This is a genomic window from Nonomuraea sp. NPDC049695 (assembly GCF_040674955.1).
GTDB lineage: Bacteria > Actinomycetota > Actinomycetes > Streptosporangiales > Streptosporangiaceae > Nonomuraea > Nonomuraea helvata.
This window is the reverse complement of record NZ_JBFANV010000006.1, coordinates 54,537-239,510: the sequence shown is the minus strand read 5'-3', so window position 1 is coordinate 239,510 and position 184,974 is coordinate 54,537. Positions and strand designations below refer to the sequence as shown.

The 184,974-nt window shown below is 70.5% G+C and carries 167 protein-coding genes, 1 other RNA gene and 1 pseudogene (1 of these 169 cut by a window edge); 111 read left to right on the top strand and 58 right to left on the bottom strand.

Annotated elements, in window-relative coordinates:
- The first annotated feature begins 1 nt into the window (after position 1).
- On the top strand, positions 2–1,063 hold the full coding sequence (locus AB0J64_RS08530) for a glycosyltransferase family 4 protein (protein ID WP_364022704.1): 1,062 nt from the start codon (positions 2–4) through the stop codon (positions 1,061–1,063).
- On the opposite strand, the gene AB0J64_RS08525 is transcribed toward AB0J64_RS08530, so the two are convergent.
- Positions 964–1,923 carry a lysylphosphatidylglycerol synthase transmembrane domain-containing protein gene (locus AB0J64_RS08525; protein ID WP_364022701.1) on the bottom strand — a complete coding sequence of 320 codons (960 nt, stop codon included), beginning with the start codon at positions 1,921–1,923 and terminating at the stop codon, positions 964–966. The genes AB0J64_RS08530 and AB0J64_RS08525 overlap by 100 nt on opposite strands.
- 162 nt (positions 1,924–2,085) lie before the next feature.
- On the opposite strand from AB0J64_RS08525, the gene AB0J64_RS08520 reads away from it, so the two are divergent.
- From AB0J64_RS08520 to AB0J64_RS08490, 7 genes are all read left to right on the top strand, one after another.
- On the top strand, positions 2,086–2,913 hold the full coding sequence (locus AB0J64_RS08520) for a class I SAM-dependent methyltransferase (protein WP_364022698.1): 828 nt from the start codon (positions 2,086–2,088) through the stop codon (positions 2,911–2,913).
- Between the two features lie 5 nt (positions 2,914–2,918).
- Positions 2,919–3,818, top strand: coding sequence for a lysylphosphatidylglycerol synthase domain-containing protein (locus tag AB0J64_RS08515; RefSeq protein WP_364022695.1), 900 nt, complete (start codon positions 2,919–2,921; stop codon positions 3,816–3,818).
- A 94-nt stretch (positions 3,819–3,912) separates the two neighbouring features.
- Complete coding sequence (locus AB0J64_RS08510; RefSeq protein WP_364022692.1) at positions 3,913–5,028, top strand: glycosyltransferase family 1 protein; 1,116 nt, start codon at positions 3,913–3,915, stop codon at positions 5,026–5,028.
- A gap of 20 nt (positions 5,029–5,048) precedes the next feature.
- The gene (locus AB0J64_RS08505) at positions 5,049–6,140 is read left to right on the top strand and encodes an NDP-sugar synthase (protein WP_364022689.1); all 1,092 of its coding nucleotides are present in this window, start codon (positions 5,049–5,051) and stop codon (positions 6,138–6,140) included.
- Positions 6,141–6,366: 226 nt separating this feature from the next.
- Positions 6,367–7,263 carry a DNA-3-methyladenine glycosylase 2 family protein gene (locus AB0J64_RS08500; RefSeq protein WP_364022686.1) on the top strand — a complete coding sequence of 299 codons (897 nt, stop codon included), beginning with the start codon at positions 6,367–6,369 and terminating at the stop codon, positions 7,261–7,263.
- A gap of 51 nt (positions 7,264–7,314) precedes the next feature.
- The gene (gene cofH / locus AB0J64_RS08495; RefSeq protein WP_364022684.1) at positions 7,315–10,323 is read left to right on the top strand and encodes a 5-amino-6-(D-ribitylamino)uracil--L-tyrosine 4-hydroxyphenyl transferase CofH; all 3,009 of its coding nucleotides are present in this window, start codon (positions 7,315–7,317) and stop codon (positions 10,321–10,323) included.
- A gap of 80 nt (positions 10,324–10,403) precedes the next feature.
- A complete protein-coding gene (locus tag AB0J64_RS08490; RefSeq protein ID WP_364022681.1) occupies positions 10,404–12,161 on the top strand; it encodes a substrate-binding and VWA domain-containing protein in 1,758 nt (585 codons plus the stop codon).
- A gap of 48 nt (positions 12,162–12,209) precedes the next feature.
- Here the strand turns inward: AB0J64_RS08490 and AB0J64_RS08485 are convergent, their stop codons facing one another.
- From AB0J64_RS08485 to cofD, 3 genes are all read right to left on the bottom strand, one after another.
- Entirely contained in the window at positions 12,210–12,947 is a 738-nt protein-coding gene (locus AB0J64_RS08485; RefSeq protein WP_364022678.1) for a lytic polysaccharide monooxygenase, read from the bottom strand.
- Positions 12,948–13,026: 79 nt separating this feature from the next.
- Complete coding sequence (locus AB0J64_RS08480; protein WP_364022675.1) at positions 13,027–14,310, bottom strand: coenzyme F420-0:L-glutamate ligase; 1,284 nt, start codon at positions 14,308–14,310, stop codon at positions 13,027–13,029.
- Positions 14,307–15,245, bottom strand: a complete 939-nt coding sequence (gene cofD / locus AB0J64_RS08475; RefSeq protein ID WP_364022672.1) for a 2-phospho-L-lactate transferase — start codon at positions 15,243–15,245, stop codon at positions 14,307–14,309. Before cofD ends, AB0J64_RS08480 begins: the two co-directional genes overlap by 4 nt.
- A 181-nt stretch (positions 15,246–15,426) precedes the next feature.
- Between cofD and AB0J64_RS08470 the strand changes: the two genes are divergently transcribed.
- The gene (locus tag AB0J64_RS08470; RefSeq protein WP_364022669.1) at positions 15,427–17,319 is read left to right on the top strand and encodes a hypothetical protein; all 1,893 of its coding nucleotides are present in this window, start codon (positions 15,427–15,429) and stop codon (positions 17,317–17,319) included.
- 316 nt (positions 17,320–17,635) lie between these two features.
- Entirely contained in the window at positions 17,636–17,896 is a 261-nt protein-coding gene (locus tag AB0J64_RS08465) for a WhiB family transcriptional regulator (protein ID WP_176903063.1), read from the top strand.
- 43 nt (positions 17,897–17,939) lie between these two features.
- Here the strand turns inward: AB0J64_RS08465 and AB0J64_RS08460 are convergent, their stop codons facing one another.
- Positions 17,940–18,572, bottom strand: coding sequence for a TetR/AcrR family transcriptional regulator (locus tag AB0J64_RS08460; protein ID WP_364022665.1), 633 nt, complete (start codon positions 18,570–18,572; stop codon positions 17,940–17,942).
- Positions 18,573–18,646: 74 nt separating this feature from the next.
- On the opposite strand from AB0J64_RS08460, the gene AB0J64_RS08455 reads away from it, so the two are divergent.
- Both AB0J64_RS08455 and AB0J64_RS08450 read left to right on the top strand, forming a co-directional pair.
- Positions 18,647–19,330: a carboxymuconolactone decarboxylase family protein gene (locus tag AB0J64_RS08455; protein WP_364022662.1), complete on the top strand. Its 684-nt coding sequence runs from the start codon at positions 18,647–18,649 to the stop codon at positions 19,328–19,330.
- A gap of 78 nt (positions 19,331–19,408) precedes the next feature.
- Positions 19,409–19,804, top strand: a complete 396-nt coding sequence (locus tag AB0J64_RS08450) for a VOC family protein (RefSeq protein WP_364022660.1) — start codon at positions 19,409–19,411, stop codon at positions 19,802–19,804.
- A gap of 10 nt (positions 19,805–19,814) precedes the next feature.
- On the opposite strand, the gene AB0J64_RS08445 is transcribed toward AB0J64_RS08450, so the two are convergent.
- A complete protein-coding gene (locus tag AB0J64_RS08445) occupies positions 19,815–20,420 on the bottom strand; it encodes a pyridoxamine 5'-phosphate oxidase family protein (protein WP_364022722.1) in 606 nt (201 codons plus the stop codon).
- Between the two features lie 54 nt (positions 20,421–20,474).
- Here AB0J64_RS08445 and AB0J64_RS08440 point away from each other — a divergent pair, with 54 nt between their 5' ends.
- Entirely contained in the window at positions 20,475–21,371 is an 897-nt protein-coding gene (locus AB0J64_RS08440; RefSeq protein WP_364022657.1) for an alpha/beta hydrolase, read from the top strand.
- A gap of 32 nt (positions 21,372–21,403) precedes the next feature.
- Here the strand turns inward: AB0J64_RS08440 and AB0J64_RS08435 are convergent, their stop codons facing one another.
- Complete coding sequence (locus AB0J64_RS08435; RefSeq protein ID WP_344996675.1) at positions 21,404–21,844, bottom strand: metallopeptidase family protein; 441 nt, start codon at positions 21,842–21,844, stop codon at positions 21,404–21,406.
- Positions 21,845–22,188: 344 nt separating this feature from the next.
- On the opposite strand from AB0J64_RS08435, the gene AB0J64_RS08430 reads away from it, so the two are divergent.
- From AB0J64_RS08430 to AB0J64_RS08410, 5 genes are all read left to right on the top strand, one after another.
- Positions 22,189–22,557: a DUF3499 domain-containing protein gene (locus tag AB0J64_RS08430; RefSeq protein WP_106236645.1), complete on the top strand. Its 369-nt coding sequence runs from the start codon at positions 22,189–22,191 to the stop codon at positions 22,555–22,557.
- Positions 22,558–22,786: 229 nt separating this feature from the next.
- The gene (locus AB0J64_RS08425; protein WP_364022653.1) at positions 22,787–24,136 is read left to right on the top strand and encodes a phosphomannomutase/phosphoglucomutase; all 1,350 of its coding nucleotides are present in this window, start codon (positions 22,787–22,789) and stop codon (positions 24,134–24,136) included.
- Complete coding sequence (locus tag AB0J64_RS08420) at positions 24,133–24,300, top strand: Trm112 family protein (RefSeq protein ID WP_106236648.1); 168 nt, start codon at positions 24,133–24,135, stop codon at positions 24,298–24,300. Before AB0J64_RS08425 ends, AB0J64_RS08420 begins: the two co-directional genes overlap by 4 nt.
- Entirely contained in the window at positions 24,297–25,406 is a 1,110-nt protein-coding gene (locus AB0J64_RS08415) for an SIS domain-containing protein (protein ID WP_364022649.1), read from the top strand. The genes AB0J64_RS08420 and AB0J64_RS08415 overlap by 4 nt, the downstream gene beginning before the upstream one ends.
- A 49-nt stretch (positions 25,407–25,455) precedes the next feature.
- A complete protein-coding gene (locus AB0J64_RS08410; protein WP_364022647.1) occupies positions 25,456–26,409 on the top strand; it encodes a cation diffusion facilitator family transporter in 954 nt (317 codons plus the stop codon).
- Positions 26,410–26,427: 18 nt separating this feature from the next.
- Here the strand turns inward: AB0J64_RS08410 and AB0J64_RS08405 are convergent, their stop codons facing one another.
- On the bottom strand, positions 26,428–28,134 hold the full coding sequence (locus AB0J64_RS08405) for a phosphatidylglycerol lysyltransferase domain-containing protein (RefSeq protein WP_364022644.1): 1,707 nt from the start codon (positions 28,132–28,134) through the stop codon (positions 26,428–26,430).
- Positions 28,135–28,209: 75 nt separating this feature from the next.
- On the opposite strand from AB0J64_RS08405, the gene AB0J64_RS08400 reads away from it, so the two are divergent.
- Complete coding sequence (locus tag AB0J64_RS08400; RefSeq protein WP_364022641.1) at positions 28,210–29,286, top strand: alpha/beta hydrolase-fold protein; 1,077 nt, start codon at positions 28,210–28,212, stop codon at positions 29,284–29,286.
- Between the two features lie 24 nt (positions 29,287–29,310).
- Here AB0J64_RS08400 and AB0J64_RS08395 read toward each other — a convergent pair whose 3' ends face one another.
- Positions 29,311–29,649: a MerR family DNA-binding transcriptional regulator gene (locus tag AB0J64_RS08395; protein WP_344996653.1), complete on the bottom strand. Its 339-nt coding sequence runs from the start codon at positions 29,647–29,649 to the stop codon at positions 29,311–29,313.
- Between the two features lie 102 nt (positions 29,650–29,751).
- Between AB0J64_RS08395 and ahcY the strand changes: the two genes are divergently transcribed.
- Positions 29,752–31,179: an adenosylhomocysteinase gene (ahcY, locus tag AB0J64_RS08390; RefSeq protein WP_364022638.1), complete on the top strand. Its 1,428-nt coding sequence runs from the start codon at positions 29,752–29,754 to the stop codon at positions 31,177–31,179.
- 196 nt (positions 31,180–31,375) lie between these two features.
- The gene (locus tag AB0J64_RS08385) at positions 31,376–32,611 is read left to right on the top strand and encodes an adenosylhomocysteinase (RefSeq protein ID WP_364022635.1); all 1,236 of its coding nucleotides are present in this window, start codon (positions 31,376–31,378) and stop codon (positions 32,609–32,611) included.
- 16 nt (positions 32,612–32,627) lie between these two features.
- Here AB0J64_RS08385 and AB0J64_RS08380 read toward each other — a convergent pair whose 3' ends face one another.
- A complete protein-coding gene (locus AB0J64_RS08380; protein ID WP_364022632.1) occupies positions 32,628–33,257 on the bottom strand; it encodes a DUF305 domain-containing protein in 630 nt (209 codons plus the stop codon).
- Between the two features lie 166 nt (positions 33,258–33,423).
- On the opposite strand from AB0J64_RS08380, the gene AB0J64_RS08375 reads away from it, so the two are divergent.
- Positions 33,424–34,812: a hypothetical protein gene (locus tag AB0J64_RS08375; protein WP_364022630.1), complete on the top strand. Its 1,389-nt coding sequence runs from the start codon at positions 33,424–33,426 to the stop codon at positions 34,810–34,812.
- A 77-nt stretch (positions 34,813–34,889) separates the two neighbouring features.
- Positions 34,890–36,272, top strand: a complete 1,383-nt coding sequence (locus tag AB0J64_RS08370; protein WP_364022627.1) for a hypothetical protein — start codon at positions 34,890–34,892, stop codon at positions 36,270–36,272.
- A 25-nt stretch (positions 36,273–36,297) separates the two neighbouring features.
- Here the strand turns inward: AB0J64_RS08370 and AB0J64_RS08365 are convergent, their stop codons facing one another.
- Positions 36,298–37,248, bottom strand: coding sequence for an RDD family protein (locus tag AB0J64_RS08365; RefSeq protein ID WP_364022624.1), 951 nt, complete (start codon positions 37,246–37,248; stop codon positions 36,298–36,300).
- Positions 37,249–37,299: 51 nt separating this feature from the next.
- Between AB0J64_RS08365 and AB0J64_RS08360 the strand changes: the two genes are divergently transcribed.
- A complete protein-coding gene (locus AB0J64_RS08360; protein WP_364022621.1) occupies positions 37,300–38,292 on the top strand; it encodes a stage II sporulation protein M in 993 nt (330 codons plus the stop codon).
- A gap of 5 nt (positions 38,293–38,297) precedes the next feature.
- Here AB0J64_RS08360 and AB0J64_RS08355 read toward each other — a convergent pair whose 3' ends face one another.
- Genes AB0J64_RS08355 through AB0J64_RS08335 form a run of 5 tightly spaced genes read right to left on the bottom strand, consistent with a single transcriptional unit; the run spans position 38,298 to position 44,000 of the window.
- Entirely contained in the window at positions 38,298–39,671 is a 1,374-nt protein-coding gene (locus AB0J64_RS08355) for a DUF58 domain-containing protein (RefSeq protein ID WP_364022619.1), read from the bottom strand.
- A 25-nt stretch (positions 39,672–39,696) separates the two neighbouring features.
- A complete protein-coding gene (locus AB0J64_RS08350; RefSeq protein WP_364022616.1) occupies positions 39,697–40,659 on the bottom strand; it encodes a MoxR family ATPase in 963 nt (320 codons plus the stop codon).
- 7 nt (positions 40,660–40,666) lie between these two features.
- Positions 40,667–41,866: a DUF4350 domain-containing protein gene (locus AB0J64_RS08345; RefSeq protein ID WP_364022613.1), complete on the bottom strand. Its 1,200-nt coding sequence runs from the start codon at positions 41,864–41,866 to the stop codon at positions 40,667–40,669.
- Positions 41,863–42,747, bottom strand: coding sequence for a DUF4129 domain-containing protein (locus AB0J64_RS08340; RefSeq protein ID WP_364022719.1), 885 nt, complete (start codon positions 42,745–42,747; stop codon positions 41,863–41,865). Before AB0J64_RS08340 ends, AB0J64_RS08345 begins: the two co-directional genes overlap by 4 nt.
- A gap of 8 nt (positions 42,748–42,755) precedes the next feature.
- Positions 42,756–44,000, bottom strand: coding sequence for a glycerophosphoryl diester phosphodiesterase membrane domain-containing protein (locus tag AB0J64_RS08335; RefSeq protein WP_364022610.1), 1,245 nt, complete (start codon positions 43,998–44,000; stop codon positions 42,756–42,758).
- A gap of 269 nt (positions 44,001–44,269) precedes the next feature.
- Between AB0J64_RS08335 and mtrA the strand changes: the two genes are divergently transcribed.
- The 8 genes from mtrA (at position 44,270) to AB0J64_RS08295 (ending at position 52,343) form a co-directional block, all read left to right on the top strand.
- A complete protein-coding gene (gene mtrA, locus AB0J64_RS08330) occupies positions 44,270–44,947 on the top strand; it encodes an MtrAB system response regulator MtrA (RefSeq protein WP_043620615.1) in 678 nt (225 codons plus the stop codon).
- A gap of 117 nt (positions 44,948–45,064) precedes the next feature.
- Positions 45,065–46,699: an MtrAB system histidine kinase MtrB gene (gene mtrB / locus AB0J64_RS08325; protein WP_364022607.1), complete on the top strand. Its 1,635-nt coding sequence runs from the start codon at positions 45,065–45,067 to the stop codon at positions 46,697–46,699.
- Positions 46,686–48,458, top strand: a complete 1,773-nt coding sequence (locus AB0J64_RS08320) for an LpqB family beta-propeller domain-containing protein (RefSeq protein WP_364022604.1) — start codon at positions 46,686–46,688, stop codon at positions 48,456–48,458. The genes mtrB and AB0J64_RS08320 overlap by 14 nt, the downstream gene beginning before the upstream one ends.
- 34 nt (positions 48,459–48,492) lie before the next feature.
- Positions 48,493–49,245, top strand: a complete 753-nt coding sequence (locus tag AB0J64_RS08315) for a ComF family protein (protein WP_364022601.1) — start codon at positions 48,493–48,495, stop codon at positions 49,243–49,245.
- A 629-nt stretch (positions 49,246–49,874) separates the two neighbouring features.
- A complete protein-coding gene (gene raiA, locus AB0J64_RS08310) occupies positions 49,875–50,543 on the top strand; it encodes a ribosome-associated translation inhibitor RaiA (RefSeq protein WP_364022598.1) in 669 nt (222 codons plus the stop codon).
- 171 nt (positions 50,544–50,714) lie between these two features.
- Positions 50,715–51,413: a response regulator transcription factor gene (locus AB0J64_RS08305; protein ID WP_357609805.1), complete on the top strand. Its 699-nt coding sequence runs from the start codon at positions 50,715–50,717 to the stop codon at positions 51,411–51,413.
- A gap of 128 nt (positions 51,414–51,541) precedes the next feature.
- Positions 51,542–51,916: a helix-turn-helix transcriptional regulator gene (locus AB0J64_RS08300; protein ID WP_364022716.1), complete on the top strand. Its 375-nt coding sequence runs from the start codon at positions 51,542–51,544 to the stop codon at positions 51,914–51,916.
- 10 nt (positions 51,917–51,926) lie between these two features.
- Positions 51,927–52,343: a VOC family protein gene (locus tag AB0J64_RS08295; protein ID WP_364022594.1), complete on the top strand. Its 417-nt coding sequence runs from the start codon at positions 51,927–51,929 to the stop codon at positions 52,341–52,343.
- A gap of 222 nt (positions 52,344–52,565) precedes the next feature.
- Here the strand turns inward: AB0J64_RS08295 and AB0J64_RS08290 are convergent, their stop codons facing one another.
- Positions 52,566–53,756 carry a crosslink repair DNA glycosylase YcaQ family protein gene (locus AB0J64_RS08290; RefSeq protein ID WP_364022591.1) on the bottom strand — a complete coding sequence of 397 codons (1,191 nt, stop codon included), beginning with the start codon at positions 53,754–53,756 and terminating at the stop codon, positions 52,566–52,568.
- A 233-nt stretch (positions 53,757–53,989) separates the two neighbouring features.
- Positions 53,990–54,250 (bottom strand): HGxxPAAW family protein, encoded by a 261-nt coding sequence (locus tag AB0J64_RS08285; RefSeq protein WP_364022588.1) that lies wholly within the window; start codon positions 54,248–54,250, stop codon positions 53,990–53,992.
- A 223-nt stretch (positions 54,251–54,473) separates the two neighbouring features.
- Between AB0J64_RS08285 and secA the strand changes: the two genes are divergently transcribed.
- Positions 54,474–57,263: a preprotein translocase subunit SecA gene (gene secA / locus AB0J64_RS08280; RefSeq protein WP_364022585.1), complete on the top strand. Its 2,790-nt coding sequence runs from the start codon at positions 54,474–54,476 to the stop codon at positions 57,261–57,263.
- A gap of 65 nt (positions 57,264–57,328) precedes the next feature.
- Here the strand turns inward: secA and AB0J64_RS08275 are convergent, their stop codons facing one another.
- From AB0J64_RS08275 to AB0J64_RS08265, 3 genes are all read right to left on the bottom strand, one after another.
- A complete protein-coding gene (locus AB0J64_RS08275; RefSeq protein WP_364022582.1) occupies positions 57,329–57,766 on the bottom strand; it encodes an Rv3235 family protein in 438 nt (145 codons plus the stop codon).
- 229 nt (positions 57,767–57,995) lie between these two features.
- On the bottom strand, positions 57,996–59,309 hold the full coding sequence (locus AB0J64_RS08270) for a PTS transporter subunit EIIC (RefSeq protein WP_364022579.1): 1,314 nt from the start codon (positions 59,307–59,309) through the stop codon (positions 57,996–57,998).
- A gap of 28 nt (positions 59,310–59,337) precedes the next feature.
- The gene (locus AB0J64_RS08265) at positions 59,338–60,078 is read right to left on the bottom strand and encodes a GntR family transcriptional regulator (RefSeq protein ID WP_364022576.1); all 741 of its coding nucleotides are present in this window, start codon (positions 60,076–60,078) and stop codon (positions 59,338–59,340) included.
- A 125-nt stretch (positions 60,079–60,203) separates the two neighbouring features.
- Between AB0J64_RS08265 and AB0J64_RS08260 the strand changes: the two genes are divergently transcribed.
- The 6 genes from AB0J64_RS08260 (at position 60,204) to nagZ (ending at position 65,421) form a co-directional block, all read left to right on the top strand.
- The gene (locus tag AB0J64_RS08260; RefSeq protein WP_364022573.1) at positions 60,204–61,238 is read left to right on the top strand and encodes an SIS domain-containing protein; all 1,035 of its coding nucleotides are present in this window, start codon (positions 60,204–60,206) and stop codon (positions 61,236–61,238) included.
- A 33-nt stretch (positions 61,239–61,271) separates the two neighbouring features.
- Entirely contained in the window at positions 61,272–61,508 is a 237-nt protein-coding gene (locus AB0J64_RS08255) for a PTS glucose/sucrose transporter subunit IIB (protein WP_192790232.1), read from the top strand.
- A 10-nt stretch (positions 61,509–61,518) separates the two neighbouring features.
- Entirely contained in the window at positions 61,519–61,959 is a 441-nt protein-coding gene (locus AB0J64_RS08250) for a PTS glucose transporter subunit IIA (RefSeq protein ID WP_364022570.1), read from the top strand.
- Positions 61,960–62,042: 83 nt separating this feature from the next.
- The gene (locus AB0J64_RS08245) at positions 62,043–62,303 is read left to right on the top strand and encodes an HPr family phosphocarrier protein (RefSeq protein WP_364022567.1); all 261 of its coding nucleotides are present in this window, start codon (positions 62,043–62,045) and stop codon (positions 62,301–62,303) included.
- Between the two features lie 11 nt (positions 62,304–62,314).
- On the top strand, positions 62,315–63,967 hold the full coding sequence (gene ptsP / locus AB0J64_RS08240; RefSeq protein WP_364022564.1) for a phosphoenolpyruvate--protein phosphotransferase: 1,653 nt from the start codon (positions 62,315–62,317) through the stop codon (positions 63,965–63,967).
- Between the two features lie 152 nt (positions 63,968–64,119).
- Complete coding sequence (nagZ, locus tag AB0J64_RS08235; RefSeq protein ID WP_364022561.1) at positions 64,120–65,421, top strand: beta-N-acetylhexosaminidase; 1,302 nt, start codon at positions 64,120–64,122, stop codon at positions 65,419–65,421.
- Here nagZ and atpB read toward each other — a convergent pair.
- The gene (gene atpB / locus AB0J64_RS08230) at positions 65,418–66,248 is read right to left on the bottom strand and encodes a F0F1 ATP synthase subunit A (RefSeq protein ID WP_364022558.1); all 831 of its coding nucleotides are present in this window, start codon (positions 66,246–66,248) and stop codon (positions 65,418–65,420) included. The two genes, nagZ and atpB, sit on opposite strands and share 4 nt — an antisense overlap.
- A 140-nt stretch (positions 66,249–66,388) precedes the next feature.
- Here atpB and AB0J64_RS08225 point away from each other — a divergent pair, with 140 nt between their 5' ends.
- From AB0J64_RS08225 to AB0J64_RS08205, 5 genes are all read left to right on the top strand, one after another.
- Positions 66,389–67,033 (top strand): HAD family phosphatase, encoded by a 645-nt coding sequence (locus AB0J64_RS08225; protein WP_364022555.1) that lies wholly within the window; start codon positions 66,389–66,391, stop codon positions 67,031–67,033.
- Between the two features lie 99 nt (positions 67,034–67,132).
- Positions 67,133–67,639, top strand: a complete 507-nt coding sequence (locus AB0J64_RS08220; RefSeq protein WP_364022552.1) for a hypothetical protein — start codon at positions 67,133–67,135, stop codon at positions 67,637–67,639.
- 103 nt (positions 67,640–67,742) lie between these two features.
- Positions 67,743–68,189: a DUF2690 domain-containing protein gene (locus tag AB0J64_RS08215; RefSeq protein WP_364022549.1), complete on the top strand. Its 447-nt coding sequence runs from the start codon at positions 67,743–67,745 to the stop codon at positions 68,187–68,189.
- A gap of 89 nt (positions 68,190–68,278) precedes the next feature.
- Positions 68,279–68,905, top strand: coding sequence for an HAD hydrolase-like protein (locus AB0J64_RS08210; RefSeq protein WP_364022546.1), 627 nt, complete (start codon positions 68,279–68,281; stop codon positions 68,903–68,905).
- A 97-nt stretch (positions 68,906–69,002) separates the two neighbouring features.
- A complete protein-coding gene (locus AB0J64_RS08205) occupies positions 69,003–69,749 on the top strand; it encodes a haloacid dehalogenase-like hydrolase (protein ID WP_364022543.1) in 747 nt (248 codons plus the stop codon).
- A gap of 92 nt (positions 69,750–69,841) precedes the next feature.
- Here AB0J64_RS08205 and AB0J64_RS08200 read toward each other — a convergent pair whose 3' ends face one another.
- Entirely contained in the window at positions 69,842–71,416 is a 1,575-nt protein-coding gene (locus tag AB0J64_RS08200) for a penicillin-binding transpeptidase domain-containing protein (protein WP_364022541.1), read from the bottom strand.
- 87 nt (positions 71,417–71,503) lie between these two features.
- On the opposite strand from AB0J64_RS08200, the gene AB0J64_RS08195 reads away from it, so the two are divergent.
- From AB0J64_RS08195 to AB0J64_RS08185, 3 genes are read left to right on the top strand one after another with little or no spacing between them, the layout of a single operon-like run.
- Positions 71,504–72,421 (top strand): LysR family transcriptional regulator, encoded by a 918-nt coding sequence (locus tag AB0J64_RS08195; RefSeq protein WP_364022538.1) that lies wholly within the window; start codon positions 71,504–71,506, stop codon positions 72,419–72,421.
- The gene (locus tag AB0J64_RS08190; protein ID WP_364022535.1) at positions 72,418–73,269 is read left to right on the top strand and encodes a serine hydrolase; all 852 of its coding nucleotides are present in this window, start codon (positions 72,418–72,420) and stop codon (positions 73,267–73,269) included. Before AB0J64_RS08195 ends, AB0J64_RS08190 begins: the two co-directional genes overlap by 4 nt.
- Before the next feature lie 58 nt (positions 73,270–73,327).
- Positions 73,328–75,295: an acetoacetate--CoA ligase gene (locus AB0J64_RS08185; RefSeq protein ID WP_364022532.1), complete on the top strand. Its 1,968-nt coding sequence runs from the start codon at positions 73,328–73,330 to the stop codon at positions 75,293–75,295.
- Here the strand turns inward: AB0J64_RS08185 and AB0J64_RS08180 are convergent.
- Positions 75,276–76,940, bottom strand: coding sequence for a zinc-binding dehydrogenase (locus tag AB0J64_RS08180; RefSeq protein WP_364022529.1), 1,665 nt, complete (start codon positions 76,938–76,940; stop codon positions 75,276–75,278). The two genes, AB0J64_RS08185 and AB0J64_RS08180, sit on opposite strands and share 20 nt — an antisense overlap.
- Positions 76,941–77,028: 88 nt before the next feature.
- Between AB0J64_RS08180 and AB0J64_RS08175 the strand changes: the two genes are divergently transcribed.
- From AB0J64_RS08175 to rhaS, 5 genes are all read left to right on the top strand, one after another.
- The gene (locus AB0J64_RS08175; RefSeq protein ID WP_364022526.1) at positions 77,029–77,982 is read left to right on the top strand and encodes an AraC family transcriptional regulator; all 954 of its coding nucleotides are present in this window, start codon (positions 77,029–77,031) and stop codon (positions 77,980–77,982) included.
- A 120-nt stretch (positions 77,983–78,102) separates the two neighbouring features.
- The gene (locus tag AB0J64_RS08170) at positions 78,103–79,599 is read left to right on the top strand and encodes a sugar ABC transporter ATP-binding protein (RefSeq protein ID WP_364022523.1); all 1,497 of its coding nucleotides are present in this window, start codon (positions 78,103–78,105) and stop codon (positions 79,597–79,599) included.
- Positions 79,596–80,636: an ABC transporter permease gene (locus AB0J64_RS08165; RefSeq protein ID WP_364022520.1), complete on the top strand. Its 1,041-nt coding sequence runs from the start codon at positions 79,596–79,598 to the stop codon at positions 80,634–80,636. Before AB0J64_RS08170 ends, AB0J64_RS08165 begins: the two co-directional genes overlap by 4 nt.
- Entirely contained in the window at positions 80,626–81,600 is a 975-nt protein-coding gene (locus tag AB0J64_RS08160) for an ABC transporter permease (protein ID WP_364022518.1), read from the top strand. The genes AB0J64_RS08165 and AB0J64_RS08160 overlap by 11 nt, the downstream gene beginning before the upstream one ends.
- Entirely contained in the window at positions 81,597–82,679 is a 1,083-nt protein-coding gene (rhaS, locus tag AB0J64_RS08155) for a rhamnose ABC transporter substrate-binding protein (protein WP_364022515.1), read from the top strand. Before AB0J64_RS08160 ends, rhaS begins: the two co-directional genes overlap by 4 nt.
- Positions 82,680–82,682: 3 nt before the next feature.
- Here the strand turns inward: rhaS and AB0J64_RS08150 are convergent, their stop codons facing one another.
- Together AB0J64_RS08150 and AB0J64_RS08145 are read right to left on the bottom strand one after the other, a co-directional pair.
- Positions 82,683–83,348, bottom strand: coding sequence for a response regulator transcription factor (locus tag AB0J64_RS08150; protein WP_364022512.1), 666 nt, complete (start codon positions 83,346–83,348; stop codon positions 82,683–82,685).
- Positions 83,345–84,643, bottom strand: coding sequence for a sensor histidine kinase (locus AB0J64_RS08145; RefSeq protein ID WP_364022509.1), 1,299 nt, complete (start codon positions 84,641–84,643; stop codon positions 83,345–83,347). Before AB0J64_RS08145 ends, AB0J64_RS08150 begins: the two co-directional genes overlap by 4 nt.
- A gap of 134 nt (positions 84,644–84,777) precedes the next feature.
- Between AB0J64_RS08145 and AB0J64_RS08140 the strand changes: the two genes are divergently transcribed.
- The 3 genes from AB0J64_RS08140 to AB0J64_RS08130 are packed head-to-tail and all read left to right on the top strand — an operon-like array spanning position 84,778 to position 88,039.
- Positions 84,778–85,695 (top strand): ATP-binding cassette domain-containing protein, encoded by a 918-nt coding sequence (locus tag AB0J64_RS08140; protein ID WP_364022506.1) that lies wholly within the window; start codon positions 84,778–84,780, stop codon positions 85,693–85,695.
- Entirely contained in the window at positions 85,692–87,266 is a 1,575-nt protein-coding gene (locus AB0J64_RS08135) for an ABC transporter permease subunit (RefSeq protein ID WP_364022503.1), read from the top strand. The genes AB0J64_RS08140 and AB0J64_RS08135 overlap by 4 nt, the downstream gene beginning before the upstream one ends.
- The gene (locus AB0J64_RS08130) at positions 87,263–88,039 is read left to right on the top strand and encodes an ABC transporter permease (RefSeq protein WP_364022500.1); all 777 of its coding nucleotides are present in this window, start codon (positions 87,263–87,265) and stop codon (positions 88,037–88,039) included. The genes AB0J64_RS08135 and AB0J64_RS08130 overlap by 4 nt, the downstream gene beginning before the upstream one ends.
- On the opposite strand, the gene AB0J64_RS08125 is transcribed toward AB0J64_RS08130, so the two are convergent.
- A complete protein-coding gene (locus AB0J64_RS08125) occupies positions 88,019–88,675 on the bottom strand; it encodes a GNAT family protein (protein ID WP_364022497.1) in 657 nt (218 codons plus the stop codon). The two genes, AB0J64_RS08130 and AB0J64_RS08125, sit on opposite strands and share 21 nt — an antisense overlap.
- 160 nt (positions 88,676–88,835) lie before the next feature.
- Between AB0J64_RS08125 and AB0J64_RS08120 the strand changes: the two genes are divergently transcribed.
- Positions 88,836–89,600, top strand: coding sequence for a L,D-transpeptidase family protein (locus AB0J64_RS08120; protein ID WP_364022494.1), 765 nt, complete (start codon positions 88,836–88,838; stop codon positions 89,598–89,600).
- On the opposite strand, the gene AB0J64_RS08115 is transcribed toward AB0J64_RS08120, so the two are convergent.
- From AB0J64_RS08115 to AB0J64_RS08095, 5 genes are all read right to left on the bottom strand, one after another.
- A complete protein-coding gene (locus AB0J64_RS08115; protein WP_364022491.1) occupies positions 89,597–91,018 on the bottom strand; it encodes an FAD-binding oxidoreductase in 1,422 nt (473 codons plus the stop codon). The genes AB0J64_RS08120 and AB0J64_RS08115 overlap by 4 nt on opposite strands.
- Before the next feature lie 87 nt (positions 91,019–91,105).
- A complete protein-coding gene (locus AB0J64_RS08110; protein ID WP_364022488.1) occupies positions 91,106–92,725 on the bottom strand; it encodes an NADH-ubiquinone oxidoreductase-F iron-sulfur binding region domain-containing protein in 1,620 nt (539 codons plus the stop codon).
- A gap of 85 nt (positions 92,726–92,810) precedes the next feature.
- Positions 92,811–93,647, bottom strand: a complete 837-nt coding sequence (locus AB0J64_RS08105; RefSeq protein ID WP_364022485.1) for a hypothetical protein — start codon at positions 93,645–93,647, stop codon at positions 92,811–92,813.
- Between the two features lie 69 nt (positions 93,648–93,716).
- Positions 93,717–95,210 carry a DUF1996 domain-containing protein gene (locus tag AB0J64_RS08100; RefSeq protein WP_364022482.1) on the bottom strand — a complete coding sequence of 498 codons (1,494 nt, stop codon included), beginning with the start codon at positions 95,208–95,210 and terminating at the stop codon, positions 93,717–93,719.
- Positions 95,207–95,851: a DUF4142 domain-containing protein gene (locus AB0J64_RS08095; RefSeq protein ID WP_364022479.1), complete on the bottom strand. Its 645-nt coding sequence runs from the start codon at positions 95,849–95,851 to the stop codon at positions 95,207–95,209. Before AB0J64_RS08095 ends, AB0J64_RS08100 begins: the two co-directional genes overlap by 4 nt.
- Positions 95,852–95,959: 108 nt before the next feature.
- Between AB0J64_RS08095 and AB0J64_RS08090 the strand changes: the two genes are divergently transcribed.
- From AB0J64_RS08090 to AB0J64_RS08075, 4 genes are all read left to right on the top strand, one after another.
- Positions 95,960–96,514, top strand: coding sequence for a sigma-70 family RNA polymerase sigma factor (locus AB0J64_RS08090; protein WP_364022476.1), 555 nt, complete (start codon positions 95,960–95,962; stop codon positions 96,512–96,514).
- Positions 96,514–96,711 carry a zf-HC2 domain-containing protein gene (locus AB0J64_RS08085; RefSeq protein ID WP_364022472.1) on the top strand — a complete coding sequence of 66 codons (198 nt, stop codon included), beginning with the start codon at positions 96,514–96,516 and terminating at the stop codon, positions 96,709–96,711. The genes AB0J64_RS08090 and AB0J64_RS08085 overlap by 1 nt, the downstream gene beginning before the upstream one ends.
- A gap of 84 nt (positions 96,712–96,795) precedes the next feature.
- Positions 96,796–97,599, top strand: coding sequence for a tryptophan 2,3-dioxygenase family protein (locus tag AB0J64_RS08080; protein WP_364022469.1), 804 nt, complete (start codon positions 96,796–96,798; stop codon positions 97,597–97,599).
- 38 nt (positions 97,600–97,637) lie between these two features.
- Positions 97,638–102,512: an NAD-glutamate dehydrogenase gene (locus AB0J64_RS08075; protein WP_364022466.1), complete on the top strand. Its 4,875-nt coding sequence runs from the start codon at positions 97,638–97,640 to the stop codon at positions 102,510–102,512.
- Here AB0J64_RS08075 and AB0J64_RS08070 read toward each other — a convergent pair.
- The 6 genes from AB0J64_RS08070 to AB0J64_RS08045 all read right to left on the bottom strand — a co-directional run bounded on the left by AB0J64_RS08070 (position 102,509) and on the right by AB0J64_RS08045 (position 107,245).
- On the bottom strand, positions 102,509–103,642 hold the full coding sequence (locus AB0J64_RS08070) for a DUF418 domain-containing protein (RefSeq protein ID WP_364022463.1): 1,134 nt from the start codon (positions 103,640–103,642) through the stop codon (positions 102,509–102,511). The genes AB0J64_RS08075 and AB0J64_RS08070 overlap by 4 nt on opposite strands.
- A gap of 4 nt (positions 103,643–103,646) precedes the next feature.
- The gene (locus tag AB0J64_RS08065; protein WP_364022460.1) at positions 103,647–104,486 is read right to left on the bottom strand and encodes an ABC transporter permease; all 840 of its coding nucleotides are present in this window, start codon (positions 104,484–104,486) and stop codon (positions 103,647–103,649) included.
- Positions 104,483–105,373: an ABC transporter ATP-binding protein gene (locus tag AB0J64_RS08060; RefSeq protein ID WP_364022457.1), complete on the bottom strand. Its 891-nt coding sequence runs from the start codon at positions 105,371–105,373 to the stop codon at positions 104,483–104,485. Before AB0J64_RS08060 ends, AB0J64_RS08065 begins: the two co-directional genes overlap by 4 nt.
- A gap of 6 nt (positions 105,374–105,379) precedes the next feature.
- Positions 105,380–105,862 (bottom strand): Clp protease N-terminal domain-containing protein, encoded by a 483-nt coding sequence (locus tag AB0J64_RS08055; RefSeq protein WP_364022454.1) that lies wholly within the window; start codon positions 105,860–105,862, stop codon positions 105,380–105,382.
- Positions 105,859–106,092, bottom strand: a complete 234-nt coding sequence (locus AB0J64_RS08050) for a hypothetical protein (RefSeq protein WP_364022451.1) — start codon at positions 106,090–106,092, stop codon at positions 105,859–105,861. Before AB0J64_RS08050 ends, AB0J64_RS08055 begins: the two co-directional genes overlap by 4 nt.
- Positions 106,093–106,219: 127 nt before the next feature.
- Entirely contained in the window at positions 106,220–107,245 is a 1,026-nt protein-coding gene (locus AB0J64_RS08045) for a hypothetical protein (RefSeq protein ID WP_364022449.1), read from the bottom strand.
- 464 nt (positions 107,246–107,709) lie between these two features.
- On the opposite strand from AB0J64_RS08045, the gene prfB reads away from it, so the two are divergent.
- From prfB to AB0J64_RS07990, 11 genes are all read left to right on the top strand, one after another.
- Positions 107,710–108,834 (top strand): peptide chain release factor 2, encoded by a 1,125-nt coding sequence (gene prfB, locus AB0J64_RS08040; protein WP_364022446.1) that lies wholly within the window; start codon positions 107,710–107,712, stop codon positions 108,832–108,834.
- 392 nt (positions 108,835–109,226) lie between these two features.
- Positions 109,227–109,916, top strand: a complete 690-nt coding sequence (gene ftsE, locus AB0J64_RS08035) for a cell division ATP-binding protein FtsE (protein WP_020541427.1) — start codon at positions 109,227–109,229, stop codon at positions 109,914–109,916.
- Between the two features lie 21 nt (positions 109,917–109,937).
- Entirely contained in the window at positions 109,938–110,846 is a 909-nt protein-coding gene (gene ftsX / locus AB0J64_RS08030; RefSeq protein ID WP_364022443.1) for a permease-like cell division protein FtsX, read from the top strand.
- Positions 110,847–110,871: 25 nt separating this feature from the next.
- Positions 110,872–111,339 carry an SsrA-binding protein SmpB gene (gene smpB / locus AB0J64_RS08025; protein ID WP_364022440.1) on the top strand — a complete coding sequence of 156 codons (468 nt, stop codon included), beginning with the start codon at positions 110,872–110,874 and terminating at the stop codon, positions 111,337–111,339.
- Positions 111,340–111,358: 19 nt separating this feature from the next.
- Positions 111,359–113,218, top strand: coding sequence for a penicillin-binding transpeptidase domain-containing protein (locus tag AB0J64_RS08020; RefSeq protein WP_364022437.1), 1,860 nt, complete (start codon positions 111,359–111,361; stop codon positions 113,216–113,218).
- Between the two features lie 290 nt (positions 113,219–113,508).
- Positions 113,509–113,892: a transfer-messenger RNA gene (gene ssrA / locus AB0J64_RS08015) on the top strand.
- 228 nt (positions 113,893–114,120) lie between these two features.
- Positions 114,121–114,273 (top strand): hypothetical protein, encoded by a 153-nt coding sequence (locus AB0J64_RS08010; protein ID WP_364022434.1) that lies wholly within the window; start codon positions 114,121–114,123, stop codon positions 114,271–114,273.
- Positions 114,274–114,470: 197 nt separating this feature from the next.
- Entirely contained in the window at positions 114,471–115,334 is an 864-nt protein-coding gene (locus AB0J64_RS08005) for a hypothetical protein (RefSeq protein ID WP_364022431.1), read from the top strand.
- Entirely contained in the window at positions 115,331–115,981 is a 651-nt protein-coding gene (locus AB0J64_RS08000) for a hypothetical protein (protein WP_364022428.1), read from the top strand. Before AB0J64_RS08005 ends, AB0J64_RS08000 begins: the two co-directional genes overlap by 4 nt.
- A 151-nt stretch (positions 115,982–116,132) precedes the next feature.
- The gene (locus AB0J64_RS07995; protein ID WP_364022425.1) at positions 116,133–117,512 is read left to right on the top strand and encodes a hypothetical protein; all 1,380 of its coding nucleotides are present in this window, start codon (positions 116,133–116,135) and stop codon (positions 117,510–117,512) included.
- Positions 117,509–118,672 carry a hypothetical protein gene (locus tag AB0J64_RS07990; protein WP_364022422.1) on the top strand — a complete coding sequence of 388 codons (1,164 nt, stop codon included), beginning with the start codon at positions 117,509–117,511 and terminating at the stop codon, positions 118,670–118,672. The genes AB0J64_RS07995 and AB0J64_RS07990 overlap by 4 nt, the downstream gene beginning before the upstream one ends.
- Here the strand turns inward: AB0J64_RS07990 and AB0J64_RS07985 are convergent.
- Positions 118,617–119,027 (bottom strand): hypothetical protein, encoded by a 411-nt coding sequence (locus AB0J64_RS07985; RefSeq protein WP_364022420.1) that lies wholly within the window; start codon positions 119,025–119,027, stop codon positions 118,617–118,619. The two genes, AB0J64_RS07990 and AB0J64_RS07985, sit on opposite strands and share 56 nt — an antisense overlap.
- A 98-nt stretch (positions 119,028–119,125) precedes the next feature.
- Between AB0J64_RS07985 and AB0J64_RS07980 the strand changes: the two genes are divergently transcribed.
- The 5 genes from AB0J64_RS07980 to AB0J64_RS07960 all read left to right on the top strand — a co-directional run bounded on the left by AB0J64_RS07980 (position 119,126) and on the right by AB0J64_RS07960 (position 125,756).
- Complete coding sequence (locus tag AB0J64_RS07980; protein WP_364022417.1) at positions 119,126–120,088, top strand: GlxA family transcriptional regulator; 963 nt, start codon at positions 119,126–119,128, stop codon at positions 120,086–120,088.
- Positions 120,089–120,139: 51 nt separating this feature from the next.
- Positions 120,140–121,729, top strand: a complete 1,590-nt coding sequence (locus tag AB0J64_RS07975; RefSeq protein ID WP_364022414.1) for a serine/threonine-protein kinase — start codon at positions 120,140–120,142, stop codon at positions 121,727–121,729.
- A 13-nt stretch (positions 121,730–121,742) separates the two neighbouring features.
- On the top strand, positions 121,743–124,559 hold the full coding sequence (locus AB0J64_RS07970; RefSeq protein WP_364022411.1) for a BTAD domain-containing putative transcriptional regulator: 2,817 nt from the start codon (positions 121,743–121,745) through the stop codon (positions 124,557–124,559).
- Positions 124,560–124,633: 74 nt separating this feature from the next.
- The gene (locus tag AB0J64_RS07965) at positions 124,634–125,230 is read left to right on the top strand and encodes a hypothetical protein (RefSeq protein WP_364022408.1); all 597 of its coding nucleotides are present in this window, start codon (positions 124,634–124,636) and stop codon (positions 125,228–125,230) included.
- Complete coding sequence (locus tag AB0J64_RS07960; RefSeq protein ID WP_364022405.1) at positions 125,214–125,756, top strand: OmpA family protein; 543 nt, start codon at positions 125,214–125,216, stop codon at positions 125,754–125,756. Before AB0J64_RS07965 ends, AB0J64_RS07960 begins: the two co-directional genes overlap by 17 nt.
- An 11-nt stretch (positions 125,757–125,767) precedes the next feature.
- On the opposite strand, the gene AB0J64_RS07955 is transcribed toward AB0J64_RS07960, so the two are convergent.
- Together AB0J64_RS07955 and AB0J64_RS07950 are read right to left on the bottom strand one after the other, a co-directional pair.
- On the bottom strand, positions 125,768–126,850 hold the full coding sequence (locus AB0J64_RS07955; protein ID WP_364022402.1) for a trypsin-like peptidase domain-containing protein: 1,083 nt from the start codon (positions 126,848–126,850) through the stop codon (positions 125,768–125,770).
- A 17-nt stretch (positions 126,851–126,867) separates the two neighbouring features.
- Entirely contained in the window at positions 126,868–128,298 is a 1,431-nt protein-coding gene (locus AB0J64_RS07950) for an AMP-binding protein (RefSeq protein ID WP_364022399.1), read from the bottom strand.
- 47 nt (positions 128,299–128,345) lie between these two features.
- On the opposite strand from AB0J64_RS07950, the gene AB0J64_RS07945 reads away from it, so the two are divergent.
- Together AB0J64_RS07945 and AB0J64_RS07940 are read left to right on the top strand one after the other, a co-directional pair.
- A complete protein-coding gene (locus tag AB0J64_RS07945; protein WP_364022397.1) occupies positions 128,346–129,320 on the top strand; it encodes a hypothetical protein in 975 nt (324 codons plus the stop codon).
- Positions 129,321–129,383: 63 nt separating this feature from the next.
- Complete coding sequence (locus AB0J64_RS07940; RefSeq protein ID WP_364022394.1) at positions 129,384–131,546, top strand: acyl-CoA dehydrogenase; 2,163 nt, start codon at positions 129,384–129,386, stop codon at positions 131,544–131,546.
- On the opposite strand, the gene AB0J64_RS07935 is transcribed toward AB0J64_RS07940, so the two are convergent.
- Positions 131,543–133,375 (bottom strand): hypothetical protein, encoded by a 1,833-nt coding sequence (locus AB0J64_RS07935; RefSeq protein WP_364022391.1) that lies wholly within the window; start codon positions 133,373–133,375, stop codon positions 131,543–131,545. The two genes, AB0J64_RS07940 and AB0J64_RS07935, sit on opposite strands and share 4 nt — an antisense overlap.
- Before the next feature lie 74 nt (positions 133,376–133,449).
- On the opposite strand from AB0J64_RS07935, the gene AB0J64_RS07930 reads away from it, so the two are divergent.
- From AB0J64_RS07930 to AB0J64_RS07910, 5 genes are all read left to right on the top strand, one after another.
- Positions 133,450–134,982 carry a hypothetical protein gene (locus AB0J64_RS07930; RefSeq protein WP_364022388.1) on the top strand — a complete coding sequence of 511 codons (1,533 nt, stop codon included), beginning with the start codon at positions 133,450–133,452 and terminating at the stop codon, positions 134,980–134,982.
- Positions 134,983–135,086: 104 nt separating this feature from the next.
- Positions 135,087–135,221: a hypothetical protein gene (locus tag AB0J64_RS07925; RefSeq protein ID WP_344996422.1), complete on the top strand. Its 135-nt coding sequence runs from the start codon at positions 135,087–135,089 to the stop codon at positions 135,219–135,221.
- An 11-nt stretch (positions 135,222–135,232) separates the two neighbouring features.
- A complete protein-coding gene (locus AB0J64_RS07920; protein WP_364022385.1) occupies positions 135,233–136,036 on the top strand; it encodes a glycosyltransferase in 804 nt (267 codons plus the stop codon).
- Positions 136,033–137,127, top strand: a complete 1,095-nt coding sequence (locus AB0J64_RS07915) for a glycosyltransferase family 4 protein (RefSeq protein WP_364022382.1) — start codon at positions 136,033–136,035, stop codon at positions 137,125–137,127. Before AB0J64_RS07920 ends, AB0J64_RS07915 begins: the two co-directional genes overlap by 4 nt.
- Before the next feature lie 500 nt (positions 137,128–137,627).
- Positions 137,628–141,824, top strand: coding sequence for an alpha-(1->3)-arabinofuranosyltransferase family protein (locus AB0J64_RS07910; protein ID WP_364022379.1), 4,197 nt, complete (start codon positions 137,628–137,630; stop codon positions 141,822–141,824).
- Here AB0J64_RS07910 and AB0J64_RS07905 read toward each other — a convergent pair.
- Entirely contained in the window at positions 141,745–142,893 is a 1,149-nt protein-coding gene (locus tag AB0J64_RS07905) for an acyltransferase (protein ID WP_364022376.1), read from the bottom strand. The genes AB0J64_RS07910 and AB0J64_RS07905 overlap by 80 nt on opposite strands.
- 167 nt (positions 142,894–143,060) lie before the next feature.
- Between AB0J64_RS07905 and AB0J64_RS07900 the strand changes: the two genes are divergently transcribed.
- A complete protein-coding gene (locus tag AB0J64_RS07900; protein WP_364022373.1) occupies positions 143,061–143,978 on the top strand; it encodes a DUF3068 domain-containing protein in 918 nt (305 codons plus the stop codon).
- Between the two features lie 159 nt (positions 143,979–144,137).
- Positions 144,138–145,244, top strand: a complete 1,107-nt coding sequence (locus AB0J64_RS07895) for a nitronate monooxygenase family protein (protein ID WP_344996406.1) — start codon at positions 144,138–144,140, stop codon at positions 145,242–145,244.
- A 29-nt stretch (positions 145,245–145,273) separates the two neighbouring features.
- On the opposite strand, the gene AB0J64_RS07890 is transcribed toward AB0J64_RS07895, so the two are convergent.
- Both AB0J64_RS07890 and AB0J64_RS07885 read right to left on the bottom strand, forming a co-directional pair.
- On the bottom strand, positions 145,274–145,465 hold the full coding sequence (locus AB0J64_RS07890; protein ID WP_364022370.1) for a hypothetical protein: 192 nt from the start codon (positions 145,463–145,465) through the stop codon (positions 145,274–145,276).
- A 49-nt stretch (positions 145,466–145,514) separates the two neighbouring features.
- Positions 145,515–146,324, bottom strand: a complete 810-nt coding sequence (locus tag AB0J64_RS07885) for a crotonase/enoyl-CoA hydratase family protein (RefSeq protein WP_364022367.1) — start codon at positions 146,322–146,324, stop codon at positions 145,515–145,517.
- Positions 146,325–146,443: 119 nt separating this feature from the next.
- Between AB0J64_RS07885 and AB0J64_RS07880 the strand changes: the two genes are divergently transcribed.
- Entirely contained in the window at positions 146,444–147,991 is a 1,548-nt protein-coding gene (locus AB0J64_RS07880) for an acyl-CoA synthetase (protein WP_364022365.1), read from the top strand.
- The gene (locus AB0J64_RS07875) at positions 147,981–148,880 is read left to right on the top strand and encodes an OB-fold domain-containing protein (RefSeq protein WP_364022362.1); all 900 of its coding nucleotides are present in this window, start codon (positions 147,981–147,983) and stop codon (positions 148,878–148,880) included. Before AB0J64_RS07880 ends, AB0J64_RS07875 begins: the two co-directional genes overlap by 11 nt.
- Here AB0J64_RS07875 and AB0J64_RS07870 read toward each other — a convergent pair.
- Positions 148,783–148,989, bottom strand: coding sequence for a DUF6882 domain-containing protein (locus AB0J64_RS07870; protein ID WP_364022713.1), 207 nt, complete (start codon positions 148,987–148,989; stop codon positions 148,783–148,785). The two genes, AB0J64_RS07875 and AB0J64_RS07870, sit on opposite strands and share 98 nt — an antisense overlap.
- Between AB0J64_RS07870 and AB0J64_RS07865 the strand changes: the two genes are divergently transcribed.
- Genes AB0J64_RS07865 through AB0J64_RS07855 form a run of 3 tightly spaced genes read left to right on the top strand, consistent with a single transcriptional unit; the run spans position 148,892 to position 152,644 of the window.
- Positions 148,892–149,908, top strand: coding sequence for a lipid-transfer protein (locus AB0J64_RS07865; RefSeq protein ID WP_364022710.1), 1,017 nt, complete (start codon positions 148,892–148,894; stop codon positions 149,906–149,908). The genes AB0J64_RS07870 and AB0J64_RS07865 overlap by 98 nt on opposite strands.
- A gap of 1 nt (position 149,909) precedes the next feature.
- Complete coding sequence (locus tag AB0J64_RS07860; RefSeq protein WP_364022359.1) at positions 149,910–151,058, top strand: thiolase domain-containing protein; 1,149 nt, start codon at positions 149,910–149,912, stop codon at positions 151,056–151,058.
- Positions 151,058–152,644 carry an acyl-CoA synthetase gene (locus tag AB0J64_RS07855; RefSeq protein ID WP_364022356.1) on the top strand — a complete coding sequence of 529 codons (1,587 nt, stop codon included), beginning with the start codon at positions 151,058–151,060 and terminating at the stop codon, positions 152,642–152,644. Before AB0J64_RS07860 ends, AB0J64_RS07855 begins: the two co-directional genes overlap by 1 nt.
- Before the next feature lie 46 nt (positions 152,645–152,690).
- Here AB0J64_RS07855 and AB0J64_RS07850 read toward each other — a convergent pair whose 3' ends face one another.
- Positions 152,691–158,912: a hypothetical protein gene (locus AB0J64_RS07850; protein ID WP_364022353.1), complete on the bottom strand. Its 6,222-nt coding sequence runs from the start codon at positions 158,910–158,912 to the stop codon at positions 152,691–152,693.
- Between the two features lie 88 nt (positions 158,913–159,000).
- On the bottom strand, positions 159,001–159,627 hold the full coding sequence (locus AB0J64_RS07845; protein WP_364022350.1) for a LysE family translocator: 627 nt from the start codon (positions 159,625–159,627) through the stop codon (positions 159,001–159,003).
- Between the two features lie 181 nt (positions 159,628–159,808).
- On the opposite strand from AB0J64_RS07845, the gene AB0J64_RS07840 reads away from it, so the two are divergent.
- Genes AB0J64_RS07840 through AB0J64_RS07830 form a run of 3 tightly spaced genes read left to right on the top strand, consistent with a single transcriptional unit; the run spans position 159,809 to position 161,132 of the window.
- Positions 159,809–160,312: a pyridoxamine 5'-phosphate oxidase family protein gene (locus tag AB0J64_RS07840; protein ID WP_364022347.1), complete on the top strand. Its 504-nt coding sequence runs from the start codon at positions 159,809–159,811 to the stop codon at positions 160,310–160,312.
- Between the two features lie 48 nt (positions 160,313–160,360).
- Positions 160,361–160,945, top strand: coding sequence for a helix-turn-helix domain-containing protein (locus AB0J64_RS07835; RefSeq protein WP_364022344.1), 585 nt, complete (start codon positions 160,361–160,363; stop codon positions 160,943–160,945).
- 10 nt (positions 160,946–160,955) lie between these two features.
- On the top strand, positions 160,956–161,132 hold the full coding sequence (locus AB0J64_RS07830; RefSeq protein WP_364022341.1) for a hypothetical protein: 177 nt from the start codon (positions 160,956–160,958) through the stop codon (positions 161,130–161,132).
- On the opposite strand, the gene AB0J64_RS07825 is transcribed toward AB0J64_RS07830, so the two are convergent.
- On the bottom strand, positions 161,126–161,521 hold the full coding sequence (locus AB0J64_RS07825) for an ester cyclase (protein WP_364022338.1): 396 nt from the start codon (positions 161,519–161,521) through the stop codon (positions 161,126–161,128). The genes AB0J64_RS07830 and AB0J64_RS07825 overlap by 7 nt on opposite strands.
- An 89-nt stretch (positions 161,522–161,610) precedes the next feature.
- Between AB0J64_RS07825 and AB0J64_RS07820 the strand changes: the two are divergent.
- A pseudogene (locus AB0J64_RS07820) lies at positions 161,611–162,123 on the top strand (helix-turn-helix domain-containing protein); the annotation flags it as partial.
- A 14-nt stretch (positions 162,124–162,137) separates the two neighbouring features.
- On the opposite strand, the gene AB0J64_RS07815 reads toward AB0J64_RS07820, so the two are convergent.
- Entirely contained in the window at positions 162,138–162,791 is a 654-nt protein-coding gene (locus tag AB0J64_RS07815; protein ID WP_364022335.1) for a TetR/AcrR family transcriptional regulator, read from the bottom strand.
- Positions 162,792–162,886: 95 nt separating this feature from the next.
- On the opposite strand from AB0J64_RS07815, the gene AB0J64_RS07810 reads away from it, so the two are divergent.
- The 9 genes from AB0J64_RS07810 (at position 162,887) to AB0J64_RS07770 (ending at position 168,655) form a co-directional block, all read left to right on the top strand.
- Entirely contained in the window at positions 162,887–164,083 is a 1,197-nt protein-coding gene (locus tag AB0J64_RS07810) for a cytochrome P450 (RefSeq protein ID WP_364022332.1), read from the top strand.
- A gap of 188 nt (positions 164,084–164,271) precedes the next feature.
- Complete coding sequence (locus AB0J64_RS07805; protein ID WP_364022329.1) at positions 164,272–164,883, top strand: hypothetical protein; 612 nt, start codon at positions 164,272–164,274, stop codon at positions 164,881–164,883.
- Positions 164,884–164,997: 114 nt separating this feature from the next.
- The gene (locus tag AB0J64_RS07800) at positions 164,998–165,360 is read left to right on the top strand and encodes a DUF2089 domain-containing protein (RefSeq protein ID WP_364022326.1); all 363 of its coding nucleotides are present in this window, start codon (positions 164,998–165,000) and stop codon (positions 165,358–165,360) included.
- A complete protein-coding gene (locus tag AB0J64_RS07795; RefSeq protein ID WP_364022323.1) occupies positions 165,357–165,617 on the top strand; it encodes a hypothetical protein in 261 nt (86 codons plus the stop codon). The genes AB0J64_RS07800 and AB0J64_RS07795 overlap by 4 nt, the downstream gene beginning before the upstream one ends.
- An 11-nt stretch (positions 165,618–165,628) precedes the next feature.
- Entirely contained in the window at positions 165,629–166,051 is a 423-nt protein-coding gene (locus tag AB0J64_RS07790) for a hypothetical protein (RefSeq protein ID WP_364022320.1), read from the top strand.
- A 227-nt stretch (positions 166,052–166,278) separates the two neighbouring features.
- Positions 166,279–166,452: a hypothetical protein gene (locus tag AB0J64_RS07785; RefSeq protein WP_364022317.1), complete on the top strand. Its 174-nt coding sequence runs from the start codon at positions 166,279–166,281 to the stop codon at positions 166,450–166,452.
- The gene (locus AB0J64_RS07780) at positions 166,449–167,219 is read left to right on the top strand and encodes an ATP-binding cassette domain-containing protein (protein WP_364022314.1); all 771 of its coding nucleotides are present in this window, start codon (positions 166,449–166,451) and stop codon (positions 167,217–167,219) included. The genes AB0J64_RS07785 and AB0J64_RS07780 overlap by 4 nt, the downstream gene beginning before the upstream one ends.
- A gap of 9 nt (positions 167,220–167,228) precedes the next feature.
- The gene (locus AB0J64_RS07775) at positions 167,229–167,990 is read left to right on the top strand and encodes an ABC transporter permease (protein WP_364022311.1); all 762 of its coding nucleotides are present in this window, start codon (positions 167,229–167,231) and stop codon (positions 167,988–167,990) included.
- A gap of 74 nt (positions 167,991–168,064) precedes the next feature.
- Entirely contained in the window at positions 168,065–168,655 is a 591-nt protein-coding gene (locus AB0J64_RS07770; RefSeq protein ID WP_364022308.1) for a DUF1707 domain-containing protein, read from the top strand.
- A gap of 91 nt (positions 168,656–168,746) precedes the next feature.
- Here the strand turns inward: AB0J64_RS07770 and AB0J64_RS07765 are convergent, their stop codons facing one another.
- A complete protein-coding gene (locus tag AB0J64_RS07765; protein WP_364022305.1) occupies positions 168,747–169,196 on the bottom strand; it encodes a carboxymuconolactone decarboxylase family protein in 450 nt (149 codons plus the stop codon).
- 82 nt (positions 169,197–169,278) lie between these two features.
- Here AB0J64_RS07765 and AB0J64_RS07760 point away from each other — a divergent pair, with 82 nt between their 5' ends.
- Together AB0J64_RS07760 and AB0J64_RS07755 are read left to right on the top strand one after the other, a co-directional pair.
- Positions 169,279–170,163 (top strand): sigma-70 family RNA polymerase sigma factor, encoded by an 885-nt coding sequence (locus tag AB0J64_RS07760; protein WP_364022302.1) that lies wholly within the window; start codon positions 169,279–169,281, stop codon positions 170,161–170,163.
- A 67-nt stretch (positions 170,164–170,230) separates the two neighbouring features.
- A complete protein-coding gene (locus tag AB0J64_RS07755) occupies positions 170,231–170,749 on the top strand; it encodes a GNAT family N-acetyltransferase (protein WP_364022299.1) in 519 nt (172 codons plus the stop codon).
- A 33-nt stretch (positions 170,750–170,782) separates the two neighbouring features.
- Here the strand turns inward: AB0J64_RS07755 and AB0J64_RS07750 are convergent, their stop codons facing one another.
- On the bottom strand, positions 170,783–172,138 hold the full coding sequence (locus tag AB0J64_RS07750) for a dipeptidase (protein WP_364022296.1): 1,356 nt from the start codon (positions 172,136–172,138) through the stop codon (positions 170,783–170,785).
- A gap of 282 nt (positions 172,139–172,420) precedes the next feature.
- On the opposite strand from AB0J64_RS07750, the gene AB0J64_RS07745 reads away from it, so the two are divergent.
- Together AB0J64_RS07745 and ald are read left to right on the top strand one after the other, a co-directional pair.
- A complete protein-coding gene (locus AB0J64_RS07745; RefSeq protein ID WP_364022293.1) occupies positions 172,421–173,803 on the top strand; it encodes an aspartate aminotransferase family protein in 1,383 nt (460 codons plus the stop codon).
- 62 nt (positions 173,804–173,865) lie between these two features.
- Positions 173,866–174,975 (top strand): alanine dehydrogenase, encoded by a 1,110-nt coding sequence (gene ald / locus AB0J64_RS07740; protein WP_364022290.1) that lies wholly within the window; start codon positions 173,866–173,868, stop codon positions 174,973–174,975.
- Positions 174,976–175,007: 32 nt separating this feature from the next.
- Here ald and AB0J64_RS07735 read toward each other — a convergent pair whose 3' ends face one another.
- The 4 genes from AB0J64_RS07735 to AB0J64_RS07720 form a co-directional block, all read right to left on the bottom strand.
- Entirely contained in the window at positions 175,008–176,396 is a 1,389-nt protein-coding gene (locus tag AB0J64_RS07735; protein ID WP_364022288.1) for a tetratricopeptide repeat protein, read from the bottom strand.
- A 56-nt stretch (positions 176,397–176,452) separates the two neighbouring features.
- A complete protein-coding gene (locus AB0J64_RS07730; RefSeq protein ID WP_364022285.1) occupies positions 176,453–177,391 on the bottom strand; it encodes a sulfite exporter TauE/SafE family protein in 939 nt (312 codons plus the stop codon).
- Between the two features lie 118 nt (positions 177,392–177,509).
- Positions 177,510–177,761 carry an SHOCT domain-containing protein gene (locus tag AB0J64_RS07725; protein ID WP_364022282.1) on the bottom strand — a complete coding sequence of 84 codons (252 nt, stop codon included), beginning with the start codon at positions 177,759–177,761 and terminating at the stop codon, positions 177,510–177,512.
- Between the two features lie 94 nt (positions 177,762–177,855).
- On the bottom strand, positions 177,856–178,824 hold the full coding sequence (locus AB0J64_RS07720; protein ID WP_364022279.1) for an Lrp/AsnC family transcriptional regulator: 969 nt from the start codon (positions 178,822–178,824) through the stop codon (positions 177,856–177,858).
- Positions 178,825–178,910: 86 nt separating this feature from the next.
- On the opposite strand from AB0J64_RS07720, the gene AB0J64_RS07715 reads away from it, so the two are divergent.
- Positions 178,911–179,741 (top strand): NAD(P)H-binding protein, encoded by an 831-nt coding sequence (locus AB0J64_RS07715; protein ID WP_364022276.1) that lies wholly within the window; start codon positions 178,911–178,913, stop codon positions 179,739–179,741.
- Here AB0J64_RS07715 and ggt read toward each other — a convergent pair.
- Complete coding sequence (gene ggt / locus AB0J64_RS07710) at positions 179,738–181,459, bottom strand: gamma-glutamyltransferase (protein ID WP_364022273.1); 1,722 nt, start codon at positions 181,457–181,459, stop codon at positions 179,738–179,740. The two genes, AB0J64_RS07715 and ggt, sit on opposite strands and share 4 nt — an antisense overlap.
- A gap of 94 nt (positions 181,460–181,553) precedes the next feature.
- On the opposite strand from ggt, the gene AB0J64_RS07705 reads away from it, so the two are divergent.
- The gene (locus AB0J64_RS07705) at positions 181,554–182,681 is read left to right on the top strand and encodes a histidine kinase (protein WP_364022271.1); all 1,128 of its coding nucleotides are present in this window, start codon (positions 181,554–181,556) and stop codon (positions 182,679–182,681) included.
- Positions 182,678–183,325 carry a response regulator transcription factor gene (locus AB0J64_RS07700; protein ID WP_364022269.1) on the top strand — a complete coding sequence of 216 codons (648 nt, stop codon included), beginning with the start codon at positions 182,678–182,680 and terminating at the stop codon, positions 183,323–183,325. The genes AB0J64_RS07705 and AB0J64_RS07700 overlap by 4 nt, the downstream gene beginning before the upstream one ends.
- Before the next feature lies 1 nt (position 183,326).
- Here AB0J64_RS07700 and AB0J64_RS07695 read toward each other — a convergent pair whose 3' ends face one another.
- Positions 183,327–184,820: an FAD-dependent oxidoreductase gene (locus AB0J64_RS07695; RefSeq protein ID WP_364022266.1), complete on the bottom strand. Its 1,494-nt coding sequence runs from the start codon at positions 184,818–184,820 to the stop codon at positions 183,327–183,329.
- Positions 184,821–184,920: 100 nt separating this feature from the next.
- Here AB0J64_RS07695 and AB0J64_RS07690 point away from each other — a divergent pair, with 100 nt between their 5' ends.
- Positions 184,921–184,974 carry the 5' end (the start) of a helix-turn-helix domain-containing protein gene (locus tag AB0J64_RS07690; RefSeq protein ID WP_091081925.1) on the top strand. It continues 102 nt past the right edge of the window, so the window shows 54 of its 156 coding nt (coding positions 1–54); the start codon lies at positions 184,921–184,923; the stop codon falls past the right edge of the window.

Genomic DNA, 184,974 nt, shown 5'->3' with positions numbered 1-184,974 from the left:
CGTGCGGATCGCGATCGTCGGCCCGAGCTACCCGTACAAGGGGGGCGGGGCCCAGCACACCACCGAGCTGGCGCACCGGCTCGCGGCGCAGGGGCATGACGTGGTGATCGAGTCGTGGCGGGCGCAGTATCCGTCGTTCCTCTATCCGGGGCAGCAGACGATCTCCGCGCCCGAGGGGACGCCCTTTCCGGGCACCGTGCGCAGGCTCGACTGGCGGCGGCCCGACGGGTGGGTGGCGGCCGGGAGGCGGCTGCGGTCGGCGGATCTCGTGGTGCTGGCCGTGCTGAGTCCGGTGCAGGTCCCCGCATATTTGGGGATTTTGTACGGGATAGGGCGAAAAGTCAGGACCATTGCCCTCTGCCACAATGTGCTGCCCCACGAGCGCAAGCCGTACGACGAGCCGCTCATGAAGGCGCTGCTCAAGCGGGTCGACGGGGTGCTCACCCACTCCGAGCAGCAGGCCGGGCTGGCCAGAGGGCTGACGGGCAAGCCGGTCGGCGTGGCGGGGCTGCCACCGCACCTGCCCTCGACGAATGCCGAGAAATCCACCCAGGTCCATCGCCGGCTGCTGTTCTTCGGCATCGTGCGGCCGTACAAGGGGCTGGATCTGCTCCTCAAGGCGCTGCCTGACGGGATCTCGCTGACGGTCGCCGGTGAGTTCTGGGGCGGGCTCGACGAGACCAGGGCGCTGATCGCCGAGCTGGGCATCGGCGACCGGGTCGAGCTCCGCCCCGGCTACGTGGCCGCCGCGGACGTGCCGAAGCTGTTCGCCCAGGCGGACGCGCTGGTGCTCCCGTACCGGAACGCGACCGCCAGCCAGAACGTCTGGCTCGGCCACGAGCACGGCGTGCCGGTGATCGCCACGCGCGTCGGGGCGCTCGCCGACCACGTCACCGACGGGGTGGACGGACTGCTGGTCGAGCCGGGCGACGTCGGGGCGCTCCGCGCGGCGATCGAGCGGTTCTACGCCTCGGGGGAGCCGGAGAGGTTGCGGTCGGGCGTCAAGGCGGTCGATCCCGAGCCGTTCTGGTCGGCGTACACGGGGGCGCTGCTCGGCGTCTGACGGCCGAGCACGAACGAGATGCCCGCGGCGGTCGCGTCGGCCAGCGTGAAGGCCAGCCGCGACACGATCGCCACCGCCAGCGCCGCCGGGGCGCCGATGACGGGCCCGAGCGCGAGCACCAGCGCGCCCTCCCTGACCCCGACCCCGGCCGGGACCACGACGGTGAGGATGCCGGTGGACCAGGCGAACGCGTAGGCGCCGGTCGAGACGATGTAGAGGTCGGTGCGGCCGGAGAGCAGCCAGATGTGCAGCCCGTACACCAACCACCCGAGCGCGGTCCACGCGACCGTGACGATCACCGTGCGTCCGGGCAGCACGCTCTCCAGCGGCTCCTTGCGGGCGATGCGCAGCGCCAGGTTGAGACCCCAGGTGAGCACCTTGGGATGCAGGCAGACGATGATCACCGGCACCAGCAGCACGAGGTACCAGGCCTTGCGGACCGCCTCCTGGGAGCCCAGCGTCGCCGCGGCGATCGAGAGGCCGACCCCGAGGTTGATCACCAGCCCCAGCGAGATCGTCGCGAACGTGCGCCTGGGCGGGCTGCCATGGTCGCGCCCGAGGTCCATCATCGCCGCGTACGCCCAGACCGCGCCGGGAATGTACTTCCCGAGCTGGCCCACGAACATGATCCGCCCCGCGATCCGCAGTGGCACCCTCGTGCCGAGCCCCGCCAGGATCTCCCGCCAGGCCACCAGCATGAAGAACTGGCCGAGCAGCACCGCGGCGAACGCCCCCAGCACCGCCCACGGCGACATCGCGGCGACGGCGCCGGTGGTCTCGTCCCAGTTCTTCGCCAGCCCGTAGCCCAGGAAACCGAGTGCGACCAGGGCGAGGACGGCGCGCAGCAGGCGACGGAGCATTCGCTCAGGCTACGCGCGGTTCGCCAGGTATAGCCAGACGAGGGCGCCGATCAGCGTCAAAGACGCGAGCACCGCCGGCGTGATCTTGACCGCGCTGTACACCGGCCCCTGGACCTGTCGGCCGCCGTACCAAGGCCCGAGGTTTAGGTACTGTGGGTCCTCGTGGGTACGCAACGAGTCGCGCAGCTCGAATACTCGGAGTTCCAGTCCGCCATGCTCGACGAGGGCAAGCGGCGGCGGAAGGCAGCGAAGATCATCGCGGTGCTCGAGCACTTCCGCGGGCCGCTCGGCGGGCTGACCGTGGGTGACGTGGGCTGCTCCGCGGGGTTCATCGCCGACGAGCTCGCGCAGGCCGGGGCGGAGCACACGCTGGGCATCGACATCGACGTCCCGGGGCTGCGCAAGGCCGCCGACCGGTTCGGCGAACGCGTGGCGTTCGTCTGCGGCGACGGCACGGCGCTGCCGTTCCCCGACGGCTCGATCGACGTGCTGGTGTTCAACCACATCTACGAGCACGTGGTCGACCCCGACGCGGTGGTGGCCGAGATGCACCGCGTGCTGTCCGACGACGGGGTGCTCTACCTGGGGCTCGGCAACCGGCTCGGCGTCATGGAGCCCCACTACAAGCTGCCGTTCCTGTCCTACCTGCCGCCCGCGCTCGCCGACCGCTACGTGCGGGCGTTCGGGCGGGCCGACCACTACTACGAGCGGTTCAGGACGCGGCGCGGGCTGCGCAAGATGCTGAGAGCCTTCCACGTGTGGGACTACACCTTCCCCGTGCTGGCCACGCCCGGCCGGTTCGCGGGGGGTGAGCTGTTCCCCGGCGCTCTGGGGCGGATCGCGCAGACCCTGCTGGCCCGCACCCCTCGCGAGGTGCTCCGGCTGCTGCTGCCGCTCGTGCCGACGTACCTGTGGGTGGCCACCAAGACCCCTCGGCGACCGGCGGGCGCCGCGCTGCCGCAGCCGCCCGAGCGGGTCCGCCCGCTGTGACCACGGTGAAAGATACGGTGGAAGAGGCCGCGCCGCGGCGGTCGCTCGTGCGCAGGCTGATCCGGTACGGCTTCCTCGCCGTCGCGCTCGGGTTCGGCGCTTACGCCGTGGCCAAGCAGTGGGACGCCGTGGTGGCCGGGTTCGCCCGGCTGTCGTGGGCCGCGCTGGCCGGGTCGCTGGTCGCGGTGGTCGCCGCGCTGCTCGGGGCCATGCTCACCTGGCGCACCCTCCTGGCCGACCTCGGCTCCCCGCTCCCGCTGAGGCCCGCCGCCAAGGTCTTCTTCGTGGGCCAGCTCGGGAAATACATCCCCGGCGCCGTCTGGCCGGTGATCGCCCAGATGGAGATGGGCCGCGACCTCGGCGTGCCGCGCTCGCGCAGCGCGGCGGCGTTCTTCCTGATGATGCCGATCCAGCTCGCCACCGGGCTGCTCGTCACGCTGGTCACGCTCGGCTGGGACAGGTACGGCTGGCTGCTGCTGTTCATCCCGCTGCTCCTGGTCCTGCTCGAGCCCAAGGTCATCAACGCCGTGATCGGGTACGCCCTGCGCAGGCTCAAGCGGGAGCCGCTCGAACGCCCGCTCACCCGGCGTGGCATGCTCGCCGCGCTCGGGTGGGCGCTGGCCGGCTGGCTCTGCTACGGCGTGCACCTCTACTTCGTCGTCCCCCAGGCCGGCCTGCTCTTCGCGGTCGGCGCCTTCGCGCTGTCGTGGTGCCTGGGCATCCTGACCTTCGTCGTGCCGGCGGGCGCGGGCGTGCGGGAAGTCGCGATGGTCGCGGTGCTGGCGCCCCAATTGGAGGGCGGTGCCGCGATTGCGGTGGCGCTTTCGTCCCGCATTGTCATCGTCATAGGGGACCTGATCTGCGCGGGTCTGGCGGGAATCGCGGCGCGTCGCGACTCGGTGTGATTTGGCCCACGATTTAGGGGAGGCTGGTCATAAGCTGAACGTGAGAGGGGGACGTCCAGTCCCACGTGGATCTTGAGGGGAGAAGATCTTCGTAATGCCTCGAGTGCTCGTCGATGCGGCGGCGGTCCCCGCGGACCGTGGCGCGTTGATCAGATATGTGGACGGGCTCGTGGCCGCGCTCCACCGGGCCGGCGCGGACCTCGTAGTGGTCTGCCAGCGTTCCGATGCCGAACGGTACCGGCTTCTCGCGCCCTCGGCCCTGGTCATTCCCGGGCCTGTCGCGATCTCCAACCGGGCCGCCAGGCTTGCCTGGGAGCAGAGCGGCCTGCCGCTGCTCGCCCGTCAGACCGGGGCAGACGTGATCCACGCCCCCTATTACTCCATCCCGCTCGGGTCAGGCCTGCCGACCGTGGTGACGATCCACGACGCCACCTGGTTCACCGAGCCCGACCAGCACAGCCCGCGGGCGTCGTTCTTCCGCTCCGCCACCCGCACGGCCGTACGCCACGCCCAGCGGGTGATCGTGCCGTCCAAGGCGACCAGGGACGAGCTCGTCCGCGTGCTCTCCGCCGATCCCACCCGCATCGACGTCGCCTACCACGGGGTCGATCTGGAGCAGTTCCACCCGCCGAGCGAGGAGGAGATCCGCCGGACCGCCTTGAGGATAGGGCTGCACGGCCAGCCCTATGTGGCGTTCCTGGGCGCGCTCGACCCCCGTAAGAACGTTCCCAACCTCATCCGCGGCTTCGCCACCGCCGTGAAGCAGCTGGCCGAGCCGCCCGCGCTGGTGATCGGCGGCGGCGTGCACGAGGACGACGTCGACGCCGCCTGCCGCGAGGTCGAGGCCACGGTCCGGGTCATCCGGCCCGGCTACCTGCGGGCCCCCGACCTGCCCGGATTCCTGGGCGGAGCGCTGGTGGTCGCCTTCCCGTCGCGAGGGGAGGGGTTCGGGCTGCCGGTGCTGGAGGCCATGGCCTGCGGCGCCCCCGTACTGACGACGGACCGCAGCTCGCTGCCCGAGGTCGGCGGGGAGGCGGTGGCCTACACCGAGCCCGACGCCGACAGCATCGCCACGGCGCTCGGAGACCTGCTGGGGTCCCCGGCCCGCAGGCGGCGACTGCGGGAGGCGGGGCTGGCAAGGGCACGCGAGTTCACCTGGGAAGCCTCGGCAGAGGCGCATCTCAGCTCTTATCAACGCGCGATCGAATAGTTCGGTAACCTCACGGAGTGATGGAGAGCTCATTGCCAGACCTCGAGGCGATCCTCCTGGTCGGGGGGCAGGGCACGCGCCTGCGTCCGCTGACACTGGGCACGCCGAAGCCGCTGCTGCCGACTGCCGGCGTTCCGTTCCTGGCCCACCAACTCGCCCGGGCGCGATCCTTCGGCGTACGCCGGATCGTGTTCGCGACCTCGTACAAGGCGTCGATGTTCGAGCCCGCCTTCGGCGACGGGGAAGCGTTCGGGCTCTCGCTGGAGTACATCACGGAGGAGACGCCGCTGGGCACCGGCGGCGCGATCCGCAACGCGGCCGAGGCGCTCACGTCCGGGCCGTCCGACCCCGTGCTCATCCTGAACGGCGACATCCTCTCCGGCCATGACATCGGCGAGCAGGTGCGCACTCACCTCGCACGACAGGCCGCTGTAACGCTCCATTTGACAGAAGTGGACGATCCCTCGCGCTTCGGGTGCGTGCCGACCGATGAGACGGGGCGGGTCACCGCGTTCCTGGAGAAGACCCCCAACCCGGTGACCAACCGGATCAACGCCGGCTGCTACGTCTTCAGCCGATCGGTGATCGACTCGATCCCGCGGGACGAGGTCGTGTCGGTGGAGCGGGAGACGTTCCCGGGGCTGATCGAGTCGGGCGAGCTGGTGCTGGGGTACGCGGACCGCACGTACTGGCTCGACGTCGGCACGCCCGCGGCGTTCGTGCAGGGGTCGCGCGACCTGGTGCTGGGGCGGGTGGCGTCGCCCGCGCTGCCCGGGCCGACGGGCGAGTACCTGGCGCTCGAGGGGGCTCAGGTCTCGCCGGACGCCAAGGTGGAGGGCGGCACCGCGGTCGGGGCGCGGACCGTCATCGAGGCGGGGGCCACGGTGGTGGGCTCGGTGCTGACCGACGACTGCGTCATCGAGGCGGGCGCCTGCGTGACGGACTCCGTGGTGGGCAGGGGGGCGCGGGTCTGCGCGGGCACGGTGGTGAGCGACGCGGTGATCGGCGACGGCGCCATCGTGGGGCCGGGCAACGAGCTGCAGAACGGGGTGCGCATCTGGCCGGGGGTCGAGTTGCCCGAACGCGCGATGCGCTACTCGAGCGACGTCTGACGGCCCCTCGCTCGACGTCCATCGGGGCCCTGAGTCTCTGAGCGGCGCGGCCGTGCCTCGGCGCGGCCCCGGCCTGCGTCCCTTCGCCGTCCTCCTGCGGTGCTGCGTCCTGCGGCGCTGCGTCCTGCGCGGCGTCTTTCCCGTGCGGCGCCTTCCCCCCGCTCATCCTCTCCAAGGGACCAGCTCGCAGGTCCGAGCAGGGGGTCGGGCGCGCGAGACTGGAGGGGTGAGGGAGCGTCGATGGGTGCCAGAGGGGCCGCTGGACGTCGGGATGGCGTTGCTGCCCCACAAGCGCGGCGGTGGCGATCCCACCTGGCGCAAGACCGGTGACGGGGCCGTGTGGCGGACGTCCAGGACGCCCGACGGGCCGTGCACGCTCAGGGTGAGTGTCAAGGCCGGGTGTGTGCACGGGCAGGCGTGGGGGCCGGGGGCGGAGTGGGCGCTGGAGACGCTGCCGGGGTTGCTGGGCGCGCTCGACGACACTTCCGGATTTATCGTCAAACACGAGGTTCTGGCGGAGGTTGTCCGTAAATATCCGGGCTTGCGGATAGGGCGTACCGGTCGGGTCATGGAGGCCCTCGTACCGGCCGTGCTGGAGCAGAAGGTGGTCGGGCAGGAGGCGTGGCGAGCCTGGCGCTGGCTGCTGGACCGGTACGGCGAGGCCGCCCCGGGACCCGCACCCGAAGGGATGCGGGTCGTGCCCGAGCCCGCGGTGTGGCGGCAGATCCCCAGCTGGCACTGGCATCGCGCGGGCGCCGAGGCCGTGCGGGCCCGGACGATCGCGAACGCCGCCTGGCACGCCGACAAGCTGGAGGCCGCCGCCACCACCGAGGAGCTCGACCGGCTGCTGCGCGCGCTGCCGGGGATCGGCGTGTGGACGTCGGCCGAGGTGCGCCAGCGTGCCCTCGGTGACCCGGACGCCGTGAGCGTCGGCGACTTTCACCTGGCCAAGCTCGTCGGCTATGCGCTGACGGGGGAGAAGACCGACGATCCCGGGATGCTGCGGCTGCTGGAGCCGTACCAAGGGCATCGGCATCGCGCCACGGTCCTGGTCTGGCTCACCGGCCTGCGCCCGCCGGCGCGGGGGCCGCGGATGCCGGTGCGGGACTACAGATCGTTCTGAGACGCCCCCCTGGGTGCGGGCGGTGAACCCAGCCCGTCGTACTGTGCCCGTATGAGTCTCGTCAGCGATTCCGCACTCCGCCGGGCGCTCGCGCGTGCGCGCGACGGCAAGGCCCTCGACGTCACGGAGGCGACCGTCCTCCTGCACGCCCGGGGCGAGCGCCTCGACGCCCTGCTCGAACACGCCTCCCGCGTACGTGATGCCGGGCTACAGGCGGCGGGCCGGGAAGGGATCATCACGTACAGCAGGAAAGTATTCATCCCGTTGACCCGGCTCTGCCGGGACCGTTGTGGGTATTGCACCTTTGCCACCGCGCCGCACAAGGTGCCGGCGCCGTTCATGAGCCCTGACGAGGTGCTGGAGATCGCCCGGCAGGGGGCGGCCATGGGGTGCAAGGAGGCGCTGTTCACGCTGGGGGATCGGCCGGAGGACCGCTGGCATCAGGCCCGCACGTGGCTGGACTCGCATGGTTACGACGACACGCTGTCCTATGTGCGTGCCATGGCGATCCGGGTGCTGGAGGAGACCGGGCTGCTGCCGCACCTCAACCCGGGGGTTTTGGGCTGGCGGGACCTGCAGCGGCTCAAACCCGTCGCGCCGTCCATGGGGATGATGCTGGAGACGACGTCGCGGCGGCTCTTCGAGGAGAAGGGGCAGGCCCATTACGGGTCGCCGGACAAGGACCCGGCGGTGCGCCTGCGCGTGCTGGAGGACGCGGGCCGCACGAACGTGCCCTTCACCACCGGGATCCTGATCGGCATCGGCGAGACCATTGAGGACAGGGCCGAGTCGCTCTTCGCCATCCGGCGGGTGGCGCGCGAGTACGGCGGCATCCAGGAGGTCATCGTCCAGAACTTCCGCGCCAAGCCGGACACGGCCATGCGGGGCCTGCCGGACGCCGACCTGGAGGAGCTCGCGGCCACCATCGCGGTGGCGCGTCTCGTGCTCGGTCCGCGCGTACGCATCCAGGCCCCGCCCAACCTGGTGGACTCGGAGTACGAGCTGATGATCCGGGCGGGGATCGACGACTGGGGCGGGGTGTCGCCCCTCACTCCCGACCACGTGAACCCCGAGCGTCCCTGGCCGCAGATCTCCCTCCTGGAGTCCCGTACCGCTTCGGCCGGGTTCCGGCTCCGGGAGCGGCTGACCATCTATCCCGAGTACGTGCTGGCCGGGGAGCCGTGGCTCGACCCCCGGCTGACCGCCCACGTGGCCGCTCTGGCGGACCCCGCCACGGGGCTGGCCCGGGAGGACGCGGTGTTGCGGGGGTTGCCGTGGCAGGAGCCGGACGGGGGGTTCGCGGCGTCGGGGCGGGTGGACCTGCACGTGGAGGTGGACACGGCGGGACGCACCCACGATCGGCGGGACGACTTCGACCACGTCTACGGCGACTGGGACGCCCTCCGCGACCGCCTCACCCCGGCGGCACACGTTGCTCCTCACTCAGCCGCCTCTTTGCTGGGCGCCGACCACGTTGCGCCGAGCTCCGCCGACGAGGTGCTCGCCGCACCGGCGCCGGAAACACGGCCCGGCGGGATTGCGGGTGCTGACGCCGCCGTGTCTCCACACGCCGTGTCGCCGGACGCCGTGTCGCCGGACGCCGCGTCGGCGCAGGGCGTGTCGCCGGGCGCTGCGTCGCCGGGCGCTGTGTCGGCGCGGGGCGCGTCGTTGGGTGTTGCGTCGCCGCAGGCTGTCTCGCCACAGGCGGCGTTGTCGGACGGCGTGTCGTCGGGTGCCGTGCCGGCGGGCGCTGCGGTGGCGGATGGCGCATCGCACGCCGCCGCACCCAATGCCGCCGGTGCGGCGAGTAGCCCAGTGGCGGAGTCCGGCGCAGGGTGGTCGGCGTCCAGCAAAGAGGCGGCCAAAAAGCCCAGCAAAGGGGCGGCCGCGACGCCTGGTGACGTGCGGCAGGCGCTCAGGCGGGCGGCCTCGGACCCGGCGGGCCTGAGCGACGCCGAAGCAGTGGCGTTGCTCCAAGCCGACGGAGAGGCGCTGGACGAGCTGGCCGCCATCGCCGACGAGCTCAGAAGGCAGGCCGTGGGCGACGACGTCACGTACGTCGTCAACAGGAACATCAACTTCACCAACGTGTGCTACACCGGCTGCCGCTTCTGCGCCTTCGCCCAGCGCAGGACGGACGCCGACGCGTACACCCTGAGCCTCGACCAGGTGGCCGACAGGGCCGAGGAGGCGTGGCAGGCGGGCGCGACCGAGGTCTGCATGCAGGGCGGCATCCACCCCGACCTCCCCGGTACCGCGTACTTCGAGCTGGCCAGGGCGATCAAGGCCAGGACCCCCGGGATGCACGTGCACGCGTTCTCGCCCATGGAGGTCATCAACGGGGCGAGCCGTACGGACATGTCCATCCGGGCCTGGTTGGAGGCGGCCAGGGAGGCGGGGGTCGACTCGCTCCCCGGGACGGCGGCGGAGATCCTGGACGACGACGTACGGTGGGTGCTGACCAAGGGGAAGCTGCCCGCCAAGGAGTGGGTCGAGGTCATCACGACGGCCCACCAGGTAGGCATCCCGACGACGTCCACCATGATGTACGGGCACGTCGACAACCACCTGCACTGGGTGCGGCACATCAAGCTGATCCGGCGCATCCAGGAGGAGACCGGCGGCTTCTCCGAGTTCGTGCTGCTGCCGTTCGTGCACACGAGCGCCCCCATCTACCTGGCGGGCATCGCCAGGCCGGGCCCCACGGCGCAGGAGAACCGGGCGGTGCACGCGCTGGCCAGGATCCTGCTGCACGGCGCGATCAAGAACATCCAGTGCTCCTGGGTGAAGCTCCGCGACGACCTGTGCCGGCAGGTGCTCCAGGGCGGCGTGAACGACCTCGGCGGCACCCTCATGGAGGAGACCATCAGCCGGATGGCGGGCTCGGAGAACGGCTCGTACAAGACCATCAGCGAGCTGCGGGAGATGGTCGAGGTCACCGGCAGGCCGGTCAGGCAGCGCACCACCGAGTACGGTACTCCCACGCAGGAGCGGCTCGACGCCTCACGGGCGAGCGACGGCGTGTGCAAGAGCGTCAGGAGGGTCCTGCCGCTGGCCTAGCTATAACATGTTCTAGGAACACTTGCGCCCGCTGTGGGAGGCGCTGCGAGAATCGTCACTCCCCTGGAGAGAGGTTCACCGTGCGCTTGGGTCGACACCGCGCCGCGCTGGCTCCCGAGCAACGTCGCAGGAAGGCGTTACAGCGCGGGATGCTGGCCGGGATCACCGCCGTGGCCATCGTCGCCGGTGGCCTCGTCGTGGTGTTCGGCAGCGGTGGCGTCCTGTGCAGCACGCGAGAGCCTGTTCTGGTCAGCGTGGCCGCCGCGGTCGACGTCGCGCCGGCGGTCATGGAGGCCGCCGGGCGGTTCAACGAGACGAAGACGGCGGTGGGCGGCCGGTGCGTGCTGGTCCAGGTGACCGAGCAGCCGCCGGCCACCGTCCTGCGCACGCTGATCGGCGACCGCGCGGGCGTGCTGCGCGAGCGGCCGGACGGGTGGATCGCGGACTCGTCGGCCTGGATCAGGCTGGCCCGCCAGCAGGGCGCGAACGCGCTGCCCGCCGGTGAGAGCGTGGTGGCGACGTCGCCGCTGGTGTTCGCCACCCGCTCGTCGCTGGCCCAGCGCTTCTCCGTGGGCAAGACCGAGATGAACTGGCGGATGGTCTTCCCGCCGACCGTGCGCGGGCGGCTGCGCCCCAACGCGAACGAACCGGACGTCGTACGCGTACCGGACCCGTCGCTGGCCGGGGCGGGCATCGCGACCGTGGCCGCCGCCAGGGACGTCGTCGGCACGGGACCCGAGGCGGACAAGGCGCTGACCGCGTTCGTACGGTGGGCGCAGGCCGGCTCGGCCCCCGACTACCGCAGCATGCTGGCGGCCGTGGACGACCACACGTTCTGGCAGCGCCCGGTCGTCATCGTCCCCGAGCAGTCGGTGTGGAAGCACAACCTGCGCCCCTCCTCCGACCCGGTCGTGGCGCTGGCCCCGCGCGAGGGCACGATCAACCTCGACTACCCGTACGTCGTCACCGCCGACGACGCCACGGTGGCCGAGGCGTCCACGGTCTTCGCCGACTGGCTGAAGGGCCCGCAGGCGCAGGAGATCGTGCGGCGGGCGGGGTTCAGGTCGGGTGACGGCACCCAGGGGCCGATCTCGCCGGGCCCGCAGATCCCCTCGGTGGCACTGAAGACCAGGTCATCGGTGTCGCCGCAGGACATCGACGAGGCGCTGCGCGCCTGGAGCAGGCTGGCCCCGCCGACGAACATCCTCGTCCTGGCCGACACCTCCAAGCACATGGCCGAGCCGCTGAACGGCAGCAACGGCAGCACCAGGATCAGGATCGCGCTGGACGCGGCCAAGATCGGGCTGCAGCTCTTCCCTGACTCGACGCACATGGGCCTGTGGGAGTTCGCGGATCGGCTGGGCGGCGTCAAGAACTACCGGGAGCGCGTCGGGCTCGGCGCGATCACCGAGCCCGAGACGGGACAGGTGGTCCGCAAGAGCCGTCTCGCCGAGGCGACCGCCACGATCGCCGCCCATCCCGACCTCGACAGCTCGCTCTACGACGCGATACTCGGCGGCTTCCACAAGGTCACCAGCGACTACCGCGAGGAGATGAACAACACGCTTCTGGTGATCACGGCGGGCAAGGACGACGGCAAGGGCACCACGCTGGCGAAGCTCCTCGACGCGCTGCGGCGCGAGTGGAACCCGGACAAGCCCGTACAGATTGTCATCATCGCCTTCGGCAAGGGGGTCGATCACGGCAGTCTGTCGCAGATCGCGGCCGCCACGAACGGCTCCCTGCACGAGGCCCAGGAGCCGGGGGAGATCATCGACGTCTTCCTCTCCGCGCTGGCCCGCCGGCTCTGCCATCCCACCTGCAAGCCGACGACATGAGAAAGGGGGGCGTTCCGGCGCCCCCCTTTCCCGCTCAGCTGCCCGCACTCAGATGCGCTGCCAGAGCGCCGGGACGTTGGGCGGCTCCCAACCGGCCAGCGCGGTGTGGGCCTGGATGCAGCGGTACGTGACGCCGTTGTAGGTCACGACGTTGCCGACCGCGTACGCGGTGCCTGCCTTCCACGTGCCCGAGGGCGTCGTGGGTGTGGGCGTGGGCGTCGGGGTGGGCTTCGGGGTGACGGTCGGGGTGGGAGTGGGCGTCGGGTTGCCGCCACCGCCACCGATCTGCAGGTCGATGCAGGAGTAGAAGGCGTTGGTCGTGTCGGAGATGTTCCAGATCGCCAGGACCTTCTGCCGGCCCGAGTAGCCGGACAGGTTGACCGTGTGCGAGACCGTCGCGGGCGGCTGCTGGCCGTTGCCCTCGAAGACGGCCACCCGCTTGCTGCCGATGTAGTACTCGTAGTTGAGCGTGGCGTGCCTGGCGGTGAACGTCCAGGTGAAGGTCACCGTGGTACCCACCTGAGCCGCGGGCCACGGCTTGCTCTCGTCGCTGAGCTGGGCGAACTGCGACAGGTTCGCGTTGCAGCTGCGCAGCCCCTTGGGGCCTTCCACGCTCTGCGGCTCGTAGATGATGTTGCCGCAATCGGGCACCTTGCCCTGGGCGCAGTTGGCCTGCCGGCTGGGTGGGGAGTTCACGTAGCCGTGCGCGAACGCCGGCGTGGTGTTGAACACCGTGGTGGCGACGGCGATCACCACCACGGCGACCAACGTGAGAGTCCTTCTCATTGAAGAGCTCCTTTACATGGGGGGTTGCTCCGAATGTAAAGGAAACTTTCCTAACGGTAAATGGACAGTCAGGGTTTGCTCAGCGCGTGACGATGAAGTCGTCCGGGTCACGGGGCGCGCGGTCGCGCGGCGGGGCGGCCGCGTGCCCGACGGCCACGCAGCCCATCGGGTCCCACGAGCCGGGCAGGTCGAGCACCTCGCGGACGACCGGGCGGCAGAACATCGTGGACGACACCCACGCCGAGCCGAGCCCTTCCACGGCGAGCTGGATGAGGAGGTTCTCGACCCCCGCGCCGGTCGCCACCACGAACATCTCCCGCTCCGACGCGTTGCGCCGATCGTCCCGGTACGTGTGGGAGCCCTCCATCACCAGGCACGGCACGATCAGATAAGGCGCGTTACGCAGCACGTCGCCCCGCTTGATCCGCTTGGCGATCGACTCCTCACTGAACCCGTCGCCGCGCAGGTCCTCGATCCAGGCCTCGCGCATGGCGTCGAGCAGCTTGGTGCGGGTCTCCGGCGACTCGACCAGCACGAACCGCCACGGCGTCGTGTGGTGCGGCGCGGGTGCCGCGATGCCCGCCGTCACCGCCCTGCGCACCTTCTCCGGATCGACGGGCCGGTCGGAGAACTCCCTGATGGTGCGGCGCGCGAACACGACATCCCGCGACCCGTAGCGGAACAGGTCGTCGTCGGCCGGCCGCACCAGCGGCCTGACCCCGGGGCCGTCGTCCTCGGTGACCAGGTCGGACAGCCCGCGCACGATCGCCACCGGCACTCCGTCGAGCTTCCCCTTGACCAGCTCGGCGGCGCTCGCGATCTCGTCGACGAGCGCGGTGACGGTGGCGTTGAGCTCGTTGCCGTAGCCGTCGGATGTGCCGCGGAAGTCGTCGAGCGGCCGCACGCCCGCCGCCCCGATGGCCACGTCGGTCAGCCCGTTGCGCCACGGGCGGCCGAAGGTGTCGGAGAGGATCACGCCCGCGCGCACGGCCAGGCCCTTCCTGATGCGCCTGGCCGAGGCGTCGGGATCCTCGGGCAGGAGCAGCACCGTGCCCGGCTCGGTGTTGGAGGCGTCGACCCCGGCGGCGGCCATGACGAACCCGTGGCGGGTCTGCGAGATCACGGTGTCGCCACGCCTGGCCACCACGCGCTCGGTCTCGTCCTCGATCGCCTGGATACGGTCGGGCGCCCGGCGGATCCGGCCCTCGGCCTTGCTGACGATCTTGGAGGTGACGACCACGATGTCACCGTCGCGCAGGCCGGCGTCCTGGAGCAGGGCCGCCACGTCGTCCCCCGGCCGCACCTCGCCGATGCCCGCCACGGGGATCACTTCCAGCCGTCGCGCCTGGGTGGAGTCGGTCATCGCGCGACCTCCTGGGCGAGGTCGAGGGCGGTGCGGGCGATGTCGGCCGCGGCGTCCGTGTCGTGCATGAGGATCGGCCGGGCGACCACCCGGACGCCGTCGAGCGCGACCCCTTCGTCCTCCTCCGCCACCAGCCATCCGTCGATCAGCTCCGAGCCGTACAGCTCGAGGACGGCCTGCGCCGTCGTCTCCACCCCGATGGCCGTCAGGCAGGCGTCGGCCATGCCCCTGACCGGCGCGCCCCCGATGATCGGCGAGACGCCGACCACGGTCTTGGGGAGCAGGGCGTCGCGGATGCCCGGGATCTGCAGGATCGTGCCGATGCTCACGACCGGGTTGGACGGCGGCAGGATCACCACGTCGGCCTGCTCGATCGCCTCGAGGACGCCCGGCGCGGGCTTGGCCGTGTCGAGCCCCACCAGCGCGAACGACTGCGCCGGGATCGAGGCGCGCAGCCGTACCCACCACTCCTGGAAGTGGACGGCGCGCTTGCCGCGCTCGTCCTCGACCACCACGTGGGTCTCGCAGCGGTCGTCGGTCATGGGCAGCAGGCGCACGCCCGGTTGCCAGCGCGCGCAGAGCGCCTGCGTGATCTGCGACAGCGGGTAGCCGGCCTCCAGCATCTGCGAGCGCACGATGTGGGTGGCGAAGTCACGGTCGCCGAGCCCGAACCACTGCGGCTCCACGCCGTACGCGGCCAGCTCCTCCTTGACGACGTGGGACTCCTTGGCCCGCCCCCAGCCCTGCTCCTCGTTGATGCCGTTGCCCAGGGTGTACATGACGGTGTCGAGGTCGGGGCAGACCCGGAGCCCGAACAGGGTGATGTCGTCGCCCGTGTTGCCGATGACGGTGATCGAGGCGTCTGGCGCGGCCGCGCGCAGGCCACGCAGGAAGCGGGCACCGCCGATGCCGCCCGCGAGTGACACGATGTGCATGCCGCCCAGTCTTCCATCGGCCCCTGACAAGCCCCTCTCGGGAGGGGTTTTACTCAAGCTGTTATGAGAGAAATGCCAGGTGTAGACAGAATTGGGATGCAGGAGGTTCCTGGGACTCCCGCCGTCCAAGTCAGTGATGTGGCAAACTCCCTTCGGACCAATGGGTCGGTTGGGGGTAGTTGTGAGCAAAATTGACGTCGCGCGGCTGAGAGATCCGGCCGCCTGGATCATGCTCGTCGCCGGGTTGCTGACCGTGCTGCTGACGATGGGCGACATCCTGGTGGGCTCGACCGGGTTCGGCCTGACCGTGCGCGCCGCCAGGAACGCCCTGGACCTCACGAACCCCGTCGTGACGGCCCTGCTGCTCGGCGCCGTGCTGCTGGTGACCAAGGTCGGCGAGCCGTCGCCCAAGGCCAAGCCGATCATGTACGGGTCGGCTGCCGGGCTGCTGCTGATCTCGGTGTTCGGCACGCTGTCGCTGCTGCTCGGCCTGTTCGCCGGGATCGGCGGCTGGGTGACGGTGCAGATGGTGCTCCTCGGTGTGCCCTACATCGCGCTGGCCGCCATCGCGCTCGTCTATCTCCTTCCGCAGGTCCTTCCCGAGCGGCCCGCGCAGGTCTACAACCAGCAGCAGTTCGGCCAGCAGGCTCCGTACTTCGGGCAGCCGCAGCAGCAGTTCGGCCAGCCCGAGCAGCCCCAGCCGGGCCCCGGCTACGGCCAGCCCCCTCATCCCCAGCAGCCCCCGTCGGGCCAGCAGCCGGGTTACGGTCAGCAGCCGCCCTCCGGCGGGTACGCCCAGCCCCAGCCGGGCTCGCAGCCCGGTTACGGCCAGCAGCCCGAGTCCGGCCAGTACGGCCCTCAGCCCGACTCCGGTCAGTACGGCCAGCAGCCTGAGTACGCTCAGCAGCCCCAGTCGGGCCAGTACGGCCAGCAACCCCCGTCGGGTCAGTACGGCGAGCAGCCCCCGTCCGGCCAGTACGGCCAGCAGCCCCCCAGCTTCGGCGGCCAGCCCGACCCCCAGGCGGCCCAGCCCCCGCACGCCGCCGCCGCGCAGCAGCCCCAGCCGTACCAGTCGCCGCAGATCAGGGGCGCCCTGCCCGCCGCCCCCTCGGACCAGGGCCAGCCCGACCAGTCCTACGCGCCGCAGGGCTTCGGACAGTCGCCCTACGCCCCCGCCGACACGGCTCCGTCGGTCCCGGAGTACAACACCCCGCCGGCCGCCGAGTACCAGCCCGCCCCGTACGTGCCCGCCGACAGCCAGCCGAACGTCTACGGCCAGCCGAGCCCCAACCCCTACGCGCCCGCGGCGGCCGACCACTCCAACCCCTATGCCCCGCCCGCGGATCAGCCCAACCCCTACGCCCCGCCCGCGGCCGATCAACCCAACCCGTACGCGCCACCCGCGGCCGACCCCTATGCCCCGCCCGCGGCCGAGCAGGCCAATCCGTACGCGCCACCTGCGGACCACCAGGCCAATCCGTACGCACCGCACGCGGACCACCAGGCCAACCCGTACGCGCCGCCGGAGCCCGCGCCCAACGCCTTCGCCGGCCAGGCGTTCCCGACGCCGGCGGCCGACACCGCTCCGAGCGTGCCGTACCCCCCGGCCCCCGAGCAGCAGTCGCACTTCGGCCAGAACGCCTTCGACTCGCAGGGCGGCCAGCCGTTCACCGGTTACTCCGGCCACGAGTACGCCGCGCCGTACCAGGAGCCCGACCCGCCCGTGGACCCGCGGTCCCAGCAGCTCATGGACGCCTACCAGCAGGCCGAGACGTACCAGCACTCCACGGTCGGCACCCAGCCCGAGCTGCACGTGCCCGACTACTCCAACCAGGCGCCCAGGTCGTACGACGACCCGTTCGGTCACCCGCAGCAGCCGGCGCACGGCGGCTATGAGCCCCAGCAGGGCCAGTACCAGCCCACCCACCAGGCCCAGCAGCAGCAGCCGGGCTGGCCCCAGGCGGAGGGCGGGGACGCGACGATGCGGCTCGACCCCTCGGCTTACGGCTCCCGCCCGGGGGACGACCCGATCGACCCAACAGCCATATACACGCCCAACGAGCCACGCAGGTAACGGACCGGCAATGAACGGTTAGAGAGAAGGTGGGCCACGGGCGGGTGTCTATCCCGCCCTGGTACGGTTCGGACCGCTGACACGTTGAAGGAGCCTTGCCGACCCTGAGAGCAAAGGGTGTCGGCGGGTGTGAACATCACATGCCAAGCACACCGGGGCGAGCTCTGGTCTTTCCCCGGATAGCTGCATGCCGCTTGACGTCGGCTACGGCACACGCGTGTAATTACAACCATGTTGTTACGCCTTCCAGTGGGTGGGTAATAAGGAAGGCGTCCATGGGGGGCTCCATTGCGGGCGGGCGGCAGGGAGGTGTGCAGTGACCGATCCGGTCATCGCACAGGAACAGCTTGACGCTGAAGAACTCGGCTGGCAGGAGCGCGCGTTGTGCGCGCAGACGGATCCGGAGGCGTTCTTCCCGGAGAAGGGCGGCTCCACCAGAGAGGCCAAGAAGGTCTGCCGATCATGCGAAGTACGTGCCGAGTGTCTGGAGTATGCACTCGAGCACGATGAGCGGTTCGGCATCTGGGGAGGGTTGTCCGAGCGAGAGCGCAGACGGATCAAGCGCCAGGCCGTTTAGGTATATGGGTACAGGGGTCACGCGGGCGACCGCGTGACCCCTTTCACATGTGCGTGAGGCCGACGAGCTTGGCCAGGAAACGATCGACCTGCTCCTCCAGGGGCGGCCACGGCAGGTCGGGCTGATTGACCCGCATCGACACGGCCCCGTGAACCGCCGCCCTCAGATCAAGTGACACCACTGCGGCGTCGTCGGCCGGGGCGAGCCCCGCGTCCATGCACCGCTGTACGGCAGCGGTGGTGCGCTCGGTCAATTCCTGCTTGAACGACATGGCCGCCCGCTGGTTCAGCGTGCTCTCGTGCAGCACCTTGTACAGGCCGGGATGCTGCTGGACCCACCTGCCCAGCAGCAGGACGCGAGCACGCAGCTTCCCCGCCGGATCGGCGGCACCGGTTTCGGCCTGATCGACGGCCTCCACAAGTTCGCGATGGAACCTCTCCAGGGCAGCCAGTACGAGCGCGTCCCGGTCGGCGAAGTGGATGTACACCGAGGTCGCCGCGACGCCGATCTCCCGAGCCACCGCTCGCATGGACAGGGCCTGGTCGTCGCCGAGTTCGTCCAGCAGTCGCAGGGCGGCGTCGACGATGTCCTCGCGCAGCCGCTCGCCCTGGCCACGCGGGTTGCGACCCCGCCTGCCACCGCGAGGGCCGGCCGGGGCGGAGGAGGTCTCATCCATAGCGGCCTATTGTAGGCGGACGCACGTTGCACTACAGTCATAGCGCTACAGTCGTTCACTTACGGAGGATTCCCATGGAGAACCAGGTGAAGGCGTTGGACTCGGTGTTCGCCGAGATGAGCGCCGCCACCGACCGCCTGCTCTGGGACGAGATCCCGGAGCTGACCGCGCGCGAGAAGGCCCTGCTGTGCCTCACCGCCGACGTCTGCCAGCAGACCCTCGGCCTGCCCTTCCAGCAGCACGTGACGATGGCGGCCGACTGCGGCCTGTCGGCCGACGACCTGCGCGAACTGCTCCGCTTCGTCGCCTACGACAGCGGCTACCCCGCCGCCCTGGCGGCGCTCGCCCGCCTGACCGACCTGGAACGGGAGCACGCCCTGCCCTCCCCGACCGGCCAGGGCCACGAGGTGAACGCCAACGGCACGGGCAGCCCGCTCCCCGAGTCGATGCGGCAGGCCGTGGCCGCACTCGACGCACCGTTCGGCGGCTACATGGACCTGCAGTCGAGGATGCGCGCCGGCATGCGGCTGCTGTCGGTCCGTGAGCGCGCGTTCATCACGATGACCGTCGACGTGCTCTTCCAGACCTTGGAGGAGAGCTTCCGCGCCCACCTGACGCGCGCCCTGGGCGCCGGCGCCACACCGGAGGAGGCTCGTGCCGTCGTACGGTTCTCCGCACAGTTCGGCATGACGAAGGCATGGCGCGCCATGCACGTGCTCGACGCCCTGCTCACCGAACTCGGCGGCGCCCGGGTCTGACACGGGGCGCTGGATCCGCGATGAGTTTCGGCCGGTTCGCGAGTCCAACCAGGTGAACCGGACGACAGGAGGCCCGAAGTGGGCGAGCAAGTGAGCACCGCGATCACCGGCGTCAGGACCATCGGGGTCCCGGTCACCGACCAGGATCGGGCGGTCGAGTTCTACGTGGGCACGCTGGGGCTGGAGAAGCGGCTGGATGCGCCGGTCGAGCAACTGGGCGGGCGGTGGATCGAGGTCGCGCCGCCGGGAGCGGTGACCGCGATCGCGCTCGTCCCGGCAGGTCCAGGGAAGGCGGCCGGTGTCGAGACCGGTGTCCGGCTGACCACGGCGGACGCGGCCTCGCTGCACAAGGAGCTGGTGGCGCGCGGGGTGGACGTGGGCGAGCTGCTGCTGTGGGAGGGCATCCCGCCGATGTTCGCCCTCCGCGACCCGGACGGCAACGGCCTCGAGATCGTCGAGGAGCGGATCAACTAGTCCGCTGTGGTCACGTGGCGGTGAGCTTCGCGATGTCGGGGGCGTAGACGGTCATCCAGTGCGGGTGGAGCCGGTAGAAGACCACCTCGTTGTCCCAGTCGAAGGCGTCGTCGCCGTAGAAGTCCTTGAAGTACGCGAGCAGGTCCGGCCAGTCCGCGGCCGGCCCGCCGTCCTCCGGGTTGAGGATCTCCACTGTGCCGTGCGTGAACACCCCCAAGTCCTCGCCGCGCATGTGCGCGGCGCTGGCGGCGGGACGGGCGGCGAGGTGGCGGGCCTTGGCGGCGTTCCGCGCCGTGCCGAAGTACCACTTGCCGTGCAGGAAATGCCCGTCCGCGCCACTGATCCGCGGTTCGCCCTTCGCCGTCACGGTGGACAGGGCGAGCGTGCACATGCCGGTCAGGACCTGGGTGAGCTGCTCCGCGCTCAGGGTGCGCTCGGTGACGATCGAACGGAGGTGGGTGGTGGAGCGTCGGTGGGTCCGACGGCGCGTATCGCGATGTAGGACGTGCGCGGCCCGCCGGGCTCTTCGTAGCTCTCTCCAGCCAGCGGCCGGCCAGATAGCGGTAGAGATCCCTGAAGTAGCGGTCGTAGAGGAGCGCGAAAAGGTCGGGGTCACGCTCACGTCAGCCGCGTACGTTCATAGGCCCGACCTGGGGGAACCACAAGCCGCATGTTCGAAGGCTTCGTGACAGAAAACATCGATGTGGGCGACGCGTCGCTGCACGTCCGCCACGGCGGGGAGGGCTTTCCCGTGCTGTTGTTACACGGGCACCCGCGCACGGCCGCCACGTGGCATGAGGTGGCCCCCCGCCTGGTGCGGCAGGGCTTCAGGGTGGTGTGCCCGGATCTGCGCGGTTACGGCAGATCCCGAGGCCCGGCGCCGAGCCCGGATCACTCGGCCCACTCGAAACGCGCCATGGCGGGGGACATGGTGCGTCTCATGCGGGCGCTGGGCCACGAGCGATTCGCCGCGGCGGGTCACGACCGCGGAAGTTACGTGGCCTTGCGGCTCGCGCTCGATCACCCGGCGGCGGTCGTACGCCTGGCCCTGCTCGACTGCGTCCCGATCAGCGAGCACCTCAGGCGGGCGAACGCCAAGTTCGCGAGCAGTTGGTGGCACTGGTTCTTCTTCGCCCAGCCGGAGATCCCGGAGCGCGTCATCAACGCCGATCCGGACGGCTGGTACCACGGCGATCCGGCGAGGATGGGGCAGGAGAACTATGACGAGTGGCGCGAGGCCACGCGCCGCCCCGAGGTGGTGCGGGCCATGCTCGAGGACTATCGGGCCGGCCTCGCCGTGGACTGGCGCGACGAGGAGACCGATCACGCTGCAGGAAGGCGGGTGACGTGTCCCCTGCTGGTCCTGTGGTCGCTCCGGGACGACCTTGAGGAACTGTACGGGGATCCCCTGGCGATCTGGCAGGAATGGGCGACGGATGCGCGGGGACACGGCATCGACTCGGGGCACCACATGGCGGAGGAGGCTCCAGAGGCACTGGCTACGGCGCTCTCGGACTTCTTCTCGCCGGAGAAGGCCCCGGCACCCCGGCCTGTCCTGAAGGAGTGAGATTCTGACCGGCTGGGCTCCCGCGCGGGGGCTCAGCGGCGGTCGTCGTAGCCCGGATCGACGGTTTCGGGGGAGAGGCCCAGGAGGGTGGCCACCTGTTCCACCACCGTGTCGTGGACCATGGCGCCCAGGGTGTCCCGGTCTCTCGCCCGCGCCTCCAGCGGCCGCCGGTAGACCACGATCGACGCCGGGTTCTGGCCGCTCGCCGCGTCCGCGCGGCCGAACGGGATCGGGTCCGCGCTCAGACTGGGCCCGTCGCCCAGCTCGCTCAGCGGCGGGACCTCCTCCACCGCGAACTCCACCGCCGAAAGCTGGCGCTCCCAGCGGGGGCGGAGCCGGTCCACCGCGTCCAGCACGAGGTCGTCGAAGCGCTCGCTGCGGGACTTGGACATGGGCACGTGGGAGGGCGCGAGCGGGCCGCGGAGGCCGCGACCGTGGCGATCGCGCCGTCTGGGGCCGCGCTGCTGAGTCACGGAAGCCAGTTTAGGGTCTGGTCCAGTCGCTCCGGGGAGTGGTGTGACCCCGAAAACCTGACGGCCCCGCCTTGGGCGGCGGTCGTCTGGAGACGGGGTCTGCGGGGCGCTGAGGAAGGGCACGGGTTGCGGGCAGCGGACAGAGGGCGGAACGCAGGCCCGGAATACGGCTCCCGGGCAGTGCCGAGGAAGGGCGATCGCCCGTTGATTTCGGGGTTTCCGGTCCCGGGGTCTTCGGGGCATGTAGGTGGAAAGGCTGCGACAGGTGTCCGAATTGTGGCGACACGCTCGTTAAGAGCGCTCAGATAGTGGCGCCTCGCACTCTTACCAGATACGGTCCCTCCGTGAGCCCCGTCCGCCGCTGTTCCCGCACCGCCTGCAGTCAGCCTGCCGTCTTCACGCTCACGTACGTATACGCCGACTCGACCGCTGTTCTCGGCCCCCTGGCGACGTACGCGGAGCCACACTGTTACGACCTGTGCGCCGAACACGCCGAGCGACTGACCGCCCCCCGCGGCTGGGAGGTGGTACGGCTGCCGACGGACGGCGCGTCCCCGAGTTCCGACGACCTCGAGGCGCTGGCGAACGCGGTCAGGGAGGCCGCGCGGCCCACGCCGTCCGGTGGTGGCGAGCCGGTCGGTCAGGGCGTCGAGGTCGGACGCAGGGGGCATCTGCGCGTGCTGCGCTCGGCCCAGCAGCACCGCGACAGGTAGGCCGCCTGACCCGCGCCGGCGCAAGCCGCCTGACCCCCGCCGGCTGACCCCCGCCGGCTGACCCCGCCGACTGACTGGGCCATCGGCGGAAATCCGCCTGCACATCAGCGCGTACGTCTCCCGGCCACGATGGGAAACGTTCCCGGACCCTATGTCACGCCCAGGATCGCTAAGCTGACGAAAGATGCTCGATAGACACGGAGAAACGACCTAGGGGCGGAGCTGGAGAGTGGGCGACCTCGCCAAGATCTTCAAAGCGTACGACGTTCGCGGCGTGGTGCCCGACGAGCTCGACGAGCCGACCGCCGAGGCCGTGGGAGCGGCCTTCGTCGAGGTCACGGGGGCCGAGTCGGTTGTCGTCGCGCACGACATGCGTGAATCCTCCAGGCCGCTGGCCGACGCGTTCATCAGGGGCGCGCGTTCGCGCCGCGCCGATGTCGTGCACGCGGGACTCGGCTCCACCGACCTGCTCTACTACGCCAGCGGGAGCCTCGGGCTACCCGGCGTGATGTTCACCGCCAGCCACAACCCCGCCCGCTACAACGGCATGAAGATGTGCCGGTCGGGCGCGGTGCCGATCGGCGGCGACACGGGGTTGCGCGAGATCCGCGACAGGGCCGCCGAGCTGGTGGGCATCACCGCCACGCCCAGCGGGTCGCTGATCGAGAAGGACCTGCTGCAGGGCTACGCCCACCATCTGCGCACGCTCGTCGACCTCACCGGCATCCGGCCGCTCAAGGTCGTCGTGGACGCGGGCAACGGCATGGGCGGCCACACCGTGCCCGCCGTGTTCGAGGGGCTGCCGATCGAGCTGACCCCGCTCTACTTCGAGCTGGACGGCAACTTCCCCAACCACGAGGCCAACCCCATCGAGCCGCAGAACCTCGTCGACCTCCAGCGGGCCGTGGTCGAAGGCGGCGCCGACATCGGGCTGGCGTTCGACGGCGACGCCGACCGCTGCTGGGTGATCGACGAGCGTGGGGAGTCGGTTTCGCCGTCGGCGGTCACGGCGCTGGTCGCCGCGCGCGAGCTGGCCAAATATCCGGGGTCGACGATCATCCACAACCTGATCACGTCGCTCGCGGTCCCGGAGATCGTGCGCGAGCACGGCGGCGTGCCCGTGCGCACGCGGGTCGGGCACTCGTTCATCAAGGCCGAGATGGCCCGCACGGGAGCCGTCTTCGGCGGCGAGCACTCGGCCCACTACTACTTCCGCGACTTCTGGTTCGCGGACTCCGGGATGCTGGCGGCGCTGCACGTGCTGGCCGCGCTCGGCGAGCAGGATCGACCGCTGTCGGAGCTGGTGGAGGCCTACTCCCGCTACCACGCCTCGGGCGAGCTCAACAGCGCCGTGGCGGACCAGGGCGACGCGTTGCGGCGAGTGCGGGAGGCGTTCGCGGGGCGAGGGGAGTTCGACGAGCTCGACGGGCTGACCGTGACCGGGCCCGGCTGGTGGTTCAACCTGCGGGCGTCCAACACCGAGCCGCTGCTCAGGCTGAACGCCGAGGCGGCCGACGAGACCGAGATGAAGGCGATCAGGGACGAGGTCCTCGCCATCGTGGGAAAGGTGTCAGAGTGAAGATCGACGACTGGCTGCTGGAGATCCTGGCCTGCCCGGCGTGCAAGGCTCCGCTGCGTGCCGAGACCGAGGCCGAGGAGCTGGCGTGTACGGGCTGCGGCCTGATCTATCCGGTACGGGATGACATTCCCGTCCTGCTCGTCGACGAGGCCAGGAAGCCGTGACCTGGGAGCCGGAGCGGCTCGACGACCAGCGTCACCTCAGTGAGGCCGACCCCGCCGGGATGCTGCCGGCGGTCGCGGCCTCCGCGGCCCACGTACGCACCGGCTACCGCACGGCCGTCGAGGCCGAGGTGGTCGGCCGCCTGGCCGGCCACGGGCGCCCGCGTGCCATCGTGGTCGCGGGCGTGGGCGGCTCGGCCATCGCCGGCGACATCCTGGCGGCGGTCGTCGGCAACGGCGCGCCGCTGCCGATCCTGCCCCTGCGCTCCTACCAGCTCCCCGGCTGGGTGGGGGCCGCCGACCTGGTCGTCGCCGTCTCCGGCTCCGGCGCGGCCGAGGAGACGATCTCCGTCGCCACGCAGGCCGTGCGGCGCGGCTGCAGGCTGCTCGGCGTGGGCGCTCCCGGCTCCCCGCTGGAGGCCATCGCCACCCAGGCGTCGGCGACGTACGTGCCGGTGCCCGTCACCGGCCAGTCCAGGGCGAATCTCTGGCTGCTGGCCACCCCCCTCATCGTGGCCGCGGCCGGGCTGCGGCTCGTCCAGGCCGACGCAGAGCTGTTCGAACGGGTGGCCAAGGCGCTGGAGGACATGGCGCATCGGTGCAGACCGTCCAGCGAGTCGTTCATCAATCCGGGCAAGTCCCTGGCCATGGACCTGGCCGAGAGCGTGCCGATGATCTGGGGGTCGTCGCCCCTGGCGTCGGTGGCGGCGTACCGGCTGGCCTGTCAGCTCAACACGAACGCGAAATATCCCGCCGTCCACGGCGAACTGCCCGAGGTCGATCACAATCAGATCGGTGCCTTCGACGGGCCGCTGGCCGAACGCGACATCTTCGCCGAGACGGCGGGGCGCACGCTGAGGCTCGTCGTGCTGCGCGACGTCGAGGAGCATCCGCGGGTGACGAAGCGGCGCGAGGCGTCCGTACGGCTCGCGACCGATCGCGACGTGCCGGTGACGGAGCTGACGGCCGAGGGCGTGCACCCGCTGGAACGGATGGCCACACTGATCGCGCTCGGCGACTACGCGAGCACGTATCTGGCCCTGGGATACGCCCTCGATCCCACCCCCGTGTCAGCGATCACTGAGCTGAAGGCCAGAATTTCGCAATAGGATCCCTTTTCAGGCCTTTGTACGTGATCTTTACGGTTGGAGAAGATCGGTGAGCGCGAGCGGCGGAACGAAAGCGATCATTGCGGCGTTGTCCGCGAACCTGGCAATCGCCGTGTCGAAATTCGTGGCCGCGTTCTTCACGGGGTCTTCCTCGATGCTGGCGGAGGGCATCCACTCTGTGGCCGACTCGGGCAACCAGGTGCTGCTGCTGATCGGCGGCAAGCGGGCGGCCAAGGCCAGCACCAAGGAGCACCCCTTCGGCTACGGCCGCGAACGTTACTTCTACGCCTTCGTGGTGGCCGTGGTGCTGTTCACGATCGGCGCGGCGTTCTCGATCTACGAGGGTGTCCACAAGATCTCCGACCCGCAGGAGGTGGAGGCGCCGATCTGGGCGTTCGCGGTGCTGATCTTCGCGATCATCGCCGAGGGATTCTCGTTCCGTACGGCGATCAAGGAGTCGAACGGGATCCGCGGCAAGATGTCGTGGGTCACCTTCGTCCGCCGCTCCAAGTCGCCCGAGCTGCCGGTCATCCTGCTGGAGGACCTGGGTGCGCTGCTCGGTCTGATCTTCGCGCTGTTCGGTGTGACCATGGCGGTGATCACCGGCAACGGCATCTGGGACGGCGTCGGCACCTTGATGATCGGCGTGCTGCTGGCCGTGATCGCGGTCGTGCTGGCCGTGGAGACCAAGTCGCTGCTGGTCGGTGAGGGTGCCACGCCGGAGATGGAGGCGCAGATCCGTACCGCGCTGGAGAGCACGCCCGAGGTGGCCAGGATCATCCACATGCGCACGCTGCACCTGGGGCCGGAGGAGCTGCTGGTGGCGGCGAAGATCGCGGTGGCGCGCGACGACTCGGCGGCCGAGGTCGCCCATGGCATCGACGAGGCCGAACGCCGCATCCGCGAGGCCGTGCCGATCGCCCGCGTCATCTACCTGGAGCCCGACCTGGACCGCCTTCGCGCCAACCCCTCGAGCTCGCACTCGGAGGCCACCTCAAGCTGAAGGAGCTGAAGGGGCCTCCTACGAGGCGAGCCGGGCCGGCCGCAGCCAGGGAAGACGCAGGCGGCGCCAGGGGGAGCGGCCCAGGGTGAAGAACGCCTCCGCCTGCAGCGCCGAGACCCCGATCCGCGGCAGGTCGCGGGCGTTGGGATAGACCACGAAACGGGGCTCCCAGATCGGCCGGAACTTGGCGTTGAACCGATACAGCGACTCGATCTGGAACCAGTGCGACAGGAAGATCAGCAGCGCCCGCCACGCACGCAGCACCGGACCGGCCCCGAGTCGCTCCCCACGGGCCAGGACCGCGCGGAACATGGCGAAGTTCAGTGAGACCTGCGCGATGTTCAGGGCGGGCGCGGCCTGGAGGGTCTTGGCGATCAGCAGTTCGTTGAGCCCCGGCTCGGCGTCGCGGTCGCGCCGCATGAGGTCGAGCGAGATGCCGCGCGGTCCCCACGGCACGAAGTGCAGCACGGCCCTGAGCTCGCCGTCCTTGTGAGCGGTGGCCACCAGGCAGTCGGCGTCCGCCGGGTCGCCGAAGCGGCCGAGCGCCATGGAGTAGCCGCGTTCGGTCTGGGTGCCGCGCCAGGAGTCGGCGGCCTGCCGGATGTGCTCCCGTTCCGGTTCGGTCAGGTCGGCGGTGCGGAGCACGCGGCAGATGTAGCCGGCCCGCTCGGTCCTGTTGACCATCTGCCGGACATTACGCATCGCGCGGCCCTCCAGCGTGAAGTCGGCGACGTCGATGACGGCCTCGTCGCCGATCTCGAGCGCGGACATCCGCGCCTCGCGGGTCCACACCTCGCCGCCGGTCTCGCCGCAGCCGATGACAGCGGGCACCCAGGCGTGCCGCCTGGCCTCGTGCATGAACGTCCTGATCGCCGCGGGCCAGGCCTCGCGGTCGCCGATCGGGTCGCCGCTGGCCAGCATGACCCCCGACACCACGCGGTAGGCGATGGCCGCCTTCCCCGAGGGGGAGAACAGCACGCTCTTGTCCCGCCGCAGCGCGAAGTAGCCGAGCGAGTCGCGTTCGCCGTGCTGGGCGAGCAGGGCGCGCAGGCGCCGCTCGTCGTCCTCGGTGAGCTCCGCGATCGGGCGTTCGGGGCGCAGCGCCAGGTAGAGCGTGGTGACGGCGGTGAGTGTGCCGAGCGCGAGCAGGGAGAAGTAGACCAGGTCGGAGACCCGCTCGACGGTGAACGTGACCGGTCCCTCGATGCCCGCCAGGCCGAGGAGGACGTGTTCGAGGCGGTCGAGCACGCTCGGATCGCCTACGAGCATCCGGGGCCGGGCACTGATGATCGCATAGCCCAGGCCCAGGTCGAGGGCGCCGAGCACGAGCAGGTTCCCCAGGGCCCGCCAGCGCGAGCGCGGATCCGGGAGCGCGGAGAACTCGCCCCTGCCCAGCACCAGCACGGCCAGCAGGGCGAGGCTGATCACGGCCGAGGCGGGGCGCAGATGGGTGAAGCTCACGACGGCGTTCGTCGGCAGCAGCACCACGACGGCACGCCAGGCCCGCACCTTCCCCCGGCGCAGCGCGTGCGCGATCATCACCAGCATGATGCCGACGACCAGGGAGGACGCCCTGGCGACGGTGGAGACGATGCCCGGCAGGAAGTCGGACCACTCGCCCATCCGGGTGTGCTGGAAATGGGGGAACACGGCCTTGCCGATGTCCAGAAGGCCGATCGCCAACGACGCGTAACCGGCGACGGCTGGGATCCAGGAACGCTTCACAGCCCACATTGAAGACCTGGCTCGATAATGCGCATGTTAACTCTCCGCTTACGCTCCGCCAGGTATCTCATACCCATGGGACTCACCTCGATCGGGTTGCTGGTCACGACAGCGGTTCTCGCGGTGGCGGCGTTGGTGGCGACAATGTGGCTGTGGCCGCGCCTGAGCGCGAGCAACCTCCAGGCCGTGCTGGGCCGGGTCGGCGTGCTGGCCGTCTGCCAGGTGCTCACGCTGGCCGCCCTGGGGCTGGCGCTGAACTCGTACTTCGCCTTCTACAGCTCCTGGGGCGACCTGCTGGGCACCGACACGGCGACGGCACCGATCACGGTCGCCGCCACGGGGCTGCAGGTGCTCGGCAGCCGCGCGGTGCCGGGCGGGCGGGTCGAACAGGTGATCATGCCGGGGCCGTCCACGAGGCTGAGCTCGGAGGCGTACGTGTTCCTGCCGTCGGCGTACCTGAAGCACAAGACGGAGCGCTTTCCTGCGATCATCGCCCTCACCGGCTACCCGGGTGATCCGCGCAACCTCATGACCCGGATGGACCTGCCGGGGCGGATGGCGAAGGCGATCGCCGAGGGCCAGGTCAAGCCCACGATCCTGGTCATGATGCGGCCCAGCGTGGTGCTGCCGCGCGACACCGAGTGCGTGGACGTGCCGCGAGGGCCGCAGGTGCTGGCGTACTTTGCGAACGACGTCAAACAGGACATGATCGCTCACTACCGGGTGGCCCCGGATCGGGACTCGTGGGGCATCCTGGGCGGCTCGACCGGCGGTTACTGCGCGCTGAAGATCGTCATGAGCCATCCCGAGCAGTTCTCCGCGGCCGTCTCGCTGTCGGGCTACTTCAAGACGATCATCGACCGCACCACCGGCGATCTGTTCCATGGGGACAAGTCGCTCGAGCAGCGCAACGACCTCATGTGGCGGCTGGCGAACCTGCCGGCGCCTCCGGTGAAGGTGCTCGTCACCAGCAGCAAGAAGGGTGAGAGCGACTATCCCGCGACCGTGCGCTTCCTGGGGGCGGTGCGGCCGCCCATGCAGGGGTCGTCGCTCTTCCTGCCCAGCGGCGGCCACAACTTCAACACCTGGAACCGGGAGCTCCCGCAGGTCCTGCCCTGGCTCGCCCAGCAACTCGTCAGCCCCTCCGTGTGAGTGGCTTCCTCTGAGGAGTGGGGATCAGCGGCCTGACGGGCGGAGCAGGCGGAGTGCCTTCTCCTTCTCGAAGTCGAGGGCCCGGCGAGGCACCTGGATACGTCCGATCCGAACCCCGAGGTCACGTACGGCCGACGCCACCGCAGGCTCGGTCAGCACCCGCAGCGCGAACGCCAGCTCGGCCGGCGAGACGTCGAACCTCTTCTCCAGCTCCACCCCTTGTGCCACCGCGGCCAGCTCCTCCGGACCGAACCGCCGGTGCGCCCCCTGCTCGCGTACCGGCGGCAACAGGCCGAGTGCCTCCCGGTATCGGAGCATTCGCGGGGACATGCCGAGCCGCTTGGCGGCCTCAGTGATGCGCATCCTTACATTCTTACGTCAGCTTTGCGCGCCTGAAGATGCGACCCCGCCGACAGGCCGCCTAAACTCTGTGGCGACACCCATCCGCGACGCGAGGGAACACCGATGGACTTCAAGGTCGCAGACCTTTCACTGGCCGACTTCGGCCGCAAGGAGATCCGGCTCGCCGAGCACGAGATGCCCGGCCTCATGGCGGTCCGAAAGGAGTACGCGGCCTCCCAGCCCCTTCGCGGCGCGAAGATCATGGGCTCCCTGCACATGACGATCCAGACTGCCGTCCTCATCGAGACGCTGGTCGCCCTCGGCGCCGAGGTCCGCTGGGTCAGCTGCAACATCTTCTCCACGCAGGACCACGCCGCCGCCGCGGTGGTCGTCGGCCCCAACGGCACCGTTGACGACCCGCAGGGCGTGCCGGTGTTCGCGTGGAAGGGCGAGACGCTGGAGGAGTACTGGTGGTGCACCGAGCAGGCCCTCACGTGGCCTGACGGCGACGCCCCCAACATGATCCTCGACGACGGCGGCGACGCCACGCTGCTGGTCCACAAGGGCGCCGAGTACGAGAAGGCCGGCGCCGTGCCGCCCGCCACCGCGGAGGACCCCGAGGAGTGGCACGTCATCATCGACCTGCTCACCCGCACGGTCGGTGCCGACAAGAGGTGGACGCGGATCGCCGAGAGCATCAAGGGCGTCACCGAGGAGACCACCACCGGCGTGCACCGCCTCTACGAGATGCACAAGAACGGCCAGCTCCTCTTCCCGGCCATCAACGTCAACGACTCGGTCACCAAGTCGAAGTTCGACAACAAGTACGGCTGCCGCCACTCCGTCATCGACGGCCTCAACCGCGCCACCGACGTGCTGATCGGCGGCAAGGTGGCCGTGGTCTGCGGCTACGGCGACGTCGGCAAGGGCTGCGCCGACGCCCTTCGCGGCCAGGGCGCCCGGGTCATCGTGACCGAGATCGACCCGATCTGCGCGCTCCAGGCGGCCATGGACGGCTTCCAGGTGACCACGCTGGACGAGGTCGTCGGCATCGCCGACATCTTCGTGACGGCCACCGGCAACTTCAACATCATCACCGCCGCCCACATGGCGAAGATGAAGCACCAGGCGATCGTCTCCAACATCGGCCACTTCGACAACGAGATCGACATGGCCGGCCTCGCCAAGCTGCCCGGCATCGTCAAGAACAACATCAAGCCGCAGGTCGACGAGTGGGTCTTCGAGGACGGCCACTCGATCATCGTCCTCGCCGAGGGCCGCCTGATGAACCTCGGCTGCGCGACCGGCCACCCGAGCTTCGTCATGTCCAACTCGTTCACCAACCAGGTGATCGCGCAGATCGAGCTGTTCGCGAAGACGTCCGAATACCCGATCGGCGTCTACACCCTGCCCAAGCACCTGGACGAGAAGGTCGCCCGCCTGCACCTCGACGCCCTGGGCGTCAAGCTGACCGAGCTGACCAAGGAACAGGCCTCCTACATCGGCGTCCACGTCGAGGGCCCCTACAAGCCCGACCACTACCGGTACTAAATTTTCATGAGCTCCGGGGGGCTTCTCGCCTCCCGGGGCTCTCCCTTTTCGACGCGCATCATCCTGTACGGCTGCGCACGGTGGGCCGCACGCGCCGACGTCAGTGGCCGTCCGTCATGGCCGGTCGTGAAGGCTCACGGGTGGCTCGCCGTGACGACGCGTATTCTTGGCCTTCTTCTTCGCTCAAAGGGCTGGCATGGATCTCTGGGAAAGCGGTGAGCGGCAGATCTCCTGGGCCGCTCGTTCGATGCCGGTGCTGACGGCGATCGGAGAGCGGTTCGGGCTCGAGCGGCCGCTGGACGGGTTGAAGATCGCTGCCTGCCTGCACGTCACCGCCGAGACAGCCGTGCTCATGGGGACGTTGAAGGCCGGAGGGGCCGAGATCGCGCTTGCCGCGTCCAACCCCCTGTCCACGCAGGACGACGTGGCCGAGGCGCTGCGGATGTACGGGATCGACGTGCACGCGCGTGCCGGGGTCGATCGGGCCACCTACTACCGGCACATCCATCAGGCGCTCGATCTCGAGCCTGATCTCGTGCTCGACGACGGGTGCGATCTGGTGAACATCCTCCACACCGAGCGCACCGACCTGCTCGAAGGCATCGGCGGTGGCTGTGAGGAGACCACCACCGGGATCATCAGGCTCCGGCAGATGGCCGCGGAGGGCGCCTTGAGGTTCCCCATGGTGGCCGTGAACGACACGCGTACCAAGCGCATGTTCGACAACCGCTACGGCACCGGGCAGTCCACGCTCGACGGCATCATGCGCGCCACCAACACCATGCTCGCCGGTCGCACGCTCGTCGTGGCCGGGTTCGGGTTCTGCGGGCGCGGCGTGGCCGAGCGGGCCAAGGGGTTCGGGGCGCGGGTGATCGTGACCGAGATCGACGCCGTCAAGGCGCTCGACGCGACCCTGCAGGGCTACGAGGTGCGGCCGATGGCCCAGGCCGCGATGGTCGGCGACCTGTTCGTCACCGTGACGGGCAACCGCGACGTGATCAGGGCCGAGCACCTGTCGGTCATGAAGGACGGCGCGATCCTGGCCAACGCCGGCCACTTCGACGTGGAGATCGACGTGCGGGCGCTGGACGAGCTGGCCGCCGAGGTGCACCGCGGGGTGCGGCCCAACACCGACGAATATGTCATGCCCGACGGCCGGCGCCTGCTGCTGCTCGCCGAGGGGCGGCTGGTGAACCTCACCGCGGCCGAGGGTCATCCCGCGGCCGTCATGGACATGTCGTTCTCCGCGCAGGCACTCGCCGTGGCCTGGCTGGCAGGCGAGCGCTCCCGCCTGGACCCTGGCGTGTACGACGTTCCCGAGGAGATCGACCACGAGGTGGCCAGGCTCAAACTGGCCGCCGCCGGCATCGGCATCGACGTGCTGACTCCTGACCAGGAGGACTACCTGCACTCCTGGCGCGTCGGCTCCTAGACGCCCCGAGAGCGGGTCAAAGGGCGGACTGCATTTCCTGCATGCGGCGGATCTCGGCCGCCTGGGTCACGCTGACGTCCGTGGCCAGTTCCTCCACCCGGATGTGGGAGCCGCTGGTCAGCACCTGCTCCGACATCTTGATCGCCCCAAGGTGGTGGTTGATCATGAGTTGCAGGAACATCCGGTCGAAGTCCTTGCCCGTGGCCGCCTTCAGCGCCTCCATCTGCTCAGGCGTGGCCATTCCCGGCATTCCAGCGTGGGCGGCGTGGTGGTCGGGCACCGTCTGCTGCTGCTCCTGCAGCCAGGTCGTCATGAACTGGATCTCCGGACCCTGGGCGTCCTTGATCCGGCCGGCCAGGCTCTTCAGCTTGGCCGAGTCGGCCCTGCTGGGCGCGAGGAGGGACATGTCCAGGGCCTGCCGGTGATGGACGATCATGTCCTGGACGTACTTGATGTCGGCCGCGTTGGCGGTGGGCGCGGGGACGGCGGTGGCGGCCTCGCTCGGCGACAGCGTCTTGGCCTGATCGCCGGGACGGCCGGGAGCGATCACCGGCGCGGTCGAGTCGGCGCGCGGGGCCTGCGGTGGGGAACTGCAGCCTGAGAGGGCAACGACCGTGCCCATGACGACTATGAGCGCGGCGCGCACCCAACCTCCCTGACTGACTCGGTCGAGAATGCGCACTCTAGGCCATAAGTGGACAAATTCAAAGGGGGCGAACAGGAACAAAAATTGACAAGTTGTCTGCTGGCTTGTTGAGGCCGGAGAAGCGAGGATGACGTAGATTTATGCCCCCTTTATAGGAGGATCCCGAGTGTTCACCCTCCGCAGGGCCCTCACCCTGGTCACGGCGGTAGCGCTGCTGGGCGGCGTCACCTTACCGGTCCAGGCCGCGGACATCCCGGCGCCCGGCGAGATCGTCATGAGCCCCAACATCCAGCACGTCACCAACGTGCCCAAGCCCGAGGCGCTGGCCGACATCCACACGGACATGGCCTTCCAGGGCGACTACGCCTACGTGGGCAACTACTACGGCTTCTCGATCTACGACATCAGGAACCCGAAGCGGACGTCGCTGGTCAGCTCGGTGGTCTGCCCAGGTGGCCAGATGGACGTCACCGTCTACGGCAACCTGCTGTTCGGCTCCGTGGACTCCTCGAGGAACGACGACTCGTGCAGCAGCACCTCGCAGCCGGCCTCCGTCAAGGAGTCGTGGGAGGGCATCCGCATCTTCGACATTTCTGACAAGGCCAACCCGAAGTACATCAAGTCGGTCGAGACGAACTGCGGCTCCCACACGCACACGCTGGTGCCCGACCGCAGGCGCGAGAGCGTCTACCTCTACGTCTCCTCCTACGCGCCCAACGCGTCGTTCCCCGACTGCCAGCCGCCCCACGACCTGATCTCGATCGTCAAGGTGCCGCTGCGTGACCCGACGGCCGCCACGGTGATCGCGACGCCGAACCTCTTCCCCGACGGCGGCAACCCCGGCCTCCCGCTGCCGTACCCCGACGGCAAGTCCGCCACCACCGGCTGCCACGACATCACGGCCTACCCGGAGAAGGGCATCGCCGCGGGCGCCTGCATGGGCGAGGGCATCCTGCTCGACATCCGCGACCCCGAGCAGCCCAAGGTCACCGCCAAGGTGCGCGATGACACGAACTTCGCCTTCTGGCACTCGGCCACCTTCAACAACGACGGCACGAAGGTCATCTTCACCGACGAGCTCGGCGGCGGCACCAGGGCCACCTGCAACGAGGCCATCGGCCCGAACCGGGGCGCCAACGCGTACTACGACATCGTGAACGGGCAGCTCCAGTTCAGGAGCTACTTCAAGATCCCGCGCTACCAGGCCGACAGCGAGAACTGCGTGGCGCACAACGGCTCGCTCATCCCCGTCAAGGGCCGGGACATCATGGTGCAGGCGTGGTACCAGGGCGGGATCTCGGTGGTCGACTTCACCGACTCGGCGCACCCGCAGGAGATCGCCTTCTTCGAGCGCGGCCCCGACAGCACCGCGCCGGCGCTCAGCGGCGGCTTCTGGTCGGCGTACTACTACAACGGCTACATCTACGGGTCCGACTTCAACCTGGGCCTGGACGTCCTGAAGATCAACGACTGGCGTACCAACCGGGCGAACGGCGTGCGGATGCGCTCCCTGAACGCGCAGACCCAGGCGTCGTATCCCGAACGCGGCCACTGATGGTCAAGCGGCGAGGGCCCCGCGCGGGTCCTCGCCGCCTTCGTCATGTCCGGACACACGATCTAGGAGGCTCCGGAGTGTCCAATCCGCGCCGCGCCCTCGTGGTGGCCGCGGCAGCCGTCGCGCTAGCGCTGACGGGAATGCCCGCCATGGCCGCCGACATCCCACCGCCCGACGCCGTGGTCAACAGCCCCAACGTGACCCACGTGCTGAACATCCCCAAGCCCGCCCCGATCGCCTCGACGATCAACACCGACATCGCGTTCCAGGGCGACTACGCGTACGTCGGCAACTACGGCGGCTTCTCGATCTACGACATCCGCAACCCCAAGAAGGCCAAGCCCGTCAGCTCCGTCGTCTGCCCCGGCGCCCAGATGGACGTCACCGTCTACGGCAACCTGCTGTTCACCGCCGTCGACTCCTCGCGCAGCGACGACTCGTGCAACAGCACGGGGCTGACCGCCGACCACAAGGAGGCCTGGGAGGGCGTCAGGATCTTCGACGTCTCCGACAAGGCCAGTCCGAAGTACATCAAGTCGGTCGAGACCAACTGCGGCTCCCACACCCTGACCCTGGTGCCGGGCAAGGGCCGCGACCAGTACAAGAACGTCTACATCTACGTCTCGTCCTACCTGCCGGCGGCGAACTTCCCCGACTGCCAGCCGCCGCACGACAAGATCTCGATCATCAAGGTGCCGCTCAAGGACCCGGCCTCGGCCGCGGTCGCGTCCACCCCGGTGATCTTCCCTGACGGCGGCAACGAGACCCAGCCGGGCCTGCTGCTGCCGACCAGCGGCTGCCACGACATCACCGCCTACGCCGAGAAGGACATCGCGGCGGGCGCGTGCATGGGTGACGGCGTGCTGTTCGACATCTCGGACCGGCTGAACCCGAAGGTGACCGCCAGGACCACGGACCCGAACTTCGCGTTCTGGCACTCGGCCACCTTCAGCAACGACGCCAAGAAGGTCGTCTTCACCGACGAACTCGGCGGCGGCGGCGCGGCCACCTGCAACGAGGCGACCGGCCCGAACCGCGGCGCGGACGCGATCTATGACATCTCGAACGGGCAGTTCACGTTCAAGAGCTACTTCAAGATCCCGCGTTACCAGGCCGACAGCGAGAACTGCGTGGCGCACAACGGCTCGCTCATCCCCGTCAAGGGCCGGGACATCATGGTCCAGGCCTGGTACATGGGCGGGCTCTCGGTCTGGGACTTCACCGACGCGGCCCACCCGAGGGAGATCGGCTACTTCGAGCGCGGTCCCCGCTCGGCGGGCGGTGGCGGCGGCATCTGGTCCGCGTACTACTACAACGGCTACATTTACGGGGCCGACTTCCACGAGGGCCTCGACGTCATCAGGATCAACGATCCGCTCACGGACAGCGCCAGGGGCGTCCGTACCGACCGGCTGAATGTGCAGACCCAGGGGTCGTACCGGAACGGCTGGCACGACTGACGGGTCACCCGCGCAAGCGTCGTCCTCACTGAGGCGGCGCGAACCCGCCCGGAGTCGCCTTCGGCGGCTCCGGCGCGGGCGCGGCCGGAACGTGGTGGTAGTTCGGCTGGTACGGCGCCGGAGCCGGTTGCCGGTACGGGCCTGGCGCCGGCTGCTGGTAAGGGTTCGGAACCGGAGGCTGGTACGGGCCCGGCTGCTGATACGGGCCTTGGTGTGCGAGGCCGTTGCCGGTGCGCAGCGCGAGGCGCATCTGCTCCCTCCTGCGGCGCTCGGCCAGGACGGCGCTCAGGTACGCGTGCGGCGGCACCCCGCCCGGCGCGGCGGGCGAGACGAACGCCGCCACCTGGGTCGCGATCCGCACCCCCATCTCATGCTGGACCTGCGGCGACAGGTCGTGCCATCGCGACAGGTACTGCCTGGCGGCCTGCGCCACCTCGTCGGGCAGCTGGGAGAGCTCCAGCGTGGCCGCCCAGGTCATCAGCGGCGGCGGCATCTCGATGAACTGCCCGCGGTCGCGCGGCGCCCGCTCGGAGATCACTATGGTGCCCGCGAAGATGTCGCCGAGCCGCTTGCCCCGCTGCGAGACCAGCGACGAGATCAGCGCGGGAGCCCCGGAGAACATCCAGAACTCCACGACCCCGGCCAGGCCCCTGAACAGCGCCTGCCTGAAACGCTCGGGGCTACCGTCGTCGCCGACCACCCGCAGCCCGAGTGCCAGCTTGCCGAGGCTGCGCCCCCTGGAAAGGGTCTCGAAGATCACGGGGTAGCCGACCAGCACCAGCACCACGAGCACGATCATCGCGGCCCCGAACGCGGCGGAGTCCGAGATGGCCGCGAACGCACCCAAGATCGCATAGGCGGCGATCAGCACGGTGAACTGGACGGCCATGTCGATGATGATCGCCAGCGCGCGCGAGGGCATCTGAGCGACCCGCACTTCGACGACGACCGCGTCGCCGGTCACAACCTCTGACATATATGGAGCCTAACGGCTATGTCGCACTGACTGAGCGGCCAGAATGTTCGGGTGGACATCGATGCGTTCATCACAGCACACCGCCCCGTGTGGGACCGGCTCGACCACCTGGTCAAGCACCGCTCGTCGCTGACCGGCGACGAGGTGGACGAGCTGGTCGACCTCTATCAGCGGGTGTCGACGCACCTGTCCATCGTGCGCTCCTCGTCCAGTGACGCGATGCTGACCGGGCGGCTGTCGGCGCTGGTGGCCAGAGCCAGGTCCGCCGTGACCGGCGCGCACACGCCTGCCTGGCGGGAGTTCGTGCGGTTCTTCACGGTGTCGTTCCCCGTGGTGGCCTACCGGGCGCGGTGGTGGTGGCTGGTAAGCGCGGTGGCGTTCACGGTGGTGGCGTGGGTGATGGGCGCCTGGGTGGCCGCCAATCCCGACGTGCAGTCGTCGATCGCCTCGCCTGACCAGATCACTCAGCTCGTCGAGCACGACTTCTCCGACTACTACTCGGAGAACCCGGCCGCGTCCTTCGCCGGCCACGTGTGGGTGAACAACGCGTGGGTCTCCGCGCAGGTGATCATTTCTTCGGTGCTGCTCGGGTTGCCGATCCCGTACATGCTCTACATGAACGCGGAGAACGTCGGCGTCTCGGGCGGTCTCATGGCCTCCCGCGACAAGCTGGACATCTTCTTCGGCCTGATCATGCCGCACGGCCTGCTGGAACTGACCGCCGTGTTCCTGGCGGCAGCCGTGGGCATGCGCCTGGGCTGGGCGGTCATCGATCCCGGACCGCGCCGCCGGACGGAGGCGCTGGCCGAGCAGGGCCGGGCGGTGATGAGCGTGGCGCTGGGGCTCGTCGCGGTGCTGTTCGTGTCGGGGCTGATCGAGGCGTTCGTCACCCCGTCGGGGCTGCCCACGTGGGCGCGCGTCGGGATCGGCGTACTCGCCGAGGCGGCGTTCCTGACGTACGTGATCGTCTTCGGCCGCCGCGCCCTCCGCCAGAACGAGACCGGCGACCTCGAACGCGCCCCGGACGTCGCCCCGACCGCCTGACGGGGCTAGAGCCGCCCCGCCGCCTTCAGGGCCAGGTACGCGTCCGCCAGCGCGGGCGCGATGTCCTCCGGGGGCGCGTCCACGACCTCCACCCCGTGCCGCCGCAGCCGCGCCGTGATGCGCCGGCGTTCGAGCTGGGTGTGCTCGGCCGCCGCCGCGTCGTACACCTCCTCGGCCGACTCCCGGCGGCCCGCCATGGCCGCCACCCGGGGATCCGACACCCCGGCCACCAGCACCAGGTGGCGCGAGGACAGCTGGGGGAGCACCGGCATGAGCCCCTCGTCCAGCGCCGCCGCGTTGAGGTCGGTGAGCAGCACGACCAGGCAGCGCCGCTTGGCCCGCGCCAGAATGGCGGCCACCATGCCCTGCGAGTCGGCCTCGATCAGCTCGGCCTCGATCGGCGCCATCACGTTGACCAGCGACGACAGCAGCTCAGTCCGAGAGGCCCCGCTCACCCAGGCGCGCACGGCCCGGTCGTAGGCGAGGAAGTCCACCTGGTCACCGGCCCGGGCGGCGAGCGCGGCGAGCAGCAGCGCCGCGTCCATCGACCAGTCGAGCCGCGGCCAGCCGGGCGCCGGGCGCGGATCCGGCCGCACCAGCAGCCCGCTGCCGCCCTGCGCGGCCCCCGTCAGGGGGATCGGCGCGTCGCTCACCCGGCCCGCCGACGTGCGGCCGGTGTCGAGCACGATCAGCACGCGGCGGTCGCGTTCCGGGCGCCAGGTGCGTACGACGACGTCGTGGCGGCGCGCCGTGGCCCGCCAGTCGATGGACCGCACGTCGTCGCCCACCACGTACTCCCGTAGCGAGTCGAACTCCGTACCCTGACCGCGCACCAGCGCCGGGTGCTGGCCGTCCAGCTCGCGGAGCCTGGCCAGCCTGGACGGCAGGTGCTTGCGCGACAGGAACGGCGGCAGCACGCGCACCGACCAGGGCGCCTGATGGCTGCCCTGGCGGGCGGCCAGGCCCAGCGGACCGACCGAGCGCACGGTCACCGCCACGGACGACCGGTCGCCGCGCCTGGTCGGAGCGAGCGTCACGACGATCTTGCGGCGCTCGCCCTTGGGCACGTCCAGGTCGGCGACGCGCGGGGTGACTCCCGCCGACGGCGGCCAGGCGTCCCTGAGCGCGCCACGTACGCGTCTGGAGCCGGGGTTCTCGACGATCAGCTCGACCGTGGCCCGCTGGCCGAGCCGTACGAGCGTGTCGCCGGAACGGTGGAACCTCAGCGGGCGCACGGCCCCGGCGAACACCAGATCCACCAGGATCGCGGCGGCCAGCAGCAGGCAGACTCCGGCCAGCGCGGCCCCGGGCTGGGGCGCCAGCAGCACCACCACGATCCCGATCGCCGCGACCAGCCCGGCACGTCCCGTGAGAGCCATCAGCGCACCACCACCGAAAGTGCCATCAGCGCGGGACCGGGACCGAGGCCAGGATGCCGTCGAGCAGGCCGTCGGCGGTCGCGCCCTCCAGCTCGGCCTCCGGCCTGAGCTGGATCCGGTGCCGCAGCGCGGGCCTGGCCAGCGCCTTCACGTCGTCCGGCGTCACGTACGAGCGCCCGGACAGCCAGGCCCACGCCCGCGAGGCCGCCAGCAGTGCCGTGGCCCCACGCGGCGAGACGCCGAGCTGCAGCGACGGCGAGTTCCTGGTGGCGCGGGCCACGTCCACGATGTAGCCGAGCACCTCGGGCGCCACGTGCACCTTGGAGACCGCCTCACGCCCGAGTGCGAGGTCCTCGGCCGTGGCGACGGCCTTCACCTCGGTCAGGTCGCGGGGGTCGAAGCCGCGGGCGTGCCGTTCGAGCACCGAGATCTCCTGCTCGCGCGGCGGCAGCGGTACGGTCAGCTTCAGCAGGAACCGGTCGAGCTGCGCCTCGGGCAGCTGGTAGGTGCCCTCGTACTCGACGGGGTTCTGCGTCGCGCACACCACGAACGGGTCGGGCAGCGGCCGCGCCAAGCCCTCCACGCTGACCTGCCGCTCCTCCATCGCCTCGAGGAGCGCCGCCTGGGTCTTCGGCGGGGTGCGGTTGATCTCGTCGGCAAGCAGCAGGTTCGTGAACACCGGCCCCTCGCGGAACTCGAACTCCGCGGTCTTCGCGTCGTAGATCAACGACCCGGTCACGTCACCCGGCATCAGGTCCGGCGTGAACTGCACCCGCTTGAAATCCAGGGCCAGAGCAGCCGACAACGTGCGCACCATCAACGTCTTGGCCACGCCCGGCACGCCTTCGAGCAGCACGTGCCCCTTGCACAGCAGCGCGATGACCAGCCCCGTCACCACCGCGTCCTGGCCGACCACGGCCTTGGCCACCTCGGCACGCAGCGCGCCCAGCGCCTCTCTGGCCGAGTCGCCCAGGCTTGTGACGCGCATAGTCTCCTCAGAGTTCACTGACCTGCCTTTCGATGAAGTCCAAGTATCCGGCCAACCCGACGAGCCCGGCGTCGTCCGCCGGCGGCGGACCGTACAGTGCCGCGCCGACCTGCTGGGAGGCCTCCCCCGTGCGGGCGGAGAGCGCCGCGACGACCTCCTGCGGCCCGGCCCCCGATGCGAGTCCCAGCCTGGGCCTGAGCCGGTCGATCGTGCCCGCGCGCAGCGAGTCGGCCGCCCGCTGCCTGGCCCGCCTGGCCCGGTAGAGCCTGCCGCGGCCCTCGACGGTCTCGGCCGCGCGCACGACGACGGGCAGCTTCTCCGTCACCACAGGACCCAGCCGCCTGCCCCGCCAGAACGCGGTGACGGCCAGGGCGATGAGCGACATGTAGATCGTCCAGCGGATGCTCTCCGGCATCAGGTCGTACATCGACTCGCCCCGCTCGCCCGGCAGCTCCGCGGTGGGCGGCGGGTTCTCGGGAGGCACGAGCCAGGTCACGCGCCTGCCGGTGCCGATCAGGTTGAGCGCGAGTGCGGCGTTGCCGTCCTCGCTCAGGAACTGGTTGGTCATGAAGCTCGCGTCGCCGACGACCGTGGTGGTGCCGCCCGCGTTCGGGAGGCTGACCAGCACGTAACCCTCGCCGGACGGGTAGCAGCCGGTGGCTCCCGCCGGGGCGGTGAAGACGGTGCCGCCGATGTACGCGCTGCCGCCGGCCGTGGCGGCGGCGAGCCCGCACTCGGGCTCGCGCGAGCGGGTGCGCGCCCGGGCCAGCTCGCTGTGCACACCGGGGGCCAGGGCGTCGAGCCCTGGCTGATCGCCGAGGATCAGCCGGTCGCCCGGGATCGTGGCCAGGGTGTACTCGTTGAAGTACGACATGTCCGTGATCAGCAGCAGCCGGTTGCCCGTGGCGGCCCTGTCGACCGCGGCCTGTACGGAGTCCACCCGGTCCACCGCGACGCCCCGGGACCTGAGCACCTCGGCCAGCGCCTTGGCGCCCTCCAGGGATGTGTCGTCGGGGTCCAGGGGACGTGACGGGCCCCGCTGGGGGGTGAACAGCACGCCGGCGATCGCGACGAGGACGATGATCAGGCCGAGCAGCGCGATGAGGCGGCTGCCGCGCCAGGTGGAGCGGGCGGTGGGGGAGGTCGAGTAGGACCCGCCGGCCTGCGCCGGAGCGCCGGCGGCAGGGGGTGGTGTGAGCACGCTCATGCCGCCCCACCGGCCCCGTCACCGGGCTGTTCGGGCGCTTCCGCCGACGACCCGTCCCTCGGGACGGCCGGCCGGGCGCCTTCCGCGGCGCCGCTCGGTGGCAGGGGAGCTCCTGGTTGCGGGTTCACCGGCGGTGTGGTGGGGCCCGGTGGCTGGCCCATCTGCGGCGCGGCAGGTGGTCCCATCGGCGCGGCGCCGGCCGGGGCGCCCGCGCCGACGCCGGCCGGGACCGGGGTCGCGAGCGGGACGGGGCGGGCTTCGCGGAGTTGCTCGTCCAGGGCGGACATCACCTCGTACGCCTCCCGCGTCCCCGGTACCCCGCCGTACGTCACGTCGTCGAACGACCGCGCCGCCGCCGCCAGCCTCGTCGCGAACCCCGGCAACGAGACGGCGGCCTCCGCGGCCAGTTCGTCGGCCGTGCGCCCGGGCATGCCGTCGACCAGCGCGCGTTCCTCCAGGTCACGTGCGATGGCGCGGAGCCGTTCCTGGATGGCCTCGGTCCAGCGCCCCTCGGCGGCCAGCCCCTCGGCGGCCGTCCGGTGCTCGGCCGCGGTCATCGCCCGCTGGCCGAACAGCCCTCCCACGGCGAGCGCGTTCTTGCGCGTGGCCTTGCGGAGCTGCCACGAGATGAGCACGATCAGCGCGAGAATGATCAGAACGATCAGCATGGCGGCGATGACCCCACCGGTGGAGCCCCCGCTCGAGGCCGTGTCGACCAGATCGCCGAGGAACTGCATGACCCGCCGGTAGATCTGGTCGATCAGCGGCTCTTTCTCGTAAGCGGGCTTGAGCAGCTCCTCCGCGGCCCTCCGCGCGGCCTCCTCCCGGTCGATCGGGGTGTCGAGCCGCAGCCCGGAGACGGCCGCGGTGAGTGCGACCATGGGCACGCTCACGACCTGGCGGAGTTGGACGGGTGCCAGAGCTCGTCCGCGGACGCGTGCACCCACCCCTGACGCTGCTGCTCGATGGCCGCCGTCTGCAGCACGAGGTCGAACGCCTCGCTACGCATGCGCCGGTCGGCGTAGAGCAGGCCGGCGACCCCCGCCTGGAACGGATAGGTGATCATGGCGCCGACCGTGCCGCCGATCGCGATCAGTACGGCCGACACCACGGCCGTGGCGGCCGTGTCCGCGCCGAACATGCCGAACATCGTGCCCGCCAGCGTGAACGGCACCGACAAGATGCCCGAGACCAGCCCGACCAGCAGGGACGTGAGCAGCAGGATGCCGAGCACCCGCCAGAAGTCGCCCGTCACCAGGTTCCACGAGCGCCGCATGGCGTCGAGGGGGCCCCTGGACTCGAGCACCGCGACGGGCGATGCGAACGCGAAGCGGGTCGTGAAGAACAGGTAGTAAGGGATGTACGTGACGACGAACAGCAGGAACAGCCCGGCCAGCCAGCCGATGCTGTCGGCGGAGGCGTTCATCACGATCGCCACGAAGAGCAGCGCGAACACGATCAACGGCACCACGAGGATGGCCGCCATCAGCCCCACCACGCCGAACAGCGCGGGCACCCGGCCCTTGACCAGCCGCCAGGCCTCGCCCGCGCTGAGGCTGCCGCCGAAGACCGCCCGGCCGAGTATCCGGGTCAGCACGCCGGTCAGCAGGGTGACCACCACGAACTGGATCGCGTACGAGATCAGGGTGCCGGCGTACTGGCTGGGCAGGCCGGTCGCGCTGCTGAGCTGGCCGGTGGAGGTCGCCGTCTCGGGGTCCCACAGGTCGAGGAAGAACGCCTGGCCCACGGCCACCGGCACCGCGGTGAGCAGCGCGGCGACGGCCGACAGGCCGAGCACGGCCTTCGGGTTGGAGCGGATCAGCTTGATCGTGCCGTCGAGTATGTCGCCGAGCCCCAGCGGGCGCAGGGGGATGATGCCCGGCCTGAGCGCCGGCCGGTAAGCCGGGTGGCCGTAACCGGGCTGAGGATGCGGATGGGGCGGATATGGTGTTTGGGGCCCCGGTCCGGGTGGCTGCTGTGGCTGAGGGGGCTGGCCGTACGGCTGCCCGTAGGGCACCTGCTGCTGGGCGCCCGGTGCGGTCCACGGGGAGGCCGACGGGGCGCTGTAGGGCGGGGGCTGTTCGGCCGACCAGCCTGATGGCGTCTCGGGCGGGGGACCGTGACCGTCTGACATATCCCAATCCTGGCACGCTGAACGGAGCATTGGTGTCACCGAGGGGATTCGCCGCCGCATCTTGCCCGCATTTCACGGCGAATCCGGCCGAGGTTCGTGCCCAGGGATGGCCGAAAGTCGCTCTGTTACCGCAGACTGAGATAGCGGTCGCGGGGGCGGACCTAAAATTCGCCTTTTGCATGGCTCATGTCACACTCATGGGCCTACCAAGGGTAACCTTCAGCGGTCGTGCGGGTATGTCCCACAATGCGTAGAACGAATGAGGGGCCATGAAAGGTCGCGTGCTGGTCGTCGATGACGACGCCGCTCTCGCCGAGATGCTGGGGATCGTGCTGCGAGGGGAAGGCTTCGAGCCGTCATTTGTCTCCGACGGCGACAAGGCCCTCGACGCGTTCCGGGATACACGCCCGGACCTGGTCCTGCTCGACCTGATGCTGCCGGGGGCGGACGGCATCGACGTCGCGCGGAGGATCAGGGCTGAGTCGGGGGTTCCCATCGTCATGCTCACGGCCAAGAGCGACACGATAGACGTCGTCCTCGGCCTCGAGTCGGGCGCCGACGACTACATCGTCAAGCCGTTCAAGCCGAAGGAGCTCGTCGCCAGGGTGCGGGCCCGCCTTCGCCGCACCGACGAGCCGACGCCCGAGATCCTCCAGATCGGCGACATCACCATCGACGTGGCCGGCCACTCGGTCAAGCGGGGCGAGGAGACGATCAACCTCACGCCGCTGGAGTTCGACCTCCTGGTGGCGCTGGCCCGCAAGCCGCGCCAGGTGTTCACCCGCGAGGTCCTGCTCGAGCAGGTGTGGGGCTACCGCCACGCGGCCGACACCCGGCTGGTCAACGTGCACGTACAGCGGCTCAGGGCCAAGATCGAGAAGGACCCCGAGCACCCCGAGATCGTGGTGACGGTCCGCGGCGTCGGCTACAAAGCCGGCCCCGCCTGATCTTTCTTCTGCCCTGCCATGCCCCCGACGACGACGAGGTCCCGCCGACGGACACTCCGCCAGATTCTCGGCGGCGTTCGCCGGCGGGTGCGCCGTGCGGCGGGCAGGACACGGAGCGTGTGGCGGCGCTCGCTCCAGCTCCAGGTGGTCACCAGCACGCTGGTGATCTCCGTGATCGTGGTGGTCGTGCTCGGCACGTTCCTGTCCGAGCAGATCAACAGGTCGGTCGTGTCGAGCAGCCAGCGCTCGTCCGCCAGCGAGGCGTCCGCCGACCGCCTGCAGATCGCCGACGCGCTCACCCCTGAGGCCGACGACCAGGCCAAGCCCGCCGACAGCGGCAAGAAGGGCGCGGCCAACCCGCTCGACGACGTCATGGACATCGTCACCGGATCGGGCGAGAACGGCTCCAAGAAGCGCTACGACGTACTGATACTCAACCAGACCTCCCCGGGCCAGTCGCGGGCCTCCGGCGGCGTCGTGCCGCTGAACGTGCCGTTGAGCCTGCAGCGTAAGGTGCAGAACGCCGAGTACGGCAGGGCTGTCGGGTCGATCGAGCAGATCAAGTTCGCCGGGGAGAGCCAGCCCAGGCTCACGTACGTGGTCGGCGGCATCGTGCACGTGCCGTCCACCGCCGAGAACTACGAGGTCTACCACTTCTTCCCCTTCACGGACGAAGAGGAGCTGCTGTCCAACGTCCGGCTCGCCATCGTCGTGGTGGGCCTCGGGCTCGTGCTGCTGCTCGCCGCCATCGCGTATCTCGTCGCCCGGCAGGTCGTCACTCCCGTACGGCTGGCGCGCCAGGCCGCGGAGCGCCTCGCCTCCGGCAAGCTGGACGAGCGGCTCAAAGTACGCGGCGAGGACGACCTGGCCCGCCTGGCGAACTCGTTCAACGAGATGGCCGCGAACCTGGCCTTGAAGATCCACCAGCTGGAGGAGCTCTCGCAGGTCCAGCGGCAGTTCGTCTCCGACGTCTCCCACGAGCTGCGCACGCCGCTGACGACCGTGCGCATGGCCGCCGACCTGCTGTACGACGCCCGCGAGGACTTCGACCCGATGGCCGCCCGCTCGGCGGAGCTCATGCAGGCCCAGCTCGAACGGTTCGAGTCGATGCTGGCCGACCTGCTGGAGATCAGCCGCTACGACGCCGGCGCCGCCACGCTCGACCTCGACCCCGTGGACGTGCGCGACGTGGTGCTGCGGGCGATCGCCGACTCCGAGGCGCTGGCCGAGCGGCACTCGACCCGCTTCGAGCTCCGGCTGCCGAACGAGCCGTGCATGGCCGAGATCGACAACCGCAGGGTCGAGCGCATCCTGCGCAACCTGCTGTTCAACGCCATCGAGCACGGCGAGGGCAGGGACATCGTGGTCACCGTGGGCGCCGACAGGGACGCGGTCGCGGTCGCCGTACGCGACCACGGGATCGGGCTGAAGTCCGGCGAGGACACGATGGTGTTCGACCGGTTCTGGCGGGCCGACCCGTCGCGGGCGCGGACGATCGGCGGCACCGGGCTCGGGCTGGCCATCTCGCGCGAGGACGCCACGCTGCACGGCGGCTGGCTGCAGGCGTGGGGGCAGCCGGGGGAGGGCTCGCAGTTCCGGCTGACGCTGCCCAGGACCGCCGGGGCCGATCTGAAGGGCTCGCCGCTGTCGCTGGTGCCGCCGGAGATCGAGATGCGCCGTACGTGGCGCACGGCCATGACCCCGGTGCTGCTGCCGGCGTCCGCGGACGGGACCGGCCATGACGAGGACTAGACGCCCAGCCTCCGTCACGAGGGCCTGGAGGCTCGCCTCGGCCGTCGCGATCGTGGCGGCCATGGCCCTGGCGGGCTCCGGCTGCACCGTGATCCCCGTGACCGGGCCGCTCAACGTCAACGAGACCGGCAGCAACGATCCGCTGAGCAAGCCGTTCCAGCGGATGATCGCCATCCCGCCCCAGCGGACCTGGGGGCTCGAGCAGACCCTCAGGGGCCTGCAGGCCGCCATGGCCGCCTACGCCGACGACCCGACCGTCCTGCCTCAATACCTGACGCCCGAGGCACGGGCCAAGTGGAACGCCTCCGGCCCGGTCACGGTGCTCGAGGACGACTTCGAGGTCGTGCCGCCGGCGGCACGCGAAGAGCCGGGCGCGGCGCAGAAGGTCACGCTCAAGGGCCGGTGGGTGGCGAGGATCAACGAGGACGACTCGTACGTTCCCACGGGCGGACCCTGGGAGGCCCCCTTCGAGCTCGTGCAGGTGCAAGGGGGCGGCTACCGCGTCAAGAGCCTGCCGAACGAGCTGCTGCACGGGCTGCTGCTCACCCACGCCGACGTGGCGCGCGCGTACCGGGCCACGAACCTCTACTACCTGAACGGCAACACCCGGGACAGGCTGGTCGTCGACCGGGTGCGCCTGCGGCTGAAGCCGACGGAGACCTACGCGCACGCCATTCTGCAGCGCCTGCTCAAGAACCCGACCGGGGCACTGCAGGGAGCGGTGACGACGAGCTTCCCGCCCGGCACCAAGATCCTGTCGATCAGGTCGGACGAGCGCGTGGTGATCAACCTCTCCGGCCCCATCGACACGCTGGACCCGAGCACCGAGGCCCTGCTGAAGGCCCAGATCAGGTACAGCCTCAACAAGAACGAGATCGCCAAGGGCCGCGTCATCGAGATCCAGGTGGACGGCGAGCCGTACTCCGTCGACCCGCCCAACTCCGACGATCAGTGGCTGGACGACAGCAGCGACACCGCCTACTACGTCACCAAGGGCGCCGTCCACTACATGGGCAAGGACGGACCCTCGGTCGCCGTGCCCGGCCCGGCGGGGGAGCCGCGCGAGGGCTATTCGGGCTACGCCCTGTCCAAGGACGGCACGCAGATCGCCGCGAAGACCTCGACCGGCATCTCGGTGGCCGGGCTGACGGCGCAGGGGCACTGGCAGGAGGTCATCCAGGGCGCGAAGCTGACCCTGCCGACGTGGCACCGGGACGGATCCCTGTGGACCTATGACCAGGAGAACGCCGTCCTGCTGCGGTACGACCCGTCCAGCGGCAAAGGCCCCCAACGGGTGGCCGCCCCCAAGCTGACCGGCCTGGACGTCACCCGGCTCAGGATCGCCAGGGACGGCGTGCGGGTGGCGGTGATGACGGGGGAGAACACCGTCCAGATCGGCGCGCTGACCGGCGAGGCCGCGGGGCCGATGCTGGGGAACTTCCAGCTGCTGACCACCACCACGGCGGGCAACAAGATCCTCGACGTCGCGTGGAGCGATGACGAGCACCTGCTCGTGCTGGTGGGGAGCAAGGCCGGGCAGACGCTCAACGAGATCAACGTGGGGGACGGGGAGGTCGCGGGGGTGCCGTTGAACGACGTGAACGATCCGGTGACGTCGCTGGCGGCGATGGACGATCGCGTTCTGGCTGAGGCCGACGCGGGTCCGAGCACCAAGATCTACGAGCTCAATCAGGACCGGCAGTCCTGGACCGTCAAAATCGAGTCCGACGCCGGCTCTCCCCTCTTCCCCCTCGGCTGACCCCTCCCCCCGCACCACCACTGCGGCCGCCCCCGTGCTCGCCGGGACCGGGCGGAACGTCGTCGGCGCGGAATTGTCGGTCGCGGGCGGCATCCTGATGCGCGTGCTGAGCGCCGTACTCGATCTCGTCCTGCCCCAGGCCTGCGCCGGCTGCGGCGCCAAAGGGGCGCGGTGCTGCCCGGGGTGCCTGGCCGAGCTCATCGGCGCCCCGGCGCGGCGGCTGCCCGAGCCCGTGCCGCACGGCCTGCCCGACTGCTGGTCGGCGGCCCCGTACGAAGGCGCGGTGCGCAGGGTGATCGTGGCGTACAAGGAGCGGGGCGCGGTGGCGTTGGCTGGGGTGCTGGCGGAGGCCGCGGCGTTCACCGTCGTGCGGGCGCTCAGCGGCACCGGGGCGTCCTGGGCGGACCGGACGTTCGCGGTGGTGCCGGTGCCCAGCGGGCGGCGGACGCGGCGGCATCGGGGGCACGATCCGGTAGGGCGGTTGGCGGTGCTCGTCACGGGGCAGCTGCGGGCGTTCGGCATGCGGGCCGAGACCTGGGCAGCCCTCGGCCAGGCGAGGCGGGTCGCCGACCAGGCGGGGCTGAGCTCCGCTGAGAGGAGCTCCAATCTCGCCGGGTCACTCCAGGTGCCGGATGCCGCGAAAGGCCCTCCAGCGGCCTGTGCGCTGCTCCTGGACGACATCGTCACGACCGGCGCGACCCTTGTGGAGGCCGCGAGGGCGCTGCGGTCGGCCGGGGTACGGGTGCCGCTGGCGGTGACCGTGGCCGCGACACGCCGAAGATCTTGAAAAGGATTACGGTCACTGTGTGTAAAGAAAGATCCAAATCATGACCCTCACCTGAAGGTCACATGTCACTTCCCTCAGGGCAGCGATGAGGCTGCTCGGCGGGCCTGAAGCCAGCGCTCATAAGGGTTGCCGATCGGTTAAATAGGGCATTTATGGCCCTCCATATACCCCAGGAAAGTCACGGTACGTGATCCTTTGGTCGATCCTCCGGCTGACATTCGCCCAGGATACGGATAGCGTTCTGACATGGCACCCGTTCGGGTCCGTGGTTGCGCAGGGCCGGTGATCCCGGCTCTGCTAGCCGATGCCAGCCGCAGGCAAAACGGTCCACGTAAGGCGACTCTTTGTCGACCGATCACGGTGCGGCTTAGGGGTAAGTCCTGCCTTCCCGAGGGTCCAGATGTCCCTCGCCAGAAGAGAAGGGCAGTAGTGGCGACAGAGCTGCGAGACCCTCAGCAGGCGAATGTGGGGTCGAAGACCAGGTCGGCCGGGCGGGTGCCGCCAGAGTTCCCGAGGACACAGAGTCGGAAGAGGGTAACGGTGAGAGAAAGGCAGACAGCAGACCTCGTCCGACACGCACGTCGTCGGACGCTCTTGCTCAGTCGTTAGACCGAAAGGGGGGCTGTTGCATGGACATCATCGTCAAGGGCCGGCACACAGGAGTGAGTGATCGGTTCCGAGACCACGTGACGACCAAGCTGGCCAGGATCGAACGTCTGGACAACAAACTCATCCGAGTCGATGTGGAGGTGTCCAAGGAACGCAACCCGCGTCTCGCCGATCAGCGCGAGCGCGTCGAGCTCACCATTCACTCCCGAGGACCGGCCATCCGCGCCGAGGCCTCGGCCGACGACCGGTTCACAGCCCTCGACATGGCTCTCGACAAGCTGGAAGGCCGCCTCAGGAGACTGGCCGACCGGCGCAAGGTCCATCACGGCAACCACTGCCCGCCCTCGGTGGCGGAGATCACCGCGACGCTCCCCGACGTCGCCGACCTGGCGCCCCGGACGGAGCCCACCGTCCCCAAGCAGCAGGCCGAGCCCGACGAGGACGAGCTGGCGCGGAGCGACCAGCGATACGACGACATCGTCCCGATAGAGATGGACGGCGAAGGGCCGCTCGTCGTACGGGAGAAGTTCCACAAGGCGGAACCCATGACCATCGACCAGGCCCTCCTCGAGATGGAGCTGGTCGGACACGATTTCTACCTCTTCCGTGACAAGGAGAGCGGCCAACCGTGTGTCGTTTATGCCAGACGCGGCTATAACTACGGCGTGTTGCGGCTCGTAGAGCCCTGATCGCGCGCTAAAAGATCTTCTCGACCACCCGAGAACCGCGGCCACGTGCCATCATGGCGGTTCAACGGCTCTGGCCCCCCGACGAGGAGGAGACGTGAGCGAGCTCAGTCAGGTTCAGATGAGCGAGCGAAGCGAGGGTAAGGCAGTCGCGAGGCACTCCAAGGAGGCCTCGTGACCGAGTCCGGCGAGGCTCGCCCGTCATCGAGCGAGCCGATCCGCGTGCTGATCGTTGACGATCACGAGCTGATCCGGCGGAGCCTGGCGCTCGCGCTGGCCGCTGAGCCCGACATCGAGGTGGTCGGTGAGGCGAGCGACGGGCAGGAGGCGGTCGAACTAGCCGATCGCCTCATGCCTGACGTCGCCCTCATGGACGTGCGCATGCCGCGGCAGGACGGGATCGAGGCCACGAAGGGCATCAAGGCCTCCGTCCCGAGCACCCGCATCATCATGCTGACGGTGAGCGACGAGGAAGAAGATCTCTTCGAGGCCATCAAGGCGGGAGCCACCGGCTACCTGCTCAAGGACGTCCAGATCAACGACGTGCCGGCCGCCGTGCGCGGCGTCCACGAGGGACAGTCGTTAATCAACCCGGCGATGGCGGCCAAGCTCATCAGCGAGTTCGCGAACATGAGCCGCAAGGAGGCCGAGCGCCCGCCCCAGCTCCCCGTGCCCCGGCTGACCGACCGCGAGATGGAGGTCCTGCGGCTGGTGGCCAAGGGGATGAACAACCGCGAGATCGCCAAGCAGCTGTTCATCTCCGAGAACACGGTGAAGAACCACGTGCGCAACATCCTCGACAAGCTGCAGCTGCATTCGCGGATGGAGGCAGTGGTCTACGCCGTGCGGGAGCGCATGCTGGAGATCACCTAGCGGGGCGTGCCCGGCTCTCCGAGCAGTTCAGGCCCCCGTCGCCCCGACACCGGCGCCTGGTGCTGTGGGATGCTGGCCGGGTGACGTCGTTGGAGGACCTCGTACGGTTGCGCCGCGCCCGCGACCTGATGGACCGCGACTACGCCAAGCCGCTCGACGTTCCGGCGCTGGCGCAGGTCGCCTTCATGTCGCCGGGCCATTTCTCCCGCAGCTTCCGCGCCGCCTTCGGCGAGACGCCGTACAGCTACCTGATGACGCGCCGGATCGAGCGGGCCAAGGCGCTGCTGCGGCGGGGCGACCTGTCGGTGACGGAGGTCTGCTTCGAGGTCGGGTGCACCTCGCTGGGGTCGTTCAGCTCCCGGTTCACCGAGCTGGTCGGCGAGACCCCGAGCTCGTACCGGGCCCGTCCCCATGACGAGGGCGCCGCCATCCCGGCCTGCATCGCCAAGATCTACACACGCCCGGTGCGGAACGGAGAAGCGAAAACCACCCCTCGCCGGTAGCGTGACGTGCATGGACCTCAAGCTCTCAACGTGCTTCATCGCCGTCGACGACCACGACAAGGCGATCGCCTTCTACCGGGACGTTCTCGGCCTTGAGGTACGCAACGACGTCGGGTTCGAGGGGATGCGCTGGGTGACCGTCGGCCCGCCGTCGCAGCCCGAGGTGAGCATCGTCCTCGAACCGCCTCTCGCGGACCCCAACGCCTCGCCCGCCGACAAGGAGGCCATGGCCGAGCTCCTGGCGAAGGGCCTGCTGCGGGGTGTCATCTTCGAGACCGACGACTGCGACGCCACCTTCGAGCGCATCAGCGCCGCGGGCGGTGAGGTGCTGCAGGAGCCGATCGACCAGCCGTACGGCGTGCGCGACTGCGCCTTCCGCGATCCCTCCGGCAACATGCTGCGCTTCAACCAGCCCCGCAAGCGGTGAGCCGACCGGTCGTCACCCTGCCGGCGACCTGAGGTCCCGCGTCACACCGCACTCCCGCCTGCCGTCGGCGGCGGCGATGGCGGACCGTGGGCGTGGTGGTCGGCGTCGCCCTGTCGCCTGTGCCGAAACGCGGCATGCGGCCCCAGCCCGCTGCGGCTGTGTGCTCGCTCTGCCCCGGCACCGCCACGGGCGGCCGCCCCCGGGAGGGCGGCGGGTGGTGGATCAGCGGGGCGCGTTCAGGAGGGGGATGAGCTCCGGCGGGTCGGCCCGTTCGACGCGTACGGTCTCGCAACCCACCCAGTCGGCGGCCGACCACAGGGCCTCGCTCAAGGCGTCGGCCCACTTGGCGGCCGAGAGGCCCGGCTCGAGGTGGAGCTGCCTGATGACCAGGGTGGTGCCCTCGCGGGCCGGGTCGACGCGGCCGATCAGGCGGCCGCCGGCGAGCACCGGCATCGTGAAGTAGCCGTGGACGCGCTTGTGCTTGGGGACGTACAGCTCGAGCGTGTACTGGAAGCCGAAGACGCGCTCGGTGCGGCCGCGGTGCCAGATGAGGGAGTCGAACGGCGACAGCAGCGTCGTGCGGTGACGGCCGCGCGGCTCGGACTCCAGGGCCGCCGGGTCCGCCCAGGCATTGGGCCTGCCCTTCTTGCCCGGCCAGCCCGTGACCGTCACGGGCACCAGGCCCGCGGCACCGCTGAGCAGGAGCTCGTCGAGGATGGCCGCCTGCTCGCCCCTGAGACGGAGGAAGTCGAGCAGATCGGTCCGGTTGGCCACGCCCAGCGAGCGGCCCGCCACGGCGGCCAGGCGCCTGATGCACTCCTCGTCGGAGAGGTCCTCGGCCAGCAGATCGGCCGGGACCACACGCTCGGCGAGGTCGTAGACGCGCCGCCAGCCGACGCGGCGGCTGCAGACCAGCTCGCCGATGTCGAGCAGCCACTCCAGCCCGATCTTGGAGTCGGACCAGTCCCACCACGGGCCGCCGTTCTTGGCGCCGCCGACGTCGGTGGTCGTGAGCGGGCCCTGCTCGCGGACCTGCGCGAGAAGCTTGTCGACGCCGTCGGGGACCTCGTGCCAGCGGTAGCGCCGCTTGAGGTATGCCCGGCGCCTGAACGCATAGAGCGGCCAGTGCTCGATGGGCAGGATGCAGGCGGCGTGGCACCAGTACTCGAAGCTCTGGGCGGGGTTGTGCCAGTAGGCCCGCTCGATCTTGGGCCTGCCCACCGCGCCCAGGCGGGCGTACGCGACCAGCTCGTGGGAGCGCGCCAGGACCGAGATCGTGTCGAGCTGCACGGCGCCCAGCCTGCGCAGCATCGCGTGGGCGCCGCCCTTGCGGGCGTCGGCGCCGATCAGGCCCTGCGCACGGAGGACGATCCGGCGTGCCTCGTCGGGGGTGAGCTCGGTGACACCGGTCATGGGCGGGGATCCGTACGGCGTTGCATGCGAGCAATCTAACGGCGGCGACCGACAGAAACGGCCTCGCCGGTGGGCCGCCTCCCGGCGCCCCGCCTCCCATCAGGCCGCCTCCCGGTGGGCCGTGTCACATGCCGGGAAGCATGAGCGCCGCATGAGCGCCGGGAGACACGCCCGGGATCCAGGATGACGGGAGGGCACCCGTTGGGGCGGGTGCCCGCTCTGCGGAGCCCGCGTCAGCGGTGATCTTCAGCGCGCATGCCCACGCGCGGCGCGTCGATCACGACATCGGTGGTGATGTTGAAGACCAGGGCCAGGATGCCGCCCACGACGAACACGCCGGCGCCGACCCAGACGAACATCCAGTTGCTGGCCGTCAGACCGAAGCCGGCCACCACGGTGCCCACGATCATCACGGTCACCGCCAGCCACGATGACGCACGACCGCCGTGACTGCCGAGATTCTCCGTGTGCTCCGACTTCGTCCCCTCAACCATGGCTAATCCTTCCTTTGCCGGTTATCGCGCTTATTGGTGCGAGCCGGCTCTCAACCGGCATACCCTCTGCCTTGCCCCATTCTCCCAGACAGGTCAGGCGCCCTCGTCGGCACGGTGGCTGTGTCTGGTTGCGGAACCGCCTACGATGGCAACGGGGAAGTTTGTCTCGGCCTCTCCTCCTGGCGACGCCGCCGGGGTAGACCTGCGAGGAGCTTTACATAAAGTGAGTGCCATTCTCGACAAGATCCTACGTGCCGGCGAAGGTAAGACCCTGCGCAAGCTCAAGCGGATTGCGGACCAGGTCAACTCCATCGAGGACGACTTCACGAGCCTGTCCGACGCGGAGTTGCGCGCGCTGACGGCCGAATTCAAGCAGCGCCACGCCGACGGCGAAAGCCTCGATGATCTGCTTCCCGAAGCGTTCGCGACCGTGCGCGAGGCGGCCCGCCGCGTGCTCGGCCAGCGGCCTTACGACGTGCAGATCATGGGCGGCGCCAACCTTCACCTTGGCAACATCTCGGAGATGAAGACCGGTGAGGGCAAGACGCTGACCTGTACGCTGCCGGCGTACCTCAACGCGATCTCCGGCAAGGGCGTCCACGTCGTCACGGTCAACGACTACCTGGCCAAGCGCGACGCCGAGACCATGGGTCGCATCCACCGGTTCCTCGGCCTCGAGGTCGGCTGCATCATCGCCGGCCAGCAGCCGGACGAGCGGCGCAAGCAGTACGAGGCCGACATCACGTACGGCACCAACAACGAGTTCGGTTTCGACTACCTCCGCGACAACATGGCCTGGTCGCTGGAGGAGTGCGCGCAGCGTGGCCACAACTTCGCGATCGTCGACGAGGTCGACTCGATCCTGATCGACGAGGCCCGCACGCCGCTGATCATCTCCGGCCCCGGCGAGCAGTCGGGCAAGTGGTACCAGGAGTTCGCCAAGATCGCGCCGCGGCTGCGCAAGGGCGTCGAGGCGAAGAACCCGGGCGAGGAGAGCACCGGCGACTACATCGTCGACGAGAAGAAGCGCACGGTCGGCATCCTGGAGTCCGGCGTCGAGAAGGTCGAGGACTGGCTCGGCATCGACAACCTCTACAAGCCCGAGCACACCCACCTGGTCGGCTTCCTGAACAACGCGCTCAAGGCGAAAGAGCTGTTCAAGAAGGACAAGGACTACATCGTCGCCGACGGCGAGGTGCTGATCGTCGACGAGTTCACCGGCCGCATCCTCCACGGGCGCCGCTACAACGAGGGCATGCACCAGGCCATCGAGGCCAAAGAGGGCGTGAAGATCAAGGACGAGAACCAGACTCTCGCCACGGTCACCCTGCAGAACTACTTCCGCCTCTACGACAAGCTCGCCGGCATGACCGGTACGGCCTCCACCGAGGCCAACGAGTTCCACCAGACGTACAAGCTGGGCGTCGTCCCCATCCCGACCAACCGCCCGATGGTCCGCAAGGACCAGGCGGACGTGGTCTACAAGAACGAGGACGCCAAGTTCGACGCGGTGGTCGACGACATCAAGCAGCGCTACGAGGCCGGGCAGCCGGTTCTCGTCGGCACCACCTCGGTGGAGAAGTCGGAGCGGCTGTCCAAGGCGCTCAAGCGCCGCGGCGTGCCGCACGAGGTGCTCAACGCGAAGAACCACGCGCGTGAGGCGTCGATCATCGCCGAGGCCGGGCGCAAGGGCGCCGTCACCGTGGCCACCAACATGGCCGGTCGAGGCACCGACATCATGCTCGGCGGCAACTCCGAGTTCCGCGCCGACCTCGAGCTGCGCCAGCGCGGCCTCGACCCGGTCGAGACGCCGGAGGAGTACGAGAAGGCCTACCCCGAGGCGCTGGAGAAGGCCAGGGCGGCGGTCAAGGCCGAGCACGAGGAGGTCACCAAGCTCGGCGGCCTCTATGTCCTCGGCACCGAGCGCCACGAGTCCCGCCGCATCGACAACCAGCTCCGCGGCCGCTCCGGCCGTCAGGGCGACCCCGGCGAGTCGCGGTTCTACCTGTCGCTCGGCGACGACCTCATGCGCCTGTTCAACTCGGCCAGGGTCGAGATGATCATGACCAGGTTGCAGATCCCCGACGACCAGCCGATCGAGTCCAACATCGTCTCCAAGGCGATCGCCTCCGCCCAGCACCAGGTCGAGCAGCAGAACTTCGAGATCCGCAAGGAAGTTCTGAAGTACGACGAGGTGATGAACCGCCAGCGCAAGGTCATCTACGCCGAGCGCCACCGCGTGCTGGAGGGCGCCGACCTGCACGAGCAGGTGCGCGGCTTCATCGGCAACGTGATCGAAGGCTACGTGCAGGGCGCCACCTCCGAGGGCTTCGCCGAGGAGTGGGACCTCGACAAGCTGTGGAAGGCGTTCGGCGAGCTCTACCCGATCTCGGTGCGGATCGACGACCTCATCGAGGAGGCCGGCTCCCGCGAGGAGCTGTCCGCCGAGTTCATCACCGAGAAGGTCAAGGCCGACGCGCTCGCGGCGTACGACAAGCGCGAGGAGGAGTTCGGCCCCGAGACCATGCGCGACCTGGAGCGCCGCGTGATCCTCTCGGTCCTCGACCGGAAGTGGCGCGAGCACCTCTACGAGATGGACTACCTGCGCGAGGGCATCGGCATGCGGGCCTACGCGCAGAAGGACCCGCAGATCGAGTATCAGCGCGAGGGCTTCGAGATGTTCGCCGCGATGCTCGAGGGCATCAAGGAGGACTCGGTCGGGTTCCTGTTCAACCTCGAGGTGGAGGTGCAGGAGAACCCGATCGTCGAGGAAGAGGACGCGGCCATCGCGGAGACCCGCTCGATCATCGCGCGCGGGCTGCGCGGGCCCGAGCGGCCGGCCGAGCTCGAATACTCGGCGCCCGGTGAGCAGGGCGACGTCGAGCACGTCAAGGTCCGCACCACTTCGGCGGAGCGGGCGGCGTACGGCAACGTAGAGCGTAACGCGCCCTGCCCGTGCGGCTCCGGCAAGAAGTACAAGCGCTGCCACGGCGACCCCAAGAACGCCGCCTGACAGCTCTTCTGAGACCCCCACCTCGGGTGGGGGTCTCTTCTTCTGTCCCAGGCCGTCTCGAATTCCTAGGCCGTCTCGAAGTCCGTGCAGAGCCATCGCACGCCTCTCCGTTCGAGGCGTACGGCGAGTACGTGGTTGCGCTCCCCGCAGTGGATGAGCAGGCACATCTCCACCACGCCGTCGTGGGGCTCCTTCACGTGCACGCTTCCTGCGAACGGCGGCCGGGCCGTCTGGATCATCTGGCCCGCCTGGACGAGCTCCCGGTAGGCGCGTTCGGTGAGCTTGTCGGCCACGGTCTCCGCAGGACGCCGGCCTGCCAGGACCTCGGCCAGGGCCTGTCCCAGATGGCGCAGCCTGCGCTCGTCGGGAATGGCCCCTGGCGGCCCCCAGACCATCGGGTCCAGGGCCAGGGCGCCGTGGATCCGGGGAGTCTCGGGCGGCTGGTCCTCGTCGTACGCGGGCTCGGGGGCGGGGGTGATGCCGACGCGGGGGGCGGGTGACACGCATCCTCCAAACTCTTGGGCGAAGAAACAATCGCTTTAAGGAGTTTTCGGGCTGGCCGAGGAATACGAATGCCGCCAACTTCTTCGAGCGTCGATGGAGTTTGTCCGGGTTTGGCGGAGGAGGACGCTGGAAGCTGGATTCCCTGGCGTGGAGGGCGTGCGGCCACCACTATGCCCGAAACGGCACTGAGGGCTGTCCTCAACCGTTCTAGACGCGCACAGACGGGGGTTAGGTTTCGCCCGAATCGACGTCCGGCTCGGGTTCACGACCCGGGGTCATGATGTTGAGCTTGCGGATGAGGAACGTGAAGACCACGTAGTACACCACGCCGTAAACGACGCCCAATATCAGTATTCCGGCAAGGTTCGCGGTATTCGCCTTGCTGGCGTTCAGCAGCATGTCCAGCAGGCCCGCCGAGAAGCCGAACCCCAGCTGCCCGCCGATCAATGTGGTGAGGGCCATGGCCAGGCCGGTCAGCACGGCGTGCACCACCAGCAGCAGGGGCGCCACGAAGATGAAGGCGAACTCGATCGGCTCGGTGATCCCCGTGACGAAGGACGCCAGGGCGGCCGACAGCATGATGCCGCCCACCGTGGCCCGGCGGTGCGGCGGGGCCGCGCGCCACATGGCCAGGGCGGCGGCGGGCAGGGCGAACATCATGATCGGGAAGAAGCCGGCCATGAACTGGCCGGAGTGCGGGGCGCCGCCGAAGTAGCAGTTCCAGTCGCCGCCCAGCACGCGGCCGCCGACCTCGCACTGCGGCACCACGTACCAGACGACCGAGTTGACGAAGTGGTGCAGGCCCAGAGGGATCAGCAGGCGGTTGACCAGGCCGTAGATCCCCGTCCCTATCGGGCCGATCGAGGTCAGGGCCTCGCCCGCGTGGCGGATCCACTCGCCGATCACCGGCCAGAGCCAGCCGAAGAGCACGCCGATGACCAGCGCCACGATCGAGGTGATGATCGGTACGAATCTGCGCCCGCCGAAGAACGCCAGCCAGGACGGCAGCTTGATGCGGTGGAAGCGCTGCCAGAGCACGGCGGTGACCAGGCCGATGACGATGCCGCCGAGGACCTTGGTCGGGTTCTGGACGCTGTAGTCGATGACCTCCTTGACGCCCTGGGCCTGGACCTGCTTGATGAGGACGGTGTCCCTGATGTCGGAGCCGAAGAACATCACCTTGCTCACCCGGTCGAAGACCAGGTAGCCGACCACGGCGGCGAGCGCGGTGGAGCCGTCGGACTTGCGGGCGAAGCCGATCGCCACCCCCACGGCGAACAGCAGCGGCAGGTTCTCGAGCAGCGCCGCGCCGGCCGCGGCCAGCACCTCGGCCACCTGGTTCATCCAGGCGAACCCGGCCACGTCCGCCAGGCCCCCCGGCTCGGCGCCGTTGGAGCCCAGCATGTCGGGCTGGCCGAAGCGCAGCAGCAGGGCGGCCGCGGGCAGGGCGGCGATGGGCAGCATGAGGGAGCGGCCCAGCCGCTGGAGCACGGTCATCACGCGAGCGAACGGCGAAGGCCGGGCGGCGGTGGTCTCGTTCACCGGGCGTTCCTCCGAGCCGGGTGAGGCCTCAGCCCCGTCTTACGGGCATTTCCAGGATGGTGCGTAGCTGGTAGCGGTCCGCACGGTAGGTGGACACGCCCAGCTCCGCACAGACCCCACCGGCGAACGACCTGCGTTGCAGCAACAGTACGGCCCCGCCACGCGGCAGCTTCAGCAGGTCGGCGTCGCTCGGGTCGGCGATGCCGCCGTCGATGGTGAGCTCGCCGGCGTCCATGACCAGGCCGTAGCGGCTCTCCAGAAGCTCGTACAACGATTTGTCCGACAGATCCAGGGAGCCCAGGTCGGGCGCGAGCTTGACCGGGATGTGAGCCCGTTCGATGGACAGCGGCTCCCCGTCGGCCGTCCGCAGCCGCTCGATGAAGTGCACCTCCTCGCCCGGCTGGATCCCCAGCTCCTTGGCCAGGTGGGCGCTGGCCCGCACGATCCGGCGGTCGAGGTCGCGCGAGCCCGGGATCATGCCTCGTGCCCGCATGTCGTCGGTGAACGACGTCAGCTGCAGCGCCAGTTCGATCTTGGGCCGCGCGACGAACGTTCCCTTGCCGGGCACGCGATGCAGGCGGCCCTCGGACACGAGATGGTCGACGGCCTGGCGCACGGTCATCCTGGACAGGCCGAAGCGCTGGCAGAGCTCCCGCTCGGACGGGATGGCCGCCCCGATGGTGAGCTCGTCGCTGTCGATGAGGTCCAGCAGGATCTCGCGAAGCTGGAAGTACTTGGGCACCGGGCTGTCCGGATCGATGTGCGCCACGGATCCTCCCCTCGAACGTGACCTGGGCAATGAGCTATGGTTCGTACTGGTCTAGTCCGGACTAGACCACATGTCGCAAAAGACGGTCAAGTCCGCACCTCAGCTGATCAAGGAAAGAGTCCGAGATGACCACGAAGATGCGCAGCGAGATAGCCGAGCAGCCGGCCGCGCTGCGGGCCACGCTGGACGCCCTGCTGCCGAGGGTCGGCGAGGTGAGGGCGGTGGCCGAGCAGACTCGCCAGCTGCTGTTCATCGCACGGGGCACCTCCGACAACGCAGCAGTGTACGGGCGGTACCTGGTCGAATCGCACGCGGGTCGCCTGGCCGCGCTGGCCGCGCCCTCGATCGCGACCACGTACAAGCGCCGGCTCGACCTGGACGGGGTGCTGGCCGTCGCGATCTCCCAGTCGGGGCGCACGGAGGAGATCGTCGAGACGCTGGCCTGGGCCAAGGAGTGCGGGGCCACGACCGTCGGCATCACGAACGGGGGCGAGCAGAGCCCCCTCGCGCAGGCCGCCGACGTGGCTCTGTGCACGGTCGCGGGGGAGGAGAAGGCCGTTCCGGCGACCAAGACGTACACGACGCAGCTTGCCGCGCTGGCCGTCCTCGCGCTGGGGCTGGGCGCCGACGTGGACGCGGACGACCTGCGGCGGGTGCCCGAGGCGGTGGAGAAGCTGATCGCCGAGCCGGGCGATCTGGACGCCGTGGTCGAGGGGCTGTCCGACAAGCCGGGCGTCGTCGTGTCCGGGCGCGGGCTGGCGTTCTCGACGGCCCTGGAGACGGCGCTGAAGCTCAAGGAGGCGTGCTACCTGCACGCCATGGGCCTGTCGTACGCCGACCTGCTGCACGGCCCCATCGCCGTGGTCGACGCCGACACCCCGGCGCTGCTGGTCGCCGCCCAGAACAGTCCGACGCTGTCCGGGACGGTCGCGCTGGCCGAGCGGGTGGTGGCCGCGGGCGCGGCGGCGTACACGATCGGGGGCGGCGAGGCGCTGGCACGGGCGGGCACGGCCGCGCTGAACGGCCCGGACCTGCCCGAATGGGTGGCGCCGATGGGCCTGATCGTGCCGGGGCAGCTGCTCACGGAGGCGCTGGCCCGCCGGCTCGGCATCGACCCCGACGCGCCGCGCGGGCTGAACAAGGTCACCCAGACCGACTGAAATAGCCTGGGCACGAGAGCTAGGGAGGGCCGGATGGCGGCGGATGCGAATGCGATCATCGCCGGTCTCGGCGGCGCCGACAACATCATCGAGATCGAGCCCTGCATCACCCGGTTGCGTACTGAGGTGCATGACGCGTCCAAGGTCGACCAGGCCGCGCTCAAGGCGGCGGGTGCGCACGGTGTGATGGCAGCGGGAAACGTGGTCCAGGTCGTCGTGGGGCCGGAGGCGGACACCATCGCCAGCGACATCGAGGACATCATCGGCTAAGGGCGAGATCATGACGACTGTTCTCGCCCCGGTCGAGGGGGAGGCCGTGCGGCTGGCCGCCGTGCCCGATCCGGTGTTCTCCGCGGGGCTCGTCGGGCCGGGAGCGGCGATCGATCCGCTCAGGGGCCCGGGGAAGGCCGTGGCCCCCATCGCGGGAAAAATCATGAAACTGCATCCGCACGCGTACGTGATCGTGGGAGACGACGGCAAGGGCGTGCTGGTGCACCTGGGAATCGACACCGTCCAGCTCAGAGGCGAGGGGTTCCAGCTCCTGGCCGCCGAGGGGGACAGGGTGAGCGCCGGGCAGCCCGTCGTGGCCTGGGACCCGGCGGTCATCGAGGCGGGCGGGCGCTCTCCCGTCTGCCCCGTCGTGGCACTCGACGCCGACTCTGTGAGCGGAGTCGCTGAGGGGGCAGTGCATGTGGGAGACGAGCTTTTCCGATGGGACTAGCCACGGCGGCCGAGGCGTCACAATGAACGGGCGCTATCACATGAAAGGTCCGGCTGGTCTGGACCGGCACAGAAGGAGGAGTAATGGCTGAGCGCAAGGTCACCGTGGCCGCGGAGGTAGGGCTGCACGCCCGGCCCGCCGCGACGTTCGTCCAGCGGGCCAAGAAGGCCCCCATGGACATCACGGTGACGAAGTCCCACGGCGGGGAGAAGGTCAACGGCAAGAGCATCCTCGCGATCATGGCGCTCGACGTCAGGCAGGGTGAGACCGTCGTGATCTGCGCGGAGGGCGAGGGCTCGGAAGAGGTCCTCGACGAGCTGGCCGAGATCGCCGGCACGCCATGAACCTGCGGGGGGTGGGGGTCAGCCCGGGCATCGGGCACGGCCCCGCTTACGTGCTCACCGCCTCCGTGCCCGAACCCCCCGAGGGCGCCACCTACACCGGCGAGGCTGAGCAGGAGAAGGAGCGCGCGATGGTCGCGCTCACGCAGGTCGCGGGCGAGCTGGAGGCCCGCGGCAACCGTGCGGGCGGCGAGGCCGAGGAGATACTCAAGGCCCAGGCGCTGATGGCCGAGGACCCCGGGCTGGTCGTGAAGGTGCGAACGCTGATCGACCGCGGCCTGGCCGCCCCCAGAGCGGTCTTCGAGGCCTTCACGAAATATCAGGCCGTGCTGGCCGGCTCCGGCGGCTACCTGGGCGAGCGGGCCGCCGATCTCGACGACATCAGGGACCGCGTGATCGCGATCCTCTACGGGCACGCCATGCAGGGGCTTCCGATCTCTCCCAAGGAGCCGTACGTGCTGGTCGCCAGGGACCTCGCGCCCGCCGACACGGCGCTGCTGCGCAAGCAGGACGTCGTCGCGTTCGTCACCGAGGAGGGCGGGCCCACCAGCCACACCGCGATCATCGCCAGGGCGATGGGCCTGCCCGCCGTTGTGGCCTGCGGGGGCGCGACCGCCATCCCGCCGGGCGTCCGGGTGATGGCCGACGGCACCTCGGGAGACGTGCGCGTGGAGCCGGCCGAGTCCGACGTGGCCGAGGCGGTCGGCGCGGACACCGCCAGGCAGGCCGCGTTCGCCTCGGCGAAGGGCCCCGGCAGGACTGCCGACGGGCACGCGGTTCCGCTGCTCGCGAACATCGGCGGCCCCTCCGAGCTCGACGCCGCCGTCAGCGCCGGCGCCGAGGGCGTCGGGCTCTACCGGACCGAGTTCCTCTTCCTCGACAGGGCCGAGCCGCCCTCCGCCGAGGAGCAGCGGCGTGCCTACCGGGCGGCGCTCGAGGCGTTCCCCGGCGGCAAGGTGGTCGTGCGGACGCTGGACGGCGGCGCCGACAAGCCGCTGGCGTTCCTGCCCGCGCCCGCCGAGCCGAACCCAGCGTTGGGGGAGCGGGGGCTGCGCAGGTTCAGGCGGTTCCCCGAGGTCATGGAGGCGCAGCTTGGCGCGCTGGCGGCTGTCGCGTCCCCGGGGCTCCAGGTCATGGCGCCGATGGTGGCCACGGCCGAGGAGGCCGGGTGGTTCGCGCAGGAGTGCCGGACCAGGGGCCTGAGGGACGTGGGCGTGATGATCGAGATCCCGTCGGCCGCGCTGCGGGCCCGCGAACTGCTCGTCCGGGCGGACTTCGTCTCGATCGGGACCAATGACCTCGCCCAGTACGCCTTCGCCGCCGACCGCCAGGTCGCCGCCGTGAGCGCGCTGCACGACCCGTGGCTGCCCGCGCTGCTCGACCTGGTGGCCATGACCGCGACCGCCGCCTCGGACGCGGGCAAGCCGTGCGGCGTCTGCGGCGAGTCGGCCGCCGACCCGGCGCTGGCCTGCGTGCTCGTCGGGCTCGGGGTCTCCACGCTGTCGATGGGGGCCGCCGCGCTGCCCGCCGTACGGGCGGGGTTGGCCACGCACACGCTGGACCAGTGCCGCCGCGCGGCCGAGGCCGCCCGGGCACAGCCGACGGCGGCCTACGCGCGTGCGGCGGCCCGCGCCCACCTGCCCGGCCTCGACCGGATCGGTCTGTAGCCCGGATCGGTCTGTAGCCCGGATCGGTCTGTAGCCCGGCTCGGTCTGTAGCCCGGCCCTCGCTCAGGCGGAGGGTGATGGGCCGGCCCTCGCTCAGGTGCAGGGTAAAGGGAAGGTCTCGGCCGGGTCGTCGGATGGATACCTTTGGAGGCATGCTTCGACGGATCGGTACGGCAGGCCTCCTCACGCTCGCTCTCACCGCCTGCGCCGGCAGCGGCGGATCGGCGGGCGCGACCCCCACCGGAGGCGGCAAGGCCGCGCCGCCCGCGCAGACCGCGGCGCCCCAGACGACCCCGCAGGGCCCGCCGCAGACCCAGACGGGCACCGTCGGGCGCGCCCTGTCGAAGATGAGCGTGCAGGAGAAGGTCGGCCAGCTCTTGATGCCCGTCCTGTACGGCACCGCGGCCGACACGGTCTCGGGCGAGAACCAGGCCAGGTACGGCGCCGGCACCCCCGCCAAGGTGATCGCGAAGTACCACCTCGGCGGCGTGATCCTCTTCCCGCACAACATCAAGGGCGTGGGCCAGGTCGTCGGCCTCACCAACGGCCTGCAGAAGTCGTCCAGGGAAGTCCCGCTCCTGATCGGCACCGACCAGGAGAACGGCCTGGTGGCCAGGATGTCCGCGCTCATGACCGACTTCCCCGGCGCCGCCGAGATCGGCGCGACCAAGGACCCCGATTTGGCCAGGGCCGTGGCCAAGGCCACCGGCGACGAGCTGCGCGCGCTCGGCGTCAACCTCGACTTCGCCCCGGTCGCCGACGTGAACGTGAACCCGGACAACCCTGTCATCGGCCGCCGGGCCTACGGCGACGATCCGGCGCGGGTGGCGAAGATGGTGGCGGCGGCGGTCAAGGGGTTCGGCGCGTCCAAGGTGGCCGCCACCGCCAAGCACTTCCCCGGCCACGGCGACACCGACGTCGACAGCCACACCGGGCTGCCCGTGATCAAGCACACGAAGGCCCAGTGGGAGCGGATCGACGCGCCGCCGTTCAAGGCCGCCATCGGCGCGGGTGTGGACGCCGTGATGAGCGCCCACATCGTCTTCCCCAAGCTCGACCCGTCGAGAGACCCGGCCACGCTCTCCAAGCCCATCCTGACCGGCCTGCTCAGGCAGAAGCTCGGCTTCAAGGGGGTGATCTCCACCGACGCGCTCAACATGGAGGGCGTGCGCAAGAAGTACGACGACGGGGAGATCGCGGTGCGGGCCTTCCTGGCCGGGGCCGACCTGCTCCTCATGCCGAACGACCTGCCGAAGGCGTATCAGGCGCTGCTGGCGGCGGTGAAGTCCGGCCGGATCTCGCAGCAGCGGCTCGACCAGTCGGTCACCCGGCTGCTCACGCTCAAGCAGAACCGGGGATTCCTGGCCAAGGCCCCCGTGGCCGACGCGGATGAGGCGGCCCGCGTGCTGCGCTCCGCGGAGCACCGCAAGCTGGCCGCCGTGATCAAGGGTTAGTGCGAGCCGCGCAGCCCGCTGGCGATGAACATCCCGGCCAGCATGGCGAACAGGAACGCCTGCAGGAACTGGATGAGGATCTCCAGCGCGGTCATCACGATCGTCATCGCCACGCCGAGGATACCGAGGCCCGCGCCCAGCGGGGTGAGCCGCTCGAACAGGAACCAGAAGCCCACCGAGCTGAAGAAGGCCACGATGATGTGGCCGGCGAACATGTTCGCGAACAGCCGGATGAAGTGGGTGAACAGTGACGTGATGAACACCTCGGCCAGGATCATCGGGGCATAGAGCCCGTACGCCCAGCCCGGCAGGCCGGACAGGTGCACGATGCCCCGCAGGTAGCCGCGCACGCCGTGGTGCCGGACGCCGAGGTAGATCTTGATGACGTTCACGGTGACCGCCAGCACCAGCGGGAAGGTGATGCGCGCGGCCACGGGGAACTGGATGAGCGGGATGACGCCCATCAGGTTCCAGATGAGCACGGTCAGGAAGACCGTGAAGAGGAAGCCCATCCAGCGGTCGGAGTCCTTGCCGAGGTTGGGCTTGGCGATCTGCTCGCGTACGAACTCGTACGCGTACTCGCCGATGCTCTGCCAGCCGCGTGGGATGATCTTCGGCTTGGCGAACGCGGCCCAGGACACGGCGATGGCGATGGCCGAGCTGAGCAGGGCGATGAGCACGGGTTTGGTGAGCCATTCCGGGCCGCCGGGGAAGATCGGCGGGAATTGGAAGAGTTCGACTCCGGGGGCGGTCCACTGGTCTGGGGAGGCGGTCAGGCCGTTGGAGGCGGTCAGGCCATTGGAGGTGATCAGGATCGTCGTCCGCACGGCGGTCCTTTCTGGGTAGCGACTATCGCTGGAGGATCACCATAACGGGATATTTCGGACATTCTTTTTGTGGGGTTTTGCCGATTAACAAACGCCGAGTCGTGTAAAGGCGACATCGGAGACTGCTCTACTCTGGAACCGTGCTTACGGGTGTGCTCATCGACTGGGGCGGAGTGCTGACGACCGGCCTCTCCGACGCCATCGCGCGCTGGATCGCGGCCGACAGGATCGACGGCGACCACTACCGCGACGTGATGCGGAAGATGATCGACCACGCCTACCGCGGTGACGGCGAGAGCGTCGTCCACGCGCTGGAGCGGGGTGAGATCGACGGCTCGGCTTTCGAGCGCGACCTCGCGGCGAGGCTGCTGACCTTGGACGGCGTGCCGCCCGTGGCCGAAGGGCTGCTGGCCCGGATGTTCGCGGGATTCGAACGAGTTGACGCTATGTACGACATGCTCCGCGACGTACGGAAAAATGGTGTCAAAACGTGTTTGGTCTCTAACTCGTGGTCGAATGAGTATCCCCGCCACGACTGGGACGAGTTCTTCGACGCGGTCGTGATCTCCGGCGAGGTCGGCATGCGCAAGCCCGAGCCGCGCATCTTCCACCACGCGCTCGAGCAGATCGGGCGCGGCGGCGAGGAGTGCGTGTTCATCGACGACATCGAGGCCAACATCGTGGCCGCCCGCGCACTCGGCATCGCCGGCATCCACCACAGCGACGCGAACTCGACCATCGCGGAACTCGAGACCCTCCTCCGCGTCACGCTGCGACGGGCATGATAGAGCCCTTGCAAGGGGGAGACGGATCCGCAGCGCAGCGAGGACATCCGTCTCCGCACTGCCGAGCGGAGCTCGGCCAAAAAGCACGAAAGGTTCGTCATGCGCGTCTATCTGCCGTGCACTCTCCCGGCACTGGCCACGGCGGTCCAGGCGGGGGAGTTGGGCCCGGCCCCGCTGACCGGCTACGCGGTCACCCCCGCGCTGACCGAGTGGTACGCCTCGGGTGACACCGAGGAGCTCGAGTACGTGGCGCTCACCGAGGCGGCCCGCGCCTCGCTGCGGATGCTCGCCGCCGACCTCGCCGACGGCGTCGAGGCCGCGCCGCGCCGCGTGGTGGTCGCGGCCGAGGTGCCCGACCGCTCGGTCTCCGCGGGGGTCGATCTGGAGGAACGGGCGCGAGTACGCCTCGCCGACCCGATCCCGCTGGCCAAGGTGGCCGCGGTGCACATCGACGACCACGAGGCCGGCCCCGACATCGAGGCCGCCGTCGCCGCGCTGCCCGCCGCCGACGCGGGCGACGACGACGCGAGGTTCACCGTGGACGGGGCCGAGGCGCACGAGCTCATGTGGTACGCCACACAGGAGATTCCCGACCTACTGCGCTGATAACGGTGAGATCACATAGATCACAGTTCCATGAATGCCCGGAGCCCGGTCTCGCTAAGGTGCCGACGCAGCACTGTCAGTTAGATGCAAGGAGTCGGTCCAAGTGAAGCTTCGAGTCGCGGCTGCCGCCGCGGGTGCCATGGCAGCGGTCCTGCTGGCGGGCGCGCCCGCGAACGCGCAGGCCAAGCCGTACGACCACCAGGACCCGGCCAAGTCGGGCTGCTGGAACGCGGCCAAGGTGGTCCGGACGGCCGACATCAAGAGCCGCATTGACGGCAAGGTTGGGACGATCAAGCTCTGGTGGTCCTCCAGGTGCAAGACCAACTGGGTGGAGATCAGGACGGCCTCCTCGGCGACCGGCACCATCAGCGTGTACGCCCAGGACGGCCGGTATGACCAGTTCCGCTTCAAGGCGGGCAACAAGGGCCGGCACTGGGGCAACATGATCTCGGCCAACAACATGTGCGCCTGGGGCGGCGCCTCGATCCAGTGGAACGGCGGGCGCGGCGGCCAGAACGGCGCCGGCACCACCTCCAAGGCCTGCAAGTAGCCTCTCGCGGGGGCCGTGGCCGGATGGCCGCGGCCCCCGACCTTGATGTTCATCGAGTTGTCACACGTGCCGTCTAAGCTTGTCGCAACATGACGACGCACATCATCTGGGATTGGAACGGCACCCTCTTCCACGACATCGACGCCGTGGTCGGAGCCACCAACGAGGTCTTCAAGCCGTACGCGCTTCCTGTCCTGACCGCCGACGGCTTCCGCGCGGTCTACACCCGGCCCATCTGGGTCGCCTACGAGCGCCTGCTCGGCCGTCCCCTGGCCGAGGGCGAGTGGCAGCTGCTGGACGACGGGTTCCACGAGCACTATTTCCGGCTGAGCGAGGTCTGCGGGCTGGCCGACGACGCCGAGCTCGTCCTGACGAGCTGGACGGGCACCCAGTCGCTCTGCTCGATGGCGCCGCACGCCCACCTGGTGCCCAAGGTCGAGTCGTTCGGCATCACCAGGCACTTCAACCGGATCGACGGGCTGCTCGGCACCACGGGCGGCGAGAAGGCCGCGCACATGGTGGCGCACATCGAGTCCATCGGCGTGGACCCCCGCGAGATCCTGGTGATCGGCGACAGCGTGGACGACGGGCTCGCCGCCAAGCACGTGGGGGCCAGGGCGGTGCTCTACACGGGCGGGATGACCACCAGGGCCGAGCTGGAGGGCACCGGCCTGCCCGTGGTCGACACCCTCTCCGCCGCGCTCGATTACGCCTAGGGCAGTCCATGCTCAAATCGCCCAGGTGCCGAACCCGCGCCGGGCGTTGGCCTTAAGCTCAAGGACTGAACTCGAGCGGCGGCGCACGTCGTACGCTATGCGGCGTCACCCCCAGGAGGCTGCCATCAACCGGCTTGTGCTCTGGAACGTCGACCTGACGCTGGTCGACGTCGCCATCGTGACCAGGGACGCGTACGCCGAGGCGTTCCGCTTCGTGACCGGGCGGCCGCTGGTCAAGCTCGTGCCCCCGATGGGCCGCCCGGACTCCGAGATCGTCTTCGAGACGCTCGCCGTCAACGGCGTCCAGGCCGAGGACGATCACCTGCCCAAGTTCCTGTCGGCGCTCGCCGTGGCCTTCGCCGACCGGCGCGGACGGCTGGCCAAGGAGGGGCGCATGATGCCGGGGGCGAAGGACGCCCTGAAGGCGGTGTCCAGGCTCGACGGCGTGATCCAGACGGTGCTGACCGGCACCATCAAGAGCAACGCCGTCCACAAGCTCAAGGCGTTCGGGCTGGACAAGCATGTCGACTTCGCGCTGGGGGGATACGGCGAGGAGGTCTACCCCAAGGCGACGCTGCTGCAGGTGGCGCAGTCGCGCGCCAAGCAGCGCCTCGGCACGCCGTTCACCGCGGCCAACACCGTGGTGATCGGCGACTCCACGCGCGACGTGCAGGCGGCCAAGATCGGCGGGGCCGCGATGATCGGGGTCGCCTCCGGGCGCTCCATGGCCGCCGAGCTGCGCGACGCGGGCGCCGACGTGGTGCTGCCCGACCTCTCCAACGCCTCTGAAGTGGTCGCCGCCGTCGCCTCTCTCACCGCCTCCGCCGGCCGCGCCGTCCTCTGAACCGTCCCAGCACCTGTGCTCCAGCGCGCCGCCCTACAGCCTCGCCCCTGCGCGGCGTTCGCGTCCGGGAGCCGTGGGTCAGGACAGCGCGGTCAGGACAGCGCGGTCAGGAAGCGGGCGGCGGCGGGGGCGGCTACGGCGGCGCCTGGGCCGGCGCCCTCGGCGATGACCGCGAAGGCCAGGTCGCCCCGGTAGCCGATGAACCACGAGTGGGTCGGCGGCTCCTTGCCCGAGCCGTACTCCGCCGTGCCCGTCTTGCCGGCCGTGCCCTCCGGGAAGCGGACCGCGTGGGCGGTGCCTTCGGTGACGACGGCGGGCATGAGCTTGCGCAAGGCGGCGACCACCCCCGGCTCCAGCGGGCGCGGGTTGTCCGGCTGAGCCCCCGGGATCAGCTCGCCCTTGACGAGGTGGGGGGCGATCCACGCGCCACTGGCGATGGCGGCCGCGACCGAGGCCATGTTGAGCGGGCTCGCCAGGACGCGGCCCTGGCCGATCGAGGCGGAGGCCAGATCCGTGTCGTCCTTCGGGTCGGGGAACTCCGCGCGGACCGCGGGGACGCCGGGGGTGATCGGGGTGCCGAAGCCGAAGCTGCGGGCGACCTCGGCCAGCCGCCCGCCCTTGAGCCGGTCCACGCTCATCTGCCCGAACGTGGTGTTGCACGAGTGCGCGAACGCCTCCTCGAACGACAGCGTGCCGAAGTCCTCGAAGTTCGCGTTGTGGAACGGGAAGCCGCCGATGTTCTGCTCGGCGGGGCACGTGACCCGGCGGGACGGCTCGGTCCCGTCCGCCACCAGCGCGGAGGCGGTCACGACCTTGAACGTCGAGCCGGGCGGGTACTTGCCGAGCAGCGCCCGGTTGAAGCCTCCCGGCCTGTTCACCACCGCGAGGATCTCGCCGGTCGAGGCACGGAGGGCCACCAGCGAGGCGGGCTGGGAGACGCCCTCCAGGGCCTTGGCTCCTGCCCGGTGGACCTTCAGGTCGATGGTGGTCTGGATCGGCTTGTATCCGGCCGCCGGGACGACCGTCTTGATGGGTTTGTCCCCCTCGTAGAGGTCGATCCGGGAGCGGTTCGGCGCCTTGAAGCGGTCCGGCAACGTCTGCTTGACGCCCTCCACGAGCTGCTGCACCGAGCCCGGCGCGGACGGGGTGTTGATCGGGGTGCCGTCGGCGGCCAGGACCCGCAGCGGGTCGCCCTGCTGGGTGATGACGCGCAGCGAGCGGCCCTGCCTGAGCAGCGGGTGGATGGTCGCGGGAGTCCAGGCCACCTTCCAGGTACGGTCGCGCTCGACCAGCTTGAGCTCACCGCTGTAGTCCCAGTCCTCCTGGCCGGTCAGCTTCGCCGCGAAGCCGATCTCCTCTCCGTACGAAGCGAAGACCCCCGACGCCCTTGGGACGTAGAACTGCGCCCCGGTGAGCTTGAGATCGGTGCGGAAGCGGCGGTGCCAGGTCTCGAAGTCGGCGGGCGGGTCCGCCACCAGGGCGCGCATCCCCGCATAGTCCTGGGCCGACCACGCCGCCAGATACTTGTCGGCCGTCTCCTTCGGCGAGCCCTCCGTGCGCAGCGCCCAGATGACGCCTCCCGCCGCGACGACCGGGACCAGGAGCGCCGGGATGATCCACGGCCACCGGCGGCGCCGCACGTACAGTGTCCCCCTTTGTGGTGCCATGACGGAGAGAACACCAGAGGGACGGCAGGGGCGTCCAATACTGATATGGCTGCTTCAAAGATATAAATATGGATATAGTGGCTGGTCGTGGACCTCGTCCGGCATCTCCGCTACTTCACCGTGGTCGCGGAGGAACTCCACTTCGGCAACGCCGCGATCCGCCTCGGCATGGCGCAGCCGCCGCTCAGCCAGCGCATCAAGCGCCTGGAGGAGGAGCTCGGCGTGCGGCTGTTCGACCGCTCGGCCCGCCAGGTGCGGCTCACCGAGGCGGGCAGGCTGCTCCTGGGCGAGGCCCGCGAGATCGTGGCCAGGGTGGACCGCCTGCACGAGCTGGCCAGGCAGGGTGAGGGCGCGGTGCTCAAGGTCGGTGTCCCGCCCGACCTGGCCGACGCCGTGATCGCCGCCCTGGTCGCGGGTTTCCGCGAGACCAATCCCGAGGTACGCCTCGCGCCCGCCGAGATCTGGACCGCCGACCAGGTGACGGCGCTGGCGGAGGGAGCCATCGACGTGGGCCTGGTCCGCCATCCGGTCTCCGCGCCCGGTCTGCGGTTCGGCCAGGTGCTCGTGCAGGCGCAGGGCGTGCTGCTGGCCGAAGGCGACCCGCTCGCCGGTGTCGGGGAGGTGCACCTGGCCGACCTGGCCGGACGTGAGTTGCTGATGCCGCCCCAGGAGGGCGAGCCGGGGCTCTACGCGGAGATGCTCTCGGAGTGCCGCCGTCACGGCTACGTGCCCGTCCAGGTGCACGAGGGCGCGGGGCTGGGGCTGGTGCTGGCGGGGGCGGCGGTGGCGTTCGGCCCGAAGGTGGAGTCCCCGGGGCTCGCCTGGAGGCCGCTGCTAGGCTCGCCGATCACGTGCCGGGTCTCCACCGCCTGGCGCGTGGCGGCGAACGCGGTCAACGACTTCTCGGCCGTGGCCGTACGTACGTTGAAGGAGAGCGCCGGGATGACGGACGAGGGCGCCGTGTCCGTGCGGCGGGTCAGCCGCAGGCCGGGGATGCTGGCATGAGCGACTTCGACGCGCTGTTCCGTGCGGCGGGCGTGACCGGCTGGCTGTACGCCGCCGACATCGACTCGGGGCGGGATGTGGGGCACCGGCCGGACGAGCCGGTGCCCACGGCGTCGATGTTCAAGGTGCCGCTGCTGGTGGCGCTCTGCCGGCAGGCCGACGCGGGGCTGCTGGATCTCTCCGAGCGGGTGACCGTGACGGCCGGCGACCGGGTGCCGGGGGCGACGGGGGTCTCGGCGATGCTCGACGAGGTGACGATCTCGCTGCGCGACCTGGCCTATCTGATGATCACGGTGAGCGACAACACCTCCGCCGACCTGCTGCTGCACCGGGTGGGGTTCGACGCGGTCAACGCCGTGCCGGCGGAGTTCGGGCTCGACGGGACCCGGGTGACGCAGAGCGCCCGGGAGCTTCTCGGCAGCATGAGTGTCGACGCCGGGCACGGGTGGCCGTTCGTGGATCCCGAGGACATCGCGCGGCTGAGCGCGCTCGACCCCGCGCGGACGAACCGGTCCACCCCCCGCGAGCTGGCCCGGCTGTTCGGGATGATCTGGCGGGACGAGGCGGCCTCGGCGGAGTCGTGCGCCTGGATGCGCGGCGTGTTCAACATGCAGGTGTGGCCGCACCGCCTGGCCTCCGGCTTCCCGTACGACGACGTCGCGGTCAGCGGCAAGACCGGCACGCTGCCCACGCTGCGCGCCGAGTCGGGTGTCGTCGAATACCCCGACGGCCGGCGCTACGCGGTGGCCGTGGTCACCCGGTCCTTCAGCACCGCGCTCAACCAGCCGCGGGCCGACGCCGTGATCGGCACGGCCGCGCGTATGGCGGTGGACCACCTACGGAAATAGCAAGTTATGTGGAAGGTCGGGTATGACTTTCCCCCAAACGGGCGACAGGATGGGGCACATGGTTGCTGAGGGCGAGCTTCTCTGGGAGCCGAGCGAAGAGGTGGTCGCGAAGGCCAGGCTGACCCGTTACCTGGAGTGGCTGGGGCGGTCGGGTCCCTATGAGGACGTGTGGCGGTGGTCCGTCGAGCGCCCCGAGGAGTTCTGGACGTCGGTCTGGGACTACTTCGACGTCATCGGGGAGCGTGGCGACGGGCCGGTTCTGTCGGGGACGATGCCGGACGCCAGGTGGTTCGAGGGCGGCTCGCTCAACTACGCCGAGAACGCGCTGCGCCGTACGGAGGGCACCGCCGTGGTGTTCGTGTCCGAGGACGGCGCCCGCCAGGAGCTGAGCTGGGAGGAGCTGCGCGAGGAGGTGGCCCGCGTCCGTGCGGGGCTGGCCCGGCTCGGCGTGCGGCGTGGTGACCGGGTGGCGGCCTACCTGCCGAACATCCCGCAGGCCCTGATCGCCTTCCTGGCGACCGCGTCGCTGGGCGCGATCTGGTCGGCCGGCTCGCCCGACTTCGGGGTGCCGAGCATCGTCGACAGGTTCAAGCAGATCGAGCCCAAGGTGCTCATCGCGGTCGACGGTTACCACTACAACGGCAAGACGTACGACCGCTCCGACGCCGTCAACGAGATCGCCGCCCAGCTGCCCACGCTGCGCGCGACCGTGTGGATCCCGTACCTGGCGGCGCTCGACGAGGGCCGTGCCCCTCAGCAGGCCGAGCCCTCCGAGGCGCGCACCCGGGAGGTGCCGCACGGCGAGGTGATCGGCTGGGAGGGGCTGCGGGCGGAGGAGGGGCCGCTGGAGTTCGAACGGGTGCCGTTCGACCACCCGCTGTGGATCCTCTACTCCAGCGGCACCACGGGGCTGCCCAAGCCGATCGTGCACGGCCACGGCGGCGTCGTCCTGGAGCATCTCAAGTCGCTCGCCTTCCACCAGGACGTGGGCGAGGGCGATGTGTTCTTCTGGTACACCACCACGGGCTGGATGATGTGGAACTACCTCATCGGCGCCCTGCTGGTGGGGGCCACGCCGGTGCTGTACGACGGCGCGGCCACCTATCCGTCGCCGGCCGCGCTGTGGCGGATCGCCGACTCCGAGGAGGTGACCTACTTCGGGGTCGGGGCGCCGTACATCATGGCCTCGCTGAAGGCCGGGATCCACCCCGAGGGGCTGGAGCGGCTGCGCGGCATCGGCTCGACCGGGTCGCCGCTGCCGCCGGAGGGGTTCGAATGGGTGGCCTCCGAGCTGCCGGGGATCCCGCTGGGGTCCTTCTCCGGCGGAACGGACGTGTGCACGGGGTTCGTCGGGGCGACCGTGCTCCACCCGATCAGGGCGGGGATCATCCCGTGCCGGTCGCTGGGGGCCAAGGTGGAGTCGTACGACGTCTCGGGCAAGCCGGTCGTCGGCGAGGTGGGCGAGCTGGTGCTGACCGCGCCGATGCCGTCGATGCCGGTGAAGTTCTGGAACGACCCCGACGGCCGGCGCTACTTCGAGAGCTACTTCGACGTCTATCCGGGCGTGTGGCGGCACGGCGACTGGATCAAGGTCAACGAGGACGGCAGCTGCGTGATCTACGGCCGCTCCGACTCGACGCTCAACCGGGGCGGCGTCCGGATGGGGACCAGCGAGTTCTACCGGGTGGTCGAGCGGTTCGAGGAGATCGCCGACAGCCTGGTGATCGACACCGGGCAGCTCGGGCAGGAGGGCCGGCTGCTGCTGTACGTGACGCTCGCGGAGGACGCGACACTCACCGAGCCGCTCGAACGCGCCCTCTGTGACGCCCTGCGCAAGGAGCTGTCACCGCGTCACGTGCCCAACGAGATCCACGTGGTCCCGGGCATCCCCCGCACACTCTCCGGCAAGAAGCTGGAGGTGCCCGTACGCAAGATCCTGCTGGGCACGCCCGTCGAGCAGGCGGCCAACCCCGACGCCATGGCCAACCCCGAGGTGCTCCGCCACTTCACGCCGGAAGCAGGATGATCTTGCCGCGCGTGTCGCCCTCCTCGGCCCGGCGGTGCACCTTCCCCAGCTCGGCCAGGGGGAGCGACTCGGCGATCTCGACGTCGAGCTCGCCCCGGTCGATGAGGGCGGCGAGCTCGGCCAGCTGAGCCGGGTCGTTGCGGGCCACGAAGTGGGTGCCGCCCTCGATCGGGGTGGCGATGGTGACCACCGTGCGCCCGAGCCCGGCCAGGGCGGCGGCGTCCTTAGCGGGGAGCGCGGCCAGGTTCAGCACCACGTCCATGCCGCCGGGGAGCGGCGTGGTCGTGTAGTCGATCACCTCGTCGGCGCCGTACCACTTGACCGCGGCCGCGCTGCGCGGGCTCGCCGTGGCGAACACGGTCGCGCCCGCGAGCTTGGCGAGCTGGACGGCGAACATGCCGACCCCGCCGCCCGCCCCGTTGATGAGCACGCGCTGCCCCCGCGTGACGCGGGCGTGCTCGTGGACCGCCTGCCAGGCGGTGAGCCCGGCCACCGGTACGGCGGCCGCATGGGCGAGCGGGACGCTCTCCGGCGCCCTGGCCAGCACGCTCGCGGGCACGGCGGCGTATTCGGCCGCCACGCCGCCCACCAGGCCGAACACGCGGTCGCCTGGCGCCAGGTCCGTGACGCCACGGCCGGTCTCGACGACCGTGCCGGAGACGTCCGAGCCGAGCGTGTGCGGCAGCTCCACGTGGAGCACGTCGCGCAGCAGGCCCGCCCGCAGGCCGACCTCCGACGGGTTGAACGAGGCCGCGGCCACCTCGATGAGCACCTCCCCAGGGCCCGGCCGCGGCGTCGGGATCCGGTCGTAGCGGATCTCGCCGCCGTATTCGTGGATGCGGGCGGCCCGCATGGTCTCGGGCGGCTCGCCGGGTGAACGGAAGTCCGCGGCGTGCTCTTCCACCCAGGCGGCGAACGTGCGGGGCGGGGTCTTCGTGACCTCCTCGACCGTCGAGGTGGCGGGGGCCGGATCGCTGATCAGGTCCGCCTGGGCCTGGAGCACGCCGTCCACGGCGTGCGGAGGCCAGCCCATGGCCAGCAGTTCCGCGCGGGTGCGGTCCGGTGGGACCTCCTCCCAGTGCGCCGGAAATTTCGTGATTTCGGAGATGACGCGTACCTGGTCGGCCTGGGTGATCGGCTCCGGACCGGTCAGTTCGTAGATGGCGCCGTGGTGCCCGTCGTCCAGCAGCGCCCGTACGGCGACCGCCGCGATGTCCCGCTCGTCCACCACGGGCATGGCGGCCCGGCCGTACGAGCCGCGTACCACCCCTGCCCGCACCTGCGCGGCCCATCGCAGCGCGTTGGCGGCGAAGGCGTGCGGACGCAGGAACGTCCACTCCATCCCGGACTCCTCGATCAGCCGCTCCATCTCGCGTTCGTGGTCGCGTACCGCGGCGGAGGAGAGGTAGACCACGCGGCGGGCCCGGAGCGCGATGGCGTCGATCACCGCCCGTGCCCCGTCCGCCGTGGCGAACGGCCACACCAGGAACACCGACTCCACTCCGTCGAGCGGCAGCGACCCGGCGTCCGACAGGTCGCCTCTGGCCCTGCTGAACGGCTTGACCTCGACCTCGGCCGCACCCAACCGTGCCGCCACCACCCTGCCGACCGTGCCGGTCGCGCCCGTGACCAGTACTGTTCTCATGCAGGCCACCGTAGATGCCCGTAGCGAGACAACCAATGCGTCAACCTCGTCGATTTCATACGCGATCGTCTTCCTGTAGGTTTCTTCCGTGGATGTGCTCAGCGACGTGATCGCCCTCATGCGCACCGGCAGCCCCCGCTCGGCCCGCGTCGAGCTGCGCGCGCCCTGGGGGCAGCGCTTCCCCTCAGTGCCCGGCTCCGCGGGATTCCAGGTGATCCTGCGGGGGTCGAGCTGGCTGATTGCGCCGGAAGGCGATCCGATCGCGCTGTCGGTGGGCGACGTGCTCTTCTTCCCCCACGGTGACGGCTACGCGATGGCCGACTCGCCCTCCACCCCGGTGGTCGAGCTCGACTGCGACCCGCTGGACGACGGGCTCGGTCTGTTCGCCTCCGAGTCGATCGACGGCCCCGTGTCCGCCGTCCTGCTGTGCGGGGGCTACCGGCTCGACCCCGGCCGGGCCCATCCGATCCTGCGTGAGCTGCCCGGCCTGATCCACCTGCCGGCCCGGCTCGGCCTGCACACCGAGCTGCGTTCCGCCGTCGAGGCCCTGGGCGCGGAGATCCAGCGCCCTCGGCTGGGCGCCGACACGGTGGTGTCGTCGCTGCTCGACCTGCTCCTGCTCTACATCCTGCGGGCCTGGTTCGAGGGGGAGCACGGCCACTGCTCGGTCGGCGGGTGGGCGCAGGCGCTGGCCGATCCGGGCATCAGCGCCGCGCTGGACGCCATTCACCGCGATCCCGCCCATCCGTGGACGGTGCAGGAGCTGGGCGCCCGGGCGGGGCTGTCGAGGGCGGCCTTCTCCCGCCGCTTCAGCTCGCTGGTGGGCCGGCCGCCGCTCGCGTACATCACCTGGTGGCGCCTGGCCACGGCGGCCCGCCTGATGCGCGAGTCCGACGCGCCGCTCAGCAGGATCGCCGCCAGCGTCGGTTACGGCTCGGAGTTCGCTTTCGCCAACGCCTTCAAGCGGGAGTATGAGGTGGCGCCGGGCAGGTACCGCCGCGAGGCGTGTTCTTTGCCCGCGAAAGAACTCCTTAAAACGTAACAATTTCCGCACGACTTTGTGCGCGTGGCGATCTCGTATTCAGCAGCCATTGACGCTCCCTCATTGCTGAATTACCGTCGCCACATTGCTTAAAACGATTTTGCCGGGGAGCCGCGGCAAATGAATGAGACGCCCGTTCTGTCCCTCTCACAGGTCAGCAAGGCGTTCGGTGCGGTGCGCGCCGTACGCGAGGTCTCTCTGGAGCTCTTCCCCGGCGAGGTGCACGCGCTCGCCGGGGAGAACGGCGCGGGCAAGTCGACGCTCGTGAAGATCCTCTCCGGCGTCCACCGCCCCGACTCGGGGCGGATCCTGCTGGACGGTGAGCCGGTGGAGTTCGGCGGGCCCGCGGACGCGCAGCGGGCCGGGGTCGCGGTCATCTACCAGGAACCGACCCTCTTCCCCGACCTGTCGGTCATGGAGAACATCTTCATGGGCCGCCAGCCGCGCCGCCGCCTCGGCATCGACCGGCGGGCCATGCGCGCGAGCACCGCCGAGCTGTTCGGCAGGCTGGGCGTGCACCTCGACCCCGACCAGCCGGCCCGCGGCCTGTCGATCGCCGACCAGCAGCTCGTGGAGATCGCCAAGGCGTTGTCGCGGCAGGCGCGGGTGCTCGTCATGGACGAGCCGACCGCCGCCCTGTCGGGCACGGAGGTCGCCCGGCTGTTCGGCGTCGCGCGGGCGCTGCGCTCGCAGGGGTGCGCGCTGCTGTTCATCTCGCACCGGCTGGAGGAGATCTTCGAGCTGTGCCGGCGGGCCACCGTCCTGCGCGACGGCGCGTACGTCGCGAGCGACCTGATCGCCGACATCACCCCCGACGACCTGGTACGCCGCATGGTCGGCAGGGAGCTGGACGCCCTGTTCCCCAAGCAGGAGACCTCCCGCGGCGAGGTGGCGCTGAAAGTGGACCGGCTCACCCGCGAAGGAGTCTTCACCGACGTGTCCTTCGAGGTGCGGCGGGGCGAGATCGTCGCGCTGGCCGGGCTGGTCGGGGCGGGGCGCAGCGAGGTGGCCAGGGCCGTGTTCGGCATCGACCGGTGGGACGCGGGGAGCGTGGAGGTGGACGGCGAGCGGCTGCGGCCCGCCAGCCCCACGGCGGCCATGGCGGCCGGGCTGGCGCTGGTGCCGGAGGACCGGCGGCAGCAGGGGCTCGTCATGGACCTGTCCATCGAGCGCAACATCGGGCTCGCCGGGCTGGCCGCCGTACGCCGGGGGCCGCTGATCTCCCGGCCGGCCGAACGGGAGCGGGCCAGGGACTGGGCGGTGCGGCTGCGGCTGAAGTTCGGGCGGCTGACGGATCCCGTGAACGTGCTGTCCGGCGGTAACCAGCAGAAGGTCGTGCTGGCCAAGTGGCTGGCGCGCCGGCCGTCGGTGCTCATCGTGGACGAGCCGACCCGAGGGATCGACGTGGCCACCAAGGCCGAGGTGCACCGGCTGCTGTCGGAGCTGGCCGGAGGCGGGGTGGCGGTGCTGATGATCTCGTCCGAGCTGCCCGAGGTGCTGGGGATGGCGGACCGGGTGCTGGTCATGCACGAGGGGCGGCTGGTGGCCGAGATCCCCCGCGCGGACGCGACCGAGGAGAGCGTGATGGCCGCCGCCACCGGAAGGAGCGTCGCATGACCGCGACCGCCACCAGGACGGAGGCAGTGCGGCGCAACGGCGGGCGGCGGCTCGTGGACCGGGTCGCGCGCGTGCGCGAGCTGGGCATCGTCGTCGCACTCGGCGTGCTCTTCGGCGTCACAGGCGCCGTCAACCCGTCCTTCCTCACCTACGCCAGCATCCGCGACATCCTGCTGAACTCCGCCATCGTCGCCATGCTCGCCGTCGGCCAGACGCTCGTGGTCATCACCAGGAACGTCGACCTGTCCGTCAGCTCCGTGGTGGGCCTGTCGGCGTTCGGGGGCGCGCTGATCCTGGCCGACCACCCGGGCGTGCCGGTCGCGGTCGTGGTCGCCGGGTGCGTGCTGCTCGGCGCCCTGTGCGGGGCGGTCAACGGGCTGCTCGTCGGGGCGGCGAAGGTGCCCGCCCTGGTCGCCACGCTCGGCACCCTGTACGCCTTCCGCGGCATCGACTACGCCTGGGCCGGCGGACGCCAGGTCAACGCGGCCGACATGCCCGAGGGCTTCCTCTCCCTCGGGACGCGCTCGGTGCTCGGGGTGCCGCTGCTCGCCCTGACCGCCCTGGTCGTGCTGGTGGTGGTCGGCTGGATGCTGGGCAACCTGCGCTCCGGCAGGGAGCTGTACGCCATCGGCTCCAACCCCGAGGCGGCCGTACTGGCCGGGATCAGGGTGCGGCGCCGGATCGTCACGGCGTTCGTGGCCAACGGGGCTCTGGCGGGCCTGGCCGGAGTCATGTGGGCGGCCCGCTTCGGCACGGTGGACGCCACCGTGGCCACCGGGAAGGAGCTCGACGTGGTCGCGGCCGTCGTGGTGGGCGGGGTGGCCATCTTCGGCGGCAGCGGCACGGTGTACGGGGCGGCCCTGGGGGCGTTGCTGCTGTCCGGCATCACCAGCGCGCTGGCCGTGCTGCGGGTGGACGCGCTCGCCCAGACGGCGATCAACGGCGCGCTGCTGATCGCCGCCATCGCCCTCGACCGGATACTCGCGCTGCGGGTGGCCGCCGCGCTGCGCCGCAGGAGGTTCCACGATGCGACTTGACCTGGCGCGCCGGTGGGAAGGGCTCATCCTCGTGCTGCTCGTCGGCGTGGTCGTGTGGGCCTCGCTGGGCGTTGACGGGTTCGCGAACGGCTCCAACATCTCCTTCCTGCTGCTCGACACCACCGAGATCGCCCTCATGGCCCTGACCATGACCCTCGTGATCATCGCGGCCGAGATCGACCTGTCGGTGGCCTCCACACTGGGCCTGTCGTGCGCGGTGCTCGGCCGGCTCTGGAACGCCGGGCTTCCGATCGAGGCGATCATGCCCATCTGCCTCCTAGTGGGCGCGGCGTGCGGCGCGTTCAACGGGCTGCTCGTCACCCGGCTCGGCCTGCCCTCGCTGGCGGTCACGATCGGGACGTTCGCGCTGTTCCGCGGTCTGGCTTACGTGATCCTCGGCGACCAGGCGGTGGCCGACCTGCCGCCCGCCTACACGAGCCTGGCGACGGCCTCGTTCGGGCCGGTCCCGGTCGCGACCGTGCTGGTCGCGGTGCTGGCGGCGGTGTCGGCCGTGGTGCTGCACGCGACGGGGGCGGGCCGGTCGATCTTCGCGCTCGGCTCGAACGTGGAGGCCGCCTTCTTCGCGGGCGTCCGGGTCAAGCGGATCAAGCTCTGGCTGTTCGTGGCCTCCGGGGTGATGGCGTCGCTGGCGTCCCTGGTCTACACGTTCCGCTACGCCAGCGCCAGGGCGGACAACGGCGTCGGGCTCGAGCTGGCCGTGGTGGCCGCCGTACTGCTCGGAGGGGTGTCGATCTTCGGTGGGCGCGGCACGCTGCCCGGGGTCCTGATGGCGGTGCTGCTGCTCGGCGTGGTGCGCAACGCGCTCATCCTCGCCGACGTGGCCAACGAGGTCCTGAACTTCGTGACGGGCCTGCTGCTCGTCGCATCCGTGCTGGCGCCCAACGTGGGGGCGGTATGGCGGCGGCGCACATCACCACAAGTGGAAGGGAAGTCCGCTTCATGACAACGCGCACCCCTTGGCGGCCCACGGCGCTCCTCGCCGGACTCGTCCTGCTGACGGCCGCCTGCGGCGGCACCACCAAGAGCGACGTGGCGCAGCAGTCCTCCGCCTCCGCCACGGCCGCCGCGTCGTCCGCCTCGGCCGATCCGAACGCCCCCGTCAAGCAGGGACTGAAGATCGCGTTCCTGCCCAAGCAGGTCAACAACCCCTACTTCACCATCGCCGACGGCGGCGGCGCCGAGGCCGCCAAGGAGTTCGGCGGTGAGGCCAAGGAGGTCGGCCCGTCCGAGGCCAGCGCGTCCTCCCAGGTGTCCTACATCAACACGCTGATCCAGCAGAAGCAGGACGCCATCGTCATCTCCGCCAACGACCCGAACGCCGTCGTGCCCGCGCTCACGCGGGCGCGGGCCGCCGGGATCAAGGTCGTCAGCTACGACTCCGACACCGCGCCCGCGGGCCGGCACGTGTTCGTGAACCAGGCCGGTGCCGAGGACCTCGGCCGCACGGAGGTCCAGCTGCTGGCCGAGCAGATCGGGCACAAGGGCAAGATCGCGGTGCTGTCCGCCACCCCCAACGCGACGAACCAGAACACCTGGATCGACTTCATGAAGGACGAGCTCAAGAAGCCCGAGTACAAGAACATGGAGCTGGTCAAGGTCGCCTACGGCAACGACGAGGACCAGAAGTCGTTCACCGAGACGCAGGGACTTCTCCGCTCGTATCCGGACCTGGCGGGCATCATCTCGCCCACGACCGTGGGGATCGCCGCGGCCGCCCGCTACCTGTCGGACTCGCCGTACAAGGGGAAGGTCAAGCTCACCGGGCTCGGCACCCCCAACCAGCTCAAGAAGTTCGTCAAGGACGGGACCATCGAGGCGTTCGAGCTGTGGAACCCGGCCGACCTCGGCTACCTGGCGTCGTACGCGGCGGCGGCGCTCGCGTCCGGGCAGATCACCGGGGCCGAGGGGGAGAAGTTCAAGGCGGGCAAGCTCGGCGAGTACACGATCGGGGCCAAGGGCGAGGTGCTGCTCGGCAAGCCGACCGTGTTCAACAAGGAGAACATCGACAAGTTCGACTTCTGACGTTCAGTCCCGGCCGCGCGGCACGACCAGGCCCGACTCGTACGCGGCGACGACGGCCTGGGTCCTGTCGCGCAGGCCGAGCTTGCCCAGGACGCGGCTCACGTGCGTCTTGACCGTCTCCTCCGTGACCACCAGCCTGGCCGCGATCTCGGGGTTGGACAGGCCCTCGGCGACCAGCCGCAGGACCTGCGTCTCGCGAGGGGTGAGCGAGGAGAGCGCCGCCGTGCCCGGCTTCGGGCCCAGGCGGGCGAACTCGCTGATGAGGCGGCGGGTGACCGCCGGGGCCAGCAGCGCCTCCCCGGCGGCGATGACGCGGACCGCGTCGAAGAGGCGCTCGGCCGTGACGTCTTTGAGCAGGAAGCCGCTGGCTCCCGCGCGCAGGGCGTCGTAGACGTACTCGTCGAGGTCGAACGTGGTCAGGATGAGCACCTTCGGCCCGCCGGCGAGGCGTCTGGTGGCCTCGATGCCGTCCATGACCGGCATGCGCACGTCCATGAGCACCACGTCGGGGGAGAACTCGCGACAGGCCCGCACCGCCTCGGCCCCGTCGGCGGCGGTGCCCGCGACCTCGAAGTCGGGCTGGGTGTCGAGCAGCTCGCCGAACCCCGTCCGCACGACCAGGTGATCGTCGGCGATGACGATTCTGATCTTGGAGGTCTCGCCGCTCATCCGTCCGTCCCGTCCCTTCCCGGCAGGCGGGCCTCGACCAGGAAGCCGCCGCCATGGGCAGGACCCGTGCGGAGCTCGCCGCCGACGGCGGCGGCGCGCTCGCGCATGCCGGACAGCCCATGCCCGGCCGCTTCCGCGCTCGGCGGCCCCGGGCCGTTGTCGCGGACGAGCAGGCGCAGGTCGTCGCCGGTGTAGTCGAGCTCCACGTCCACCGCCGCCCCCGGCGCGTGCCGCCGTGCGTTGGTGAGCGCCTCCTGGATGATCCGGTACGCGGCCAGCTCCACCCCGGGGTCGAGCTCCACGGGCGAGCCGCGCAGGATCAGCCGGGTGCTCGTACCCGACGCCTGCCTGGCCTCGTCCACCAGCTCGTTGAGCTCGTGCAGGCGCAGGCCGGGCTGGGGACGCCAGGCGGCCTCGGCCTCGGCGTCCTCGCGGAGCACGCCGAGCAGCCGCCGCATCTCGGTCAGCGCCGCCCTGGCCGTGTCGCCGATCGCCAGCAGCCGTTCGGCGCCCGCCGCCGGCATCCCGGGAACGGCCAGCCGGGCGGTCTCCGCCTGCACGGCCACCATGGAGATGTGGTGGGCGACGACGTCGTGCAGCTCGCGGGCGATGCGGGCGCGCTCGCCGCGGGCGGTGTGCTCGAGCAGGCTGTCGGCGATGACCTGCCGGGCGGCGGTGTCGGCCCTGGCCGTGCGCCGGGTCCGTACGGCGATCCCGGCCAGCGCCGCCGCCGGGGCAAGGAACGCCAGCAGCAGCGTGAGCCGGCGCACCTGGTCGCCCGGCCCGAGCGCCGCCGCCAGCACCGGGTACGGCATGGTGACCAGCACGGCCGCCGCCGGCGACCCGTGGCGTCCGAACCGGTAGCCGGTGGCCAGCTGCGCCACCGCGCCCGCCACGGTCAGCGTGTGGAAGGCGCCGATCGACAGCAGGCCTGCCACCGAGGTCAGCACCGCCGCCACGGCCGGCTGGGCCCACAGCAGGGGCAGCGGCAGCGTGGTGGCCAGGGCGAGCAGGGAGAAGACCACGAGGACGAGCGGCGTGCCCTCGGACCGCGCAGGCGAGCCGTCCATGGTCACAGCGCTGTTCACTGGGCTGTTCACTGGGCCGTTCACAGGGGCGCTCACGGTGTCGCTCAGGGCGGGCACGCTCCCGGCGTGCGTGACCGACTCGGCCACCGCGAGCAGCGCCAGCACCACGCCGGCCACGACCGGCGCGTACGGCGCCGAGGCGACCCGGCACCCCCACCCGTACGCCACCCCGACCAGCCGCGCGGCGCGGTCCTGCGCTCGTTCCACCAGGTCATTGTCCCGGGCACCCGCGATCCTGGCATCCCTCACAAGAGGGACGTGACGTAGCTGACGCCAGCGACGGCGGAGATCGCTCCGCCGCGTGACGACCGCGACGGGGGTCGCTGCCTAGTCTGCCTGGCGTGGAAGCAACCATCGAAGTAACCGGCCTGCGCAAGCGGTTCGGCCAGACCCAGGCGCTGGACGGGATGACGTTCACCGTGCTGCCGGGCCGGGTCACCGGGTTCGTGGGGCCGAACGGGGCGGGCAAATCCACCACCATGCGGGTGGTGCTCGGCCTGGACGCACCCGACGAGGGCCGGGCGCTGGTCGGCGGGCATCCGTACCCGAGCCTGCGCAACCCCCTGAGCCACGTCGGCGCGCTGCTCGACGCCGCGGCGCTGCAACCGAGCCGCACCGGGCGCAACCACCTGCTGTGGCTGGCGCACTCCCAGGGGCTCGGGGCCAGGCGGGTGGACGAGGTGATCGAGCAGGTCGGGCTGACCTCCGCGGCCCGGCGCAGGGCGGGCGGCTACTCGCTGGGGATGCGCCAGCGGCTCGGCATCGCCGCCGCGCTGCTCGGCGACCCGCCGGTGCTCATGCTGGACGAGCCGTTCAACGGCCTCGACCCCGAGGGCATCGTGTGGATCCGCGGCTTCCTGCGGTCTCTGGCCGCGGAGGGGCGCGCCGTGCTGGTCTCCAGCCATCTGATGAGCGAGCTGCAGGACACCGCGGGCCATCTCGTGGTCGTGGGCAGGGGCCGCGTCGTCGCGGACGCCGGCGTGGCCGACCTGATCACGACCGCTTCGCGCGACCGGGTCACGTTGCGTACGACGGCCCGCGCCGAGGCGATGTCGGTGCTGGCCGGCGCGGACGCCACCGTGACCGTCACCGAGCGGGACACCCTCGTCGTCTCCGGGCTGGCCGCCGAGCACATCGTGCGGCTGCTCGGTGCGCAGGGAGTGCCGTTCTCGGAGGTCTCCGCCCACCGCGCGACGCTGGAAGAGGCGTACCTGGATCTCACCAGGGACGCGGTCGAGTTCAGGGGAGCGGCGCGATGACCGCCGTCACCCCCTACCGCTCCGGACAGCGGACCGGGCGCGACGGCTTCGCGCAGCTGCTGCGCGCCGAATGGACCAAGATCCGCACGGTACGCGGCTGGATGCTCGGACTGGCGCTCGTGACACTGCTGATCGTGGGGCTGGGAGTGCTGTTCGCGACCGGCAGCCGCTCCTCGTGCAGCAAAGGGCCGATCGAAGTGCCCTGTCCCGCCCCTCTGACGGGTCCCGGCGGCGTGGCCGTAAGGGACCGCTTCTACTTCGTGCACCAGCCGCTGCCCGGCGACGGCAGTGTCACCGTACGCGTGAGCTCCATGACCGGGCAGCTCCGCAAGCCCGACGTCACCCCCGGCGTCAGGAACGTCGTCCCCGGCGTCACACCGTGGGCCAAGGCCGGGGTCATGATCAAGCAGAGCGTCCGGCAGGGCACCGCGTACGCGGCCCTGATGGTCACCGGCAGCCACGGGGTGCGCATGCAGCACAACTTCACCGAGGACCTGGCGGGGCGCCCAGGTGGCGTCTCGGCGGCGTCGCCCCGGTGGCTGCGGCTGACCCGTACCGGCGACACGATCACCGGCGAGGAGTCGGCCGACGGCTCGCACTGGACCACAGTGGGCACCGTCCGTCCGCCCGGGCTCGCCGGGAAGGTCGAGATCGGGCTCTTCGCCGCCTCTCCCGGCGACCTGACCGTGACCCCGAACGTGATGGGCGGAGCCGCCGTCGCCTCGCGCTTCGCCGAGGTCACCGCCGTCATGGACCAGGTCGGCGTGCGAGGCGTGGCGGCCGGGGGCGCGTGGAGCCGCGACGACATCGGCGTCTCGATGGAGGCCGACGGCGTCACCCCGCACCATCCGGGCGGGCTCGTCCAGTCGGGTGACACGTTCAAGGTCACGGGGGTGGGCGACATCGCGCCGTCCGAGGAGGGCATGCCGGTCGAGCGCGTGCTGACCGGGGTGCTGACCGCGCTCGTCGCGATGACGGCGGTGGCGGTGATGTTCGTCACCGCGGAGTACCGGCGGGGCCTGATCCGCACCACCCTGCTCGCCAGCCCCCGGCGCGGCCGGGTGCTGGCGGCCAAGGCCGTCGTGATCGCCGCTGCCGCCTTCGTCGCCGGGCTGGTCGGCGCGGCCGTGACCGTGCCTGTCGGCCGGTCGATCCTGGCCGCCAACGGGAACGTGCTCGCCCCGGTGGAGCCGCTCACCTCGCTGCGGGTGATCGTGGGCACGGCCGCGCTGCTCGCCGTGGCCGCCGTCTTCGCCCTCGCCGTCGGGGCTCTGTTCCGGCGCAGTGCCATGGCGGTCATCGCGGTCATCGCGACGATCCTCGTCCCGTACGTGCTCGCGGTCGCCTCCATCCTGCCGGTCGAGGTGTCGCGGTGGCTGCTGCGGGTGACTCCGGCGGCGGGGTTCGCGATCCAGCAGAGCATGCCCACATACGCGCACGTGACCGCCCCTTACGTGCCGGCTGAGGGCTACTTCCCGCTGCCGCCGTGGGCGGGTTTCGCCGTCCTGTGCGCGTACGCGGCCCTGGCCCTCGCCCTGGCCGCCCACCGGCTGCGCAGGAGCGACGTATGAGGCGGGAAGTGCATGCCGAGTGGACCAAACTGCGTACCGTGGCGGGGCCCTGGTGGCTGCTGGGCGCGCTCGTCGTGCTGACCGTGGCCGCGGGGGCGGTGGCGGCCGCGGTCGTGCCCTGCGCGGCGGCGGGGTGCGGGCAGGACGCCGCCCGGATCAGCCTCGTCGGCGTGCAGCTCGGTCAGGCGATGGTCGCCCTGCTGGCCGTGCTGGCGGTCTGCGGCGAGTACAGCACCGGCATGATCCACACCAGCCTCACCGCCATGCCCCGCCGGACCACCGCCCTGGCCGCCAAGGCCGTCGTGGTCGGCGGGCTGACGCTGGCCGCGGGGACCGTCGCCGTGCTCGGGTCCGTGCTGGCCGGTCGGCTCCTGCTGCCGGGCAGCGGCTTCACCCCCGCGCACGGCTATCCGCCGCTGTCCCTGGCCGACGGGCCCACCCTGCGCGCCGCCGTCGGCTCGGTCCTGTACCTGGTGCTGATCGCGCTGCTCAGCCTGGGCCTCGCCACTGCCGTACGCGACTCCGCGGCGGCCGCCGGGGTGGTGCTCGGCCTGCTCTACGTGTTCCCGATCGCCGTCCTCATGGTCTCCGGCGAGGAGTCGAGGCGGCTGCTCTGGTCGATCTCCCCGACGAACGCGGGGCTGGCCGTCCAGACGACCGTGGATCTCGCCGACCTCCCCATCGGCCCATGGGCGGGCCTCGGCGTGGCGGCCGCCTGGGCCGCCGCGGCACTCGCGGGCGGCGGCCTGCTGCTACGGCTGCGCGACGCGTGAGGGCGTGTCGAGTCCGAACAGGGGCAGGCACGGAGCAAGGTTGTGGATCTCGAAGCCGGGCGACTCCGTCCAGTCCTCGCGGGCCAGGCGGAAGCGGCAGGTGGCGACCGGCTCGCCCTTGCGGGAGTGCATGGTGATCCCGTCGTCCCGGTAGCCGAGCTTCCGCGTCACCGCCAGTGACGCGTGGTTGTCCTCGAACGCTTCTGTCGCCGCGTACCTGGCACCCAGGCCGGCGAAGGCGAAGTGCAGCACGGCCTGGCGCATCTCCGTGCCGATGCCCCGGCCCTGGAAGCGCCGCCCCAGCCAGGAGCCGGTCTTGGCCTCGCGGGTCACCGGGAAATCCTTGCTCATGATGGCCTGGCTGCCCACGACCTGGCCCTCGAAGACGACGACGAACTCCACCTGCCAGTCGGCGGCGGTGAACTCGCCCCACGTGCGGAACCGGTACTGGACCGTGTTCCTGGCCCGCTCGGCCGGCTCGGCCTCCGACCACGGGAAGAGGAACGGCATGAACCCCTCTTCGTGGATGCCCTCGGCGGCCCGGTCGCCGAGTTCGTCGAGGTCTTCGAGCGAGGGGTGGCGCAGCACGAGGCGCGGGGTCGTGATGGAGAGCTCGGTGAGCGGCCAGTGACGCATGGCACCGCATGGTTCCATCCGTGGCCGCCGCCGCGCCACCCGTTTTCGTCCGACAGAAGCGATATAAAAGTATTTAGCGGGGTTCTATTGTTCTCCGGAATTTGCTTGGCGGGACCCGCGCTGGAGATGAATTCCCGGCGATCTGGGTACCCGTCGATTCATGACAAGAAAGTTCTGCGTACTTGCGGCCCTGCTCGCAGGATGCGCTCTGCCGCTACTGGCGGTGCTGCCCGCTCTGGCGGATGACCCGCCCGTCCAGGTGGAGCAACCGCCTGTTCGAGCGGAACAACCGGCGGCCGAGGAAGAGAAGGAGGAGACCGTCACCATTCTGCGGCCGGGCGCCCGGGGCGACATGGTCAAGCTGCTCCAGCAGCGCCTGCACGACCGCGGCTTCTACTACGGCGCCATGAACGGCAAGTACGACGTCCAGACGAGGTACGCGGTCTGGGGCTTTCAGAAGAGCCGACGGATGAGGCCGATGAACGCGGTGGGGCCGAAGATCTGGCAGGAGTTCGAGCGGCCCAGACGACTGCGCCCCCTGGTGCCCGACGGCCCCGCGAACCGGGTCGAGATCAACCTGACCGACCAGCTCCTCACCGTCTACCGGCGCCGCCGCCCGGTGCTGACCTCGCATGTCTCGACCGGCGCCAACGTGCACTACTGCGAGGCCGGCCGCTGCGGCTACGCCATCACCCCGGTAGGGGACTTCAAGGTCTACAAGCGGACGCCCGGCTGGGAGAAGAGCCCCCTGGGCATGATGTTCGACTCGCTCTACTTCAACGGCGGCATCGCGATGCACGGCTCGTCGGTGGTGCCCACCAAGCCCTCCTCGCACGGCTGCGTACGCGTCCCGGTGCCCACCGCCGTACGCCTGTACGAGATGGTGCAGGTAGGAGAGCCGGTGTATGTGCGCGGAAAGTCCTAGACGCCCTGCGGAAGCCGGAACAGCCGGTCGGGGTCGTAGGTGGACTTCACCTCGGCGAGCCGGGCTGCGTTGGGGCCATAATACGCATTCCGCCAAGTCTGCAATTCGGGGTCGATGTAATTCACATACGCGTGATCCCCGAAATATTTAGACATGTCGGAATGTAGGCCGCGCAGCCATCCCCGATCCGTCCCCTCCTCGTAATACTGGACGCTGAAAAGTGCCGCCCGATGTGGAAATGCCGTGGCCGCGGGGCCGACGCGGCCGATGGCCCCGCCCATGGCGTCCAGCAGCACGGCGTGCCGCCCGCCGCGCGCCACCCCCTTCACGAGCGCCCGGACGCCGTCCGCCGGCAGCTTCCCGTACGCCATGTGCGACTTGGCCGAGAACGCCTCCCGCGGCATCCGCCGGCACTCGGCGACCGACATGGCCGCGCAGCCGCCCATGACCTTCATGCCCTCCAGGTAGGGGACCGTCCGCGCCGAGCGCGACGACGGCCGCCCGGCCTTGGCGACGAGCGGGGCCAGCAGCCGGTCGAGCGCGGCTCGGCCGCCGACGTAGGTGCCGACGACGGCGGCGTCCAGGCCGCTCGCCGAGCGCGCCAGGTGCAGCGACGACCACAGCTCGTCCGGCGCGGAGGGGCCCCACGACTGCCACGCCTTGACCACGGCCTCCGCCTTGGACCACGGCCAGTGCAGGAAGAACACGGTGACGTCGCGCGCCTCGAAGGTCCTGAACGTGAAGGACACCGCCACGCCGAAGTTGCCGCCGCCACCGCCCCTGCAGGCCCAGTAGAGCCCGGCGTTACGCGCGGCGTCGCAGGTCAGCACCCGGCCGTCGGCCGTGACGACGCGTACGGACTCGAGGGTGTCGCACGTGAGCCCGTACTTCCTCGACACCACGCCGATGCCCCCGCCCAGTGTGAGGCCGCCGATCCCGACCGTGGGGCAGGAGCCGGCGGGGATGCTCACGCCGTGGCGCGAGAGCTTGTCGTAGACGTCGATCAGCTTGGCGCCCGCGCCGATCGTGGCCCGGCCGCCCGAATAAGCGACCGAGCTCATCCTGGACACGTCGATCACCAGCCCCGTGCCCGTCGACCAGCCCGCGTAGGAGTGGCCTCCGGAGCGGGTGGTGACCGGCACGCCGCTGGTGCGCGCGAACGTCAGGCACGCCGACACGTCGGCCGCGTTCGCGCAGTAGGCGACCCCGCCCGGCCTGATGCGGTCGAAAGCGGGGTTGTAGAGGCGGCGCGCGGTGTTGTAACCGGCGTCGCCGGGCAGCACGAGCGTGCCCGCCAGCTGCGTGCGCAGCCGCGCCCAGTTGGGCGGCGGCGCGGAGGTCCCGAGCGCCCCGGTCCGGGACGCCGCGGCGGCCAGCGGCGCGAGCGCGGCGACATGCAGAAAGTCCCGGCGGTCCATGGACATCTCCCAGCTGGTCGGTGTTCGGCCGATCGGTGAGACGTCCAGATGACGCGCCAGGTTGGTCACATCTTCATCACTTCGGGCTCACCCGGCCGTCCCCCCAAGCGCGTTCCTGGTGGGTACGGCGCCCACCCGCGTGAGCCGGGGCACGCTCGCCCCTGCCTTCTTGAGCACTCCGTCCTTGACCAACCGCAGCGGCGACCCGACCGGCTTCGGCCCGTCCCCGGTGGTCTGGACGAGCCGCAGGGCCAGCGCGGGGCACATCTCGACGGTGCGCCGCGCCTCCTTGGCCATCCATCCTGGGACGTTCCTGAACGACGGGAACCCGTAGTCGTCCAGGTCCACGAACTCCGGCAGCAGGTGCGCGCACAGGCCGTGCCCCGCGCAGCGGGACCAGTCGACCTCCAGCCGGTACTCGACGTCCGCCTCGCGCTCGGGCATGGGCAGCACGCCGCGCACCGGCCGTCCGCACGAGCCGTGCTCCAGGTGGAGCGCGATCTCGCTCTCGAACGCGTCCAGCGCCGACAGCACGAACTTCGCCGTGCCGTCCGGGTGGAAGCAGGCTCCGCGCCGCTCGACGCCGCGCACGCAGCGCCGTACGGCGTCCACCGAGCCGGTGCCCTCGACCAGCGCGTACATGGCCCTGGCGATGTCCGGCAGGCCGAGCCGGCACGGGCCGCACTGGCCCGCGGACTCGGCCGCCAGATAGGCGGCGACCCTGGCGGCCTCGCCCAGCGAGCACGTCGACTCGCCGAGCGGGACGATGATGCCGGCGCCCAGGGTGGCCCCGGCCTGCTTCATGCCCTCGCGCGAGAGCACCGCCGTCTGCGCCACCTCCGCCGACAGCCACGCGCCGTGGTAGCCGCCGATGAGCACCCCGTCGCCGACGTCGGCCTCGGTCAGCGCGAGCACGTCGCCCAGGTAGGTGCCGGTCGGCGCCTCGATGACCGCGCCGTTGGCCGCCCCGCCGCTGACGGTGAGCAGGATGGTGCCGGGCTCCTTGCTCGTGCCGACCTCGGCGTACCTCTCCGGGCCGAGCTCGGCGAGCAGCGCGAACTGCGCGTACGTCTCCGTGTTGGACAGCAGGGTCGGCAGCCCGTCCACGCCGCTGATCGCGGCCCGCCGCTTGCGGCCGGGCGGAATGCCTTCCTCGCCGTTGACGGCGTTGACGAGCGCGCCGCCCTCCCCGGAGATGAACCTCTCCTTGATCCCGACCACCCGGATCGGGACGCGGCTCTCCGCGCCGCCCGCGATGTTCGCGGCCCTGCGTTCGGCCACGGCGGCGGCGACGGACGCCTCGGCCACCTCGCCCCCGGCCGTGGCGACGACCACCTCGCGGGCGCCCAGCGCCTCGGCCGCCAGCACCGCGCCGTCCAGCACCAGGTGCGGGTTGCGGGTGAGCAGCATGGCGTCCTTGGAGCTGGCGGGCTCGCCCTCGGCGCCGTTGACCAGCACGACGCTCTCGCCCGAGCCGGCCGAGTCCGCGACGGCCCGCAGCTTGCGCGCGAACGGGAACGCCGCCCCGCCGCGGCCGCGCATGTCCACCTCGTTGGCCTGCGAGATGAGCTCGCCCAGCTCGCGCGGCTCGGGAGCGCCGTGGAGGGTGCGGTGTGCGGGAAGGTCCAGCCGCCGGGTGTGGTCGAGCCCGGCGGTCAGCCGGGCCGGTCCCATGCGTAACACCCGTGGCACTCGGGCCGGAATCACGGTTGCTCCTTCGGGGTTGCGGGGGTCATCCGGTCTCCTGAGGTGTGTGCCGGGCGTATCTCGGGCCCAAAGATCTTGGGCGGGGTCATCCGGCCTCCCGGTATCTGCGCCGGGCGTCGGCCAGGCTCACCGGCGCGTTGACCCTGGCGGCCGCCTGGGCCGCCGCCGCCACCGGCGCCGCCACCTTCTGCGGCCGCTCCGCGGGCACACCCACGGTGGCGGCCGAGGTCACCGCGGGCATTTCGATCCTCTCGGGTACGACCGGAGGCCGGCGCACCGTGGCCAGCACGCGCACGACCAGCGCCGAGCCGACCGCCGCCAGGCAGGCCACGTAGGACCAGGCCACCCAACCGGCCGGCTGGCGCCCGGCCGTGAGCCCATGCATGATCGCGACCGGCCAGGCGATGTACGCGGCGGAGTGCATGATCCGCCACATCCACGGCCTGCTCCGCACCGCGAAGCGCCCCCTCAGCATTCCCGTGGCCACGGCCAGGACCATGAGGTCCAGGCCCAGCGTGCCGAGACCCACGTAGAGCCCGGACACAGGCACGAACGCCGCCCCCAGCGGTACGTGCCCCAGGCTGATCATGAGTCCGATGTGCGTGACCAGGTAGGCCAGTCCGATGAGCGCGGTGGCCTTGTGCGCGAGCTGCGCCCTGACCCGGTTGGCCGGCGACAGGAAGACGCGTTCGGTCGTGAGCAGACCGAGCGCGACCGTCGTGGTCAGCAGGACCAGGGCGAACACGCCCGCGTAGAACTCGAGGAAGCTGACCCCTCGGCCGAGCAGCGCGACGCCGCGTTCCGTCCTGGTCAGCGCGAACGCCGACAGCAGGACGGCCGTGATCGCGGCGCTCGCCCCCAGCCGGACGTTCCTGGAGTCCAGCTTGGTGGGGGCGTGCCGGGGGTGTCGTCTGTGGAGCATCTATGTTCCCTCCAACGTCGGGTGAGGGTGCGACTCGGAAGGCTGGGTCGCCCGTGAAGGCGGTTCAGATCAGCAACGGCGGCCCCGGTTGATGCATGAGACGACGAACTGCATCAATCGGTCGGGCATCACGTTCGCGAAGTCGGCGTGGTCGGTGACCGGGTTGTGCTTCTGTTCGGGGAAGGCGTCCACGGCGAAGGACGGGCCCTGCGGCACGGAGTACGTGAGGGTCATGCGCAGTGCCGGAATCGCCCTGGTGCCCTGCGGGCAGGCGCCACCCTGACCAGGGAAGACCACGTGCGTTCTGTGATTGGCGCTGTCGGTGTTCTGGCCGTCCCAGCAGCTAGGGAAATCCAGGATACGAACGACCTGGCTGCCGCGCGGGCAAAGCGGATATTTGTCGGGACTTATGCGATTTTGGAATCCCGTGCACGTCCAGGCGGCCCTGGCGTTGGCGCCGCCGTTGGTGGCCGCCTTGGCGTCACCGGTGATCAGCCTGAGGAACCTCGGCATCGCGACGACCCTGGAGGCGGCGTTGCCGCGGAACTGGAGCGTCACGGAGCGGGCACGCAGCACCTGGCCGACGTTGCCGTCCGCGTCCTCGGTGTTGACGTCCACCTTGCGGTCTCTGAGTACCGGCCAGAAGTACGTTGATTTGTCGCCGAACTGGCACGTGGTGCCCGCGGCGGCCAGGCTCTCGTCCGTGGAGAAGCCGTTCGTCGACAGGTTGCCCACGTAGTCGTGAAGGTGGTGGGCGCCGTTGCTCACGCCGGGGGCCACGATGAAGTTGTCCGGGTTGTTGTGGCCGTTGCGGTTCGTCCCGCACTGGGAGACGAAGCTGCCCCGCGAGCCGTTCCTGCCGATGCGGGCGTCAAGCTGACGCGGCTGCACCTGGCGGATGTCGACGAAGTCCTGGACGAACGGGCCGAGGTCGGCGCACTCGTTGTGGTCGTCGTCGTTGGTGGCCGTGGGCGAGGCGGTGGGGGAAGCGGTTCCGTTGCCGTTGCCGTTCTGGCCCTGACCCTGGCTCGGCACCGGCGTGGCGGTCCTGGTCGGGCGGTTGCGGCGGCGGAACGTCTGGGCGTTCTGGTCCGGATCGTCAGCCTGGGCCTGGTCGTCCCCGTTGTTGTCGTCGGCTCCGGGGGACTGGGCCGGGTCCAGCACCGCGGCGCCGCCACCCTGGGGAGCCTGGTCCTGCTGGTCGGCGTTCTGCTGCTGATCGCCGTTCTGCTGACCCTGCTGCCGGCCCTGGTCCTGGTTCTGGTCCTGGCCTTGCTGGTCTTGTCCCTGCTGGTTCTGGTCCTGGCCCTGTTGATCCTGTCCCTGCTGGTCCTGGTTCTGACCCTGCTGGTCTTGATCTTGCTGCTGGTTCTGGTCCTGATTCTGGTTCCGGTTCCGGTTCCGCTGCGGCGTCTGGGTTGCCTGCGGCGTCTGGTTGGCCTGGGCCGGGTCGCAGTGGTCGGCGTGTGCCGGGCCGACGCCGATGACAGCCGCGGACACCAGGCCGCCTGCCGCCACGGCCAAAGCAGACATGGCCGCGGCCATGCGTCTGGATCTCCTCATATGTGTCTCCTTGTTTCGACCGCCATCGCGACGGGTGGAGCGGGTGAGGGCGACGGGGGTTCGGGCAACTGGTTGTGGTCGACCAGGCCGGTGGACTCCAGGAGCGTCATGTGGCGCATGACGAAGTTGATGCCTTGCTCCGCGAACTTCCTGATCTCCGCGTTGCGCGTCCCGGCCCGTACGGCCGCCACGACGGTGAAGACCTTGCCGTGCGCGGCACGCAACAGGTTCGCGTAGTCCTTGTCGAAGGCGGGGCCGCTCTCCGCGGCCAGCTGGGCCAGCCAGCTCTGCTGGTCGGCGTTGGGCTCGTCGGGAAGTGCCACGCCGAGCTTCTTGGCCGTCTGCCGCGTGATCAGGTCCAGCTTCATGTGGTCCTGCATGATCAGCTTGCCGACCTCCTTCACGCGCTGGGCCTCGGCGCGGGTCTGGGCGTACTCACCCGCGGGCATCTCCCAGAGGCCGGCCTGGCGCACCTTGATGAGCAGGTCGCGGTCCGCGGCCGTGAGCGGTCCTGAGGACGTCTGCGTCCACGACGCGGCCGCGGGATCGATCGAGGGCGGCATGACCAGCACGATCGTCACCGCGGCCGCTACGACGAAGCCACCGAGCATGAAGAGCTCGCCGCGCAAAAGCCTGTGCATGGTCGGAGGTACGCGGGCTCGGCGGGACAGGTTCAGTCATGGCCGGAGATAGTTAGAAATGACTGGAGTTATCGGAGTGGCTACCGGACCGATAACGAAGGTGTAAAGATGTGCCCCGTGCTAGGTCACCTCGACGGCAGGTTCGAGAGTGCGGATGCCGAGGCGGAGCATCGCATCGCGGTGCTTTACCAGGAGTTCGGCGGCCCTCTGCTGCGCCACGTACGCAAATCGACAGGTAACGACCTTCAATGGGCCGAAGACGTCGTGCAGGAGACGCTCGTCAGAGCCTGGAAAAACTCGGCAAGACTGCAATGGGAACCAGGCCTTATATGGGCGTGGCTACTGACGGTAGCCCGCCGTATCGTTATCGACGGACGTCGGCGGAAGAGCGTCCGGCCTCACGAGGTCGAGCCGCCCGAAGTCGACATGATGGCGGTGCCCGACGGCTCGGAGCGGGCTCTCTCGGCGATCGTTGTCGCCGACGCGCTTCGCAGCCTCTCTGAAGAACACCGCGAAGTCATTGAGCAGACCTACCTCAGAGACCGTACGATAAATGAGGCGGCGGAGATTCTGGGGATCCCGCCGGGCACGGTGAAGTCCCGGCTCTACTACGGGATCCGGGCGCTCCGTGAGCTGTTGCGGGACAAGGGGGTAGCCGGCTGATGCATGACGAGGTGGCCGCCTACGTCCTTGGTGTCCTCGATCCTGAGGAGCACGAGGCGTTCGAACGCCACCTCGACACGTGCGAGAGATGCCAGGCGGAGTTGATTGAGCTTGCCGAGCTCCCAGAGCAGCTCGACGAGCTCAAGAACACTCCCTCAGCCTCCGACGACGACCCCCCGATGTCGATGTCACGTTGACGTCTGTGCCCTTTTCGGGTGGTATCGGTACGGCGAGGCTTCGCGTCCGGGTGGAGACACCGGGCGGTCAGGGGGAGGTGTTCGGTGGGCATCGACGGTGATGCGCCCGTTCCCCCGCATCGGCGGTTCGGCGAGGAAGGCGGCCGGCTGTCGTACGGCGGCTATCTTCGTCTGCCCGCACTTCTCGCACAGCAGCAGCCGGAGTCGGAGGCCCCCGACGAGCTGCTCTTCATCACCATTCACCAGGTCTACGAGCTGTGGTTCAAGCTGCTGCTCCACGAGCTGGAGAGCGCCCGCGAGGCCATGTTCGAGGGCGAGCTCTGGCAGGCCAGGCACCTGTTCCACCGGGTGCACGCGGTCGAGAAGGTGCTGATCGAGCAGGTGGACGTCCTGGAGACGATGACGCCCCAGGACTTCCTCGAGTTCCGGGCCAAGCTGGAGCCGGCCAGTGGCTTCCAGTCGGTGCAGTTCCGGGAGCTGGAGTTCCTGTCAGGGCTGAAGGACGAGCGTTATCTCAGCAGCTTCAGGCACGCCAGCGACACGGAGCTCGCGCGGCTGCGCCGCAGGCTGGAGGAGCCCACGCTGTGGGATGCTTACCTCACCGCCCTCTCCCAGCGTGGCCTGCCGGTCTCCGACGACGAGATCATGGACTCGCTGCTGGCCGTGGCGAGGGACCGCAGGTCTTACGACGACCTGTGGCAACTGGCCGAAGACCTGCTGACGCATGACGAGAAGGCAGCGCACTGGCGCATGCGTCACGTCCAGATGGTCGAACGCCAGATCGGCACCAAGTCCGGCACAGGAGGCTCGACCGGTGCCCCCTATCTGCGCGGTAGAACGCGTATGCACTACTTCCCGCTGTTGTGGGAACTAAGGGCCTGGCTATGAATAGCCATGGCAAACCCTCACAAAGGAGTGAGACCGAAATGCCCCTCGACGAGGCCAAGGATGAGCTGCTCCAGAGAGCCGCGGAAAGTTGCGCGGTCGGCAGCGAACATGTGAGCACGGAGGAGGCCCTGTCTATCCTCCGGGTCTACTACCGGCATGTCGCACCCGAGGACCTGCTCGACCGCAACCCCGTTGACGTGTACGGCCCCGCGATGTCGCAGAGGCAACTGGCCGAGGTCCGCCCCCAGGGCAGGGCGGTCGTCCGGGCCTACACCCCCACGCTGGAGGAGAACGGCTGGGACCCGGGACACTCCGTCGTCGAGGTCGTCACCGACGACATGCCGTTCCTGGTGGACTCGGTGACGATGGAGCTCGACCGGCACGACCTCGGCATGCATCTGGTCGTCCACCCGCAGATGCGGGTGCGCCGCGACATGACGGGCCGGATGCTCGGCCGCGGCCAGGAGGACGTCACCGGCCAGATGATGGTCGAGTCGTGGATACACATCGAGATCGACCGGCAGGCCGACCCGGAGGCGCTCGGCAGGCTCGAGGCCGACCTGCAGCGGGTGCTCAACGACGTGCGCCACGCGGTCGAGGACTTCAGGAAGATGCGGGCGCTGGCCGTACAGACCGCCGAAGACCTGAGCATGAGCCCGCCGCCGCTGGAGCCCGCGGAGGTCGAGGACAGCCTCGACCTGCTGCGCTGGCTCGCCGACGGGCACTTCACCTTCCTGGGTTACCGCGAGTACCGGCTCGAGCACACCGACGAGGGCGAGACGCTGCGGGCGCTGCCCGGGGCGGCGCTGGGCATCCTGCGCGACGACAAGGTGGGCTCCGACAGCTTCTCGGCGCTGCCCGCCGAGGTGCGCGCCAAGGCGCGGGACAAGCAGCTGCTGATCACCACCAAGGCCAACTCCAGGGCCACCGTCCACCGGGCGACCTATCTCGACTACATCGGGGTCAAGCTGTTCTCGCCCGAGGGCGAGGTGATCGGGGAGCGGCGCTTCCTCGGCCTGTTCACGCACGTGGCGTACAACGAGTCCATCTCCAGGATCCCCGTGCTCAGGCGGAAGCTGGCCGACGTGCTCGAGCGGGCCGGGCTGGCCCCCGACAGCCACGACGGCAAGGACCTGATCGAGATCCTCGAGACGTTCCCCCGGGACGAGCTGTTCCAGACCTCGGTCGACCAGCTCCTGCCGATCGCGCTCGGGGTGCTGCGGCTGCGCGAGCGCAAGCAGGTCAAGCTGTTCCTGCGCCGCGACGACTACGGCCGCTACATCTCCTGCCTGATCTACCTGCCGCGCGACCGCTACACCACCAAGGTGCGGCTGAAGATGCAGGAGGTGCTGCTGAAGGCCCTGGGCGGCAGGTCGCTCGACTACAGCGCGATGATCGGGGAGTCGGTGCTGGCCCGGCTGCACGTGGTCGTGCGGGGCGAGCGCGGCAAGCAGCTCCCGCCGCCGAGCGTGGACGTGGAGGAGCTGGAGGCGCGCCTCGCGGCGCTCACCCGCTCCTGGGAGGACGACCTGGCCGCCGCGCTGGGGGAGCTGACCTCGGAGGAGGAGGCGCCGGGGCTCATCCGTCGGTACGCCTCCGCGTTCCCCGAAGGCTACAAAGCGGACTTCCCGCCCAAGGTGGCCGTGGTGGACCTGCGCCGCCTGGAGGAGCTCGTCGCCTCCGGCGACGATGAGGAAGTGGGCATCAACCTCTACGAGCCGTACGACGCGACCGAGGGGGAGCGGCGGCTCAAGATCTACAAGGTCGGCTCGCCCATCTCGCTGTCCCAGGCGCTGCCGCTGATCCAGCGGCTCGGCGTGGAGGTCGTGGACGAGCGGCCTTATGAGGTCGACCGCGACAACGACCCCGGCACCAAGAACGCCTGGATCTACGACTTCGGCCTGCGCTACACGCCGTCAGAAGAGGTCGACAAGAACGACTTCAAGCGGCTCTTCCAGGAGGGCCTCACCGCCCTGTGGAAGGGCCAGATCCAGGCCGACGACCTCAACTCGCTCATCCTGAGCGCCGGGCTGACCTGGGAGCAGGTCGAGATCCTGCGGGTCTACGCCAAGTACCTGCGGCAGGCCGGGAGCACGTTCTCGCAGCCCTACATGGAGCGGGTGCTGGCCGGCAACGTGCGGCTGGCGCGGCTGCTCGTGCGCCTCTTCGAGGCCAGGCTCGACCCGAGGCGGCCCGAGGACGTGCGGGTCGATCTCGCCGAGGCGCTCCACGAGGAGATCCTGGGAGCGCTCGACGAGGTGGCCTCGCTGGACGAGGACCGGATCCTGCGGGCCTACCTCGAGATGATCCTGGCGACGCTGCGCACCAACTACTTCCAGACCGTGGACGGCAGGCGCAAGCCGTACATCTCCCTGAAGTTCGACCCGCAGGCGATCAGCGTGCTGCCGCTGCCCCGGCCGAAGTACGAGATCTTCGTGTACTCGCCGCGGGTCGAGGGCGTGCACCTGCGCTTCGGGAAGGTGGCGCGGGGCGGCCTGCGGTGGTCCGACCGGATGGAGGACTTCCGTACGGAGATCCTCGGCCTGGTGAAGGCGCAGATGGTGAAAAACACCGTCATTGTGCCTACTGGGTCTAAAGGCGGATTTGTCGTGAAGCAGCCGCCTGCGTCCGGATCGCGGGAGGACATGCTCGCCGAGGGCGTTGCCTGCTACCGGACGTTCATCTCGGGGCTTCTCGACGTGACCGACAACCTCGTGGACGGCAAGGTCGTGCCGCCGCCCGACGTGGTGCGGCACGACGGCGACGACACCTACCTCGTGGTCGCCGCCGACAAGGGCACCGCGACCTTCTCCGACATCGCCAACAGCGTGGCCAAGGAGTACGGCTTCTGGCTGGGCGACGCGTTCGCCTCCGGCGGCTCGATCGGCTACGACCACAAGGTCATGGGCATCACCGCCCGAGGCGCGTGGGAGTCGGTCAAGTACCACTTCAGGACCATGGGCGTGGACGTGCAGACCACCGACTTCACGGTGGCCGGCGTCGGCGACATGTCCGGCGACGTGTTCGGCAACGGCATGCTGCTGTCCCGGCACATCCGGCTGGTGGCCGCGTTCGACCACCGGCACATCTTCATCGACCCCTCTCCCGACGCGGCCGGCTCGTTCGAGGAGCGCCAGCGGCTCTTCCAGCTGCCGCGCAGCTCCTGGGAGGACTACGACACCAAGCTGATCTCGCCCGGCGGCGGAGTCTTCCCGCGCACGGCCAAGTCCATCCACATCACGCCGCAGATGCACGCGGCGCTCGGCATCCCGGCGGGCGTCAACTCCCTGACGCCGAACGACCTGATCAGCGCCATCCTGCGGGCCCCCGTCGACCTGCTGTGGAACGGCGGCATCGGCACGTACGTCAAGGCCTCCTCCGAGTCCCACGCGGACGTGGGCGACAAGGCCAACGACGCGCTGCGGGTCAACGCGGGAGAGCTGCGCTGCAAGGTCATCGGCGAGGGCGGCAACCTGGGGTTCACGCAGCTCGGCCGGATCGAGCTCGCCCTGAACGGCGGACTGGTCAACACCGACTTCATCGACAACTCGGCCGGGGTGGACACCTCCGACCACGAGGTGAACATCAAGATCCTGCTCGACCAGGTCGTACGCGACGGCGAGCTCACCGACAAGCAGCGCAACCAGGTCTTCACCTCGATGACCGACGAGGTCGCCGACCTGGTGCTGCGTGACAACTACGCGCAGAACGTGGTCCTCGCCGCGACCCGCTCGCAGGCCGTGGAGATGCTCCACATCCACGCCCGCTACCTGCGACGGCTGGAACGGGACGGGCTGGTCAACCGGGAGCTGGAGTTCCTGCCCTCGGACAAGACGCTGGCCGAGCGCCGCCAGGCCAGGCTGGGCCTGACCGCGCCGGAGTTCTCCGTGCTGCTGGCCTACACCAAGCTGGTGGCCGACGCCGAGCTGCTGGGCTCCGACCTCCCCGACGACCCCTACCTGGCCTCGTGGCTGGTGTCGTACTTCCCCTCGGCGCTGCGCGAGCGCTTCAGGCCCTACATGGACAACCACCCGCTGCGGCGGGAGATCATCACCACCTGTGTGGTGAACGAGCTGGTCAACTCCATGGGCACCACGTTCATGTACCGCTTCGGCGAGGAGACCGGCGCCTCGACGCCCGACATCGTGCGTGCCTACCTCGTGGCGCGCGAGGTGTTCGACCTGGCCAGCTTCCACCGGGCCGTGGAGTCCCTGGACAACAAGGTCGGCACAGAGGTTCAGATCGCCATGCTGCTGGAGGCCCGCAAGCTCGCCGAGCGCGGCACCCGCTGGCTGCTGGGCAACCGCCGCCCGCCGCTGGACCTGGCCGGGTCCGTCAACTTCTTCGTGAAGGGCGTCAACGGCCTGCTGTCGCACATCCCCAAGCTGCTGACCGGTCCCGACCTGGCCGCCTACGAGGAGCGCCGCGACTCGTTCGTGGCCAGGGGCGTGCCGACGGAGCTGGCCGAGCGGGTGGCCGCGATGGTGCCGGCGTACTCGATGCTGGACCTGATCGAGGGCGCGTCGGTGACGGGCCGCCCGGTCAACGAGGTGGCGGAGGTCTACTTCGACCTGGCGGACCGGCTCCAGCTGGCGCGTCTCAGGGAGCGCGTGATCGCGCTGCCCCGGGACAACCGGTGGAACTCGATGGCCCGCTCCGCCCTGCGCGACGACCTCTACGCCGCGCACGCCTCGCTGACCCGTGACGTGCTGGCCCACAGCACGCCAGGGCTGTCACCGGAGGAGCGGCTGGCCAGATGGTCGGAGGCCAACTCGGCGGCGGTCTCCCGGGCCCGTCAGACGCTGTCGGAGATCTGGGAGAGCGACCACTTCGACCTGGCCACGCTGTCGGTCGCCCTCCGCGCCATCCGCACGCTGGTGTCGACCAGCAACCTGCCGCACGCGGAGGCCTAAGGGATCGTGCTGCTGCTGCGGTAGGTCAGCCGCCGCAGCAGCACCTCCACCGGTCCGCGATGGCCGGCGCGGCGCATCCACTCCGCCAGCAGGACCGAGACCACCCAGATCGCGACCGCGATCCCGAGCGCGGCGGTGAAACCCAGGTCGCCGCCCAGGTCCAGGGTGAACGGATAGAACAGCACGAGGAAGACCGCCGACTGGAACAGGTAGAACGTCAGTGACCGCTGGCCGAGCGCGGCCAGGGCGGTGGTGAACCGCCCGGGTCCGGCACCGGCAGTGCGACGTTCTGCCCGCATCGCGACCAGGCCGATGAGGGCGGCCAGGCCGATGCCGCCGGCGTAGCCCGTGACGGTGTGCGCGAGGACGGCGGCCCAAGGCGCGGGGGGCGTCCACGTGCCGGACAGCAGCAGGGCTCCCGGGAGCCGGCCGGCGAGCGCGACGCCGAGGCAGATCACGGTGACACGGCGCAGCAGGGTCCGGTGCCGCTCGGGCTCATCGAGGACGCGGCGGCGAGCCGCCCAGATGCCCAGCATCATGCCCGGCACGATGTCGATCGTGCCCAGGACCGTCTTCACCGGCCACGTCTGGAGGCCGGACAGCAGGTGGGAGCCGAGGTCGGCCGGCATGATCCCGGCCCCCGCGAGGTCCACGGCGCCGGCTAAGGCCAGCAGGACCGGCCCGGAGGTCACGAGCACCGCCGGGAGGAGGGTCAGGGCGGCCGTCCAGCACAACACCGAGTCCCGAGCCCGCACCAGCGGAACGAGCACCAGCAACGTCAGCCCGTACACCGCGATGATGTCCAGCGGCACGAGCACCCCGTGCACGAAGCCGATGACGATCAGCCAGAGGCTCCTGCGCCGCAGCAGCTTCCTGAGCGAGACCCAGTCGCCGCCCTGGGCCTGATGCCGGTACGCGAACTGGCCCAGCGCGTAGCCGAACAGGAACACGAACATGGGCCGGGCCTGGTTGTGGGCGAGCAGGTGGTCGAGGAACGCGGCGACACCGTCGAGGACGCCAGGAGAACCGGAGACGAACACCGGCGCGTGTGCCAGCGCGATCGCCAGCAACATGAAGCCGCGGGCCAGGTCGGGCGCCAGCGAGCGGCCGGTCAAGGTGGTGACGTTCACGGCGTCACCCGACCCGCTGCAGTGCGCGGTCGCGACGCGCGGCCACGCTCGACCCCGACTCCCTGCGCGCCATCCTGCGCAGCACGACCGGCGCCACGAGCAGGCCGAGCACGGCCCAGGCCGCCAGCACGCCGGCGGTCTCCAGGTGCCGCCACGACTCGCCGATCTCGATGGCGACCGCGCCGTCCGGCAGCAGTGCGGAGCGCATCCCGAGCCCCATCCAGTACATCGGGAACGCCTGCGCGACCCACTGCAGCCACTCGGGCAGCGCGGTCACCGGATAGAAGATGCCCGAGATCGCCATCATGGCGAGGACCGGCAGCTGCAGCAGCCCCTGGCCGCGCGCGCTCGTGAACACCGAGCCCAGGATGGCCCCGATGGGCAGGGTGGCCACCAGGCCCAGCACCAGCACCCAGGCCAGCGTGGGCCAGGAGCCGGCCCGGACGTGCAGCCCCTCGACGATGAACAGCCCAGGGATCAGGAAGATGGCGAGGTCCGCGATCAGGCTGCCGGACACGTACACGACCTTGCCGATCAGGTACGCGGGCATGCCGTGCGGAGTCGCCTTGGCCCGCAGCAGCGTGCCGTCCTCGCGGTCGGCGGTGAGGTGCTGGCTCATGCTGACCAGGCCGAGCGCGGCGTTCATGCCCAGGATGCCGGGGAGCGCGAGGGTGCCCAGGAGGAGCCCGCTCGACCCGAACGACCTCTCGCGCATGAAGAACATGACGGCCAGCATCAGCACCGGCCAGAGGAAGTGGCTGAACAGCTCGGCGCCGTTGGTGAACGACTGCCGCAGTTCGATCAGGCCGCGGGACCAGCCCGCGCGTAATGCCGTCGGGTTCATCGGCTCGCCCCCTCAGCCTGGTGGACCAGGGTCAGATACGTCTGCTCCAGCGAGGCCCGGCGGATCTCCAGCTCGTGGATCTCGTCGCCGTGCCGGTCGAACAGCTCACGCGCGAACCTGGTGGAGTCCGCCGTCCTGTGGGTGTGGCGCTGCCCGTCGCGGGTCCAGCGCACCTCGTCCTCGCCCGCGATCCGCCGCGCCAGCTCGCCCGCCGTGCCGTCCGCGATGATCCGGCCGCCGTCGAGCACGACGATGCGGTCGGCGAGCTTCTCGGCCTCGTCCAGGTCGTGCGTGGTGAGCAGGACCGTGGTCTCGTCACGGCTGACGACGTCGCGTACGAGGTCGTGGAACTCCCGCCGGGCCTGGGGGTCGAACGCGGCGGTCGGCTCGTCGAGGAAGAGCAGCTCGGGCCGGCCCACGAGGCCGATCGCCACGTCCAGCCTGCGCCGCTGGCCGCCGGACAGAGTCCTGATCTTCTTGTCGGCCTGTCCGGTGAGTCCGACGGCATCGATGAGCTCGCCGGCGTCCCACGGCCGGCGGATCCGGCCGGTGGCGTAGGGGGCGTAGTAGGTGCCGAGGTGGGCGAGCAGTTCGCGCACCCGCCACTTGCCGTGGTCGCGCCAGGACTGCAGCACGACGCCGAGCCGGGCCCGCCACCGCTCGTCGCCGCGCGCGGGGTCGACGCCCAGCACCTCGGCCCGGCCGGCCGACCGCATCCTGAAGCCTTCGAGGATCTCGATCGTGGTGGTCTTGCCCGCTCCGTTCGGCCCCAGCAGGGCCAGCACTTCGCCGTGGCGGGCTTGGAACGTTACATCCCGCAGGACGTCGGACGAGCCGTAACGCATGCGCAGCCCGTCGACGTCGAGAACGACTGGTCCGGTGGTCATGAGCGGTTACCAGCTTCCGTTCGCCAGCGCCTGCTGGACGCTCGCCCTCAGGGCGGCCCGGTCCACGCCTGCCAGGGCCAGCGCCCTGGGCACGGTGCCGATCTCGGCCTGCAGGATGCCCAGCAGCAGGTGGCCGGGTCTCAGGTCCTTCTTGCCGGTGGCGGCCGCGAAGCCGCGCTCGAGGGAGAGCCTGGTCGAGGCCCCGATGCTCAGGGAGCGCTCCGGGTCAGGGGTCGGCGTGGGGAGGCTGAACGAGGCGAGTGACACCCCGGCCCCGCTCAGGCTGTGCTCGAACTCCTTGTCCAGGGCGTCCCGGATCGCCTGCCGGTCGAGCCCCGCGGCGGCGAGCGCCTGCCGGGCGGCGTTCTCCTCGATGGAGGCGATCGCCAGCAGGAGGTGGTGCGGCTCGATCGCCGCCGATCCGTCGGCCAGGGCCTCGACCTTGCCCTGCACGATGATCGCGTTGATGTAGTGGTCGATGGCGCTCACTGTCGTCTCCTCAGCGTGACGCCCGCGGCGATGAGCCGCTTGGCGTGCTTCTTGTGGACCGCCTGACGCGTGACGCCGAGCGCCTCGGCGACGTCCGGCCAGCTCCAGCCGGACCGCATCGCCTGTTCGACGGCGGCGTCCTCCAGCTGGTCGGCCAGGCGTCGCAGGGCGACCACGGCGGCCAGCGCGTCGGCGGGCTCCTGGGGTACGGAAATGTCATCTGCCGGCATGTAAGCAACCGTAGTTGACTAAATGGGGCTTAGTCAACCTGAGTTGCTAGATACGTGGGCGCGTGCGGCCCATCGGGCGCAGCTGTACAGGAGGGGGTCTTATGGAGCGGCGCGACGAGGAGAGCGGCTACTGGCCGGTGGCGCGCGTGAGGGCTCCGTCGTGGGCGATGACGTCGGCGGGGGCGGGGGCCTTCAATGAGGGCACGACGCTGGCGTACTGGTGGGTCTCGATCAGCCGCAGCGTGCGCCGCTGCCTCGAGTCCTTGAACAGCCAGGCGGCCGACGCGGGCACCGGGACACCCTCGTCCATGGCCGCCTTGGTCTCGGCGGTCGTGGTCGTGGTCCGCGACAGCGAATACTGGATCAGTGCACCGCCGTCCTTGGTGCGGAGCGCGTAGACGGGGAAGCTGTCGGGGCTGAAGATCGAGTCGTAGCTGTAGCCCGTGCTCTTGGCCTCCAGCCGCTGGGTGGCGATCTGCTTGGCCACGTCCGTCGTGTACGGCCCCGCCGCCACGAGCCCCGCCGTGACCCCGGCGGACCCCGTCTCGGCCACGCTGGCGTGCACGGGGCCCATGAACTGCGGGCTGATCGTGATCGACTTGTCATCGGACGCCAGCGCGGTCGCGTAGCCGTCGGCGTCCTGCTGGATCGCCGGCAGCTGCTGCCCTGGCAGGAGCAGGGTCACGGAGCTGAGCCGCCAGCGGTCGGACTTGGCGAACGTCAGCAGCGCCGGGCTGCCGTCGCGCGTCGCCAGCGCGCTGAACCAGGGCGCCGGCTCGTTCGGCGCCCACCTCGGCACGAACAGTGTGGGCGTCCCCCACGTGTGGCGGAGCGGCGCGTAGCCGGTGGACAGGTACGCGGCCTTGGTGAGCTCCGTCTCGCCGCCCGTGGTGAGGTCGACGGCCATCCCCAGCAGCCCCTCGAAGGGGCTTTTCACCCGCCGCAGCCGGTCGTCGGTGACCGTGACCTTGAAGAACTCCTGGGCGGCCTCGGCCTGCGTGATGGCCACTGCCGGTGCGGTGGGCGAAGGGGACGCGGAGGAGCTGGCGGCCGCCTTGGACGGCGGGGGCGCGGCATTGCCCGTGCAGGCGGTCGCCGCGGCCAGGACGCCGGCGGCGAGCGCCAGCACCTTCCGCCGCCCGTATACACGCACCTCGCCATGTTATTCGGGCCTGCGAGACACCGAAGCCTCCCATGCCGCTTTCCGCACGTCCAAGATTCGCCGCGCCTGCCCCCGGTACGGCGCTCTGCCGCCCGGCACGGCGCTCTGACGCGTATGAGCGGGCATACGTGGCGCGGAAGGGGCAGACGGCATGCAGGGCGCAGGTAGGCGATGTGCAGGTGTGCCTGGCGCGGGGCAGACGGCGTGGCTGCGACACCCGGGCAAAAGGCACGGTGGCCGTCCCCACCGTCGCCGTGTCCGCCGTGCCCACCGGCGGCGCGGCCACCAGCCGCCGGGGCCGGATGGGGGTGGCCGCACTGGCGGCGCGCACGCCCACGAACGGCCCGCCACGGCCGTGGCATCCGGGTGGCTGGATCGGCGTGGACGGTGGGAATGAGGGTTGGGCGGGCGCGGTGGGAGGGTGTTGCTCTCTGGGGGAAGTAGGCTAGGGAGACGTGGCAGGCATCGATCCGGCAGAAGAGATCAACGAGCTCGCGGGCACGCTCCGCAGCATCCAGGACGTGCTCGACCTCGACGCGATGCGCAAGCAGATCGAGGAGCTGGAGCAGCAGGTTGCCGCACCCGACCTGTGGGACGACCCCGACCAGGCTCAGAAGGTCACGAGCAAGCTCTCGCACCTCCAGGGTGAGCTCAACCGTGTCGAGGGCGTCGCGCGCCGTCTCGACGACCTGACGGTCCTGTACGAGCTGGCGGCCGAGGAGGGCGACGACGACACGCGCGCCGAGGCCGACAAGGAGCTCGAGTCGCTCAAGTCAGACATCGGTGCCATGGAAGTGCGCACGCTGCTCTCGGGCGAGTACGACTCCCGAGAGGCGCTCGTGACGATCAACTCCCAGGCGGGCGGGGTCGACGCCGCCGACTGGGCCGAGATGCTCTTCCGCATGTATCTGCGATGGGCCGAGCGCAAGGGCTACTCGACCGAGGTCTACGACACCTCCTACGCGGAGGAGGCCGGCATCAAGTCGGCCACGTTCACGATCAAGTCGCCCTACGCGTACGGCACGCTCCGTGGTGAGCACGGCACCCACCGGCTGGTCCGCATCAGCCCGTTCGACAACCAGGGCCGCAGGCAGACCTCGTTCGCCGGGGTGGACGTCGTGCCGGTCGTCGAGCAGACCGACCACATCGACATCAACGAGGACGAGCTCCGCGTCGACGTCTACCGTTCGAGCGGCCCGGGCGGCCAGGGCGTCAACACGACCGACTCGGCGGTGCGCATCACGCACCTCCCGTCCGGCATCGTCGTCTCCTGCCAGAACGAGCGCTCCCAGCTCCAGAACCGCGCCAGCGCCATGAACGTCCTGCAGGCCAAGCTGCTGGAGCGCAAGCGGCAGGAGGAGGCGGAGAAGATGTCGGAGCTGCGCGGCGCCACCACGACGTCCTGGGGCACGCAGATCCGCAACTACGTGCTGCACCCGTACCAGATCGTGAAGGACCTGCGCACGGGCACAGAGGCCGGCAACCCGTCGGCGGTGCTGGACGGCGACCTCGACGAGTTCATCGAGTCCGAGATCCGCTGGATGCGCCGGCAGGAGTCGGAGAGCGGCGCGGGCTCCTAGAGCCCGCTGAGGTGCTTGACCGCCAGGCTCAGGAAGAGCAGGGCGATCAGGAGTAGAGCGATGAGAGCGGGTGACAGCCCGGCGAAGCCGTGCTGGTGCATCCGCTCTCTACTGGCGCGACATGTGGGGCAGCGGCCCTCGATCACGGGGTGGGCGCACTGCGCGCATACGAGATGTTCACAACTCATGACAGCCCCAAGTCTAGCCGCACAATCGTTTTGTTTCCGTTATGGACTTTCCAGCCCAGTCTTCCCCCTAGACTGTCGTCTGGCCAATCGAAACGTCGATCATCAGTAAAGACGACGTAACCCCGAGTGGCCGGTGGCGGGAAGTGGGCATGTGCCACCCTCGCTTCCGTCCTGACCCCTAGACTGGCATGCCGTGATGCTCTCGTGATCCATTTCGATAATGTCACCAAGGTCTATGCGAACCAGAACCGGCCCGCCCTCGACCACGTATCCGTAGACGTGGACAAGGGTGAGTTCGTGTTCCTCGTCGGTCCTTCGGGATCAGGCAAGTCCACGTTCCTGCGTCTGGTCCTGAAGGAGGAGCGGCCCAACTCCGGCGCCATCCACGTCGCCGGCAAGGATCTGGCCCGCCTCTCCAACTTCAAGGTGCCTCACCTGCGCCGCCGCATCGGCTGCGTGTTCCAGGACTTCAGGCTGCTCCCGAACAAGAACGTCTACGAGAACGTGGCGTTCGCGCTCGAGGTCATCGGCAAGCCCCGGCGGTTCATCCGCAAGGTGGTGCCCGAGGTCATCGAGCTGGTCGGCCTGGAAGGAAAGGCCCACCGCATGCCCGACGAGCTGTCCGGCGGCGAGCAGCAGCGCGTCGCCATGGCCCGCGCCTTCGTCAACCGGCCCATGATCCTGCTGGCCGACGAGCCCACGGGCAACATCGACCCCGCGACGAGCATCGGCATCATGAAGGTGCTCGACCGCATCAACCGGACTGGCACCACGGTCGTCATGGCCACGCACGACGCGGCCATCGTCGACTCCATGCGCAAGCGCGTGGTGGAGCTGGAGGACGGCAAGATCGTCCGTGACCAGTCGCGTGGCGTCTACGGCCAGGCGTACTGACAGGGAGCTGCAAACACAATCATGCGGGCGAATTTCATCTTCTCCGAGGTCTGGATCGGCCTCCGCCGCAACCTGACCATGACGATCGCGGTGGTCATCACCGTGGCCGTCGGCATGGCGATGCTGGGCGTCGGCTTGATGATCAACGCCCAGGTCGGCTTGATGAAGGGCTTCTGGGACGACAAGGTCGAGGTCTCGGTCTTCCTTTGCACCAAGGGCTCCGCCATGGACAACTGCAAGGGCAAGGCGATCACCCAGGCCCAGACGGACGCTCTCAAGCAGGGCATCGAGAGCACCCCTGGCGTCAAGGAGGTGATCTATGAGGACCAGACGCTGGCGTACCAGAACTTCCAGAAGATGTACTCCACCAACAAGGCCCTCGTGAGCGCCACCAAGATGGAGGACATGCCGACGTCCTTCCGCGTCAAGGTGACAGACCCGAAGAACTACGGGTCCGTTGTCCAGGCACTGCAGGGCAAGCCGGGCGTGTCGTCGGTGGTGGACCACGCGCAGTTGATCGGGCCCTTCTTCCAGCTGCTCGACAAGCTCGCCTTCTACGCCCTCGCGGTGGCGATCATCCTGGTGCTGGCGGCGGCGCTGCTCATCGGCAACACGGTACGGCTCTCCGCGTTCAACCGGCGAAGAGAGACGGGCATCATGCGGCTGGTCGGCGCCTCCAACCTCTACATCCAGCTCCCGTTCGTCATGGAAGGCGTCATCGCAGGCCTCATCGGCGGCGTGTTCGCGGCGGTCATCCTGATCGTGACCAAGGTGTTCCTCTTCGAGGACATCGGGCGCTACCTGGGCAACGCGACCGCGCAGCTGGGCTGGAACGACGTGGCCCAGACCATCACGATCACCATGGTCATCGGTGTGGTCATCTGTGTGCTGGCCTCGTTCGTGACCCTCCGCCGCTACCTCAGGGTGTAGGCGGAATCACCGGTAAAGTCGAAACATGCCACGTGAGACCGGGCGTAAGGTCATCGCCCAAAACAAGCGTGCCAGGCACGACTACCACCTCGAGGACACGATCGAGGCGGGGCTCGTGCTGCAGGGCACCGAGGTGAAGTCGCTGCGCGAGGGCCGCGCCTCGCTCGCCGACGGCTACGCCAGCATCGACGGCGGCGAAGCGTGGCTGCTCAACGTCCACATCCCCGAATACTCCCAGGGGACGTGGACCAACCACGCAGCCCGGCGCAAGCGCAAGCTGCTGATGCACCGTAAAGAGATCGACAAGCTCGCCGCCAAGACCAAGGAGGGCGGGCTCACGATCGTGCCGCTGACGCTCTACTTCAAGGACGGCAGGGCCAAGGTCGAGATCGCCCTCGCCCGAGGCAAGAAAGACTGGGACAAGCGGCAGTCGCTGGCGGAGCAGCAGGCCAAGCGGGAGATGGCCCGCGCGCTGCGCCACCGCAACCGATGAGAGCGGCGGCACTCACCCGATGAGACGCGCTCGCCGCATACTTGCCGCGACCGCCACCCTGGCGGTCGCGAGCACCACTCTGACAGGCTGCTTCGAGGAGCCCTCGCCGCACGACGCGGTGCGTGACTTCCTCGTGGGCTGGCAGTCGGGCGACTACGACCTGGCCGCCGGCCGTGCCGACGGCGACCGCGCCGTGGTGCGCAAGGCGCTGTCCGACACCAAACTGGAGCTCGACGCGGCCTCGTTCCGGTTCAAGATCAAAAGCCTCAGCATGACGGGCGAGGAGGCCAAGGCCGACTTCCACGCCGAGGTCGACCTGGGCGAGAACAACCCGCTCTGGGAGTATGAGGGGATGCTCCCGCTCCACCTCGTGGACGGCTCATGGAAGGTGCGCTGGTCGCCTTCTGTGCTGCACCCGCAGCTCAAGGAGGGGCAGCGCTTCGCGGTCGACATCGAACCCAAGGCACGCAAGCCCATAGTCGACCGCACGGACGAGCCGCTTCAGAGCGCGACCGTGTTCTACAGCGCGGGCGTCTACCCGTCCAAGATCGGCAACAAGGCGGAAGAGGTGGCCGCGAAGCTCTCCGAGTACACCGGCTACGCGCAGGACCGGCTGCTGAGCCGCATCAGGTCATCGCCGCCGGACAAGTTCGTGCCGCTGGTCACGTTCGGGCGCTCGCGCTACCAGTCCATGAAGGCGAAGCTCGACACCATCGAGGGCATCGAGACGCAGCAGCAGGACCAGCGGGTCAACCCCGAGCCGCCCCGGCAGATCGTCGGCAGCGTCAGCGCCCTCACTCCCGACCTCGAGCAGCGGCTCGGCGGCCCCGAGAAGGCCGGTGACTCGGTCGGCAGGACCGGCCTGCAGCAGGCCTACCAGGACTACCTGACCGGCTCCACGCAGACCAAGGTGATCATCCTCGACCTCAAGACCGGCAAGCAGGTCGCGCTGCTCAAGGAGTGGCAGGGAAAGCAGAACGTCCCGGTGAAGACCACGATCGACCGGCACGTCCAGGCGGCGGCCGAGCAGGCGGTGGCCGACACGGGCACGAGCGCGCTGGTGGCGGTGCAGCGTGACACCGGCCAGATCCTCGCGGTCGGGGCCAAGGGCGACATGAGCCAGGAGAGGCACGCGCTGGCCGGCAAGTTCCCGGCGGGCACGGCGTTCTCGATCGTGGCCGCGGACGCGTTGATCAAGCGCAAGGTCAGCCCCAAGCAGCGGCTGGCGTGCCCGGAGGAGCGCACGGTCGGCGGCGCCAAGTTCCAGCAGGCCGGGCAGCCCACCGGGGTGACCACGTCGGCCAGCTTCCAGGAGAACTTCGCGAAGGGCTGCGTCACCGCGCTGGCGTCGCTGGCCCGCCGCGTCTCGGCCGCCGACCTGGCCGCGAGCGCCAAGACGTTCGGCGTGGGGCAGTCGTGGCGGCTGCCGCTCAAGTCGTTCAGCGGCTCGCTGCCCACGCTGCCCAGCGACGCCGAGAAGGCCAAGGCCATCGCGGGCGAGAACGTCGAGGTCAGCCCGCTCGGCATGGCGCTGGTGGCCGCGGCGGTGGCCTCGGGCACCTGGCATCCGCCGGTGCTGGTCACCGACCCCAAGTCGCCCGATCCCACGGCAGAGGCCGTGCAGCTTCCGCAGCCCGCTCCCGTGCCGCTGGACCCCGAGGTCCGTACGGCGCTGACCTCGATGATGCGGGCCGGCGCGGCCGGCATGAGCGCCGGGACAGGCAAGGACCGGGTGTACGGCGTCAAAGCCACCGTGGACAACCAGTACACGTGGTTCGTGGGCTGGCGGGGAGAGGTGGCCGTCGCGGTGCTGGCGAAGAACTACGACGCCGCGGCCGAGGCGGGTGCCTTCTTCGCCGCGCTTCAGAACTCGTCGTGAAATTGTCGTCACGCTGAGCAACCATCGGCGGCTCCGGCTGCGTCTTACTGAGTGACTGGGCCCGCTCGGGGGGTTGCGGATCCAGTCGCCGTGATGAGACAGGACTTCATCTCGGGGGAAGTCCTGCCGTCCGGACCGGCTCGACCCTGCCGGTCGGCCCCCGGGAGCGCGTGCTGTTGTGCCACGCTCCCGGGGGTTTCGTCATGGGGAATTAAGTTGGCGTTGAGGGCGTTGTCTCTTGTACATTCGTGTTGCTCACCCGGTGACGCGGGTGTGTTGACAACTGCACAGGGGGTGACTGGCTTCGACTTCGACTTTGCAAGCCAGGTGAAGCGGGCCGAGGACTGCGGACATAACCTCGTTAATCCTGTGACCGCAAACAACAAGTGCCAATTCCAAGCGCACTGTGGTGGCCCAGGACTCCCTGGGTCTCGCTGCCTAAGTAGCGAAACCACTGTCAGCCCGGGAGTGCCTTCGGCCCGGTGTCTGGCATCGCTAGAAGGCTCAACCGATCGACCCGGCCACGGGGGAGATCGGGAAATCAAACAGTGGCTGAGCCCGTCGGCGACTCGCCTGCGTGATCGCCGGGGCTGAGAAAAGCACAGCAGGCTGCGCCCGGAGAAGCCCTGACTTGGGGTTGAAGGACGCGGGTTCGATTCCCGCCACCTCCACAAGATCAAACCGCCTCTGACCTGTCGAGACATCGACAGGTCAGAGGCGGTTTTTTTGTGCGTGGACGCACCGTCCCGGCCGTGGTCGCGTTGCCTGACGGGGCGAGCTGACCGCTCTACGGGTCTGCGATGTGGACTTCGACGCCGGCACGCTCACCGTGGCCCAGGCCGCCCGTGATTGTCCTCACGGCCGCTGTCGCGTCACCCGCATCGGCCGGCAGAAGCGGCAACATGTGGATCGGCGTGAACACCGACCCGGCCGGCACCCCTCGGGTCTCCGTCCAGCAGGTCGCCGGAGTCAATGGCACCTACCACATAGACATCTGGTACGCGGCGACCGGGGCGCGGTACGGCGGGACCGGTGACTACACCTACAGCGGGTGATATCGGCAACGTTGAACAGCCCGCCAGAAGTGCACTTCTGGCGGGCTCTTCAACGTCTGGGCCATCGTCATCCCTGGAACTCCAGCTCCTCCCGAGGGCACACTCGGTGCACATTCGACACCTCTCTGCCACCAATGAGTGCTTTGTATGTGCTTAGGTGGTCTTCTGACAATTGTGGGTCGGAATGAGGTTGAAGGGTGTCAAGGTACGGCTGGCGTCACTCGGCGTTCGCGCCTGTGGTGAGCCTGGTGATCTCCGCGCTGCTCATGGCGGCCGGACTGGTGGAATCCCTGCTGCGGGCCGTGGGCGCGAGCACGGCCCCGACGGCCGCGGAACTCGTGGTCGCGCTCATCATCGCGGTCTTCTTAACGGCCGTGCTCAGGATCGTCAGGGCCATCCCCGACATCCAGCGGGAGAGCGCCGCCACGGCGAAGGCGGTGGCGAACGTCCAGGCGGTGCGGCTGAACGAGGACACCCTGGTGGCGCGGCGGCTCAAGCTGTTCAAGGAGGCGGCCGAAGCCGGCAATGACTGCGAGGCGGTGCTGAGCGCCCGGTCCGCGCTGGACGACAGCGAGATGGCCAACAAGCACCACCTCGACCACGCGCTCATCTGGGCGCTGCCGGTCTTCGGGTTCATCGGCACCGCGCTGACGATGGGCGCGATGGTCAGCTCGTTCTCCGACGCCCTGGACAGCAAGGGAGACCCCGGCGTGCTGATCGCCGCGCTCAAGCAGCACGTGCTGCCCGAGCTGGCGTCCGCGTTCGGCGTCACCCTGATCGCGTTGTTCCTGAGCGTGCTGGCGTTCGGCGCGATGGCCTTCATCGAGCGGGCCGAGCGGGCCGGCGTGGTGGCCGCCGACGAGGTGTTCCTGATCTACATCGCACGCCTGCCCGCCAAGCAGGCGGCCCCCGCCATGCAGGGGCTCACCCAGGAGCTGGCCCAGTCCAGGGGCAGGACCGAGGAGCTCGTCAAGGGCCTGGACGCGCTGCGCACCGCGGTGGAGCGGCTGAGCGCGGTCGAGAGCAGGCCGCAGAAGTACACGCTGGTGAGGGAGCCGTGAGGAAGCGGGCCACCAGGTCGTTCGCGCCGCCGCTCGATCTGCGCTTCATCGACCTGTTCATGGCCATCGTCCTGGCGCTGTCGTTCGTCGCGATCATGCTGACCGTCGTGGCGCGGATGCTGCCGACGGAGGCGTCCACGCCACCCCCGCGCCAGGAGACCCGCCAGAGCGTGGCCCAGCTGAGGAACCAGCTCGCCGCCGCCGTTGAGGCGCAGAAGAAGGCCGAGGCGGAGCTGCGCACCACCCAGGCGGAGCTGCGCACCGCCCAGTCGAAGATCGCCGAGCAGACCGCTTTCGCCCTGCCGTGGTGGCTGATCGGGTTCTGCGCCCTGCTCGGCGTGCTCGCGGTGTTCATGGGCTGGCGGATCCGGCTGTGGAACGAGGGCAATCTGCCGCGATTGCGCAGTTGGTTGCTGGTGACCGCGGTGGTGGCCCTGGTCACGGCCGTGATCAGGTGGCTGAGCGACAGCGAGGGCTATCTGCTGCTCGCCGCCATCCCCTGGTGGGCCGCCGACGCCCTCTGCCTCGGGCTGCTGCTGGTCGCGTACGTGCTGATCTCCGTCATCAGGGACAGCCGCGCGAAGCTCCGCGAGATCCAGGCGGGATCGACGCCCGAGCCGAGTCCTGAGCGGCAGACGGTGGGATAAATCCCGTCGCATCGCTGCGAAAGGCCCGGTAGGGTCCGGAACCAGACTGGCCGCGGGACTCCGGTGCGACTTCCGGAATCCGCCTGTAAAGCGATACTTCGCAGCTCGTGCCCCCATTCCCCGGCCAGTCCTCCGACCGCCGGGGGAGCCCATGGAGACGTACGCTGACCTGATCGAGTGCGAGGACGTCCTGCTCTTCGCGAACGCGGCCATCACCTCCACAGGGCAGCGCGAGTTCCACAGCACGGCCGGCGACCAGCGGCTCTCCCTCGACTTCCTGCACCGCTACATCCAGGGCAACTATCCCGACCTGTACGCCGCCACGCTGGCGCTCGACATCAACGATCACAACGCCGCCCTGATCATCGCCAACCTGCTGAGCGGGTCGGAGGGCGACGGAGGGCTGATCGCCCGGCGGCTGGACAGGATGAGCCCGCCCAGGGTCTACCGGCTCTTCCAGCGGCTGCGCGGTGACGGCGTCAACAACAGGCGCACCAGGGCCCTCATCCGCGACTGGCTCGCCGGCCGCCCCGACCTGGCCTTCGACGCGGTGAAGTACCGCACGCAGCTGAAGTCGGCGGTGCGCCACGCCCACCTGCGGCTCCCGGGTGAGCTGGGCGACTTCCTGTTCGCGCCGTTCAGCCGCGCCCGGTACGACACGCCCCTCCTGGAGGCCTGGCGCCGCGCCCACTACGACAAGAGCGCCCTGTACGAGCTCCCGTACACCGTCGCCGAGGGGTTCGCGGCCCGCCACGGCATCAGCAGGGCGGTCTTCCTCGAACGCATCGCCCCCCAGCTGACCAGGCTGGAACGCTTACGGCTGGCGGAGTCCGCGCAGGCGGGCGGGCTGGACACCGAGGCGGACCTGGCCGCGATGCCGCTGGTCAGGCTGGCCTCGTACGTGCTCTCGCTCCGTGCCGACGTGCGGACGCGGCGCCGCGCCGAGCTGGCGGGCGCGCTGCGGGCGGCCGCGGCGCGCGCGGCCGGGGCGCGGGCGGGCACGTGGGGGAGCGTCGCGGCGGTGCTCGACGACAGCTTCTCCTCGTTCGGCTCGCCGGTGAAGCGCCGCCGCCCCCTGGCGGTCGCGCTGGCCTGCCACTTCCTGCTGGAGGCCCTGGCCGGCGACTACCGCGGCCTGTGGCTCTCGCTCAGGACGGATCCGCTCCAGGCGCGGCCGTCCGGGCCCACGCCGCTGGGACAGCGCGTCATCGACGCGCTCGAACGCCGGCCCGGCCTGCTCGTCATCGTCTCCGACGGCTGGGACAACGCGCCGCCGGGACTGGCGGGCGAGGTGCTGCGGGTCTGGCGGCGCAAGCTCGACCCGGCGGGCGAGGTCGGCATCGTGCACGTGAACCCGGTCTACGACGCCGGGCAGTTCGACGTGCGGCGGCTGTCGCCCATGGTGCCGACGGTCGGCATCCGCGACGCCGAGGATCTGCCGGCGCTGGTGGAGCTGGCCAGGTTCGCGGAGGGGCGGGCGGGGCTGGGGGAGCTGAGGGCGTACCTCGAGGACAGGGCGGCAGGGCGATGATCGATCTCACGGGGCTGGACACGCGGCCCGCGCAGACCTGGGGCGCGCTGCGGCTGGTGCCGTTGGTGCGCCGCGAGCCGATCGAGGACCTGCGCCTGCACGCCAAGGTGTACGGCGACGAGGCGTCCATGGTGTACCTGCCGGACAAGACCGTCTACACCGCGTACGTTCCGCACGCGTTCGTCGCGTCGTGGAGCGACGACGGGACCCCGGCGGCGGCGTACGGCACTCAGCTCGGGCGGCCGCTGGAGCACATGTGCATCAGGACCAGGCGCAGGATGGCCAGGCGGGTGGACAAGGGCAGGCTCAGGTTCCTGCCGCTGCACCTGGCCGTGGAGGGGTTCCTGGCGCTGCACTTCGGCGGTCCCGTGGTCGCGTGGGAGGAGTGGTCACGGCAGGCGCTCGCGCACGGGCTGTCGTCCCGCGCCGAGGACGCGTACATCGGGGCGGAGGTGCGCGGGCTGGAGGACGCGCTCAAGGTGTTCGAGATCTACCCGGGGCAGTGCGGGCTGCTGCTGTACGCCGGTGACGCGCTGGCCAGCGCCTTCGTGGTGCCTCACCCTGAGGACTACCGGGCGCTGCACCCGACGCTCGTCCGCGACATGTACGGCGAGCTGATCTACGACTACGCCCTGTTCTATCCCGTCAGAGACTTCCCCGCGGTGATCGACGAGAGCGTGGTCTCCTCGCTGGGCGACCTGCGGGCCGAGGCCGTGCGGGCCGAACGCGACTGGGCCGGCTTCCACGACTCGGTGATGGCCGCGGACCTCCTCCGCGCCCCCGCGCGGGTGGAGGAGGTGTACCGGCTGGGCCGCTTCACGCTGAGCCGGTTCCTGCCCGTGTTCGAGCGGAAGAGCGAGAACCACATCGGCGAGACGATCACCGACGCGGACGGGCGGCTGGCCTATCTGAAGACGTTCAGGCTGTCGGAGGCGCAGGTCAGGCGCGGTCACCTGCTGAGCACGCTGGCCGGGCACGACTGGAGCCTGCCCGCCGCCGCGGCGACCCTGGGGATCAGCGCGGCGGCCTTGGGACTGCGGCTGGAGCGGGCCGGGTTCGGGCATCTGCTGCGGCAGGACGTGCTCGACGGCTACCGCAAGGCGCTCAGTGAGCGCAGCCGGCGTACTCGTCGAGGCGGCGCACCATCGCCACCAGCATGAGCGGGAACATCGCCACGTGCGCCACCGGCATCAGCGCCCCACCGTCGATGACGCCCAGCCACAGCAGGGGGAAGAGCGGCACGACCGGGACGAACATCACGGCGCACATCTCCAGGGTCGAGGCCCAGCCGTGGCGGCGGATCCGCATCCACACGGCCATGCCGACCGACATGTTGAACGCCATGAGCAGGTACGCGAGGTCCGGCTGCCGGTCGTGGGAGATGCTGAGCCCGAGGGCCGACTCGAGCATGCCGAGCGCGAACATGCCTGCGAACATGGCGATGATCATCTCGACGTAGTGCAGGGCGAACCGGCCCCAGCGGCGACCGGTGGCCGTGCTTGTCGGTGTCGTCATGCCTCGACTGTCTCGGGGCCGCCGCCGGGTGCCAAGGGAGGCGGCCGGGCATGTCCGAGAAGTTGGGTTCTTTGTCCTTCGGACCTACAGTCGAGGCCATGGAGAGACGACGGGTCGTCGTCGTGGCCTACCACGCGGCGGCGTTACTCGACATCGCATGCGTCACCTCGACGCTGGAGGACGCCAACTGGCAGGGCGCCGCGCCCTACTACGAGGTGCGCGTGGCCACACCCGGCGGGCAGGCCATCACCTCCGCCACCGGGCTGGTCGTCCAGGCCCAGGAGTCGCTGGAGCGGATCACCGGGCCGCTCGACACGCTGGTGATCTCCGGCGGGATCGGCCACGAGGACGCCGCAGCCAACCCGCTCATCGTCGGCCACATCCGCAGGCTGGCCAGGGAGAGCCGCCGGGTCGCCTCCGTCTGCACGGGAGCGTACATCCTCGCCGCGGCCGGGCTGCTCGACGGCCGGCGCGCCACGACCCACTGGGGGGAGGCTCAGACCCTGGCGGCCCGGTTCCCCGAGGTGACCGTGGACGCCGACCCGATCTTCATCCGCGACGGGAACGTCTCCACGTCCGCCGGCGTCACCGCCGCGCTCGACCTCACGCTGGCCTTCGTCGAGGAGGACAACGGCACCGAGCTGGCCCGCAAGGTGGCCCGCAACCTGGTCACCTACCTGCAGCGGCCCGGCAACCAGGCGCAGATGAGCATGTTCGTCAGCGCCCCCGCCCCCGCGAACAGCCTGGTCAAGCGGACCGTCGAGCACATCGCCGCGCACCTGCGCGACGACCTCACCACCCCGGCGCTGGCGGCCGAGGCGGGCGTGAGCGAACGGCATCTCACCCGGCTGTTCCTCAAGCACCTGGGGCTCACACCGGGGCGGTACGTCCGGCAGGCCCGCACCGAGGCCGCCGCCCACCTGCTGGCCTCCACGTCGCTGCCGATGGCGTCCGTGGCCGTGCGGTGCGGGTTCGGGACGGCGGAGACGCTGCGGCAGGCGTTCATCGACCGGTACGGGATCCCGCCGTCGCGCTACCGGCTGACGCAGGCGGCCGGGTAAGGCCAGTCCGGACTGTCCGGGAAACAATGGGTTCTGGCTAATGTGTCAGCGATGAACGAGGTCATAGGCGGGTACACGCTGCGGCGCCTGCTCGGCAGCGGCGGCATGGGCGAGGTGCATCTCGCGTCCACACCCACCGGTGGCCTGGCCGCGGTCAAGGTCATCCATCCCGCGCTGGCCCGTGATCCGGCGTTCAGGCGGCGGTTCGAGCGCGAGGTCGCGGCGGCCCGCCGGGTGGCCAGGTTCTGCACCGCGCCCGTGCTGGACGCGGGGATCGACGGCGACGTCGCCTATCTCGTCACCGAATACGTCAAGGGGCCCGACCTGGCGCGGGCCGTACACGATCAGGGGCCGCTCTCGGGCGGGAACCTGGAGGCGCTCGCGGTGGGCATCGCCACCGCTCTGAGCGCCATCCACGGGGCCGGGGTGATCCATCGCGACCTCAAGCCGTCCAACGTGCTGCTCTCGCCGCTCGGCCCCCGCGTGATCGACTTCGGCATCGCCCAGCTCGTGGAGCACGACGGCCTGGCCAGCCAGGCGATACTCGGGACGCCCGCGTTCATGGCGCCCGAGCAGGTGCGCGGTGAGCCGCTCACGCCCGCGGCCGACGTGTTCGCGTGGGGCGGGGTGATCGCGTTCGCGGGGACGGGGCGGCTGCCGTTCGGCGGCGGGGCGCCCGGGGAGGTCCTGTACCGGATCACGCAGGAGGGGCCCAGGCTGGACGGGCTCGACGAGGGGATCAGGCAGGTCGTGGAGCGGACCCTGGCCAAGGATCCCCGCCTGCGGCCGACCGCACAGCAACTGCTGGCGGACCTGGTCGGCGGCACCCGCCTGGCCGCCGCCACCGAAGTGGTGGAACGCACCTGGACGGGCGGCACCGCGACCCCCGGCCCCCGACCCGCGCCGCCGGATGTGCGGCTTGCGCCGTCCGGGGTGCCCGTGGCGTCTGTGCCTTCCAAGACGTCCCCCGCGCCGCAGGACCGGCCGCCCGCGATGTCCGTAGCGCGGAAGCGGCGGCGGTGGCCGTGGATCGCGGGGGCCGCGGCGTTCGTGCTCGCCATCGCCGCTGCGGCCGTGCCGGCGCTCTGGCAGGAGCCCTGGCCGTACGAGGCGGGCTTCGGCGAGTGGGCCGTCGGCGAGTCCCAGGGCGGGACCGCCCGGCAGTCGGGCACCGGCTACGAGCTGACCGTCAAGCCCGGCTGGCGGCTGTGGAAGTCGGCCCCCAGGCAGGAGCCGGAGGGCGGCGTGATCGTCAGCGCGAAGGCGGCCCTCGAGAAGGGGTCCGGGGAGTACGGTGTGTGGTGCCATGGCTCGGCGAGCACCGGAGACCGCTACGAGTTCGGGGTGAGCAGTTCGGGCCAGGTCACGATCGTCAAGCGCCGCACGGGCACCAGGGGCAGGACCCTGTACGGCCCGGCGAGCACACAGAGCGCGGCAGTCAACCGCATCGTGGCGGAATGCGGCGAGAGCGGGGGCAGGGTGACGCTGCGGATGTGGCTGAACGAACGCCTGGTCGCGGAGGCGTCCGACGCGGACGCCCCCTACGGCCCGAACGAGTCAGGCGTCCACGCCGCCTCCGCCGCCACCGCCGACCTGCGGGTCCGCTTCGACTCCTTCGCGCTCCGACCGGCGGGCCAGTGAAGCCGAGGGGTGCGTGAACGTGCGCTTCGGCGTGCTCGGGCCGCTGCGGATCGACGGCGGGCAGGCGCCGGGACCGGCCAAGCACCGGGCGTTGCTGGCCGCGCTGCTGCTGTCGGCCGGCGAGACGGTGCCGGTCGAGCGGTTGGTCTCCGTCGTCTGGGACGACCGGCCACCGGCGTCGGCGGGCTCGGTGCTCAGGGTGTACGTCAGCGCGCTGCGCAAGCTCGTGGACGGCATCCGCACGGTGCCGGGCGGCTATCTGCTCGAGGTCGGGCGCGACGAGGTCGACTGTCACCGGTTCGAGCGGCTGGTCGCCACGGCCAGGCAGGAGCGCGGGTCGGGGCGGGTCGAGGAGGCGGCCGGCACGTTCAGGACGGCACTGGGGCTGTGGCGGGGGCAGGCGCTGGCCGATGTCGAGTCGTCCACGCTGCGCCGTGGGCACGCCGTACCGCTGGAGGAGCTGCGCCTGACCGCGCTGGAGGAGCGGGTGGAGCTGGAGCTGCGGCTGGGCCGGGGCGCCGAGGCGGTCGGGGAGCTGCGGGCGCTGGTCGGGACGCATCCGCTGCGCGAACGTGCCTGGGTGCGCCTCATCGAGGCTCTCCACCAGGCGGGACGCAGGTCGGAGGCGCTCGGGGCGTACCAGGACGCGCGCAGGACGCTGGTGGACGAGCTGGGTCTGGAGCCGGGCGCCGAGCTGACCGCCGCACACCAGCGGGTCCTGAGCGACGAGGGCGGCTCGGTGACACCGGCCGGCCGGCACTCGCAGCCGGTCGATGAGCTGCCGCCCGACATTTCCGACTTCGTCGGCCGGCAGCGCGTCCTCGACTGGATCGTCCTGATGGCCCGCGAGCACGCGTCCGCGCCCGTGCACCTCGTCCTGCACGGCCCGCCGGGCTGCGGGAAGTCGGCCGTCGCCGTACACGCGGCCACCGCGATCGAGCGGCCGGACGGCCGCCTCTACGCCTCGCTCGGCGCCAGGCCGCCGGGCGCCGTCCTGGAGGACCTGCTGCGCTCGCTGGGCTGCCCGGACGGCGCGGTCCCGCCGGCACTGGACGAGCGCGTGCGGCTCTACCGGAGCATGACGGCCCGCAGGAGGCTGCTCGTCGTCCTGGACGACGCCGCCGACGAGGCCCAGGTGCGCCCGCTGCTGCCGACAGGTCCCGGCAGCATCACCCTGGTGACGAGCCGGTCGCCGCTGGCCGGGCTGGAGGCGGCGCGGGCGTACGAGCTGGAGGTCCTCGGCCAGGACGAGGCCGTGGCGATGCTCGGCGAGGTGGCGGGGCACCACAGGGTACGCGCCGAACCCGAGGCCGCCCGGCGCATCGTCCGGCTCTGCGGCCACCTGCCCCTGGCCCTGCGCATCGCCGGGTCCCGGCTGGCCAGGAAACCGGGGTGGACGCTCGACCATCTGGCGGGCCGCCTCGGGGACGAGCGGCGCAGGCTCGACGAGCTCAGCGCGGGCGACCTGGCCGTACGGGGCAGCCTGGCGCTCGGCTACCGGGGCCTGCCGGACCCTGAGCGACGGCTGCTGCGCGGGCTCGGCGCGCTCACGGCGCCCGACTTCGCGTCCTGGGTCCTCGACGCGGACCTGGAGCCGCTCGCCGAGGCCGGGCTGCTGCAGTCGCGCGGCCTGGACGAGGCGGGTCAGGAGCGGTACGGGTGGCACGACCTGACCAGGCTCTACGCCGCCGAGCGCCTCGCGGAGGAGGACGGCGGCGCGGCAGGCGTGCTGGCGGCCAGGGCGGGCGCGATCCTCGAACGGACCAGGCAGGCCAGAGCCGCCCTCCTCCCGGCCGAGCCCGGCACCGGCCGTACCGAGGTCCATCCGCCCGGGGCCGGGACCGGGGCCAGGGCCGTCGGTCATGGGCTGGAGACCGGCCGGCTGCGGCAGGAGGCGCGGTGGCTGAGCGCCGAGCGCCGGTTCCTGGTGGCGACCGTCGAGGACTTCTCCCGGGCGGGCCTGTACGAGGCCGCCTGGCGGCTGGCGTTCTACCTGACGCCGCTGTTCGAGCTGGGCGCGCACCACGACGACTGGCACATGACCACGGCGACCGGGCTCGACGCGGCCAGGGCGGTGGGCCACCGGCACGGCGAGGCGCTCCTGCTCCGTGGCCTGGCCGACCTGCACAGGGCCGAGGGCCGTACGGAGGCGGCGGCCGCGGCGCTCCGTGCGGCCCAGCCGCTGGTGGAAGGGCTGGAGCTGGCCAGGATCACGCTCAGGCTGGGCCTCGTCCAGGCCCGGCCGGAGCAGGCGGAGCAGGCGTTCGTGCGGGCCCTGCGGGTCTTCGAGGAGGCCGGGGACCGGCGCGGCCGGGCCGACGCCTTACGTGCGCTGGGCGCGCTGCGCCGGGACGTCGGCGCGCTCGACCGGAGCCTGGGCGCCTACCAGGACCTCGGGGATCCGCGTGGCGAGGCGGAGGCGCTGCTCGACCTGGCTCGGGTGCACCTCGGCGCCGGCAGGCGCGCCCAGGCCCGCGACTGCGTGGAGCGGCGGCTGCGGATCAACCGCCGCCTGGGGGACCGGCTGCCCGAGGCGGCGGCGCTGCTCGTCCTGGCCGAGATCGCCAGGGCGGAAGGAGCGCCCGGCTCCGCCGCCGGGTTCGTACGCGAGTCGCTGGAGATCTTCGTCTCGTACGGCGACCGCAGGGGCACCGCGCAGGCCCTGATGGCGCTCGCCCACGCCGCGCTCGACCACGACGACATTGATGAGGCGGTTGAGGCGCTTACGCGAGCTATGGGAGAGTTTGACCGCCTCGGTGACGAGCAGGGCCGGGCCGGCGCCGAACGGCTCGCGCAGGAGGCCCGTAGGCGGCGTGGTCAGCGGATATAGGCGACTATGCGGATCCTGAACGTCGCTTCCCTACGGTGAGGGCCATACCCCCGGACGACGAAGGTGATCACAGAATGCGAAAGACGATCGCGCTGGCTGTCGCGGCCGTCACGCTGGCGGGCTGCGGCGTGCTCCCCGGCCGGCAGGGCGGTGGCGGCGAGGAGCGGCAGCCGTCGCAGGCCGTCGCCGAGACCCCCACCGAGAAGCAGCCGTCGACGACTCCCGCGCAGGCGCAGCAGAGCACGTCCCCGCAGGACACCAAGGTGATCGCCTCCCGCGAGACCGACGTGTACGCGGGCGGTCAGCACGGCAAGGCCCGGGCCGACATCATCGCGCTCAAGCGCCAGGGCAGGACGCTCACACTCAACTGGACGGTCACCTCGCTCGACGGCAAGGTCGGCCTGCACAACGGCATGGGCACCGCCCCACTGGACTTCTCGGTCGCGGGCGTCTCGCTGATCGACCCGGTGAACGCCAAGCGCTACCGGGTGGCCCGCAACGGCACGGACGAGAACGCCAAGTGCGTCTGCTCCGGCACCCAGGGCCAGTGGCTGGAGAAGGGGGAGGCGTCCACGCTGTACGCCGTCTTCGCCGCTCCTCCCGCGGACGTCACGAAGATCAACATCGAGATGCCCATGATCGGTGTGTTGACCGATGTTCCGATCTCTTAGCGTCGCCCTGGCACTCGTCCTGTCCCCCACCCCCGCGCCCAGTCCGCCCGCCGACGCCACCGGGGCCGTGGAGGACCTGGTGCTGCCGGTCGAGGACATCATCGGCGAGGTCGAGTCGCTGGACGGGACCGAGAGCGAGACCAAGCAGGGACGCCAGGTGACGGTCGCGCTCACCAGCGACGTGCTGTTCGCGCTGGACAAGTGGCAGCTGACCGCCAAGGCCAGGCAGCGGCTCTCGCAGGTGGCAGGGAAGGTGAAGGCCGACGGGGCGGGCGGGGTGGTCAAGATCGAGGGACATACGGACGACCAGGGGAGCGAGGCGTACAACGTCACGCTGTCGCAGCGCCGGGCTCAGGCCGTCGAGGCGGCCATGCGCGGGCTGCTCGCCGGAGCGGGCGTGACCCTCGAGGCTCGGGGGTACGGCGAGAGCCGGCCCAAGCGGCCCAACCTGGTGGACGGGAAGCCCGACGAGAAGAACCGCGCCCAGAACCGGCGCGTGGAGGTCGTCTTCACCGCCAAGCAGTGACTGCGGGGGCGTCAGTCGCTCCGTAGCTGGCCAAGGGTCACGGTGACCGTCTTCGTGCTCCCGTCCGGGTGGAGAACGCCGATCTTGGCCTGGTCGCCGGGCTTGAGGGTGGCGATGGTCTCCGCCAGGACCGCCATCGTCGGCGTCTTCTTGCCGTTGATCGAGACGATCAGGTCACCGGCGCGGATCCCGGCCTTGGCGGCGGCCCCGCCCGGCTCGGCGCCTACCACGCCCACCCCGGTCGGCCTCCCGTCCGAGCCGATCACCGTGCTGCCCCTGATGCCGAGCGCGGCCCGGTGGCTGTTGGTGACCCTGCCCTGCTTGACGATCTGGGCGGCGATGTCGGTGGCGGTGTTGCTCGGGATCGCGAAGCCGATGCCGGGCGCGGTGCCCCCGCCCAGGTCGGGGTCGGTGGCGGCGAGCGTGGGAATGCCGATCACCCGGCCCGACAGATCCACGAGCGCCCCGCCGCTGTTGCCCGGGTTGATCGCGGCCGAGGTCTGGATGGCGCCGGCGATCGTGGCGCCCGGCGAGCCCTCCTCCTGTGGCTCGGAGACGGTACGGCCGATGGCCGAGACGATCCCGTTCGTCACGCTGCCCGACAGGCCCAGCGGGTTGCCCATGGCGAGCACGATCTGCCCGACCCGCACCTTGGCCGAGTCGCCGAACTTCGCGGGCCGCAACCCGTCGGGGTGGTCCACCTTGATCACCGCGAGGTCGCCCGCGTCGAAGGACTTGACCAGCCTGGCCGAGCGCGGGGCGCCGCCGGTGGCGATCGTGACCTCCATCTTGGTGGACTGTCCGACCACGTGGGCGTTGGTGATGATGTGTCCGGCGGTGTCGTACACGATGCCGGACCCAAGCCCGACCTTGGTGTTGATCTGCACGATGGAGGGCAGCACGTTGGCGATGACGTCCTCGTAGGCCGCCTCAAGGGACTCCAGCGACATCGGGGAGGGCGAACCCGGTGACGGGGACGAAGCGGCCGGCGATGAAGTGGGCGAGCCCGACAATGTGGCTCTGGACGTGGGAGCGGGTCCGCAGCCGGTGAGCAGCACGGCAGCGGTGGCCAGTCCCGCGACGATCCTCTTCATGGCAGGAGTGTGCCCCCTCAGCCAGAAAGATACGCTTCCCGGACGTTGCGCCTGCTCAGCTTGCCTGTGGGCGTGCGCGGCAACGACTCGCGGTACTCGATCACGCGCGGGTGCTTGAGCCTGGCCAGCCGGGGCTCGCAGTGCCGCAGCAGCTCACGCGTGAGCTCGTCCGAGCCCGTGACCCCGGCCGCCGGCTGCACGAGCGCGACGACCTTCTGGCCCCACTCCGGGTCCGGCACGCCGATCACCGCCACGTCCGCCACGGAAGGATGTTCGAGCAGTACGGCCTCGATCTCGGCCGGGTAGATGTTGACCCCGCCGGAGATGATCAGGTCGGTCCGCCGGTCCAGCAGGAACAGGTAGCCGTCCTCGTCGAGATAGCCGATGTCGCCCGGGGTGTAGGCCTGCCCGCGCATCGCCGCCGCCGTCTTGTCCGGGTCGCCGTGGTACTCGAACCGGCTGATCCCGCCGATGTAGACGAGCCCCGGCGATCCGGCCTCCATCTCCCGGCCGTCCTCCCCGACGATCGTGAACGTCTTCCCGTCCAGCGCCCTGCCGACCGTGCCGGGCCTGGCCAGCCACTCCTCCGACGACACCATGGTGGCCACGGCCGCCTCGGTGGAGCCGTAGTACTCCCACAGCACGGGCCCGAGCCAGTCGATCATGGCTTTCTTGGTGGCCGGCGGGCAGGGGGCCGCCCCATGGTAGAGGTGGGTGAGGGAGGACAGGTCGTACGACTCCCGTTCCGGCACCCCCAGCAGCCGGTGGAACATCGTGGGCACCATGAACGCATTCGTCACCCGATACCGCTCGATCAGCCGCAGCGTCTCGGCGGCCTCGAACCGCTCCGGCGCCACGATCGAGTGCCCGAAGTGCAGCGCCATCATGGCCTGCCCGTACGGCGCCGAGTGGTAGAGCTGTGAGCACACCAGGTGCACCCCGCCGAACGGCAGCCCGAAATGCCGCCAGCTCTTCCGCATCAGGATCGGGTACAGCTCCTCCGGCGTCAGGTCCAGCAGCCGCCGCCGCACTCCCTTGGGCCGCCCCGTCGTACCCGAGGTGTAGAGCATCATGGACCCGGCCCGCCGGTGCGCGGGCGGGTCGGCGGGCTGCCCGGAGACGAGCTCGCCGACCGTGAGGGCGTCCGGCGAGACCACCACAGCGGCTCCGCAGTCGGCCACGATGTAGTCGATCTCCTCGGCCGTGAAGTGCCAGTTCACGGGGACGAGGTGCCCGCCGATCTGGTACGTCGCGAGCATCATGGTGAGCGCGTCGAGCCCGTTCTTCAGCACGGTGACCACGCGGTCGCCGGGGGCGACTCCGCGGGACCTCAGGCCGTTGGAGGCCTGGTTGACCCGGGCGAGCAGCTCTCCGTAGGTGGCGCCCGCGTCGCCGAGGAGGGCGGGACGTTGGGGGTCGTTGACAGCGATCTCGTAGAAACCCCTCATATCCGCAGACCCTACAGAATGCGCTCTTGTGACGTAATCTCGAGGTCATGGCGGATGTCGGCGACCAGGTGCCCTCGCACGATTCACCCACCACCCCGTTCCGCAAGATCGTCCTGCCGTCCGAGGAGACGGTCCAGATCCCCCGGCCACCGGCACAGCGGCTCCCTGCTCAGCAACCTCCGGCGCAGCAACCCCCTGCCCAGCAGGTCCCGGAGCAGCCGCCTCCGGCCAGTGTGCTGTCCTCGCTGCCGCCCATCCCGGACCCGCCGAAGCGTGGCATCGGCGACATCCCGATGAAGGTCGTCTACCTTGTCGCCGCCATCATCGGCACCGTCCTGGCCGTGTTCCTGATCTTCATGCTCTTCTCCGGTGACGTGCCCGCCAACAAGAAGGCCGCCGAGCTGGGCCCCTCCGTCGCTCCCGCACCGGCCTCCGCCGGATCCGCGGCCCCGGCTCCGACCGGCACCGTGAGCCCGGTCGCGCTGCCGGCGGCGCCGGCGAGCAGGACGTACCCGACGCTGTCGGGCACGGCGTCCGTGGTCATCGGCATCGTCAGTGACAAGAACACCGGGATCAGCTATCCCAGCCTGGCCGCGCCGTGGAAGGCCAAGTCGTTCCCGCCGTTCTCGATGGCGCAGCGCATCGGCAAGGTGGCCGTCCCGCCCACGGTGATCGCCTCGGCCATGTTCCCGGGCGACTCGCCCGCGAAGAAGCCCGCGAAGGACGCCGACTACCGCGCGCTCGCCGTCGAGGCCGCCCGCTGGGCGATCACCACGCAGTACCCCCAAGGCGCCACGCTCGCCTGGACCGCCTCCAAGAAGATCCCGGTCGGCAAGGGCTGGACGCTCGGCTACCGGGTCACCTATCCCCTCAGCGGCAAGCAGCAGGTCGCCCAGGCCATGGTGACGGTCGTCGAGGTGGGCAAGACCAAGCCCGCGATGCTCCTGGCCTCCATCCCCGAGGCGCACAAGAAGCACTGGCGCGACATCAACACCCTTGTGGAACAGGTTCGCCCGCTCTAGGCCCAGAAGCATCCTCTAGAATATGGTTCTGGGTGATGGCCGGACCTGGCATGGAGGATGAGCATGGCGATCGGGTTGAGCGAGGAGCACGAGGCGCTCCGCGAGTCGGTGAGCGGCTGGGCCGAGCGGAACATCCGGTCGGAGCTGCTGCGTGCCGGGGCGGACACCCGCCCCGCGTTCTGGCCGGGCCTCGCCGAACAGGGGCTGCTCGGCCTGCATGTGCCCGAGGAGCACGGCGGCTCCGGCTACGGGCTGCTGGAGACGGCCGTGGCCGTCGAGGCGCTGGCCGAGCGCATGGCCCCGGGGCCCTACCTGCCGACCGTGCTGGCCAGTGCCGTGATCAACGCCTCGAAGCGTCCCGAGCACCTGGAGTCGTTCGCCGACGGCACGCTGACCGGCGCCGTCGCGCTGACCGGCACGTTGACCGGCACCCGCACGGAGGACGGCTCCCTGGTCGTCTCCGGCGTCGCCGACCACGTGCTCGGCGGCTCGCTGGCCGACGCGCTCGTGCTGCCGGTCGCCACGGACGACGGCGAGGAATGGGTCCTCGTCGACGCCTCCGCCGCCACCGTCACCCCGGTCAAGTCCCTCGACCTGACCAGGCCGGTGGCCAAGGTGGAGCTGTCGGAGGTGGTCGTGCCCGCCGAGGGCATCCTGGGCGGCGTCCAGAGCTCCGACGTGCGCAACATCGCCGCGATCCTGCTCGGCGCCGAGGCGGCGGGCCTGGCCTCCTGGTGCGTCACGGCCGCCGCCGAATACGCCAAGGTACGCGTCCAGTTCGGCCGCCCGATCGGCCAGTTCCAGGGCATCAAGCACAAGCTCTCCCGCATGCTCGTCGCCCTCGAGCAGGCTCGGGCCACCGTCTGGGACGCCACCAGGGCGGATGGGAGAGAGCTGGACTATGCCGCCGCCATCGCCGGCGTGATGGCCCCCGACGCCGCCGTCCAGTGCGCCAAGGACGCCATCCAGACGTTCGGCGGCATCGGCTACACCTTCGAGCACGACGTCCACCTCTACTACCGCCGCGCCCTCACGCTGCGTGCCCTGCTCGGCTCGTCGGCCGAGTGGGCCGCGAAGGTGACCGAGCTGGCCCTGCAGGGCGTCTCCCGCGAGATGGTGATCGACCTGCCCGAGGACGCCGAGGACCTGCGCGAGTCGATCCGCGCCGAGATAGCGGAGATCGCCCAGCTGGAGGGCAAGGAGCAGAAGCGGGCCCTGGCCGAGCGCGGCTTCGTCATGCCGCACCTGCCCAGGCCGTGGGGCCGTGACGCCAAGCCGCTGGAGCAGGTGCTGATCGCCCAGGAGCTCAAGGCCGCCAAGGTCAAGCTGCCCGCGATGATCATCGGTGCGTGGGTGGTGCCGTCCATCGCCGCGTACGGCACCCCGGAGCAGCAGGAGCGCTTCCTGCCGAAGACGCTCAGCGGCGAGATGATCTGGTGCCAGCTCTTCTCCGAGCCGGGCGCCGGCTCCGATCTGGCCTCGCTGCAGATGAAGGCCGAGAAGGTCGAGGGCGGCTGGACGCTCACCGGGCAGAAGATCTGGACCTCCGTCGCCCACGTGGCCGAGTGGGGCATCTGCATCGCCCGCAACTCCAGCGACGGCTCCAAGCACGAAGGCATCACGTACTTCCTGGTCGACATGAAGGCCCCGGGCGTCACCGTCAGGCCGCTGACCGAGATGACCGGCGAGAACCTGTTCAACGAGGTCTTCCTCGACGGCGTCTTCGTCCCCGACGACCTGGTTGTGGGCGAGGTCGGCGACGGCTGGAAGGTCGCGCGCAACACGCTCTCGAACGAGCGCGTCTCGCTGTCGTCCGGCTCCGGCGGCACCGGCGCCTCCGTGCCCGACCTGCTGGGCCTGATCGGCCGGCTCGGCCGCGAGCTGACGCCGGCCGAGGAGCAGCAGGTGGCCGCGGTGGTCTGCGAGGGCCACTCGATCAACGCGCTCTCGCTGCGGGTCACGCTCAAGCAGCTGGCCGGCGCCGAGCCGGGAGCGGACGCCTCCGTACGGAAGCTGCTGTCCACCTCCCACGCCCAGCACGTCTCGGAGACGGCGGTCGAACTGCTGGGCCCGGCGGCGGTCGTGGCCGCCGACATGAAGCTCGGCGACGCGGGCTACTGGAACCGGGCGGTGCTCGCCACCCGGGCGATGACCATCTACGGCGGCACCACGGAGGTGCAGCTCAACATCATCGGCGAGCGCATGCTGGGCCTGCCGAGGGACTAGCGGACGGGCTGCGGCGGGACGGGCGCGACGTTCTCGGCCGGGACCGGGACGCCGATCTTGATCTCGCCGACGCAGGAGCCGGGGCCGGCCGCGCGGACGGCCAGCTCGCTCCCGCCACCGCTGATCGTCGCGTACGTCGTGCCCAGGTCACGGCCCGCGGGCACGGCGGTGCTCCGCGCCGCCCCGAGCCGCACGTCCAGGGTGGTCGGTGCGCCGTTCAGGTAGGTGATCTGGACGGTGTGCTCGCCGTCCGGGATCGGGACGGGCAGCCGCAGGCGCACCTCGGTCCGTCCGACCGGGGTGCAGGAGGCGCCGGACGGGATCGTGACGCCGTCGATCGCCACCGGCCGCAGCCGGCCCTGCTCGTCGAAGATCAGCGGCTGGGCCAAGGGGCCGGCGAGCCTTCTTACCCAGGTGATCTGGCGGGGTGCGGTCGGGCCGAGGATGCGGGACTGCAGCGCGTAGTCGTAGAAGAAGACCGGGAACGCGATCTTGGAAGGCACGTAGGTGTCCAGGACGACCGAGCCCGCGGGCAGGCGTGCCAGCGCCTGTCCGGCGGTCTTCACGTAGCTCCTGACGTTCGCGCCGAGCGGACGGTCGGCGTAGGCGGCGACCGACCACACCGAGCCCGCCGCGAACACCGCCGCCACCGGCGTCCATGCCCACCTGAGCCGGAGCGCGGGGCGGCGCCAGGGCCGCTCCTCGCCCTGGACCGGGATGAACGCCAGCCCGATGACCAGGGCCACGACCGTGGCCGTGGAGGAGACGTACCGCAGCTCGAATCCGCTCAGATCGGGACCGAGCAGCTCGACCCGCCCCAGCATGATCGGCACCACGTCCGCCAGCAGGAAGTAGCCCAGCAGGGTCAGCCACGCCAGCCAGGCCCGCCGCCGCCAGATCACGGACACGCCCACGGCGACGCCCGCGACCGCCAGGCTCGCCCAGACGAGCGCGGGCGGCGTGGCGGCCAGCGCGTAGTCCTCGCCGATCGGCTGCCACCGCCAGGGGCCGCCCAGCGACGTGGGCACGAGGGAGCCGGTCAGCAGCGTCCACGCCGACTTCGCCGCGACCTCGGCGCTGGGCAGCATGGGCCGGAACGTGTCGTTCGTGAGCTGCACCGACGTGAACAGCTGACGGAAGAACAGCACCGCGTACGGAATGAGCACGCCCAGGTAGAGCAGCCATCCCCGCCACAGCCGCAGCCCGCCGAGCCACCCGAGGGTGAGCACGAAGGCCAGCACCAGGATGAACGGCGCCTTCACGAAGAACACCATCCCGAACACGGTCCACCCGGCCGCCGCCACCGCGTGCCTGAAGCGCCCGGTGCGGGTGTAGTGCACGTGGGAGGCGAGCGCCATCGGCAGCGCGATCTGGAACGGCAGCGTCTCGGCCACCACCGCCCACCACGACAGCCCCGGGATCGTCATCGGCGTCAGCAGGGAGAAGCCGAGCGGGACGAGGATCGCCGGACGCGTCCCGAACAGCAGCCGCAGCAGCCGCAGCAGCGCCAGGCCGGCCGCCGCCTGCAGGCTGATCGTGAGCACGTGCGCGAGGGCGTCGTTGTAGACGCCGAGCCGGCCCATCGCCCAGTGGATCGCGAACGCCCCCGGCATCAGGTGGCCGAAGTCGACCCGCATGAGGTAGTCCCAGGACAGCGGGCTCTCCAGCCCCCTGGCGATGAACATGAAGTCGTCCTGGCGGAAGTACGTCCGACTGACCAGCTCGAACTTCCACACGAGCTGGACCGCGACCATCGCCAGGCCCGCGGCGAGCACGGCGTCGCCGCCGCGCGACCACTGGCGCGCCCCCGCTGTAGCCACCTTCAACATCACCCCCGCGACGACTCAACCATGTCGGGGTCGGCCGTGGAATGGCCGTAGCACGGTTGTGATGTCATAGCGGGATGCCGCACACGCCCCGAGCCGGGCAGGCCTCCGCCCTCCTCGGGCTCGCGCTCGGCTGCCTGGCGCTCGGGCCCGCGTTGGGCTGGGGTTTCACGCTGCTCCAGGACATGGTGTTCGTGCCTGACCCGTCGTTCACGGCGTGGACGTTCGGGCTGGCGGGCGGGGCCGCGCGGGTCGTCCCGAGCGATGCCGTGGTGACCGTGCTGTCGCTGGTGCTCCCTGCCGAGCTGGTGCAGAAGGCGATCCTGCTGGGGATCTTCGTGCTGGGGTGCTCGGGGGCCGCGCTGCTGCTGCCGTCGGAGTCGCTGGGGCCGCGGCTGGTGGCGGGCGCGTTCTACGTGTGGAACCCGTACGTGGCCGAGCGGCTGCTGATGGGGCAGTGGGCGCTGCTGCTCGGGTACGCCGGGTTGCCGTGGGTGGTGCGGGCCGCGTGGACGGGGCGGCGGGTGGCGGCGGCCATGCTGCCCGCGGCGGTCGGCGGGTTCGCGGCGATGACGGTCACCGCGATCACGGCGCTTCCGGTGGCTCGGCGGGTCCTGCCGGTGGCGGGGTTGCTGGCGGCGTTCAGCCTGCCGTGGCTGGTGCCCACCGCGCTGCGGCCCGAGGGGATCGCCGGCGACCCGGTCGGCGTGTACGCGTTCGCGGCCAGGGCCGACACGCCGTTCGGCGCGGTGGGGAGCCTGCTGTCGCTGGGCGGGATCTGGAACGCGTACGCGGTTCCTCCTGGTTACGGCGCCTTTGCCGGGGCGGCGGCCAGGCTGCTGCTCACGCTGGCCGGGGTCGTGTTCTTCCTGCGGGGAGATGTGCCGTACAAGAAGGGCCTGGCTGCGGCGGCCCTGGCCGGGCTGGGCATCGCGTGCGCGGGCGTCACCGGGGCTGGGCGGGAGGCATTTGCGTGGCTGGTGGGGGTGTGGGGCGGGTTCGCGGTGTTCAGGGACGCCCAGCAGTTCGTGGCGCCGCTGGCGCTGGTGGCGGCTCTGGGGATCGGGCTGCTCGTGGAGTCGGTCGCGCGCGAGCGGGTGTGGGTCGCCGCGATGGCGCTGGTGCCGGTGGCCGTGCTGCCCACCATGGCCTGGGGGTCGCTCGGGATGCTGGGGGCCGTCTCCTATCCGGAGGGCTGGACCGCCGCGCGTGAGGTGATCCGGCGCGATCGGGAGCCAGGGGATGTGCTGGTGCTGCCGTTCGAGTCCTACCGGCGGTTCCCGTGGAACGGGGGGCGCGCCGTGCTGGATCCCGCGCAGCGCTTCTTCGCCGTGCCGGGGCGGCGGGTGGTCTCCAATGACGTCGTACGGGTGGGCGACATAGTCGTGAAGAGCGAGGACTCGCGCGCCCAGGCGGTAGAACACGTACTAGAAGGGCCCTCGCCCGATCTTCCCGCAGCGGGATTTCGCTACGTGATAGTCAACGCGGGGACAGTTGAAGAGCGGCAACGGTTCGGCGTATGGCTACAGAGCGCAAGGCCGCTGGTCGGTACGGGTGACCTGCGGCTCTACCGGTTCGACGGTCCCGTGCCGTCTCGACATGTGCCCTGATCAGGGGATTTATAAAGATTTCGTAGAGCTACTTCCGAGTAGCAAGAATTGGTTCTAGGTTGGGACGGACCCGCACCATTTGTCCGCTCGAGGAGGAACCCCCCGTGATAAAGATCCTCTTAGCAGCGATCATCGGCGTCGCCGTGGCGGCGCTCGTGGCGACGGTCACCACGGTCTCTCTCACCGGCGCCACAGCCACGCCGGTCAACCAGCCTCTCTATTTCTACGGCGACCGGTAACCCGAGCCGACATGCCGCCCTCTCCGCATGGGGACGAGGGGACGAGCCGACCACCACTGCTTGAGATCGTCATTCCCGCTCACAACGAGGAACGACGACTTCCCGGGGGCCTCCTGCAGCTGTGCGCGAAGCTTGCCCGCATGCCGTTCCCGACCGCCGTCATCGTGGTCGACAACAACAGCACGGACCGCACGGCCGAGATCGTCAGGGACTGGCCGCGTGGACCTGTGGCGGTCCGGCTGATCCGGTGTCCGGCTCCCGGGAAGGGAGCCGCCGTACGTACCGGACTGCTCGACACCTGCGCCCCGTTCGTCGGGTTCGTCGATGCCGACATGGCCACCGACCTCGACGCCATCGACATCGCCTTCGGGCAATTGCTGTCCGGAGAGCGGGTGGTGGTCGGGTCGAGGGCGCACCTGGACTCCCACGTCGAGAACCGCCACAGCAAGGTCCGCGAGCTGGGTGCCTTCGCGTTCCGCGCGCTGGCCGGCGCGCTGGTGCGCGGGGTGAGCGACACCCAGTGCGGGTTCAAGTTCTTCGACGGGGTGCTGGCCCGCGAGATCGCCGCCCTGCTCCGTACCCCCGGCTTCGCCTTCGACGTCGAGCTGCTCGCGCGCTGCGTCGGGCACGGCGCGGCGGTGAAGGAGATCCCCGTGCGCTGGCACGACATGCCGGGCTCGCGCTTCTCCCCGGCCCGGCACACGTTCGGCATCGTGGTGGAGCTCGGGCGGATCTGGCTGCGGCTGCGCGCTCGGCCGCGTGCCGCCGCCGACCCGGCCTGGGAACCGCCGCTCGACCCCGTCGGATATCCGTGAAAATCGCTGTCGTCAACTGGCGTGACCCCTGGCATCCTCTGGCGGGCGGTGCTGAGACGTTCGCCTGGGAGATGGCCCGCCGATTCGTGGGCGCGGGCCACCAGGTGTGCTTCGTCACCGCGCGAGCGCCGGGCCAGGGCCGGGGGGAGTCCGTCGACGGGGTGCGCATCGTGCGGATGGGCGGAGTGTTCACCGTCTATCCGCTGGTGCTCTGCTGGCTGCTGCTCCGGCGCGGCCGCTTCGACGTGGTGCTCGACTGCCAGAACGGGATCCCGTTCTTCACCCCGTGGGTCGTGCGGCGGCGTACCAGGGTGCTCTGTGTCGTGCACCACGTGCACGATCGGCAGTTCGGCCTGCACCTGCCGCGGTGGCTGGCGGCGTTCGGGCGCTTCCTGGAGGGGCCGGCGGCCCGGTGGAGCTACCGGCGGCATGCGAGCGTGGCCGTGTCGCCGTCCACGGTACGGGCCATGCGGGAGCGGCTCGGGTGGGACGGTCCTGTGCACATCGTGCCGAACGGGGTGAGCGTCGCCCGGCCCGGTGATGTCGTGAAGAGCCCGGCGCCGCGGCTCGTCTGCCTGGGGCGGCTCGTCGCGCACAAACGCGTTCACCTCCTGCTCGACGCCGTGGCCGAGCTCAGGGAGCGCTGGCCGGACCTGGCGGTGGACATCATCGGCCGCGGGCCCGAGGAGGAGCGGCTGCGCGCCCGGCTGCCTGAGGGCGTCATACTGCACGGCTATCTGCCGGAGGAGGAGAAGGCGCGGGTGGTCGAGCGGGCGTGGGTGCACGTGAGCACCTCGCAAGGTGAGGGATGGGGCCTGAGCGTGCTCGAGGCGGCCGCGCTGGGGGTGCCGACCGTGGCGTTCGACGTGGACGGGCTCCGTGATGCCGTACGGCATGGGGAGACGGGGTGGCTGCTGCCCGAGGGCACGGAGCTGGCCAAGGGCGTAGCCGCGGCACTCACTGAGCTGGACCAGACTTATGCCGTGAAATGTCGGGCATGGGCGGACCGCTTCTCCTGGGACCGCAGCGCGCAGCGCCTCACCGCGCTGATGCTGGGCCAGGACCTCGAGCCGGGCTGGGAGGCGTGGTGACGCGCAAGCCGCCGATCGACCGGATCGTGGCCGGACGCTCTGCCAAGCAGCCGGCGACCGACCGCCTGGTGGCCGGCCGCCCGGGCACCGGCCGCCCCAAACCCGAGCCACCGGCCCCAGACGCGACGCCGCCGCCACCCGACACGCCCGCCACCACGCCGCCTGTACCCGGCGCGCCCACGCCTTCTCCGTCGGAGTCCGGTGCCTCCGCGCCCCCTCCATCGGCGCCTGGCGCGCCCGCCGGCGGGGGGCCGAGAATGCGGCCGCCTGCTGATGGGGGTGCGCCGCCGCCGTCCTCCACTGACGAGTCCCCTCCCGCCCAGCCGCCCGCCGATGGGAGCGCGAGTGCGCGGCCCTCCGGTGACCGGCGTGCCACGCCGCCGCGCCCCGCCGACGGGCGCGGGACCGAGCCGCGCGTGCCCCAGTCGGCCGTCAACTGGTTCGTGGCTCGGCGAGCGGCGATCAGGCGAGTGGCGCCTGCGGGCCAGGAAGCCAGAGACGTGGCAGGCGCTGCGAGCACCGATCGGCTCGTGGCCGGGCGGCCCCGGAGCGGGCCGGCGCCGGGCGAGGGCGCGGTGGCCGGAGGGCCGGCAGGTGCGCGTGCCACGACCGCGGAGCCGGTCAGTGGGAAGGGTGGGCGTGGCGCGGCCGGGGAGCCGGTCAGTGGGCGGGTGCGGCGGCGGTGGTGGCTGGTGGTGTGCTGCCTCGGCTTCGCAGTGCTGGCGTTCACCACCAAACCGGGCAACCTGATCTCCGACACCAAGATGGACCTCGCGCTCAACCCGCTCGGCTGGCTGGAGCGCGCCTCCCACCTGTGGGACATCCAGCACTTCGGCCAGCTCCAGAACCAGGTCGCGGGCTACATCTTCCCGATGGGCCCGTTCTTCGCCCTGGGCGACCTGGTCGGCGTGACGCCGTGGGTGACGCAGCGGCTCTGGCTGACGCTGCTGATGTGCGTGGCGTTCCTGGGTGTGGAGCGGCTGAGCAGGCAACTCGGCATCGGCACAGAAGGCACGCGCATCGTGGGCGCGCTGGCGTACGCGCTGGCCCCGCGGACGCTGTCCATCCTCGGTGAGATCTCGATCGAGTGGCTGCCCGCCGCGATGCTGCCGTGGATCCTGATCCCGTTGCTGACCGCCTCGGAGACGGGCCAGCGGGCCCGCGGGGCCGTCAGGTCGGCGCTGGCCGTGGCGCTGTGCGGCGGCGTGAACGCGGTCGCCGTGCTGGCTGTGCTCGTCGCCCCCGTCGTCTACATCCTCACCAGACCGCGCCCGGTGCCGCGCTGGCGGCTGCTCGCCTGGTGGACGGGGGCCGTGTCGGTCGCCACCCTGTTCTGGACGCTGCCGCTGCTGCTCGTCGGCCGATACGCGTTCTCGTTCCTGCCGTACACCGAGACCTCCGAGACCACCACCCAGGTCACCTCGCTCACGAACGTCCTGCGCGGCGCCTCCGACTGGGTGCGCTACCTGCCGGTCAACGGCGTCTTCGACCAGCCGCCGGGCTTCGCGATCGCCACCTCCGCGGCCATGGTCGTGGTCACCGGCGTGCTGGCGGCGCTCGGCCTGGCCGGGCTGTCCCGCCGGGACCTGCCCGCCAGGGGGTTCGTGGTGGCGCTGTTCCTGGTCGGCGTGACGGCGCTGGTCGCCGGGCACATCAGCGCTCTGGAGCCGGTCGTGGCGGAGCCGGTGCGCTGGCTGCTCGACGGCCCGCTCGCGCCGCTGCGCAACCTGCGGAAGTTCGACCCGCTGGTACGCCTCGCGCTCTCCTTCGGGCTCGCCCATCTGCTCGTGAGGGCCAGGCTGCCGCTGCGTACGGTGTCGGCGGTGGCGTTCGCGGCCCTCGTCCTGCCCGTGTTCAACCAGGGCCTGGCCGCGCCCGGAGACTTCAAGCAGGTGCCGGCGCACTGGCGGGAGGCGGCGGCCTGGCTCGACGAGAACGCCGGCGACGACGGCGTCCTGATCGTGCCGGGCGCCAAGTTCGGCGAGTACGTCTGGGGCCGGCCGATGGACGAGCCCATGCAGGCGCTGTCCACGGCCCGCTGGACCACCAGGCAGATCACGCCCCCGGGCTCGGTGGGCCTGACAAGGCTGCTCGACGCCATCGATCAGCGGCTCACCGCGGGCCACGGCTCGGCCGGGCTGACCGCCGTGCTGCGCAGGATGGGCGTGCGCTACCTGCTCGTCAGGAACGACCTGAACAGGGCGAACCTCCAGGGCGCCTGGCCCGCGCGGATCTTCGAGGCACTGCGCGAATCGCCCGGCATCAAGCGGGTGCGCTCGTTCGGCGAGCTCGTCGGCGACAAGGAGACCGACGACGCCGTGGAGTCGCTGGACGCGCCGTTCCCGGCGCTGGACCTGTACGAGGTGACGGGCAGCTCGGACCTGGTCTCGGTGCAGCCGGTGGCCGACGCGCTCGCCGTGCGCGGCGGGCCGGACTCGCTGCTCGCGATGGGCGACCTCGGCCTGCTCGGCGACGGCCCGGTGCTGGTGAACGGCGACGCGGGCAAGCGGGAGGCGCCGACCGTGGTCAGCGACGCGCTGCGGCTGCGCGAGCGTTCGTTCGGTGAGATCAGGTCGAACTGGTCGCCCACGCTGACGGCCGACAGCAAGGCGGACTTCTCCGGCGTCAGGGCGCTGGACCTGCTGGAGAAGGGCTGGCTGGACGACTCCGCCACCGCCGAGTACGACGGCATCGCCGGCGTGTCGGCCTCCTCCTCGGTCGCCGACCCGTATGCGATCGCCGGGATCAGCACGACGGGACGGGGCCCGTGGGCGGCCATGGACGGCAACGGCCAGACGGGCTGGGAGAGCGACGGCTCGAAGCCCGCCGAGGGCGAATGGCTCCGCGTGGACCTGCCCAACCGGATGCGGATCCCGTACGTGCAGGTGATGCTCGCCCCCGACCTGCTGCTCGGCCAGGCGATCAAGCGAGTGGCCGTGGAGACCGAGTCGGGGAGCCTGGCGCAGGACGTGCGGCGGATCACGGAGCCGCAGCGGCTGCGCGTCCCCGACGGGCCCACGAGCTGGGTGCGGGTCAAGGTGCTGAAGACGGTGTCCGGCGAGTGGAGCTACGGGCAGCGGGTCGGCATCGTCGAGCTGTCCATCCCCGGCGTCACGCCGGAGCGCACGATCAGGCTGCCGGGAAAGGGCGGCGACGTGTTCGTCATGGACCGGGGGCTCGACGAGCGGCCCGCCTGCATGCGCAACCAGTACCGGTGGATCTGCAACGCGACGGCGCTGGCCAAGCCGGGGGAGGAGACCGGGTTCGACCGGACCTTCACGGCCGGTTCCGCCGCGACCGTGAATGTCCGGGGATCGGCCGTGCTGAAGGATCCGGTGCTCGCCGACCGGTTCACGCGCATCAGTGCGGACCTGACCAGTGTGACCGGTTCGTCCCAGCTCACCTTGGACGCGGTGGTCTCGCCCCGGTCGGCGTTCGACGGGGACGCGAGCACCACCTGGATCCCCGCCACCGACGACGCCCAGCCCGCGCTCGCCATCGCCTGGAAGGGCAGGCGGACGATCTCCCAGGTCCGGATCGGCCGCCCCGGAGGCGACAAGCAGGCGCTCGACGTGGTCGTGACGGGCGACCGCGGCGCCGTCCGCGCGGGACGGGTCGATCCGCGCGGCCTCCTGACGTTCAAACCGCTGTCCACCTCGCGGCTCCAGCTCCGCTTCACGCCGATCTCGAAGCGGCTGCAGGTGACCGAGATCGTGGTGCCCGGCGTCGCTCCCGTGGGCAGGCTCGCCGGCGTCCCGCTCAGGCTCGCCTGCGGCTCCGGCCCCAGGATCGAGGTGAACGGGCAGGTCATCCAGACCAAGGTCGCCGGCACTCAGGCCGACCTGCTGGAGCAGCGGCCCGTGCAGATCTTCGGGTGCTCGAAGGCCAGGCTCGCGGCCGGCGACAACCGGGTGCGGGTCGCGGGCTGGGAGTCGTTCGCCATCGACGACCTCGTGGCAGGCGCGCTGCCCGGCAAACCGCGCGGCGTGGAGGGGGCGGCCGTGCAGAGCACCTGGACGCCGTCCGTACGCGAGGTCGAGGTGACCGCGCCGAAGGACTCCTTCCTCGTCGTCAACGAGAACTACAACGCCGGCTGGCGGGCACAGATCGCCGGCAAGACGCTCAAACCCGTGCGGATCGACGGCTGGAAGCAGGGCTGGGAGCTGCCGGCCGGGACCACGGGGACCGCGCGCCTTGAGTACGTGCCGGACCGCGCCTACTGGCTCGCGCTCGTCCTCGGCCTGGCCGGGATCGCCCTGCTGACCCTGATCGCCCTGGTCATGCGCGGCCCGCGCCCGGAGCATGTGCTCGAGACCGCCCCCGCCTCGGCCGCCCGGCTGCGGCACCTGCGCGCGCCGTACGCCGTCGTGCTCGCTCTGGCGTTCGGCGGCTGGGTGGCGAACTGGCAGGGCATGCTCGCCGTCCTCGGCGCCCTGCTCGTGACGCTCGTGCTGCGGGACAAGGGCCTGCCCGCGCACTGGGCGGCCGCCGCCGTCTTCGGCGTGGCCACGCTCTCGCTGGCGGCGGCCATGGCGTCGCCCGGCAAGGAGCTGCTGCTCGACGTGGTGCCGCAGCTGGCCGCCTGCGCGGCCATGGGCGTGCTCTTCGGCCAGCTCGTCAAGGAGCCGGAGCGACCGGCGCCGGAGCCGGAGCGGCCGGCGGCCGAGCAGGTGCTGACGGGAGCCGGCCGAGCTTGAGCGCCGGGACCTCGATCAGATGGTAGCTGCCGACGCTGAGCAGCAGCGTGCCCAGGAACGACACCACCGCCACGCTGGGGAAGTCACCGCCGAACGGCGGCGCCCCGGTGAGCTTGAGCTGCAACGTGATCAGCGGTGCGTGCCACAGGAAGAAGCTGTAGGAGATGCGGCCCAGATAGGCGGTCACGGGGTTGCCGACCAGCCGGTGTCTGAGCGAGTCGCCCCTGGGGGCCAGCGCGAACGGCGCTACCAGGAGCATCGCGACCGCCGCCTCCAGGCTGATCCGCAGCAGCGACTCCCACAGGGTCGGCAGCGTCAGCGTGCGCGGCCCGGCCAGCCCGGTGCTCAGCACGGCGTACAGCAGCAGGGCCAGCACCAGGAGCTGCGGCGTCAGCGCGTCGATCACCCTGCTGTGCCCGATCCACACCGACAGCACGGCCATCGCCATGCCGCAGGCGAAGAACACCAGGTGGTACGGCAGCAGCAGGGCGAGCTGCGCCTGCCCGAACTCCCGCGTCACGACCACGGTGACCACCGAGATCACCGGCAGCACCCCGATGCCCGCCAGCAGCCTGACCGGCGCGTTGCCGCCGCGGCGCGCCCATTTGTGCAGCAGCCAGGCCAGGACCGGAAGCACCACGTAGAAGGCCATCTCGATGGGCAGCGTCCACATCTGGTACAGCCCCTCGGCCGCCTGCTCGCCGGGGAAGTAGTTCTGCAGCAGCAGCAGCCACTTGACCCAGTCCAGCCAGTCAGGCGAGCTCCACGCCCACAGCGCCGGCACCACCACGAGCCAGTAGACCGGCATGACCCGCAGCACCCTGCGCCACAGGTAGAGCAGGGGCTTCGGGCGTGGCGTATTCTCGATCACCGCGCGCGCCCACGGGCGGTAGAGCAGCAGGCCCGACAGGAGGAAGAAGATGGGTACGGCGATGCCGAGGCGGGCCAGCATCCAGGCGTACATGCCCTCGCGGTACATGACGCCGGTGTTGCTGCCGACGTGCAGCAGCCAGACGCCCAGAGCGGCGAACGCGCGGATGCCGTCGAGGGCCGCATCCCTGCTCTTCACCTCTGCTCACACCCTCTCGATCGGCCGGCGGAAACCACGATAGAACCTGTTTCTATCGATTTGATTGCGGTGATATGGCCGCCAGTGACGCGCATCACCCACTGTCATACTTTGTTGCTCGACGATTGCGCTAGACGACAACACGTTCTACAAAGGCGGAGGCCTCGATGGGTCGTATCTCCACGCTCGTCCTCATCGGGTTCGGGGCTTTCTTCATCGCGCTGGCGCCGCTGCTGAAATTCTGGGCGGCCGGCCAGATCATCGCCGCTCCCGCGGACCAGTTCGGCATCGCGCGACTGGAGGCGAAGGGTGCTCGCTACTTCTCGCTCCAGGACCTGAAGGTCCTCACCGGTGACCTCCAGATCTTCGTCACCACCCGCGGGGACGTGAAGGAGGCCAACTCCAAGAGGGTGGTCTGGGACGAGGCCACGGTCGTCAACGACGTGACCAACAGCCGGCCGCAGATCGACCTCTCCGAGCGCCGCAGCGCGTTCGACCGCTACACCGGAGTGGCGCTCAACTGCTGCGGGGACAGCATCGACAAGGAGCCGGTCACGCTGGAGGGGCAGGTCTACAAGTTCCCCTTCGACGTGGAGAAGAAGACGTACAAGGTGTTCAACGGCACGGCGGGCAAGGCGTTCGACGCCGCCTTCGTGCGTGAGGACAACGTCAACGGCCTGCCCGTCTACGTCTTCGAGCAGAACGTCCCGCCGACCAAGACCGAGACCCGCAGTGCGCCCGCCAACGTGCTCGGCATGACGGGCACCACCGGAGACGTGCAGGTCGACCGCTGGTACGACGGCAAGACCACGTTCTGGGTCGAGCCGGTCACCGGCTCCCCGGTCAAGCAGGAGGTGCAGCGCCACGAGGTGCTGAAGACCCAGGACGGGATCGAGCGGTCGGCGGCCTTCATCGGCACCGCGAAGATGACCGACCAGACCGTCAGCGACCTGGTCAAGCAGGCGCAGTCGGGCAAGAGTCAGATCAACCTGCTGCGCAACATCATCCCGCTGGTCCTGCTCATCGTGGGCGCCGCGCTGGTGCTGACCGGCGTCGTCCTCGGCCGGCGTCCCCGCGGCGAGTAATCCTGATTCCGGGGCCCGCGATATGCGGGCCCCTTTTTCATGCCCGGTGTAGGCCAAACTAGAACACGTTATCGCCATAAGTTACCCGTCGGTACCAGACGGAAGGTTCTAGTCTAGAACGCGTTGCAGTTCGCCATCCGGCGGACGTATTGTCGGGCCATGCGGACACGTGTCACGGACATGTTCGGAATCGAGTTCCCGATCTTCGCGTTCAGCCACTGCAGGGACGTCGTCGCCGCCGTCAGCCGCGCGGGCGGCATGGGAGTGCTCGGAGCGCTCTACTTCACCCCTGAAGAGCTCGAGACGGAGCTCAAGTGGATCGACGACCACGTGGACGGCAGGCCGTACGGCGTGGACGTCGTCATGCCGGCCTCCTACGAGGGTGCCGACTTCGCGCCCGAGGAGCTGGTGGGCCGCCTGCAGTCGATGATCCCCGAGGGCCATCGGTCGTTCGTCGAGAACCTCCTGGCCAAGCACGGCGTCCCGCCGCTGTCCTCGGACGCCGACCCCGGCAAGGTGCTGCTCGGCTGGACGGACGCCACCGCCCGGCCGCAGGTGGAGGTCGCACTCCGCCACCCCATCGCCCTCCTGGCCAACGCCCTCGGCCCGCCGCCCGCCGACGTGGTGGACCTCGCCCACGCGCACGGGGTCAAGGTCGCCGCCCTGGCCTCCACACCCAGACACGCGCTCAAGCAGGTCGAGGTCGGGGTGGACGTGGTGGTCGCCCAGGGCACCGAGGCCGGCGGTCACACGGGTGAGATCTCGACCATGGTGCTGATCCCGCAGGTGGTGGATGCCGTGGACGTGCCCGTCCTGGCCGCCGGCGGCATCGGCAACGGCCGCCAGATGGCGGCGGGGATGGCGCTGGGCGCCGAGGGCGTCTGGACCGGCTCGCTCTGGCTGACCGTGGAGGAGGCCGACACCCCGGAGATGGCCAAGCGCCGCATCCTGGAGGCCACGTCCAGGGACACCGTGCGGTCGCGGAGCTGGACGGGCAAGCCGGCGCGGCTGCTCAAGAACGAGTGGACGGAGGCGTGGGAGTCGGAGGAGTCGCCCGGCACGCTGCCGATGCCCCTGCAGTTCATGCTGGTCTCGGACGCCCTGCGCCGCATCGGCCGCTCCGACGTCGCCGAACTGGCCACCTTCCCCGCCGGGCAGATCATCGGGATCACCAACCAGGTGCGGTCGACGAAGGACGTGGTGTTCGGCCTGGTGGAGGAGTACGGCGAGGCCCTGGAACGGCTGGAGCGCCTCACCGGGGACTGACGTCTGCCGGTCCCGGCTGCGCGTGGCCATCAGAGGCGGCGCCGCTCCCAGGGGTCGTCGTCAACGCGGTCATCGGCGCCGAAGAATTCGCCGGCCTCTCGCCGTATTTCCGCATACTCCACGTGCGGGAGTCGGCGATGCTTCGCGACGAGCTCTTCGGCGCTCAGATGCCGCCTGTGTGGGAGCGAGCGCAGCTCACGCTGACAGATGACCTTCGCCATGTGCCGACCGTAGCCTTGGGCGGCCTCTCCTGCCGCTCAATGCCTTCAATCAGCGCGCCTGGTAGGTCGCGGCGCGCTTCTCCCTGAAGGCGCGCGTTCCTTCCTTGGCGTCCTCCGAGCCGATCACCGGCCACCCGATCTCGTCCGACACCTTCAGCGCCTCCACCTCCGGCATGCCCAGCGTGTCCCGATACGTACGCAGGATCGCCTGCACCGCCAGCGGCCCCGAGGCGGCGACGTCCTCGGCGAGCTCCCGCGCCGAGGACAGCGCCTGGCCGTCCGGGACCACCCGGTTGACCAGCCCCATGGACAGCGCCTCCGCCGCCGTGACCGCGCGTCCGGTGAGGAGGAGGTCCATGGCATGGCAGTACGGGATCTGCCGGGGCAGGCGTACGGCACTGCCGCCCATGGGGAAGAGGGCGCGCTTGGCCTCGAACAGCCCCAGCGTGGCCGACTCGGCCACCACCCGCAGGTCCGTCCCCACCAGCAGCTCCGTGCCCCCCGCCACCGCGTAGCCCTCCACGGCGCTGATGATCGGCTTGGTGGGCAGGTCCTCCCGGAGCAGCCCTTTCCAGTGGAAGTTGGGGATCTGCGCGGCCCTGGCCTGGACCTCCGGGTCCGTGGAGGGCTGCCCCATGGCCTTGAGGTCCGCCCCCGCGCAGAACGTGCCCTCCGCGCCCGTCAGGATCGCCACCCGGATCCCGGTCTCCGCCGACGCGTACGCCCACGCCGAGGCCAGGCCGATCAGCATGTCCGAGGAGAGTGCGTTGCGCGCCTCCGGCCGGTTCATGGTGACGATCAGGATGTGGCCGTCGCGTTCGATCCGGCAGTGGGGAGTGCTGATCGGCAGGAGCTCCACGTACGCCTCCGAAGTGTCTAATCAAGCGCTTGCTACGAACTTCGGCCCCAGGATACGCTCCCAGCAGCAAACGAGAACAGGTTCCTGTTTTGCTCGCGCCACAACTCCAAGGAGTTCAGATGGGCACGCTCGGTTTCTGGAGGCTCGCGCAGGCGGATCCCGAGTGGATCGCGGCCGTTGACCCCGATGGCACGGAGCATCGCGCGGGCGATCTGCTGGCTCGCTCGAACCGCCTCGTGCACGGCCTGCGCGGTCTCGGGCTCCAGCCAGGAGACGGTATCTGCGGCCTGGTCCCGAACGGTGTCGAGGGGCTCGTGCTCTACCTGGCCGCCATGCAAGCCGGCTGGTACTACACCCCGGTCAACTGGCATCTCACCGGCCCCGAGATCGCGTACATCGTGTCGGACAGCGAGGCCAAGGCCTTCTTCGTGCACCCGCGCTATCTCCAGGAGGGCGCCAGGGGAGCGGAGGCCATCGAGCCGCACCGCCGGTTCATCCTCGGTGAGAAGGTCGACGGCTTCCGCCAGGCGAGCGAGCTCACCGACGGTCAGCCGGACACCGCACCGGAAGGCCGCACCGCCGGCGCCACCATGCACTACACCTCGGGCACGACCGGCAAGCCGAAAGGCGTCAAACGCGGGCTGAACGGCCTGGATCCGGACGACTCCGCGGAGCTGATGACGTTCCTGCTCGGACTGTTCGGCATCACCCCGGGCCGCCCCAACGCCCACCTGATCACGTCCCCGAACTACCACACCGCGGTGACCCAGTTCGGCGGCACCGCGCTGCACATGGGGCACACCCTCGTCTACATGGACAAGTGGGACGCCGAGGAGATGCTCCGGGTCTGCGAGCGCTACCGCGTCACGAACTCCCATCTGGTCCCGACCCACTTCAAGCGGCTGCTCGCGCTCCCGGAGCAGACCCGCGCCACGTACGACCTGTCCTCACTCACGTGGATGATCCACGCCGCCGCCCCCTGCCCCGTCCCGGTCAAATGGGCGATGTTCGAGTGGTGGGGCGACTGCGTGTACGAGTACTACGCGGCCACCGAGGGCGGCGGCACCCTGGCCACGCCCGAGGGCTGGAAGACCCACCCGGGCACGGTCGGCAAGGCGTGGCCCATCAGTGAGCTGCTCATCGTGGACGAGCAGGGCGAGCCTGTACCGACCGGCACCCCCGGGACGATTTACATGAAGATGATGGGCGCCTCGTTCGAGTACAAGGGCGACCCGGACAAGACCGCCGCGAACCGCCTCAAGGACTACTTCACCGTAGGGGACATCGGCTACCTGGACGAGGACGGCTACCTCTACCTCTGCGACCGCAAGGCCGACATGATCATCTCTGGAGGGGCGAACATCTACCCGGCCGAGATCGAGAACGAGCTCATGGTCCACCCCAAGGTGGCGGACGTGGCCGTGTTCGGCATCCCGGACGAGGAGTGGGGCGAGCAGATCAAGGCCGTGGTCGAGCCCGCGCCGGGGATCGAGCCCGGCCCCGAGCTGGCCCGCGAGCTGCTCGCGTCGCTGGAGGGCCGCCTGGCCCGGATGAAGTGGCCCAAGAGCGTCGACTTCATCGCCGAGATGCCCCGAGAGCCCAACGGCAAGCTGCTCAAACGCAAGCTCCGCGCCCCGTACTGGGAGGGACACGACCGTGCCATCTGATCCGCTCGTCGCCCAGCACGTCCTGGAATTTCCCGGCGGCTACACGCGTACGACAGGCCCCGTGATCGGCCGGTTCCTGAGCGAACTACGCGGGCGCCGCATCGTGGGAGTGCGGACGAAAGAGGGCAAGGTGCTCGTGCCCCCCCTGGAGTACGACCCCGCGACGGGCGAGCCGGTGACCGGCGAGTACGTCGAGGTCGGCCCGGCCGGCACGGTCACCACCTGGGCGTGGGTGGAGGAGCCGCTCGAGAGCCACCCGCTCGACCGTCCCTTCGCCTGGGCCTTGATCAAGCTGGACGGGGCGGACACCGCGCTCGTGCACGCCGTGGACGCGGGCAACCCCAAGGCGCTCGCCGCGGGTACGCGCGTCTGGCCTGCCTGGAGCGACCGCCCCACCGGCCACATCACTGACATTTCGCATTTCGTCCCTGAGGTCACGAAGATCGTGTCCAACGTGCGCTCCGAGTACCGCCTCCAGGCGGGAGGCGCGCTCCGCGTCTTCCTGGAGGGCATCGAACGCGGCGTCTTCCTCGGCGGCCGGTGCGAGAGCTGCGCCAAGGTGTACGTGCCGTACCGCATGTCCTGCCCCGAATGCGGAAGCGCCATCGGGGAGACGCTCGAGCTGCCCGACACCGGCACGATCACCACGTTCGCGATCAACAACCTGCCGGACCCGCGGGCTCCGCAGGTGCCGTTCGTGTCGGCGTACATCCTGGTCGACAACGCCGACGTCCCCATGATCGCGCTCATCGGCGACGTACCCGCTCACGAGGTGCGCCAGGGCATGCGGGTCAAGGCGGTCTGGGTGCCGGAGAGCGAGCGTACGGCGTCAATGTCGAACATCCGCTGGTTCGCCCCCACCGGCGAGCCCGACGTGGAGCTGTCATGAGAGATGTCGCGATCGTCGCGTTCGCCCAGACCCAGCACACCGACCACGACACCGGTGCGACCGAGCCGGAGCTGATCCTGCCCGTGATCAACGAGGTCAAGGAGCGCACCGGGCTCAAGAGGTTCGGCTTCACCTGCTCGGGCAGCTGCGACTACCTCGCCGGCGCGCCGTTCTCGTTCGTGTCGGCCCTCGACGCCTTGGCCGCCTGGCCGCCGATCTCCGAGAGCCACGTGGAGATGGACGGCGCCTGGGCCCTGTACGAGGCGTGGGTGCGTCTCCAGCACGGCGACATCGACTCGGCCCTGGTCTACGGGTTCGGCAAGTCGTCACTCGGCGACCTGCGCACGATCATGACGATCCAGCTGGACCCGTACTACCTGGCGCCGCTCGGCCTCGACCTGCTCTCCTACGCGGCGCTCCAGGCCGGCGCGGTCGGCGCGGACAGGAAGGAGCTCGACGAGATCGTCCGCAGGAGCCGGGCGGACGGGAGGAGCAACCCGTACGCGCTCGATCTGCCCGACCCGGACGACTCGGACGACTCGGACGGCTTCGCGGTGCAGCCGCTGAAGAAGACCGATGTGCCGCCCATCACGGACGGCGCGGCGGCGATCGTGCTCGCCGCCGGCGACCTGGCCAGGGAGCTGTGCGCGAATCCCGCCTACATCAGAGGCATCGCGCATCGCATAGAGCCCCACTACCTGGGTATGCGGGATCTCGCCCTGTCGGCCTCCGCGGCCGATGCCGCACGAGCCGCGGGGGTCGGCAAGGGTCCCGTCGAGGTGGCCGAGCTGCACGCGCAGTTCCCCCACGAGGAGATCGTCCTGCGCCGCGCCCTGGAGCTGCCCGGCGACACGGTGATCAACCCGTCCGGCGGCCCGCTGGCCGCCAACCCGGTCATGGCCACGGGCCTCATCCGCATCGGCGAGGCCGCGCGGCGCATCCTCGACGGCGACGCGAGCCGCACCGTCGGGCACGCCGCCGGCGGCCCCTGCCTGCAGCACAACCTCGTCACCGTCCTGGAGGCCTGACATGGGAAATCGCTGTGCGGTCATCGGCGTCGGGCAGACGCACTACACGACCAAGCGCAGGGACGTGTCGATCGCCGGGCTGGTCCGCGAGGCGGCGCTGCGGGCGCTGGAGGACGCCGGGCTGACGTTCAAGGACATCGACGCCGTGGTCATCGGCAAGGCGCCCGACCTGTTCGAGGGCGTGATGATGCCGGAGGCGTACCTGGCGGACGCCCTCGGCGCGGCGGGCAAGCCCATGATGCGCGTGCACACGGCAGGCAGCGTGGGCGGCTCGACGGCGCTGGTAGGAGCCTCGCTGATCCAGGGCGGCGTGCACGACCGGGTGCTGGTGGTGGCGTTCGAGAAGCAGTCGGAGTCCAACGCCACCTGGGCGCTCTCCACGCACCTGCCCTTCAACGCGTCGCTGGTGGTGGGCGCGGGCGGCTACTTCGCGCCGCACATCCGCGAGTACATGCGCAGGTCGGGCGCGCCCGGACACATCGGGACGCTCGTGGCGGTCAAGGACCGGCTGAACGCGCTCAAGAACCCGTACGCGCACCTCAAGATCCCCGGCATCGACCAGAAGATGGTCGAGTCCACGCCCATGCTGTGGGAGCCGATCCGCTACCTGGAGACCTGCCCGTCCAGCGACGGCGCCTGCGCCATGATCCTGTCGTCCGAGTCGAAGGTCACCGGCACCCCGGCCTGGGTGCACGGGACGGCCATGCGCTCCGAGCCGATCTTCCGCGCCGCTCGCGACACGGTCAGCCCGCAGGCGGGCAAGGACTGCGCGGCCGACGTCTACCGCCAGGCCGGCATCGCGGACCCGCGGCGGCAGATCGACGTGGCCGAGACGTACGTGCCGTTCTCCTGGTACGAGCCGATGTGGCTGGAGAACCTGGGGTTCGCGGCGGAAGGGGAGGGATGGAAGCTCACCGAGTCGGGTGCGACGGCACTCGACGGTGACATCCCGTGGAACGCCTCGGGCGGGGTGCTGTCGAGCAACCCGATCGGGGCCTCGGGGCTGATCAGGTTCGCCGAGGCCGCGCTGCAGGTGCGCGGGCTGGCGGGCGAGCACCAGGTGGACGGCGCCCGCATGGCGCTCGGCCACGCGTACGGCGGGGGAGCCCAGTTCTTCGCGATGTGGATCGTCGGACGGGAGAGACCCTGATGGAGTTCAACCACGCTGACCTGTTCGAAGGGCTCGCGGACACGATCGGGGACCGGACGGCCATCGTCTGCGGCGCGGACCGGCGCACCTACGCCGAGCTGGAGGCCGAGGCCAACCGGCTCGCCCACTACCTCATGGACCTGGGCATCCAACCGGGCCAGCACGTCGGGCTGCACCTCTACAACGGCGTCGAGTACGTGGCGGGGCTCCTGGCCGCGCTGAAGATCAGGGCCGTGCCGATCAACGTCAACTACCGCTACGTCGAGAACGAGCTGCTCTACCTCTACCGCGACGCCGACCTCCGGGCGCTGATCTACGACGTGGGGTTCGACGCTCGGGTGGCCGCCGTGGCCGATCAGGCGCCGCTGCTGGAGCACCTCATCTCCGTGGGCGGGCCGTCGGCGATCGGCTCGGCGGTGCCGTACGAGACGGCTCTGGAGCGCGGCAAGCCGGAACGCGGCTTCCCGCCGCGCTCGGGCCAGGACGTCTACATCATCTACACCGGCGGCACCACCGGCCTGCCCAAAGGGGCGATGTGGCACGTCGAGGACCTGTTCATGGGCTTCGGCGGCGGCAACCCGTACGGCGAGCCGCGCGCCACCCCGCAGGAAGTGATCGACGAGGCCGTCAAGGCGAATCCCATCGTGATGATGGCCGCGGCGCCGCTGATGCACGGGGCCGCGCAGATGGCCACGTTCATCGCCTGGTGGCTGGGCTCGACCATGGTGTACGTGCGCCGCTTCGACGCCGACGAGGTCTGGCGGACGGTCGAGCGCGAGCGCGTGCTCACCATCAACATCACCGGCGACGCCATGGCCAGGCCCCTGGCCGAGGCGCTGGAGAAGGGCGGCTACGACACCTCCTCGCTGCTCATCATCAGCTCGACCAGCGCGATCCTGTCAGGCGCGGTACGCGACCGGCTCCAGGAGTTACTCCCCAACGTCATGATCACGGACGGCTTCGGCTCCACCGAGTCCGGCTACACGGCGACCGGCGTGGCCGGGGCCACCCCGGAGAAGGGCCTGCGCTACAAGCCGAACCCCGTGGTCCAGCTGGCCGTGCTGGACGAGCGGAACCGGCCCGTGGAGCCCGGCTCCGGACAGCTCGGGACCGTGGCCACGGCCGGGCGGGTGGCGTTCGGCTACTACAACGACCCCGAGAAGACGGCCCGCACGTTCGTCACCGACGAGAACGGGACCAGGTGGCTGCTGACCGGCGACCTGGCGACCGTGGACACCGACGGGACCGTGAACGTGTTCGGCCGGGGCTCGCAGTGCATCAACACCGGCGGGGAGAAGGTGTTCCCCGAGGAGGTCGAGGCGGTGCTCAAGGGGCATCCGGCCGTGTACGACGCGGTGGTTACCGGAGTGCCCGACGAGCGGTGGGGGAGCAGGGTGGCCGCCGTCGTGGAGCCGCGGCAGGGCGTCGAGGTGACGGCCGAGGAGCTGGACGCGCACTGCCGGACGCTGCTGTCGGGGTACAAGGTGCCTCGTTCGTACGCGTTCGTGGAGGAAATGATGCGCTCGCCGGCGGGCAAGGCGGACTACCGGTGGGCCCGAGAGACGGTGCAGGCGAGCGGCGCCTAGAGCGCGCAGGTGCCTGGAGTGCGCGCAGCTCCTCCTCGGCCGGCGCCTAGAGCGCGCTCAGTTCCTCCTCGACCGCTGCGAGCTCGTCGCTCCTGCCCGCCTTCTCCAGCAGCTTCAGCCTGCCCCGCAGCACGTCGCGGAGCAGGTCCGCGACGCCGTCCTGGGCGAGCAGGTCGCGGAGCAGCCCGGCCGAGACCCGCAGCGCGGCGTCGGCGGCGTCGTCCCTGCCCAGCTCCTGCTGGCAGAAGCCGAGCCTGGCATGTGCCACGGCCCTGGGCAGCGCGTCCCGCGTCACCTGCGTGGCGCGATGGAAGACGAGCCCGGCCTCCAGCCCCCGGTCCGCCTCCATGAGCGCGTCGCCCAGCATGAGCATCGCCCTGGACAGCAGCTCGCGCTGGGCCGGGCTCCCTGACTCCTGGCGCGCCCGGCTCCCGGAGCTGAACCGCCGCTCCACCGGCCCGAACCTCTCCAGCGCCGCGACCGCCTCCCGCAGCGGCTGGATCGCGTCGGCGGCCAGGTTCCGCATCCTGAGCGCGGAGGCCAGCGTGAGGCAGGCGCCCGCGCGGCTGGTGTGCAGGGCCTGCGCGTCCATGCCGGTGGTCAGCAGCTCGTCGTAGATCGCGATGGCCTCTCTGGCCCTGGCCTCGGCCTCCACGCCGCTGTCCAGGCCGAGCAGGGGCAGCAGCTCGGAGCTCTGCGCGAGGGAGTCGGCGAGCACGGCACGGTACGTGAGATCGTCCGGGGACCGCCTGGCCAGCGGGATCAGGTCCTCGACGAGCGCGTTGGCCTCGGTGAGCTCGCCGAGCATCATGTGGCACCTGACCCGTCGCTGGGTGGCCAGCGCGTGCTTGACCGTGCCCGGCTCGTGCCCCGTGGCGGCGATCTCGGCGTACTCGGCGGCCTCCTCCGGCTTGCCCGCCGTCAGAAGGTCGTCGGCGATGATCTCGGCGCACTCCCGCTTCCTCGCCGGGTCGGTGTGGAGCCGCAAGGCCTCCACGAGGTGCGCCAGCGCCTCCTGCTCCCTGCCGAACGCCCGCAGCACCTGCCCGCGCACCTGGATCGCCCGCGCCCGCACGCCGGGCGGCTCCCGGCCCGCCTCCGAGACGCCCGCCGTCGGGACGCCCGCCTCCGAGACTCGGTCCAGCTCGGCGAGCGACCAGGTGACCGCCTCCAGGGCGGCCTGCGGGCGGTCGAGCATGGCCAGGCTCGAGCCGAGCTGCACGTACGTGACCGCGGCGACGGCCGGGTCGTCCAGCTCGTCGCAGAGGTCGGCGGCCCGCTCGGAGTGCGCCAGCGCCTCGACGGGGCGGCCCTGTTCGAGCAGCTTGACAGCGTAGAGGTTGAGGGCCTCGGCCAGTTCCCTGCCCGGTTCGTCGGAGAGGAGGTCGATGGCCTGCTCCAGGACGGCGAGGTCGGCCTGCCCCTGCCGGGCGAGCGCGGCGAGCGCCCTGCCGAGCCGCCCGCGGTAGTCGCCGGAGAAGGCGGCAGGCCCTCGATACACCCGGACGGCCGGCTCAGCGTCCGGCAACCGCATCAGAGCCTGCCCGCACAGGTCGTGCACCTCGGCGCCGCCGCCGCTCAGCGGCACCTCCTGCTCCAGCGCGTCCGCGAACGTCGCCAGCGCGGGTAATAAGTCAGACATGTCGCCCGGGTAGGCGTTGACCTCCTCGACGAGGGTTCTGAGCGCATCCGTCCCCGGCAGCGGCCGGATGTCGAGTATCTGGCGGTACAGGGCCACTCCGGCGGCCGGTCCTTCCTCCTCCACCCGCAACCTGGCCAGCCGGGCGAGGGCCATCAGGTGCAGGTCGACGAGATCGGCGGGCGGGTACGGCAGCATCGCCGTGCCCTCGGCCAGCCTGGAACCGGCCGCGCCGGGGTCGTGCAGCTCGGCCAGGCACAGGCCGCCGAGCTCCAGGCAGATGGCGGTGAGGAGCCGGTTCGCCGCCGGAGGCTCCGAGGACACGACGTCGAGGGCCAGGGTGGCTGACTGGAGCGCGCCCTCGACGTTCTGCCTCGTGAACCGGATGCCGCCCTGCAGCCGCAGGGCCCCGGCCAGGGCACGCGGGGAGGTGAGCCCTTCCGACAGGAGCCCTTCGTAGAGCCCGACCAGCCGGTCTGCCGCCGCCTCCGCCTCGGCGGGGCAGGCGGCCTCGGAGAGCGCGGCGGTCTCCAGGATGAGCAGCTCGGCCAGTTCTGTGCGGAACACGACGCTCGTCCCGGCCCGCGGCTCATAGGACTCGATGGCGGTACGCAGGTGCGGAATGGCCTCCTTGTGCCGCCCGAGGCACACCAGCGCCCGGCCTAGCGCCGCCGCCACCATCCCCACGGCGATCGCGTGCGGCCGCTCCGGACCTGCCGACCGCTGCAGCGGTGTGTCCGGTACGGGATGGCGGCGCAGCAGCTCAGCGGCCTGCCTCGCGAGCACGAGCCCGTCGCCGGCCCGTCCGACGTCCGTCCAGGCCCGGGCGAGCACGGTCTGCGCGGAGATATAGGCGTGGATCTCCGGCGTTCCGCCGCCCTCGGCGGCCTTCGCGCACTCCGCCAGCTGCCGCTCCGCCCCGGCCACGGCCTCCTCCGGCCGCATGGAGACCAGCGCCAGCAGCCACGGCCGCCCACCGGCGTGCTCGGCCTCCGTCTCCAGCCTGGCCGCCCTCGCCCGCACCTCGGCCGCGTGCCGGTCGCTCTTGGCACCCAGCGTGTCGTAGAGCTCGGCCGCCCGTTCCAGCTGCGCCCGGCCGTCCACCGGCCGGCCGAGCTCGTCCAGACAGAAGCCGAGCAGCCGCCTGCCATCGGCCTGCGTCGCGGTGTGCTGCTGGGCCGCCACGGCCATGGCTTCCTGCAACGGCCCCAGCGCCTCCTCGGGCCGGTCGTCGATCAGCAGCAGCTCGCCCAGCCGGAGCAGTTGCCCGGTCAGGGCGTGGCGGTGCTCGTCGGGCTCCAGCGCGACCAGTGCACGCAGGTTGCGTACGGCTTCGGCGGCGGACCGCACGGCGGCGTCCAGGTCTTCGAGCCGGGGATGGAGCCCGGCCAGCAGTCCGGCGGCTTCGGCCAGCATCAACCGCAGGCCGGGCTCCTGGACGGCGAGGCCGCGCAGCCGTACGACGGCCTCCGAGGCGGGGACGACGGCGTCGGCCGGCCTGCCGTGCCCGTCCAGCCAGACGGCAAGGAGGCGGAGCCGGTGGGCCAGGTCCCTGTTGGTCGGGGCCACGTTCCTGACGGCGGCGGTGACGGCGACGGCCAGGCACCCGGCCAGCTCGGGCAGCGCGCCGGCATCCGCCTCCTCGAACGGCATCAACGGCCCAGGACCCGGAACGGCGGCAACCGGCGACTGCTCCACCACCCCGGACCGCGCCATCGACGGCCGATCGGCCGTCCCGGCGCGGGCCGCTGCCGGCTGGCCGGTTGTCCCGAGGCGTGTTCCCGGCGGTTGGCCGGTCGCCGTGGGGCGAGTCCTCAGCGGCCTGCCGGCCGTCCCGGAGCGTCCTGCCGGGCTGGCCGTTTCGGCGTGGACCGCTGACGGGCCGGCCGTTTGAGGGAGTGCCGCTGTCGGGCCGGACGTTTGGGGACGGGCCGCCGTCGGGCCGGCCGCTTCGGAGCCGACCGTCGGAAACCGCCCGCCCGCGCCGAGCTGCGGGTCGCCGAGCTGTGAGGTGCCGAGCTGCGGGGTGCCGAGCTGCAGGGCGGCGAGTTGCGGGGTGGCGAGCGTCGCGAGGGTCGCCGCGAAGCCGGCGTCGCCGCCCGCCGCCTCGAACGCCTCCACGGCCTCGCCCAGGCGCCCGACCCCCAGCAGCGCGCAGGCGACGTTGTGCTGCGCCCGCGCGGCCTCGCCCGCATACGACGGGTCGTCCTCGGCCAGGAGGCGGAACCTGGCCGCCGCCTCCTGTGCCGGCTTGAGCGCCGAACCGGGCTCGCCCGCCAGCAACAGGCACGCCCCCAGGCTGAACAGCGCGTCCGCCCGCCCGGCCGCCTCCTCGTACGGGGGCGCGGCCGCGTAGATCTCCACGGCCTCCGCCGCCGCCACGACCGCCTCGCCCGCCCTCCCCACAGCCGTCAGCCGACCCGACAGCCAGGACAGAGCCCCCGCCAGCGCCAACCGCTCACCGGTCGCCCGGCGATGCCGCACGGCCAGCTCGCCAAGCGTGACGTCCAGCGCCCGTAACCCCAGCCCCGCACCGCGCCGCACCGGCCAGGCGCCCCATCGCGCCGAGGACGCGCCTCCCCCCAGGCCCGATGTCGGCGGCTCAGCGGCCGAGCCGGTCCGGGTCAGCAGGGCGGATGCGGTCGCGGCGAGTGCGCGGTCGGCCGGGAACAGGGTCAGGGCGGCGTTGAGCATGTCGCCGAGCCGGGTGGCAGGGTTCGCCGCGGCTTCCGTGACGAGCTCCCCGAGCCTGGAACCGATCAGCGCACGCAGCGCCGACCTGGCCCCCTCCCCGTGGGCGGACCGCCGCAGAACGTCCAGCAGGCGCACGATGTGCCCGACCGTGCGAGCCTCGTGGTCATGGATGGCGAGAACCAGCGCGTCCAGCCCGTCCGTCTCGGCCAGGAGCTGCTCGGCCACCAGGTCCGGGCCGAGCGGGCCGCTCTGGAAGACCGTGCCCAGCCAGCGGGCCACGTTCATGGTCGTCGCGTGGCCATGCAGCCCGGGGACGGCCGTCAGCAGGCCGGGCAGCTCCGCGGGCGTGGGAGCGGTGAGCGTGAGCACTGCCACGGCCTGCCGCGCCGTGATGTCGTCCACGCGCTCTTCCCCCGTCGGCCACACCCGCGTCCACTGGTCACTCTCCCGCTCCAGGAACCGGCCGAACAGCCCGCCACCTCTCGGCCGCACCGGCTCCGTGCTGTTACGTATGGGAGTGGCCCGTTCGTCCCCGTCGCACAGCCGAAGCAGGGCCGCCAGGTGGACGTGGAGTGGCAGGCCGAACTCCGGGTCGTCGAGCCGGGGCGGGTCGGGCAGGGCGGCCCGGCTGGGGGCGAACGCCTTCATGGCCGCGAGCGCGTGCTCCGTACGTTCCTGCAAGGTGAGCGGGTGGGCGTTGAGCTGGACGGCCGTGGTGTTGAGCCGCCTCAGCCAGCCACCGGCCGCCGTGTCGAGCCGCCGCCACCACTCCGCCTCGCCGGGCTCGCGGGTCAGCAGCAGGAGCCGTACGCGGGGGTTGCGCCCGTGCTTGGCCAGGTGCCGTACCAGCTCGCCCACCAGGGGCGGGGACGGCTCCGCGCCGTCCACCACGAGCAGGGTCGGGCGTGACGCGTTCAGGGTCCGGCTCGCCAGCGGGCCGACGAGCGAGTCCAGGGAAAGGAAGCCCGTGTCCCATCCCGCCGCGGCGAGCTCCACGCAGAGCTCGCTCGCCAGCCTCGTCTTGCCCGTGCCGCTCCGGCCGGTCAGGATCGCGATCGACAGGGCGGCCGGCTCGGCGGCCCAGGCCCGCAGGTGCGCCAGCTCCTCGTCCCTCCCCAGGAACGGCACCATCGCGTGACGTGCCAGCAGCAGGGCCCAGTCCGGGCAGTCCTGGGGCGGTTCGTCGCGGGCGGGCGTCAGGAGGTCGGCGAGCATCGCCGAAGTGGCGTCCTCCGCGACGGTCTCCAGCCGGCCGGGTGCCACGCCTGCCAGCTCGCGGAAGCGTTCGTCGCTCAGGAGCGCGGTCACGGGCACGGCGTCCAGGCGGTTCCGGGCGTGCCCGGCCGCGATCACGCCGATGATCTGCCCGGCGGGCTCGGCGAGCAGCGCGGCGCCCGAGAGCCCCGGCCAGAGCGCGTCGGATCCCGGGCTCAGCACGCTGACCGTCAGAACCTTCGACACCGCACCCGTGGGGGCGTCGACCAGGCCGGACACCGTCTCCACATCCCGGACGCCGGCCCGCCGCTCCAGGCGCGGAAACCCTCGGGCCACGCAGCGCACCCTGAAGGGGGCACCGCGCCCCTCCTCACCGTGCCCGTCGCCCGGCGGGGCTGCGGAGATGCTCACGGGGTCCGTCGGTCTGGCCCAGCGGACGTGTTCGATGCCGGGAACGCCCGCCCATGGCGAGTCGGCCACCCGCAGCAGCACCGCGCCGGCCCCGCCGCGCCCACGCCACACCGGCTCGGCCTCGGTCCACCGCCCCGACCCCGGCGTACGTACCTGACATCGGGTGCCGGGAGCCGCCACCAGCCCGGAGGTCAGCACGAGATCGGCGCCGATCGCATATCCGGAACCGGTCGCGCCGACGAGGTCGCCGTGACCCGAGTAGACCTCGACGACCCGTTCGAGCCCGAGGCGGTGCTGTGGCGTGTCCATGTGGTCCGCCTCGTTAGCTACGTCCCGACGTGCCGTCCCCTCGATCTGATCTCACTATCGCACTATGGCCGGGAAATTTCCCGGCTTGTCATGCCTTCTCGGCTGTGAGCCAGGCCGCCAGCCCGAGGTAGACCAGCCCGCTCCCCACGTCGAGACCCCGGCGCGCGCGGGCCGACCCGCGTACCCGGCCGGCCACCGCCGACGAGAGCATCGCGTACGTGCCGTCGGACGCCATCCCGAGCACCAGCCACAGCACCCCGAGCAGCAGGATCTGCGGCCCGACCGGCCCCGCGTGCGGGTCGGTGAACTGGGGGAGGAAGGCGAGGAAGAAGATCGCGGTCTTGGGATTGAGCACGTTCACCACGAACCCTTCCCAGAACAGCCGCCTCTTCGACTGCACCGGCAGCTCCACCGGTCCCTCGTCCTCGCCCCGTCGCATCAGCTTGCGTACGCCGAGCCAGAGCAGGTACGCCACGCCCACGTACTTCACGATGGTGAACGCCGTGGCCGAGGCCGCCAGCAGCGCGCTGATGCCCAGCGCCGCGGCCGCGATGTGGACCAGCGAGCCCGCGTGCACCCCGAGCACGGAGATCAGGCCGGCGCCGCGGCCCTGGGAGACGCTCCGGGTGACGATGTAGAGGACCGCCGGTCCGGGTACCACGAGCAGTCCGAGGGTGGCCGCGCAGAAGAGAGCAAGTCTTGCGATGTCAGGCATGGGGTCATCGTAGGAACGGCGTCAAAGGCTTTTCCGCAGCGCCGCCAGCACAAGCTGGACAGGAGCGTCCGCCGCGTCTACGACCTGCCGGTGAGATAGCCAGGTGCTTGCTCCAGTGCGGCGATGAGTTTCCGTGCGCCGGGAAGTCCGTACGGGTGAGAACCGTACCTGAGGAGCGACCATGGAACCCATCGCCGAGCTGGACGCACGCTACAGCGTTGAGAACGCGACTCCCACGCCCTGGGCCGAGGCCCGCGACCAGCTCGAACGCGCGGAGACGTACTGGCTGAGCACTGTACGCGCCGACGGCCGCCCGCACGTCACGCCGTTGATAGCCATCTGGCAGGACGACGCGCTCTACTTCGCCACGGGAGCCGAGGAGCAGAAGGCCAAGAATCTCGAGTCCAACCGCGAGTGCGCGCTGACGACGGGCGGCAGCTCGATGAGCGGCGGCCTGGACCTGGTGGTCGAGGGGAGCGCGGAACGCGTCAGGGATCCGGACAAGCTCAAGCGGCTGGGTGACGCCTGGGGGGCCAAGTACGGCCCTGAGTGGCACTTCGACGTCGAAGGTGATGAGTTCGCCAGCTTCGCGCACGGGCATGCTCTGGTGTTCGAGGTGGCGCCGTCGAAGGTGCTGGGCTTCCGCAAGGGCGACTACAGCCAGACGCGCTGGCGCTTCCGTTAATCCGCAAATTTTATTGCGCAAATTTTCTTTCGCTTCTATGGTGGATCCATGGCCACCGAGAAGATCCGCCGCATCAAGGACCTCGACACGCTCAAGGCCCTGGGCCATCCGCTGCGCATGAAGCTCTACCGCGCCCTCTACGTGGCGGGCACGGCGACCGCCTCGCAGCTCGCCGAACAGGTCGACGAGGCCGTCTCTCTGGTCAGCTACCACCTGCGCAAGCTGGCCGCGCACGGCCTCATCGAGGATGCGGAGGCGGGCGGCGACGCCCGGGAGCGCTGGTGGCGGCGCGCGGACGTCGGCGTCAGTACCAGGGACGAGGACTTCCGCGACGCCCCCGAGAGTGCCGCGGTCCACGCCGCGTTGTCCCGCATGCACGCCCGCCAACTGAGCGAGATGTATGAGAGCTACCTCGACACCCAGGCCGCCTGGCCCGGCGACTGGCGCAGCGCGACTTTCAGCTCCGAGTACCTGCTCTCACTGACGGCCGAAGAGCTGCGCCGGCTGGGTGACGAGCTCAACGAGGTCATCACGAAGTGGCGGGTGCACGGGCAGGCGGCTCGCGAGTCCGGTGACACCGAGGGACGCGAGAACGTCGCGGTGCACACGTACGGCTTCCCGTTCCGCACGTAAGGAGAACCCGATGCATCCCGATCTATACCTGTACGTCGAGCGGACGCGAGCCGACGAGCTGCGTGCCGACGCGGACCGGCACCGCCTGGCCTCGCCGCCGTCCGGCTCGGCCGTCCGCACCTTGGAGGAGCGGGTGGGCTGGGCCCTGGTGGAGACGGGCCTCCGGCTGGTGTACCGGCACTACTGATCCAGGCCGAGCTGGTGGCGCATCGCCACCGCGTCCCTGATGGCCCAGTGCTCGACGATCCTGCCGTCCCGTACGCGGATCATGTCGATGCCCCGCACCTCGTACCGGCGGCCGGAGGCCGTGTGGGTGCCGGTGCTGAGGTAGACGTTCGCCGACAGATCGTCGGTCGAGACGTTCTGCTCCACCGTCACGGACATGTCGTGAAAACCTGTCCCCCCGGAAAAGGCCCGCTCCCACTTGTCCCGCCACGCGGCCAGCCCGTGGTGGTCGCCGTCCGCCCCGCCCCGGTGGTCGATCACGTCGGGGTCGATGAGCGCCAGCCCTTCGTCCAACCGCCCGGCCCCGTAGAGCTCGATGATGCGCCGATGTACGTCCCCGGCCGTCGTCATGCCGTTCTCCCGCCGATTAAGTGGGGACTTCCCCGTTTCCTGATGTCGACTAGAGTAGATGGGGAGTCCCCCACTTAGCAAGGAGACAGATGGGACCACGTCCTCGCCGGGCGGACGCGCAGCGCAACTACGACCAGCTGCTGGCCGCGGCCGCGCAGGTCTTCGCCGAACGCGGCACCGACGCGCCGCTCGACGACGTGGCCCGCCGCGCCGGGGTCGGCAACGCCACCATGTACCGGCATTTCCCCACCCGTACGGACCTGCTGGTCGCCGTCTACGCCGACGAGGTCGCCCACCTGTGCACGAGCGGCCAGACCCTGCTGACCACCGGGTCAGCCGACGAGGCGCTCCACGAATGGCTGCGGCTCTTCATGGACCACGTCACCACGAAACGCGACCTGGCCCTGTCGGTCACCGACGACCAGAGCTGCTCCACGCTGGTGGCGGAGTGGCACGCCTCCATGCTCGCCACCGCCTCGACCCTGCTGGACGCGGCCAAGCAGGCGGGCGCCGCCCGCGCCGATCTCGACGTACGCGATCTGCTGACCCTGGTCAAAGGCGTCGCCCTGGCCGCCTCGGACGGCGCACAGGCCGACCGCCTGCTGCGCCTGATCGATTACGGCGCCTCTCCCGGTACGTCCACGCTCCCGGAGCCGAGCACGGCCGGGTCCACTCCACGCACGATGACCTCGACGGCCCGCCGGCCCGCCGCCAGGATCTCCTCAGGAGAGTCGCCGCGCCCCTGAGCGACGAGACCGGCCACGCCTGTGGCACCCCAGAAGCCGCCGACCACCGCGGCCGCCGAGATCAGGTCGAGCTGGTCGGGGTAGGCCTGGTGCAATGCCTCGGCGAAGCGCGGCTGCTGGTCGAACATCAGCGACATCCCCCGCGCCCGCAGGGCCGGCTCGGAGAAGAGCAGCCGGGCGCGCGCCGAGGACAACGCGATGTCCAGCTCGTCGTCGTCGGCGAATCCCTGCACGAGCAGATCGAAGAGCCGGGGCAGCACCTCACCCAGCGGCTCGTCGGGCCTGCGGTCGGTCAGTGCCTCGATGAGCCGCTCGACCCGGTCCTCGGCCTGCAGGAAGAGCACGTCCTCCTTGCTGCCGAAGTACGTGAAGAAGGTCCGGGCCGACACTTCGACCGCGGCGGCGATCTCGTCGACCGTGGTCCGCTCGAATCCCTTCTCGTCGAACAGCCGAATCGCCGCCTCCACCAACGCACGGCGTGTCCGCAGCTTCTTGCGCTCGCGAAGCCCCACTTCAGCAGACATGCCGGGAGCTTAGCACAGACGCTGAAACTCTTCAGGGCTTGAAATTTTTCAGAGTCTGCGGTTTTCTCGATACCGCGTCCACCATGGAGAGAACCATGACCGAGCCTCTGCCGGGCCTGCCGACCGACCGGCCCAACCCCTTCGACCCACCCGCCGAGCTGCGCCCGGTACGTGACCAGGGCCCGCTGCACCGCATGACCTACGCCGACGGCCGCCCCGGCTGGCTCGTCACCGGCTACGCCGAAGCCCGTACGGTGCTGGACGACCCCCGCTTCAGCAACAGCTTCCACTCCGACTTCAGCCCGCCCATCGCCGAGCTGGCGGTGGTGAAGGCCCCGGAAACGGTGCTGCCGCCGGGGTTCTTCCTGGCGCTGGACGACCCCGAGCACGCCCGCTTCCGCAAGCTCCTCACCGGCCAGTTCACCACGCGGCGCATGCAGGCCCTCGAACCGCGCATCATCGAGATCGTCGAGGCGCGACTGGACGAGATGGCCCACACCGGCCCGCCGGTCGACCTCGTGGCGGCCTTCGCGCGGCCCATCCCGTCCATGGTCATCTGCGAGCTGCTCGGGGTGCCGTACGGCGATCGGGACCGGTTCCTGGAGAACGCCGACACCATGGTGGACCTCGAGCGCACCGCCGGGGAGCGGGCCGCCGCCGTCGGGCACGTCATGGGCTACCTCGCCGAACTGGTCGAGCGCAAGCACGCGGAACCGGCCGACGACGTGCTGGGCGGGCTGGTCGCCGGCGGCGAGCTCACCGACGCCGAACTGGCCGGCGTCGGCACGTTCCTGCTGGTCGCCGGGCACGACACCACCGCGAGCATGCTGGGCCTGGGCTCTTTCCTGCTCCTCCAGAACCCCGCACAGGCCGCCCTCCTCCGGGAGGACCCGCGTCTCGCCGACCGGGCGGTCGAGGAACTGCTGCGCTATCTCACGATCGCCCACATCGGCCCCATCCGCGTCGCCACGGACGACGTACCGATGTCCGGCCACACCATCCGCGCGGGCGAGACCGTGACAATCTCCCTGCCGGTCGTCCACCGCGACCCCGACCGCTTCGCCGACCCCGACCGCCTTGACCTCACCCGGCGCGGCGGCGGCCATCTGGCCTTCGGCCACGGCATCCACCAGTGCCTCGGCCAGCAACTGGCCCGCGTCGAGCTGCGGGTCGCGTACCCGGCCCTGCTGCGCCGCTTCCCCGGCCTGCGCCTGACCGTGCCGCCCGAGCAGGTGCCACTGCGAACGCGAGCCACGCTCTACGGCGTCAACCGGCTCCCGGTCACCTGGTGATCGCACTGACCGCCCGACCGGCCGACGCCTGTGCCACAGCGCGCCCGCTCGGGACCGGTCCCGACGCCTCAGGGCGACCATGTGCATCGGCGCGTGCAAGCCGCCACTGAGCAGGCCACCCCGCCATGCACCACGCGCGTCTGTCTTGTTACGCTGAGTGACGGGTGGCAGACGAGGAGTGCAGGCACATGGACAAGTCAGGAACGACTCCCGGCGAGCGGAGGCGCGGCATCCCGTACGGCATCGGCGTCCCGCATCGGCTGGTCGCGGCGGTGGCAGCGGTGGCGGCGGGCGGAATGCTGGTCCTGGCCGGGTGCGCGTCCGGTGGCGGCACCTCGCCGGACGCCTTGACGCGGAGCGGCTCTCCGAGTTCGTCCGCTCCGCCCGCGGCCGCCGACGACGCCCAAGAGGACGCCACCCCGGACACCTCGACGCGGAGCGGGACCCCGGGTTCGTCCGGCCTGCCGGCAGCCGCGGACGGCACCGACCTGTCCGCCTGCGTTGACGGCCGCTGTGAGGTCCGGGTCGGCGCGGCGGCGAGGCTTCCGGTGCCACGCCGCCTTCGGGTCGCATCGGTACGGGTGCAGTCGGTCGGCTTCGACACCGTCACCGTCGTCGGGCGTTATCTCGGATACTCGCAGCGCGGATTCTGCACCGGCGTCAGCTGCAACTCCTCCAGCTCGGACGGCAGGTTCAGGCTCGTCCTGGCCGCCGACAGCACCGCCACCGAGAACGGCCTGAGCATCACGGCAGTGGCCGTCAACGGCGAATCAGCGGTGTTGCGGCTCACCCCGGAATGACCCAGCCGGTCGTCGAGTACGAGCCCGATGGCATGCAAGCTTAAGAAAATTAAGATCAACTTCTTGAAAGTTTAAGATACCCCGGGTATAACTTTAGATATGACAGAACAGACGATGGACTGGCAGGAGCTCACGAACCTGACCCGGGGCCGGCCGTTCGTCGTCGAGCGGGTGCGCCTGGCGGATGCCGGCGTCGCGATCGAGGGTGAGTTCGAGCTGCCGCAACTGGCTCAGCTCAGCGTCGAGGATCAGGTCTTCGTCACGGCGTTCGTGCGGTGCCACGGTTCCATCAAGCAGATGGAACGGATCTTCGGGGTGAGCTACCCGACGATCAAGTCACGACTCAACCGGATCGCGCAGATGCTCGACTTCGTCGAGACCGATCCGGCGCCGCCGCCGGCCGAGGTCATCGATCGGTTGCGCCGCGGCGAGATCACCGCGCAGCAGGCCCTGTCCGAGTTGGAGGGGCACACATGATGCCGCAGCTGGTGACCGTAGGGGTCAAACGCCCGGACCGTCGTCCCATCCGGATCTGGGTTCCCGTACTCCCGTTGGTGCTCGTGCTCTCACCGGTTCTGGTCCTGGCCGTCCTGGGGGGCACCGTGGCCTGCCACGTGTACCGCATCGATGCGGTGCGGGCACTCGGCACCGGCTGGCGCATCGTCTCGGCGTTACCCGGCACCCGGTTCGACGTCGAGTACAGCCGTACGGCTGTGCTCGTAGCCATCCGATAGGAGAGGTTGCGATGAACGAACAGCGTAAGGACGTCCTCGGCATGCTGGCCGAGGGCCAGATCACCGTAGAGGAGGCGGAGCGGCTCATCGCCGCACTCGAACGAGCCGAGCCGCCGGCGGCCAGTCCCGCCGTCCGGCCGAAAGGCAAGGCGAAGTACCTGCGGGTGGTGATGGAGTTCCTCGAGGAGGATGGCGAGTCGGGGCGGCTCAACGTACGGGTGCCGCTGCAACTGCTGCGGGCCGGCGTACAGCTGGCGGCCCTGGTCCCGCCCAAGGCCCTGGATCGGGCCAACGCCGAGCTGAGCAAGTCGGGCGTGCCGATCGACCTGACGCAGATCAAGCCCGAACAGCTTGAGGCGCTCGTGGACCACCTCGACGAGACGATCGTGGAGATGGAGATGGCCGATGGCCACTTGCGGGTCTTCTGCGAGTAGGCGCCGTCCGGTTGGACGGGCCCTCGGGAGGGTGCTGGAACACCCCCTCCGAGGCCGCGCCCGCTACAGCAGAGCACGGTTGAACTGCCAATCTGAACTTTAGCCGCTCATCGGCGCGGCCAGGCCGACCTCCCCACCGGCAGCGGCGAGGTCCACGCCCGCGCCCGCAGGTCCCCAAGAACTCCGGCAGATGCCCCCGGATCGGCGAGGCCACCGGCGACCTGCGGATGAACTCGACCGGCGGCGACATCGCCGTCGACCACGCGCACAGTGCGCTCACCGCGGAAGACCGCGCCATCGATCGCGTCATCAATCGCGCCGTCGATCCCGTCATCAATGACGCCTTCGATCGCGTCTCTGGCGACAAGCCGCGACCAAACAGAGAACGGATATCTGAATGACAGCCAACAAGGTCCAAGGACCTGTGATCCACGTACAAGGCCTGGAGAAGTCGTACAAGGAGCTGCAGGTGCTGCGCGGCGTGGACTTCGACGTGGCGCGGGGCAGCATTTTCGCCCTCCTCGGCTCCAACGGAGCGGGCAAGACCACGGCCGTGAAGATCCTGTCCACGCTGCTCAAGGCCGACGCGGGCACGGCCAGCGTCAACGGCTTCGACGTCGCCACGCAACCGGCGGACGTACGCGAGTCCATCAGCCTCACCGGACAGTTCGCCGCCGTGGACGAGATCCTCAGCGGGCGGGAGAACCTCGTGCTGGTCGCCCGCCTACGACACCTCAAGGATCCCGGCAGGATCGCCGATGACCTGCTGAGGCGTTTCTCGCTGACCGACGCGGGCGCGCGGAAGGTGTCGACGTACTCGGGTGGCATGCGCCGCCGCCTCGACATCGCCATGAGCCTCATCGGCAACCCGCCGGTCATCTTCCTCGACGAGCCGACCACCGGGCTCGACCCCCAGGCGCGCATCGAGGTGTGGCAGGCCGTCAAGGAACTCGCCGCACAGGGCACGACGGTGCTGCTCACCACGCAGTATCTGGACGAGGCCGAACACCTCGCCGACCGGATCGCGATCCTCCACGAGGGCCGGATCATCGTCAACGGCACCCTGGCCGAGCTCAAGCAGCTGCTCCCGCCCGCCAAGGTCGAATACGTCGAGAAGCAGCCGACCCTCGAGGACGTCTTCCTCACCCTCGTCGGCACGAAGGCATAAGGAACAACGATGACCAAGCATTTCTTCGGCGACACCGCCGCCCTGTTAGGACGGTCCCTGCGCCACATCACCCGCAGCGCGGACACCATCATCACGACCACGATCATGCCGATCGCCATGATGCTGATGTTCGTCTACGTGTTCGGCGGCGCGATCAAGACAGAGTCGGATTCGTATGTGAACTATCTGCTGCCCGGCATCCTGCTCATCACCATCGCCTCAGGCATCTCCTACACCGCATTCCGCCTCTTCCTGGACATGAAGAGCGGCATCTTCGAACGCTTCCAGTCCATGCCGATCGCACGCTCGTCGGTGCTGTGGGCGCACGTGCTGACCTCGCTGGTCGCCAACCTGATCTCGCTCGTGGTCGTGGTGCTCGTCGCCCTGCTCATGGGCTTCCGCTCCGGGGCGGGAGTGCCGGCATGGCTGGCGGTCGCCGGCGTCCTGGTCCTGTTCACCCTGGCGTTGACGTGGCTCGCCGTCATCCCGGGTCTGTCCGCGAAGTCCGTGGAAGGCGCGAGCGCGTTCTCCTACCCGCTCATCTTCCTGCCGTTCCTCAGCTCGGCCTTCGTGCCCACCGCCACCATGCCCGGCCCGGTGCGCTTCTTCGCCGAGCACCAGCCGGTGACCTCCATCGTCAACGCCATCCGCGCCCTGTTCACCCAGCAGCCGGTCGGCACCGACATCTGGATCGCCCTGGCCTGGTGTGTCGGCATCCTCATCGTCACGTACATCTTCGCCATGGCCACTTACCGCCGCAGAATTGCCTAAGTGGCTGTCTCCTTGGACCGATCAGTCAGCAATTTCGGTGGCCCGGTGCCACCCCCTCGCCATGAGGAGGCCGGATGTCGGCAGATCCGCCCAGCTCACCCGCGCTGCGCGCGTCCGATGCGGACCGCGACCGGACCATCGAACTGCTGCGCGCCGGCGTCGCCGACGGCCGGCTCGACCCCGTCGAGTTCGACGAGCGGCTGGACAAGGCGCTGGCCGCCCGCACCGTCGACGCGCTGGCCCCGCTCACCAGCGATCTGATCGCGGCGCCAGGCAGCGACGGCGCGCTCATGCTGCCGGACGAGCCGGCCGCCGAACTGCTCACCATCAAGGAGCGGCACGGCTCGGTGCGCCGTGACGGCCGGTGGACACTGCCGCACCGGCTGGCGCTGCGGACCGCGTGGTGCGACGTGGTGCTGGACCTGACCAGCGCGGCGCGCAGCGCACCCGAGCTGGTCATCGAGCTGCGGGTGAACGGCGGCAACGTGGAGTTGATCCTCGCGCCGGGCATGGTGGTGAACGCCAACGAGCTGTCGGTACGGCACAGCACGGTGGAGATCACCAGGGACGCGGGCGACAGCACGCCGGAGACGCTGCACGTCCGCTTGGCGGGCCGAATCCGGCACGGCCGGCTCGGCACCCAGTGGCAGGCGCCGCGCCGGTGACGCGGCAGGGCCCGGATACCGCGGTATCCGGGCCCTGACATATCGCGTGGTGCGGGCGTGCGGCCTCCGAGCGGATGACGCCCCGCCCGGCTCACCAGGTCATGCCGGCCTGTGCGCGGATCGTGTGGTTGATTCGGTTGAAGAAGTTGGTCATCGCGATGCTCAGGATGATCGCGGACAGCTGCTTCTCGTCGAAGTGAGCGGCGGCGGCCTCCCAGATCTCGTCGGTCACGCCCGGCGCGCCGTCCTGGATGCGGGTGGCGGCCTCGGCCAGCGCGAGCGCCGCTCGCTCCTTCTCGGTGAAGAAGGGCGTCTCGCGCCAGGCGACCACGCTGTGCAGCCGCTCGTCGGTCTCCCCGCTCTTCTTGGCCGACGCGACCCCGGCGAACACGCACGGGCTACAGCCGTTGATCTGGCTGGCCCGGAGGTGGACCAGCTCGAGCGCGAGAGGGTCGACGCCGGCGGCGTGAATCGTCTTGTTGAGCAGCTGGATCGCGGTCATCACGTCGGGATTCGCCGAGCTGTTCATACGTGCTTTCATCGGTCTGCTCCTTCATCGGTTACCTGCGCCCGTCCGGGCCCGTCATCACCCATGACGGAGCAGATCCGAGGAAGGTAACAACATGTCCCACACCAGCCCGACCGACCCGGTGGCCGAGGCGTTCGAGGCTCAGCGCGACCGGCTGAGGGCGGTCGCCTACCGCATGCTCGGGTCGCACGCCGACGCCGAGGACGTGGTCCAGGAGGCCTGGCTGCGGCTCTCCCGCCAGGACGCGGCGACGATCGACAACCTGGCAGGCTGGCTGACCACGGTGGTCGGCCGGATCAGCCTGGATGTCCTGCGCTCGCGCCAGAACCGTCCTGAGGCGCCCTACGACGACCGGCTGTCCGAGCTCGTGGTGACCGTCGACGACGGTCCCGCGCCGGAGGAGCAGGTGGCGCTGGCCGACTCGGTCGGGCTCGCGCTGCTCGTCGTCCTGGAGTCGCTCCGGCCGGGGGAGCGGCTGGCGTTCGTGCTGCATGACCTGTTCGCGGTGCCGTTCGACGAGATCGGCCACATCCTCGGCAAGTCCGCTGATGCCGCCAAGATGCTCGCCAGCCGCGCCCGCAGGAAGGTGCAGGCGACCGAGCGGCCGACGGCCGCCGGACGGGGGCAGCGCGAGGTGGTCCAGGCTTTCCTGGCGGCGGCTCGCCGCGGCGACTTCGAGGGGTTGCTGCGCGTGCTCGACCCGGAGGTGAGGCTGACCGTCGACACCCCCGACGGTGCGCTTGTCATCCTCGGCGCCACCAAGGTCGCCACCGGCGCATCCGCGCGAGTCGCCGCCGGTGCGGCCGCGCGCGGGCGAGCGGTGCTCGTCAACGGCCTGCCCGGGTTCGTCTCCTGGCGCGAGGACGGAACTCCGCTCTCGGTCATGGCGTTCACCGTCGTCGACGGCCGGATCGTCGCCATCAGGACCGTGATTGACCCGGCCAGGCTCGCCTCGATGGGCCTCCCGGAGCCGGGGTGAGTCCATGCGCCGAGTTCTGGTGAAAATGATTTGTCGGGAGAGCGGCGCGCGGTTAACTTCGCCGTCTATGACCCCGACTCTGCGCACCGAGCGTCTGCTGCTGGAGCCGTACGTCCCCGAGGACGAGGAAGACTTCGTCGCCCTGTTCCAGGACCGGCGGGTTTCGCAGTGGATGGGCGATGGCCCTGCTACCGAGGCGGAGGACCGTGCGCTGTTCGGACGGGTCTTCACGAAGGTCTATGCCCAGGAGCTGTTCGACGTCTGGGCCGTTCGCCGGAACGGTCTCTTGATCGGACACGCTGAGATCAAGCCGACCGACGTGGTCCAGGGCTACGAGATCATCTACGCGCTGGCCCCTGACGCGTGGGGATCGGGGCTGGGGAGAGAGCTGGCCGAGGCGATCGTCGCCTATGGCTTCGACACCCTGGGACTGACCGAGGTGCACGCCACCGTGGCGGCGCCCAACAGTGCCTCGCTGGCTGTGTTGAACAGGATCGGCTTCGAGCACGTCCGGGACGTGGCCGAAGAAGACGGCAGCACCACTCACGTGCTGAGGCGCCGTCGGGCCGCGCAGCCCACCCGGTAACAAGGCAACGGGTGGGCCCGTGCGACCTACTGCCTACACTCCCAGCGCCGAGGGGAGGCTGAGCTCGTGGAGGAACAGGGCCTCGGTCGTCGCCACGCGCTGGAGCTCCTCCAGGTCCACCCGCTCGTTCGGCGCGTGAATGGCGGCGTCCTCGTCCTCCGCCCCGAACAGCAGGATCTCCGCCGCAGGGAACTGCTTCAGCAGCGTGTTCACCAGCGGGATGGAGCCCCCCGCGCCTACGTCGCGCGGCCGGCGGCCGAAGGACCACTCCATGGCGCGGTTCAGCGCCGCCCGGGCCTTGCCGCCCGAGTCCGCCTGGAAGCCGGAGCCCACCGTGAAGTCCTCGAACGACACCTGGACGCCCCACGGCGCCACCTGGCGCAGGAACTCCACCACCGCGTTGACCGTGGTCTTCGGGTCTCCCGCCGGGGGGACGCGGACGGTCACGCGCGCCCGGGCGGCGGGCTGGACCGCGTTCACCGCGCCCGAGACCGTCGGCACGTCCAGGCCCGTCACGGTGATCGCGTACGACGACCAGAGCCGGTCCGCCAGTGAGCCCGAGCCCACCAGGGAGACCCCCTCCAGGACGCCGGCCGTCGTCCTGAACTCGTCCTCCGACGGCCCCTGGCCCAGGAACGCCCCGCGCGGCAGGCCGGGCACGCGGATGTCGCCGTTGTCGTCGTGCAGCGAGGTCAGCATGCGCATCAGAGCGGCCAGCGCGTCGGGGGCGGCGCCGCCGAACGAGCCGCTGTGCACCGCTTCCTTCAGCGTGCGGACCTCGATGGTGAACGCCGCCATGCCGCGCAGCGAGGTCGTGACCGCCGGGTCGCCGACGCGCGGGTTGCCGCAGTCGGCGACCACGATGGCGTCGGCGCGCAGCAGGTCGGGGTTGCGCTCGACGAACGCCTCAAGGCGCTCGCCCGCGTACTCCTCCTGGCCCTCGATGATGACCTTGATGCCCACCGGGAAGCGGCCCTGGAAGGCGCGCAGGGCGGTGACGTGGGAGATGACGCCCGACTTGTCATCCGCGCAGCCGCGCCCGTACAGGCGGCCGTCGATCAGGGTCGGCTCGAACGGCGGGGTCCGCCACGCGGCCAGGTCGCCCGCCGGCTGCACGTCATAGTGCGCGTACAGCAGGACGGTGGGAGCGCCGGGAGGCGCGGGGGCCTCCCCGTAGACGGCCGGGAAGCTGCCGTCGACGGGCACCTGCTGGACGCGCGGCAGTCCCGCGGAGCGCAGCAGCTCCTCCGTCAGCGCGGCGGCGGCGAACACCGGCTCCTCCGGGTGCCCGGGGAAGGCCACGGAAGGTATGGCTGCCAGCCGCTTGAGGTCCTCGACGGACTGGGGCATCGCGGCGGCGACAGCGCTCTTGATCTGCTCAGGAGTCACGGAAGGTCCCCCGGGGGTCATTCATCGTCAGTGGTGGTCAACATCAACAGGTCTCGGCCGGTTGCGGGCTGGTCTAGACGCGTTGCTCTCATTGGATCACAGAACGTCCCGAGTGCGGCAACGGGCCTGACCCGCGCGCCAATGTACATGCGGATTTCGTCGCTGTTACAAACCGGTTCTGCGGATCTCGATTTTCTTGCATAGTGCTGCGACCGATTCGCTTGGCAAATCCGCAGGTGAACATGCACACTGTGGGGAGTTCAGACACAAGGGAAGATAACCATGACGCAGCCGGAAAACGACGTCCTGAAGGCCGCGCAGGACAACCTGTGGTTGCACTTCACCAGGCACAGCGCCTACCAGCAGTCCGAGATCCCGACCATCGTGCGCGGTGAGGGATCGTACGTCTACGACATTCACGGCAAGCGCTACCTCGACGGTCTGGCCGGGCTCTTCGTGGTCCAGGTCGGCCATGGACGCCAGGAGCTGGCCGAGGCCGCCGCCAAGCAGGCCCAGGAGCTGGCGTTCTTCCCTCTGTGGTCGTACGCCCACCCCAAGGCCGCCGAGCTGGCCCAGCGCCTCGCCTCCTACACTCCCGGCGAACTGAACCGCGTCTTCTTCACCACCGGCGGCGGCGAGGCGGTCGAGACCGCCTGGAAGCTCGCCAAGCAGTACTACAAGCTCATCGGCAAGCCGCTCAAGCACAAGGTCATCAGCCGCCAGATCGCCTACCACGGCACCCCGCAGGGCGCGCTGTCGATCACCGGTATCCCCGCGTTCAAGCAGATGTTCGAGCCGTTGGTGCCCGGCTCGGTCAGGGTCCCCAACACCAACCACTACCGCGCCGACGAGATCACCGGCGTCAAGGGCATGACCCCCGAGGAGTACGGCTTCTGGGCGGCCGAGCGCGTGGCCCGCGCCATCGAGATGGAGGGCCCCGACACGGTGGCCGCCGTCTTCGCCGAGCCCGTGCAGAACGCCGGCGGCTGCTTCCCGCCCCCTCCCGGCTACTTCCAGCGCCTGCGCGAGATCTGCGACGAGTACGACGTGCTGCTCGTCTCCGACGAGGTCATCTGCGCCTTCGGCCGGCTGGGCACGATGTTCGGCGGCCAGAAGTTCGACTACGTGCCTGACATCATCACCTGCGCCAAGGGCCTGACCAGCGGTTATTCGCCCATCGGCGCCATGATCGCGCATGAGCGGCTGTTCGAGCCTTTCAAGAACGGCGACACGATGTTCGCCCACGGATACACCTTCGGCGGCCACCCTGTCTCTTCGGCCGTTGCACTGGCCAACCTTGATATCTTCGAACGTGAGGACCTGCTCGGTCACGTCACCAGGAACGAGCCGCTGTTCAAGCAGACCCTCGACGGCCTGCGCGATCTGCCCATCGTCGGTGACGTGCGCGGCTCCGGCTACTTCTGGGGCATCGAGCTGGTCAAGGACAAGGCCACCAAGGAGACGTTCAGCGCCGAGGAGTCCGAGCGGCTCCTGCGTGGCTTCCTGTCCAAGGCGCTGTTCGACGCGGGCCTCTACTGCCGCGCCGACGACCGCGGAGATCCCGTCATCCAGCTCTCGCCCCCGCTGATCGCGGGTCCGGAGGAGTTCGCCGAGATCGGGTCGATTCTCCGTGACGTGCTCACCCGAGCATGGGCACGCCTGTAAGCCGCGCGTGTAACACCGTAATCCCGGTACGACGGTGTGCCGGTTCGCGAAAGGATCAAACCATGAAGATCGGCGTTCCTGCCGAGGTCAAGAACCACGAATATCGCGTCGCCGCCACCCCTGCCGGAGTTCACGAGCTGGTGCGCAACGGTCACGACGTCCTCGTCCAGCGGGGCGCGGGGCTGGGCTCGTCCATCACGGACGAGGAGTACCTCTCGGCGGGCGCGAAGCTCCTCGACAGCGCCGACGCCGTGTGGGGCGAGGCGGACATGGTGCTCAAGGTCAAGGAGCCGATCGCCGAGGAGTACCACCGGCTGCGTGAAGGGCTGGTGCTCTTCACGTACCTGCACCTGGCCGCCTCCCGCTCCTGCACCGACGCGCTGCTGGCCGGGAAGACGACCGGCATCGCGTACGAGACCGTCCAGGTCGGCAACGCCCTGCCGCTGCTCGCCCCGATGTCCGAGGTCGCGGGCCGGCTCGCGCCGCAGGTGGGCGCGTACAACATGATGCGCTTCAACGGCGGCCGCGGTGTCCTGCCGGGCGGCGTGCCCGGCGTGGCCCCGGCGAAGGTGGTCGTCATCGGCGGCGGCGTCTCCGGCCTCAACGCCGCGCAGATCGCCGTCGGCATGGGCGCCGACGTGACCGTGCTCGACACCAACATCGACCGCCTGCGCCACATCGACGCCATCTACCAGGGCCGGCTCAAGACGCTGGTCTCCACGTCGTACGCGATCGAGCAGGAGGTCCTGCAGGCCGACCTGGTCATCGGCGCGGTGCTGATCCCGGGCGCCAAGGCCCCGACGCTGGTCTCCAACGACCTGGTCGCGCGCATGAAGCCGGGCTCCGTGCTCGTCGACATCGCCATCGACCAGGGCGGCTGCTTCGAGGACTCGCGGCCGACCACGCACGCCGAGCCGACGTACACGGTGCACGAGTCGGTGTTCTACTGCGTGGCCAACATGCCGGGGTCCGTGGCCAACACCTCCACGTACGCCCTGACGAACGCGACGCTCCCGTACGCGGTCAAGCTGGCCAACCTGGGCTGGCGCGACGCGCTCAAGGCCGACGCGGGCCTCGCGGGCGGGCTCAACACCTATGACGGCAAGCTGACCAACCAGCCGGTGGCCGACGCGCTCGGCCTGCCCTTCACACCGGTGGCTGAGCTGGTCTAGCGGATGGTGGAGGGACCTGCCCTCCACCATCTCTAGCGCACGCCCAGGCGCCAGCGCAGGTCGCGGGCCGTGGCCAGGACGTACTGGATCTCGGCGGGGCTGGGCCACGGCGCGCTCCCGGGGCGCAGCAGCGTGCCGCGCACCGACGCCAGGTGGTCGATCGCGCTCCGGTGCACCCCGCTCCGCTCGACCAGCCACCCGATCACGTCGGAATGGTCGTGCAGCGGCCTGGTCACCAGGTCCCAGGTGCCCAGCACCTCGGCCAGGTCCGACACCGACAGCGAGACGCCGCCCCTGCGCCCGGTCGCGGCCGCGGCCAGCTCCGCCCTCGCGGTCAGCTCCGGCTCGGCGTGCCGCCCCCAGGCGGCGGCCGGCGGCGGCTCGGACAGCCAGGTCTGCGCCTCGCCCACCTCGCCCGCCACCGACAGCAGCCCGCCCAGCTCGACGGCGGCCCCGCGGTGCCCGGCCTGCGCCGCCTGCCTGAACCAGTGCTGCCCGCCCGCCATGTCGCCGAACTCGGCGATCAGCAGCAGGCCGTAGTTGAAGGCCGACTCGGCGTCCCCGCCGGCCGCCGCGCGGCCGAACCAGTGGCTGGCCGCAGCGCAGTCGCCCAGCTCCACGCAGACGAACCCGGCCATCCGCTGGTCGTGGACCCGCCCCGTCCCGGCCGCCTGCTCGAACCAGGCGCGGGCCGTACGCAGGTCGCCCCTGGACAGCGCGACGCCGCCGAGCTGGGAGGCGGCGCCCGGGTGCTCGTTCTTGGCGGCCAGCCGGTAGTACGCCTCCGCGCCCTCGGGATCGCGGCCGGCGTCGAGGTAGAGGCCCATGCAGTACGCCGAGTCCGCGTGGCCGCCCCTGGCCGCGTACTCCCACCAGCGCACGGTCTCCTTGTCGTCGCCCGAGGCGTAGGCCAGGAAGCCCAGGTCGTGTGCCGAGGTCAGGTCGCCGTCGGAGGCCGCCCTGCGGTGCCACTCCCGTGCCGCCCCCAGCTCGCCCGCGTCCTCGCACATCAGGGCCAGCCTGCGCGCCGCCGCCCTGGATCCGCCGAGGGCCGCCCGCTCGTACCAGCGTCTGGCGGCCCCGGTGTCGCCGCGCTGCTCCAGCAGGAGCGTCGCCAGGTTGGCCGCGGCCTCGGCGTCGCCGGTACCGGCCGCGAACTCGTACCAGGTGACCGCTTCCTCCAGGCTGCCGTGTTTCTCGTGCCAGACGCCCAGGTTGTAGGCGCTGTCGACGTTGCCGGCGGCGGCCGCCCGTTCCCACCAGTGCTTGGCGGCCGCGCGGTCGCCGTGCTGGGCGTAAAGCTTGCCGAGCCGGTGTGCGGCCTGCGCGTCACCCGCACGCGCGGCGGCCAGCAGCTCGGGCTCGTCTCCCACGCGCGGCGCCGGTACGGTCGGCGCCGCCACCTCTCCTTGCCAGGCCATGGCGAACAGAGTGGCACGTGATCGCGTGATTGCGAACAGTAATCGCCGACACGGCGCTAGGAGAAGTTGATGAGGCCCGTGTACATGCCCATCCCGCACACGTACCGCAGCGATCCCCGCGGTTGCGGCGGCAGGCGCACGGTGGCAGGCAGCGCGACGTCGCGCCCGCCGATCGTGACGGTGCCGGTGCATCCCCGGTCCGCCAGCTTGAACACCACATCGACGGGCACGCCCGCGCGTGCCGTCACGATGGCCGGGCGGTAGCCCTCGCGGGTCGCCCAGATGGTCACGGTCTGCACGCCGGACCCGGTGGCAGGCGGGGTGCCGCCCACCGTGCCACCCGCTGGGCCACCCACTGGGCCACCCACTGGGCCGCCGATCCAGCCGCCCAGGTTGATGCCGGCGCCGATGGTCCAGAGCCCGGCGGCGACGGCCACGACCCCGGCGAGCCGGGCCAGCCGGGTGCGTGAGAGGCGCCGCAGCACGTAGCCCAGCAGCGCGAACGCCGGAGCGGTGCCGACGACGAACCCCGCCATGGCCGCCGCCCCCGCGACCGGGGAGCCGCTGGAGACCGCGATCATCTCCATGCCGAGCGTCACCCCGCAGGGCACCAGGACGGTGGCCGCGCCCAGCAGCGGCGCCCGGTACCGCGAGGGGGCGTCAGCCGCGGCCGGAGCCGCGCAGTGCCCCCGCCTCATCAGCCGGACCGCGAAGACGATCATCGTGACGCCGGCCGCGACGAGCAGCGCCGCGCGCGCCCGCGGCGGCAGGCTGACGGCCGAGCCGAGCAGCCCGAGCAGCGCTCCGGCCACGCTGTACGAGGCCAGCCGCCCCGCCAGGAACCAGCCGACCAGCGCGGGATCGCGCCCGTGGCAGCCGTCGACCAGACCCATGAGCAGCCCGCCCTGCGCGGCGGCGCACGTGGCCGTCCCCGCCACGAGCCCGGCGGCGGCACCGCCGGCGAACAGGGTGAGGACGTTCAACCACGACTGCACTGGCCGCAGACTTCCGCGACAGATCGCATACCTGTCCCACTTCCACGAGTCCGGTATACGCAACCTAACGCGATGCCTTGGATGCGGCCAGTGACAGTGTTTGCGCCTTTGGTGATGGTTACGCTGCCCCGCCTCGGAGCACGGACATCCTCTCGAAGTACTCGTCGTCGCTCATCTCGCCGCGGGCGTACCGCTCGGCGAGGATCTGCTCCGCGGACGCGGTGGGCGACGTGGGCGAGGTGGGCGAGGCCGTGGCGGGCCTGTGGTGCGGCCCCCACCAGCCCCTGCGCCGGGCGGTGATGGCGAATCCGACGACGGCGACCCAGAACAGTCCCCAGAAGAACGGGATGATCGGCCAGAAGCTGTGCATGTCTCCTCCTCGGTGTGTGCCTCCAGGGTCTGTCGGCGGAGGGGGTCGCCGAATCGGACGTCGGGCTCTGTTCCGGATTCGCCCCAGGGAGTGTTCATGCGGGCCGGACGTACGCCCGCGGGGGTAGGACACCGGTGCGTTTCATCGTCCGGAGGACGGGGGCGGTCTCGAGCGTCTGGACGGCGTCCAGGGCGCTGACCCGTTCGGTGAGGTAGCGGTAGAGGTCGGCGTTGTCGCGGCAGACGGCGGCGGCGAGGAGGTTCGTCGGGCCGGTGGTGACACCGGCGAAGGAGATCTCCGGATGGCCCGCGAGGGTGGTGGCCACGTGGAGCAACTCGGAGGGGCGTACGGACATCCACAGCCTGGCCTCGGCGCGGTAGCCGAGCAGCCTGGGGGAGTAGTCGAGCTGGATGTTGAGCGCGCCGGACGCCCTGAGCTGGCTGAGGCGGCGCTTGACCGTGGACTCCGACCAGCCGGTGGCCCTGGCCAGCTCCGCGTACCCGGCCCGGCCGTCCTCGGCCAGCACGTCCACGAGGCGGTGGTCCTCCTCCTGAAGGACGATGCCCTCCGATCCGGTGAGCGGCTCGGGGCGCAGCCGGCCGGCCTGCTCCTCCGTCAGCCAGGCCAGCCCCCGCCAGCCGCCCGGCACGGCGAAGCCCCGCAGGAGCGAGTGCGCGGTCATGCCCAGGACGCGGCTCGTCCTCGGCAGCTTCTCCAGCAGGACCGCGTCGGGTGACTGGGTGAAGCAGGAGATCTCGGTGCCGCCCGACAGCAGGTGCACCCAGTACGTGTCGGGCCGCCTGGCCAGGGCCTCGGCGATGGCCGTGCCGGCGTCGGGCGTGCAGCGTACGCGGATGGTCCAGGGCGTGTAGCCGAGGAGCAGGCCGTCGAGGCCGCCCACCACCCTGATCACGCCCGCCGCGGTGAGCCTGCGGTAGCGGCGGGCCACGGTCTGCTCCGAGACGCCCAGCACGTCGGCGATCCTGGCGAAGGGGGCGCGGCCGTCGAGCTGGAGCGCGTGCACCAAGCCGCGGTCGACGGCATCTAGTTCGGCGGATTCCATCTCATGATGGTAGATCGATGGAGGAAAGTCGCCAGAATGCTCCCGACAATTGGGGCGGCTCGGGTGTCTGAGCCAGCCTTGGCTGCATGATTCTCGTAACAGGAGCCACCGGAAACGTCGGCCGCCAGGTCGTCCACCAGCTCGTCGAGGCGGGCCACCCCGTACGCGCCATGACCCGTGACCCGTCCTGGGCGGCCCTGCCCCCGGCCGTCGAGGTGGTCAAGGGCGACCACGAAACCATCGACCGGTGCCTGGACGGCGTGGAGTCCGTCTTCCTCATCTGGCCCTTCCACACCGCCGACCTCGCCGCCGACGTGGTCGGCGCGATCAGACGCCACGCCCGCCGCCTCGTCCTGCTCTCCTCGGGAGCGGTACGCGACCAGCCCGACTCGGCCGTCGGCCTGTCGCACCACGAGCTCGAGCAGCGCGTCGAGCAGTCGGGCCTGGCCTGGACCATGCTCTGGCCCAGCACGTTCGCCGCGAACGCGCTCTGGTGGCGCGACCAGATCCGCTCGGGAGACGTGGTGCGGGGCGCGTTCGGCGCGCTGAAGATGGCCATGCTGCACGAACGCGACATCGCCGCCGTGGCCGTACGGGCGCTGACCTCGGACGGCCACGACGGCGCCCGCTACGTGCTGACGGGGCCGGAGGCGCTGACCCAGGTCGAGCAGGTACGGATCATCGGCGACGCGCTCGGACGCCCGCTGCGCTGGCAGGAGCTCAGCCGGGAGGAGGAGCGGCAGCGGCTGCTGGCCGACGACGACTTCCCCGACTCGTTCGTGGACGCCCTGCTCGACGGTTACGCGCAGATGCTCGACGGCCCGCCGCCGGCCCTGACGAACACGGTCGAGGAGGTCACCGGACGGCCCGCGCGGTCCTTCGCCGAATGGGCTAAGTCCCACGCGGGAGACTTCTAGGGCTTCACCACCATCGCGCTGCCGCCGCCGCGGCGGACCGGCTCGGCGACGGCCTGGACCCGGCCCCTGCCGACGAACTCCAGCGCGGTGGCCGCCCCGATCTCCGGGTTGAGCGCGAAGCTGTGCCCCTTGGCCTCCAGCTCGGCGCGGTACTTGTCGAGGAACGCCTGCTCTGCCTGTGTCTGCGCGGTGTTGCGCTGCGTGGCGCGGGGCGCGGCCAGCGCGTCGGGCAGGTTCATCCCGAACTCGTACCGGTTGACCAGGATCTGCAGCACGGTCGTGATGATGGTCGAGCCGCCCGGGGATCCGACGGCGAGCACCGGCTTGCCGTGCTCGAACACCAGCGTGGGCGCCATCGACGAGCGCGGACGCTTGCCGGGGCCGGGCAGGTTGGGGTCGCCGGGCGCCGGCCCGAACGTGAAGTCGGTCAGCTCGTTGTTGAGCAGCACGCCGCGCCCCGGTACCACGATGCCGTTGCCGCCGGTGGACTCGATGGTCAGGTTGTAGGCGATCACGTTGCCCCACCGGTCGGCGATGACCAGGTGCGTGGTCTCGGGGCCCTCGTCGGCGATCGGGGTCGAGCTGCCGGTGGGCTGGGCGCAGGGCTCGTACGAGCCGTCCGGGCTGCCGGGCGCCGCCGGGCTGGCGATCGCCCTGTCACCGATCAGGCAGGCCCGCTCCTTGGCGAAGCCGTCGGACAGCAGCTCCTTGAGCGGCACGCCGGGGATGTCGCCGACATACTTGCCGCGGTCGGCGAAGGCCAGCCTGGACGCCTCAAGGTATTCGTGGAGACCCACCTGCGGCAACGCCTCGAGGATGTTGAGTGCTTCGCCGACCGTCGAGCCGCCGGAGGACGGCGGCGCCATGCCGTACACGTCCTTGCCGTTGTAGGAGATCTTGGTGGGCTCGCGCTGGAGCGCGCGGTACGCGCGCAGGTCGGACAGCTCCATCAGGCCCGGCCGGACGTTGCGGGTGCTGCCGGGGGTGACCGGCGGCTGCTTGACGGTGGCCACGATCTCCTTGCCCAGTTGCCCGCCGTACAGCCAGCCGGGGCCGCGCCTGCCGAGCTCGCGGTACGTGGCCGCCAGCTCGGGATTCCTGAACACCGAGCCGACGGGCGGCGGGGCGCCGTTCGGGAGGTAGAGCTTGGCCGTGGAGGTGAAGTCCTTGAACCGGGCCTGGTTCGAGGCGGTCTGGTCGTAGAAGGTCTGGTCCACGACGAAGCCCTTGGAGGCCACGTCGATCGCGGGCTGGAGTGCTTGTTTGAGCGAGAGCGTGCCGAATTTCCGTAGAGCCAGGTCCCAGTTCGCGACCGTGCCGGGAATGCCCGCCGACAGGCCGCTGGTGACACCCTCATCGAACGGGATGCCCTCGAACGTGGTCGAGGTCATGGCCTGCGGGGCGGTCTCGCGGCCGTCGATCGTGAAGACCTTGCGCTGCCTGGCGTCGTAGTACACCATGAAGCCGCCTCCGGCCAGGCCCGCGGAGTACGGCTCCGTGACGCCCAGCACCGCGCCCGCGGCGACGGCGGCGTCCACGGCGTTGCCGCCCCTCCTGAGCACGGAGATGGCGGCCTTGCTGGCATCGAGGTCGACGGTCGCGACGGCACCGCCGTACCCCTCCGCGACCGGGACTTTCTGCTCTGGCTCTGCCAGCACGGGTGGGGCCGACACGAGCGAGACGAGGACTGCTGCTGCAGGGACTAGCACTCGGCGCATGGTCCTTACGATGGCCTACGTACGCCCGTGGCGGTAGGCCCCCCTCACACACAGGGATGATGCGCTGGTCAGAAGGCTGATCTAGCGTAGGGCTGTGCGTAGGAAGTACGGCTTCGACCCCTATCTGGCCCTCATCGTGGCAGCCGCCCAGTTCGTCGTCGGCATGGGCGCGTCCTGGGGGCAGCGCGGAATAATGCGGGTGCCGATCGTCGGCCACCCGTACGCCTTCGCGCTGCTGCTGGTCGGGCCGCTGGCGATCCTGCTGCACCGCCGCTTCCCGCTGCTCACCACCGCCGCCGCGCTCGGCGCCTGCGACCTCTTCCTGGCCGCCGGCTTTCCCTACGGCCCCAGCTTCATCAGCCCGGGAGTCCTGCTCTTCCTGCTGGTCACGCGGGGCAAGCGGCTGATGGCCTGGATCATGGCGGGGATGACGGTGCTGTCGTTCATCACCTACGCCTGGCTGATCGGCAACCGCGACCTGTTCCACAGCGTGTGGATCCTGACGTTCATCATGCTGTTCATGGTCGTGGCCGAGCTGGTCAGGATCGTCAGGGAACGCCGGGCCGAACGCGAGCGCATCGCCGAGGAGGAGGCCAGGCGGCAGGCCAGCGAGGAGCGCCTGACCATGGCGCAGGAGCTGCACGACGTGCTCGCGCACAACATCTCGCTCATCCACGTCCAGGCGTCCACCGGCCTCCACCTCTTCGACGACAACCCGGAACAGGCCAGGACCGCTCTGTCCACCATCAAGACGGCGTCCAAGGAGGTTCTGGGTGAGTTGCGCTCAGTCCTGAACGTCCTGCGCGAAGGCGCTCCGCGTTCCCCCACGGCCGGGCTAGACCGCCTCGACGACCTGGTCGAGCGCTCGGGCATGGACGTGACGCTCAAGCGGGTCGGGTCGCGCCCGCTGCCGCCGGCGGTGGAGCGGGCCGCGTACCGGATCGTGCAGGAGGCGCTCACCAACGCCGCCAGGCACGCCCCCGGCTCGTCGGTGAACGTGCGGCTGGAGTACGGCGAGCGCGAGCTGGCCATCCACGTCGCCGACACCGGCGCGACGACCACGCCCGTGCTGTCCGAGGAGGGCAGCGGCAACGGCATCCCCGGCATGCGCGAGCGGGCCTCCGCGCTGGGCGGCACGCTGGTCGCGGGCCCCCTGTCCACCAACGGGGGCGCCGGTTTCCAGGTCGAGGCCCGGCTGCCCCTACCCGAGGAGACTTCATGATCAAGGTGCTGCTGGCCGACGACCAGGCGCTGGTCCGCGCCGGCTTCAAGGCGCTGCTGGACGCCCAGCCGGACATGACCGTGGTGGCCGAGGCGTCCGACGGCGCCGAGGCGGTGCGGCTTTCCGGCGAGCACCAGCCGGACGTGGTGCTCATGGACATCCGCATGCCGGGCACCGACGGCCTGACCGCCACCCGCCAGATGCCGCCGGGGCCGCACATCATCATCCTGACGACGTTCGAGCTGGACGAGTACGTCTTCGAGGCGCTGCGCGGCGGCGCCAGCGGCTTCCTGGTCAAGGACACCGAGCCGGCCGAGCTGATCCAGGCCGTCCGGGTGGTCGCGGCGGGCGAGGCGCTGCTGTCGCCGAGCGTGACGCGCCGCCTGATCGCCGAGTACGCCTCACGCGCCAAGGAGCCGGTCGCCTCCAACGGGCTCGACCAGCTCACCGAGCGCGAACGCGAGGTGCTCGCCCTGGTCGGGACCGGCATGACGAACGACGAGATCGCGGCCAAGCTGTTCATGTCGCCGGCGACCGCGAAGACGCACGTGAGCCGGACCATGATGAAGCTGCACGCCCGCGACCGCGCCCAGCTCGTGGTCATCGCCTACGAGTCGGGTCTGGTGAAACCCGGCTGGCTCTGAATCACCGGCTCGTGGGGGCCCCGAACCACCGCTCGGCCGCTTCCGCGAGCCCGTCCGCGCCTGCCCAGGCGACGTAGCCGTCGGGGCGGATCAGCAGCGCGTCGGCGGGTGCGTCGTCGGCGTGGGCCCTGACCACGTCGATCCAGTCGTCGTCGAGTACCGCGCCGCAGCCGAGGTCGAGCAGTACGGGCCTGCCCGCGCGCATCAGCTCGGCCAGCCGTCGCCCGTCGGCCAGCGCCAGGTCGGGAGCGAACCGGCCCACCAGCGGGTGCGCGGCCTCCGCGCCGGACCCACGACCCGAGCCGGAGCCGGGGGGCGGGGCGGGGGCCGAGCCGTACCGGACGCCCGAGTCGTGCAGCAGCCCGGCGAGGTGGCGCAGCGGCTGCTCGAAGGCGAACACCTCGGTGAGCAGTTCCCGCAGCGCCGCGCCGTCCGCGCCCTCCAGCCGGTCGAGCGCCGCCTGCGCGCGGGTCTGCATGAGGGCCCGCTCGGCCACCGGCCGGCGCTCGGACTCGTACGTGTCCAGGAGCCCTTCTGGCACCCGGCCGAGGAGGGTGGCGGCCAGCTTCCAGCCGAGGTTGGCCGCGTCCGTCATGCCCACGTTGAGCGCCGAGCCGCCCGCCGGGAACAGGTGCGCGGCGTCCCCGGCCAGGAACACCCTCCCCGCCCGGTACCGTTCGGCCAGCCTGGCCTGGGAGACCGTGCTCGACAGCCAGACCGGCTCGCCCAGCGGCAGGTCCCGGCCGAGCACCCGTCGCACGGCCGCGCCGAAGTCCTCGGGCGTCACGGGTCCGTCGGGCGGCTCGCCCTTCTCGCGCACGCCGGCGATCAGCACGCCGTGCTGGAGCGAGGTGAGCAGCAGGCGGCCGTGCGGGGTGCGGTTCCAGCCCGGCTCGAGGCCGTCCAGCTGTGGTGACTCGAACACGCTCACGTCGGCGGCGAAGTGCCCGAGTCGCAGCACCTCAGGGTCGGTCGTGCCGGGGAAGCCGATCCCGGCCAGCTTCCGCACCAGGCTGCGCCCGCCGTCGCAGCCGACCACGTAGCGGGCCCGGACGCGACGGCCGCTCCCATGGGGCCTGTCCACGAGGTCGAGCGTCACCCCCTCGCCGTCCTGGGTGAGCGAGAGCACCTGGCAGCCCCTCCTGATCTCGGCTCCGAGCTCCACCGCTCGCTCGGCCAGCAGCCTCTCCAGGCGCGGCTGCTGGATCATCAGCAGCCGTAACGGCACGTCCTCGATGCCCGTGAAGCGCAGCGGCACCGAGCCGAACGGGAATCCGGGCGCCCGGCCCGCGAACGGGCTGCCCGCGCTGAAGCGCTCCAGCAGGCCCCTGTGGTCGAGGAGCTCGACGATCTGCCCGCCCAGGCCGTTGGCCCTGGGCAGCTCGCTCGGCTCCGGCCTCTTCTCCAGCACGATCGGGCGGGCGCCGGCAAGGCTCAGCTCGCACGCGAGCATGAGCCCCACGGGCCCCGCCCCCACGATCAGCACATCTTCCATGCCTGTCAGGCTAGATTGACAAATTCCCCGCTGTCAATCTAGCCTGACAAGCGTGGACGTAACAGAGCTCTCCGAGCGGATCAGGTCGAACGATCCGGCCATGGGGCTGCGGGCGGTGGGCGCGCTGCACCGGCTGGCCGAGCAGGTCGAGGCG

Excerpts from the sequence above, each read along its gene's own strand:
- AB0J64_RS08525 (WP_364022701.1), bottom strand. The coding sequence starts at position 1,923 with ATGCTCCGTCGCCTGCTGCGCGCCGTCCTCGCCCTGGTCGCACTCGGT.
- AB0J64_RS08510 (WP_364022692.1), top strand. The coding sequence starts at position 3,913 with ATGCCTCGAGTGCTCGTCGATGCGGCGGCGGTCCCCGCGGACCGTGGC.
- AB0J64_RS08505 (WP_364022689.1), top strand. The coding sequence starts at position 5,049 with ATGGAGAGCTCATTGCCAGACCTCGAGGCGATCCTCCTGGTCGGGGGG.
- cofH (WP_364022684.1), top strand. The coding sequence starts at position 7,315 with ATGAGTCTCGTCAGCGATTCCGCACTCCGCCGGGCGCTCGCGCGTGCG.
- AB0J64_RS08485 (WP_364022678.1), bottom strand. The coding sequence starts at position 12,947 with ATGAGAAGGACTCTCACGTTGGTCGCCGTGGTGGTGATCGCCGTCGCC.
- AB0J64_RS08480 (WP_364022675.1), bottom strand. The coding sequence starts at position 14,310 with ATGACCGACTCCACCCAGGCGCGACGGCTGGAAGTGATCCCCGTGGCG.
- cofD (WP_364022672.1), bottom strand. The coding sequence starts at position 15,245 with ATGCACATCGTGTCACTCGCGGGCGGCATCGGCGGTGCCCGCTTCCTG.
- AB0J64_RS08460 (WP_364022665.1), bottom strand. The coding sequence starts at position 18,572 with ATGGATGAGACCTCCTCCGCCCCGGCCGGCCCTCGCGGTGGCAGGCGG.
- AB0J64_RS08455 (WP_364022662.1), top strand. The coding sequence starts at position 18,647 with ATGGAGAACCAGGTGAAGGCGTTGGACTCGGTGTTCGCCGAGATGAGC.
- AB0J64_RS08440 (WP_364022657.1), top strand. The coding sequence starts at position 20,475 with ATGTTCGAAGGCTTCGTGACAGAAAACATCGATGTGGGCGACGCGTCG.
- AB0J64_RS08400 (WP_364022641.1), top strand. The coding sequence starts at position 28,210 with ATGGGACTCACCTCGATCGGGTTGCTGGTCACGACAGCGGTTCTCGCG.
- AB0J64_RS08395 (WP_344996653.1), bottom strand. The coding sequence starts at position 29,649 with ATGCGCATCACTGAGGCCGCCAAGCGGCTCGGCATGTCCCCGCGAATG.
- ahcY (WP_364022638.1), top strand. The coding sequence starts at position 29,752 with ATGGACTTCAAGGTCGCAGACCTTTCACTGGCCGACTTCGGCCGCAAG.
- AB0J64_RS08385 (WP_364022635.1), top strand. The coding sequence starts at position 31,376 with ATGGATCTCTGGGAAAGCGGTGAGCGGCAGATCTCCTGGGCCGCTCGT.
- AB0J64_RS08365 (WP_364022624.1), bottom strand. The coding sequence starts at position 37,248 with ATGTCAGAGGTTGTGACCGGCGACGCGGTCGTCGTCGAAGTGCGGGTC.
- AB0J64_RS08355 (WP_364022619.1), bottom strand. The coding sequence starts at position 39,671 with ATGGCTCTCACGGGACGTGCCGGGCTGGTCGCGGCGATCGGGATCGTG.
- AB0J64_RS08350 (WP_364022616.1), bottom strand. The coding sequence starts at position 40,659 with ATGCGCGTCACAAGCCTGGGCGACTCGGCCAGAGAGGCGCTGGGCGCG.
- AB0J64_RS08345 (WP_364022613.1), bottom strand. The coding sequence starts at position 41,866 with ATGAGCGTGCTCACACCACCCCCTGCCGCCGGCGCTCCGGCGCAGGCC.
- AB0J64_RS08340 (WP_364022719.1), bottom strand. The coding sequence starts at position 42,747 with ATGGTCGCACTCACCGCGGCCGTCTCCGGGCTGCGGCTCGACACCCCG.
- AB0J64_RS08335 (WP_364022610.1), bottom strand. The coding sequence starts at position 44,000 with ATGTCAGACGGTCACGGTCCCCCGCCCGAGACGCCATCAGGCTGGTCG.
- mtrA (WP_043620615.1), top strand. The coding sequence starts at position 44,270 with ATGAAAGGTCGCGTGCTGGTCGTCGATGACGACGCCGCTCTCGCCGAG.
- AB0J64_RS08320 (WP_364022604.1), top strand. The coding sequence starts at position 46,686 with ATGACGAGGACTAGACGCCCAGCCTCCGTCACGAGGGCCTGGAGGCTC.
- raiA (WP_364022598.1), top strand. The coding sequence starts at position 49,875 with ATGGACATCATCGTCAAGGGCCGGCACACAGGAGTGAGTGATCGGTTC.
- AB0J64_RS08300 (WP_364022716.1), top strand. The coding sequence starts at position 51,542 with ATGGACCGCGACTACGCCAAGCCGCTCGACGTTCCGGCGCTGGCGCAG.
- AB0J64_RS08295 (WP_364022594.1), top strand. The coding sequence starts at position 51,927 with ATGGACCTCAAGCTCTCAACGTGCTTCATCGCCGTCGACGACCACGAC.
- AB0J64_RS08290 (WP_364022591.1), bottom strand. The coding sequence starts at position 53,756 with ATGACCGGTGTCACCGAGCTCACCCCCGACGAGGCACGCCGGATCGTC.
- AB0J64_RS08285 (WP_364022588.1), bottom strand. The coding sequence starts at position 54,250 with ATGGTTGAGGGGACGAAGTCGGAGCACACGGAGAATCTCGGCAGTCAC.
- AB0J64_RS08260 (WP_364022573.1), top strand. The coding sequence starts at position 60,204 with ATGACCACGAAGATGCGCAGCGAGATAGCCGAGCAGCCGGCCGCGCTG.
- AB0J64_RS08255 (WP_192790232.1), top strand. The coding sequence starts at position 61,272 with ATGGCGGCGGATGCGAATGCGATCATCGCCGGTCTCGGCGGCGCCGAC.
- AB0J64_RS08250 (WP_364022570.1), top strand. The coding sequence starts at position 61,519 with ATGACGACTGTTCTCGCCCCGGTCGAGGGGGAGGCCGTGCGGCTGGCC.
- AB0J64_RS08245 (WP_364022567.1), top strand. The coding sequence starts at position 62,043 with ATGGCTGAGCGCAAGGTCACCGTGGCCGCGGAGGTAGGGCTGCACGCC.
- nagZ (WP_364022561.1), top strand. The coding sequence starts at position 64,120 with ATGCTTCGACGGATCGGTACGGCAGGCCTCCTCACGCTCGCTCTCACC.
- AB0J64_RS08220 (WP_364022552.1), top strand. The coding sequence starts at position 67,133 with ATGCGCGTCTATCTGCCGTGCACTCTCCCGGCACTGGCCACGGCGGTC.
- AB0J64_RS08210 (WP_364022546.1), top strand. The coding sequence starts at position 68,279 with ATGACGACGCACATCATCTGGGATTGGAACGGCACCCTCTTCCACGAC.
- AB0J64_RS08205 (WP_364022543.1), top strand. The coding sequence starts at position 69,003 with ATGCGGCGTCACCCCCAGGAGGCTGCCATCAACCGGCTTGTGCTCTGG.
- AB0J64_RS08200 (WP_364022541.1), bottom strand. The coding sequence starts at position 71,416 with ATGGCACCACAAAGGGGGACACTGTACGTGCGGCGCCGCCGGTGGCCG.
- AB0J64_RS08190 (WP_364022535.1), top strand. The coding sequence starts at position 72,418 with ATGAGCGACTTCGACGCGCTGTTCCGTGCGGCGGGCGTGACCGGCTGG.
- AB0J64_RS08185 (WP_364022532.1), top strand. The coding sequence starts at position 73,328 with ATGGTTGCTGAGGGCGAGCTTCTCTGGGAGCCGAGCGAAGAGGTGGTC.
- AB0J64_RS08180 (WP_364022529.1), bottom strand. The coding sequence starts at position 76,940 with ATGAGAACAGTACTGGTCACGGGCGCGACCGGCACGGTCGGCAGGGTG.
- AB0J64_RS08170 (WP_364022523.1), top strand. The coding sequence starts at position 78,103 with ATGAATGAGACGCCCGTTCTGTCCCTCTCACAGGTCAGCAAGGCGTTC.
- AB0J64_RS08165 (WP_364022520.1), top strand. The coding sequence starts at position 79,596 with ATGACCGCGACCGCCACCAGGACGGAGGCAGTGCGGCGCAACGGCGGG.
- AB0J64_RS08160 (WP_364022518.1), top strand. The coding sequence starts at position 80,626 with ATGCGACTTGACCTGGCGCGCCGGTGGGAAGGGCTCATCCTCGTGCTG.
- rhaS (WP_364022515.1), top strand. The coding sequence starts at position 81,597 with ATGACAACGCGCACCCCTTGGCGGCCCACGGCGCTCCTCGCCGGACTC.
- AB0J64_RS08150 (WP_364022512.1), bottom strand. The coding sequence starts at position 83,348 with ATGAGCGGCGAGACCTCCAAGATCAGAATCGTCATCGCCGACGATCAC.
- AB0J64_RS08135 (WP_364022503.1), top strand. The coding sequence starts at position 85,692 with ATGACCGCCGTCACCCCCTACCGCTCCGGACAGCGGACCGGGCGCGAC.
- AB0J64_RS08130 (WP_364022500.1), top strand. The coding sequence starts at position 87,263 with ATGAGGCGGGAAGTGCATGCCGAGTGGACCAAACTGCGTACCGTGGCG.
- AB0J64_RS08125 (WP_364022497.1), bottom strand. The coding sequence starts at position 88,675 with ATGCGTCACTGGCCGCTCACCGAGCTCTCCATCACGACCCCGCGCCTC.
- AB0J64_RS08120 (WP_364022494.1), top strand. The coding sequence starts at position 88,836 with ATGACAAGAAAGTTCTGCGTACTTGCGGCCCTGCTCGCAGGATGCGCT.
- AB0J64_RS08115 (WP_364022491.1), bottom strand. The coding sequence starts at position 91,018 with ATGGACCGCCGGGACTTTCTGCATGTCGCCGCGCTCGCGCCGCTGGCC.
- AB0J64_RS08105 (WP_364022485.1), bottom strand. The coding sequence starts at position 93,647 with ATGCTCCACAGACGACACCCCCGGCACGCCCCCACCAAGCTGGACTCC.
- AB0J64_RS08100 (WP_364022482.1), bottom strand. The coding sequence starts at position 95,210 with ATGAGGAGATCCAGACGCATGGCCGCGGCCATGTCTGCTTTGGCCGTG.
- AB0J64_RS08095 (WP_364022479.1), bottom strand. The coding sequence starts at position 95,851 with ATGCACAGGCTTTTGCGCGGCGAGCTCTTCATGCTCGGTGGCTTCGTC.
- AB0J64_RS08090 (WP_364022476.1), top strand. The coding sequence starts at position 95,960 with ATGTGCCCCGTGCTAGGTCACCTCGACGGCAGGTTCGAGAGTGCGGAT.
- AB0J64_RS08085 (WP_364022472.1), top strand. The coding sequence starts at position 96,514 with ATGCATGACGAGGTGGCCGCCTACGTCCTTGGTGTCCTCGATCCTGAG.
- AB0J64_RS08075 (WP_364022466.1), top strand. The coding sequence starts at position 97,638 with ATGCCCCTCGACGAGGCCAAGGATGAGCTGCTCCAGAGAGCCGCGGAA.
- AB0J64_RS08065 (WP_364022460.1), bottom strand. The coding sequence starts at position 104,486 with ATGAACCCGACGGCATTACGCGCGGGCTGGTCCCGCGGCCTGATCGAA.
- AB0J64_RS08060 (WP_364022457.1), bottom strand. The coding sequence starts at position 105,373 with ATGACCACCGGACCAGTCGTTCTCGACGTCGACGGGCTGCGCATGCGT.
- AB0J64_RS08050 (WP_364022451.1), bottom strand. The coding sequence starts at position 106,092 with ATGCCGGCAGATGACATTTCCGTACCCCAGGAGCCCGCCGACGCGCTG.
- ftsX (WP_364022443.1), top strand. The coding sequence starts at position 109,938 with ATGCGGGCGAATTTCATCTTCTCCGAGGTCTGGATCGGCCTCCGCCGC.
- smpB (WP_364022440.1), top strand. The coding sequence starts at position 110,872 with ATGCCACGTGAGACCGGGCGTAAGGTCATCGCCCAAAACAAGCGTGCC.
- AB0J64_RS08020 (WP_364022437.1), top strand. The coding sequence starts at position 111,359 with ATGAGACGCGCTCGCCGCATACTTGCCGCGACCGCCACCCTGGCGGTC.
- AB0J64_RS08010 (WP_364022434.1), top strand. The coding sequence starts at position 114,121 with ATGTGGATCGGCGTGAACACCGACCCGGCCGGCACCCCTCGGGTCTCC.
- AB0J64_RS07995 (WP_364022425.1), top strand. The coding sequence starts at position 116,133 with ATGGAGACGTACGCTGACCTGATCGAGTGCGAGGACGTCCTGCTCTTC.
- AB0J64_RS07990 (WP_364022422.1), top strand. The coding sequence starts at position 117,509 with ATGATCGATCTCACGGGGCTGGACACGCGGCCCGCGCAGACCTGGGGC.
- AB0J64_RS07985 (WP_364022420.1), bottom strand. The coding sequence starts at position 119,027 with ATGACGACACCGACAAGCACGGCCACCGGTCGCCGCTGGGGCCGGTTC.
- AB0J64_RS07980 (WP_364022417.1), top strand. The coding sequence starts at position 119,126 with ATGGAGAGACGACGGGTCGTCGTCGTGGCCTACCACGCGGCGGCGTTA.
- AB0J64_RS07975 (WP_364022414.1), top strand. The coding sequence starts at position 120,140 with ATGAACGAGGTCATAGGCGGGTACACGCTGCGGCGCCTGCTCGGCAGC.
- AB0J64_RS07965 (WP_364022408.1), top strand. The coding sequence starts at position 124,634 with ATGCGAAAGACGATCGCGCTGGCTGTCGCGGCCGTCACGCTGGCGGGC.
- AB0J64_RS07960 (WP_364022405.1), top strand. The coding sequence starts at position 125,214 with ATGTTCCGATCTCTTAGCGTCGCCCTGGCACTCGTCCTGTCCCCCACC.
- AB0J64_RS07955 (WP_364022402.1), bottom strand. The coding sequence starts at position 126,850 with ATGAAGAGGATCGTCGCGGGACTGGCCACCGCTGCCGTGCTGCTCACC.
- AB0J64_RS07950 (WP_364022399.1), bottom strand. The coding sequence starts at position 128,298 with ATGAGGGGTTTCTACGAGATCGCTGTCAACGACCCCCAACGTCCCGCC.
- AB0J64_RS07945 (WP_364022397.1), top strand. The coding sequence starts at position 128,346 with ATGGCGGATGTCGGCGACCAGGTGCCCTCGCACGATTCACCCACCACC.
- AB0J64_RS07940 (WP_364022394.1), top strand. The coding sequence starts at position 129,384 with ATGGCGATCGGGTTGAGCGAGGAGCACGAGGCGCTCCGCGAGTCGGTG.
- AB0J64_RS07935 (WP_364022391.1), bottom strand. The coding sequence starts at position 133,375 with ATGTTGAAGGTGGCTACAGCGGGGGCGCGCCAGTGGTCGCGCGGCGGC.
- AB0J64_RS07930 (WP_364022388.1), top strand. The coding sequence starts at position 133,450 with ATGCCGCACACGCCCCGAGCCGGGCAGGCCTCCGCCCTCCTCGGGCTC.
- AB0J64_RS07920 (WP_364022385.1), top strand. The coding sequence starts at position 135,233 with ATGCCGCCCTCTCCGCATGGGGACGAGGGGACGAGCCGACCACCACTG.
- AB0J64_RS07900 (WP_364022373.1), top strand. The coding sequence starts at position 143,061 with ATGGGTCGTATCTCCACGCTCGTCCTCATCGGGTTCGGGGCTTTCTTC.
- AB0J64_RS07895 (WP_344996406.1), top strand. The coding sequence starts at position 144,138 with ATGCGGACACGTGTCACGGACATGTTCGGAATCGAGTTCCCGATCTTC.
- AB0J64_RS07890 (WP_364022370.1), bottom strand. The coding sequence starts at position 145,465 with ATGGCGAAGGTCATCTGTCAGCGTGAGCTGCGCTCGCTCCCACACAGG.
- AB0J64_RS07880 (WP_364022365.1), top strand. The coding sequence starts at position 146,444 with ATGGGCACGCTCGGTTTCTGGAGGCTCGCGCAGGCGGATCCCGAGTGG.
- AB0J64_RS07860 (WP_364022359.1), top strand. The coding sequence starts at position 149,910 with ATGGGAAATCGCTGTGCGGTCATCGGCGTCGGGCAGACGCACTACACG.
- AB0J64_RS07855 (WP_364022356.1), top strand. The coding sequence starts at position 151,058 with ATGGAGTTCAACCACGCTGACCTGTTCGAAGGGCTCGCGGACACGATC.
- AB0J64_RS07850 (WP_364022353.1), bottom strand. The coding sequence starts at position 158,912 with ATGGACACGCCACAGCACCGCCTCGGGCTCGAACGGGTCGTCGAGGTC.
- AB0J64_RS07845 (WP_364022350.1), bottom strand. The coding sequence starts at position 159,627 with ATGCCTGACATCGCAAGACTTGCTCTCTTCTGCGCGGCCACCCTCGGA.
- AB0J64_RS07840 (WP_364022347.1), top strand. The coding sequence starts at position 159,809 with ATGGAACCCATCGCCGAGCTGGACGCACGCTACAGCGTTGAGAACGCG.
- AB0J64_RS07835 (WP_364022344.1), top strand. The coding sequence starts at position 160,361 with ATGGCCACCGAGAAGATCCGCCGCATCAAGGACCTCGACACGCTCAAG.
- AB0J64_RS07830 (WP_364022341.1), top strand. The coding sequence starts at position 160,956 with ATGCATCCCGATCTATACCTGTACGTCGAGCGGACGCGAGCCGACGAG.
- AB0J64_RS07825 (WP_364022338.1), bottom strand. The coding sequence starts at position 161,521 with ATGACGACGGCCGGGGACGTACATCGGCGCATCATCGAGCTCTACGGG.
- AB0J64_RS07815 (WP_364022335.1), bottom strand. The coding sequence starts at position 162,791 with ATGTCTGCTGAAGTGGGGCTTCGCGAGCGCAAGAAGCTGCGGACACGC.
- AB0J64_RS07810 (WP_364022332.1), top strand. The coding sequence starts at position 162,887 with ATGACCGAGCCTCTGCCGGGCCTGCCGACCGACCGGCCCAACCCCTTC.
- AB0J64_RS07805 (WP_364022329.1), top strand. The coding sequence starts at position 164,272 with ATGGACAAGTCAGGAACGACTCCCGGCGAGCGGAGGCGCGGCATCCCG.
- AB0J64_RS07800 (WP_364022326.1), top strand. The coding sequence starts at position 164,998 with ATGGACTGGCAGGAGCTCACGAACCTGACCCGGGGCCGGCCGTTCGTC.
- AB0J64_RS07795 (WP_364022323.1), top strand. The coding sequence starts at position 165,357 with ATGATGCCGCAGCTGGTGACCGTAGGGGTCAAACGCCCGGACCGTCGT.
- AB0J64_RS07790 (WP_364022320.1), top strand. The coding sequence starts at position 165,629 with ATGAACGAACAGCGTAAGGACGTCCTCGGCATGCTGGCCGAGGGCCAG.
- AB0J64_RS07785 (WP_364022317.1), top strand. The coding sequence starts at position 166,279 with ATGAACTCGACCGGCGGCGACATCGCCGTCGACCACGCGCACAGTGCG.
- AB0J64_RS07780 (WP_364022314.1), top strand. The coding sequence starts at position 166,449 with ATGACAGCCAACAAGGTCCAAGGACCTGTGATCCACGTACAAGGCCTG.
- AB0J64_RS07775 (WP_364022311.1), top strand. The coding sequence starts at position 167,229 with ATGACCAAGCATTTCTTCGGCGACACCGCCGCCCTGTTAGGACGGTCC.
- AB0J64_RS07770 (WP_364022308.1), top strand. The coding sequence starts at position 168,065 with ATGTCGGCAGATCCGCCCAGCTCACCCGCGCTGCGCGCGTCCGATGCG.
- AB0J64_RS07765 (WP_364022305.1), bottom strand. The coding sequence starts at position 169,196 with ATGAAAGCACGTATGAACAGCTCGGCGAATCCCGACGTGATGACCGCG.
- AB0J64_RS07760 (WP_364022302.1), top strand. The coding sequence starts at position 169,279 with ATGTCCCACACCAGCCCGACCGACCCGGTGGCCGAGGCGTTCGAGGCT.
- AB0J64_RS07755 (WP_364022299.1), top strand. The coding sequence starts at position 170,231 with ATGACCCCGACTCTGCGCACCGAGCGTCTGCTGCTGGAGCCGTACGTC.
- AB0J64_RS07745 (WP_364022293.1), top strand. The coding sequence starts at position 172,421 with ATGACGCAGCCGGAAAACGACGTCCTGAAGGCCGCGCAGGACAACCTG.
- ald (WP_364022290.1), top strand. The coding sequence starts at position 173,866 with ATGAAGATCGGCGTTCCTGCCGAGGTCAAGAACCACGAATATCGCGTC.
- AB0J64_RS07735 (WP_364022288.1), bottom strand. The coding sequence starts at position 176,396 with ATGGCCTGGCAAGGAGAGGTGGCGGCGCCGACCGTACCGGCGCCGCGC.
- AB0J64_RS07725 (WP_364022282.1), bottom strand. The coding sequence starts at position 177,761 with ATGCACAGCTTCTGGCCGATCATCCCGTTCTTCTGGGGACTGTTCTGG.
- AB0J64_RS07720 (WP_364022279.1), bottom strand. The coding sequence starts at position 178,824 with ATGGAATCCGCCGAACTAGATGCCGTCGACCGCGGCTTGGTGCACGCG.
- AB0J64_RS07715 (WP_364022276.1), top strand. The coding sequence starts at position 178,911 with ATGATTCTCGTAACAGGAGCCACCGGAAACGTCGGCCGCCAGGTCGTC.
- ggt (WP_364022273.1), bottom strand. The coding sequence starts at position 181,459 with ATGCGCCGAGTGCTAGTCCCTGCAGCAGCAGTCCTCGTCTCGCTCGTG.
- AB0J64_RS07700 (WP_364022269.1), top strand. The coding sequence starts at position 182,678 with ATGATCAAGGTGCTGCTGGCCGACGACCAGGCGCTGGTCCGCGCCGGC.
- AB0J64_RS07695 (WP_364022266.1), bottom strand. The coding sequence starts at position 184,820 with ATGGAAGATGTGCTGATCGTGGGGGCGGGGCCCGTGGGGCTCATGCTC.